At 37.7% G+C, this 230,686-nt stretch carries 201 protein-coding genes, 2 tRNA genes, 5 pseudogenes and 1 riboswitch (1 of these 209 cut by a window edge); of the genes and pseudogenes, 71 read left to right on the forward strand and 137 right to left on the reverse strand.

Annotated features, from left to right (window positions below; translation table 11 throughout):
* Window positions 1–27: 27 nt before the first annotated feature.
* From I9192_RS13830 to I9192_RS13855, 7 genes are all read right to left on the reverse strand, one after another.
* Window positions 28–435, reverse strand: a complete 408-nt coding sequence (locus tag I9192_RS13830) for a hypothetical protein (RefSeq protein WP_005032347.1) — start codon at window positions 433–435, stop codon at window positions 28–30.
* A gap of 57 nt (window positions 436–492) precedes the next feature.
* Window positions 493–906, reverse strand: a complete 414-nt coding sequence (locus I9192_RS13835; protein ID WP_005032348.1) for a hypothetical protein — start codon at window positions 904–906, stop codon at window positions 493–495.
* 3 nt (window positions 907–909) lie between these two features.
* A complete protein-coding gene (locus tag I9192_RS13840; RefSeq protein ID WP_200149864.1) occupies window positions 910–1,422 on the reverse strand; it encodes a hypothetical protein in 513 nt (170 codons plus the stop codon).
* Between the two features lie 233 nt (window positions 1,423–1,655).
* A complete protein-coding gene (locus tag I9192_RS22470) occupies window positions 1,656–1,781 on the reverse strand; it encodes a KGW motif small protein (protein ID WP_009584508.1) in 126 nt (41 codons plus the stop codon).
* 301 nt (window positions 1,782–2,082) lie between these two features.
* A complete protein-coding gene (purL, locus tag I9192_RS13845) occupies window positions 2,083–5,916 on the reverse strand; it encodes a phosphoribosylformylglycinamidine synthase (RefSeq protein ID WP_010591239.1) in 3,834 nt (1,277 codons plus the stop codon).
* Between the two features lie 185 nt (window positions 5,917–6,101).
* A complete protein-coding gene (locus I9192_RS13850; RefSeq protein WP_005032355.1) occupies window positions 6,102–6,839 on the reverse strand; it encodes a hypothetical protein in 738 nt (245 codons plus the stop codon).
* A 26-nt stretch (window positions 6,840–6,865) separates the two neighbouring features.
* Window positions 6,866–7,924 carry a hypothetical protein gene (locus tag I9192_RS13855; protein ID WP_005032358.1) on the reverse strand — a complete coding sequence of 353 codons (1,059 nt, stop codon included), beginning with the start codon at window positions 7,922–7,924 and terminating at the stop codon, window positions 6,866–6,868.
* Between the two features lie 313 nt (window positions 7,925–8,237).
* Here I9192_RS13855 and I9192_RS13860 point away from each other — a divergent pair, with 313 nt between their 5' ends.
* From I9192_RS13860 to ruvB, 4 genes are read left to right on the forward strand one after another with little or no spacing between them, the layout of a single operon-like run.
* Complete coding sequence (locus tag I9192_RS13860) at window positions 8,238–9,578, forward strand: deoxyguanosinetriphosphate triphosphohydrolase (RefSeq protein ID WP_005032360.1); 1,341 nt, start codon at window positions 8,238–8,240, stop codon at window positions 9,576–9,578.
* Complete coding sequence (locus tag I9192_RS13865; protein WP_005032362.1) at window positions 9,578–10,243, forward strand: hypothetical protein; 666 nt, start codon at window positions 9,578–9,580, stop codon at window positions 10,241–10,243. Before I9192_RS13860 ends, I9192_RS13865 begins: the two co-directional genes overlap by 1 nt.
* A gap of 23 nt (window positions 10,244–10,266) precedes the next feature.
* On the forward strand, window positions 10,267–10,869 hold the full coding sequence (gene ruvA, locus I9192_RS13870) for a Holliday junction branch migration protein RuvA (RefSeq protein ID WP_005032363.1): 603 nt from the start codon (window positions 10,267–10,269) through the stop codon (window positions 10,867–10,869).
* Between the two features lie 17 nt (window positions 10,870–10,886).
* Window positions 10,887–11,888: a Holliday junction branch migration DNA helicase RuvB gene (ruvB, locus tag I9192_RS13875; protein WP_004824631.1), complete on the forward strand. Its 1,002-nt coding sequence runs from the start codon at window positions 10,887–10,889 to the stop codon at window positions 11,886–11,888.
* Between the two features lie 157 nt (window positions 11,889–12,045).
* On the opposite strand, the gene I9192_RS13880 is transcribed toward ruvB, so the two are convergent.
* The 5 genes from I9192_RS13880 to I9192_RS13900 form a co-directional block, all read right to left on the reverse strand.
* On the reverse strand, window positions 12,046–14,235 hold the full coding sequence (locus I9192_RS13880) for a TonB-dependent receptor domain-containing protein (RefSeq protein WP_005032365.1): 2,190 nt from the start codon (window positions 14,233–14,235) through the stop codon (window positions 12,046–12,048).
* Window positions 14,236–14,825: 590 nt separating this feature from the next.
* The gene (locus I9192_RS13885; protein WP_004824633.1) at window positions 14,826–15,116 is read right to left on the reverse strand and encodes a hypothetical protein; all 291 of its coding nucleotides are present in this window, start codon (window positions 15,114–15,116) and stop codon (window positions 14,826–14,828) included.
* A gap of 58 nt (window positions 15,117–15,174) precedes the next feature.
* Window positions 15,175–15,552 carry a hypothetical protein gene (locus tag I9192_RS13890; RefSeq protein ID WP_005032367.1) on the reverse strand — a complete coding sequence of 126 codons (378 nt, stop codon included), beginning with the start codon at window positions 15,550–15,552 and terminating at the stop codon, window positions 15,175–15,177.
* A 9-nt stretch (window positions 15,553–15,561) separates the two neighbouring features.
* Window positions 15,562–16,095 carry a hypothetical protein gene (locus I9192_RS13895; protein ID WP_005032368.1) on the reverse strand — a complete coding sequence of 178 codons (534 nt, stop codon included), beginning with the start codon at window positions 16,093–16,095 and terminating at the stop codon, window positions 15,562–15,564.
* Entirely contained in the window at window positions 16,082–16,618 is a 537-nt protein-coding gene (locus I9192_RS13900) for a PAAR domain-containing protein (RefSeq protein WP_005032370.1), read from the reverse strand. The genes I9192_RS13895 and I9192_RS13900 overlap by 14 nt, the downstream gene beginning before the upstream one ends.
* Window positions 16,619–17,068: 450 nt before the next feature.
* Between I9192_RS13900 and I9192_RS13905 the strand changes: the two genes are divergently transcribed.
* Entirely contained in the window at window positions 17,069–17,521 is a 453-nt protein-coding gene (locus I9192_RS13905; protein ID WP_005032374.1) for a hypothetical protein, read from the forward strand.
* A 78-nt stretch (window positions 17,522–17,599) separates the two neighbouring features.
* Here the strand turns inward: I9192_RS13905 and I9192_RS13910 are convergent, their stop codons facing one another.
* Window positions 17,600–18,016, reverse strand: a complete 417-nt coding sequence (locus I9192_RS13910) for a hypothetical protein (protein WP_051084257.1) — start codon at window positions 18,014–18,016, stop codon at window positions 17,600–17,602.
* A 646-nt stretch (window positions 18,017–18,662) separates the two neighbouring features.
* On the opposite strand from I9192_RS13910, the gene ybgC reads away from it, so the two are divergent.
* From ybgC to pal, 8 genes are all read left to right on the forward strand, one after another.
* Window positions 18,663–19,070 (forward strand): tol-pal system-associated acyl-CoA thioesterase, encoded by a 408-nt coding sequence (gene ybgC, locus I9192_RS13915; RefSeq protein WP_004724526.1) that lies wholly within the window; start codon window positions 18,663–18,665, stop codon window positions 19,068–19,070.
* Window positions 19,071–19,094: 24 nt separating this feature from the next.
* Window positions 19,095–19,793 carry a protein TolQ gene (gene tolQ / locus I9192_RS13920; protein WP_004824635.1) on the forward strand — a complete coding sequence of 233 codons (699 nt, stop codon included), beginning with the start codon at window positions 19,095–19,097 and terminating at the stop codon, window positions 19,791–19,793.
* Entirely contained in the window at window positions 19,793–20,242 is a 450-nt protein-coding gene (tolR, locus tag I9192_RS13925) for a protein TolR (protein ID WP_004824636.1), read from the forward strand. Before tolQ ends, tolR begins: the two co-directional genes overlap by 1 nt.
* Before the next feature lie 3 nt (window positions 20,243–20,245).
* A complete protein-coding gene (gene tolA / locus I9192_RS13930) occupies window positions 20,246–21,589 on the forward strand; it encodes a cell envelope integrity protein TolA (RefSeq protein ID WP_005032379.1) in 1,344 nt (447 codons plus the stop codon).
* Window positions 21,590–21,652: 63 nt separating this feature from the next.
* Entirely contained in the window at window positions 21,653–22,099 is a 447-nt protein-coding gene (locus tag I9192_RS13935; RefSeq protein WP_228129517.1) for a cell envelope integrity protein TolA, read from the forward strand.
* Between the two features lie 71 nt (window positions 22,100–22,170).
* Window positions 22,171–22,650 (forward strand): cell envelope integrity protein TolA, encoded by a 480-nt coding sequence (locus I9192_RS13940; RefSeq protein ID WP_005032384.1) that lies wholly within the window; start codon window positions 22,171–22,173, stop codon window positions 22,648–22,650.
* A gap of 221 nt (window positions 22,651–22,871) precedes the next feature.
* A complete protein-coding gene (gene tolB / locus I9192_RS13945) occupies window positions 22,872–24,155 on the forward strand; it encodes a Tol-Pal system beta propeller repeat protein TolB (protein ID WP_005032388.1) in 1,284 nt (427 codons plus the stop codon).
* A 50-nt stretch (window positions 24,156–24,205) separates the two neighbouring features.
* Window positions 24,206–24,775: a peptidoglycan-associated lipoprotein Pal gene (pal, locus tag I9192_RS13950; protein ID WP_004824646.1), complete on the forward strand. Its 570-nt coding sequence runs from the start codon at window positions 24,206–24,208 to the stop codon at window positions 24,773–24,775.
* Between the two features lie 241 nt (window positions 24,776–25,016).
* Here the strand turns inward: pal and I9192_RS13955 are convergent, their stop codons facing one another.
* Complete coding sequence (locus I9192_RS13955) at window positions 25,017–25,622, reverse strand: SMI1/KNR4 family protein (protein ID WP_005032391.1); 606 nt, start codon at window positions 25,620–25,622, stop codon at window positions 25,017–25,019.
* Between the two features lie 81 nt (window positions 25,623–25,703).
* Complete coding sequence (locus I9192_RS13960) at window positions 25,704–25,889, reverse strand: NF038105 family protein (RefSeq protein WP_004824653.1); 186 nt, start codon at window positions 25,887–25,889, stop codon at window positions 25,704–25,706.
* A 174-nt stretch (window positions 25,890–26,063) separates the two neighbouring features.
* Here I9192_RS13960 and I9192_RS13965 point away from each other — a divergent pair, with 174 nt between their 5' ends.
* The 5 genes from I9192_RS13965 to I9192_RS13985 all read left to right on the forward strand — a co-directional run bounded on the left by I9192_RS13965 (window position 26,064) and on the right by I9192_RS13985 (window position 29,410).
* A complete protein-coding gene (locus tag I9192_RS13965; protein ID WP_004824655.1) occupies window positions 26,064–27,038 on the forward strand; it encodes a class 1 fructose-bisphosphatase in 975 nt (324 codons plus the stop codon).
* Between the two features lie 108 nt (window positions 27,039–27,146).
* Window positions 27,147–27,923 (forward strand): TrmH family RNA methyltransferase, encoded by a 777-nt coding sequence (locus I9192_RS13970; RefSeq protein WP_004824658.1) that lies wholly within the window; start codon window positions 27,147–27,149, stop codon window positions 27,921–27,923.
* Window positions 27,924–28,079: 156 nt separating this feature from the next.
* Window positions 28,080–28,694, forward strand: coding sequence for an RNA polymerase sigma factor (locus I9192_RS13975; RefSeq protein ID WP_010591608.1), 615 nt, complete (start codon window positions 28,080–28,082; stop codon window positions 28,692–28,694).
* On the forward strand, window positions 28,687–29,013 hold the full coding sequence (locus I9192_RS13980) for a hypothetical protein (protein WP_004824662.1): 327 nt from the start codon (window positions 28,687–28,689) through the stop codon (window positions 29,011–29,013). The genes I9192_RS13975 and I9192_RS13980 overlap by 8 nt, the downstream gene beginning before the upstream one ends.
* The gene (locus I9192_RS13985) at window positions 29,003–29,410 is read left to right on the forward strand and encodes a DUF3106 domain-containing protein (RefSeq protein ID WP_004824664.1); all 408 of its coding nucleotides are present in this window, start codon (window positions 29,003–29,005) and stop codon (window positions 29,408–29,410) included. The genes I9192_RS13980 and I9192_RS13985 overlap by 11 nt, the downstream gene beginning before the upstream one ends.
* A 515-nt stretch (window positions 29,411–29,925) precedes the next feature.
* Here the strand turns inward: I9192_RS13985 and glnA are convergent.
* The 11 genes and pseudogenes from glnA to I9192_RS14030 form a co-directional block, all read right to left on the reverse strand.
* A complete protein-coding gene (gene glnA, locus I9192_RS13990) occupies window positions 29,926–31,341 on the reverse strand; it encodes a type I glutamate--ammonia ligase (protein ID WP_009586679.1) in 1,416 nt (471 codons plus the stop codon).
* 412 nt (window positions 31,342–31,753) lie between these two features.
* Entirely contained in the window at window positions 31,754–32,284 is a 531-nt protein-coding gene (locus tag I9192_RS13995; RefSeq protein ID WP_026040421.1) for a GTP-binding protein, read from the reverse strand.
* A 120-nt stretch (window positions 32,285–32,404) separates the two neighbouring features.
* Entirely contained in the window at window positions 32,405–33,346 is a 942-nt protein-coding gene (locus tag I9192_RS14000) for a hypothetical protein (protein WP_005032399.1), read from the reverse strand.
* A 686-nt stretch (window positions 33,347–34,032) separates the two neighbouring features.
* Window positions 34,033–34,158, reverse strand: coding sequence for a hypothetical protein (locus I9192_RS22345; RefSeq protein ID WP_009586673.1), 126 nt, complete (start codon window positions 34,156–34,158; stop codon window positions 34,033–34,035).
* 110 nt (window positions 34,159–34,268) lie between these two features.
* The gene (locus I9192_RS14005; RefSeq protein WP_005032401.1) at window positions 34,269–34,529 is read right to left on the reverse strand and encodes a hypothetical protein; all 261 of its coding nucleotides are present in this window, start codon (window positions 34,527–34,529) and stop codon (window positions 34,269–34,271) included.
* A gap of 515 nt (window positions 34,530–35,044) precedes the next feature.
* Complete coding sequence (locus I9192_RS22350; protein WP_004824680.1) at window positions 35,045–35,245, reverse strand: hypothetical protein; 201 nt, start codon at window positions 35,243–35,245, stop codon at window positions 35,045–35,047.
* A gap of 238 nt (window positions 35,246–35,483) precedes the next feature.
* Complete coding sequence (locus I9192_RS14010; RefSeq protein WP_005032403.1) at window positions 35,484–35,705, reverse strand: hypothetical protein; 222 nt, start codon at window positions 35,703–35,705, stop codon at window positions 35,484–35,486.
* Window positions 35,706–36,031: 326 nt separating this feature from the next.
* Window positions 36,032–36,108: transfer RNA gene (locus I9192_RS14015), tRNA-Met, on the reverse strand.
* Between the two features lie 137 nt (window positions 36,109–36,245).
* A pseudogene (locus tag I9192_RS22355) lies at window positions 36,246–36,545 on the reverse strand (transposase); the annotation flags it as partial.
* A 218-nt stretch (window positions 36,546–36,763) separates the two neighbouring features.
* Window positions 36,764–37,138, reverse strand: a complete 375-nt coding sequence (locus I9192_RS14025) for a hypothetical protein (RefSeq protein ID WP_228289323.1) — start codon at window positions 37,136–37,138, stop codon at window positions 36,764–36,766.
* A gap of 124 nt (window positions 37,139–37,262) precedes the next feature.
* A protein-coding gene (locus I9192_RS14030) for an IS3 family transposase (protein ID WP_223672967.1) occupies window positions 37,263–38,395 on the reverse strand; the annotation gives its coding sequence in 2 pieces (ribosomal slippage) (window positions 37,263–38,143 and window positions 38,143–38,395; 1,134 coding nt in all).
* Window positions 38,396–39,069: 674 nt separating this feature from the next.
* Between I9192_RS14030 and I9192_RS14035 the strand changes: the two genes are divergently transcribed.
* Window positions 39,070–39,438 carry an EF-hand domain-containing protein gene (locus I9192_RS14035; protein WP_227567318.1) on the forward strand — a complete coding sequence of 123 codons (369 nt, stop codon included), beginning with the start codon at window positions 39,070–39,072 and terminating at the stop codon, window positions 39,436–39,438.
* A 246-nt stretch (window positions 39,439–39,684) separates the two neighbouring features.
* Window positions 39,685–40,113, forward strand: coding sequence for a hypothetical protein (locus I9192_RS14040; RefSeq protein ID WP_121775876.1), 429 nt, complete (start codon window positions 39,685–39,687; stop codon window positions 40,111–40,113).
* A 381-nt stretch (window positions 40,114–40,494) separates the two neighbouring features.
* Here I9192_RS14040 and I9192_RS22580 read toward each other — a convergent pair whose 3' ends face one another.
* Together I9192_RS22580 and I9192_RS14050 are read right to left on the reverse strand one after the other, a co-directional pair.
* Window positions 40,495–41,043, reverse strand: coding sequence for an IS630 family transposase (locus I9192_RS22580; protein WP_200150426.1), 549 nt, complete (start codon window positions 41,041–41,043; stop codon window positions 40,495–40,497).
* Window positions 41,040–41,417: an IS630 transposase-related protein gene (locus tag I9192_RS14050; protein WP_200149865.1), complete on the reverse strand. Its 378-nt coding sequence runs from the start codon at window positions 41,415–41,417 to the stop codon at window positions 41,040–41,042. The genes I9192_RS22580 and I9192_RS14050 overlap by 4 nt, the downstream gene beginning before the upstream one ends.
* A 351-nt stretch (window positions 41,418–41,768) precedes the next feature.
* Between I9192_RS14050 and I9192_RS14055 the strand changes: the two genes are divergently transcribed.
* The 9 genes from I9192_RS14055 (at window position 41,769) to I9192_RS14095 (ending at window position 49,448) form a co-directional block, all read left to right on the forward strand.
* Window positions 41,769–42,206 (forward strand): hypothetical protein, encoded by a 438-nt coding sequence (locus I9192_RS14055; protein ID WP_200149866.1) that lies wholly within the window; start codon window positions 41,769–41,771, stop codon window positions 42,204–42,206.
* A gap of 485 nt (window positions 42,207–42,691) precedes the next feature.
* Window positions 42,692–43,279 carry an anthranilate synthase component II gene (locus tag I9192_RS14060; protein WP_005032417.1) on the forward strand — a complete coding sequence of 196 codons (588 nt, stop codon included), beginning with the start codon at window positions 42,692–42,694 and terminating at the stop codon, window positions 43,277–43,279.
* Between the two features lie 15 nt (window positions 43,280–43,294).
* Window positions 43,295–44,341: an anthranilate phosphoribosyltransferase gene (gene trpD / locus I9192_RS14065; RefSeq protein WP_004828881.1), complete on the forward strand. Its 1,047-nt coding sequence runs from the start codon at window positions 43,295–43,297 to the stop codon at window positions 44,339–44,341.
* Window positions 44,342–44,359: 18 nt separating this feature from the next.
* Window positions 44,360–45,166 carry an indole-3-glycerol phosphate synthase TrpC gene (gene trpC, locus I9192_RS14070; RefSeq protein WP_121775282.1) on the forward strand — a complete coding sequence of 269 codons (807 nt, stop codon included), beginning with the start codon at window positions 44,360–44,362 and terminating at the stop codon, window positions 45,164–45,166.
* A 311-nt stretch (window positions 45,167–45,477) separates the two neighbouring features.
* Complete coding sequence (locus I9192_RS14075; protein WP_200149867.1) at window positions 45,478–46,461, forward strand: hypothetical protein; 984 nt, start codon at window positions 45,478–45,480, stop codon at window positions 46,459–46,461.
* A gap of 114 nt (window positions 46,462–46,575) precedes the next feature.
* The gene (locus I9192_RS14080) at window positions 46,576–47,277 is read left to right on the forward strand and encodes a Smr/MutS family protein (protein ID WP_005032424.1); all 702 of its coding nucleotides are present in this window, start codon (window positions 46,576–46,578) and stop codon (window positions 47,275–47,277) included.
* 128 nt (window positions 47,278–47,405) lie between these two features.
* Window positions 47,406–47,954, forward strand: coding sequence for a GTP cyclohydrolase I FolE (gene folE / locus I9192_RS14085; RefSeq protein WP_171064926.1), 549 nt, complete (start codon window positions 47,406–47,408; stop codon window positions 47,952–47,954).
* Between the two features lie 77 nt (window positions 47,955–48,031).
* Window positions 48,032–48,391 (forward strand): cupin domain-containing protein, encoded by a 360-nt coding sequence (locus tag I9192_RS14090; protein WP_004828890.1) that lies wholly within the window; start codon window positions 48,032–48,034, stop codon window positions 48,389–48,391.
* A gap of 313 nt (window positions 48,392–48,704) precedes the next feature.
* Window positions 48,705–49,448, forward strand: a complete 744-nt coding sequence (locus I9192_RS14095) for a hypothetical protein (protein ID WP_009587092.1) — start codon at window positions 48,705–48,707, stop codon at window positions 49,446–49,448.
* 24 nt (window positions 49,449–49,472) lie between these two features.
* On the opposite strand, the gene I9192_RS14100 is transcribed toward I9192_RS14095, so the two are convergent.
* From I9192_RS14100 to eat, 8 genes are all read right to left on the reverse strand, one after another.
* The gene (locus tag I9192_RS14100; RefSeq protein WP_004828897.1) at window positions 49,473–50,159 is read right to left on the reverse strand and encodes a TetR/AcrR family transcriptional regulator; all 687 of its coding nucleotides are present in this window, start codon (window positions 50,157–50,159) and stop codon (window positions 49,473–49,475) included.
* Window positions 50,160–50,562: 403 nt separating this feature from the next.
* Window positions 50,563–51,435, reverse strand: coding sequence for a metal-dependent hydrolase (locus I9192_RS14105; RefSeq protein WP_200149868.1), 873 nt, complete (start codon window positions 51,433–51,435; stop codon window positions 50,563–50,565).
* A gap of 146 nt (window positions 51,436–51,581) precedes the next feature.
* Window positions 51,582–52,763 carry a lipid-transfer protein gene (locus I9192_RS14110; RefSeq protein WP_004828901.1) on the reverse strand — a complete coding sequence of 394 codons (1,182 nt, stop codon included), beginning with the start codon at window positions 52,761–52,763 and terminating at the stop codon, window positions 51,582–51,584.
* Between the two features lie 108 nt (window positions 52,764–52,871).
* Window positions 52,872–55,943 (reverse strand): peroxisomal multifunctional enzyme type 2, encoded by a 3,072-nt coding sequence (locus tag I9192_RS14115; protein ID WP_200149869.1) that lies wholly within the window; start codon window positions 55,941–55,943, stop codon window positions 52,872–52,874.
* 54 nt (window positions 55,944–55,997) lie between these two features.
* The gene (locus tag I9192_RS14120) at window positions 55,998–57,173 is read right to left on the reverse strand and encodes an acyl-CoA dehydrogenase family protein (RefSeq protein WP_004828905.1); all 1,176 of its coding nucleotides are present in this window, start codon (window positions 57,171–57,173) and stop codon (window positions 55,998–56,000) included.
* Window positions 57,174–57,437: 264 nt separating this feature from the next.
* Window positions 57,438–58,253, reverse strand: a complete 816-nt coding sequence (gene eutC, locus I9192_RS14125) for an ethanolamine ammonia-lyase subunit EutC (protein ID WP_004828907.1) — start codon at window positions 58,251–58,253, stop codon at window positions 57,438–57,440.
* Between the two features lie 14 nt (window positions 58,254–58,267).
* Window positions 58,268–59,650 (reverse strand): ethanolamine ammonia-lyase subunit EutB, encoded by a 1,383-nt coding sequence (locus I9192_RS14130; protein ID WP_004828909.1) that lies wholly within the window; start codon window positions 59,648–59,650, stop codon window positions 58,268–58,270.
* 2 nt (window positions 59,651–59,652) lie between these two features.
* On the reverse strand, window positions 59,653–61,083 hold the full coding sequence (gene eat, locus I9192_RS14135) for an ethanolamine permease (RefSeq protein WP_004828911.1): 1,431 nt from the start codon (window positions 61,081–61,083) through the stop codon (window positions 59,653–59,655).
* A gap of 301 nt (window positions 61,084–61,384) precedes the next feature.
* Here eat and I9192_RS14140 point away from each other — a divergent pair, with 301 nt between their 5' ends.
* Window positions 61,385–62,203 (forward strand): helix-turn-helix domain-containing protein, encoded by an 819-nt coding sequence (locus tag I9192_RS14140; protein WP_005032442.1) that lies wholly within the window; start codon window positions 61,385–61,387, stop codon window positions 62,201–62,203.
* 22 nt (window positions 62,204–62,225) lie between these two features.
* Here I9192_RS14140 and I9192_RS14145 read toward each other — a convergent pair whose 3' ends face one another.
* The 4 genes from I9192_RS14145 to hemE all read right to left on the reverse strand — a co-directional run bounded on the left by I9192_RS14145 (window position 62,226) and on the right by hemE (window position 66,836).
* A complete protein-coding gene (locus I9192_RS14145; RefSeq protein WP_151801106.1) occupies window positions 62,226–64,157 on the reverse strand; it encodes an Lnb N-terminal periplasmic domain-containing protein in 1,932 nt (643 codons plus the stop codon).
* Window positions 64,158–64,319: 162 nt separating this feature from the next.
* Window positions 64,320–64,790, reverse strand: a complete 471-nt coding sequence (locus I9192_RS14150) for a DUF3015 family protein (protein WP_004828916.1) — start codon at window positions 64,788–64,790, stop codon at window positions 64,320–64,322.
* A 144-nt stretch (window positions 64,791–64,934) separates the two neighbouring features.
* Window positions 64,935–65,741 carry a DUF817 domain-containing protein gene (locus tag I9192_RS14155; RefSeq protein ID WP_010591166.1) on the reverse strand — a complete coding sequence of 269 codons (807 nt, stop codon included), beginning with the start codon at window positions 65,739–65,741 and terminating at the stop codon, window positions 64,935–64,937.
* A gap of 21 nt (window positions 65,742–65,762) precedes the next feature.
* Window positions 65,763–66,836 (reverse strand): uroporphyrinogen decarboxylase, encoded by a 1,074-nt coding sequence (gene hemE, locus I9192_RS14160; protein WP_005032448.1) that lies wholly within the window; start codon window positions 66,834–66,836, stop codon window positions 65,763–65,765.
* A 272-nt stretch (window positions 66,837–67,108) separates the two neighbouring features.
* Here hemE and I9192_RS14165 point away from each other — a divergent pair, with 272 nt between their 5' ends.
* Window positions 67,109–68,338 (forward strand): L,D-transpeptidase family protein, encoded by a 1,230-nt coding sequence (locus I9192_RS14165; protein ID WP_005032450.1) that lies wholly within the window; start codon window positions 67,109–67,111, stop codon window positions 68,336–68,338.
* A gap of 172 nt (window positions 68,339–68,510) precedes the next feature.
* Window positions 68,511–69,200 carry a pirin family protein gene (locus I9192_RS14170; RefSeq protein ID WP_005032452.1) on the forward strand — a complete coding sequence of 230 codons (690 nt, stop codon included), beginning with the start codon at window positions 68,511–68,513 and terminating at the stop codon, window positions 69,198–69,200.
* A 100-nt stretch (window positions 69,201–69,300) separates the two neighbouring features.
* Here the strand turns inward: I9192_RS14170 and I9192_RS14175 are convergent, their stop codons facing one another.
* The 11 genes from I9192_RS14175 to I9192_RS14225 all read right to left on the reverse strand — a co-directional run bounded on the left by I9192_RS14175 (window position 69,301) and on the right by I9192_RS14225 (window position 78,733).
* Window positions 69,301–70,053: a class II aldolase/adducin family protein gene (locus I9192_RS14175; protein WP_005032454.1), complete on the reverse strand. Its 753-nt coding sequence runs from the start codon at window positions 70,051–70,053 to the stop codon at window positions 69,301–69,303.
* A 315-nt stretch (window positions 70,054–70,368) separates the two neighbouring features.
* Window positions 70,369–70,608, reverse strand: a complete 240-nt coding sequence (locus I9192_RS14180; RefSeq protein WP_005032456.1) for a hypothetical protein — start codon at window positions 70,606–70,608, stop codon at window positions 70,369–70,371.
* A gap of 201 nt (window positions 70,609–70,809) precedes the next feature.
* Window positions 70,810–71,709 carry an NAD(P)-dependent oxidoreductase gene (locus I9192_RS14185; RefSeq protein ID WP_005032458.1) on the reverse strand — a complete coding sequence of 300 codons (900 nt, stop codon included), beginning with the start codon at window positions 71,707–71,709 and terminating at the stop codon, window positions 70,810–70,812.
* 16 nt (window positions 71,710–71,725) lie between these two features.
* Window positions 71,726–73,084, reverse strand: coding sequence for a pyrimidine utilization transport protein G (rutG, locus tag I9192_RS14190; protein WP_005032460.1), 1,359 nt, complete (start codon window positions 73,082–73,084; stop codon window positions 71,726–71,728).
* 24 nt (window positions 73,085–73,108) lie between these two features.
* On the reverse strand, window positions 73,109–73,675 hold the full coding sequence (gene rutF / locus I9192_RS14195; protein ID WP_005032462.1) for an NADH-dependent FMN reductase RutF: 567 nt from the start codon (window positions 73,673–73,675) through the stop codon (window positions 73,109–73,111).
* A gap of 94 nt (window positions 73,676–73,769) precedes the next feature.
* Window positions 73,770–74,153 carry a pyrimidine utilization protein C gene (gene rutC / locus I9192_RS14200; RefSeq protein WP_005032464.1) on the reverse strand — a complete coding sequence of 128 codons (384 nt, stop codon included), beginning with the start codon at window positions 74,151–74,153 and terminating at the stop codon, window positions 73,770–73,772.
* A gap of 87 nt (window positions 74,154–74,240) precedes the next feature.
* A complete protein-coding gene (rutB, locus tag I9192_RS14205; RefSeq protein WP_171066824.1) occupies window positions 74,241–75,011 on the reverse strand; it encodes a pyrimidine utilization protein B in 771 nt (256 codons plus the stop codon).
* A 5-nt stretch (window positions 75,012–75,016) separates the two neighbouring features.
* Window positions 75,017–76,132 carry a pyrimidine utilization protein A gene (gene rutA, locus I9192_RS14210; RefSeq protein WP_005032466.1) on the reverse strand — a complete coding sequence of 372 codons (1,116 nt, stop codon included), beginning with the start codon at window positions 76,130–76,132 and terminating at the stop codon, window positions 75,017–75,019.
* Between the two features lie 329 nt (window positions 76,133–76,461).
* Window positions 76,462–77,049, reverse strand: coding sequence for a malonic semialdehyde reductase (locus tag I9192_RS14215; protein ID WP_005032470.1), 588 nt, complete (start codon window positions 77,047–77,049; stop codon window positions 76,462–76,464).
* A 5-nt stretch (window positions 77,050–77,054) separates the two neighbouring features.
* Entirely contained in the window at window positions 77,055–77,846 is a 792-nt protein-coding gene (gene rutD / locus I9192_RS14220; protein ID WP_004828947.1) for a pyrimidine utilization protein D, read from the reverse strand.
* Between the two features lie 275 nt (window positions 77,847–78,121).
* Window positions 78,122–78,733: a LexA family protein gene (locus I9192_RS14225; protein ID WP_004828948.1), complete on the reverse strand. Its 612-nt coding sequence runs from the start codon at window positions 78,731–78,733 to the stop codon at window positions 78,122–78,124.
* Window positions 78,734–79,010: 277 nt separating this feature from the next.
* Between I9192_RS14225 and I9192_RS14230 the strand changes: the two genes are divergently transcribed.
* The 6 genes from I9192_RS14230 (at window position 79,011) to I9192_RS14255 (ending at window position 84,152) form a co-directional block, all read left to right on the forward strand.
* Window positions 79,011–79,244 (forward strand): hypothetical protein, encoded by a 234-nt coding sequence (locus I9192_RS14230; protein WP_004828949.1) that lies wholly within the window; start codon window positions 79,011–79,013, stop codon window positions 79,242–79,244.
* A gap of 764 nt (window positions 79,245–80,008) precedes the next feature.
* The gene (locus I9192_RS14235; protein WP_005032473.1) at window positions 80,009–80,953 is read left to right on the forward strand and encodes an ABC transporter permease; all 945 of its coding nucleotides are present in this window, start codon (window positions 80,009–80,011) and stop codon (window positions 80,951–80,953) included.
* Window positions 80,953–81,834, forward strand: coding sequence for an ABC transporter ATP-binding protein (locus tag I9192_RS14240; protein ID WP_005032475.1), 882 nt, complete (start codon window positions 80,953–80,955; stop codon window positions 81,832–81,834). Before I9192_RS14235 ends, I9192_RS14240 begins: the two co-directional genes overlap by 1 nt.
* Window positions 81,835–81,914: 80 nt before the next feature.
* Window positions 81,915–82,919, forward strand: coding sequence for an isopenicillin N synthase family dioxygenase (locus tag I9192_RS14245; RefSeq protein WP_005032478.1), 1,005 nt, complete (start codon window positions 81,915–81,917; stop codon window positions 82,917–82,919).
* The gene (locus I9192_RS14250; protein ID WP_005032480.1) at window positions 82,916–83,803 is read left to right on the forward strand and encodes a hypothetical protein; all 888 of its coding nucleotides are present in this window, start codon (window positions 82,916–82,918) and stop codon (window positions 83,801–83,803) included. The genes I9192_RS14245 and I9192_RS14250 overlap by 4 nt, the downstream gene beginning before the upstream one ends.
* Before the next feature lie 16 nt (window positions 83,804–83,819).
* The gene (locus tag I9192_RS14255) at window positions 83,820–84,152 is read left to right on the forward strand and encodes a DMT family transporter (RefSeq protein ID WP_005032482.1); all 333 of its coding nucleotides are present in this window, start codon (window positions 83,820–83,822) and stop codon (window positions 84,150–84,152) included.
* A gap of 780 nt (window positions 84,153–84,932) precedes the next feature.
* On the opposite strand, the gene I9192_RS14260 is transcribed toward I9192_RS14255, so the two are convergent.
* The 4 genes from I9192_RS14260 to I9192_RS14275 form a co-directional block, all read right to left on the reverse strand.
* Window positions 84,933–85,955, reverse strand: a complete 1,023-nt coding sequence (locus I9192_RS14260; RefSeq protein WP_005032484.1) for an ABC transporter substrate-binding protein — start codon at window positions 85,953–85,955, stop codon at window positions 84,933–84,935.
* Window positions 85,952–87,766, reverse strand: coding sequence for an allophanate hydrolase (gene atzF, locus I9192_RS14265; protein WP_171067101.1), 1,815 nt, complete (start codon window positions 87,764–87,766; stop codon window positions 85,952–85,954). Before atzF ends, I9192_RS14260 begins: the two co-directional genes overlap by 4 nt.
* A 9-nt stretch (window positions 87,767–87,775) precedes the next feature.
* A complete protein-coding gene (locus tag I9192_RS14270; RefSeq protein ID WP_005032489.1) occupies window positions 87,776–88,210 on the reverse strand; it encodes a CopG family ribbon-helix-helix protein in 435 nt (144 codons plus the stop codon).
* Window positions 88,211–88,621: 411 nt separating this feature from the next.
* A complete protein-coding gene (locus tag I9192_RS14275; RefSeq protein ID WP_005032494.1) occupies window positions 88,622–88,981 on the reverse strand; it encodes a winged helix-turn-helix transcriptional regulator in 360 nt (119 codons plus the stop codon).
* A gap of 94 nt (window positions 88,982–89,075) precedes the next feature.
* Here I9192_RS14275 and I9192_RS14280 point away from each other — a divergent pair, with 94 nt between their 5' ends.
* Window positions 89,076–89,612 carry an NAD(P)H-dependent oxidoreductase gene (locus I9192_RS14280; RefSeq protein ID WP_005032496.1) on the forward strand — a complete coding sequence of 179 codons (537 nt, stop codon included), beginning with the start codon at window positions 89,076–89,078 and terminating at the stop codon, window positions 89,610–89,612.
* 60 nt (window positions 89,613–89,672) lie between these two features.
* Here the strand turns inward: I9192_RS14280 and uca are convergent, their stop codons facing one another.
* From uca to I9192_RS14305, 5 genes are all read right to left on the reverse strand, one after another.
* Window positions 89,673–93,278, reverse strand: coding sequence for an urea carboxylase (gene uca, locus I9192_RS14285; protein ID WP_005032498.1), 3,606 nt, complete (start codon window positions 93,276–93,278; stop codon window positions 89,673–89,675).
* A 2-nt stretch (window positions 93,279–93,280) separates the two neighbouring features.
* Window positions 93,281–93,949, reverse strand: coding sequence for an urea amidolyase associated protein UAAP2 (locus I9192_RS14290; protein WP_004828962.1), 669 nt, complete (start codon window positions 93,947–93,949; stop codon window positions 93,281–93,283).
* Window positions 93,950–93,963: 14 nt separating this feature from the next.
* A complete protein-coding gene (locus I9192_RS14295) occupies window positions 93,964–94,719 on the reverse strand; it encodes an urea amidolyase associated protein UAAP1 (protein ID WP_005032502.1) in 756 nt (251 codons plus the stop codon).
* 30 nt (window positions 94,720–94,749) lie between these two features.
* A riboswitch (guanidine-I (ykkC/yxkD leader) is annotated at window positions 94,750–94,852 on the reverse strand.
* Between the two features lie 442 nt (window positions 94,853–95,294).
* Window positions 95,295–96,101 (reverse strand): hypothetical protein, encoded by an 807-nt coding sequence (locus I9192_RS14300; protein WP_005032505.1) that lies wholly within the window; start codon window positions 96,099–96,101, stop codon window positions 95,295–95,297.
* A gap of 608 nt (window positions 96,102–96,709) precedes the next feature.
* Window positions 96,710–97,624, reverse strand: coding sequence for a LysR family transcriptional regulator (locus I9192_RS14305; RefSeq protein WP_004828965.1), 915 nt, complete (start codon window positions 97,622–97,624; stop codon window positions 96,710–96,712).
* 332 nt (window positions 97,625–97,956) lie between these two features.
* Between I9192_RS14305 and I9192_RS14310 the strand changes: the two genes are divergently transcribed.
* Entirely contained in the window at window positions 97,957–98,619 is a 663-nt protein-coding gene (locus tag I9192_RS14310) for an epoxyqueuosine reductase QueH (protein ID WP_026040308.1), read from the forward strand.
* A 6-nt stretch (window positions 98,620–98,625) separates the two neighbouring features.
* Here the strand turns inward: I9192_RS14310 and I9192_RS14315 are convergent, their stop codons facing one another.
* From I9192_RS14315 to I9192_RS14385, 15 genes are all read right to left on the reverse strand, one after another.
* Window positions 98,626–100,014 (reverse strand): methylenetetrahydrofolate reductase C-terminal domain-containing protein, encoded by a 1,389-nt coding sequence (locus I9192_RS14315; protein WP_005032512.1) that lies wholly within the window; start codon window positions 100,012–100,014, stop codon window positions 98,626–98,628.
* Between the two features lie 175 nt (window positions 100,015–100,189).
* Complete coding sequence (locus tag I9192_RS14320) at window positions 100,190–101,185, reverse strand: carboxymuconolactone decarboxylase family protein (protein WP_005032515.1); 996 nt, start codon at window positions 101,183–101,185, stop codon at window positions 100,190–100,192.
* 334 nt (window positions 101,186–101,519) lie between these two features.
* Window positions 101,520–102,161, reverse strand: coding sequence for an ATP-binding cassette domain-containing protein (locus I9192_RS14325; RefSeq protein ID WP_004828971.1), 642 nt, complete (start codon window positions 102,159–102,161; stop codon window positions 101,520–101,522).
* Window positions 102,148–102,846: a molybdate ABC transporter permease subunit gene (modB, locus tag I9192_RS14330; RefSeq protein ID WP_005032517.1), complete on the reverse strand. Its 699-nt coding sequence runs from the start codon at window positions 102,844–102,846 to the stop codon at window positions 102,148–102,150. Before modB ends, I9192_RS14325 begins: the two co-directional genes overlap by 14 nt.
* Before the next feature lie 11 nt (window positions 102,847–102,857).
* Window positions 102,858–103,613, reverse strand: coding sequence for a molybdate ABC transporter substrate-binding protein (modA, locus tag I9192_RS14335; RefSeq protein ID WP_005032519.1), 756 nt, complete (start codon window positions 103,611–103,613; stop codon window positions 102,858–102,860).
* A gap of 11 nt (window positions 103,614–103,624) precedes the next feature.
* Window positions 103,625–104,875 carry a molybdopterin molybdotransferase MoeA gene (locus I9192_RS14340; RefSeq protein ID WP_005032520.1) on the reverse strand — a complete coding sequence of 417 codons (1,251 nt, stop codon included), beginning with the start codon at window positions 104,873–104,875 and terminating at the stop codon, window positions 103,625–103,627.
* Window positions 104,872–105,795 carry a bifunctional molybdenum cofactor biosynthesis protein MoaC/MoaB gene (moaCB, locus tag I9192_RS14345; RefSeq protein ID WP_005032522.1) on the reverse strand — a complete coding sequence of 308 codons (924 nt, stop codon included), beginning with the start codon at window positions 105,793–105,795 and terminating at the stop codon, window positions 104,872–104,874. Before moaCB ends, I9192_RS14340 begins: the two co-directional genes overlap by 4 nt.
* A 58-nt stretch (window positions 105,796–105,853) precedes the next feature.
* A complete protein-coding gene (locus tag I9192_RS14350) occupies window positions 105,854–106,462 on the reverse strand; it encodes a molybdenum cofactor biosynthesis protein MoaE (protein WP_005032524.1) in 609 nt (202 codons plus the stop codon).
* 1 nt (window position 106,463) lies between these two features.
* Window positions 106,464–106,772, reverse strand: a complete 309-nt coding sequence (locus tag I9192_RS14355; protein ID WP_005032525.1) for a MoaD/ThiS family protein — start codon at window positions 106,770–106,772, stop codon at window positions 106,464–106,466.
* A gap of 1 nt (window position 106,773) precedes the next feature.
* Window positions 106,774–107,919: a GTP 3',8-cyclase MoaA gene (moaA, locus tag I9192_RS14360; RefSeq protein WP_005032527.1), complete on the reverse strand. Its 1,146-nt coding sequence runs from the start codon at window positions 107,917–107,919 to the stop codon at window positions 106,774–106,776.
* A gap of 188 nt (window positions 107,920–108,107) precedes the next feature.
* Window positions 108,108–108,746: a molybdenum cofactor guanylyltransferase gene (gene mobA, locus I9192_RS14365; RefSeq protein WP_200149870.1), complete on the reverse strand. Its 639-nt coding sequence runs from the start codon at window positions 108,744–108,746 to the stop codon at window positions 108,108–108,110.
* Window positions 108,743–111,535, reverse strand: coding sequence for a nitrate reductase (locus I9192_RS14370; protein WP_005032531.1), 2,793 nt, complete (start codon window positions 111,533–111,535; stop codon window positions 108,743–108,745). Before I9192_RS14370 ends, mobA begins: the two co-directional genes overlap by 4 nt.
* A gap of 198 nt (window positions 111,536–111,733) precedes the next feature.
* The gene (gene nirD / locus I9192_RS14375; protein WP_005032533.1) at window positions 111,734–113,359 is read right to left on the reverse strand and encodes a nitrite reductase small subunit NirD; all 1,626 of its coding nucleotides are present in this window, start codon (window positions 113,357–113,359) and stop codon (window positions 111,734–111,736) included.
* Window positions 113,360–113,376: 17 nt separating this feature from the next.
* Window positions 113,377–115,923 (reverse strand): nitrite reductase large subunit NirB, encoded by a 2,547-nt coding sequence (nirB, locus tag I9192_RS14380; protein ID WP_005032535.1) that lies wholly within the window; start codon window positions 115,921–115,923, stop codon window positions 113,377–113,379.
* 46 nt (window positions 115,924–115,969) lie between these two features.
* A complete protein-coding gene (locus tag I9192_RS14385; protein ID WP_005032536.1) occupies window positions 115,970–117,349 on the reverse strand; it encodes an MFS transporter in 1,380 nt (459 codons plus the stop codon).
* Between the two features lie 450 nt (window positions 117,350–117,799).
* Between I9192_RS14385 and I9192_RS14390 the strand changes: the two genes are divergently transcribed.
* Complete coding sequence (locus tag I9192_RS14390; protein WP_005032538.1) at window positions 117,800–118,387, forward strand: ANTAR domain-containing response regulator; 588 nt, start codon at window positions 117,800–117,802, stop codon at window positions 118,385–118,387.
* Window positions 118,388–118,390: 3 nt separating this feature from the next.
* On the forward strand, window positions 118,391–119,380 hold the full coding sequence (locus I9192_RS14395; RefSeq protein ID WP_005032540.1) for an ABC transporter substrate-binding protein: 990 nt from the start codon (window positions 118,391–118,393) through the stop codon (window positions 119,378–119,380).
* Between the two features lie 177 nt (window positions 119,381–119,557).
* Here I9192_RS14395 and I9192_RS14400 read toward each other — a convergent pair whose 3' ends face one another.
* Window positions 119,558–121,660, reverse strand: a complete 2,103-nt coding sequence (locus I9192_RS14400) for a TonB-dependent siderophore receptor (RefSeq protein WP_005032542.1) — start codon at window positions 121,658–121,660, stop codon at window positions 119,558–119,560.
* 610 nt (window positions 121,661–122,270) lie between these two features.
* On the opposite strand from I9192_RS14400, the gene I9192_RS14405 reads away from it, so the two are divergent.
* Both I9192_RS14405 and I9192_RS14410 read left to right on the forward strand, forming a co-directional pair.
* Window positions 122,271–122,768: a MarR family winged helix-turn-helix transcriptional regulator gene (locus I9192_RS14405; protein ID WP_010590981.1), complete on the forward strand. Its 498-nt coding sequence runs from the start codon at window positions 122,271–122,273 to the stop codon at window positions 122,766–122,768.
* Between the two features lie 62 nt (window positions 122,769–122,830).
* On the forward strand, window positions 122,831–123,172 hold the full coding sequence (locus I9192_RS14410; protein ID WP_005032546.1) for a DUF6616 family protein: 342 nt from the start codon (window positions 122,831–122,833) through the stop codon (window positions 123,170–123,172).
* A 171-nt stretch (window positions 123,173–123,343) separates the two neighbouring features.
* Here the strand turns inward: I9192_RS14410 and I9192_RS14415 are convergent, their stop codons facing one another.
* From I9192_RS14415 to I9192_RS14425, 3 genes are all read right to left on the reverse strand, one after another.
* Window positions 123,344–124,735 carry an amino acid permease gene (locus tag I9192_RS14415; protein ID WP_005032548.1) on the reverse strand — a complete coding sequence of 464 codons (1,392 nt, stop codon included), beginning with the start codon at window positions 124,733–124,735 and terminating at the stop codon, window positions 123,344–123,346.
* A gap of 164 nt (window positions 124,736–124,899) precedes the next feature.
* Complete coding sequence (locus I9192_RS14420) at window positions 124,900–126,465, reverse strand: CoA-acylating methylmalonate-semialdehyde dehydrogenase (RefSeq protein WP_010590982.1); 1,566 nt, start codon at window positions 126,463–126,465, stop codon at window positions 124,900–124,902.
* Window positions 126,466–126,516: 51 nt separating this feature from the next.
* Window positions 126,517–127,893 (reverse strand): aspartate aminotransferase family protein, encoded by a 1,377-nt coding sequence (locus I9192_RS14425; protein WP_005032552.1) that lies wholly within the window; start codon window positions 127,891–127,893, stop codon window positions 126,517–126,519.
* Window positions 127,894–127,995: 102 nt separating this feature from the next.
* Between I9192_RS14425 and I9192_RS14430 the strand changes: the two genes are divergently transcribed.
* Window positions 127,996–128,916 (forward strand): LysR family transcriptional regulator, encoded by a 921-nt coding sequence (locus tag I9192_RS14430; protein WP_005032554.1) that lies wholly within the window; start codon window positions 127,996–127,998, stop codon window positions 128,914–128,916.
* Between the two features lie 125 nt (window positions 128,917–129,041).
* On the opposite strand, the gene I9192_RS14435 is transcribed toward I9192_RS14430, so the two are convergent.
* The 6 genes from I9192_RS14435 to I9192_RS14460 all read right to left on the reverse strand — a co-directional run bounded on the left by I9192_RS14435 (window position 129,042) and on the right by I9192_RS14460 (window position 135,995).
* Window positions 129,042–129,347 (reverse strand): hypothetical protein, encoded by a 306-nt coding sequence (locus I9192_RS14435; protein WP_004829019.1) that lies wholly within the window; start codon window positions 129,345–129,347, stop codon window positions 129,042–129,044.
* Between the two features lie 116 nt (window positions 129,348–129,463).
* Window positions 129,464–130,474 carry a fimbrial protein gene (locus tag I9192_RS14440; protein ID WP_005032557.1) on the reverse strand — a complete coding sequence of 337 codons (1,011 nt, stop codon included), beginning with the start codon at window positions 130,472–130,474 and terminating at the stop codon, window positions 129,464–129,466.
* The gene (locus tag I9192_RS14445) at window positions 130,471–133,044 is read right to left on the reverse strand and encodes a fimbria/pilus outer membrane usher protein (protein WP_005032558.1); all 2,574 of its coding nucleotides are present in this window, start codon (window positions 133,042–133,044) and stop codon (window positions 130,471–130,473) included. Before I9192_RS14445 ends, I9192_RS14440 begins: the two co-directional genes overlap by 4 nt.
* Before the next feature lie 138 nt (window positions 133,045–133,182).
* The gene (locus tag I9192_RS14450) at window positions 133,183–133,914 is read right to left on the reverse strand and encodes a fimbrial biogenesis chaperone (protein ID WP_004829024.1); all 732 of its coding nucleotides are present in this window, start codon (window positions 133,912–133,914) and stop codon (window positions 133,183–133,185) included.
* A 78-nt stretch (window positions 133,915–133,992) separates the two neighbouring features.
* Window positions 133,993–134,532, reverse strand: a complete 540-nt coding sequence (locus I9192_RS14455) for a fimbrial protein (RefSeq protein WP_004829026.1) — start codon at window positions 134,530–134,532, stop codon at window positions 133,993–133,995.
* A 632-nt stretch (window positions 134,533–135,164) separates the two neighbouring features.
* Window positions 135,165–135,995 (reverse strand): alpha/beta fold hydrolase, encoded by an 831-nt coding sequence (locus I9192_RS14460; protein ID WP_005032559.1) that lies wholly within the window; start codon window positions 135,993–135,995, stop codon window positions 135,165–135,167.
* A gap of 418 nt (window positions 135,996–136,413) precedes the next feature.
* Between I9192_RS14460 and I9192_RS14465 the strand changes: the two are divergent.
* The 3 genes and pseudogenes from I9192_RS14465 to I9192_RS14475 all read left to right on the forward strand — a co-directional run bounded on the left by I9192_RS14465 (window position 136,414) and on the right by I9192_RS14475 (window position 140,567).
* Window positions 136,414–137,331, forward strand: a pseudogene (locus tag I9192_RS14465) (acetoacetate decarboxylase family protein).
* Between the two features lie 673 nt (window positions 137,332–138,004).
* The gene (locus I9192_RS14470) at window positions 138,005–138,805 is read left to right on the forward strand and encodes an APH(3') family aminoglycoside O-phosphotransferase (protein ID WP_200149871.1); all 801 of its coding nucleotides are present in this window, start codon (window positions 138,005–138,007) and stop codon (window positions 138,803–138,805) included.
* 403 nt (window positions 138,806–139,208) lie between these two features.
* Window positions 139,209–140,567, forward strand: a complete 1,359-nt coding sequence (locus I9192_RS14475) for an amino acid permease (protein WP_200149872.1) — start codon at window positions 139,209–139,211, stop codon at window positions 140,565–140,567.
* Window positions 140,568–140,618: 51 nt separating this feature from the next.
* On the opposite strand, the gene I9192_RS14480 is transcribed toward I9192_RS14475, so the two are convergent.
* From I9192_RS14480 to I9192_RS14500, 5 genes are all read right to left on the reverse strand, one after another.
* Complete coding sequence (locus I9192_RS14480; protein WP_200149873.1) at window positions 140,619–142,298, reverse strand: zinc metalloprotease; 1,680 nt, start codon at window positions 142,296–142,298, stop codon at window positions 140,619–140,621.
* Between the two features lie 626 nt (window positions 142,299–142,924).
* Entirely contained in the window at window positions 142,925–144,373 is a 1,449-nt protein-coding gene (locus I9192_RS14485; RefSeq protein WP_004829037.1) for an NAD-dependent succinate-semialdehyde dehydrogenase, read from the reverse strand.
* Window positions 144,374–144,388: 15 nt separating this feature from the next.
* On the reverse strand, window positions 144,389–145,651 hold the full coding sequence (gene gabT, locus I9192_RS14490; RefSeq protein ID WP_004829039.1) for a 4-aminobutyrate--2-oxoglutarate transaminase: 1,263 nt from the start codon (window positions 145,649–145,651) through the stop codon (window positions 144,389–144,391).
* 365 nt (window positions 145,652–146,016) lie between these two features.
* On the reverse strand, window positions 146,017–147,195 hold the full coding sequence (locus tag I9192_RS14495; protein ID WP_200149874.1) for a hypothetical protein: 1,179 nt from the start codon (window positions 147,193–147,195) through the stop codon (window positions 146,017–146,019).
* Between the two features lie 128 nt (window positions 147,196–147,323).
* Window positions 147,324–147,674, reverse strand: a complete 351-nt coding sequence (locus tag I9192_RS14500) for a hypothetical protein (protein ID WP_171066814.1) — start codon at window positions 147,672–147,674, stop codon at window positions 147,324–147,326.
* 52 nt (window positions 147,675–147,726) lie between these two features.
* Here I9192_RS14500 and pdxR point away from each other — a divergent pair, with 52 nt between their 5' ends.
* The 4 genes from pdxR (at window position 147,727) to I9192_RS14520 (ending at window position 153,075) form a co-directional block, all read left to right on the forward strand.
* On the forward strand, window positions 147,727–149,229 hold the full coding sequence (pdxR, locus tag I9192_RS14505) for a MocR-like pyridoxine biosynthesis transcription factor PdxR (protein WP_034708399.1): 1,503 nt from the start codon (window positions 147,727–147,729) through the stop codon (window positions 149,227–149,229).
* A gap of 370 nt (window positions 149,230–149,599) precedes the next feature.
* Window positions 149,600–151,048 carry an amino acid permease gene (locus I9192_RS14510; RefSeq protein ID WP_151752122.1) on the forward strand — a complete coding sequence of 483 codons (1,449 nt, stop codon included), beginning with the start codon at window positions 149,600–149,602 and terminating at the stop codon, window positions 151,046–151,048.
* Window positions 151,049–151,554: 506 nt separating this feature from the next.
* Window positions 151,555–152,187, forward strand: coding sequence for a TetR/AcrR family transcriptional regulator (locus I9192_RS14515; RefSeq protein ID WP_151752121.1), 633 nt, complete (start codon window positions 151,555–151,557; stop codon window positions 152,185–152,187).
* Window positions 152,188–152,241: 54 nt separating this feature from the next.
* Window positions 152,242–153,075 carry a phytanoyl-CoA dioxygenase family protein gene (locus I9192_RS14520; RefSeq protein ID WP_151752120.1) on the forward strand — a complete coding sequence of 278 codons (834 nt, stop codon included), beginning with the start codon at window positions 152,242–152,244 and terminating at the stop codon, window positions 153,073–153,075.
* Between the two features lie 191 nt (window positions 153,076–153,266).
* On the opposite strand, the gene I9192_RS14525 is transcribed toward I9192_RS14520, so the two are convergent.
* From I9192_RS14525 to I9192_RS14575, 11 genes are all read right to left on the reverse strand, one after another.
* On the reverse strand, window positions 153,267–153,515 hold the full coding sequence (locus tag I9192_RS14525) for a hypothetical protein (protein ID WP_004829055.1): 249 nt from the start codon (window positions 153,513–153,515) through the stop codon (window positions 153,267–153,269).
* A gap of 1 nt (window position 153,516) precedes the next feature.
* Window positions 153,517–154,101 carry a recombinase family protein gene (locus tag I9192_RS14530; RefSeq protein WP_005032583.1) on the reverse strand — a complete coding sequence of 195 codons (585 nt, stop codon included), beginning with the start codon at window positions 154,099–154,101 and terminating at the stop codon, window positions 153,517–153,519.
* Between the two features lie 315 nt (window positions 154,102–154,416).
* On the reverse strand, window positions 154,417–155,457 hold the full coding sequence (locus tag I9192_RS14535) for a Csu type fimbrial protein (protein WP_200149875.1): 1,041 nt from the start codon (window positions 155,455–155,457) through the stop codon (window positions 154,417–154,419).
* Window positions 155,454–157,964 (reverse strand): fimbria/pilus outer membrane usher protein, encoded by a 2,511-nt coding sequence (locus I9192_RS14540; protein ID WP_005032587.1) that lies wholly within the window; start codon window positions 157,962–157,964, stop codon window positions 155,454–155,456. The genes I9192_RS14535 and I9192_RS14540 overlap by 4 nt, the downstream gene beginning before the upstream one ends.
* On the reverse strand, window positions 157,964–158,779 hold the full coding sequence (locus I9192_RS14545; protein ID WP_004829065.1) for a fimbrial biogenesis chaperone: 816 nt from the start codon (window positions 158,777–158,779) through the stop codon (window positions 157,964–157,966). The genes I9192_RS14540 and I9192_RS14545 overlap by 1 nt, the downstream gene beginning before the upstream one ends.
* Before the next feature lie 4 nt (window positions 158,780–158,783).
* Window positions 158,784–159,290, reverse strand: a complete 507-nt coding sequence (locus I9192_RS14550) for a Csu type fimbrial protein (RefSeq protein ID WP_026040330.1) — start codon at window positions 159,288–159,290, stop codon at window positions 158,784–158,786.
* Between the two features lie 9 nt (window positions 159,291–159,299).
* Window positions 159,300–159,854 carry a spore coat protein U domain-containing protein gene (locus I9192_RS14555; protein WP_004829068.1) on the reverse strand — a complete coding sequence of 185 codons (555 nt, stop codon included), beginning with the start codon at window positions 159,852–159,854 and terminating at the stop codon, window positions 159,300–159,302.
* 62 nt (window positions 159,855–159,916) lie between these two features.
* Window positions 159,917–160,453: a Csu type fimbrial protein gene (locus tag I9192_RS14560; RefSeq protein ID WP_004829070.1), complete on the reverse strand. Its 537-nt coding sequence runs from the start codon at window positions 160,451–160,453 to the stop codon at window positions 159,917–159,919.
* 892 nt (window positions 160,454–161,345) lie between these two features.
* Window positions 161,346–162,746: an aminotransferase gene (locus I9192_RS14565; RefSeq protein WP_004829071.1), complete on the reverse strand. Its 1,401-nt coding sequence runs from the start codon at window positions 162,744–162,746 to the stop codon at window positions 161,346–161,348.
* Window positions 162,747–162,768: 22 nt separating this feature from the next.
* Complete coding sequence (locus I9192_RS14570; RefSeq protein WP_005032590.1) at window positions 162,769–164,172, reverse strand: APC family permease; 1,404 nt, start codon at window positions 164,170–164,172, stop codon at window positions 162,769–162,771.
* Between the two features lie 51 nt (window positions 164,173–164,223).
* On the reverse strand, window positions 164,224–165,513 hold the full coding sequence (locus tag I9192_RS14575; protein ID WP_005032592.1) for a flavin-containing monooxygenase: 1,290 nt from the start codon (window positions 165,511–165,513) through the stop codon (window positions 164,224–164,226).
* A gap of 399 nt (window positions 165,514–165,912) precedes the next feature.
* On the opposite strand from I9192_RS14575, the gene I9192_RS14580 reads away from it, so the two are divergent.
* The 6 genes from I9192_RS14580 (at window position 165,913) to I9192_RS14605 (ending at window position 171,912) form a co-directional block, all read left to right on the forward strand.
* A complete protein-coding gene (locus I9192_RS14580; protein WP_004829077.1) occupies window positions 165,913–166,326 on the forward strand; it encodes a RidA family protein in 414 nt (137 codons plus the stop codon).
* 24 nt (window positions 166,327–166,350) lie between these two features.
* On the forward strand, window positions 166,351–167,022 hold the full coding sequence (locus tag I9192_RS14585; protein ID WP_004829078.1) for a DUF1028 domain-containing protein: 672 nt from the start codon (window positions 166,351–166,353) through the stop codon (window positions 167,020–167,022).
* A 35-nt stretch (window positions 167,023–167,057) separates the two neighbouring features.
* Window positions 167,058–168,044 carry a LysR family transcriptional regulator gene (locus tag I9192_RS14590; RefSeq protein WP_005032594.1) on the forward strand — a complete coding sequence of 329 codons (987 nt, stop codon included), beginning with the start codon at window positions 167,058–167,060 and terminating at the stop codon, window positions 168,042–168,044.
* Window positions 168,037–169,179 carry an acetylornithine deacetylase gene (argE, locus tag I9192_RS14595; protein ID WP_005032595.1) on the forward strand — a complete coding sequence of 381 codons (1,143 nt, stop codon included), beginning with the start codon at window positions 168,037–168,039 and terminating at the stop codon, window positions 169,177–169,179. The genes I9192_RS14590 and argE overlap by 8 nt, the downstream gene beginning before the upstream one ends.
* A gap of 206 nt (window positions 169,180–169,385) precedes the next feature.
* Entirely contained in the window at window positions 169,386–170,867 is a 1,482-nt protein-coding gene (locus I9192_RS14600) for an aldehyde dehydrogenase (RefSeq protein ID WP_005032597.1), read from the forward strand.
* Between the two features lie 346 nt (window positions 170,868–171,213).
* A complete protein-coding gene (locus I9192_RS14605; RefSeq protein ID WP_005032599.1) occupies window positions 171,214–171,912 on the forward strand; it encodes a DUF1826 domain-containing protein in 699 nt (232 codons plus the stop codon).
* A 405-nt stretch (window positions 171,913–172,317) separates the two neighbouring features.
* On the opposite strand, the gene I9192_RS14610 is transcribed toward I9192_RS14605, so the two are convergent.
* The 6 genes and pseudogenes from I9192_RS14610 to I9192_RS14645 all read right to left on the reverse strand — a co-directional run bounded on the left by I9192_RS14610 (window position 172,318) and on the right by I9192_RS14645 (window position 176,490).
* The gene (locus tag I9192_RS14610) at window positions 172,318–172,872 is read right to left on the reverse strand and encodes a hypothetical protein (RefSeq protein ID WP_004829124.1); all 555 of its coding nucleotides are present in this window, start codon (window positions 172,870–172,872) and stop codon (window positions 172,318–172,320) included.
* Between the two features lie 101 nt (window positions 172,873–172,973).
* Window positions 172,974–173,270 (reverse strand): hypothetical protein, encoded by a 297-nt coding sequence (locus I9192_RS14615; protein WP_005032601.1) that lies wholly within the window; start codon window positions 173,268–173,270, stop codon window positions 172,974–172,976.
* A 54-nt stretch (window positions 173,271–173,324) separates the two neighbouring features.
* Window positions 173,325–173,612 (reverse strand): annotated as a pseudogene (locus tag I9192_RS14620) (VENN motif pre-toxin domain-containing protein); the annotation flags it as partial.
* Between the two features lie 104 nt (window positions 173,613–173,716).
* Window positions 173,717–174,577, reverse strand: coding sequence for an Imm49 family immunity protein (locus I9192_RS14625; RefSeq protein WP_151800970.1), 861 nt, complete (start codon window positions 174,575–174,577; stop codon window positions 173,717–173,719).
* Window positions 174,578–175,563: 986 nt separating this feature from the next.
* Window positions 175,564–176,007, reverse strand: a pseudogene (locus I9192_RS22585) (VENN motif pre-toxin domain-containing protein); the annotation flags it as partial.
* A 147-nt stretch (window positions 176,008–176,154) separates the two neighbouring features.
* Window positions 176,155–176,490 (reverse strand): hypothetical protein, encoded by a 336-nt coding sequence (locus I9192_RS14645; protein WP_005032609.1) that lies wholly within the window; start codon window positions 176,488–176,490, stop codon window positions 176,155–176,157.
* Window positions 176,491–176,639: 149 nt separating this feature from the next.
* Here I9192_RS14645 and I9192_RS14650 point away from each other — a divergent pair, with 149 nt between their 5' ends.
* The gene (locus I9192_RS14650) at window positions 176,640–177,665 is read left to right on the forward strand and encodes an IS30-like element ISAba125 family transposase (protein WP_001988464.1); all 1,026 of its coding nucleotides are present in this window, start codon (window positions 176,640–176,642) and stop codon (window positions 177,663–177,665) included.
* Window positions 177,666–177,918: 253 nt separating this feature from the next.
* Here I9192_RS14650 and I9192_RS14655 read toward each other — a convergent pair whose 3' ends face one another.
* The 6 genes from I9192_RS14655 to I9192_RS14680 form a co-directional block, all read right to left on the reverse strand.
* On the reverse strand, window positions 177,919–178,389 hold the full coding sequence (locus I9192_RS14655) for an SMI1/KNR4 family protein (RefSeq protein WP_005032611.1): 471 nt from the start codon (window positions 178,387–178,389) through the stop codon (window positions 177,919–177,921).
* 14 nt (window positions 178,390–178,403) lie between these two features.
* Entirely contained in the window at window positions 178,404–178,562 is a 159-nt protein-coding gene (locus I9192_RS22590; protein ID WP_010591123.1) for an HNH endonuclease, read from the reverse strand.
* Between the two features lie 54 nt (window positions 178,563–178,616).
* On the reverse strand, window positions 178,617–178,889 hold the full coding sequence (locus I9192_RS14665) for a hypothetical protein (RefSeq protein WP_005032613.1): 273 nt from the start codon (window positions 178,887–178,889) through the stop codon (window positions 178,617–178,619).
* 56 nt (window positions 178,890–178,945) lie between these two features.
* Window positions 178,946–179,971 (reverse strand): IS30-like element ISAba125 family transposase, encoded by a 1,026-nt coding sequence (locus I9192_RS14670; RefSeq protein ID WP_001988464.1) that lies wholly within the window; start codon window positions 179,969–179,971, stop codon window positions 178,946–178,948.
* A 12-nt stretch (window positions 179,972–179,983) separates the two neighbouring features.
* On the reverse strand, window positions 179,984–192,427 hold the full coding sequence (locus tag I9192_RS14675) for a two-partner secretion domain-containing protein (RefSeq protein ID WP_200149876.1): 12,444 nt from the start codon (window positions 192,425–192,427) through the stop codon (window positions 179,984–179,986).
* A gap of 68 nt (window positions 192,428–192,495) precedes the next feature.
* Window positions 192,496–194,241, reverse strand: coding sequence for a ShlB/FhaC/HecB family hemolysin secretion/activation protein (locus I9192_RS14680; protein WP_200149877.1), 1,746 nt, complete (start codon window positions 194,239–194,241; stop codon window positions 192,496–192,498).
* A 233-nt stretch (window positions 194,242–194,474) separates the two neighbouring features.
* On the opposite strand from I9192_RS14680, the gene I9192_RS14685 reads away from it, so the two are divergent.
* Complete coding sequence (locus tag I9192_RS14685) at window positions 194,475–194,651, forward strand: hypothetical protein (RefSeq protein ID WP_162987725.1); 177 nt, start codon at window positions 194,475–194,477, stop codon at window positions 194,649–194,651.
* A gap of 12 nt (window positions 194,652–194,663) precedes the next feature.
* Here I9192_RS14685 and I9192_RS22365 read toward each other — a convergent pair whose 3' ends face one another.
* Window positions 194,664–194,948 (reverse strand): hypothetical protein, encoded by a 285-nt coding sequence (locus I9192_RS22365; protein WP_005032620.1) that lies wholly within the window; start codon window positions 194,946–194,948, stop codon window positions 194,664–194,666.
* Complete coding sequence (locus I9192_RS22370; RefSeq protein WP_228289324.1) at window positions 194,949–195,533, reverse strand: hypothetical protein; 585 nt, start codon at window positions 195,531–195,533, stop codon at window positions 194,949–194,951.
* Between the two features lie 438 nt (window positions 195,534–195,971).
* On the opposite strand from I9192_RS22370, the gene I9192_RS14695 reads away from it, so the two are divergent.
* Window positions 195,972–197,252 carry a tyrosine-type recombinase/integrase gene (locus tag I9192_RS14695; RefSeq protein WP_151793531.1) on the forward strand — a complete coding sequence of 427 codons (1,281 nt, stop codon included), beginning with the start codon at window positions 195,972–195,974 and terminating at the stop codon, window positions 197,250–197,252.
* Window positions 197,253–197,351: 99 nt separating this feature from the next.
* Here the strand turns inward: I9192_RS14695 and I9192_RS14700 are convergent, their stop codons facing one another.
* The 4 genes and pseudogenes from I9192_RS14700 to I9192_RS22375 form a co-directional block, all read right to left on the reverse strand.
* On the reverse strand, window positions 197,352–199,049 hold the full coding sequence (locus tag I9192_RS14700) for a DUF3732 domain-containing protein (RefSeq protein ID WP_198114738.1): 1,698 nt from the start codon (window positions 199,047–199,049) through the stop codon (window positions 197,352–197,354).
* Window positions 199,050–199,333: 284 nt separating this feature from the next.
* Window positions 199,334–199,843 (reverse strand): three component ABC system middle component, encoded by a 510-nt coding sequence (locus tag I9192_RS14705; RefSeq protein WP_151793533.1) that lies wholly within the window; start codon window positions 199,841–199,843, stop codon window positions 199,334–199,336.
* Between the two features lie 5 nt (window positions 199,844–199,848).
* Entirely contained in the window at window positions 199,849–200,997 is a 1,149-nt protein-coding gene (locus I9192_RS14710; RefSeq protein ID WP_151793534.1) for an ABC-three component system protein, read from the reverse strand.
* Between the two features lie 207 nt (window positions 200,998–201,204).
* Window positions 201,205–201,617 (reverse strand): annotated as a pseudogene (locus I9192_RS22375) (recombination directionality factor); the annotation flags it as partial.
* A gap of 198 nt (window positions 201,618–201,815) precedes the next feature.
* Between I9192_RS22375 and I9192_RS14720 the strand changes: the two are divergent.
* Both I9192_RS14720 and chrA read left to right on the forward strand, forming a co-directional pair.
* A complete protein-coding gene (locus tag I9192_RS14720) occupies window positions 201,816–202,736 on the forward strand; it encodes a chromate resistance protein ChrB domain-containing protein (protein WP_151793536.1) in 921 nt (306 codons plus the stop codon).
* Between the two features lie 2 nt (window positions 202,737–202,738).
* Window positions 202,739–204,091 carry a chromate efflux transporter gene (chrA, locus tag I9192_RS14725; RefSeq protein WP_151793537.1) on the forward strand — a complete coding sequence of 451 codons (1,353 nt, stop codon included), beginning with the start codon at window positions 202,739–202,741 and terminating at the stop codon, window positions 204,089–204,091.
* 43 nt (window positions 204,092–204,134) lie between these two features.
* On the opposite strand, the gene dmeF is transcribed toward chrA, so the two are convergent.
* The gene (gene dmeF / locus I9192_RS14730) at window positions 204,135–205,061 is read right to left on the reverse strand and encodes a CDF family Co(II)/Ni(II) efflux transporter DmeF (protein ID WP_151793538.1); all 927 of its coding nucleotides are present in this window, start codon (window positions 205,059–205,061) and stop codon (window positions 204,135–204,137) included.
* 56 nt (window positions 205,062–205,117) lie between these two features.
* On the opposite strand from dmeF, the gene I9192_RS14735 reads away from it, so the two are divergent.
* Complete coding sequence (locus I9192_RS14735) at window positions 205,118–205,387, forward strand: metal/formaldehyde-sensitive transcriptional repressor (RefSeq protein WP_151793539.1); 270 nt, start codon at window positions 205,118–205,120, stop codon at window positions 205,385–205,387.
* Between the two features lie 32 nt (window positions 205,388–205,419).
* Here I9192_RS14735 and I9192_RS14740 read toward each other — a convergent pair whose 3' ends face one another.
* The 13 genes from I9192_RS14740 to I9192_RS14800 all read right to left on the reverse strand — a co-directional run bounded on the left by I9192_RS14740 (window position 205,420) and on the right by I9192_RS14800 (window position 219,092).
* Window positions 205,420–205,545 (reverse strand): YHYH domain-containing protein, encoded by a 126-nt coding sequence (locus tag I9192_RS14740; RefSeq protein ID WP_016541229.1) that lies wholly within the window; start codon window positions 205,543–205,545, stop codon window positions 205,420–205,422.
* An 89-nt stretch (window positions 205,546–205,634) separates the two neighbouring features.
* Window positions 205,635–206,942 carry an MFS transporter gene (locus tag I9192_RS14745; RefSeq protein WP_151793540.1) on the reverse strand — a complete coding sequence of 436 codons (1,308 nt, stop codon included), beginning with the start codon at window positions 206,940–206,942 and terminating at the stop codon, window positions 205,635–205,637.
* An 80-nt stretch (window positions 206,943–207,022) separates the two neighbouring features.
* Complete coding sequence (locus I9192_RS14750) at window positions 207,023–207,661, reverse strand: transmembrane anchor protein (RefSeq protein WP_151793541.1); 639 nt, start codon at window positions 207,659–207,661, stop codon at window positions 207,023–207,025.
* A gap of 11 nt (window positions 207,662–207,672) precedes the next feature.
* On the reverse strand, window positions 207,673–208,386 hold the full coding sequence (locus I9192_RS14755) for a HupE/UreJ family protein (RefSeq protein ID WP_004828379.1): 714 nt from the start codon (window positions 208,384–208,386) through the stop codon (window positions 207,673–207,675).
* A 5-nt stretch (window positions 208,387–208,391) separates the two neighbouring features.
* On the reverse strand, window positions 208,392–208,763 hold the full coding sequence (locus I9192_RS14760; RefSeq protein WP_151793542.1) for a hypothetical protein: 372 nt from the start codon (window positions 208,761–208,763) through the stop codon (window positions 208,392–208,394).
* 11 nt (window positions 208,764–208,774) lie between these two features.
* Window positions 208,775–211,903, reverse strand: coding sequence for an efflux RND transporter permease subunit (locus I9192_RS14765; RefSeq protein ID WP_151793543.1), 3,129 nt, complete (start codon window positions 211,901–211,903; stop codon window positions 208,775–208,777).
* A 14-nt stretch (window positions 211,904–211,917) separates the two neighbouring features.
* Window positions 211,918–213,393, reverse strand: coding sequence for an efflux RND transporter periplasmic adaptor subunit (locus tag I9192_RS14770; protein WP_151793544.1), 1,476 nt, complete (start codon window positions 213,391–213,393; stop codon window positions 211,918–211,920).
* Window positions 213,394–213,403: 10 nt separating this feature from the next.
* Complete coding sequence (locus I9192_RS14775) at window positions 213,404–214,603, reverse strand: TolC family protein (protein ID WP_151793545.1); 1,200 nt, start codon at window positions 214,601–214,603, stop codon at window positions 213,404–213,406.
* Window positions 214,604–214,650: 47 nt separating this feature from the next.
* Window positions 214,651–215,106: a hypothetical protein gene (locus I9192_RS14780; RefSeq protein ID WP_151813060.1), complete on the reverse strand. Its 456-nt coding sequence runs from the start codon at window positions 215,104–215,106 to the stop codon at window positions 214,651–214,653.
* 154 nt (window positions 215,107–215,260) lie between these two features.
* Window positions 215,261–216,157 (reverse strand): recombination directionality factor, encoded by an 897-nt coding sequence (locus I9192_RS14785; RefSeq protein ID WP_151793834.1) that lies wholly within the window; start codon window positions 216,155–216,157, stop codon window positions 215,261–215,263.
* Between the two features lie 226 nt (window positions 216,158–216,383).
* Entirely contained in the window at window positions 216,384–217,496 is a 1,113-nt protein-coding gene (locus I9192_RS14790; RefSeq protein WP_151793833.1) for a YqaJ viral recombinase family nuclease, read from the reverse strand.
* Between the two features lie 165 nt (window positions 217,497–217,661).
* Window positions 217,662–218,711 (reverse strand): DUF932 domain-containing protein, encoded by a 1,050-nt coding sequence (locus I9192_RS14795; protein WP_151793832.1) that lies wholly within the window; start codon window positions 218,709–218,711, stop codon window positions 217,662–217,664.
* A 63-nt stretch (window positions 218,712–218,774) separates the two neighbouring features.
* The gene (locus tag I9192_RS14800) at window positions 218,775–219,092 is read right to left on the reverse strand and encodes a hypothetical protein (protein WP_151793831.1); all 318 of its coding nucleotides are present in this window, start codon (window positions 219,090–219,092) and stop codon (window positions 218,775–218,777) included.
* A gap of 781 nt (window positions 219,093–219,873) precedes the next feature.
* Between I9192_RS14800 and I9192_RS14805 the strand changes: the two genes are divergently transcribed.
* The 3 genes from I9192_RS14805 (at window position 219,874) to I9192_RS14815 (ending at window position 221,224) form a co-directional block, all read left to right on the forward strand.
* A complete protein-coding gene (locus I9192_RS14805; protein ID WP_151793830.1) occupies window positions 219,874–220,149 on the forward strand; it encodes a hypothetical protein in 276 nt (91 codons plus the stop codon).
* Window positions 220,150–220,332: 183 nt separating this feature from the next.
* A complete protein-coding gene (locus tag I9192_RS14810) occupies window positions 220,333–220,638 on the forward strand; it encodes a hypothetical protein (protein WP_151793829.1) in 306 nt (101 codons plus the stop codon).
* A gap of 100 nt (window positions 220,639–220,738) precedes the next feature.
* A complete protein-coding gene (locus I9192_RS14815) occupies window positions 220,739–221,224 on the forward strand; it encodes a hypothetical protein (RefSeq protein WP_151793828.1) in 486 nt (161 codons plus the stop codon).
* A gap of 186 nt (window positions 221,225–221,410) precedes the next feature.
* Here I9192_RS14815 and I9192_RS14820 read toward each other — a convergent pair whose 3' ends face one another.
* Window positions 221,411–222,778 (reverse strand): hypothetical protein, encoded by a 1,368-nt coding sequence (locus I9192_RS14820; protein ID WP_227560690.1) that lies wholly within the window; start codon window positions 222,776–222,778, stop codon window positions 221,411–221,413.
* Between the two features lie 79 nt (window positions 222,779–222,857).
* On the opposite strand from I9192_RS14820, the gene I9192_RS14825 reads away from it, so the two are divergent.
* From I9192_RS14825 to I9192_RS14835, 3 genes are all read left to right on the forward strand, one after another.
* A complete protein-coding gene (locus tag I9192_RS14825; RefSeq protein ID WP_151793827.1) occupies window positions 222,858–223,067 on the forward strand; it encodes a helix-turn-helix transcriptional regulator in 210 nt (69 codons plus the stop codon).
* Window positions 223,068–223,308: 241 nt separating this feature from the next.
* Window positions 223,309–224,613: a YagK/YfjJ domain-containing protein gene (locus I9192_RS14830; protein WP_151793826.1), complete on the forward strand. Its 1,305-nt coding sequence runs from the start codon at window positions 223,309–223,311 to the stop codon at window positions 224,611–224,613.
* Between the two features lie 22 nt (window positions 224,614–224,635).
* Window positions 224,636–225,643 (forward strand): hypothetical protein, encoded by a 1,008-nt coding sequence (locus tag I9192_RS14835; RefSeq protein ID WP_151793825.1) that lies wholly within the window; start codon window positions 224,636–224,638, stop codon window positions 225,641–225,643.
* Window positions 225,644–225,888: 245 nt separating this feature from the next.
* On the opposite strand, the gene I9192_RS14840 is transcribed toward I9192_RS14835, so the two are convergent.
* Window positions 225,889–225,978, reverse strand: a tRNA-Ser gene (locus I9192_RS14840).
* 98 nt (window positions 225,979–226,076) lie between these two features.
* A complete protein-coding gene (locus I9192_RS14845; protein ID WP_005032687.1) occupies window positions 226,077–228,110 on the reverse strand; it encodes an NADPH-dependent 2,4-dienoyl-CoA reductase in 2,034 nt (677 codons plus the stop codon).
* Between the two features lie 259 nt (window positions 228,111–228,369).
* On the opposite strand from I9192_RS14845, the gene I9192_RS14850 reads away from it, so the two are divergent.
* Complete coding sequence (locus I9192_RS14850) at window positions 228,370–229,185, forward strand: hypothetical protein (RefSeq protein WP_005032690.1); 816 nt, start codon at window positions 228,370–228,372, stop codon at window positions 229,183–229,185.
* Between the two features lie 124 nt (window positions 229,186–229,309).
* Here the strand turns inward: I9192_RS14850 and dld are convergent, their stop codons facing one another.
* Window positions 229,310–230,686: the 3' portion of a D-lactate dehydrogenase gene (gene dld, locus I9192_RS14855; protein WP_005032692.1), read on the reverse strand. The gene runs 321 nt beyond the window's last position; only the last 1,377 of its 1,698 coding nucleotides appear in the window; its start codon lies off the right edge, out of view — the gene reads right to left on this strand; its stop codon occupies window positions 229,310–229,312.

A 230,686-nucleotide genomic window follows, 5' to 3' on the forward strand; every position in this document is an offset into this window, starting at 1 on the left:
TGATAATCAGCATTAATATTTAACATCTTAGCACTGATAAGCATATTGTCTTGATGGTGTATTACCCTGCTTTAAAATAATTTTAATCTGCTCATTTTTAGTGACAACAATAAAATCTTGAGTGATATAGCCTTCTTTTGCCGCACATAAATGCCAATCGTAAAACTGCACACCATGAATCATTAGACTTTCAACTTTCCATTGCGCTTGCTTTTCAAAGTTTACGACGCCTATTTGGTTGCTATACTTTTCATCATATTGGTCATCTATTTTTGCTGGACGTACACTGGTCACTAAGACGACTTTTACTTTAGGAATAGCGACTCCCCGTTCATTTACAACATTTACAGTCAGTTGCGGCTTTTGTGTTTTATAAACAGGAAAACATCCTGTTAAAAAGATGAAAAAGGGAATTAAAAAAATATTTTTGTCCATACATTCATCTTCCTTAAAATCGAAATATCTATTAAAAGACTGTTTCTTTATTGACAATTACCTTTCTACTCGACGTATATGAGTTGGACACTTTTGATTTACTTCAAAGTCTTGCAATTTTTCTAAATGGATCTCAAGATTACTTTGGTCCTTAATCGTATGTGTTTGCAGTTTATAACCCTCTTTAGAGATACAAATCGACCAAAAATACTGTCTATTTGTTCCCATATTTAATGTCAACGATTTTCTAATATCAAAATATGCCATCCCATTTTCAGTATATTGGGACTTATATGTTTGAGTCATCTTTCCATCTTTTAATATTGTTGCTAAAACGACATGGGCTTGATCGACTAATCTCCCATCTGAATCTTTTACAATCAGATTAATTTTAGGCTCTGTCATCACTATATATGGAAAACAGCCAGTTAAAGCAATTATAAAAGTAATTAAAAATATAGCTCTATTCATGATTTAACTTGTATAACCACAACTTAATTTTGAATTTCCTTGAGGTGTTTCATCTATAGCATTTTCGATATTCCATTCATCACCTACAACCTTACGTAAATGATAAAGTACTGTGGTTGGCTCCACTCGAAATACAAAATAATAGCCCTTGGATTGCGTATTTGCCAATTGATGTTTTTGTAATGCAATTTTGATTAGTCGAACCCCAAAAACATCAGTATCAACCGCAAAATCATCCTGTTCAGTATGTGCTGTTTTATAATACTGATGACCTTGTATTCCCACATAAGTATGCCCTCCAATCGTCATCATTTGTTTTGATTTATTTAATTTGACCTGCTTTGGTCCATTTGCGCTAAAGTCACGCAATAATACTGCAATTTTGCTTTCAGGCTTTTGAAAAATCATGTCGCAATTCAAAGCTTTGATGTCAATTAATGATCCAATTTGAACTTCTTGAGCATGCGTAAATTGCAATCCAAAAAGTATTGAAATCGCAAAGATTATTCTTGTCATATCGAAATCCTATTTTATTTACTCTCATTATTTCTTCAGCGCGATAAGCTTGTCTGATATTTAAAATAATATTATTTGTGAAAGTATAGCGTTAAATATTTTTTGAAATAAGATTAACTTTATAAATCATCATTTTTTTTATCATTTGCATATACTTAGCATCATTTATAAAAATTATATGCAAAAACCACAATCAAGTGGCTTTTGCGATTAAATGTGAATAAAAGCATTGTTTAAGCAATAAAATATGCGCTCAAAATAATCACTATTTGTAGCAGTAAAACTGCACCAAACCATTTCCATCCTTTTTGGCGAAGGATGACCTTTTCTGCTGTTGAATAATTTACTGTTCTTATCATTTTATCACCTCATTCTTGCTACATGTTGGAACACCTTTGGGGCAAAACATTGGTCTTTTAATAGACAATTTATAACAAGCAAGAAATAAACCAACTCAAAAAATGTAACAATTTATCAATGCAGGCATAAATTTTTTCGATACTTAGCAGTAAAGGTCTTATTGCTCGATGGATACCTCCCTAGCAATATTCCTTATTGAATCCATTTAATATGAAATCAACGATATCTATTCGAATTCAAAAAATCATCAATTAAAAAAGCCCCTTACGGGGCTTTTACAATTCGTTGGTATAGATCTAATTAACCAATAAACTTACGTGCATTACGGAACATACGTAACCATGCACCATCTTCAGTCCATTCTTCAGGTTTCCAAGAGTGTTGAACTGCACGGAAATTCCGTTCAGGGTGTGGCATCATAATGCTGGCACGACCATCTTTTGAGGTTACACCAGAAATTCCTTCAGGCGAGCCATTCGGGTTCAATGGATACTGTTGAGTTGCATTACCCAAGCTATCGACATAACGTAAAATAACTTGATTACCCGCATTGAGTGAAGCAAAGTTTTCCGCAGAAGTTTCTGCACGACCTTCACCATGTGCAACAGCAATTGGTAAAATAGAACCTTCCATACCTTCTAAAAGAATAGAAGGCGTTTTTTCAACTTTTACATTGACTACACGTGCTTCAAATACTTCTGAAGTATTACGACGGAAACGTGGCCAGTTGTCTGCACCTGGAATCAGTGGTGCAAGCTGTGCCAACATTTGGCAACCATTACAAATACCTACGGAGAAAGTATTGTCACGATTAAAGAATTTTTCAAATTGATCACGCAACTTCGTATTGAACAATACAGATTTAGCCCAACCACCACCTGCACCTAAAACGTCACCATAAGAGAAGCCACCGCAAGCAACCAAACCTTCAAAATCATCTAAATCAACACGACCTGAAAGTAAATCACTCATGTGGACATCAACAGTATTGAAGCCGACTTTATCAAATGCAGCAGCCATTTCCACATGACCGTTAACGCCCTGTTCACGTAGAATCATCATGTTTGGACGACGTTCGTTGATATATGGCGCTTCAACAGGTTCATTTAAATCAAATGTTGGTAATGCGATTAAGCCTTTATGCTCACGGTCGCCAATCAATGCAAACTCAGAGTCAGCAGTTTCTACATTATCACGCAAACGCTGGATTTGATGAGAAACTTCAGTCCAAGCTTGTTGTAATTCAGCACGCTCTAGCACTAGACCATTGACAGTAAGCTGATCAGAATCGTTGACTGTACCGACTACAGCAATCGCATCTCTTAAGCTTGAGACTGCAACCTCATCAGCCAAAGTTGCCCAATCTGCTTGAGAAATTTGCAATACTGCACCGATTTCTTCAGCAAATAAGCTTTCATTCGTTTGGTTTTCAAGTGACACACCTAAGCGTGAAGCAAACATCATTTCAGCAACAGTTGCCAATAGACCACCATCACCAATGTCATGATAAGCCTTGATTAAACCACGGTTATTCCAGTCTTGTACTAAAGCAAAGAATGCTTTGAAATCGTCAAAACTGTCAACATCTGGCGTTACAGAACCAATTGCTTTATATACCTGAGCAAGAATCGAACCGCCTAAACGGAACTGACCTTTAGATAAATCAATACGGACTAAAACGGAGTCTTCATTTTTCAATTCAGGGGTTAAAGTTTTACGTACATCTAATACAGGTGCAAATGCAGTGATGACACCTGACATTGGTGAAGTGACTGCTTTATCTTCACCTTGATCATTCCAAGTGGTACGCATAGACAGTGAGTCTTTACCAACAGGGATCGCAATACCCAAGGCAGGACACATTTCCATACCAATGGCTTTTACACCTTCAAATAATGCTTGATCTTCACCTTTTTGACCTGCTGCCGCCATCCAGTTTGCTGATAATTTAATATCGCTGATCTGTTCAATATTGGCACACATGATATTGCTGATTGCTTCGGCAACTGCTAAACGTGCAGAAGCGGCAGGATTTAACAATGCGACTGGTGGACGTTCTCCCATTGCCATTGCTTCACCGGTATAACCTTGCAAACTGGTTGTGGTTACTGCGGCATCGGCAACAGGAACTTGCCAGCGACCCACCATTTGATCACGTGCAACCATACCTGTGATCGAACGGTCACCGATGGTAATTAGAAAAGATTTAGACGCAACAGTTGGATTTTTCAATACACGGAAAATTGCATCTTTCAAGTCAACTTTAGAAGCATCGAATGCATTGCCTTTACGTTCAATTGTTTCATATGAACGGCTCATACGTGGTGTACCACCAAGCATGACTTGCATTGGCATATCCACTGCTTTGTTATCAAACAATGGATCATTCACAGTAAGTTGACGTGCTTCTGTTGCTTCCCCTAATACTGCAAATGGGCAACGTTCACGTGCACAGATTGATTCAAACAACTCTAATGATTCAGGTTTGATTGCCAACACATAGCGTTCTTGTGCTTCGTTTGACCAGATTTCCATTGGCGACATGCCTGGTTCTAATGATGGAATTTTACGAAGATCGAGAATTGCACCTAATTCATGGTCGTTGACCAATTCAGGCATTGCATTGGAAATACCGCCAGCACCAACATCATGCACAGATACGATCGGGTTAAAATCTTCCATTCTCCAACATGCATCGATCACTTCTTGACAACGACGTTCCATTTCTGGGTTTTCACGTTGAACCGAGGCAAAATCTAAATTTTCACCTAATTTACCACTGTCTACAGAAGATGCTGCACCACCGCCTAAGCCGATCAGCATTGCAGGACCGCCTAAGACGATCAGTAAATCACCAGGTTGAATCGCATCTTTTTCGACATGATCAGGGCGAATGTTACCATAACCGCCTGCAATCATGATCGGTTTATGGAAACCTTTTACTTCACCATTTACGTTTTGTTCAAAAGTACGGAAGTAACCATTAAGTGCGGGACGACCAAATTCATTATTGAATGCAGCACCACCCAATGGACCATCAATCATGATTTGAAGTGGTGAAGCCATACGTGATGGTTTACCGTAATTCTCTTCCCAAGGTTGTTCAAAACCCGGAATATTCAGGTTAGACACCGTAAAGCCTGTTAAACCAGCTTTTGGTTTACCACCACGACCAGTTGCACCTTCATCACGAATTTCACCACCTGAACCTGTTGCCGCGCCAGCAAATGGTGCGATTGCAGTTGGATGGTTATGGGTTTCCACTTTCATTAAGATGTGTGCAGCTTGGCTCTTATATTTATAAACATAGTGCCCAGTTGCTTCATCTTTTTTAGGATAAAAACGTTGCGTATCAAAACCAACAATCACCGATGCATTATCTTTATAGGCTGATAATACGTCTGTCGGAGATTCTTTATAGGTATTTTTAATCATTTGGAACAATGACAATGGTTGTTTTTCACCATCAATTGTCCATTCAGAACCAAAAATTTTGTGACGACAGTGTTCTGAGTTTGCTTGAGCAAACATCATCAACTCGATGTCGTGTGGGTTACGACCTAATTTATTAAATGCTGCTGTTAAATAATCAATTTCTTCATCTGATAATGCAAAACCGAATTCAGAGTTCGCTTTAACCAATGCATCTTTACCTTGACCTAAGATATCAATTGAGTTTAACGGCTTAGGTGCAGTTTCTGAGAACAATGCGGATGCATCATCAATTTTATTGAAAACGCTTTCTGTCATACGGTCATGTAAAACTTGTTTCACTTCTTCAGATACTTCAGAAATACCCTTTAAAGTAAACAAAACACCGCGTTCTAAGCGGTGTACAGGCGTATTACAATTGGCAAAAATATCGGTTGCCTTAGACGACCACGGCGAAATTGTACCGACACGTGGCGTGACTAAAATCTGTACTTCATCACTGGTTGCCTGATGTAGTTCAAACGATGCACCATCGTTTAAAAGCTGTAAAGCAGATTGCTGTTGTTGCTCGTTGAGCGCTTGGTCGAAAAGGTAAACCCATTGGCTTTCTATTGATTGAACAGAACTGATTGACGCAAGGCGTGTTAATAGTTGTGTTTGCTTAAAAGAAGAGTGTGCAGGTGCACCGGCAACGATAAACATGCTGTTTTTGGCTCCACGGGCAGGCTTTGGCAACCTACCTCAATGTGACTTGAAGAGAGCGCATATTCTACTGTGAAAGCAAGATTTCAGCTAGTCATATCCAACTTAAAAAATGCTGAAATCTTGCTTTTAAACATTCGATTTACTTTGACTTTCGTCTTTAAACATGATTCGTAACAATTGAATTATTGAGCACGATAACTAGACTCGCCTGTTTTCGGATCTTCTTTTGCGATGATTCCACTTTTTTGATAAAAAACTTTTCCACATGAAATATCTGGTTCAATTTCCCCATCAATTGCATAGGACAATTCAACATTTACATGTCTTAAATCGGGATTTTTGGGTACAGAATCTATAAAAAATACATCTAAACTTTCCATGTTATAGCAAACATAAATTTTTTCAGGATGTGCGTTTTTATTCAGATCAATTGTATAAAGGTGGTCTGCTGTTTCTGTCATCCTGTCTAATTTGAGGGCAACCGTATTCACTAGATCACCATCATGATCTATCGCATAAGCATATTTTGCTGTTTCATTTTGATAACCTTCATTGCAGTTTTTTATTGGTTGTCCAATTTTTACTTTGCTTGGCGTAATATCCTCTGCAGTAAATTTAGATTTTCCATTCAACATACTGCTCGGTATGACGCTCCAATACACTTTTCCTTGTGCATCTGGATCATCTGTCCAGATACAATTACTGGTCAGATGACCATCTGAGGTTTTCTGAAAAGCAAAAGTTGCTAAAGCTTGATCTGCTGGTTCAGGCTTCACAGGAATGCTTTCTTCGATTTCAAATTTACTCTCTTCGGTTTTTTTCTGAGTTTCGATTTGCTTATTTTGGCTGCTTAAGTTTTTATCAGTTTGATTACATCCTGACAAAAAAATTATGAATAGCAATATAAATTTATTATTCACTGAATACCCTTCATTATTATTTTGCGTTATTTTGACAACATACGTTGCATAGTCGGTGAATCATAGCTATAAATCCCTAAGGTTGGATCAAATTCTACTCTATTTATCTGATTTTTATCTTCCAGTTTATAGTTAGAAAAAATAAATTTATTACCTTTATATTGGATCTTTATTGGATAATATGATTGGCCTTTTACAGGAATAAAAGAAAGTTTTGAATCAAACTTGTGCGCTTTAGGTCTATAAAACATTTCTGTTGTGTCCTCACTCGCATTTGAGACTAAATAGCTTCGTAGAAACTCATCCTCTTTCAGACTTAAGACGTACCAATCTGAGTACTGTGCTCCATTATTTGTTATCGCATATAATCTGAAAAAACTTCCCTTCCTATCTGCGCCAATTAACCTAATATTTGAAGCAATTTCAGGTACACTCAACTTACTTAGGGAGATTTCAAATCCTTCATAAGAATCGATGCCTTCATAATTTATTGGTGTTCGAGTAACCAATTGATATTTTCCAGTTTTTAATTGCTTAAATAGATAAAGTTCCAATTTAGGATCTGTAATGCGTATTTCTCGTCCAGTACCGTTCATTTTAAATATTTCGACTGGAAGTAAAAAACGCTTTTCCTTTTTTATATTTCTGAATTTAATAACTTTATGGGGGAAAACGACGATATTTTTCTCAATGAGTTTTTTACCCTCAACACAATTACATTTTTCATAGTATTTATATTGAACAGCAGTAAATAACTTTGTATTTGAATGTGAAAATTGTGAATCATTCATTTGTACAATCTCAAATGGATACAAAGTTTTAACTATATTCTTGAGTTCAAAACTTTCTAATTCTATTTGTTTCATCTCATCTGCATTAAATACCTGATTTTGCCCAGTTTGCTTGTGAGGATAAAATGTGTAATCAATTATTGTACGTTCTTCAAATGAGCGTAGCCCCAATGCATTTTCGGTAGTAGAAATTTCTTTTGAAGGATCAATAATAGAATAGTCTTTAGCATGGGCATAAATGATTGCTAAACATAAAATAACCACAAAACTTATGAATTGATTTATTAAAGTCATTTACTAAACCTAATTATTTATCATTTATAAATCATAATTTTAGCATTTATTTTTTAAATTACTCAATCACTGTAAAATTAAAGTCAAATTGGTAATACTCTTATTTTTAGTTAATTTAATAAATAGAAAGCCAAAGCCCCTATAATTGTTTAAATTTAGGTGGTTTACCAGACATATAGGTCATTCTGATTGCATCCTGCTATGTTTCTCATATGAAAATAAATCAACAACATGACAACTTATGTCGCCCAGCTCTAGTACATCTTCCATAAATTTGGCATCATACAATTAACGAAAAAATGATAAATGATAAATGACTCAAATGCGTTGGTTAGAACTTCTCTCAACTGTTCGTTTAGGAAGTAAGAAACAAAGTACAGAACAAGCACGAAGCCCTTTTCATAAAGACTATGACCGCATTATATTTTCACAAAGTTTTAGACAACTGAATCGTAAAACTCAAGTCCATCCACTGACTCAACACGATGGTATCCATACACGACTCACGCACTCTCTAGAAGTTTCATGTATTGGTCGTTCATTGGGTATGCTGGCAGCCGAAAAAATACAAAAAGAACTTCCAATCTGGATTTCCCCAGCCGATGTTGGCGCAATCATACAAGCAGCATGTTTAGCACATGATATTGGCAATCCACCTTTTGGGCATGCTGGTGAATATGCCATTCGTGAATGGTTTGACGATGCAGCACATACTGATTTTTTAAAAGACTTAAGTTCTGAACAACAAGCAGATGTTCGTCAGTTTGAGGGTAATGCGCAAGGATTACGTTTGCTGACCAAAATTGACTACCATCCTCATGATGGAGGAATGCGCTTAACTTACGCAACGTTAGGAGCTTACTTAAAGTATCCGTGGTTATCCCAAACCATAGAATCTCAAGGTAATACACCTGCTAGTAAACGGGCAAAATTTGGCTGTTATCAAGCTGAGAAAGAAATCCTCAAACAAATTGCAGACCAACTTGGCTTAATTCAATTAGGTGAATATCGCTGGTGTCGCCATCCTTTAACCTATTTATTAGAAGCTGCAGATGATATTTGCTATGCCTTAATTGATTTAGAAGACGGGATTATTCTCAACATGCTTTCTTATGAAGAAGTTGAACCTATTTTTCTTGATTTATTAGGAGATTTTGGTATACCTGCTGAATTAAATATGCCCTACACCACTTGGCAACAAAAGATTGCAGCATTACGTGGTCGTGTGATGAAACGTTTGGTTGAAGAAGTCACGACTGCTTTTGTAAAGCAACATTTCCAAATTATATCAGGACAACTCAAAGGCTCTTTATTGCAATACTGTTCTGAAGATATTGAACTGGGAATAGATCGTGCCAAAAACCTCGCTCGTGAAAAGATCTTTGAACATCCACAAAAGTCAGGGTTGGAAATTATTGCACATCAAAGCCTGCAACATATCTTAGATGCATTTATTCCACTGACCACACCACATAAAACTTTAAGTTTTAAAGATGGCCGCTTGATGTCCATTTTAGAACGTTTTGGCGCTCGCTTTAGTGATAACCACTATGACAATATTATGCAAGTTCTTGATATTGTCAGTAAGTTCTCAGATCACCAAGCCTATAATTTGGCGCAAGAACTTCAAGGGAATAAGGTAGGGTTTTTCTGATGACATCACGCTATATTGATGATGGAGTGTATAAATCTCAGTTTATTTTTGCCGATCAATGGGTGCATTGCCCTGACTGCGAAACCCCAGGAGTCATCCATTATCAAAAGTTAGACAAAACAACGTTCAGTTGTGAATGCACGTCGCATTTTGTATTTACATGTCGTAAATGCAACCGTCACTTAGACAGTCATTCTAAAGAATACAATAAAGAATTTAATGGTCATTACTATGTTTATGTTACCGAACGCTGTCATTTTTGTGGTGGAACTCAACTCAGTGTAAACCAGAAAATATATCATCTTAAAAATCCAGTGACACATATAAAGGCAATTTGTCCTATATGCAATAAAACTTCTCAACTCAGCGTAAAACCACGAGATATCGACTATGCCAACGCAAATCGACTTAAGCATACGCAATTTGGGCTTAAACTGTATTTGACTGCGCATACCCGACTTGGCAATCTCTACATACACAATCCTGAGCATTTACAAGTACTCAAATCCTTTATTCTCGCTGATTTACGTGAAAGAACACAAAATACAGGAAATTCCAGTTATTTTTCTCGCTTACCTGCTTGGATAAAATCTGCACGAAATCGTAAAGAAATCCTCAAAGCAATTTTGCGTTTAGAGCAAATGGCATCTACTATTCAACCATGAACAAAATTAAGTGAACCAATGCAATGATCGGATGTCTTATCGGTGAAGTCTTCGCTTTAGAAGCACCAACAGTACTTTTAAATGTTAATGGAGTGGGCTATGAAATTGACACCCCACTTTCAACATTTTGCCAACTGCAAAAAGGACAACAGGTCACCTTATGGACGCATTTAGCTGTTCGTGAAGATGCTCAATTGTTATATGGCTTTTCAAACGCGCAAGAAAAAACCATTTTTCGTACCCTACTCAAAGTAAACGGTGTGGGTCCTAAAATGGCTTTGGGTATTCTTTCTACCTTAAGTGTAGAAATGTTAGTGCATACTGTTGAAAATGGTGACGTCAAAACTTTGGTTAAAGTTCCAGGTGTCGGTACCAAAACAGCGGAACGCTTAATGATTGAACTTCGTGATCGTTTTAAGGCATTTTCGACAGGCAGCACTTCAAATAACTCGACTACAGCTCAAATACAATTTACAGGTAATTCTGCTGTTGCTGAAGCTGAAGCAGCATTACAATCGTTAGGTTATAAACCTTTAGAAGCACAAAAACTGATTAATGCCGTGAAAGCAGACTATACTGAAGCAAGCGACATCATCCGTGCTGCACTCAAATCCATGAATAAATAAGACAGATCAAAATACTCATGCAAGACCGTTTAATTAGTGGGACTGAAAAACCTGAAGATCATTTTGATCGTGCCATACGCCCAACATCATTGGATGACTACATCGGTCAGCCTGTAGTCCGTGAGCAAATGGAAATCTTTATTGGCGCTGCACGTGGTCGTGGTGAAGCACTTGATCATACTTTGATATTTGGTCCACCGGGTTTAGGTAAAACCACTTTAGCCAATATCATCGCACGTGAAATGGGAGGTAATCTAAAATCAACCTCTGGTCCTGTTTTGGAGCGCGCAGGTGATTTGGCAGCCATGCTGACCAATCTTGAAGAAGGCGATGTGCTCTTTATTGATGAAATTCATCGCCTTTCGCCTGTAATTGAAGAAATCCTTTATCCTGCCATGGAAGATTATCAGCTTGATATTATGATCGGTGAAGGTCCAGCCGCACGTTCAATTAAGCTAGATTTGCCACCATTTACCTTGGTTGCCGCAACAACTCGTGCAGGTCTACTCACTTCTCCATTACGTGATCGTTTTGGGATTGTGCAACGTCTTGAGTTCTATTCCGTTGAAGATTTAACCCACATTGTGGCTCGTTCAGCACATTTAATGGATGTGCCTACTACACCTGATGGTGCAAAAGAGATCGCTCGAAGAGCACGTGGAACACCTCGTATTGCCAACCGTTTATTACGTCGTGTGCGAGACTATGCACAAGTCAAAGGAACAGGTGAAGTCACTCAAGAAATGGCGCAACGTGCCTTAGATATGCTGAATGTTGATAAAGATGGGTTAGATACACTCGATCGTCGTTATTTGTCGATGTTATTAGAACGCTTTGATGGTGGTCCAGCAGGTGTTGAAGCTTTAGCCGCTGCGATGGCTGAAGATTCTGGTACTTTAGAAGATGTGATTGAACCTTATTTGATTCAGCAAGGCTATGCGATGCGTACAGCACGCGGACGTATTGCGACTAATCAAGCTTATTTGCAATTTGGTATGACGCCCCCCGAATCCAAGTAAGTTAGATCGGGAATATTAAATATTCCCGATCCCTATTGATGGTTTTGTATCCATCAAGATAAAAATTCTTTGGATTAATTTTAAATACAAAAAATCAATGCTTTAATTTATAAAATATCGAAACTCTATCAGGATAAAGTTTCGATATAAGCTCATGCTAGAATTTAAAGGTAGTACTCAATTGAACTCGACGACCTTCTTGCGTGTTGCTGTACTGATTATAATAAAGTGAACCTACTTTTTGATAATCAATAAAGTTTTTATCAAATACATTGTATAAGCCTACTCCGATATCCAACTTCTCATTTACATTAAAGTTTGATCCTACGTGCATTAAAGCATAGGCTTTAAAATCACCGAGGGCATCATATACCCCCTTTTCGGTTGCTGTTAAATTATTATAGCTAGACGTATAACGCGCACGTTCACTTCGGTATTCACCCCTCGCCCATAATTGAATTTTATCATCGGCTTGCCATTTCATTGATGCATTCACAATATGTTTAGGCGTATCGTTTAAAGGTGGATTTCCCAGTGCTTTATCCTGAATTTCCGTTTCAGTCCATGTATAGTTCAATCCCAATTTCCAAGTCGGCACGAACTCCCAATTTAAACCAGTTTCAATACCATAAATATCAGCTTTTTGCGCATTGATTGGACGTCTAACGCTCCAAGTACGTGAACCTGTATCACCAGATTGCATTAACCATGATGTACCAATGCTTGCCATATATTTTTCACAATCAGCTTTTATTATAGCGTCCTTGGCATCACAGGTTCTCTCTGTAGGACCAGTAACAATCTTATCTTTTACCTGACTGTAAAATGCAGTGATATTGGCATCAAAATTGGATTGATTATTAAAATAAGTACCGAACTCAAGATTACGACTTGTTTCTGGTTTTAGATTAGGGTTACCAAAAAGTGGCGTTCGCCCTTGTCCACCAACATTATAAATCCCATTGGTCAAACGTTCTAAGCGAGGTGCTTTATATCCCTCACTATAACCACCTTTAAGGGTCCAATTATCATTTGCATTCCATACCAAATAGGTTCTAGGTGTCCAAAAGGAGCCAAAGGTATCATGATTATCAAAACGCAAACCCGTTGTGAGAGCCAAACTTGGAGTAAGTGCCCATGTATCTTCTGCAAAAACACCAATCTGTTTAAAAGAAACGTCTTTATTTACCCTTAATCCATCTTTAATACTGGCATCCCACCATTGTCCACCGAGGGTAATGTTGTGTGCATCAAAATATTGCGTCGCTAATTTAGTATCAAAAATCGTATCTTTACTCTCTAAAAGTCGAGGGTTAATTGCGTTTGAACCTGCTTGTGCACGGGATGGAATAAGTCGACCTATTGTTTCGGTCTGGGTATTACTAATACTCGAATCTAAAGTCCCTATCTTATTACGCCATGTATGCGCAAGTACGGTTCGATTTCGGTTAAATTCTTTTGCTTTGTCGTAGCCACCATTTGCACCAAGCGTACCCAGTTGCCCCTTACTGTTATCGTACCATTGATCTGTTTTTTCATACTCTAAAGAAAGATCATGCTGCTTGGTTGGTGTTAGTGTTAAACGAGCACCAATCGTATCAATATCCGATTTAGTCGGATTATTCCCCATTCCTAGCTCTACAACGTTATCATTCTGATCGAGATAGCCTACATTGGACTGGCTCCGTTCAGCTTTACGGGTGCGAAGTTGTATACCTAGTAAGTCTTTAATAATTGGACCAGTAATAAAAGAATCTACAGCACGTTGATTACCAAAGCTTGAACTATTTGGCAGTAAGGTTGCTTCTATGGTTGAACTACCTGTCCATTCATTGGATACTTTTTTAGTAATGATATTGACAACACCCCCCATTGCATCTGATCCATAAAGTGTTGAAGCAGGTCCTCGAATCACCTCAATCCGTTCAATTGCTGAAATCGGTGGGATAAAACTATTGTTGGATTCACCGAATCCATTGGGAGTAATATCTCCTGTACTGTTTTGACGGCGACCATCGATTAGCACCAAAGAATATTCAGCATCCATTCCTCGAATTCGAATATTCAGTCCCCCTGTTTTTCCAGCTTGAGGGCTAATATCAACACCTTCAATATCGACTAACGCGTCTGCAATAGAGTTTATACGTTTATCTTTTAAATCTTTTTCGGTAATCACCGTAATACTGGCTGGTGCATCTTTTAACTTTTGCTCGTAGCCTGCAGCTGAAACAACAATAGTGGCAAGTTGTTGAGCAGAATTCACTTCTGCATTGTTATTTGCATAGACTGTGCTTGTTGTAATACCTAAAAGCGCTATCGAAACAGGACGAAGATTAAACTTTCTCATACATAAAATTCCATGGGATGGACGAGATCAGATTTGAAAAATATGCAAACATAAATAATAAGTATTCTCATTTGCATCAAAAGCCGTACAAAACTTATCAGAAATAGTGAAGAATTAATACATTTAAAATTAAATATTACTTAAATGTAATTTTCAGAATCATAAATAGACTGCAATCAATGCTTATCTTTCTTATTATCTACAACAAATCATATTCCAAGTTATGACAGCTTGATGAGCAATAGCCTCATCACGCTTATAACAGCGATTTAATAATCAATGCCGCTTGATGAATTGCCAGACTTGCTCCATGGGATTCAATTCTGGGGAATAGGGAGTTAATTTTAATCAGATAACATTGTCTTAATTGAGTGAAGGTTGATGCTTGATGATCCACCAAAAAAATTTTTAACAGTCCATATTTAGGCTGGATATACTGTTAAATTTATGTTGTGCTTAAGTGTTAGGCTCGCTGTATTTTTTATGGAGATACCATAAAAAATCATTGCAGAAACTGAGCTATTATGCTCTTCTTCAATAATCATTAAGATTTTTTTTTCATTATTCACTTTTTCAAAACAGTGAAAAGCCTATCTATGCCCTAATTCAGGTTGCTCACGTTCAATCCATTTCTGATAGCTAATACTGATATTAAAAAAATTCATACCGACCGCAAGCCCTATAGATAACAAACTAATTGATATTGCTTTTGTGTTTCTGAGCAATAGTGATAATGCAAATAAAACAACCGATGAGCCTACAAAAAACATATCTATAGATATGGCATAGTGATTATTTCTTGTCATAAATGAAAGTATATAAACTAAAAATATACCAAACAGATTTAAAGTAGAAAGCCAAAATAATATTTTTAATTTCATGAAATTACTTCTTTTTCTCAACAATTAAGGCAGGGATTTTTTCAGCACCAAAGAAGTATTAAAACTTATACTTTTTCTTTAATAAAATTTCTATGATTAAAACTATGGGAGTCGTTATATAAAGCTTTAAAATTACAATTAAATATCCCATTACTAACGCATAATCAATAGGTCTTAACTCCATCTCAGGTTTATTAAATTTAAGAACAATCAAGGTAATAAAAAAACTAGAAATAAAAATTGATAAGAATGCTTTAACTGAGAAATATTTAATGAAATTACCCATAAAAAATAATATGTTTGAACAAATAAAAACAAGAAGTATATATATAAAAAAATTTTCTTTAATTAACGCCCTATCTATAAAATTGTATGAAAAAATAAAACCTATAAGTAGTTGAGTATTTAAAACAATATAACTTACATATTTATTCATAAGCAGACCCTAATTTCCTGTTATGATTTTTAAAGGTTTTGAAATTTTATCCATTTCCTTTTTTAAATTAGAAGGAAGAAAAATACCAGATGGTATATTCTTAAAAATACCAACTCCAGATATTGCACCAGAGGTACATTGAGTACAATTTAAAACTGGTCCACAGCCAACTTGATTTAGAATATTTTCTTCAATTTGATAGAACTCTTTTCTAGATACATAAAATGAATACAAATAAACTCTCTCACCATTAATTAACTGATATTCAAGATATTTTTTAAAAACGTCATGCTGTTTACCTAAGTCATCAACAGGGAATAATCCTAAAGATCCTCCCGAAATACCAGGATAATGAAAGCTACCATTAGGGTCATAAATTTCAAATGTATTTGGTCCTATCAATAACATCCCAGCATGTGTGCCAAGGATAACTGTATTGTCATTGACCATAATGGTTATTCTATAGTTTGTTTTAATCCCTATTTTAACTGGGGCTTTAGCTTCTGTTCCTGACATTGTAAGTGTTTTATTAAAAATGTTCATCTAAAAAATCATCTAAGTTAAAGAAATTATTAACAATCTCTATTTTAAGTTTTTCAGCACGATTAGTATTTTGTAGTGATGATATTAAACCATTCTCATCAGTAACCCCCTCTTCTATACGTCCGTTCTCTCTATGTATCTTGTAGGGCATATTTGCAATAATGCTACTTGTTTCCACATCAATCAGCATAAATTCATCAGAAAAAAGCTGTTCATTCATCAATTGTATTATTTTCATTATTGAACTATTTTGCAGACCTCTACAACGAACAGCCAAATCAGATATTTTTATGTATTTAGCCCCACAAGTTGAAGTATCACCAGCCACAATAAGATTGCGACCATTAACTTGTATAAATCCTCTTTGTGTTGCAATAGCCTTAGATAAAACTTTACATTTTGGGCAATAATGTGTCATCCCTTCAAGATGAACACCCTTGCCTTCAACGATCCAAGAATCATCACCTTCGAGAATTCGCCCACCATGGTCAGTAAAGCAATCTTTTGTTATAAATGCTTGCATCTTTGATTACCTCAAAATAAATAATTGAAATTACTAAATTTAAAACTTATTTTCTTTTTATAAAAATACCTAAAAGCGCAATTGTATTTGGTCAAAGATTAAAATTTGTCATACATAAAATTCCATGAGATTGACGAGATCAGATTTGAGAAATATGCAAAAAAAAATAATAAGAATTCTCGTTTGCATCAAAACCATACAAAAATTATCAGAGATAGTGAAGAATTAATACATTTAAAATTTAATATTACTTAAATGTAATTTAAGTAATGAACAAAAACTTCTTATTTATTTGAGAAATCAATCGACTTTACATAAATGATCTTTATTTATGGAACTTCAAGGATCAGATGGATATATGAACAGCTCCTATTGTTAATTTAAAGTATCTCAAATATAGTTCACGATATAATCAAGGCAGAATAATTAACATTTTATAAAGGGCTTAACATGAAATATTTATGTGTTTTATTAATAGTTATAGCTTCAAGTGCAATTGCAGCTAATTTTAAAAATGATATGTCCTATTTGGTCGGTAAGCACCCTTATATAGCCATTCAAAACAAACTTGCTTTACAAGCTCTTCCAAATAACATTCCCAAAAAAGACTTCCAAAAGCTTAAAGACAGACTGTCTGTAGGTGCAAAAGTTACAACAGCTGGTCAATATGTCGTATTACAAGGTTGTAAAGCACACCTATGTGATACTGATGCTGCAATTGTGGTTTTTGACAACTTAAATAAATATTCTTATGCCGCATACATAGAAAACATTGATGGAACATTGGGCACCCCAAATGTCCAAATTTATCAAAATACAAGATCAGACCCAAATACAATAGCACCCATTTATCAATTTATGACTGATCATAAAGTTTCAATGACTACAGAATTTGAAAAATAATAAAGAAATATTTATATTTCCACCTGACAAAAACTAACCCACTAGTAAGTGGGTACAAGTTTAAAGAACTAAGAAAAATCAATATAGTGGTTTATACATTTCCATACACCCTAGATAATATTTAGATGAAAAGTTACTTAATTGTCTATTCTTATCTGCGCTTTCTGATTGAGTAAATGCATCTCTAATTATTAACTGAATCATCTCATACAAATATTGATTACTTTCAGATTCATTTGCATGATCATTTCTTTCAAGCATTTCTTTTAAAGACATTCCTTTTTGTTTTTCCTGCATAACTGTATGAGCTATCTCCATTAAATCACGACAATTTGATTCATGCTCCTTGTCACTTACAGGCTGTCGTGGTGCAGCATTGGAAAAAGATATTGAGGCAAAAAATACAAAAATTAGTGTTATTTTTTTCACTTTTATCTCAGTTATAAAAATTAGCTTTCTTACTTCATTTTTATAATTAAGAATATCTAAAGTCAACTCAATTTATAACATCTGGGGGCATTAACTTTGATTTTAACACCTCGAGATGTTGTAGCTCTATTGGCATGTACAGTGTTTTGTAAAGTTAGGTCTACTTGAGTTTGATATGTCGATCCTGATCATAATCTTTTAGCACTTTTGGTTTAGATGTCCTATTTTTCAGATATTTACTTTTTTAGGCAATTTCTAAAGTTCAATGTTGCATCAAAACCTTTAACTCATGTTCAATTCGCTAATACTCAGCCCTTTTCACTTTACTCGGAATGTAATCTTGTGCCATTTGAGAAAACATACCTTGTGCTAAAATTTGCGCCAAAGTCAGTGCTGAATTCTTGTGAAAATCTATAAGTGGACCGAATCAATTTTTTTCTGCAATATTAATTTTAAAGCCTATGTACAGATACTGTTCAAACAATCCGTCGTTGTTCATGTAGATACCTATGTCGCTCAAAAAACCACATAGCTGCTGAGGTACTATTGAGATGTTTCTTTATAGATCTTGTAAAATTCAATTCAGCTATTTGGTTCGTCATTTAAAGTTCTTCTTTTTTCCGATTAGATAATCTGAAATTGAATCAGCACAAGTAAGTACTGACAAACTATTGATAGATATGCAATAAACAACACAGGAATGCATAGCAACATGAGTAACAAATTCGAATTCCAAATCCGTGTATATATTGAAGATACAGATGCTGGCGGCATCGTCTATCACGCCAATCATATTCGCTTCATGGAACGTGCTCGTACTGAATGGCTACGTGCTTCTGGGATTGATCATTACTGGCATCAAAAAGATTACAATTTTGTCGTCCATAAAATTGCTTTGAAATACTCACGTCCTATACTGATGGACGACCTGATTACTGTTACAGCAAGTGTAGTTTCATGTAAAGCTTCGTCATTTGTGTTGCAACAAAATATATATCGTGGTGAAATCATGCTTGCTTCTGGCGAGGTAGAGTTGGCATGTTTAAGTACAGATATGAAACCTCGTAGAATTCCTGACGAAATCCGTGATTTAATTCTTCGAGAATTAGCCCACGAATAAAAAATATTTTTGGCACATGTAACTATGGCAACACAACTAGAATCTTCTCTGCACATCTCTGATTTAATCTTACAAGCGAGCCCTGTGGTTCAATTGGTCATGCTGGTCTTAGTACTTGCATCTGTTTTTAGTTGGTATCTGATTGCCAAGTTACATATGGGCTATAAGAAAGCACGCCAAGGCGACGACCATTTTCAAAAAATATTTTGGTCTGGCGCTGAACTTAATACCCTCTATAACAATGCGCAACTTAACTCTAAACGCGATGGTCTGGAAGACATCTTTTATCAGGGTTTAAGTGAATATTTGAAATTGAAAAAGCGCCAAGCTGATACTGTACCCATGATTGAAGGTACAGAACGTATTTTGCGAGTAGGCTTAAGTCGTGATCAAGGTCGTTTAGAACAAGGTTTGAGTGCCTTAGCCAGCATAGGCTCTGTCGCTCCTTATGTAGGTTTATTTGGTACTGTTTGGGGCATCATGAGTGCCTTCATCGGTTTGGCACAGGTTGAACAAGTAACTCTTGCCACTGTTGCACCAGGCATTGCCGAAGCACTGATTGCAACTGCGATTGGTTTATTTGCGGCAATTCCAGCAGTATTGGCATTTAACCATTACACTGCAAAAGGTGAAGAAATTTACTCAGATCGTGCATTATTTGCCGAAGAAATGGTGGCGCTGTTACAACGTCAGTCTGTGGGAACTACACAGGAAGCTGAATAATGGCAATCCAACGCTCAGGACGTTTTGACCGTGTCAAAAAGCCTTTAAAAAGTGATATGAACGTTGTTCCCTATATCGACGTTATGTTGGTTTTATTGGTCATTTTTATGGTTACAGCACCTATGATTACGACGGGTGTCAAAGTTGACTTGCCACAAGCCAATAACAATCCGATTCAATCTGAGGATCGACCTGCTATCGTGACGCTTAATGCGGATGGAAGCATCCAGCTCGAAGATAAAACACATAACAATGATGTGCTTACTTTAGAAGAGCTTAAAATTGTCCTTACAGAAAATCAAAAGCAAGCTCAAGCAAACAGCAAACAATTGAGTGTTTTGATTAATGGCAGTGAGTCACGCCCATATGGTGAAGTGATGAAACTTATGTCTGCATTACAAGATGCGGGTTTAAGCCAAGTTGGCTTACTGACAGAGTCTGTAAAGTAAGTTATGAAAAATACTCAAAAGCCACAATCTAAAGATAAAGCGATTGCACTTGGATTTACCCTTGGTATTCATGTGGTGGCGATTACAGGCTTACTCTTTTTAGGTCTTAGTCGACCACCAGAACCTCCGAAGCAAATTAAAACTGTTCTTATCAAACCTGAAGATTTACCTCCTCCAGAACCAAAACCATTGGTAGACAGTGATTCAACGGAAACAGCTGACTCAAAAATTTCAGAAAATATCCAACAAACTGCTGAACCAGACCAAACTGCGCCTGAAATTCCAGTCGAATCAAAGCCTGATACTAAAGCAGTGGATATAAAAAAAGCAGCTGATGAAGCTAAAGCCGCTTTAGAACAAAAAATGGCACTCGCTGCAGCGCGAGCTGATCAGGAAAAAGCCACAGAACAAGCAAAAGCGAAAGCTGAAGCCGCGGAGAAAGCGAAACAAGAAGCCGCTGAAAAAGTGAAACAGGCAAAAAATGCAGCTGAAAAAGCCAAAGCTGAAGCTGATGCAAAAATTAAAGCTGAAACGGCGGCTAAAGCGAAGCAAGAAGCCCTCCAAAAAGCTAAAGCCGATGCTGCTGAAAAAGCAAGATTAGCTCGTCTTGATGCTGAAGCTAAACGTAAAGCTGAAGCAGCAGAAAAAGTGAGAAAAGACGCTGCTGAAAAAGCTGCTCAAGCCAGAGCGGATGCAAAAGCCAAAGCTGATGCCGAAGCTAAACGCAAAGCGGAAGCTGAAGCCAAACGTAACGCCGATGCTAAAGCCAAAGCAGATGCTGAAGCTAAACGTAAAGCAGATACGAATGCAAAATCCAAGGCTGATGCCGAGGCAAAAGCAAAAGCCGAGGCAAAATCTAAGGCAGATGCTAAAGCCAAAGCTGATGCAGATGCTAAAGCCAAAGCAGATGCGAAAGCCAAGGCAGACGCAAAAGCCAAGGCTGATGCAGATGCTAAAGCCAAAGCAGATGCAAAACGCAAAGCAGATCTTGCTCGCGAATTAGAGGAAGAAAAGAACTCTGCTGCTGAGAAAGTAAAAGAAGCAGCTGCGAATAAAAAGGCAGAAGCCAGAACAATCGCCTCAAATGCAACCCGTGATTTTACAAACAAGGTAAGATCAGCATGGAATGTTCCGTCAGGAACAGCTGGAAAAAAAGTAAGTGTAAGATTTACTCTATCTGATTCAGGTCAAGTTCTCTCTGTAGTTCTCACAAATCCTAGTGGAGATGAACAATTGGATGCAAGTATTAAAGCAGCGATTAAAAATGCAGCTCCATATCCAATGCCATCTGATCCAACAGCTAGAAATCTTGCTAAATCTGTAACCTCTACATTTACAGCAAAATAAGATCTGTAATCTACCCTGCTTCAGCAGGGTTTTTATTTGATTCACGTTATGGATAAGGTATTTGTGAAATTTTTTTTATTTATATTTCTTGCATTGATCTATCAAAGCACGCTTGCAAATCAAAATAGCCAAATTACTGAAACTAATTTTGCATCAATCCATCCAATGGAATTGAATACAACTGCGTCAGCCCTTGAAAAGAAAAGTGATCTTGCCAACGAGCAAAAAGCGAAGGCTAAAAAACTGGCATTCAGCATAAAAAAAGAATTTGTCCATAAAATTCTAAGGGCTTGGCATATACCAACAGGTGCAACAGAACAAAAAGCCAACGCACGTATAAAGCTTACACAAAATGGCTCCATTGACTCAATCGTTGTCAGTTCAGCAGCTCCAGATGTCAAAACAAGTATAGAGCAAGCGATCTACGATGCAGCGCCATTCACATTGCCCACTCAACCAGAAGTTAGGAGAGATGTACAAAGTTTCTCAGTCAACTTTATTGTAGAATAGAATTTGCATTCTCTATAGTTAAAACAATATCTATTATCAACCAAGTCATATAGACACATTGGAAAAATAAAATGCAATTTAAAACATTGCTGATTAGCAGCTTTCTTATTTGTTTCTCAACATTTTCATTTGCTGAAAAAAATCAAATCAACCCGCCAATTGAGGTTAACAGGCAACAAATACCTTCTAACCCGTTTACACATGAAATGCCACCAACTGCTCCACCCCAGCAAAAAAATACACCTACACAAAATGAACAACTTAGACAAAATCAAATCACCAGTCAAATTTACAAAAGCAGAATGAATCGTATTACAAAATATTGGAAACGCCCTGCAACAGATTTAGCAGAGAAAGCCAATGTTCGGGTCTATCTAGATGAACAAGGAAATGTTGAAGATATTCTATTCGTGGGTGGACAGTTTAGTGATGAATTTGCGCTTTCAATCAAAACAGCGATTTATAAAGCTGCTCCCTTTGAAATGCCTAATGAACAATCGCTTAAAAAACAATTTCAAGAAATTCCTCTCCAATTCGCTGTCAGTGAATAATATCCTATGTTTCGTCAACGGTTATGATTTTAATCAATTTGTTTAGATAACTTATCAAGCTGTCATTCATCTGAGTCATACATTTAGATTTATTTTTTATCAACAAACAGCGAATTATCATCTTTTATTCATAATTACATGCTTTATATAGATTAAAATAATGTCTTTATGCTACAAAGCTAAGCATAGTTAAAAATTGATATTTGAGTACATGAAGTCCAATGAAAATCATGCCTAAACGTCTATTAGGATTAGCGATAATTGTTGCATTGAGCCCAGCATTGATCACCACATCGTATGCACAATTGCATTTAGAAATTGCTAAAGCTCCTGAGTCCGCACCTAAAATTGCCATTCTTCCTTTTAGCAATGATCAATCCATCTACCCGATCATCGAACAGGATTTAAATCGTTCTGGTCGCTTTACCAGTTCTTCTAAAAACTTACCTGCAACTGCCAGCGTAAATAATGTGAATGCAGAAGCTTGGAAAGCCGCTGGTGTTCCTTATGTCGTTCTAGGTGAGTCAAAAGTAAATGCTGATGGTTCATTGGCTGTACATTACCAACTGTATGATGTCGAAAAGCAAAAATTCTTGCTCAATGAATTGCTCACAGTTCCTGCTTCGCGTGTACGTACCGCAGCACATATGATCAGTGATGCTATCTATCAAGCATTAACAGGTATCCAAGGTGACTTTACTGGACGTATCGCCTATGTGCTACGCAACCCTGCAACACCTGATACACGTTATACTTTGCAAATCGCAGATACCGATGGTGAACAACCTAAAACTGTGTTGAGCTCAAGAGATCCTATTCTCTCTCCTGCTTGGACACCAGATGCTAAAAAGATCGCCTATGTATCATTTGAAACAAAACGTCCAGCCATTTATGTTCAAGATTTGGCTTCTGGCGCTCGTGAGAAATTAGCCTCATTCCGTGGTTTGAATGGTGCACCTAGTTTTTCTCCTGATGGAAAATCTATGTTGTTCACCGCATCTATGCACGGCAATCCTGAAATATATCAAATGGATTTAGACACTCGTCAAGTTAAACGAATGACCAATGACAGTGCAATTGATACAGAAGCACGCTATGCACCTGATGGGAAATCATTTATTTTTACCTCTGACCGCGGTGGTTCAGCGCAAATTTATCGCTATAGCTTTGATGACGGGTCAACAAAACGTTTAACTTTCCGTGGCGCATTCAATGCTCGTGGTACGCTCAGTGCAGATGGCAAATATGTTGCATTGGTACATCGCCCTTCTGGCAGCAATTACAAGGTCGCGATTCAAGAAATTTCTACTGGAATTACCAATATTCTCACTCCAACAAGTCTCGATGAATCACCTAGCTTCTCTCCAAACGGGCAAATGGTGGTATATGCAACGCGTGAAGGAAATCGTGGCTTATTGGCAATCATGTCAACAGATGGTCGTTTCCGTATGAATTTACCGAGTGAACAAGGTGAAGTACGTGAGCCTGCTTGGGCACCTAAATGATTTACCCATGTCGCATGACTTAATTTAAAAAGGAAGTATCGGAGATCAACATGAAAGCTATTCAATATTTAACGTTACCATTACTCGCAGCAAGCTTAGTCATGACTGGTTGTGCCAGCCGTAAACCTGCTGCAACAGTAGAGTCTGGAACAAATCCCAATAGTGCGACTACGGTAAACACGACGGGCTTAAGTGAAGATGCAGCTTTAAATGCACAAAATTTAGCAGGCGCTTCAGCCAAAGGTGTAACTGAAGCAAACAAAGCATTTTTAGCAAAGCGTGTTGTACATTTTGACTATGACAGTAGTGATCTTTCAAATGATGACTATCAGACACTTCAAGCGCATGCACAATTCCTAATCGCCAATGCAAATTCAAAAGTTGCTCTAACAGGTCACACGGATGAACGTGGTACCCGTGAATACAATATGGCTTTGGGTGAACGTCGTGCAAAAGCTGTAGAAAGCTACTTAATCACTAACGGTGTTAAGCCAAACCAATTAGAAGCGGTAAGTTATGGTAAAGAAATGCCAATCAATGCAGGACATGATGAATCTGCATGGAAAGAAAACCGTCGTGTCGAAATTAACTATGAAGCTGTTCCACCGTTATTAAAATAATTTTTAAAAACAATATAAAAATGCCCAATTCAATTGGGCATTTTTATTTTAGGCTAGCCGACCAATTGATGATTTTGACATTTATAGTCAATCTGTTGAAAAATTTATACAGAAGAATATTACTTCTCTCGATCAATAAAATGAATACAATCAATATATTGTTTGATGATCTAAAGCTTGCACTGCCACGCTTGACATCTATAGTTAAATTTTAAAAACGAGACTTTCAATTGATTAAAAATCAATACCGCCATTTTTGGAGCTTTTGATCACCGATGAGCTCAATCACCATATCTTCTACCCATTGCTCAACTTGATCAGGGGTAGCATCACCAAATAAATCCGACTGCAACAAGATTAAACAACATTTGAGATATTCATCGACATCATCAAAGATTTTTGCCAAATAAGGTCTATCATCATGATCAAAATAATAGACTTCTTTGCTTATGTCATGAAAACAAAACATATTGCCATTACCGAGATAGTCACTAAAAGTAATCAAATGCGGTAAAACCTCTAGATCTTTTGAAGTGAATTCAGGTGCATATTCTGGTGCGGCAGCCCATATATCTTTTAAATAGCCAATATCATCAAACTGTTGTAGCTCTTCACCAATATCCGCAATGCCAAATGTTTGATAGAAAATTTTTAGAGAAACTGGCAAAGTGGTTTTTAAGCGCAGTTCAAGTTGATCAATTTCATCAATATTTATTGGAGATGCAACTTCTTCATCATTTAAATCTGCAAATGATTGCAAAATGCGTTGGGTTTTTACCTCCCACTCTGGCTCTCCAATTTGATGAAATGGAAAGACGATATCTGCTTTATGATGAATTTCAATCATGATTGATGCGATAGTCTTCGAAATTTACTTGGATTATAAAATAAAAAAGCGCTTATCAAAGTGATAAACGCTTCTTATTGATTAAGCCTTTGACTCGTCTGGCTTGGGACTTTGCATGGATTCAATCATATCGTGCTTATTGAATTCTTTGAACTCAGGTTTAGCTTCGTAATTCTTCCATGCTTCTTTCACATTTTCAGCACTAATCTCTTTAAGATCAATACCTTCATTTTGAGTCGGAGTCGCTTCAAACTTTGCCGTTGTCATGTGAGTGCTCCTTTACGTTATTATCCGTATATCCAACATAACACTTTCTAAAATACTTGCAAGGGTAATTTCACGACAAATAACACAGGATAATTTTTATTTTGAGCTGAACTCATCTAAAATACCGTTATTGTTTAATGTGTCAAAATTTATCGCTTTTGGAGCACCTCTGATATGTCATATCGCACTCTATCCCAATATTTAGAACAACAACAAGGGAATTTAACACCTGAACTTGCCAATGTGATTGAAACGATTGCCAACACATGTAAAACCATTGATCAGGCGCTACAAAAAGGTGCGTTAGCAGGTGTACTGGGCAGTGCTCAACATGAAAATGTACAAGGTGAAGAACAAAAGAAACTTGATGTTATTTCAAATGATTATTTAATTGATGCACTCAAAGCTAACTCAAATGTGGGTGGCTTAGCATCAGAAGAATTAGATGAGTTTACCCCAGCGCAAGAAAACGGCAAATATCTTGTTTTATTTGACCCTTTGGATGGTTCAAGTAATATTGATATTAACATGTGTGTAGGTACAATTTTTTCGATCCTTCCTGCTCAAAATAGCATTACACAAGCTGAAGATTTCATGCAAGCAGGTTCACAACAAGCTGCTGCAGGTTATGTTCTTTATGGTCCATCAACCATGATGGCACTTACAGTTGGTGCAGGTGTTGTATTTTTTACCTTCGATCCAGAAACTCAACAATTTTTACTGACTTCTGAAAATGTTCAAGTGGCTGCGGATACTAAAGAATACGCAATCAATGCTTCAAATCAACGTCATTGGGAAGCGCCTGTAAAACGTTATATTGATGAGCTACAAGCAGGTAAAACTTCTGTACGCGAAAAAGACTTCAATATGCGTTGGGTAGCATGTATGGTGGGTGATATTCACCGTATTCTATGCCGCAGTGGTATCTTCCTATATCCATACGACACCAAAGACCCTCAAAAAGCAGGTCGCCTGCGTTTGATGTATGAAGCCAATCCAATGAGCATGTTAATGGAACAAGCCGGTGGTGCATCTACAACAGGTCGCGTGCGTATCCTAGATATTCAACCTACTGAGTTACATCAACGTGTTCCAGTCGTGATTGGCTCTAAGAATGAAGTTGAACTTGTTACAAGCTATCATCACTAATTCTTTCATTTTTACGTGCGCTTTAAGCGCGTAAAACCAGTAAAGGTCTGTTGTAAATTCATTTTGGAATGATCAACAGATCTTACTTATTTTTGGATCTACTCTCCCATGCCTACAATTTTCCTTGAATCAAAAGACAATCCTAAAATTAAACACCTAAGAGGTTTAATTGAACAAAATACTTATCGTAAGAAACAAGGACAAACTGTACTTGAAGGCACACACCTGAGTCTTGCATGGTTAGAAAAGGGACGCAAAATTAATTCGATTTTCACCACTGAGCATGCATTGGATCATGAGGATCTTGGTGAGATCATTGACCAATACCAAGGGATGGTGTTCGTGATCAGCGAAGCATTATATAAGGACCTAAGCACCTTAGGAACCACCCTTGCCTGCCTTGCAATCGTTGATTTGCCAAGCTCAACACAAGCATTGAATTTTAGCGAAGACACGTTAATTCTTGAAAATGTTCAAGACCCTGGTAATGTCGGAACGCTATTGCGTTCTGCCGCAGCTGCAGGCATTGAACAAATTGTCTGTACAAAAGGCTCTGCTTCATTATGGTCACCACGTGTTCTGCGTGCGGGTATGGGCGCACATTTCTCCTTACAAACCTATGAGAATGTTGTACTTGAGGATATTTTAAAGCAATTCAAAATTCCTGTTTATGTGACCAGCTCACATGAAGCAGAAAGTCTGTATTCCAAAAATTTACGTAAACAATGTGTGTGGATTTTGGGTAATGAAGGTCAAGGCGTTTCAGAATTTGCATTAAAACGTGCAGAAGCTGTATCTATTCCACAACCAGGCGGTCAAGAATCACTCAATGTCGCTGTTGCAGGCTCAATTTGTTTCTTTGAAATGGTTCGTCAACGACTATAAAGTTAAATTATTTTAAATATCGCCCGTTATTGAAGAAAATCATTTAAACTGAAAAAAATAATTGATTTACGTGTCAACCCAAACCATTTTTTAAACGTTATAGTGATATGAATTTAAAATAATGGTGGGTACCCAATGACGGGATTTTCCATCTCTATGGACTTAGCACCAAAGAAGTCACAGACTGAAACAGCCAGTGCTCAAACGAGTACCAGTGAACAGCGCCTGCGTTTTTTTATGCAGGATGTGACAGGTCGTGCCTTGGTCATGATGGAAAATGCAACACAAGGTCATAATGGGATTGCAATGGATTTGGTACAGGAAGCATTTATTTCCTTACATAAGTCTTATGCGGATAAGTCCACAGAAGAATGGTATCCATTGTTCTACACTATTTTAAATAACAAACTACAAGATTGGCGTCGTAAAGAAGCACGTAGAGCATCTCCTTTTTCCCTATTTCGAAAAATCGATTTAGATTCTGATGATGAAGAAGCGATGGAAATTGTTGATGAATCTACACCAAACCCGCTTCAGTTTTTAGATCAAGATGTCACTATTGAAGAAATTCAAGACGCGATTAGTGAATTACCTGTACGCCAACAACAAGCATTTATGCTACGTGCATGGGAAGGCTTTGATACACAGACAACGGCATCAATTATGAACTGTAGCGAAGGTAGTGTAAAAACCCATTACCATAGAGCAATTCAAGGATTGAGAACTGCGCTATCACATTTAAATCCGTATGGAGGTTCATCACATGAATAATGATGATTTCACCAAACAAGTGACGGCAAAACTGGATGAACTTGCACGTCATCACCGCAATAAAGCAGTGGTGATGAATAATGTGTTAGATCGTATCCAAGATCAGCCAACATCACGCTTTAGCAATTGGAAAATGACTGGCTTTGCACTTGCAGCAGCAATTACAGGCTTTGTTGTTGTACCAAATGCTTTCGATGTTTCCAATGAAGCTCATACACCGCAACAAGTGGTGATTAGCCCTAAACTTTCACCACAAATGATGGAAGATTTAGATATGTTATCTGTTTTTGGTGAGGATAAAAATTCTCATGGTAGCTAGAAAATTAGCATTGGCATTTTGTGCTTTTGGTTTTCTACAAACAAGTTTTGCTGGATTTGAACGTTTTTGGATTTTTTCCAAAGATGCGAATACGCAAGTCAATGAAACATGGGATGCGCTGTCTGAAGATGAACAAAAAGCATTAATCAAACGCTACCAAAATTTAAAAGAGCTCCCAACTGAACAAAGCGCTGCTTTACAACAACGTATGGACTGGTTTACTCAACTTCCTGAACAAGAAAAGCAAAAAATGCGTGAAGCATGGCAACAAATGAGCACATCTGAACGTAATGAAATGCGGAAAAAAATGCAAAAAGCATCTACATCAGATGAACGCAATGAAATTCGTGAAAAATATATTCAAAAATACCAACCAAGTAGTGTTGTATCGCATTAACATTATCTATCCATGTGTACTAAAGCCAGTCATGGTACTGGCTTTTTTTACTCAAATTTATTCTTTCAAAAATATAGTCAAACCTCTAAATCACTTTAAAAATTATTAAATTTCAATATTTTACAATAAAATAATGCACAACTTAGTACAAACTCTTATAGTCTTTTAGTAATTAATTTGTTTTGTACTTTTAAATCATAGATTGTCTTTCTATGTTGAGATATTGCCTTCATCAATCTATTTAAACTTTAGATGTAAAACATGACATTGATAGTTTTATATCTCAAACTACGTACTTTTAATATTCATTTTATTGATCAAAAGAAATTGTATTTTACTGTATGTATCTCTCACAGATTGACTGCGCTTTGAATCAATTACCCTTCCATCAATACCAAGCAATCAGTAAAATTAAAATATTGGAACTCAAGTCAATTATAGAGATTAATTTGAATGATTAATCAATAAAAAAACCTGCACAAGGCAGGTTTTTATCGCTTAAATTCAGATCTGAATTACAAGCTATAATACATATCAAATTCAACTGGGTGAGTCGTTGTATTTAAACGACGAACATCTTCAGTTTTAAGTTCGATATAGGCATCTAACATTTCTTTGGTGAACACGCCACCTTTAAGAAGGAAGTCATGGTCCGCTTTAAGTGCTTCAAGCGCCATATCAAGACTGTGAGCAACTGTTGGGATTTTTGCTTCTTCTTCAGGAGGAAGATCATATAAGTTTTTGTCAGCAGCTTCACCTGGATGAATCTTGTTTTGAATACCATCAAGACCAGCCATCAACAATGCCGCGAAACCTAAGTACGGGTTCATCATTGGATCTGGGAAACGAGCTTCAATACGTTTGCCTTTAGGGCTAGAAACGTAAGGAATACGGATAGACGCAGAACGGTTACGTGCTGAGTAAGCAAGCATGATCGGCGCTTCAAAGTGTGGTACTAAACGCTTGTACGAGTTTGTAGAAGGGTTAGTAATCGCATTCAACGCACGAGCATGTTTGATAATACCACCGATGAAGTACAATGCCATCTCTGAAAGACCTGCATATTCATCACCAGCAAACAAGTTTTTGCCATCTTTAGAGATCGACATATGAACGTGCATACCAGAACCGTTATCACCTACCATTGGTTTAGGCATAAAGGTTGCAGTTTTTGCATATTGATGAGCAACGTTCCACACTGCATATTTGAACTGTTGAACTTCGTCTGCTTTACGAACCATCGTGTTGAAACTCACACCAATTTCTAATTGGCATGATGCAACTTCATGGTGATGTACTTCTACACGACCAGGACCCATGATGTCTTCAATACGCGCGCACATTTCAGCACGCATATCTTGATGAGAATCAACAGGAGGAACTGGGAAGTAACCACCTTTCACACGTGGACGGTGACCAGAGTTACCAGATTCGTAAGAATTACCAGTAGACCATGCAGCTTCTTCAGCGATCAAAGTATGGCGAGCGCCAGACATGTCGATGTCCCATTTAACTTCGTCAAAAACAAAGAATTCTGGTTCTGGACCAAAGAATGCAGTATCACCAATACCTGTAGATTTTAAATACTCTTCAGCACGACGAGCAATTGAACGAGGGTCACGGTCATAACCTTGACCAGTTGAAGGCTCAATAACATCACAAGTCACGACAATTGTCGCTTCAGCAAAGAACGGATCAAGGAAAGCAGTTTCAGGATCTGGACGTAAAATCATGTCAGATGCTTCAATGCCTTTCCAACCAGCGATTGAAGAACCATCAAACATTTTACCATCTTCGAAAGTATCTTCATCGATAGTATCTGAAGGGTAACTTACATGTTGCTCTTTACCCTTAGTATCAGTAAAGCGAAAATCGACCCATTTTGCGCCACTTTCTTGTATGAGTTGAAGGACCTTGTTCGCCATGCTCATTTTGCTCCAATGAATTTTTGTTGCACTTGTGAAGTGCGTGTTAGTAGTTGGTATCTATAAAGCAATTAGCATACCAACTTTTAAAATAATTGCTAATTTATTGAATTTCTTATCAGAAAATAAGCTTAGCAACCATTATTTCGCTTCTATTATACTGAGTGCAAATAGAATTGCACCATATTCAGACACACTTCTTATTTTAAAATCATTCAGCACTATTTTAACGCACTATTTTTGTGCATATTCGTTAAAATGTTTTATCTTGGTGCTTACTTTCAAATTTTTCACAGTGATGATGACATTCAATCATTTCAAGCACATTAAAAAAGTGTATCCATAAAATGGCTACACTGTGTATTCAGACAGAATACGTTCATATTGAACGTATTCTTATAAAGAGCTGATGATTTTATCAAAATTCAACTTCTGCTCGAGCAATCAATGCTTCAACCATTAACAATACATCATCTTGCTTTCTCGCATCTACAGCGAAAATGGGCATATTGACCTGATTTAAACTCATCCAATCTTTATATTGTTTTAGCAGCTGCTGTGGGTTTTCGTCGACATGCGTTACTCCAACAACAATGTTGTTTACATATTCTTTGAAGCTTTGAAAGTAAAACTTCAAATCCTCAATTGCGTCTTTTTGAGAGTGATCAATCAATACTACAGCACCTATTGCACCTTTGCAGATCACTGACCAGACAAAATCAAATCGGTCTTGTCCTGGTGTCCCATATAAACCTACAACAACACCATCTTCTAAACGGATTTCGCCGTAATCAATCCCAACAGTGGTCAACGCTTTACTGTGTGATTGTTCATCAGTATTTTGTGCTTCAGTAGATAAAACTGAAATTTCAGACAAAGACTTAATCGCTTCAGTTTTACCTGCCCCCATCTTGCCACCAAATACAATTTTATACTGTTGTAAAATCACATTATCACCTTTATTCAAGTTCTTATTGCTACACATTGATTAAGTTGTAGTACTTATTTTTCAACTTAAAAAAACCATGTTTATGCAATCAATTTTCAAGTTGAACAATCAGCTACCAAATCACAGCCCTAATTTTTTCCGTAATTTACCAAAGAAACCACGTAGAACACCTGCCGACTGTTTTTCCTCAACAATTAATTTTGCTTCTTCTTCAGGTATATTTTTGAGCATATTGCTCAATAAACCAATTGAGACAAATTTATAAATCTGATCTTTACTATAACCCGTTTTTTGCACCACTTGGGCAATAGTCGCTCCTTGCTCAAAACAAGCTGCTATTTTAAAAATCATTTGTCTTTCATTTTGATGATTAGGCTGTGGCCAATCAATAAGTTGATAATAGTCCCCTTTGTGGATTGTGGTATTAATATCATTGGAATACCACAATAGATTCCACAACCAAGACTTAAGTTCGATACCTTGATTTGAACTCACTGATTGCGCCATTTGCATGGTGGCATAAGTAAAATTTAAAGAAACATCAGTGCCTTGAATTTTACGTAATGCATCCACCCATACTTGCTGAGTTCGAATATTCACTAATGCAATATTACCCTTGGCATCAAAAACTTGTACATTACCGTTTCTTTCATTAAAAAACTCTGGAACAATTTTTGTGAGATCTAAAGTTTTTGAAATTTGATTTACAATATGCACTGTTTTATGGCTAACAGGCACATGGAAATAACGATCTTTAAACCATTTTCTAATTTCATCAGTGGCAGAAAAAGGTAAATACAGTTTATCCCCTTCGATTTGCCCTGATTTTTCATTTTTATTGATTAACCTTAGATAAGGTATTTTTTTTACACCCACCAAATTTTGAATTGTAGGAGAACTAAAAAACATATCATTCACAAGAAGAATATCTAAATGCGGATCAGCAATGTTTGCCCAACTTACTTGAAGTGAGTCATCATACATCAATCGTATTTTCTGCTTTATTGCATCAAGTACATTTAAGCTCAAGCCAAATATCGCAATTTTTACTTCTTCTTTCATTTAGCCCCCACGGCCTCGTATAGAGTGTGACCAGTTTATCATTTTTATCAAAAAATAAAACAAAAAACACTATCTTTAGTGTGAAAAAATTGTAGCAAAGTTAATATACAATTTAATGTTTCAAATACAAGAATATAATAACTGAGCTTTAAATAAAATATTTTCATTAAAATATATAAAATAAATTATTTATTATAAAATACATATAATTCAATAACTTAATCATAACATCTGAATTTCATTTACCCCAACTCCACCAAAGGTACATATTAATCAATTAAAAAATTTAATGAAACTTAATATTTTATTTAAAAATTTTAATAACATTTGTATATTAAATCATTTTCATGCTGAGCTTAAGTGAGATAATCTCTCATTCTCATATACTAAAAGATTCTATAAAATCGTTGTTTCTGATTTGCTGGTACAAATCACACTGCATCCTAGGATATATTATTGAGTCACAAGGCTTTTAAATAAGACCAGATTGAATTGTTCGAATGCGACTTGTGATTGCTTATTGAGATGTGAATTGTTAACTATTCTTATTTTGTACTGCCAAATCTTTCATCATATATGATATTGGTATAAAGCCTCGCAAAACGAGGCTAAATTCACCAAGAGTAACAACCTGTCAGTAATCCAATGTAATCTACTTTGTTTGTTAAAATGAGCAGTATGAAGATCTAACTGTCTTTATCTACCGAATGCGGTGTCGTGGTTTGATCTTGTTTTTGCGTATCCGAATCTCTTTTTTGACACGCAGTTAAGCCCAATAATAAAACTAAACTTACAATCGAAATGATTTTCATATCTAGCCCAATCTTGCTTAAAAATTAAACAATAGCAGAAAATAATAACCAAATTGTTGAATTCATGAAACTCACAATTTTTTTACTGTGCTGAAAAAAATAATCGCCTATCAGTTCCAGAAAACAGAAAATATTTTTTCTTTTCCTATCATTTTAAGCTTTACCTTGTATCCAGCTTTCTTAAATTCTTCACTTAATTTGTCTAGTTCATGAAGAGCGAAATCTTTTGCAAGACATTCGCTCACAAACAATTCGCCTTGATCTGCTTTTAATCTGATTTGCTTCTTCAAAAATCTTTTGAGTTGCTCAATTGAAAAATATTGTGATTGATTCTGGTGCATTCTCGTTTCAGTAATTGTAGGAGTAAACATGGTAAAAATCTCATATTAATAAGCACAATCAATGATTATGAGGGATGCAACACCTAATTCAGTATAAATAATGAAATTACAACTATCTTCAAAAATACATATTAAATCATTAATTTATATCAATTAATTATAAAAAACCATCAATCTTTTCATTTACTTTGTTTAAATTAAGTTATAAAAAATGCGACATTATTTGAAGATTTTTCCATTAAAAAATAAAAGAGATTACTTTCCTGCAAACAGGATGCATTCTAAATACTTAAATTTGATAGCACTTAATCTAGTTTAAAACTAGTCCCGCTTTTGATATGAGAATAGGCAGTTTAAATAAAGCCCAGCTTGAGGAGAATGCAAGCTGGGCGGTCTAGTATGTCCTGTTTTATTCTATTTAATTCTTGCTAGAGACTATACTATTGACTCAACATAAATGCAAATGATTATCATTTAAAGTGAATAATTTAGATCGACCACCTCAATTTTATAAACATAAAACATTGAATTAAATAAATATATCTCTATTGAATTGCTTTCATCATTTGTCTTTGTCTTCTAACCAATCCAAGAGTTTCTTTTCTTTTACGGATTTCTTCCTCGGTAAAAGGTAAATGATGAACTAAACTTTCTATAGGTAATACACTATTTTCAATCAAATAGCAGTCTTGATCCGTGGTCCAATTCGATAGAGGACTTTGGAGTTTTTTCTGTAATCTTTTCATGGTTCAATTTTAATATATATGACGGCTATAGAAAAGCTCATCATTTGATAATCTTTCTTGACCATCAGCGTGATATTGATTCAAATACCCCCTCTCGATTATGGTTCTTTTCTTTATCAAAAAATTATAAATTTTCCAAGTTAATCTTTAACTCAACAATGCAAAAATATTTGAATAATTAAGAAGCCAAAGCAAGCCATAAGATAATTTCAATCAAAACAAAGGTACATGGAACATTTTAGAGTGTTATTCGATAAAGCTTGTTTAATCCAATATAGAAAGATCGTCCATCGAGATTAAAATTACACTTCTGTCCTGTTTCGAGTTGAATTTGCTTGCCTACTTCAACCCAAGAAATGCCGCCAACATTATTTTGTTTACGCTTCAGTGGAATAATTCTGACTTGAATTTGATCTCCATTGACTGCTTTAGCAATCGTCCATCCATTTATTAATTTCATTTTTTACTCATTTCATTGAGGTTTTGTAAAACAGTTCAGTCATTCACTATTTGAGAGAGATATTTTAAAATCCAATTGTGAGAGGCAATTGCGCCTAAAATTAAACTTCCAATTTTTACATCAGCATATTTATAGGGAATACATATATGAGTTGGAACATAGCCAACCCTGATTTAAATTCTAATCAATAGAAAAATATATTTTTCAATACTTTAACCAAAATAACTTATCCGATATTCTAAACTAATTACTAATAAGTACGGCATTGAATAAAAAAAACCTAGAAAGCATAGAGCTAACTAGGCTATAAACTTTAAATTTTTCATTGGTAGCGGGAGCTGGATTTGAACCAACGACCTTCGGGTTATGAGCCCGACGAGCTACCAGACTGCTCCATCCCGCAGCAATGAGTGACAGTTATACGCTGAATAGAACAGTAACACAATGTTTATTTTTTAGTTATGTTAAAAAATATAATTTCCGCCTATCGGCTTTGTTACACAAACATAAAAAAGCCAATTTTTCTTAGGTTGACCGAATTTAAGATACAATCTGGGTATGTGGTTGACCTAATTCAGTAAGTTTATTGAATACGGCAATACATCCATGAACCTCATTGACCTGACTTTCGAAGTTCCTTGCATGCAATTTATCGCCTAATAATTTGATGCAGTGCATCTTGGTCTCAACCAAACTTCTGCAATAATACCCTGCCTATTTCTTCCATATTGTTCTGCCTAGACGTTTTACTGTATCAAATAGTGCATTACGTTCAATTGAACTCGCTCGTTTATCTTTCCAAGGCTTGGTATTTTTCCTGGGTGGAATTATCGAAGCTGCATCTGAATAGGTTGGAGTGCGCCATTGTTTGCCATTTTCCTTAGCGTACTATTAGGTATTTGGATCAAACCAAATGATGAAATCACCACGACTAATTAGAGCTTGGTTGTACGATGACCAATTCTTAGTACGATAGATTTTCGGGGATAGACTTCTTTATTCAAAAATTATATTAATAAAGAAGCCTTTAAGAACAAGTTTGTGCAACAAAGCCTTTTTTAAGTATAAGAGCGTAAACAAATTAAGTGATATTCGTTTTCAAACTCTAATTCAGCCCTTTTCATACTCTCAGGTGTACTATATCGTGTCCTTCCATATGCTAGTTTGATCATATTCTCAATTAAACTTCTGATTTGAGGTTCTGAATTCGGTAATAATGCATCAAATTGATCACTCATTGAATGACCACGTTGTCTGTTATGCATTACCGTTCTTGCTGTCAATGACGCAGATCTACAAATATCTTTCCACTCTTGTTCACTATATCGATTTGGAATCGACTCGTTTTCAGTTTGTTTACTCATATCATGATAACTTTCATTTGAAGAGTACTGTTGAGCTTCATAAATGTAAGCTTCTTGTCTTTCTTTCACCGATTTTTCTAGCGCTTTTGCTTTTATTCTCGCTTCTGATTCTCGTTGAGCTTGAACTTCATCAGAGGTGGTCCCACTTGTTTGAACAACTAAAAGCTTATTTATAAGTGATACTCTGCTCTAGTTAAGCTACCTTATTTTGTTGTGGTAGCTGGTCATAGTAAAACTCATCTGGAGTCATTTTGTCCAGACTCGAATGAGGTCGTTTCAAATTATAAAATTCAAAATATGCGTTTAATTGCTTCTTCGCATCCAAAACATTGCTGTAGGCTTTGAGATACACCTCTTCATATTTAACGCTCCGCCATAATCGTTCAACCATCACATTATCAACCCATCGACCTTTACCATCCATACTGATTTGAATGCCATTTGATTTCAATACATCAATAAATGCATCACTGGTAAACTGACTGCCTTGGTCTGTATTAAAGACTTCAGGTCGGCCATATTTTTCAATAGCTTCATTTAATGTTTCTATGCAAAATGTAACCTCCATACTAATCGATACTCTATGCGCAAGTACCTTGCGGCTATGCCAATCAATCACAGCACATAAATAAACAAAGCCTTTTGCCATAGGGATATACGTTATATCCGTAGACCACACTTGATTACTGCGCTGAATAGCCAATCCTTTGAGCAGATATGGATATTTACGGTGAGCTTGATTGGCCTGACTTAGATTTGGTTTACGATATAACGCATTAATGCCCATTTTCTTCATTAAAGTACGTGTATGACGTCGTCCTATATGATGTCCTTGACGATTCAATAAATCACGCATCATACGGCTACCTGCAAAAGGGTATTGCATATGTAACTCATCCATACAGCGCATCAGCTTCAGATCTGATTCACTCACAGGTTTTGGGCGATAGTAATAACAACCACGGGAGACTTTCAGCAGCTTAGCTTGCTTAGATACTGAAATCTGAAGTGAGTCATCGATTAACTTTTGTGGTTGAAGCGACCCAGTTTCTTCAACACACCTTCTAAAAAATCAATTTCTAATGCCTGCTCACCGATTTTTGCATGTAGTTTTTTTAGATCGATGGGTGGTTCTGTTGGAGCTTTTGATTGATCGAAAGCTTGCGAGGAAGCTGAAATCAGTTGATTTTTCCAGTCAATAATTTGGTTTTGATGAACATCAAATTCAGCACTCAATTCAGCAAGTGTTTTTTCTGCTTTAATCGCAGCAAGTGCTACCTTAGCTTTAAAGTCATTTGAATGATTTCTTCTTGGTCTACGTGTCATAAAATACTCCATATATTGATGTTTATAACATCATTTGGGGAGCAAAATATCACTTATAAGTGTTGTTCAAATTTCCTGATCCACCTCTATCTATCTTATTCTGCATAAGTCTTGTATTTTGCTGAATTTCAGCCATCTTTAATCGTGCCATGTCTTCCTTGTTGTTTTTATTGATGAAATATCCGATTAATAACACGATAATAATGAGCGCACCTGCAATATATTTCACAATCAGTGCACTCACATGGTCATAGAAAACGTACGATTCAACAATTGGTGACCACGTCCCAAATCGGTAAATGAAACAAAGCTCAGCACAATAGTTAATTCAAATGTGATTTTTTCCATATCATGACCACTTATTATAAAGTGCACTCAATGTAACAAAGTGTAAAGAAAAAATGAATATTTATTCGACTAAATATGTGTAAAACTATTAACACTTTATTTAAATGAGTTTTCATCTAAAGTACATCAGAAATTAAATTTTCATTAATTTAAATCTTCTAAAATAAAAACCACTTTGATTGAGTCAGTCATGTGATACGCCCATTTTTAATTGATTTACAAAAATGATCTTAGAAAGTGTTTAGGGCAAATTGCTAATTTTTTCTTTATTGTAAGCTAAAACGACATTTGGCATTATTGATTCCATCTTTTAACAGTGAATTGGTATGCAAATTTCTAAAATAAGACACTATATATTGATAATGTTGTGTACAACCGCAAGTAACTTTGTTTACGGCTGTGAACCTGCAACACCAGATTGGGCAATGCTTTTTCAAGCTGCTGATAAAAACCAAAATAAATTCATTGAAAAAAATGAGTGGGTTGCACTAAATCTATTAAAAGAGCCAATGCCATGGGTAGATCCACCATCAAAAAAAGACCCCAATCGGTTAAGTATATTCGAGAAATTAGATGATGATAAAAATGGGAAACTCAGTAAAAATGAGTTTGCTGAAGGTGTCTATAGTTACTATTTTACAAATCCATGTGCGGAATTAGATTATCGAGAGCAAATTAAACCAGATTCTACATAGCAAAAATTTATGAATAATTTATTTAAAAACTAACCACTATTGAATAGTCTTCTTACGAGAGTATAAAAACTGGACTGTGATAACTCGGCTTTAATCAAATCATTAAATCACCATTACTATGTGGAACTACTAAATCTCAATAAATTTATTTATCTAATTGAAAATCTTTTATAAAACTTTGCTTAATGCTAAAATTGTTTAATTGAAAAACTAATCAAACTAGCACTTGATTGACGAATATATATTATGAAAAAATATGAAATTCAGCATCGTGAAAGTCTGAAACAAAGTGCATCTATCTCCCCATTGGTTGTTCCTTTAATTATTGGAATAGTATATGGTACAGTTATTGTTTTCCAAGGAGATATTACTGGCGCTTTTGCTATGTTTTTTCTATGTCTTATGTTTGGACTTCCCCTTACATATACTATTACTTTTGCACTAGTTTTACCGATGGCCATTTTTCTTCGTAAAATAAATGCTCTCACTTCTTTAAAATTATGTCTTTGGTGTACTCTAATTGGGCCAGTTGCATTCTATCTCTACATTTATTTACTAAATAGTGGACCAGAACGGATGTTTGACATCTATGGGATCATCTTCTCCCTAATTTGCGGATTTATTTCAGGCGGGGCTTTCTGTGTCATTGCTAGAATTAGAATATCTGCTAATTAACTAAGCTAAAAGGGGCTTTAAATATTAAAATAACTATTCAATAATCTAAACAAAAAAAATTACTTCTTGATAATTTCTTAACTAATGTTGGAGCATGATCTAATCGAGATGATGCTAAAACATCTTATTATTCACAATAATAATTCATGTGAAATAAAAAAAGTTAAATTTATCTCAAAAATGGTTAAATTTTTAAGAAGCTCAATGCGATGATTTTTTAGCAATTTATAACCAAGGAATTTCCGCAAGTTTTGAGTTTAATTTATCCTGCCAACCATTATAAATCAAAAAAACATAGAATTTTTAATTTTTTTCGTTTATCAGATGAATGAATTTTGAAATTATCCTTACCTGCTCTTATAGCTAGTTAAATAAACTATGCTACATTTGATTAAACCCAATATCTAAAGCCTCAAGAATAGTTTTCTGTTGTTGGCTAACAATATGTCTGACTTTTCTTTTTAGTATAGACCAAGCTTTTTCAATTGGATTGAGGTCTGGAGTATAAGCAGGCAAATACATCAGTCTAGCATTGTACTGGCGAGCCAATTCCTCAATTTTTCGACCTTTGTGAATAGAAGCATTATCTAAAATTAGTAAATATTTTTGAGGCTGACCATTTTTATCTCTTGTTAGATCTTTGAGTAAATATTCAAGCCAGCCAGTAAAAGTATTGCGATCACATGAGCCCTTAAAAATTAGGGGAGCAATGAATTTAAACGTTGCACTTGATCGAACAGCACTGATTATATTTAGTCTACTTCCATGCCCACCTGTTCTTAATGCACGACAACGTTTTCCTTTCTCAGACCAACCATATTCAGCAACCTCATTGGTATTTATACCTGATTCATCAATGTATAAAATATACTCTTCACCATATTGCTGTTTCCATTGTGGCAGGAACCATTGGAATACTGCTCGTCCTATTTTGCAGGCTTGTCTGTAGAGAAAACTCTTTTTTTATAACTCCATCCCAGTTTTTTTAAAGCAAATAAGATATTGGCATAGCTGACGGAATAACCAAATCTTTGCTCAAATAATGGCACCAGATATTTAGCCTGTGAAAATGATGTTGTTTCAACAAAGATTTTGAAAGCCTTTAGGTCTTTAATTTTATAGGGTCGACCTGCTTTTTCGGGATGTGGTCTATTCGCATTTCCTTGGAGATGTTCGAGCTGAATCCAGAGATCTAAAGTCGTTCTTGCAATCTTAAAAACAGTACATGTTTTAGACTTATTCTGGCATTCTTTGTAGTAGTCTAGAGCTTTGTATCGAAAATCATTGGAGTATGGCTTAGGCATAACAGCAGTCAGTAAGGTTTTTTATAGTGTAGCAAACTTTATATATTTATCTATAATAAAAAACTAATGTAGATTCCTTTCATAAACTCTAGTTATTTATGATGTTAAGTTTTTAACTATTTGAAATTTTATCATAAAATTATGTAAAAACTTGAATACATGATATAATTTACTCAAAAACATCTCTCTTAGGAATTAAATACATATGCTGAATGTAATTTCTCTATCATACTCTAATTTAGTTAGTTGAGTGAAAGGTGCAATTCATTTATTAAAATTAAAAGTTACCTAAATTTTCACTTATACTGTATTATGATAAGCTTAGACAAACTAAAATTTAATTTTAAAACTATGGAAAGAAATAAATATCAAGAAGAGAAATATTCAAAGTTTATTAACTCGAGTAAAAGACGTATTCAACGAAGAGTTCTAAAATTAGAAAAGTCCATTGCTAAAGAAATTCATGATTATATTCAGTTAAACTACCAAAATAGATGGTTTGAAAATAACTTTGCATTTTTAAGTTGTTGGAAATTCAATAAATTAGGCTTTGGTAAATCTAATATTTTTTGGTGTGATGCGATTTATTTTGAAGATTTTCACATTGAAAATAACCGAACACTAATTTTTAATGGGTATGCTTGGATTGGTTTATTAAGCAATGTTGAATCTCAATGGAAAATTCCTGTTACTGGAAAATTCCGTATAAACTCAAATGGAAAATCATTAAAAAACTATATATTAATATTTTATAATGATAATCAAAAAATAACATTATCAAAACAATAAAAACTTATAAATTTACAAACTATTTTTTAATCAGGAAAATTTTGACCACATCAAAGTTACATTAATGCTACCCAGTAGTTTCAAGTTGCAAATTAAGATGAAATATTCTTAGATGGATATATTTCTTAAGAAATACGGGATGTATAAGAGTTCTTTGAAGAAAATTCATAATTAAAAAGTAAACTATAAAAGTATCGGTATATAAAGATATTTCGATATTTTCGCAAAAATTTTTACTCTGAAATTAACAAAGGAAATATCAAACAGCCCAATCGAATTTTGGAAAAAAATGTGTTCTGGTATGAGTCCTATGTAAAGCAAAAAGTGGAAGAATTTAAACAAGAATCTGATATTATAGCCTGCACCTAGCAGGCTTTTATTATTTTGTGCTGTGACTAGGTACTTTTGCCAAAACGGGTACCCTAACGGGTATCCAAAATCACCAAACAAAATAAATTGATAAATTTCTATAGGTTAGTATCAATATGCTTCTAATGATCGATAATTACGATAGCTTTACGTATAACATTGTCCAGTACTTTGGCGAGTTAAACCAAGACGTAAAAGTTGTTCGCAATGACGCCGTGACTTTAGAGGATATTGAACGATGGCAACCAAAGTATCTGGTCATTGGTCCTGGTCCTTGCTCTCCAACTGAGGCAGGGATTTCTATTCCAGCAATTCAACATTTTGCTGGAAAAATTCCAACACTTGGCGTTTGTTTAGGACACCAAGCGATTGGTCAAGCTTTTGGTGGCGATATTATTCGTGCCAAAACCGTGATGCATGGTCGTTTATCTGACATGTATCACAGCGATCAAGGGATTTTCAGCAATTTACCTTCACCTTTTTCAGCGACACGCTATCACTCCCTCGTGATTGATCAAGCCACAGTTCCTGAATGCCTTGAAGTTACCTGCTGGACCAATGAAACAGATGGCTCAATGGAAGAAATTATGGGTGTAAAACATAAGACACTACCGATAGAAGGTGTGCAGTTCCATCCTGAATCAATTCTGAGCCAGCATGGTCATCAAATCTTTAAAAACTTTTTAGAAATTTATGCGAAATGAGTGTAGTAGCAAATCATGAATATTCAACAAGCTTTAAATAATATCACCAAAAATATTGAACTCACTCAACCACAAATGGAAGAAGTGATGCGCACCATTATGCAAGGTGAAGCGACTGATGCCCAAATAGGCGCACTCATGATGGGTTTACGTTTAAAGGGTGAAAGTATTGACGAGATTACGGCTGCCGCGCGTGTCATGCGTGAGTTTGCGATTAAACTTGAAGTCAGTGACATTCCTCATTTAGTCGATATTGTGGGTACAGGTGGTGACGGACAAAATCTATTTAATGTATCGACAGCATCCTCATTCGTCATTGCTGCTGCTGGTGCAACGATAGCAAAACATGGCAATCGTGGTGTGTCATCAAAGTCTGGTTCATCTGATCTTTTGGAACAAGCAGGCATCAATCTTGATTTGAATATGCAACAAACTGAACGTTGTATTCGAGAAATGGGGGTTGGTTTTTTATTTGCCCCTAATCATCACAAAGCAATGAAATATGCAGCGGGTCCTCGTAAAGAACTCGGTTTCCGCAGTATTTTCAACCTCCTCGGCCCGCTTACGAATCCGGCTGGGGTAAAACGCTATGTAATTGGTGTTTTTTCGACAGAATTATGCCGTCCTTTGGCTGAAGTGCTCAAGCAACTAGGTGCTGAACATGCGATGGTGGTCCATTCTAAAGATGGTCTAGATGAAATCAGTCTAGCTTCCTCAACCTATGTGGCTGAGTTGAAAGATGGTGAAGTGACAGAGTGGACAATTCAACCAGAAGAAGTCGATATTGAATCGCAAACCTTAACAGGGCTTTCAGTCGAAAGTTCAGCTGAGAGCCTTGCATTAATAAAAGATGCGTTGGGCAAGAAAAAATCAGCAAAAGGTGAAAAAGCAGCAAGTATGATTGCTTTAAATGCTGGTGCAGGCATCTACGTTTCAGGTTTAACCAATACCTATAAACAGGGCGTCGCTTTAGCACATGATATTATCTACGGTGGGCAAGCTTTGGAAAAAATGAGCATTTTGTCTGAATTTACCAAAACGCTTAAAGAATATGAAGCTTAAGGATAGAAGGATTTGACCATGCTAGATATTGCCAATACGATTTTAGGTAAAATTGTTGATCGTAAACATGAAGAATTTACAACTCGTTTAAAACAACGTAGTTTAAAGGATGTTGAGGAGCTTGCTCATGCAGCAAGCCCTGTTCGGCATTTTGCACAAGCGTTACATAGTAAACGCCCAGGTGTGATTGCAGAAATTAAGAAAGCTTCGCCATCAAAAGGCATTATTCGTGAAAATTTTGATCCTGCCGAAATCGCTCAACAATATGAACAAGCAGGCGCTGCTTGTTTGTCCGTTTTAACAGATGTTGATTTCTTTCAGGGCGCTGATGAAAATATTCAAATTGCACGAAATCACTGTAATTTACCCGCCCTTCGTAAAGATTTTTTAATTGATCCATATGGCGTGATTGAAGCGCGTGCCCTACATGCAGATTGCATCTTGTTAATTGTGGCTTGCTTGTCTGATCAGCAACTTGAAGAAATGTCAAAAACGGCATTTGAACACAATCTTGATGTTTTAGTTGAAGTCCATGATGAAGCTGAACTTGAGCGCGCATTAAAACTTTCAGATCGTTGTATATTAGGGGTGAACAACCGTAATTTAAAAACCTTTGATGTCGATTTAAATACGTCACTGCGTTTGAAAAAATTACTTGAACCTACACGTTTGTTGGTTACGGAAAGTGGTATTGCAACACCAAGTGATGTTCAAATGATGCAAGAACATGATATTCATTCATTTTTGGTGGGTGAAAGCTTTATGAAACAACCTCGACCTGATCATGCTTTTACAGCGCTCTTTGGCACACCTGAAAACATATAACTGTTGAATAAAGGGTGAGTCTGCTTACCCTTTATACCTGTATAATTAGCCTCTATTGATAGAATTTTTTTAATGATTGAAAAGTTTTTTATTTAACTTTCATCTTTTATTGATTGTTGCATTATGGTTTTACATTTTAAATATAAGTAATATTTACATAGATTGTTCTCACAAATACCAACAATATAATTTATTTTAAGTCTGCTTATAATTGAGAATTGAGAATTGAGAATTGAGAATTGAGAATTGAGAATTGAGAATTGAGAATTGAGAATTGAGAATTGAGAATTGAGAATTGAGAATTGAGAATAATGAAATCTAAATCTATAACTCGCAGTTTTGTTTTTTTATTGTTAGTGCTGTTGTATTCGTTACAGCAAATGAGTTGGGCAAAGGAAATACCCATTTACACTGGTTCACCCTATTATATTGATTCAAAACGGATACTCTATTTTAATATCCCCCAACCATCTGAAGGTATCATTGCTGCTCAACTTGATCTTGATCAAATTTTTCCAAATATAGATATAGAGTTTCTTGAGCAAAAAAACTACCTGTTTAAAAACAACCAAATTCAAATTATCAGTTATCAAGGACCACCCATCCATATTGACTTTACTATCGACACCGAAAATAAAAAAGTTCAAAAATCAACATACCATCTTGTTTATAAAGGACAGGAACGTAGATTGCGCAAAGCAATCAATATTCAATCTCAACCGATTTCATTCGAAATACTAAATCAGTTTGAACAAAATTTTAATGTCAAATCTCAAGATTGGCTGGGTAAAAATTTGTCAGCAGAACCTTATATGCTGAATACATTAATGTTTTATGCGGCGATCAATCATTTCGATGATATGAATGAATTTATGCAAAATCTAATTAAAAATCTTACTCATAATCAGGACGTCAATGATTATAAAAAAGCCAAAGCTTTATATCTTCAATATTTAATCGAAAATACTGAGTTTAATGATATTGATTTAATTATGGCGACCATCGAACATCATGATCTGGATTTTTTAAATAATATGAGACTTAGACAGCTCAACCAAATCGTGATAGATGAAATCGAACCCTACACATTTTATTTCACGATGTGTTCACCACTGGGTAAAGCAATACGCCTCAATCAATTTCAAACTGTTGCCCTTTTACTCAACAAAGGCGCTTCAATAGAAAAAGTCTGTATTTCAAAATTTAATGAGCAACAATCAGCATTAGAAGTTGCAAAGAAATATAAAAATAAACGTGTACTAAAATTAATCGAATCATATCTCAATAAACCATAAACTTCTTGGCACTCTTAAATTTCACACCATCTTGCGAATGCAATTCAGTTCAAATTTATTCACTTTCAGACTATAATTAGCACCAAATATCGCCGTCCATTGTTTTTTGCAATTATGAGTAAGTCTGATTCTACATTTTCCAAGTCTCAACTGGATTTATTAAAGCAGTTCAAAAAACAAATCACTCATCCACACACGTCAAAAGTTGCAGCACAACCTGAAACCAAACATGTGCTTTCATCCCATGAAGATGACGTTAACGATGCCGATTTGTTTAAAACTGCTTTAACAGGTGTCACTAAACTGGATAACAGCAATATTGCTAAAATTGAGCGTAATGATGTCAGAAAAAAACCAGATGCAAAAACGCTCGCAAAACGTGCTGCCGCTGAAGGTGCATTTGAAGCTGATGATGCTGAATTATCAGATACTCAAGCAATGCTCAACCCTGTTGCCAGTCAAGCTGCATTAAGTTATCGCATTGCAACACTGCAACATAAGGTTTTTGAAGATTTAAAGGCTGGAAATCTTCGTTGGTTTGAGGCCGTTGATTTACACGGTTGTACTGTTGAAGAAGCGCGTTCCGCAGTTTTACAAATCATCCAAATGGCAAAAGATGAAAATCAAAATGTCATTAAAATTGTGCATGGCAAAGGTCCTGAAGCTATTCTTAAAACTTATGTTAATGGGTGGCTTCGTCAGCACCGCGATGTTCTGGCATTTGTGAGTGCTCCTGAAAAACAAGGCGGTACTGGTGCTGTTTTGGTGCTACTTAAACGTGCTGAAAAAAACCCAAAGTTTAATCGTAACTCATAATCCTTTATTTGATTCAATCCCAAAATCTCCCACAGTGACGGTTTATCTTGTAATTGAAAAAATTTATCGATTTTTCTGCTACAATGCCGTCCTTGTTCAAACCGTATAAGTGAACACGTTTTATGTCTATGCAGCAATCCTACGCAAATATTTTAACTGCCGTTGGCGAGGACTTAGACCGTCCTGGTCTGAAAGATACGCCTATGCGTGCGGCTAAAGCTTTTTCGTACTTGACGTCTGGTTATAGCAAAACGCTTGAAGAAGTGACCAATAATGCGGTCTTCCCTTCTGATAATGACGAAATGGTCTTGGTTAAAAATATTGAATTTTATTCTTTATGTGAACACCATTTACTTCCATTTCATGGTCGTGTACATATTGCCTATCTTCCGTCTGGTAATGTACTCGGTTTATCCAAATTTGCACGAATTACTGAAATGTTTGCACGTCGCTTGCAGATTCAAGAACAACTGACCAAACAAATCGCGGATGCTGTTGCTGAAGTGACTCAAGCACGTGGTGTTGCTGTAGTGATTGATTCAGCGCATATGTGTATGATGATGCGCGGTGTAAGCAAACAAGAGTCAACCACACGTACAGTCTCATTTGTCGGCGACTTTAAAACAGATAAAGAAGCACGCCGTGAGTTTCTTTCTGCTGTTCCAGAGGCACATTAAGACGTTTATTTGATTGCTTCAAATATAATTCTTAAAGCCTCATTCTACTGAGGCTTTATTTTACTTAGGATTTTATCATGTCTTCAATTTGGCTTGCTGGTTATGGATTAACACAAAGTGAAACGAGTGTAGACCATCCTCGTGCAGACCGTTTGGTACAGGGAAATCCAAAACGCCTTACAGAAAGCTTATATGAACATCCCAATATGAACTGTGGTATTTGGCGATGTGAAGTTGGTGCTTGGCATATTCAATTTGCAGACAATAAACAAGAATTTTTCCAAATGATTGAAGGCGTTGTTCGTCTACATGATCAACTAACCCAAACATTTATAGAAATCCAAGCTGGCGAAGCAGGTATTATTCCTCCCGGATTTAAAGGAACATTTGAAGTTGTAGAAGCCGTAAAAAAATATTTTGTAGTGGTTGAAGTTTAATTACAGCAATCTAAAAAATATGTTTTTTTAACTGGGTTCCTGCGCTGCAAACAAAGCAGTGCTTTGTTTTTGCTCATATACCCCAGCTCAACATGGCAACATCCGTGTCGACTCACGATAGAAAGACCATCGATGATTCAAAAGTACAAAATAAATGGCTCACCAAATCTTCTTAAAAATTTTATACAAACCATAAAGTCTATTGGATAAGAATGATTGAAATCAAATCACTTGTCTAAATAGGCAAAAGGTTTGACTCTATTTTCAGTTCAGATGTATGCTTTAGAAAAACAAAATTGAGTTCTTTTTATAAATGAAAAATTTATTAATTTTTATCACAATATTAAGCTCCTCTACAGCATTTGCTGACAACTTAAATAGTCAACAACTCAAGGATGTTCAGCTTGTAATTGCGTTGTTTAAACAAAAAAATATCTCAGCGATTTCAAATCATATTGTTTATCCCTTAGCACGTGAAGAACCACTTCCAAGTATCCAAAACCCCACTGAAATGAAACAACGCTTTAACCAAGTGTTTGACGCTAAACTGATTCAAAATATCGCCAATTCCAAGCCATCACAGTGGCAAAGTGTGGGTTGGCGTGGTGTCATGCTGGATAGCGGTACAGTTTGGTTAGAAGGTCATCAGATTAAAGCCGTCAACTATAGTAGTGATGCAGAACAAAAATTAAAGGCACAACTTATATCCCAACAAAAACAGAAACTATATCCGTCACTGAGAAATTTCAGCAAACCAGATTTACAGTTCAAAACAACCAAATTTCAAATACGTATCGATGAAATGCCAAATGGTCAATATCGTTATGCTGCATGGGGAGTGAACCAATCACAAACTGAAAAACCTGATTTAATTTTAAATCAGGGTAAAGTTGTAATGGATGGTTCAGGGGGAGATCATCACTATATTTTTAACAGTGGTGGTTATCAATATATAATTTATCGAAATCTGTTGGGTACAAGTGAAACGCCTGACGTGCAACTAGAAGTCACTTTAAAAGCCAAAACAGTACTTAGTCAAAATGGCTATTTATTTTAATAATATTCAGTTGTGCCTAGCCAGTCAGGATTCTGTAAGATGATCCCAAAATACAGGTTTGGGTGGTGGTGAGCTCACATTCACTTTAGCCTGTAAATGGTTGGCTAAAATAGATGTCCATAATTGTATATAACGGTTAAAAAATTCATCAGCTTGTTGAATATTTTGACTTAGATGTCGATCTTCCGCCATTCCCCTTAAAAACCATAGTGTAATAATCATTAAATCACCAACATGATCTTGCTCAGTAATCGGTTCAAGATAGTGTGCTGCAGCACTATGCACAGTATGGTACGAAGCCATCCATAGTTTCTGTAATTTCTCAGCAAGTTCGGGTTCTTGACGACTCGCCACCAATAATTCTAATAATGCTGTGATCTCAGGTGTTTTAAGTAAATTTGCGCCTGCTGAAACAAGATCATGTAAACGATCATCCGATTGTTGCATATTCTTAATCAGTTTCCCTAAGGCAATGTATATACGACGTACCAATTGCTCTGCTGTCGACTCCATCAGTGCAGCTTTGGATGGGAAATGATGAACTGGCGAACCTCTTGAGACTTGTGCAATTTGGATAATTTTACTAATTGTAGTTTTCGCATAGCCTTCTTGAATCAAACTTTGTAATGTCGCTTCGATCAAACGTGCTCGCATTGCTTCACTACGTTCATTTTGACTGCGTCGAATAGCATTTGAATGAGATATATTCATCAATATTCTGCAACCTTATTTTATGAGTAATTTGAGCCGAATAAGACCTGATTTGTTGTTATTGATAGATGTCGGCAATTCATAGCTGGGTTCAATGTCATGTGCCTTACTCTATATTTATAAATCAATATTTACAACACAGTCCAATATTTCGATCAAGCACAATGGATTGAGCAACTCATCAAAGTTTGCTGATCTCATCAAACGCATTGTGCTTGGTCTAGGTCTGCTGATATTTCATAAATGGCTTGGCTGTAGGTTAAAATTGAGCATAAAACCTATACATCGTAAGCATTAAACCAAGAAAATAGTGCGACTATTTTCTTGGTTTCATCGCGTAGGATCGGCTAAAAATACACCTAGTCGCAAACATAGACAAATGGTCAACAGACTCTGATATTCCTTATTTCTTTTTTTCTGACAATTGATAAATCAATTGTTCCATTTGTTGCATATACTCACGGTTATCGTGATCCCAAGGGTGGAAATTAGGACGAAAATAATCAATATAATTTCCCAATTGTTTTCTCAGTGCACCTATATCACCAAAAGTATAACGATAGGCTTTTTTCCAACTTGAAATATCGCTGAGCTTTCCTTCTCCTTTGACGATATTAAGAAACACAGGAATCACCAATCCCCAGAATACAATGGTTGCGATTACCAAACCAAAGCTACGGATTGTATATGCATAAGGACCCTGTCCCATTGCGGTGTTCCATACATCAAAAGCCACTGCTTTATGTTCTGTTTCTTCATAGGCATGCCAGCGCCAAATATTGGCATAATGTTGTTCTGCACCATCAAATAATTCAGGTGTACGCAACACTGAATCGGCCAATAACGCCGTAAAATGTTCTAACGCTATCGTCCCACTCAACCAAAAATAAGCGGGTAAATGCTGTTTTATCAGCCCAAAAATATCCAGTACGAGCGCTTCGAATTTTGGCGCAATGGGTGATCGAGCAAATAAAGCATTGTTGTACTCTTCATGTTCTCGACCATGCATCGCCTCTTGTCCAATAAATGCGGTAACTGCTTTTTGCAATTCAGGATCCTGAACTAAATCACGGTGTGCTCGAACAGCATCAATAAAGAAACGTTCTCCAATAGGCAATACAATGGAAAATGTATTTAATAATGCCGTAAAAATTGGACCTGCTGGTGTGTGCCAATCTGCAATTCGCTCTGCGGGCAAGTTAAATCTTACATCACGGCGAATCGGTAATGGTTCATGATATACCGCAGATTTAATAAATTTCGTTAATATTCCCATGGTTCATCCTGCCTCTGGCTGATTATCATTTTTTTAATTTAGCTGGTGCTGTATTTAGAATTTTACCCAATTGAATGTAATTCCATAGGTCATTTCGACTCATTTATATGTCATTGCATCCCTTTTATGGCTTTTATTAGAAAAAATTAATCTCGCCGATACATGGTAATGACACATGCTCCGCCTAATCCCAAATTATGCTGTAATGCAATACGGGCATGATTGACCTGACGCTGATCTGCTGTTCCTCTCAATTGCCAAACCAATTCGGTACATTGAGCCAAACCTGTTGCCCCAAGTGGATGTCCCTTTGACAGCAGTCCACCAGAAGGATTGGTGACAAATTTTCCTCCGTAGGTATTCTCCGCATCCCAAATGAATTTTTCAGCCTCACCTTCGGGGCATAGACCGAGAGCTTCATAGGTCAATAATTCGTTCGCAGTAAAACAATCATGCAATTCAATGACATCAATATCATCCACACCGATACCTGCAGCCTCATATACCTGTTGAGCGGCTTGTTTCGTCATGTCATATCCCACCATTTTGATCATACTCTTTTCGTCAAAACTTGATGCATAATCCGTGGTCATTGATTGTGCCGCTATATAGACTGGATTAGAAATCTGATGTTTTTTTGCGAACTCATCTGAGCAAAGAATAGCGGCACCTGCACCACAAGTCGGTGGGCAACATTGAAAACGTGTGAGCGGATCAAATACCTCTTCTGAAGCCATGATTTCCTCTAAGGAAAGTGTTTGACCAAATAAAGCATAAGGATTATGGCTGGCATGGCGGCGTGCTTTTTCAGCAATTTTTCCAAAGGTTTCTTTTTTTGTACCATACTTCCAACGATACTCTCGTCCTGCTCCACCAAACATTTGTGCCGCTGGTGGTGATGAATTAAACCCTTGAACATCCAACATGACTTGTGCATGTTGCCCCATAGGTGGTTCACGATCATTGAACTTTGCACCTAAGGCACCTTTTTCCATTTTTTCAAAACCCAAAACCAACACACACTCAGCAAGTCCTCCCGCTATAGCTTGTCTTGCCAGGTACAAAGCACTTGAACCTGTAGAACAGTTATTATTGACATTTAAAATTGGAATTCCTGTTAAACCCAATGTATAAGCAGCCCGTTGCCCACATGTCGAATCACCATAAACATAACCTGCAAAAACTTGCTCAATCTCTTGATAGCCAATTCCTGCATCTTTTAAAGCTTTCTCTCCTGCTTCTTTTGCCATGACATAATATTCTTCACTCGCACCCGGTTTGGTAAACTTGGTCATACCCACGCCAATCACATTAACACGTCTTAGCATTCCTTAATCCTCATTGTTTTTTGAATTCCATCAGCAATAGTCCTGTGCTGATTGCCATTATCTGGATATCTGTAGTTGTATCTATGCAACGCTTATTTATTTTTAACTTCATATACGATCTGCTGTAGCCGCAAAACTGTCTGTCAGGATATGCAAAAATGCAGGATGCTGAATATATCGAATAGCACCCTCTACCATCAGCTCACCATGCTGATATAAATCACGTAAATCTCGTTGCTTTGAAACCAGTGCATAAAAATGCTGATCCGTTAATGTTAAAATCACATCAGCATTGGGATCATCACCTTGTTGCACAGTGCCATTGGCAAAGTCTATCTTCCAAGATTGCTGCGGTTCAGTAATATGAAACTGATAAACATAAGGTACTTCAGCATGTATTTGAAAACAGGTTTGCAACTTACTCAAAAATTCAGATGCTTTGGCTTGCTGTTTAGTTGTGGTCTGCTGATGAGAAGAAATCGAAGCTTGTAATGGTGCTTGACCTACTGCTACCCGTTGATCTCTTGCCTGAGCAATCAGTTTTTTATCCATATCCTGTAATATGACCAGTTTATTGGATGCCATCACATTTCCTGAAATTTTGAGCTGTCCGCTAAAAAATAACTTTTGCACATCAGCAAGCGAGCCATTAAATATAGTCTCTACATGTTGCTCATCCATTTCTAAGGTCACATCAGGGACAGCAATCTCCCCAGCACCTGCACCGCCCAAGTCATGTTTTAGGTCGATAAACCATGACGATTCAGGATGTTTAATCTTGAACTGAAATGTTGTATTCGTGCGTTCGACCATGTTTGGATGCGTATTGATATATTCATTTACAGCTGTAAAAACATCTGCAAGCGTAATCTCAAGATGCATAGCAGTTAAAGTATCTGAATCAGAAGCGGTTGATAAATGCTCTTTTGCCGTAGCCAAACGCTGCTTTTTAGCCGTTTCAAAACTTGAAGGATCAATTTTCTGTAATATCATGAGCTTATTCGATGCCATGACATTGCCAGAAATTTTTAATTGCCCCCCAAAAAAAAGTTTCTGTACATCAGCTAAAGTGCTTGTCACCACTGTTTGTAAATGCACTTCGTCCATTTCCAAGATGACATCTGGATGGGCAGTTTCACTTTGTATACATGAAGCAGGCGTATTCTTTAAATCCAACGTCCATATTGAATCTGGATTTTTGAGTTTGAATAAAAATTGGGTTTTAGTTTTATCCACCCACTCAGGATGTTGTGCGATTTGTTCTGCAATGACGTTAAATACATCTTCAGCGATTAATCGTGTTGGCTCAGATGAACTTTCTTGAGGGGTATCCGCTATTTTCTCTGAAGACTGTGCCATATCTGGAGCACGAACTTTGGCTTGTGGAATTTCGCTATACAATTCAACCGCTGCATTTTTGATGACGATCTCATTTCGCTCTTTGACCCATGTTTCAAAAATAATTTTAGTGTCAGAAATTTTCCACATCTTGGTCAATAGTGTATCTCCAGGATAAACACTTTTCGCAAAACGTACTTTAATACTTTTAAAATAGCGACCATCATTGTTGCTAAATGCTTTTATCACATGTCTTCCACTGAAACCAAAAGTACACAAACCATGCAAAATTGGACGATCAAAGCCAAAAGCTTTGGCAAAAGCTGGATCTGCATGCAATGGATTCCAGTCTCCTGACAAACGATACAATAGGGTCTGGTTGATATCCGTTTTTTCTTCTATGACAGCATCTGGTTCACGATCAGGGGCAATATTGGTCTCTAAAGAGTCACCGCGATCACCTCCCCATCCCCCAGCGCCGCGGACAAATGCTGTCATTTCGTTATAAATTAATTCTTCACCACTTTCATCTTTAGAAGAAATCGCAAAAGTAATCACTGCATTCGGATTTTTATCATAAGCAGTTTTTAATTTAAAGGTATGTGTTAATTTTGCATGCGGTGGCAGTGGTCGTTTGATCTCAGTATATTGTTCACCATGTAAGACCCGATCAAAACCATAATTCATGCCTGGCAAGGTAATACCCTGTTTAGCCATATTCAGCATGGCATTCATTTGGGGCATCACACCATAAGTCGGGAAAGCTTGAAATTCACTCCCCAACTCATAGACATAGGCAAGTTCTGAATGATCCAAAGGATTTTGAGCTGCCCCAATCCCTAATGCATACAAAGATAAATCACGTTCATCATAACTTGACTCAATTTCAAGTTGAGCTTTAGATGCGACATCTAAGTCAATAAATTCATTTCCCCCTAAGTTAGGATGTTGAATACCTTCAAGAATTGGGGTAAATGATTCTGTGGTTGAACTTGGGTGAGTGGATGTCGTGAAATCAGTAATTTTGTCCCACTGTCGGGCAACATCATCAACGCTCAATACATGCTGATTTGGAAAGACATAACCTTCACTGCGTTCCCAGCGTAGTTTTGCCATAAAACCTGCACCCACCTCAAATAAACCCTTCGTTTCTTTGCAGTTTTCATGAGCGAGCCAAGCAACCAAAGGACTCACAGCTTCTGGTTGAAGTAAGGCAAGCAAATCTGCTGGCATCACAGTTTCTGTCAAACGGGATGCTGCCAAAGGCGCAATTGTATTAACTAAAATATTTTTATTGCGTCCCTCTTCCGCCAAGCAATTGGCTAAACCCAGTATCCCCAGTTTGGCAGCACAATAATTTGCCTGACCAAAATTACCATAAATTCCTGCGGCAGATGTGGTCATGATGATTCGTCCATAACCTTTTTCACGCATAATTGACCATGCAGCATGAGATACACTTTTTGATCCATTTAAGTGTACCTGCATGATTAAATCCCAATCCTGTTCGGTCATTTTGGCAAAACTGACATCCCTTAAAATACCAGCATTATTAATCACAATATCCACTGTTCCAAAATGCGTTAAAGCTGTTTGCACAATCGCTTCACCATTTTCAACAGAATCATAATTTGCGACAGCCTCGCCACCGATTGCCCGGATTTCCTCGACCACTTTGTCTGCTGCAGTTGACGATTGACCAGAACCATGTGCACCACCACCAAGATCATTGACAACCACTTTGCAACCTCGGGCAGCAAGTGTAAGCGCATGTTGGCGTCCTAAGCCGCCACCTGCCCCTGTAACAATGGCAACACGACCATCAAAGCGTAATTCTGACATTTCGATTCCTTGACTGATATCTTGTTATTTTGAACAATGACTGTAGTTGTAATGCTAAATCGTACGTGAAATCAGTTCTTTCATAATTTCATTGGTACCACCATAAATTCGATTTGGTCGAATATCTAAATAGGCACGGGCAATAGGATATTCCAGCATATAACCATACCCACCATGAAGTTGCAGACACTCGTCTACTACTTTGCAAGCAAGATCGGAAACCCAGTATTTAGCGGTACAGGCAGCCTCTATAGACAATTCATTTTTTAAGACCAATTGCATACATTGATCAATATAGGTCCGTGCAATCTGTATCTCTGCGCGCATTTCGGCTAATTTAAACCGTGTATTTTGAAATACGGAAATCGGTTTGCCAAAAGCTTTGCGCTGCTTGGTGTATTCAACAGTACTTGCCAAGGCAAACTCTGCGCCTGCAGCACAAATGATTCCGATCATCATCCGCTCCCAAGCCAATTCTTTCATTAACATGATAAAACCCAAACCTTCCATACCGAGAAGATTCGATTTCGGAACACGAACTTGATCAAAAAAGAGTTCACAAGTATCTTGTCCATGCAAACCAATTTTCTTCAGTGGTTTACCTTTAGTAAAACCAGTACGACTTGCTTCGATAATCAGCAATGAAACATTTTGTGCTTCACTTTCCCCTTTGCCCGTTTTGACTGCGACAATAGCGATATCGCATAGGTAGCCATTGGTAATAAAAATCTTAGATCCATTGACGATATAATCGTCTCCATCTTCTATTGCAGTGGTCCGAATCGCTTGTAAATCTGAACCTGTTCCTGGTTCTGTCATTGCAATCGCTCCAATGACCTCACCCGTTGCCATAAGTGGCAACCATTGTTGCTTCTGCTGTTCATTTCCAAAATTATTAAGGTAATTCGCAACAATATCCGAGTGCAAAGCAAAACCCGAAGCTGAGTCACCTACTCTGGCTTGTTCTTCCATTAAAATCATTGAATATAATCGATCAACACCCGACCCTCCATATTGTTCTGGCATCGTGCAACACAACAAACCTAATTCTCCAGCTCTCTGCCATAAATGACGGTCAAGATGTTGCTGTGCTTCCCACTGTTCCCGATAAGGTGCAATTTCTGTTTCAAAGAAACGACGGGCTGTTTGACGAAATTGTTCATGTTCCGAATCAAACAACGTACGTGGAATCATGGCAGTCATCGGTTGGGGTATATTTAAAGCAGACATTTCAACTCCTTGTATTTATTTTTCTTAACAATTAGCAGTGAGTAGCTCATTTGATATTTACAATACGGACGTACAACTTGTTTTATTGTTTTATACTGCGCTCAGAGATTGTTCAATTGTATAAAGTTTCACCAAAGTATTGCACAGTGACGTTTTATGCCAAGATATTCCCTAAGGCTTTGCCAGAGAAGAAAAAAGCAATACCCAATAAGATTCAGGTATTGCTTGGTACTTAAAATTGTAATGAAAAAGTAATATTGACAATTAAAATAACAATTTGGGAGGCTGTTGATTATTTTGCAAAGGCACCACATGATCATCTTTTAAATCAACACCTGAAAGTTGTAATTTAAATGAATTTCGCATGAGTGCCATTAAACGCTGAGTTGCAATTTGAATGCTTAATCCCGCAGGTCTTACATTGGAAATGCAGTTTCGACCTGAGTCCAAACAGCCTTTCCGAGCTTTCCAAGTATAATAAATCCCCATACTATCAGGTGAACTTAAACCCGGACGTTCGCCAATCAACATAATTAGCATTGGGGCATTAAACGTTTGAGCTACTTCATCTCCTAAGGCAACTCGACTTCCTGTCGCGATCACAATCGGGGCAAGTGTCCATCCTTCAGCAACAATATGCTCCCGTAACGAGTTGATATAGGCAATTGCATTCTCCTCAATGGCACGTGCGGAAAGTCCATCACCTGCGACAATACATACATCATATTGTTGCGGATGGTCAGCCACATAATCGGTTAATTGCATTTGCGATTGTTCAGATAACTGACGTCCATAATCTGGGCGTTTTAAATAAATTTCTTTGTTTGTTGCCTTACTTTCGACCACGAGGCTTTGAAAGTTTAAATCCGTCAACTTGTGCTGCATATCTTCAATATTCAATTGATGAAAAACAGCATCTTTGGCTTGAGCATGTGACAGCTGAAAGTTAAGTAATTCTTGAGTCGGAATACTGCAGCCGACTCGCCCCATTGCAATTCGCGCATCGGTATATTGTTTGAGTTTGTGCCACGGGTCTTCATACAGACCATTAGAGAAGGTTTCAAATTTGGAGAGCTTCATGCTTGATGCTCCTTTTACGATAATAATTTAGCAAAATTTTTAGGCATACTATTCGGCCATTGAATCTGGCGTTGTTCTTGATGAAAAATGCCCTGATGATCTAACCAAGCTGAGAATTCAGGGGCAGGTTTTAAGCCCATTAACTGACGTAAATACAGCGCATCATGGAAAGAAGTGGTTTGATAGTTCAACATCACATCATCTGAACCGGGAATGCCCATAATAAAATTGATGCCTGCCGCACCAAATAAAGTTAACAGCACATCCATATCATTTTGATCTGCGTCGGCATGGTTGGTATAACAAATATCACATCCCATAGGCACACCGAGTAACTTGCCACAGAAATGATCCTCTAAACCGGCTCGAATAATTTGTTTACCGTCATACAAATATTCAGGACCAATAAAACCGACTACAGTATTAACCAATAAAGGATTGTATTTACGTGCGACAGCGTAAGCCCGTGCTTCAATGGTTTGTTGGTCTACGCCATGATGAGCATTACTGGATAAGGCACTGCCTTGTCCTGTTTCAAAATACATGACATTTTGACCAATTGTTCCCCTGTTCAGTGCCAAAGTCGCTTCATAGCCCTCTTGGAGCAAGTCGAGCGTTACTCCAAAACCATCATTTGCTAATTGTGTTCCTGCTATTGATTGAAACATCAGATCAATGGGAATATTTCTTTCTGCAAGCTGAATGCCTGAACTGATATGAGTCAATACACAAGATTGGGTTGGAATTTCATACTCTTGAATAATGTGATCAAGCAGTTTGAGCAACTCAGAGAGATTATGTAAGTTATCTGTGGCAGGATTAATGCCAATGACCGCATCACCATTCCCATACATTAAACCATCCAATAAACTTGCAGAAATCCCCAATACATCATCGGTCGGGTGATTGGGTTGTAAGCGTGTAGATAAATGCCCTTTCAAGCCAATCGTATTACGAAACTGTGTGACCACTTCGCATTTACTGGACACCAGAATCAGATCTTGATTGCGCATGATTTTACTGACAGCAGCCACCATCTCAGGTGTAAGCCCCTTGGCTAAATTTGCCAGTGTCTCAGCCGTTGCTTCTTCACTTAACAACCAATTTCTAAAGTCACCTACAGTAAAATGTGAAATTGGTGCGAACAAATCTGCACGATGCTCATCCATAATGAGGCGCGTAATGTCATCTTTGTCATAATCAATGACAGCCTCATTTAAAAAGGTTTTTAACGGGACTTCGGCAAGCGCCATTTGTGCCGCTACTCGTTCTGTTGCATTGCTAGCAGCGACGCCTGCCAATTCATCTCCAGAACGCAGCGGTGTCGCCTTTGCCATTAAAGTTTTTAAGTCTTGGAAAATAAATTGTTGCTGTGCAACATTGTGCCGATAAGCCATAGTTATAATTCCTGTTCTGCTGCCTTAATACTGGCAAACTCTTCTTCCGGTGTCCCTGAAATCAAATGATGGCGGCTATATACAAGAAAATACAGAATAAAGACCACATAAATCCCCAAAGCAATAAACCAAACTTTAGGATCAACAAGAAATCCTGCAACCACCGCAACAACCGACAAAATCAAAGCAATGCTTGAGGTTACAATCCCTCCTGGTGTTCGATATGGGCGATATACATCAGGTTGAGAAATGCGCAACTTAATATGTGCCATCATCATCAATACATATGAGATCGTTGCTCCAAATACTGCGATTAAAATCAGCAGATCACCCTGTTTGGTTAGTGATAATAAGAAACCGATAATGCCCGGTATAATTACGGCTAAATAAGGCGATTTGTTTTTATTGGTCAAAGACAACGAAGTCGGTAAATAACCTGCCCGAGAAAGTGCAAAAATTTGTCGTGAATAGGCATAGATAATGGAAAAAAAGCTTGCGATTAGACCAGCCAAACCGACAAAGTTAACAAAATTGGCTAACCAACCATGCCCATAAACTTTAACAAGTGCATCCACCAACGGCGCACCTGAGTCTTTCAATACACTTGCACCTGCTGCGCCAGCACTGAGAATTAAGATCAGAATAGCAAATGCAGCTAAAATTAACATGGCTCCAATCAAACCACGAGGTAAAGATTGCGCAGGATTTTTTGCTTCTTCCGCAGCCAATGGAACACCCTCAACTGCAAGAAAAAACCAAATCGCATAAGGAACTGCTGCCCAAATGCCTAAATAACCTTGAGGTAAAAAGCTGCTTGCACCTACTTTTGATGAATCAACTGCGATATCAAATAAATTCGCACTATTAAAATGGGGAACCATAGCCACTAAAAACACCACAACTGCAACGACGGCGATCGCAGTAATCACAAACATGATTTTAAGCGCTTCACCTGCACCTTTTAAATGAAGCCCCATAAAGACCAAATAACATATCAAATAGATGATCCACCCTCCAATACCAAAAAGGGATTCACAATATGCACCAATAAATGTCGCAATTGCTGCTGGTGCAATCGCATATTCAATCAAGATCGCAGTTCCAGTCAGATAGCCCCCAAATGGACCAAAAGCCATCCGAGCAAAACTATAACCTCCCCCGGCTGTGGGCATCATGGTCGACATTTCAGACATGGAAAGGCAGATGCATAAATACATAATGGCAGCAAGAACAACCGCGACAAACATCCCGCCCCAACCGCCTTGTGCAATCCCGAAATTCCAACCTGCAAAATCTCCTGAAATGACATAGGCAACACCCAAACCAACCAATAACAGCCAACCGACTGCGCCTTTTTTAAGTTCTCTTTGTGCAAAATAATCTTTGGAATCACCCGCCTTACCGACAGATAATGGTTCATTGTGATCGCTCATCATCGTTCCTTTTTAATTGCCTTTTCTTGTATAAGCAAAAAAAGTGCCTTTCCTTGGGTCACATCAATTTTTATTCATTTGTTTTAATCAGTGTTCTGTTTCTTCCGTTAAAACAGATTCAATTTCAATCTAACAAACAAAGGTAGGAAAAAAGTTGAAGAACATTTAAAAATAGAACTTGGACAAAACGATCATCAAGCAAAAATTAAAAGGAGTAAAAATACATAGTTGCTATTTATTTAATAAAATTAATATAGTATTTAGAATTTATACACAAATAAAGTGCAATGTGACCAAGACCATGGATGAAAAAACTGATGCTTTGAATCAAAATCTAAAACAAATACAGGAGGATTCACTTGCAAATCAAAAGCTAAGATTTGCGTTAATTGCCTGTAAAAATGACTTACTCAATACCGCATCATTGGCTTTAATTACGATACAAATTTGGGATATGTATAAAGGTTTGTTTTGGTGTACATCCCATCCGAGTCAATTGCCTTCACAACAACACATAAAGTATCCCTTTGAATCACAGAATGAATATGTTTACAAAGCTCCTATTTTCGATTTAAAAACTCACTATATTTATGGCGAGGTGATTTTATTTAACCGTTTTAAACAAGAAAATATTTTTGGACAATTGGCTGCAACGCAATGTGCGGAGATGATTGTACAAAAAATAAATCAAGAACCAATACCGTGTTTGTCCATCCAAGCTTATTCAAACCAATATGAAATAAAAATCAATCACCAGCCTGTACTTCTAACACCACGCCAATTTGAAATCATCTGTATTTTAATTCTCAATCCGATGGGCTTAAGCTTAGAACAATTACACCTTTATCTATATGAGGATGAAAATATCAGCCTCAACACACTAAAATCTGAAATTTCATATTTAAAAAATAAAGTTGGCGAATTGATCTGCGCCCGAACTTATCAAATTCAGGCTGAAGTTTTTGCGGATTTTAAACTACTCGAAGAAGCACTTGACGCAGGTTATCTCGATACAATCCGAGAGCTTGATCAAGGTGATTATTTTACAAAATGCAAAAGCCCTTTTTTACGCAAGTGGCAACAAATTCTTCGAATACGAATCCAAAACCTACTTGGATAATTTTTTCGATGATTGTAACTGCCTAAAAATAGTGAACAAAACCCAAACCGACTTTCTGCCAATCTATTTGATTTTGTTGTTGATATTCCCATTTTAGGTGCACACTATTTTGTGAATCTAGTGCGTATTGAAACAAGCTGTTCACCCGTAAATTCCACTGACTTGTATCTTGCCAATATGGCAATTCCACTTGAACTACACTATTCAGCCGATCCGACCAAATATTTTGACAACCTACAGTTGGACCTAATCCTAGCCGCCATCCCTTATCCAATGACTTTCCTGCTTGCAACTGAGTTTGCAACTCGGCATAACACAAATGTTTCCGATCATCATCCGCAATGGTATAACCAGACTGCGCTTTTGCACTCATGACACCATGTTGTTGTTGGTCTGTAAACTGCCCATTTTGAATTGCTTCTTGTTGCCAACCCAAAGTAAAGCCCCAGGTTATTGGTGTTTTAAAAGGTGTAATCGGGTTATACGAGTTCACTATGAGTAGATCAAGATGTTCGAGCTTTAAACGGTCATTTCGCCACTGCGCTGCACCATCTAAGAACTGTAATTGGGTCCCTATTCGGAAACCACCTTGTGGATCAGTTAAGTCATGATAAGCCTGTCGATGACCAAGCTCAGCATACTTATCTCCTTGAACCTCACCTACAGCAACTGACCATTTACGTGCATCATGCCCTTTGACGGGGTTAATCTTAGGTTCAGCGGGCGCTTGACGTTGCTTTGCAATTGAAATCTGACTACGCAACCCGAGCAATTGTCTAAAACGTGGCTGTGTATAGCCTGCATCGACTTGTCGCGCTACAAACTGTAAGTATAAATCGTCATACGCCATTTCTAAAATTTTAGCTCGATCTGCTTCATTATAGGCAGCAATCGCTTGTGGCATCTGTTGCGGTTCTAATGATGCAACTTCATGTGCTATCTTAGCTAGCTGATGACCATGCTGTTTGGCTTGCGAATTTAATTGTGTTTCTAATGCAGGGCGATACACCGTTTCTTGAATTAATCCTTGTTGATCAATTGCCTTAATGGTTTCAATCGGTATGGCAGCATAAGTAAATTTTTTTCGTAAATTTGAATCGGGACGAACAAGATCAAGTAAACCAAGCAATCGATAAGCGCAATTGTCACTGACAAAATAATAAGGAAAGCTGACTTTTTGCATTTCCCAAATATGTTTGACTAAAAATGCAGTTTCCTCTGGATTTAAATTGAGTTCATATTCCCAAAGATCCCTACTTTCAAAATCACCATATTCTTTTACTTTTCGATAATACGGCATTAATGAATATTCACCTGGATATTTTCCAACCAGACCTTTCCACGCATATGACCAGTTGTCTTCACTATTGACGGTGGCAGCATAGTTAATTGCATAAGATACCAAATTCAATTGCTTCTGATCTTTTGGATCAAGCCGAAGTAAGGTATGTCCAAACATTGAACTTGGATTTCCCATAAAATCCGTCGCATAGATCAAGGTGGCTTTATAAGGTTTAATTTGTCCAAACCATTGATCAAATTCCGGACAAGAAATAACAGGTAACTGTTGTTCAGTAATATTTAACTGCTGCATCAACCACTGGCTTCGGGCAGGAAATTTACAGCGTATAGATTGATTCGGATCCGCTGATTGAAATAGTGCTGAAATATCAGCATTCAGTTCATGTTGAATATTCTCTCGACCATCTGGAGCATAAAAATAACCTGAATAGCTGACTTCACTTTGATTGCGCTTTTTTTGATTTGATCCATGTTCAGCAGTGCCATCAGCATAAAGTAAACGTTTCCATGTTACCTGTTCAGCCAATTGTTTTTGTTGAGCTAGTTGCAAATAGTTCGCTAAGGTCTGTTGTTCTAATGTTGGTGTTTCTGCATGGGAATAAATGGTCAGTAATGTGCTGAATACGCTAAAACTAAGTGCTATGTATTTCATTCAATCATCAATTTATCATGGTTATAAAATGCGGTAATTATAAGTTGGGATCAACTCACGACTTTCCCTGTTTCATGTAGCTTATCTTGTTTCATTTTCAATCGTATATTGAGCAATAATTTTGAATAAAAAAACCCTGCACCAAAGCAGGGTTTTTCTGGCTTAAACGTAAGCTTTTAAAACTGCATCATTTGCCATCACTTGTTGAAGTGATGCCAATACTTGTAGAGAATTTTGATTTTCTACTGAATAGATATTGGCAAAGTTAGATTTAGCCACAGCATAGAAATGTGCCTTATCAGCATCTTTAACATTTAACAAAGATGCAAGTACAGTTAAGCTTTCACCTTGTCCTACAGCCATATCACGTGCCAGTGATTCAGAATTTTCATTCGTAAAAGTAACCACTTGCGCAGTCACTTTACCATTACCATTACAACCTAAAGTACCAAAAGTAATACCGAGTAATTGGTTAGTAAACAGCCCATTTGTGGTAGCTGCTAAAATTTTAGGCACTTTACCAGATTGACCAGCCCAAACTTGAGAACCCACACCACAACCGACGTCTGGATCAGCCATAGCAACACTAGAACCCGCAGCCAATACAGCAGCTAAAGCGATTTTTTTTAACATATAAGTCTCCAGAATTTTCATATGTATTATTTTTAATACAACATATGTGAATTGTTGTTTTGCAAACTATGCAACGGATGTTACACCCACGTAGATTTATCACATAAATTCAGATAAGCAAATCAAAATTTAATCACTTAAAAATTAATTTTTGTATTTTTTAAGTGACCAATCACCATTTTCCATTCGATTTCCCAAAATCTTAAGCACCAAGACCAAGCTTAAAAGTAGTAACAGATACCAAGAACCGAGTTTACCCCAACCCACCATATGCCATGCATCGACCTGACTCGGATACAACCATATTTTATAAAAAGTGCTGATATTCTCAGCAATCCAAATAATAAATGCCAAAATAATCAGCACAGGCAACATCGGAAGTTGTAATTCATGCTGTTGAAGTTTAAAACGAATTTGAGTCTTCCAGAAAATAACCACGCTCCAAATAAACAGTGCGTTACGAAAATCTGGAATAAAAAATTTACTCATAAAGTTGATATAAGACAACACAGCTAAACTCAGCATATTGCCAAAACGAGGTAAATTTAAAAATGAGACTTGGTATAAGCGCAATGATCGTGCAAAGAAACTTCCGACTGCTGAATACATAAACCCTGCAAACAAAGGCACAGTTAAAATTTTAAATACAGCAGGTTGCGGGTATTGCCAAGAAGCAATTTGCGGATGAGTCAAGAAAATTTCCATGCCCATTGCCATGATATGGAACAAAGCAATGACTTTAGCTTCTGCCCATGATTCTAATTTTAGATAAAGCAAACAGGCTTGAATAATGAGTGCATAAAACAAAAGATAGTCATAACGGAAAAAACCGTAAAACTCTTGGCTTCCCATTTTAGCCGTGATGATAAATGCGATCAGCAATAAAATACCAAATAAGGCAGCTGAAGCTGCCTTAGATAGAAATTCAAACAATGATTTAAAGTAGTTCATCATATGATTAATAACAAACACTTAGCCTAGATATTTCGCACTATAATCATGTACAGTATCAATAAATATTTTTGGATGATCAGGATCCACCCACTGGGTTATGCCATGACCTAAATTGGCGACATAACCTGTTTTTTCACCATTCGCATAGGCATCATCCAACATTGCCTGAGTTGCTTTTGCAATCGTCGCGGCTGAGCCATAGAGCGTTGCAGGATCTAAATTACCCTGTAATGCTGCTCGTCCATTCACTGTTTGACGTGCAACATTTAAAGGTGTTGTCCAATCTAAACCAAACGCATCTGCACCTGTCGCGATCATTGGTTCCAACCATTGACCACCACCTTTAGTAAATAAAATTACAGGCACTTTACGCCCTTCATTTTCACGTTTTAATCCAGCAACGATTTTTTGCATATACTTCAGTGAAAATTCTAGATATTCACGATGTGCTAATGCACCACCCCAACTATCAAAAATTTGAACAGCTTGAGCACCTGCCTCAATTTGGGCATTTAAATAATCAATTACGGCATCAGCGAGACGGTCTAATAATGCATGTAAGACTTCGGGTTGCGCATACATCATTTGTTTGGTGAATCGAAAGTCTTTGCTTGAACCACCTTCAACCATATAGGTAGCCAATGTCCAAGGGCTGCCTGAAAAACCAATTAAAGGCACTTGACCCGCCAATGCAGAACGAATAGTTGAAACTGCATTCATGACATAGGCAAGATCAGACTTGGCATTAAATTTGGGTAAGTTTGCGACATCTTGTGCTGTACGCACAGTTTTATGAAATTTAGGTCCTTCACCTGTTTCGAAATAAAGCCCTAAACCTAAAGCATCAGGTACTGTCAAAATATCTGAAAATAAAATGGCAGCATCCAATGCATAGCGGCGTAATGGTTGCAACGTCACTTCACAAGCAAATTCAGTATTTTTACAAAGAGAAAGAAAATCACCCGCTTGAGCACGTGTTTCACGATACTCTGGTAAATAGCGCCCTGCTTGACGCATCATCCAAACTGGTGTGGTATCTACAGGTTCACGCAATAAGGCACGTAGAAAACGATCATTTTTTAAGGTCGTCATTTACTTTCCCAATCAAATATTAATTTCGCACCATCATAACAAAAAGGTCCCACTGATATTCATTTCTTGAAAATTTTTCTCAATAAAGTTTTGAGCTTATTGATTTGAGCAGCAATTTTGTATACGAAAACAAAACAAAACTCATCTGGGACAAAAATGTCTATAGAAAAAAATGATTAACACAAAACAAATACTGCAACACCTTATAAATTCTGTAATACTTAAGCAGATTTTTAGTCATAAATTATGAATAATTCTTAAGGTTGATCTACATGTTCGTTCGCTCAATTCTTGCTTTGAGTTTAAGCTGTGTGTTAACAGGTACAGCATTTGCTGCATCTACAGCTGAGCAACCGCTAACGCCTAAAAAAGTTGCTGCTCCTGTTGAAGATCCTATCGATCCACTTGCCATTGACAGTTCTGCTTCAAGTGTAGAAGCACAGATCAGTCCGCAAGAGCAACAAGATTTGGACAAAGCAGCAAACACGCTACAGAATTTAGAAAAAACTGAGGATAAAACTTCAGATACAGCAATTTCGCCATCTGCACCACAAACTACGCCAGCGAAAACACCTACAAATCCGAATGCAGTTAAAGCATCTTGGACTTTAGACGGAATAAACAACGCTCAATGGTATGAAAATATTGGCAGAGGACAATTCCCTGTTTATGCACGTGCGCACGTCATGTTAAATAATGCTCACGCTTCTCCTGGCGCTATTGATGGTTCAAGTGGTATGAACACCTTGAAAGCCATTGCTTCATTCCAACAAATGAATGGTATTAAACCGACAGGTGAATTAACCAAAGAAACTTGGGATGCACTTGTGACTCAACAAGGCAACAAACCAGCTTTTGTTGAATACGCTATCACTGCGGAGGACTTAAAAGGTCCATATGCAAAATCAATCCCACATGATTATGCATTACAAGCAAAAATGCCGGGTTTGTACTACACACGTGTTACAGAAATGTTGGGCGAAAAGTTCCATATGGATGAAGATTTCTTAAAGAAACTTAATCCCAAAGCGAACTTCAACAAAGTTGGCGAAAAAATCATTGTTACCAATATCCGTAACGAATTACCTGAAAACATTCATTTGATCGTTGCGCATAAAGGCGCCAAACAGTTGTATTTGTTTAATGCGCAAAACCAAATGGTTGGCTCGTTCCCTGCAACCATTGGTAGTTCAGATACTCCGTCACCAACAGGTACTTATAAAGTAACTGGTGTAGCACGTAATCCGTGGTACAGCTACTCACCGAGCAACTTTGTACAAGGTAAAAACTTGAAACCACTGTCATTACCACCTGGTCCTAATGCACCTGTAGGTAATATCTGGATTGGTTTAAGCAAAAAATCATTCGGTATTCATGGTACACCAAACCCATCTGCGATTTCTAAGACTGCATCGCATGGTTGTATCCGCCTAACCAACTGGGATGCAAATGATCTCGGTAAAAAAGTGAAATCAGGTGTTACCGTTAAGTTCCTTGAATAATCAAAGACTTTAACCGTATAGAACCAGTGCTAATGCACTGGTTTTTTATTTAAAGTACCTGTTAAACAGCGTTGCAAAAACAAAACAATGTGTTGTAATTTCATTATTTCATCTCAAATATTTAAATATTAAACTCAACTCATGTTAAAAAATAAAGAATTGGAGATTTGAGATGAATACTTTTTTACATCACAGCGAAAACCGTGGTCATGTCAAAATGGGCTGGTTGGACACCAAACACAGCTTCTCATTTGGTAGCTGGTATGACCCAAAATACATGGGCGTCGGTTCATTACGTGTGATCAATGATGATACGATTGCCGCACACAATGGTTTTGGTACTCATCCTCACGACAATATGGAAATCTTGACCTGTGTATTGAAAGGCACAATTTCACATAAAGACAGTATGGGAAATGAACGTCATATCAATGCAGGTGAATGGCAATTGATGAGTGCAGGTACTGGTGTACAACACAGCGAAATTAACCAAGGTGATGAAGCTGTTCATATGCTTCAAATCTGGGTAATTCCAAATGTTCGTGATGCTGAACCGAATTATCAACAAATCGAACGTGATCCTAAAAAATCACCGAATGAATGGCAATTGATTGTTGGTCCAAATGATGATGCTCCAATGCACATTCGTCAAAATGCTGAAATCAAAGCAGCGTATTTGGAAAAAGATCACAGCTTAGACGTTAAAGCGACTCAAAAATTTAACTATGTGCATGTGATCGAAGGTGAGATTGATATTGCCGGTCAAGTACTGAAAGCAGGCGATGCTTACTTATTTGATGAAGATTCAACACTCACTGCACATGAAAACAGCCAATTTATTTGGTTTGATTTAAACAGTTAATCCTGCTGAAATAAAAACCTCCATATGCAATATATGGAGGTTTTTTTATACTATTTCAAAACTGCCTATTCAGCTCAAGATAGGGCGAGTACTCCCCCACTCAACGACAATAATCCTTTTTCTGATCTTTGATCAATGATAATGCAGCATTCCAAGCTGCACAGATAATCGGTTCAGCAGCTTCACTTTCAAATTGCTTCACAGTATATTCTGAAACCTCTTTACTCGGATAATGTAACTTTGAACTACTCATGGCTTTAATCTGAATCTGACAGGCACGTTCAAGAAAATAAATTTCATGAAATGCTCGAGCTATGCTATTCCCTGTTGCCAATAAACCATGATTGCGTAAGATCATACAACGATGCTCACCAAGGTCTTTAACTAAACGCTCACGTTCTTCGGTTGAAAAAGCAATCCCTTCATACTCATGATAGGCAATATTGTTATAAAACTTCAGTGCATGTTGAGACAAAGGCAATAACCCTTTTTCTTGTGCAGAAACGGCAATACCATCTGCTGTATGGGTATGAATCACACAGTTAATCTGATCATTGGCATGGTGTAAGGCAGAATGAATCACAAATCCAGCAACATTGACCATCTTACCTTGATCACCTTTCGCCACGATATTGCCTTGATGGTCAATTTTGACCAAATCAGAAGCAGTCATTTGATCAAAAGTCACGCCATAACGATTAATCAGAAAATGATCAGATTCATCGGGAACGCGTAAACTGATATGTGTATCAATCAAATCTGTCATTTTAAAATATGCAATTAAACGATACAGTGCTGCCAACTGGCAACGTGCTTCCCATTCTGATTTTTGCATATACTTTGGTCGTTTCATCCTAAAATCCTTTTTAGTATCGATTGATCGTTATTCATTTTTAACCAGTGTTCCACCACGATACAAGTTTTAATTCGTGAATGACGCGCCCATGCATAATATTGCTTATTTTAAACGTAAAAAATCCAAACCAATATTGACCTATTGATTTGGATTTAAAATTATCAATTATCATATTTTATTGTTATTTATTTTTCTTTTTCACTTATTGTTATTCAGCCGTATTCTTATTATTATTTTTTTCAAAAAAAGTAAAAAAACGATTATTGTTTTATCTTATTCTTATTCATGTCTTATTGTTTTTATAAAACTTAACTAGACACTAAGTTGGTAGAGTAATTTTTTACCTTTAAAAGTCAAATCCTTAATAAAAACAATGTTTTTATTATCTAAATATGAAATAGCATCATCAATTTCAATATAATTTTCTTCAATCAACCATGTAATATCAAGTTCATTTAAATCAACCATTCCTACCAAAGAAATGGCTCGATTTTTATTATGTTGATTTTGAATATTCTTTAAAACTTCGCGTACTTTAATTAAATCATTCATATTTTAAATCTCATCGTGCTTACAGGTTCTATTATATAAATTGGGAAAACTATTACTAGATACAAAAATGCCCTGTGCGACAAAAATTGTCGCACAGGGCATTCAATATAAAGATCAACATTTTTGAGATATTTCTATTGCTAGAATAGCAATAAGATAAATTAAATATTATTTAAATTTCAAATATTTAAAACCAAGTCATTAAAACCGTAATTTGTAGCCTGTGTCTTGCTCCAAACGTTGTATTGCTGCTGAAAAGTCCATGGATGCTGCATCTGTTGTTTTAATCAGATCATAGCAAGCATGGGTTGTTTGCAATACTTGAAGTTCGAGCTGGCTACGACGCATTAAATCTATAGCAATCCCCATATCTTTTTGAAGCAGGTTTAAAGCAAAGCTTCGATCAAATGCACCATTCAAGATTCTCTGTGCAACGATGGTTTCAGACATACCACTTCGCCCACTGGAATGATTGATACAGTTAAGCGCCGCTGCTAAATCCACTTGTTGGGCTTTTAAAATACTTAGCCCTTCGGCGGCTGCCCAAAGATTCACAGCCATTAAACTATTGTTAACAGCTTTTACTGCAAAACCAGAACCACTTTCTCCCACATATTCAATGAGATCAGCAAAGGCTTGAATAAATGGCTTTGCACGTAGACAGGCATCATAATGACCTGCCAACATCACGGTCAGAGTGCCATTTTCTGCTCCGATGGTTTGTCCTGAAACAGGTGCATCCAAATAATCAATATTTAACTTTTTTAGCTTTTCTGCCAATCGACACGCTGAACTGGGAATACCACTGGTACAATCCACCCAAATACTTCCAGCTTTTAAGCTGACCCTTGCAATCAAGTTTTCAACATCTGCGCTGGTGGGTAAACAAGAAAAAATGATGTCTGCCTGTACTGCTTCTTGTAAATTTACAGCAATTGTTCCAAAGCTTTGCGCATGTTGTTGGGCTTTTTCAAAATTTCGATTCCAGACTTTTACTGTTTTACATACCTTAGGCAGATGGGAAGCCATATGCCATCCCATTGCCCCAAGCCCAATGAATGCGACATGGGGCAACTCACTGTCTTTTGTATTATTGCTCATCACATTCATCTCCGTTTTAAGCACTATGCGTAAATGACTTGATACTTTCATCAGACTCCGTCTGCACTGCACCAGAGGGCTTTTCGCCGCGGTTGAGGAATAAATTTAGAATAATTGCAGTCAAAGTGGCTGTACCGATACCGCCTAAATCAAACGAGCCAATATGCACGCTAAAATTCCCCGCCCCCATGATCAGACTGACAGCAGCAATGATAAGGGTACTATTTTTAGTAAAATCAATTTTGTTATCTATCCAAATTTTTGCGCCTGCCACAGTGATTAAACCAAATACCACAATAGACGCTCCGCCAAGTAAAGCGACTGGAATGGTACTGATGACCGCACCAAATTTAGGTGATAACCCCAATAAGATGGCAAAAATACCAGCAATCACAAATACGGTCGTCGAGTAAATCTTGGTCACCGCCATCACGCCAATATTTTCAGCATAAGTGGTCATTCCTGTGCCACCGACTGATGCTGATAAAGTTGTACAAACACCATCAGCAAAAAATGCGCGCCCCATATAAGGCGATAAATTTCGCCCAGTCATGGCAGAGACCGCTTTAAAATGACCTAAGTTTTCCGCAACGAGAATGATGGCAACAGGTGCTATCAAAAGCATCGCATTGGCATTAAATGTCGGTGCAACAAAATGTGGTAATCCAAACCAAGCAGCGTTATTGATCACGGCAAAATCAATGGCTTTACCTAGTCCCATGACATTGGCAAGAATAAAATACAGGACATAAGCACAGACCAACCCCAGCAAAAGCAAAAGTCGACGCATCATCCCTCGGGTAAATACAGCAATGACACTAATACACACGATTGTGAGAATTGCCATCCAAGTATCAAAAGAATTGGCTGAAACGCTTTTAATGGTGACCGGTGCAAGGTTTAGTCCAATGATCATGACAATTGCCCCAGTAACGATCGGAGGCATCAGTTTTTCTATCCAACCTGTTCCTGTTTTCATCACGATTAAACCGATGGCAGCGTAAACCAAACCACAGGCAATAGTTCCTCCCAAAGCCACTGCGATATTGGGATTTGTTCCAACACCTGCGTAACCTGTTGCTGCTGCTACAGCACCAATAAATGCAAAACTCGACCCGAGATAACTCGGCATTCTTCCACCAGTCATGAGGAAAAATAAAATTGTGCCAATCCCTGTAATGAATATGGTTAAGTTCGGATCAAAACCCATCAATAAAGGTGCTAAAACAGTTGCACCAAACATTGCAAAAGCATGTTGTAAGCCCAGTACGATGCTTTTTCCTGCTGGTAAATACTCGTCAATCTGCACAGGTGTTTGGTCTAAATTTCCTGTATAAGGTTTAAATGAAGCAAACCACGGTTCTTTTGTCGCCATTTTTTAATTCCCCATATTTAAAAATCAACATACGTTTTGAGGTTCACAATAGTTACGTTTAAAATAGAGAAGCGCATTTAAGTCTGGATTGTGTCTTATTGCTTTGACTTGGCAAAACAGCACATCATGGCTTCCTACGGATTGACTCGAAACAACTTCACAATCAAACGAAATCAATGCACTCTCCAACACGGGTGAGCCAGTGATCAGCTCACTCCAGTTGGCTTGTGCAAATCTTTCTTGCATGGGTGTTTTTCCCCCAAATAAATTAGATAAATCTGCCTGATTTGACCCTAATGTGTTGACACATAAAACTTTATTTTCTGAAAATGTGCTGTAAACAGAAGAAGATCGATTTAAACAAACCAATAAAGTGGGTGGTGTATCAGTCACACTACATACTGCGGAAGCTGTAAAACCTGCTTGCCCTGCCTTGCCTTTAGTGGTGATTACATTGACTGCCGCACCTAAATTAGACATCCCCTGTCTGAATAAGGTTTGATCGACTTCTAAATGAACGTTGGCTTCATTGGCTTGAGTGAATTCAATTATTTCACCTACGACTGTGTTGGTTGGTTTGATCATTTGCATCATGGCTCTCCCACCCCGATGCGCAAATGCTCAAAGGGGTTAAAAATATCGTTGAAAAATTAAATTCAGGTGATTAATAAAATTGAACGAAGGCTTATCCCACATGTGCAACAGATGCAATTTCAACGAGAGCATCGGGTTTGACTAACCCCACCTGAACACAGTAGCGTGCGGGTTTATCATTAGGAAAATATTCAGCATAAACTGTATTCACCGCAGCATAATCTGCCCAATCTCTGACAAAGATTGAATTAAACGTGACGTCATCCATCGTTCCACCCGCTGTTTCTATCACTCTTTTGATGGTTTCTAGAATATGCCGAGTTTGTCCCGCAGCATCGCCGACATAAACCACATCATTATTTTCATCAAATGCCAAAGTGCCTGAAACATAAACGATATTGTCTGCTTTAGTTGCAGGAACATAAGGGGCGAGTGGTTTAGAAGTTCCTGCTGGGATTACAACTTGTTTAGACATTTAAAATTCCTTATTTTACAAAGTCCATCTCCGCCATAAACTGAATCATTAACAGGTGGCAAAAATGAATAAATCATTAAAAAATACTTAGGCAGATTGACTTAAAACCACTGTAGTTTCTTGAGGTGATTGAAAAGTTTCTACAAATGCAGCGGTATTTGACACCCATCCAAAAAAAGTTTTAATGTTATATAAAGCTGCGACTTGAGCTTCTTCTGGACCTGCCTGATAACAAGCATCTTCTAGCGCGATGCCAAAATATTCCAAAAAGAAACCATCCCTCAAGGTTGACTCGACACAAACGTTGGTGGCGATGCCGACAAAAACCAGATTTCGTATACCACGAGCACGTAACATGCTATCTAAAGCAGTATTAAAGAAGCCGCTATAACGAGGTTTTTCAATAACAATATCTTGAGCTTTAGGTTTTAACTCATCGATTAATGCAAAATCCCAGCCACCTTTTGCCAATAATTTGCCTGCCAACTCTGGTTTTTTACGCATGGTTTTTAATGCATTGGATTTATGAAAATTCGGTGAACCTAAACCACCTGCCTCTTGATATTGATCATCCCAACCATTTTGAAAATAGATCACTTGGATACCCGCAGTATGTGCAGCATTAACCGCTTTTTTTATATTTGCGACCACAGGTTGAGTTTTTGAAACATCAAAGCCTGCCAGATCTAAGTAACCACCGAGCGAGGTATAAGCATTTTGCATATCAATCACAATAAGTGCTGTATGCTCAGGTGCCAGTTGAATAGATTCAGGTTCAGCCTTTAAAAGTTTTCCCGTACCTGCTTGAGAGGTAAAATCAGCACAAACAATGTTCGATAGAGCTTGGTTTTTTTCCATCATATTCATGCGCTTTTCTCCAAAATGGTTTGGCTAGGTTCTTGATAACTTGCAACAACAGCTTCACGACTTTTCATCAAGGGTTGAATACGCTGACCAAAATCCTCCACACCTTGTACAAAATCATCAAAAGTTAATAAAATCCCTTCCGTTCCATCTATTTCAGCAATTTCATCCAGCATCTTGGCAACATTGTCATACGCCCCCACGATCGTACCCATATTGATATTGACAGGAGATACGCTAGACGCCATTTGACGAATATTGGTATCTGTGCCAGATGTTTGATCTTTACCCCCTTGATTCATCAGCCAGTTAATTGCTTCTACATCTGCACCTGCGTTGTAATTTTTCCATTTATCCATTGCTTCTTGATCTGTTTCAGCTGCTATCACCATAAACAGCACATAAGTTTGAACCTCACGCCCGGTTCGATCTGTATGTACTTTTAAGCGATCATTGATTTCAGCATAGGCAGTTGGTGTATTTAGCCCTTTTCCAAAAACAAAGTTATAGTCTGCATATTGTGCAGAGAACGCCAGACCTGTCTCAGACTGCCCTGCACAGATAATTTTCATGTCCGCTTGCGGTGTTGGCTTGACTTGGCAATCGTCCATTTGGAAAAACTCACCTTTAAAATCTGATTTTCCTGTTGCCCATAACTCACGTAAAATTTCGACATATTCCGACAAATAATCATAACGCTTGGCAAAATAATCATTCCCAGGCCACATGCCCATTTGTGTATATTCAGGTGGTTGCCATCCCGTAACAACGTTTAAACCGAATCTTCCATTAGAAATTGAGTCAATGGTTGAAGCCATTCGTGCCACAATTGCTGGAGGCATCACCAACGTTGCTGCCGTAGCAAAAATTTTAATTTTACTGGTCACAGCCGCAAGACCTGCCATTAATGTAAAAGTTTCTAAGTTATAATCCCAAAATTCAGTTTTACCGCCAAAACCGCGGAGTTTAATCATAGAAAGTGCAAAATCAAAACCATAATATTCAGCGCGTTGTACAATCTGTTTATTCAACTCAAATGTTGGTTTATATTGCGGAGCATTTTCTGAAAGCAACCAGCCATTGTTTCCAATCGGACAAAATACACCTATTTTCATCTTTAAACCTCACTGCATAAAAAATATTCTAAACAAAACTACTTCGTCATAAACTCAAATTTAGACGCTTTGATATTTTTAATAATGCATAGGGCGTGCCACTAAATTTATCCTATTGTTTATTATATTTAATTTTTTATATTCAATTTTTATTTTACCTTTTGGTAAAAAATAGTTTTATATTATGGAAACACCAATAAACTAAAATGGTGCAAAATGCGCCGAATTAGATCATTTCTAAAACTTCTCAATTAAATACTTACATCAAATAAAAAACCGCATCAAAAATAGATACGGTTTAATTTAATTCTTTCTTATTTAAATATTATTTATAATATTTTACATGCTTCCAAAAAATCTAACCTAGGTAGTCTTGAATATATTTTTGTATGATCTCCATATCCAATATTAATGATCATATTAATTTGATAATCCGTGTTCTTAAAGAAAATATCATTTACTTTTTGAGGATTAAAGCCAGACATTGGTCCCGTATCTAGCCCTAAACTCCGACAAGCTAAAATCAAATAAGCAGCCTGCATTGAACTATTACGAAACGCTGTTTCTTGTGTCAGTTCAGGGCTTGACGTAAACCAAGACTTCGCATCAGCATGCGGAAATAATTTACCAAATTGATCATAGAACTTTTGATCTGTGGCGACTAATACGGTCAAAGGCGCCGACATGGTTTTCTCAATATTTCCTATAGACAACGCAGGTTTAAGCTGGGCTTTTGACTCAGCCGTCGTTAAAAATACAAATCGTGCAGGACAACAATTGGCTGATGTCGGTCCCATTTTAACCAAGTCATAGATTTTGTGAATTTGTTCAGTTGAGATTTGCTGATCTAACCAGCCATTATGTGTTCTGGCTTGATGAAACAATTGATCTAAATCTATATTTTCTTGCTTACTCATCGCGCTTATCCTTTTAAGTTTTTAATCAACAAATGATTGAGTGTTTTACTGTCAGTGATTGTTGAAGCATGTGCACCATAGTCCAATACAGTTAAGTCCCCATGCCCTAATGCTGCTTGAAGATCATGACTTTTTTGATAAGGCACCAGAAAATCATCTTTATTGGCAATGTAATACAACTCTGTATTCAATAAAGCATTTCGATGAATGGGTAAAATTTCAAATTTCATCAGTGCTTTCAATCGTGCCATTACATTGTGCGATGGAGGAAAGTCTTGTAGTCCTATATTCTCTATCTGTTGTATTTCTTGGTGATTTTTTGAAATAAAAGCAGAAGGATAAAGAAACAAAGCCTGTGCACGCACATAAGCTTCTGCCCCAGAATCTTTTAATAAAGCGATTCGAGTTTGAAAACATTTTTGTGTGTGGGGATCCAAAGTATCCCAAGCATTGATCATGGTTAAACTCAATAAAGAAATCGAAGTATTTTGTACCAGCACAGCCAGTTCAGCTCCAATCACTGCACCTAAGGCATGCCCAATAAAGTGACATTTATCGATTTTATACTTTTGCAAAATTGCGAGGACTTGTTCAGCCATATTTTGAATGGAATAGTATTGAGGCAAATGGGCTGAATCTGCGTGACAGCCTTCTTGATCATAAACCAAGACATGAAAATATTGCGTTAGCGGCTCAATCTGCGGTTGCCAGAATGTTGCATGTCCACCTAAACCTGAAGACAAAATGACGAATTCGGCATCTTGTCCGTTGCTACAAGGAAAAATCTTCTCTTTCATTTTTTACCATTCGATAAATTAATTAAGCGAACAACAGCAAGAAATATGCCGAATTAATATTTTTTAAATTTTGGTATTTATGAATTTTGAGCATGCTTGCTTGAAGCGAGCATGTTTATAAACAGCTAATTCAGCTAAAGGCAGGTTTTTAATGTAGTGGATATATCAACTCATTTTTTTCATGTAATGCATTCACTTTACTTAAAATTCGATCAAAAAAAGCAACACGAATGTTGCTAGCTTGAGTAATTAGAGACAATTAAAAAAGAAGCTAATCAACGCATACGCTTTAAGTTATAGGTGACGACACCCCAAATTTCAAACTCTTGCCCTTCTTCAATATAAATATTCTTAAATTCAGGGTTTTCTGCTTTTAACCAAACTTTAGGTGGATCAAAATGCTTATCAATCATTAAGCGCTTCACGGTAAAATCATTGTCAATACGCGCAATCACAATATCACCAGACTTTGCCGTGATACTACGATCGACGATCAACGGGTCTTCAATATCTATCCCCACATCCAACATTGAAAGAGAATTGGCTTTAACAATAAAAGTCGAACTTTCATTTCGAATCAGATATTCATTCATATCCAAAGATTGTTCAATCGTGTCCTGAACAGAAAACGGCACACCTGCTGCAACTCGTTCGGTCGCTAAAGGAATTTGATAAATCTTATCGTTTTTTGCTTGAACTGTTTGGATATTCATAGTCGAGCTAAAATCACTTAGCTGCGCGTTGCTGAAATTTTTCAGTAACCAATTTTTGATAAAATCAACTTGGGATTCAGGCACACGGATTACTTTGGTAGGCTCACTGAATTGTGCTTTTCGTCCAGCATTGGCTCTCGCACCTCCATGTTCAAATTCTACTTTTTTAGTCATTTTTTATCCTGTATGCTACATAAAAACCAGTAAAATCAATATACCTTGAAAAAGTTACAAATTCAAGTTGACGGCAAGTTTTTTTTGAATAACAATAACCCTATCGATCAGTTTTGATACATTTCTTTGAACAAGGATGTCAAAGACAATCAATATACTTATCATAAATCAATAATTTACAATATAAGCTCAATGTTATTTTATTGATTTTTTTGAACAAGTTCTCTGGTCTTCGTTATGCACTTATTTGATTGATTTTCTATGTGGAGACATAAAAATGGCTACTCAACGTGATGCAATTCTTGGTTATGCTGATGAACAACATGCGTACTATATTCGTTTAATTGAAGACAATAATGTGCTTGGCAGTCAATATGGTTTATTCTGTGAAAACACCAACAGTGATGATGCTGAAAGTATCATGACTACACTATTTTTAAAGAAATCATTTTGGCTGAACGGTTCTGAATTTAACGATATCGTCAAAGGATTAGAACCGCTTCCATTTTAAATTAAATTTTATCCACCTAAATTGAATATGCTTTGATGTTCAACTTTAGTGAATCATGATCTATATTTTTGTGCAATCAAAATGCCGTTGTATTCAATTGAATAGAACGGCTTCTTTATGGTTCAATTTTAACAACAAGTGTGAATTCAATTCATGAACATCACCCTCAAAGCGCACAACGTTTGTCCTCTTTATTCTTAAATACTCTATCTATAGTCAAACTGTTGAAAAATTCATACAGTAGAATATCATTTCTCTTGATCAATAAAATTAAAGCGATCAATATATTGTTCGATGATATAAGCCTTGCACTGCCACGCTTTAGCTCTAGAGTTTAAATTGTTTTGCGTAGGCGATACTTTACTTTTCAGAGATGAAAAGTAACAAAAATCTTCCGTTGAGCGAGGGGTACATCCTAATACCCCCGCTCAACATGGCGACATCCATGTCGCCTCGTGATAGCAAGACTGTTTATGATTCAAAAGTACAAAATAAATGAATCATCCAAATTACTTGTATGAATAATCAGACGTTTTGACTATATTTCATTCTCAATAATTTCATTCAACACTTTTCGATTATCTTTTTATTTTAAATGCTTTTTAAAAGCATCATGTTTCAAACCTTTCAACTGTTTGAACACATCACTTACTTTTTTATTTACTTCAATCTCATGTCTTTTGACTCATGGCACTCATTTTGCTTAATCAATATTACGTTTTTTAATAATCGTAATACTCAAGCAAAGAATGAGGATGACAAATATGGGTTATGTCGCAAAGGATATGGGTCAAAAGAACAAGCTGATCTTAAGCTTGTGCTCTTTTCTGATCCCTATATGTCTCTGGTGTGCTGTTAGTTATTTACCTTTTATTTGGCATCCCCAAGTGCAAATTACCGATTCAGGAAGTGTTTCATATCTGCAAGTCGGAAGCCGTGTCGATAAAAATGTGTTCTATAGTGAGGCACAAAATACTGTAGATCACCATTCTGCACCACCAGAAGGTATTTTGGTCAATCCAATTTACTTACCAGCTCCACATGAAGTTGCTAAAGCATTGGTGACTGCTTTTACCACGCCACCCGAACAACCTGATACGCCTTGGTTTCATCAAAGTTTGTGGCACAGTATTAAAATTGTTTTTTCAGCTTTTCTGATTTCCTCAATTGTTGGTATCCCACTGGGAATTCTTTGTGGCTTCTCACAAAAAATATCTCTACTCACTGAACCTTTTGTTGAATTCTTTCGCTATTTGCCTGCACCTGCATTCGGTGCCTTGGCTGTAGCGATTTTAGGAATTAATGATGCACCGAAAATTGCAATCATTGTCATTGGTACACTTTTTCAGGAAATTTTGATTATCGCCAACACCACACGCATGGTTGATCAAGGGTTGATTGAAGCGGGTTATACCCTAGGAACCAATAAATTGAAAAGTCTGTTTCATGTCGTTATTCCCGCCGCATTTCCTGATATCTACCGCGATTTAAGAGTGCTACTGGGTTGGGCATGGACCTATTTAATCGTCTCTGAATTGATCGGAACAACCTCTGGTATCACTTGGTTTATCACCCAACAAGCGCGCTATCAAAACTTTGACAATGTGTATGCCGCAATCTTAATTATTGGGGTGATCGGCTTAGTTTGTGATTGGGTGTTGATGAAGTTGGGTGAGCGTATGTTTGCATGGAAAATAGGAGCAAAATAATGAATGATTCAACTTTTAACTCACATGAATATTTTCAAAAGATCTATGCACGTCCTGTCATTTTAGAGACCAAACAACTCAGCCAAGTATTTAAACATGGCAAGTCTGAACGAGTGGTGTTACAACAGCTTGATTTAAAAATCCATAAACGAGAATTTGTTTGTGTGATTGGTCCTTCTGGTTGCGGGAAATCCACCTTAAGCCGTGTGATTGCGGGTTTAGATCCTTATCACAGTGGCGAGGTCTTGGTCGATGGCGAGCGTATTACAGGTCCTAGTCCTGAACGGGGTATGGTGTTCCAAGGCTATACGCTATTTCCTTGGAAAACAGTCAAAGAAAATGTCATGTTTGGTCCACGAATGAAAGGTATCAGTCAAATTTCTGCTGAATCCCATGCACGTGAATGGATTAATATCATTGGTTTAGAAAAATATGAAAATCAATATCCTCATCAGTTATCAGGTGGGATGAAACAACGTGTCGCTATTGCACGTGCTTTGGTCAATGAACCTAAAATTTTATTGATGGATGAACCTTTTGGCGCATTAGACCCTCATACTCGCCAAAAGATGCAAAAACATCTGATGGATTTATGGCAAAACGTAGACATCACGATTATTTTTGTGACCCATGATATGGATGAAGCCATATTGTTGGCTGATCGTATTGTGGCACTTAAAGCCAACCCCGGTGAAATCAAAGAGATCATTGAAGTCGATTTACCTCGTCCACGTTCAACAGACTTAATCAACAGCTCTGCATTCAAACAACTCAGAGCTCGCGTTGATCAGTTAGTGCATGCTCAAGAAGATGAACTTGATCCAGCACTACAAAATTTACCGAAAATTCCACGTATGACACAAATCAGTACGGATAAATAAGCCATAAACGCTTTCTTATCGCATTTGGGACGACCCAAATTGCTTAGTTCTTTGTTGGACGACCAACTTTGGTGATATTCATGACAAATCGCTATGTTTTACCACTTTTGGATATTTCTTTATTGTGTAGCGCTGATCGTAATGAACGCTTGAAAGTCGCACATGCTTTAGATCAAGCCTGTAAAGATGTTGGTTTTCTTTATCTAAAAGGTGAACAATTTAAGCCTGAATTATTTGAAAAACTCCATCAAACGGCGCAACAGTATTTTGCCCAAGATACAGCCTTAAAGATGCAGAATTATATTGGTCTATCGGAGAATCACAGTGGCTATGTGCCCATTGGGGAAGAACGTTTTGTAGAAAATACCTATGACCTCAAAGAAGCTTATGATGTGAATTATGATCACCTCAGTTTGGAAGATCGACGCCCACTGGTAGGTCCAACTCAGTGGCCTGGTGATCCTAGCTTTAAATTGCATGTTTCCAATTATTATCAACATATTAAAAAAATTGGGCAGCAAATTTTTCAAAGTTTTGCCTTAGCATTGGACTTGGATGAGCATTATTTTGATGCACATATTTCAAAAGCACCCAGTCAACTTCGCTTGATACATTATCCATATATTGCGGATATTCAGGATAAAGAAGGTATAGGTGCGCATACGGATTATGAATGTTTTACCTTACTTCTCCCGACTGCACCCGGCTTACAAGTGCTCAATAAAGCTGGACAATGGATAGATGTACCATTGCTTGAAAATACCTTGATTATGAACATTGGCGATATGATGGAGATTTTATCCAATGGACGTTATTTAGCCACCAAACATCGTGTGAAGAAAGTGGCTGAGGAACGTTATTCTTTTCCATTCTTTTTCTCATGTGATTATGACTACATCATTCAGCCATTGTTCAATCCTGAATCTGCTCACTATGCGCCATTAAAAGGTGGGGAGCATTTATTTAATCAAACAGCGCAAACATTTCAATATCTCAAAGATAAAGTCGCACGTGGTGAAATTCAACTTGAAAATGCCAGACCACTTTACTCCTTTGGTTTAAACCAAAACGAGGAGTCACAATGAATCTCATAACACTCTGCACTCAACTCAAAGTATCTGCTACTTCAAAATGCCTACTCCCTGAGTATTTGTTGGGTGCTTTTCGCCGTAAAAGTATTAGCTTTGCCAATGGGCTCACTGACGAAACTACCCTGGTCTATTGGTTTCAGTCTAAATCATTCACCATCGATTTACGTTTAAAAAGCCAAAACACAACACCCGTTTTGGAGCGACAAGGCTGGGTTGGCAATACACTGTGGGATGAGCAACAGCAACTACTTTCTTGGCAAATCACCAGTAATTATCAAAATCATGTTCAATGGCCTGAACCAGCAAAACTCTATGCCATTGGCAATGCCATTTTAGAATTTTCCCCGAGCCATGCTTATGTTGAAGACTGGCGTCAGCAAGCCAAACGTGGGCTTTTTCTGGGTTTACGTTTATTTAAAATTGACAATCTGGATTTAAATACAAGCTACCCTGCGGATGGTGGCTTAATTATTTGTGATCATTTTATTGCCTTTGCACGATCACGCCGTCCTGAGATCCAACAACGTTTAGAAATGGAGAAATCTTTGACCGAAGCCTTTGCTCAGCAAGATTTCACTGTTCAAGATATCCAAGATTACGAAGTATCGGTTAGTTTTGGACAGCAAATGATTGACCTCAGTACTGTGACGGAGCAAGTTGGCACACAAATAGAACTTGATGACTTTACTCAGTTGGATGACAACACATTGGTACAGCAACGCTTAATTCAAGGACAACGTTGCCAGTTATATTTCACCATTGATACTTTTGATCAAGATTTTTGTTTTTCCACAGAGACAGCAACATCAAATGCCAGCCTTGCCTGGTTTGATCAGGAACACAACCACCTTTTCCATCATGCAAAAATAAGTGTCTAGGAAACATATTTTAACCATGTCTTTTATCTATTTAATTATTGCAATTGTGGCAGAAGTCATTGCGACCTCTGCCATGAAAGCTTCAGAAGGATTTAGTCAACTCTTTCCTTCAATCATCACCATCTGTGGCTATGCCGTGGCGATTTATTTCTTATCCCTGACCATGAAAACCATTCCAGTCGGTATTACCTATGCCTTGTGGTCAGGCGCTGGGATTATTTTGGTTTCTTTGGTCGGCTTTTTTTATTATAAACAGCACTTGGATTTAGCCGCTATTCTTGGACTTTCACTGATGATTATTGGGATTTCAATTATTCATCTTTTTTCAAATAGTACAGAACTCACTTAAATACAGTTTATGCCTGAAATTTTGAGGCTACTCATTTGCCTCAATCTTCTTTTTTAATTCCTTTTTGGTCAATTTGGACTCATATAGTCAAACCGCCTGATTATTCATACAAGTGATTTGGATGATTCATTTATTTTGTACTTTTGAATCATAAACAGTATTGCTATCACGAGGCGACATGGATGTCGCCATGTTGAGCGGGGGTATTAGGATGTACCCCTCGCTCAACGGAAGATTTTTGATACTTTTCATCTCTGAAAATAAAGTATCGCCTACGCAAAACAATTTAAACTCTAGAGCTAAAGGGTGGCAGTGCAAGCTTTATATCATCAAACAATATATTGATCGCTTTAATTTTATTGATCAACAGAAATGATATTCTACTGTATGAATTTTTCAACAGATTGACTATATTTAAAAAGATAATACTGAATGAACAGATTTAAATATTGTTATGCTTAATTTGATCTAAACAATTAAAAGCCCAACTGAGTTAGGCGATGATACGGATCAATATGATTAGATGAAGAAAATAACATACCTTCGACTTAATTTGAATGAATTAGCTCAATGTTCGAGATGGTATCTTTTCATCTCTGAAAACTAAGGCATCGTCTGCACTAATTGATCAAAGCTTTTCACAAGATAAGAAGCAGTGAAGCTTCTTATCTAATTATTTAAGTTTCCAGAATGATACTGCTTAGGCTATTGGGTCTTTAGCTAATTCGCGATTGGTCATAAAGATGCCTCTCCAGACCAATCCTATTGGCGCAAATCCCCTTATGGTAACTCTTGTAATAAGGTTGGATAAATCAAACTATCTACATTTTGCTCAGTTTTATAGATGCCATTCTGTACATTGAATTTATTCACATGATAGGACGAGCCATATATCGAATCGAAACCATTACCTTTGCTAAAGACTTTTTTATTGGCTGAAATATCCAGTAAATGTGTACCATTCACCATCGTTTCGTATTGTTTCGGATCGACACCTGAACGATTTGCCATAATTTTGACTGCATCTGCATGTGTAGCCGGATCGTTGATATATTTCACCGTTTTATCCCACACTTGCAGAACTTTTTTCCATTCCTCTTTATGTGCAGTTAAATGACTCATATTGACCGTCAATGTGTCATAGATTAAACCCGGTTTATCTTGCGATGTATAAATGATTTTTGATCCTGCAACGGCTTTTAATGCTTGACTGGCAACAGGCTGCCAAACTGCAATTGCTGAAATATCAGGACTTGAAAACACTTGAGGTAATTGATTGGTCGCAGAATTCACCAATTTGATTTCATTGATGGGAATTTTCTGATCTGACATCGCTGTTGCAAGCAGTAAATGGTCCACCAATCCCTTTTCAACACCAACTGATTTGCCTTTTAAATCCTGAATATGATTAATCCCCTCTTTGGCAATAATGACATCATTTCCAGCAGAATAATCTGTTGCCATAATCATCATGCCTTGCGTACCGCCTGAAGCAGTCACCAAATTATCTCCATTGGTGACAAATACCGCATCCAATTGATTTGCTGAAAAAGCTGAAAGCGATGCTGAGTAATCAAACCATTTAAAATCAACATTTAATCCCGCTTCTTTTAACCACCCCTTTTCAATCGCAACTTGCCATGCAACAAATCCCGGCCAATCACTATAACCAATGGTAATCGGTTGTGCCTTTGCTGTGGTTTGCTTATTTTCTTTGGCTTCTGGCACTTTTGCTGTGTTGTCACAACCCGATATTAAAACTGTAGTTAAAATGGATATAGATAAAAAAGATTTACGAATCATACCGAAACTCCCCCAACGTTCTCACAGTTAAATTTTGTATTTGATAGACTGAGTGATTTGATGTAGGCACGCCAACCACCAAAATGACTGATATCGACAGCCTCTTGAATTGCATAAGCTTCACAAATAAAACCTTTCACCCATGTCCCATCTTCAAGCTGTAGATTGCCAATGCCTAGTGGTGATGGAACTTCTGCGACGATTGCCCCAAAATTCGCCAAAGGAATATCCCAAACTTCAACTTCAATCGAAGTGCCATCAATATCAAATTGCAATCCCGGTTTCGGTGGAACGGTATTTTTCAAAGCAAATAGCTTATAGCTTTTAGCCGTTCGGGTTTTTGCGAGCAATGTCGATTGCCGGGTTGTCAATTGAAAATTCAAAGGCATCGCTGAGAGATGTGCACCGACCACAGCGAGCTTTACCGAGTTTTGTGATTCAATTTCAAGACTTTTTTGATAACGATATGATGACGTGCCAAGAGGAAGTTCTGTGAGTGTTTGCCATTGTTGGGCAAATTTTGCCAAAGCTTGGTCATACCAAGCAGATGCAATAAAAGTCACGCCACTAGGCAGACCATCTGCACGAATGGTATTTGGTAAGGCAATCGCAGATAGATCAGCAAAATTTACAAAGTTGGTATATGCCCCCATATGTGAATTTTTATTGAGTGGATCTGCTTCAACTTCACTGATCCGATAAATCGTCGGTGAAGTCGGTACCATCAATGCATCATAGGCTTGTAATTGAAGATTAATTTTTTGTGCTAATTCAGCCCGTTGATACTCAGCTTTAAATGTATCTGTAGCTTTAAACTGATCTGCTTGCGCAATGATTTCAGCAATCACTGGATGCGCTTGTTGCCGAGAGACTCGCGCTTCGACAGCAACCGTTCGCTCTGCAACCCAAGCGTCATTATAAAGTGCTCTCGCCAAAAGGTTGAAATCCGTAAAATCAATAGATTCAACCTCATATCCAAGTGCCTGAACACGTTCTACTGCAATCTTAAATGCTTTCTCAGATTCAATATCACCATAAAACTCAAGTTGAGCAGGTATCGCAATTTTTCCTTTAGAAAATTGTGTTGCAACATTGGCAGGATGACTACGCGAATAAGCATCTGTTTTATCATTACCTTGCATCAATGTTGCAACCAGCCAAGCATCATCACTGGTCAGTGCAAAAATTGAAATCACATCCAGTGTTCTACACGCAGGCATTAAACCTGTGGTGGAAAACCATCCCTTTGTAGGTTTCAGTCCAACTATATTGTTATGACCTGCTGGAACTCGACCTGAACCTGCTGTGTCTGTACCTAAACTAAAAGGTACAACTCCATTCGCTACAGTCACAGACGACCCAGAACTGGAACCACCACTGATATATTCTGGATTAAAGCTATTTTTTACTGCACCATACGGCGAACGTACTCCGACTAAACCTGTTGCAAATTGGTCAAGATTGGTTTTACCAATAACAATAGCACCTGCTTTTTTTAACTTTGCAACCACCGTTGCATCTGTTGTTGCTAAATATTCAGCTTCTTTACATGCACCTGTTGTATGAAAACCAGCAACATCAATATTGTCTTTGACTGCAAAGGGCACACCATAGAGGGGTAGATCATCGCTATTTTGAGTTTTTAAATACTCAATTTGCATCTGTATTTGTGCTGAAGATGCGATTTCAATCCAAGCATGATCATCATTTTTTATGGTTTTAACATAGTCGATTAAACCATCAATATTGATTTGCTGATTTGCATACGCATTTTTCCAATCTTGGATCGTCCATAAGTCTTGCATGACCATACTCCTAATTTATTCATTTTGTAGAATCGGAGGCATCACTGCATCCATAAGTTCTAAATGCCCTTTAATCACGCCTTTAAGTGCAATAAATTGCTGACTAATTTGCTTGAGCTCTGAGCTTGCACCTTGCATCAACATCACCTGCAAGATTTTTTGCTGATCAAGTTGAATATGTAGTGAGCTGATCACTTGGGTTAAAAACTGTTGTTGTAAATCAATTAGTTGATTTCTAAGTGGCATCTGCCCTGCATCATAAAGAATGGTTAATGTCCCCACCATCACTTCATTGGCTTGAACCTGCTCTGCAATCAAATGTTTGTTGATCATGTCTACAATTGCTTGTGATCGGCTTTCATAGTGTTGATCAACAATTTTCTGATCGAGGGCATTGAGTGTCATTTCAGGTACAGTAATACTGATCCGAGCCAATTTTTGTTTAGGCACAGTGCTATCCTTTTGGTTTATGGACTGAGTGTGTTTGTTTGATATACAGACCAGCGCGTACACTGAATAATTCGACAAAAAATGTTTTGAGCGGATGTACTTTTTTGTCTACTGTTTTTACATGATTCATCGCACCACTCCTATATAAGGGTCTGATGACCATCTGCCATTTGTACACATAGAAGAATAGACATCAGTATTACCAAATTAAATTTTTGTATTACGCCCCTATAGATGCAGAAAATGTGCCAATTTCTAAGCGTGCTTTTACTGCGATTGATCAAAATTTATGACTATTTTGTGGGCAAAAAAATGCCCCATGCGCAGTGATGGGGCGAAAACATTCAAGTCTTTATATTCTTCAATCAGATTTATTTTTAGTCTTATTCCGCAATAGTATTTAATTATTTTTTAATCTAAATCTTCATTAAGCATGCCATGTGCCCAAACAGACAATGATTCTAAAACAGGCTTAAAAGAATGCCCTAAATCGGTCATTTCATAGACTACTTTGATTGGTGCTTTTTCTCCATACACGGTTCTAGAAACCAATCCACTTTGTTCTAATTGCTTAAGTTGCAGGCTGAGTGTCATTTCAGTAATCGTTGGCATCAGTTGTTTGATTTCATTAAAGCGTTTTGCTCCATCTTTGAGATAGTAAAGAATTACACTTTTCCATTTCCCACCGACCAAATCCATTGCCATACTGATATGACATGGATAGATTTTACCATTCATTTTTATTTCACATTTATTTTCAATAGGTTCCATCAATCTCTCTAGGCTATCAACTTTGATAGTTATTGTACGCCATCCATATAAAAAATATAGTGACTATTATTTTTATAGTTACTAGGTACATATTATGGCACTGCTCATTTTGGCGCATCCCTATTACACACGGTCGATTGCAAACAAGACCATTGTCAATCAACTGACAGACAAGTATCCAGATTTAGAAGTTCGAGATATTTTCCAAAGCTACCCTGATTATCAAATTGATGTCGCTGCGGAACAGCAGGCATTACTGCGACATGAAACGGTCATTCTGCAATATCCAATGTTTTGGTTTAATATGCCCGCTATTTTAAAATTATGGTTCGATGAAGTTTTTAGCTATCAATTTGCTTATGGTTCACAAGGAGATAAATTGAAAAATAAAAAAGTTTTGCTGAGTATGACTGTTGGACAGTCAGAAAAAAATTTAATCAATGAACACGAAAATTTAATCGAAAGCTTTTTAAAATCTGTTCATCACTCCATTCAATATAGTCAAATGAATTTAAGTGGCACTTTTTTACTTTTTGATGTGTCACCCTTATCTGGTCACTCAGCGTCTAAAATCAAACGGGAAGCGGTCGAACACGGTGACAAAATTCTTAAGCATTTACTTCATACTTGATAAAAAGGGCATCTTAATGATGCCCTCTGTTTTGGTGTTGTTCTCTCTTTAGAGGTTTTTTCAAACCACCGGTGCTAAGGTAAACAACACCTGCCCTGTTTTAACTGTCTGCCCTTTTTCAATGGTAATAGTTTCAACTTTCATTCGCTCAGGCGCGATGATTGGAATTTCAATTTTCATGGCTTCGATCACTGCAAGGGTTGCGCCTTCTTCCACAATGTCACCTGAAGCACATTCTATTTTCCAAATTGAACCGGGCATATGTGATTCAACTGCACACCCACCTTGCGGGATAATGACGGCTTCTGCATCGTCTACAGCATCCAGACTTTCAGAAACATATTCTTGTAAACCAGCCGCATGCCATCGACGACGTTCAGCTTCAAAATTGGTTTGTTGCGTGTGTTTGAATGCCTGAATGCTGTCTTGATTTTCGGCTAAGAAGTCATTGTATTGTTTAAGGTTGAGCACGCCCTCTTCAATTCGAAGTTGCAAACGACCTGCTTTAAAATCTTCACGCATTTTTAGCAGTTCTGACTCGGAAACTTCATAAAATTTTACCTGATCAAAAAAGCGCAATAACCATGGTTTGCCTGCTTCAAAATTTGCGTTTTGACGATAACGACTCCACATTTGTGTAGTTCGTCCAACGAACTGATATCCTCCCGGACCTTCCATTCCATAAACACACATATAGGCACCGCCGATACCCACCGCATTTTCAGGTGTCCAAGTCCGAGCAGGGTTATATTTTGTCGTGACCAAACGCTGGCGTGGATCAAGTGGAGTGGCTACGGGCGCACCTAGATATACATCTCCTAAGCCCATCACCAAATAATGTGCACTATATACCACATCTTTCACTGCCTGCTTAGAAGCTAGACCATTGATACGACGGATAAACTCGATATTATCAGGACACCAAGGTGCATCTGGACGCACAATTTGGGTATAGCGTTCAGTCGCTAACTTCGTTTGTGAATCTTCCCAAGCCAAAGGTAAATAAACTGTTCTTGAAGGAACTTGCATCTGATCAATATCAACGAGTTCAGCTTCAGCACTTTGTAATTTCTTTAACAATTCCAATTGATCAACTTGAATTGAATCAAAATGGATCTGTAAAGAACGAATACCCGGTGTGAGATCAATAATCCCTTGAATATTTTGAGCTTTTACCCATTGCATCAAGGCATGAATACGGAATCGTAAATTCAAATCTAAAACCAGTTCACCATATTCAACCAATAAATAACTGTTTCCTGCGGGTCTATAGCAGACACTTGGCAACTTGCCTTGCCCCTCTATGTTCGTGAGTACAGCATTGCTTAAAGTTTCATGCTCAGGCTGAATCAGAGGATTGAAATCAACAGTAGTCGTGTCTGTAGCGATTAAACTTTGATGATATTTTTGGTCGAGACTTTTTGCCTGCGCATAACCTACAGGTATAAATTTGACTTTATCTCCTGCCTTCAACTGACCAATTTTCCAAAGTTCAGAATGAATTACTACTGCGGGACATACAAATCCACCTAAACTTGGACCATCAGGTCCCAAGATAATTGGCATATCCCCAGTGAAGTCTATTGCACCAATTGCATAAGCGTTGTCATGGATATTGGAAGGATGTAAGCCAGCCTCACCACCATCTTCACGTGCCCAATCTGGCTTTGGTCCAATCAAACGAACCCCTGTACGGCTGGAGTTATAATGAATTTCAAAGGTATTGGTAAAAAACTGATCGATGTCTTTTGTAGTAAAGAAATCAGGAGCTCCATGCGGACCATACATCACAGCGATTTCCCAAGTTCGGCTAAAGCTTGGAATTTGATCTTTGGCTAAACGCTTACTGTCTTCAGAACAATACTCAGTGATTGGAAGCATATCTCCAATCAATAAATTACGACCTGCATGTCCACCAAATTGACCTAAGGTAAAGGTTGCTTTTGAACCTAAGTATTCTGGAACGTCAAATCCGCCTTTAATCCCAATATAACTACGGCAACCTGTGCTGATCGTGCCACACTTTAAGACTTGAGATTTTTTAACATTGATTGTTTGCCACATCGGTAGAGCGATACCATCAAGTGTGACCGCCATCTCTCCACCCGTGATGACAATTTGACTATCACAATGGAACTTTAAAGTTGGACCTTGTAAGGTACATTCTAGTCCTGCCGTGTTGTATGGATTTGCTAAAAGTTGATTGGCAACATTTAAGCTTAAAGGGTCAATTGCACCTGACGGTGGTACACCAACATCCCAGTAGCCTAAACGACCAGTGATGTCTTGAATCGAAGTTTGAATACCTGATTGTAAAACTTCGATTTTTTGAGTTTTCCATACAAAAGTATTTAAAAAACGCGTGGTTTGCATTCCTGATTGGAACACTTCGCCTGCAATAATATTCTGTAAATACTCCAAATTCGTTTCAATACCCGAGATTTGAGTTACTGCAAGACTGGCTTGCATTGCGTGTATTGCTGAGTTTCGATCTGCTGCTGTGACAATAATTTTGGCCAGCATCGGATCATAAAATGAAGAAACATGAGAACCCGTTTCGACCCATGTTTCGACACGCGCCTGCGAATCAAATTGCACATGCGTCAATAATCCTGCACTAGGCTGAAATTGCTTAATCGGGTCTTCAGCATATAAACGTACTTGGATCGAATGCCCTTTCGGGACTAATTTTTCTTGTGGAGCAGACCAGTCACCACTGGCTAAAGTCACCATCCATTCGACCAGATCAACACCATAAACTTGTTCAGTCACTCCATGTTCGACTTGTAAACGCGTATTCACTTCCAAGAAATAGAATTGCTCTGTTTCCGTGTCCATGACAAATTCAACAGTCCCTGCCGAACGATAATTCACTGATTGCATCAGTTGAATTGCAATTTTTTGAATATATTCGCGCTGTTCAGCATTTAAATGGGGTGCTGGCGTTTCCTCGATAACTTTCTGATTACGGCGTTGAACAGAACAATCACGCTCTCCCAATGCCAATACCTGTCCTGTACCATCACCAAAAATTTGTACTTCAATATGCCGAGCATGTTGCACAAACTTTTCTAAATACACACCTGCATCTTTAAAGTTTGCTTGAGCGAGATAAGAGACAGTTTGATAGGCATCTCTGAGTTCAGCTTCATTCCAAACCAAACGCATCCCAATACCGCCACCACCAGCGGTGCTTTTCAGCATGACTGGATAACCGATCCGTGTAGCTTCAGTAATGGCTTCGTTTTCATTAGCCAGCAAAGCACTTCCCGGCAATAATGGGACTTGGCTTTGAATTGCAAGTTCACGTGCAGTATGTTTTAAGCCAAAATCCAGCATTTGACTGGATGTTGGACCAATAAAAGCAATCCCCTGATTTTCACAAAGATCACAAAACTCCGCATTTTCAGATAAAAATCCATATCCCGGATGAATTGCCTCAGCGCCTGTCTGCTTTGCAATCTCCAGAATTTTCTCAATATTCAAATAACTCTGTTGTGCTGGTGCTGCACCAATACAAAATGCTTCATCTGCCAAAGTCACATGTAAAGAATCTTGATCGGCTTCTGAGTAAACAGCAACGGAAGCGATGCCTAATTTTTTCAGTGTGCGTATGACACGGCAGGCAATTGCACCACGGTTGGCAATGAGAACTTTTTTAAACATAATTAAGCCTCCGTACCAGTATGGACAATCAATTGAATTTTGGTTGGGTTATACCCATTACATGGATTGTTTAATTGGGGGCAATTCGAAATCAATATAATCAAATCCATTTCTGCTTTGATTTCAACATATTTTCCTGCTGCCGAAATACCATCAGCAAAGGTCAAATGACCTTCAGAGCTCACAGGGACATTCATAAAGAAATTGATATTTGGACCAATATGTCGAACATTCAATTGGTGTTTTTGTGCAATCGGATGTTTCGCCAATGCATACATAAAGTTATTACGGCAACTGTGCATTGGATAAGTCTCATGTGCATAACGTACTGTATTACTTTCACATGAACATGCACCGCCCAAGGTATCATGTCGACCGCAGTTATCATCATGAATCACGCCAATCGCACGACCATGATTGCTATATAAAGTGGTACCTTTTTCTAAATATATATGTTGATTTATGGTCAAAGTGTCCGTCGCACTATAACGTTCAGCTGGGTTTTCTGCAGATATGAACAAAGTATCGACTGCTTGATTGCCTTCCAAATCAACAATGCGAAAATACTGTCCTTTTTTAATTTCGCCCATCCATGCCTCACCTGCAAGGCATACGTCATCAACAAGTACTTGGTCGAACACACGATGCTCGATTGAACTGAATATGGTCATGATCGTTGCCCTCTTTATGCGTTGATGTTATGTAATGAATGGCGTGCAAAATAACGATCATTGTTGTTAAATGCGCGTTGATTTTGTGGACAAGAATCCCGACAGATATCTTGTTCTGACAAAGGCAAGGCAGGAAAAAGACTTAAAGCAATATCCGCTGGAGCATAATCCGTAGAATGATCTAAAGCATGTGGTGCAGCGGATAAAAACACCCAACTATCCATTTCAAATCGGAGTTGAATGATTTGATCCTGATTATCCGAAGTAACATAACTCAATGCACCTGTTTGATCTGGACTGACTTTTGAAAATAAGTTAATCGTGGCACTTAAATCAATTTGCCCCAAAGAATACTTACTCATTTCAATCAGCAAACCATCTAAACCATTTTGATACATCTGATTTCGGGCATCTTGAAATCTTTTCGTTCCAAAAGTGCGCTGAATTTGTTCAGATCGACTTGCACCACATAAAACATCATTCCAGCCATGATCATCACGAACAATTGATGCCATGACTCGTCCCAAATCAGAATATAAAACATGACCTTGTGTTAAATATGCAGTATGTTGCCCTTTTAGGCTGTCAGGCATATTGAAGCGTTCAAGTCTGTCATTCGCATTGACACAAAACAAAGACACATTGGCATTTTTAGCTAAGGCTTTAAGTTGCAGTACAGTTCCTTTTGGAATGCGACCTGACCAGTGATGCCCACCTGGTAATTTTTCAGACCAAATCTCATTCTGATCATGATAATTTGTCGTATTCATAGCCACTCCTGTTCGGATAGTTGATTGACTTCCTCCCGGGCTTTTATCCCTCCGTGTAGTTCTTGCGAACCGCGAACTCTCGGTCCAGACATATTTGCATGGCACAAATATCGGAACCCTAGATCACTTTTTATAGGGCTAAGGAATGCAAAGGCTATGCCAATTCAGTATTACGATTTTTAGATTTTGTCATACTTATTTTGAGCAATATGGGTGCATTTTAGGCTTATTTTAAAAATGAAGCGCCATTTATGGTCAAAAATCGTTTTATTTAGATGGAGAGATGCGATTGGTAAAGCCATAAAAAAGCATTCGCTCATGACTTTACTGAATCAAAAAAGTGAAAGACAAGATTTAGCGACTTAGCCTATCTAGTTTTATTTCTCTGCTTCTGCCTGGGCGATTGTCAGCCTTAGGGCGAGTATCAAAACGTGTGGGAAACAATGCCATTCTTTCGTTCATTGACATTGAAAACATCAATGAACTGAATTCATTAAATTTAAATGAAAGCCACCACTACTTTTATATTTAGAAGTTTTTTCATCAAAAATTTAACTTACTATTCAACTAAAATTTTATTTTTCAGGACTTTTTATTATAGAATTTGCTATTTCTATCAATTCATTTTCGCTTAAATTATAAGCATTTATCTGGTAATAATTTCTATCACTAACAAAAGTTAATTTCTGCAGCATTTCTGATGGTAATTTTTCATAAATAGCAGGAGTATCATTAGCAAGTGAACTATTTAGAGCCTCTTTAACCAACTGTTGAGTTGATTTTTCTGGTTTTAAATGAATTTGCTCTATCTCAACCTTACTTTTATTATTTTCATAAAGTTTATATATCCCACTCCATCCCTCACCCTGGTTATAGGATCCAAAATTTTGAGCGCCTGTCAATTGCAGACCGTATTGTTCTAAAATCTTATTCGGCGTGCTTTTAAACCCATCAAGGTCTTTTACCATTTCATCTAAAGTTTTGTCTCTTAAGTTTTCTCTAACTTTTTCTAAATCACTAAACTCATTAGTTTTCACGCCACCACTGAGACTTCCCTTTTCATTTAAATTTTTTAATGCTTGTTTGATAGATGCTCTGGTAATCTCATCCAATTCATTTAAAGATGTATAAATAACTCCGTTGACTAGACCTTCTTTCATGATTTTGTCGAACATGTCTTCGGTCATATTCAAAGCTATTTTTTTGTTAAGCTCAGGATTTAGGTTTTTACCACTAGCCCAATCATCATTTTTCCCAGAAACTTGTGATACATCTTGATTTTTTTCATTTTGACTCACTGTTCCTTTTGTTGAAAGGTACATATATCCTATGAGAAAAATCAAAAATCCCAATATAACAACGAGTAATTTAACTATACGCATAACGCCATGACCATCCTTGTGATAAATTACAATTTGTTGCTGAGGTATTACTGCTGTATATACTCTTAATCACCCTTTAAGGCTTTGAAAAATATTCATAAATTTTATTTACATTACTTCTAAAGCTTGTCTTTAAAATTGAATCTGTTGTTCTTCGATAATTTGCAATAATTGCTCTTCTACTTCGATCATCATCTCTTAGCCTATTGATTATAAATCCATTCTGCCATTCTCCAGTGACTTTATAAGGTCGTTGAACCTTATACGAGATCGTTTACATACAATAGTCGACAAAGTCCCCCTTATTTTTTAGATGATCTAATCTTGCTTGTTTCACTGTGATGAAGATATTTATTTCGCAATACTTGCTTTTCCCACATAAACCTAAGCACGGCAATGAACATATTGAATATAATTGCTGATAAAATCAGTCCAATATGCAAAATTTCCAATTTCATTTTCGACATATTGGATTTATGCTTGGGTGGCTCACAGTATTCTATAATTGCTTTAAGTGGCTTAATTTAGACAATAGCAAAGGTTGCTACTGTCTTAACAGTCACTCGATTTGCTTTAAGCCGTTTTAAATGTCCGAAAAATTATCTTGTCTAATAATAGCTTGCTCTTTTCTTAGAAAATTTATCCAGTTGTTTAAGGAAACCATCAAAATAATCTTTTTCTTTTTCTTCAATACGATAGCCTGCATATAAAGTCCGGCGTAAACCTTCAGGTGCGACGCAGTCGAGACGTCGAGACACCACCCAGCCTTTTTGCTCATATTCATTTACCACCCAATCTGGCAAAGCAGCAATACCATGACCACTGGCAACCAACTGGATCAACATTTGGGTCAGATCTGTAGTACGAATATGTTTGGGCTGAATATTGGCAGGAATAAATAGTCTAGACATAATATCAAGACGATGCTTATCTACAGGATAGGTTACTAAAGTTTCTTCTGCTAATTCCTGAACCGTAATTTCCTTCATACGCACCAGAGGATGGGTCTGAGATAAAACCAAACGTGATTCATATTCAAAAATTGGGAAATATTCGATGCCTTTCAATGCGATTGGATCAGCAGTAATTAACAGGTCAAACTCACCTGTTTGCAATAATTCATGTGGATTTGCTTCAAAGCCAGAAGCAAAGTCTAAGTCTACATCGGGATATTGTTGACGATATTGATTTAACAACGGCATTAACCAGTCAAAACAACTGTGACATTCAGAAGAAAAAACAATTCGTCCAGTTTGCCCGTGCACGATACGGGTAATATCAGATTGAGTAATTTGTACTTGAGGCAAAATATCATCTGCCAATTTCAACAACCTCTGTCCTACATTGGAAAAACTGACAGGTCGTGAACGACGGTTAACTACTTCTACACCAAACCATTGATCCAGCTCTCGGAGTTGATGCGACAATGCTGATGGGGTCAAACACAGATCTCCTGCGGCTGCCACTAATGAGCCATGCTCACGAAGAGCAGTCAGTGTTTTTAGATGTCGAAGTTCTAACATTCAGTCTTTACCAGATGAGTTTGTGACGCAAATCATTGCCTATAGAATAACTGATTCACTAAAGTTATGTTTAATTATTTTCACCTAATGCTCATTATAATTATTTTTTTTCACCTTAAAACAAAAAACAAATAATCTCTACGATATTCTATTTAGCTTTTAAAGTGCATCAACTTTAAAATAAAGCACTGATATAACGGTTAAAATGCTCAATAAAAAGGATTAAATATAAAATCATTCAGCTTAACATGAAAACATTTCACCTAATCGCAATCCCATATCGCATAAAAACTTTTACAATACTCAATCCATCACTTTTTATATTGTTCAACATGACGCTGGAACGAAAAAAACTCGAATTACCTCAAGGTCACAATAAATTGTTGCTTCATTCGTGTTGTGCGCCGTGTTCAGGTGAGGTGATGGAAACCTTAATTGAATCAGAAATTGATTTTTCGATCTTTTTTTATAATCCCAATATTCATCCAGTAAAAGAATATCTGATACGAAAAGAAGAAAATATTCGTTTTGCCGAGAAGCACAATATTGAATTTATCGACTGCGATTACGATACCGACAATTGGTTTGCCCGTGCCAAAGGCATGGAAAACGAACCTGAAAAAGGTATTCGCTGTACCATGTGTTTTGATATGCGTTTCGAACGAACAGCCCTATATGCCTATGAACATGGTTTTCGCTTAATCAGTAGTTCCTTGGGTATATCTCGTTGGAAAGACATGCAACAGATCAATGGCTGTGGAATCCGAGCAGCAGCACATTATCCTGAAATTGAATATTGGGATTATAACTGGCGCAAAAATGGTGGTGCGCATCGTATGATTGAAATCAGTAACCGCGAAGAATTTTACCAGCAGGAATACTGTGGCTGTGTGTATTCATTACGTGATACCAATCGCTGGCGTATGAAAAATGGCCGTGATCGAATTAAATTAGGTGAAAAGTTTTATAGTAATGCTATGGATGAAGAGCACTAAATTTAGCTACTCTGCCTTATACCAATTTTTCCAAGAGCTGGTTCCTCGTACCTCAATCGGAACGGTTGGAATCAGTTGTTCTTTTAACAGTTGAATTTGATCTACATCATGCGCTAAACGCGATTTGACCGAATGAATGCATTCCCTATCGCCAAACTCACAGCGATCTAAATCGGTACCACCACAAGGGCCATTGGCTAACCCTTTGGGGCAAGTTTCTGGGCAAATATATAAAGTTTCAGCCAAACGACATTGACCACAACTTTCACAGCCCAGCAAATAATGCTTACTTAAATATTCAGTCTGTAAGAGTACTTTGGCGGCAGTTTTTCTATTCCAGAAGCTGGCATTAAAAATAAAAGTACCCACCCCTTTCATAAAGCTAGACTGAAACATAGCACGATGAATCAGGTCTAAAAACTGATATTTCACCTTGTTGTTCAATGCTGACTTTATCCGTTTAGCCGCCACTTTTGGTCGAAGTTGTTCACCCTCTGCCAACTGCCACAATTGATTCCAGAGTATCTCGCATTGAGACAAATTCAGGTCGCGATATTGTTCAATATACTGTTCTAACAGCATTTGCTCATCAGCTTTATGACATGCTGAAAGGTGTACACCGGCATAACCCAAATGTTGGCAAATCAAAATTTGTAAAGCACAGCGCTTATACACATTTTCTGGGCATTGATTGACTTGATCCTGTGCTAAAACCTCTAGCATATGCGGGGTAATCACGATACCGGCAACTTTATGCTTCACCATAAATTGTGCTCGCGCTAAAGTCAGTGGCATGACACAAGCGAGCGTTTTTTGGATATATTTTTCTTGGGCTAAAAAAGTTTGCAGTTGTTTTAAAGCAGACAAATCAAAACCCAATTGAGTAATGATGTAATCTGCACCTGCATTTAATTTCTTATGTAGTTTTAAATACTGTGCTTGTTGTTCAGCTGGCGTATATTTAAAGGGATTAAAAGCCACACCAATATGGAAACCGCCATATTGATGAGCAGCCATAACCGCATTGACCGATTCTAAATAGCGGGTTCTGGCATGTTGCCCCTGTCCATCATGGTGTTTTTTAAGCTTATCACCTGTCAGTAACAAGATATCTCGTAATCCGACTGAATCTGCTTGCTTTAAAAATAATTTAAAATCATCAATGTCTCGCCCCTTACCTGCATAATGTAAAACCTTCTCGATATGATCTGGATATGCTTGTGCAGCGATCAAAGGGGCAATATCCTCATCAGTACGCACACGATCAGACAAAGTCATACAGGCTGGAAAACCTGCCAAACTTTCCCTGACAGGCAGTACCTGTTTTTTTGTAGGGAGATACTCTACTAAGCAACAAAATTGATTTTGCGCAAAATACTGGGAAAGCTTAGACATAAAATACAAATGTAAAAAGACAAACAACAAAAAATTAAGTCAGAATTATAGAATGTTTTGCATCAAATTACTGTGCTTAGACACAATTTTATCTGGCATGCAGCCTTTCGAATGACCTGTTTATAAATTGAAAGGGACCATACTAAAAATTTCGGATCAGACTCTTTATAAAGTTTTAGTTTTTTATACGTTCTGCTAAGACTTGTTTAAGTACATTAGTTCCGTTGATTGCAGAGGGAAAACCTGAATAAACTGACATCAAAAGCATAATTTCCTTGATTTCCGTTTCACTTAATCCAATATTCAACCCTGCATGGATATGGAATTTGAGTTGGGGTTGTGCTGTTCCTAATGCAGTTAATGCCGCAATCGTCGCAATTTGTCGGTATTGCTTGCTTAAATTATCTCTTGCGTAAATATCGGCATATCCATACTCAAGGATAAACTTGAGCAATTCGGGAGAGAATTCAGCATATGCTGTTTTTAGCCGATCTACTTGCTGACTGTCCAACTGTGATAATTCATCTTCACCTAATTTTAATCGATCAACATGATTAATTTTACTCGCTGTTTTACCTATTTCATCATGGATGCCCTGCTTTTTTCTTTCTACTAAAACATCTTTGAGTATATTCATTGCATTGATGCTACTTGGAAAACCTGAATATCCAGACAATTGTAAAATGACTTCCTTAAGTTCATTGATGCTAGTTCCTGTATTTAATGCCCCGTTGATGTGAACTTTTAATTGTGGTTGCGCATTACCCATTGCCGTCAACGCAGCAACAACCGCGATTTCTTTAGACTTTAGGTCAAGCCCAGTTCTTGAATAAACATCACCAAATGCGTATTCAATAATGTATGTGCCTAGATCAGGCGAGACATCTTTTAGACTTTGAATGACTTTTTCACCTGCTTCGCCATCAATTTCTTTGAGTTTTTCCCAACCTCTTTCATATCGACTTAATTGCATTTCGCTTTTAACAGGGCGGCTAAAATCAGGCAGTGTACTCTTCTGCATAATCTTTTCTCCTTTGATTTGATGATTGAATGGGTGCATCGATAGACGACCATCGGTGTTTATATTGATTTCATTTATCGCTTGCACAGATGGAGCCAATGCTATTCCGATAAAATAAACGGTCAAAATGACTGCATGTTTAAAGCACATCTTTTTCTCTTTGCTGTGTTTATAAAGCTGTGTTTATTAATTTGCTATGTAAATCAATAAGAATATTTTTCTGACCAATAAAGTCAGATGGATATAAAGTTAAATAGTCATGCTGAATTCTCAATGCTAATTTTTTATATGGCGACTTTTATAAGCTTGCATCAAGATGTCTTATCAATGGATTAAATTAACACAGAAATATAAATATTATTAAAATATAAGTGTAGAGATTCTTATTATTGTAACATTTTATACCACTCCTCAGGTCTCAAAGTGGAACAAATCAATAGCCTATTAAACACAGCAGCACTTTTTTGGCAAAGCTAAATTGTTTTTAAATTTTCAAGATTTTTCCCTGATCCATATAAAGCACTTGCGCATTTAAATAAGCCAACTCATCGGCGTGATGTGTCACATAAATCATCGGTAATTGAGTCTGGGTTTTTACCCGATCAAGGAAAGGTAAAATTTGCTGTTTTAAGCGTTGATCCAAACCTGTTAAAGGTTCATCTAGCAATAATAAATCTGGAGAAGACAACAGCGCTCGTCCAATTGAAACACGCTGCGCCTCTCCACCAGAAAGTTGATGTGCATGGCGCTTAAGTAAGTTCCTTAGTTCCAATAAATCCACAATCTGCTCAAAAGCAAATTTTTTGTCGAGATCAGTGCGTAAATGTTCGGCATATTTTAAATTCTGTTGAACATTCATATGTGGAAATAACCATGCCTTTTGAAAAACCAAAGCAATACGACGCTGATGCATCGGGACACGAATTTTTTTCTGATCATCAAATAATACTTGTTTGTTCAGTAATATTGAGCCTTGGCTCGGTTGTAATAACCCAGTGATATTTTTAAGTAAGGTTGATTTACCACATCCTGAAGGTCCCATGATCCCGAGTAATTGTTGTTGCATGTGCAACTGTACCTGTAGATTCAAGTCAGCATATTGAAACTGAAAATCACATTGCAGCATCTTTGCCTCCTAGTTTTCGCTGATACTTCTGCAAAATATAATAATTTGCAATCAATGCTGAGAAAGCGATTAACAATGACAGCACCACCAAACGCATGGCAGCCTGCTCGCCGTCAGGTTGTTGAATCAAGGAATAAATGGCGATTGGGATAGTGCGGGTTTCATCTGGAATATTCCCGACAAAAGTAATGGTTGCACCAAATTCCCCCAAACTACGGCTAAAACATAAAATACTCCCGATTAAAATACCGGGCAACGCCAAAACCAAACTAATACTTCTAAACACCTTGAATGGACTGGCACCTAGAGAGCCTGCCACCTGTTCTAATTGCTGATTGATCATTTGAAAAGACAATCGAATCGGCTGTACCATAAGTGGGAAAGCCACCACCATCGATGCTAAAACTGCACCTTTCCAATTAAAAGCCATTTGAATACCGAGTTGATTCAAATATTGACCAATCCAACCCTGTGCACCAAATAAGATTAAAAGTAAATAACCTAAAACAACTGGCGGTAAGACCATTGGCATCTGTAGTAATGCTTCAACAACAAACTTCAACTTAAAGTCATAACGCGCCAGTATCCAAGCCAGCATCACAGCAAAAGGCAGGCAGAATAAAGTTGCACAAGTCGCAACTTTTGCAGATAAATACAGCGCACTCCACTCTTCAGGGCTTAACATAGACGATGGCCTTAAAGGGTAAATCCATATTGAAGCAGTATTTTTTTAGCTTGCGGATTTTCCTTTAAGTATTGATTAAATTTGACTGCAGATGGATTATTTTGCCCCTGTTTAGTCAAAGCAATCGGATAGACGATGGGTTGATGGCTAATGCGTGGAAAAACACCTGAAATTTTGACTTTTTTACTGATCAACGCATCTGTTTTATAGACGATTCCCACCTGACACTCGCCACGTTCAACAAATGCTAAGGCTGAGCGAACATCGTCAGTGCCAACAATTCGACCATTCAAACTATCGAGCCAATTCAATTTAATTAAGCTTTGTTTGGCATATTTACCTGCGGGTACAGATTCCATTTGTCCTGTACACAAGCGACCCTGAAAGGATTGCGCAAAATTGAACTGTGGTACAGCTTTAAACTGTTGCTTACTTTGAACTGGGCTGATTAAAACCAGCTGATTAAACAGAAAAGGCTTCACTTGGTTGTGTTGAATTTTTTGTTTTTGTACCAAGTAATTCATCCAATCCTGATCGGCAGAAAAGAAAATGTCGCTGGGTGCACCTGCTTCAATCTGTTTTGCCAGTGCTGATGATGCACCAAACACAGGCACAATTTTAATCTCTGGATTTTGCTTTTCATATACTTTGGCAATATCTGTAATAGCATTGGTCAAACTTGCTGCCGAATAAATCTTAACGGTTTCAGCATGTGATAGCGTCGAAAACAGCGTGAAAGCAAGCACAAAATTGATCGGTCTACGCATTTTTTATTCCCTCAATTTTGAATGAATAACACAGGTAAAATCTGTCCTTTCTGTATGTCTTGCTCTGCGGGAACCCGTACAATACAGTTGGCATGGATGAGATTACTGAGCATATGAGATTGTTGTTTTGCTAAACTTTTTAAACTTAAGTGACCTTGTTCAAAGACAGCACTCATTCTTAAAAATCGTTCACGTGCATCAGATTTAAGTGCGTGACTGATGATGCCATTTTGCCACTGTGGGGGAGATTGATGCCCTTGCAAAGCGCCAAGTAAAGTTGAGACGTAGACTTGCATACCGATATAGACCGCAGCTGGATTTCCCGGTAATGCCAATAAATAACAATGACGTTGATCTTTGCGCTGATATTTCGCAAACAACATCGGTTTGCCAGGTTTTTGTTTGACTTTCCAAAAAATTTGCTCAAAACCTAACTTAAGTGCAACAGGTCGAACAAAATCATAGTCCCCAACAGAGATACCACCAGTACTAATAATCAAATCATATTGATTTTTGAGTTCGTCAAATAAATTGAGGACTTGTTGTTGTTGATCATCAACATGGATCACATCTATGCTTTGATTGTGTGTTTGGAACCATGCTTGAATCAAAGGTCCATTTGCATCAAAAATTTTACCTGAGTTTAAGCACTCGACAGTCTCAGCAACTTCATCCCCTGTAATTACTACAGCAATTTTAGGGTATTTAAAAACCTTTAATTGCTTTATTCCTGCCATACTCAACGCAGCAATCACTCCCGTATTTAGCTTCTGACCAGCAGGCGCAAGTCGCTGACCTTGCGTCACCTCTTCACCCTTCTCACGAATATTTGCATATTGTTTTAATTTTTCATCAATTCTAATCACTTGCGTGCTAAGCACTTCCACAATTTCCTGACGGGCAACTGTAGTAGTTCCTATCGGTATTTGACTTCCTGTGAATATTCGTAAGGCCTGTCCTTGTAACAGTTTCACATCGACTGTTTGCCCTGCACGCACCTCACCCACAACATCAAACTGTGTGCCCGCTTCTACCGGTTCTTGACTAGATAATGCATATCCATCAACAGCACTTTGCGAAAACAAAGGTAAGTCAATCTTTGAAAAAATATCATCTGCAAGATATCGATTAAGCGCTTGGCTCAGTGGTAAAACTTCTGTATCTAAACAATGGCTATGTGTCAAAATAAGCGCTAAAGCATGATCAATAGAAATTAAGCCCTTCTCTACACCACAACCCTGAATAACAACCTGTTGATTCATTGATAGCCTCCTGCATGTGGGATGTTTTTTTGCACATCAAAGAGATGAACCAAAGCAGGTAAAATCGCAATCAATGATTCTTGCGCACCTTGTCTACTTCCCGGCAAGGTGATGACCAAGCTTTTTTCAATATAACCAGCAACCCCACGGCTCAAGGCAGCATAAGGTGTACGGCGCTGACCAAAGCTGCGTGAAGCTTCCATCAAACCGGGAATTTCACGCTCAAGTAAGGGTTGAATGGTTTCAACAGTAAGATCTTTTGGTCCTAATCCAGTTCCACCCACTGTTAAAATCAGTGGATATTGATTTTTTTGTTGTTCAATTAAAGCCAATAATTGTTCAGGTGAATCAGGAATCACTTGATAGTCAATTCCCACAAAATTGGCTTGTTCGAGGATCTCCAATACATTTTGCCCAGCAGTATCTGGTTTTTTGCCTGAAGCAACAGTATCAGATAAAACAATAATTGAAGCAATCAAAGGTTCTTTCAATACACGCGTAAAGTGCGATTTCCCACCTTTTTTCTTCTGTAATTTGCATTGATCTAGACATAAGTCCTCGGGTTCACAATGCGGTTTCAACATATCGTACAAGGTTAAACCTGCCAAACTCACTGCTGTTAATGCTTCCATCTCTACGCCAGTTGGACCTATTGTTTCAACTGTAGCCATGATCACCACATGGGTTTCATTTAACTCGTATTCCACATCTGCACGATAGATTGGCAAAGGATGGCACAGTGGAATTAACTCATCGGTACGTTTGGCTGCCAAAATTCCTGCAATTCGGGCAGTTTTTAATGCATCACCTTTTTCAGTATTGCCATTTCTTAACAGTTCGATGCAATGCGAAGGTGCATGTAATATCCCTGTTGCAACCGCTGTACGATAGCTTTCTGCTTTCATGCCCACATTTTTCATTACATCTTCCTTCTATTGCGATATTTTCCAAGGCAAATCGTGTTGTGCTGAATATGTTTTACATATGCCATTGATAAATAGTCTGTTCACAAGTCTTGTTCAGTACAACGTTTTGCTCACGATCTGACTGCAATGATTTATGTGCTGAATGTTGGTGTTCACAATGCTGTTGCATGTGAGATTCATTATGTGAAACTTGACTTGATCCTACATAGTCCTTACGGATACAACAGCCTGCAACATATTGGCTACTTCCATCTTGATAAAACTCTTCTTTCCACACAGGAACTTCATGTTTTACTCGCTCTACAGCTTCTTCACACGCAGCAAAAGCTTCACGACGATGTGCTGCATAAGCCACTGCAATAATGGCTTTTTCACCAATATCCAAAGTCCCAATCCGATGGATCACTCGAACATAAGGCACAGCAAACTGCTGTTGGATTTCTTGTTCAATTTGACGAATCATTTTTTCAGAAACAGGCGCATAGGAAGTATATTTTAATGACTTAACCGCTTTACCTTCATGATGATTCCGCACAGTTCCAATAAAAAAACCAATTCCACCACATTCAGGAAAGTTTTGAATCGGGTCAAAACTTTCTAAGCGCAGTGCTGAATGCTGAATACGGTTAAATTGTTTGAGACTATGTTTAAAAGTATGCATATCAACCTCCAGCCACTGGAGACAGTAAAACCACGGTACTGTCTGATTCTAATAAAGTTTGACGTGGAATAATGTCTTCACCAATCGCGCAGGCACAACGATCAAGCAATGATTCTGCCTTGGGATAACGGCATATTAGGTCATCTAAAATGTCTGAGATTGTCATTCCAGATTTAGTTTGCAGACTTAAATCTGAAGGTAATAAACGTTCTATCGCACCAAAACATTCAATTTTAATCTCAATCGTTGGCGATAATTGCTTTGAATCATGGTCTATTGCTGTTTTAGAAAGAACGGAAGAATTCAACATATTAGCCTCCAATCATATACATACTAATTTTTCGGGATGGGGAGTGATCTAACTTTGCTTCTTGAGCGATATCATGAAAACCTCTTTTTTTCTGCCAAATATAATCAGTCAGAGTCTGCTGAAGTTGTAAATTAGACTGTAAATTGAAAGTCTTAGGAAAAAAAGTAAAGCGTTGAGGCAATCTAGCGTGTACTGCAAAAGATATGGTTTGCACCGAAGGTGTTTGAGCGAAATATGTTGGATGCATCCGAGCTGATGATTGTTGTAATGCTCTAATCTGTGCCTTGAGAGCAATACCTTGAGGGGCAAATAAACAATGGAAGAAATCGCCTTGAGCTGTCAGACGCACACGATCACAAGTACCACAAAATGAATGAGTGATGGTTGAAATAATCCCAATCGGATAACCATTAATTAAATATTGTCGAGCAGGCTCAGAGGATTGCCCCTGTCGTAAGCTGACTTCAAAATCTTGCTTTAATTGCGCTAAGATATACTGTTCACTCACAACATCTGATTGTGTCCAATGTCCTACACCATCTAAAGGCATAAATTCTATAAAACGCACGACGCAATTATTTTGAATCGACCAATGTGCCAAAGGTAAAATTTGATCTTCATTTTTACCTTTGATGAGTACCGCATTGATCTTTATTTTTAATCCGACCTGTTGTGCAACACGAATTCCTTCAAGTACAGGCAATAATTCTTTTTTGGTCAAATCTTTAAATTGGTTAGGTTGCAAACTGTCTAGACTGATATTTAAATCATCAAGTCCTGCTTGTTTTAACTGCACTGCGTGTTGTTTAAGATAATAAGCATTGGTGGTCATCGAAACTCTTTTTAGACCCAGCTTTTTCAATTTTTGTAATTCATCGATGAAATGTACTACACCTTGACGCATCAACGGTTCTCCACCTGTGATACGAATATGCTCGATTCCACGCTGCACCATAAATTCGCAAAAAACATACAGCTCTTCAAAACTGAGTAAATCATGTTTTTTGATCCACTTAGGATGTTCAGGCATGCAATAAACACACTTAAAATTACAGCGATCAGTTACTGAAATTCGAAGCTTACGCTTAATGCGACCATGTTGGTCGATAAAGGCAGTATTCTGTTTATGTGGTGTCATTGCATTCATACACACATCCCTTGAAGCACTGTTTAGGTTCAAAATGTTCTTGAACTTGAAATTTGCGCTATTTTCTTAAGCTTAAAATTGCAAAAAGTGTTCCAACTTTGATCATTTCGAAGCGAACTTAAAATAAAACCACTGTTGTTGTTTTTTACTAAAAACTAACCTTATGATTTCAAACAATAATCTATTTTTTAATACAATAGTTTTAACTGGCGATATTGCTGTAGCTCATCTAAAGAATTTATACTGTGAAAAAATAGTGCATGATTTTCAAAAGCTGCCTTTTGAGCGTGCAAATCACTAAAATATTGTTTTAAACTACGCTGTCCCTGTTCAAGATGAGTGCGTATCATGGCGAATGCACTACGCTTTAACAGACAGAATGGGTATAACGCTTTGCCATTGAACTCAACATAAGCCACCTCTGCCAACGGGACTCGTGCTAAAGCCCGATGTAATTTCTCAACCACCTGTACTGGAACAAATGTCACATCGCAGGGCACAAACAACACATAGTCAGATTTCACATAAGACCACGCACTTTTCATTCCCATGAGAGGACCTAAAAAGCCTCTTTCATCATCTTGATAGCAATAAATATTGGGAATAAGTTTTTGATAAATCGAATAATCACGATGACTGTTGACCCAGACTTGTGCAACTTGATGTTTCAGTTGTTGATGGATTTTTAGCAACTGAATTTGATCATCAAACTTTTGCAAAAGCTTATTTATTCCATTCATACGTCTTGCTTGACCACCGGCAAGGATCACCAAATCAGTTTGAGGGTATGTCGACAGCTTTGTTGTTATTGCGCTACTTTTTTTCATTCTATCGCCTCCGCTTGACAGGCTTTAATCAGTCCACGTATCTCAGGTAGACAGGAACCACAGTTACCACCTGCTTTTAAGCATGCAGTTACTTGTTTTTCATGTTGGATGTTTTTTTCTTTAATGGTGGCAATAATTCGATTTTTACCCACTTTAAAACAACTACAAACCAGTGAACCATCACTATTTGCTATCGACATGGCTTGTCCTGCCAAAAGTGCTTTTCGGTGCATTGCGCTGAGTCGTTCACGCTTAAATAAACTGGCAATCCAGTCCCGATCAGGTAATAAAGCTTTTGGTGCGATATATAAACTCGCAATCAGGCGACCATCTTTTAACACTACACTATGACTGATATGTGCGGTTTGATCTTCTAAATTCAGCCATTCAAAGCTTTCATCTTGAAAAGGTAAAAGCTGCTTTAAATGCTGGGTAATTTGCTCAAAACGACGCCGATCTGCCAATTCATAACGTATCGCCTGAGTGGTTTTAATTTTGGTCCACCAAACTGTACTTTCGATACTGTTTTGAACCAGATGTTCATAACCCACTCGTACATAAAACACGCCTTGCCATTGTGTATAGAATGGTTGAATCATCACTGGAGTATGCTTGAATTCAGGCTCTCCTGAGATCGCATCAACAACTGGATTGACCACTTTTCCAATCCGTGCATCTGATGCAAACTGATCATTCCAGTGGATTGGTGCAAAAATTTGTCCACGGCGAATTTTGTCACTCAGTATTGCTCTTAAAACACACAAGCCCCATGCGGATTTGATCTCAACCAGTTCAGCGTCCTTCACCCCATACTTCAATGCATCATTAGGATGGATTTCACAAAAAGGTTCTGCCTTATGGCTAGACAAATTTGCAGAAAGACCTGTGCGAGTCATGGTATGCCACTGATCACGAATCCGCCCTGTATTGAGAATTAAAGGATATTCATGTGTTGTTGAATGCACTGGATCAATCGCTGTTGTGGCAATAAATTTGGCATGTGCATTGGTATGGCTGAATTGCCCAGAAGAAAATAATTGAGCAACATCCTGCTGATGTTCTGAATCCAAAATAGGCCACTGTACTGGTGCAAGCGTTTGATATTGCTGAAATGAAAGTCCAGTTAAACCTGCCAAATTAAAATATCGAAATGTGCCGGTCTCTGAACGAGATGACAGTCTTTGGTTTTGATATGCAGATAACTGTGCATGTTCTTTAAAAATTTCATGGCTATTTTCAAAATCAAATCCTGAGAAACCCAATTTTTTTGCCACTTGCGACACAGACCACCAATCTGCTTTTGCTTGTTCAGGTGCTGCTAAAAAAGCCCGTTGCCTTGAAATACGCCGTTCTGAATTGGTCACTGTTCCATCTTTTTCTCCCCACCCCAAAGCAGGTAAAAGCACATCTGCAAATGCTGTAGTGTCTGTGTCTTTACATATATCGGATACCACCACAAACTCACATTGAGTTAAAGCACGTTTAACCTGATCTGCATTGGGTAAACTCACCACAGGATTAGTTGCCATAATCCAAATGGCTTTAATTTTCCCTTGTTCAACTGCCTCAAATAAATCTACTGCTTTTAAACCCACCTGTTGAGCAATCGTTGGACTATTCCAAAATGTTTGTACCAATTGTTGATGAAGAGGATTCTCCAAATCCAAATGTGCTGCCAACATATTGGCAAGTCCCCCCACCTCACGTCCACCCATGGCATTTGGTTGCCCCGTCATCGAAAATGGCGCTGCACCTAACTTTCCAATTTTTCCAGTCAACAGATGACAATTGATGATGCTATTGGCTTTGTCCACACCTCGAGAGGATTGATTAACGCCCATTGAAAAAAGCGTCATCACTTTTTCTGTGTGTGCAAATTTTTCAAAAAATAACTGTAATTTTTCCTGTGAAATTGCTGTTTTTCTCGCAACATTTTCTAAGCTTGATTCCGTTTCAGCGCTTTGTAATGCTTCGTTCAACCCTTGTGTATGGGCATTTACAAATTCGGTATCGGTATAGTTATGTTGATATAAATATTGGAGTAACCCATTAAACAGTGCGACATCTTGTCCAATTTGAATTGGTAGATGTAAGTTAGCTGCTTCGCATGTTGCGGTAAACCGTGGATCAATGACCACCACAAATAAATCATCTTGTTGCTGTTGTCTACGCTCTTTGGCTTGCATGATTCGTTGATACAACACAGGATGACACCATGCCGTATTTGACCCAACCAACACCACCATGTTTGTATGTTCAAAATCCTCATAACTGGCAGGTACTAAGTCTTCACCAAAAGCACGTTTATGTGCCGCAACGGCCGAAGACATGCATAACCTTGAGTTGGTGTCGATGTTGGCTGTTCCCAAATAACCTTTAACAAATTTATTGACCACATAATAGTCTTCAGTCAATAACTGCCCAGAGACATAAAATGCAATACTTTCGGGCCCATATTGCTGGATATAGTGTTGAAATTTATCTGCAATCAAATCAGTTGCAGTATCCCAGTCACTTTCTTGACGTCCTGTTTTACCTCCAAGCATGGGGTGTAAAACACGTGTTTCCAAACCAACAGTATCAGCAAGGTTACTTCCTTTGATACAAAGTTTTCCATAATTGGATGGATGATCGATATCTCCTGCAACAGACAGCTTTTGCCCAAATGCAGTCTCTTCAACTGTCGCACTCACACCGCAACCTACACCGCAATAAGGACATGTGGTGTGGGTGATTTTGATGTTAGTTTCTGTAGAGCTATGCAGTTCCACGACAGGGATACTATTCATTTCTGCGGTGCTCCTTATCTTGTGCATGGAGTTAACAATTTTTAGAGGTTTTCATTCCCACGCTATAACTAGACTGGATCAATAACATTCGTTCATAACGAAGTATTCAAAATCAGAGAAGTTAAATGCTGTAATTGCCTTAGACAACACTTGAGCTGCGCCATATACAGCGTGGGTGGGATAAAATCATGAATAAAATTAGCCTGCTTTTTTCAATGCAAAATCTCGACCAAATAGCAACTTATTGCGAATTACAGAAATCGGAGTTTGATCAGCAATCAACTCTGCATACCATGCACCGTCTTCTGTATCTCCAAATAACACCGCACCCACAACATGGTCTTTTTGAATAATAATGCGTTTATAGATTTGTCGTTTTTCATCATTCAACACAATATCTTCAAAGCCCTCATTCTCTTGGCTATTTTCGATATCAATACGTCCAGCGGAGAAAACATCACAACCACTGACTTTAAGTTGAGTTGGAACAGTGGGTGCTTTAAAAGTCAAACTGCCATGCTCTGCCAAATGTGATGCGCAGATAAAAGCTTGCCCCCATAGTGGCTCAACCAAACCAAAGGTTTGCTGGCGATGTTCAATACACTCACCCACAGCATAGATACTCGGGTCATAGGTTTGCATGGTGTCATTGACTAACACACCACGATTACAACGTAATCCTGCACTTTGTGCTAAAGCCATATTTGGACGAACACCAACGGCAAAAATAACCAAATCGGCAGCCAATATCGTGCCATCCTTTAAGCGTACTTGACTGACATGACCGTCTTCACCCAACAGTTCTTCTGTATTGGCATGCGTGATAATTGAAATACCTTTTTGCTCGATTGCCGTTTGCAACATTTGACTGGCTTTGGCATCCAATTGACGGTCCATAATACGATCCATCAAGTGTAAAACTGTGACATTCATGCCACGTTGTTTTAATCCATAAGCAGCTTCCAAGCCCAATAAGCCACCACCAATCACCACCGCATTGCGTTTGGACTGACAATATTCAAGCATTTTGTTGACATCATAAATGTCACGAAAACTCAATACTCCTTTGAGATCAGAACCTCGAACAGGTGGGATAAATGGTTTAGAACCTGTGGCCAAAATCAAACGATCATAATCCACCATTAAACCTTTTTGGGTGTAGATCTGCTTACGAGGGCGATCTATACGCACGGCTGGATCACCTGCGATGAAACGAATATTTTTATCGGCATACCATGCATGTGGGTGTAACATGATGTCTTCTATCGTTTTATCTCCCGATAAAACAGGTGACAGCATAATTCGGTTATAGTTCCCCCATGGTTCTTCACCAATCACCGTGACCTCGTAGCGCTCAGGTGCCATATCCAACAGATCTTCTAAGCAACGCATCCCTGCTAAACCGTTGCCAATCAAAACCAGCTTCATTTTTTCCTGAGTCATGCCATTGTTAGTGATATAGGTTTTTTGTGGCGTTGGGCTAATCCAGACTCGACCATCTTCAATCTTGCTTGGGAAGACCAACAACTTTTGGTCTTTGTCTTCTAAACAACGTCCTGTGGCGAGACTAAAATGTTGCTTGTAGATGGGTGAAGCTACGACACGCTCACCTTGAAGATCTCCAATAATTCCACGTGACATTACAAATGCTTGGCTAAATGGGTCTTGATTACTGAGCGCATATACTCGCTTTTCATTCCCTACACGAAAAATTGCCACTTGTTGCTCATTCAACAAAGCACCGACACCAGTATTCGGTGTGATATCGTCCAAAGCACAAATATCCAACCAATCTAATTCATTCATTTCTTTTAAAATTGTCATGAGACTCTCCCTTATCTTTAAGCTTCAACTACAGCAATACGACTAAGATCTCGTTCCGCTTGTGTTTTAGGGCGAATTTGTCCACGAACCTCTGCAAATTGGATATGTGGGTCTTGTTGTTGTTGCGACTTGGCATTGATAAATGTCACAAAACGCTTACGAACTTCAGGATCTTCAATTGCAGTGCGCCATTCATCTTGATAAGTTCCAACCACATGACTCATACGGCGCTCTAATTCTGTCGCGATGCCTAAAGAATCATGTATCACCACATCTTTTAGATAATCCAAACCACCTTCCATATTGTCACGCCACACTGAAGTACGTTGTAAACGATCGGCTGTTTGGATATAGAACATAAAGAATCGGTCAATGTATTGAATTAAAGTTTGCGTATCTAAATCTGAAGCCAGTAATTCAGCGTGACGTGGTTTCATTCCACCATTCCCACAGACGTAGAGGTTCCAACCTTTTTCAGTTGCAATCACTCCCACATCTTTACTTTGTGCTTCTGCACATTCACGGGTACAGCCTGAAACCGCCATTTTTAATTTATGTGGTGAACGTAAGCCTTTGTAGCGGTTCTCAAGAAAAATTGCTAAACCTACAGAATCATCCACACCATAGCGGCACCATGTACTGCCTACACATGACTTTACTGTTCGTAATGACTTTCCATAGGCATGTCCAGACTCAAAACCTGCATCAATTAGTTTTTGCCAAATTTCAGGTAATTGATGCACTTGCGCACCAAACATATCAACACGTTGTCCACCTGTAAGTTTGGTATATAAACCATATTCTTTAGCAATTTGACCTATGGCAATTAAACCATCTGGCGTTACTTCACCACCTGCCATACGTGGTACGACAGAATAAGAGCCGTCTTTTTGGATATTGCCCAGATAATAGTCATTGCTGTCTTGCAGTCCAGCATGATTTGCTTTCAATACAAAATCATTCCAGCATGAGGCTAAAATATTGGCGACTGTTGGTTTACAAATATCACAGCCCAAACCATGTCCATGCTGTTGAATCAAATCATCAAAGCTTTTAATTTCATTGACCCGAACCAAGTGATACAGCTCTTGACGAGAGTAAGCAAAATGCTCACAAAGATGGTTATTGACTGTGACGCCTTGACGCTGTAACTCTGATTTTAAAACTTGTGTAACTAAAGGTGCGCAGCCACCACATGCCGTTGCAGCTTTGGTGCATTTTTTCAACGCACCTAATGAAGTCGAACCATCAGCGATTGCTTGACATATATCTGCCTTAGATACGTTATTACACGAACAAATAGTGGCACTATCAGGCAATAGATCGACTCCACTCCCACCTGCTTTAGCAGCAGACTGAGCATATCCCGGCATGATTAAACTTTCTGGATTTTCTGGAACAGCCAAGCCATTCAACATCATTTGCAATAAATCATTATATTCTTTGGCGCAGCCCACCAGTACCGCACCTAATAATTGTGTTTTCTCAGCATTGACGACGATTTTTTTATAAACCATCGCATCTTCATCTGCATAGAAGTAGCTTAAAGCACTCGGTGTCATGGCATGCGCATCGCCTACGGATGCAACATCTACTCCCATCAGTTTTAACTTGGTGCTCATGTCTGCGCCAGCAAAGGCACCACAACTTTGTTGCATCACGTGTTTGGCTGCAATACGTGCCATATCATAACCAGGCGCAACCAAACCATAAATTTTGTTATTCCATAATGCACATTCACCAATCGCATAAATGTCCGGATCGGAACTTTGGCAATAGTCATTAATCACAATACCGCCACGTTCCCCCAACACTAAACCACTTTGACGGGCTAATTCGTCACGTGGGCGAATTCCTGCTGAGAATAAAATAATGTCTGTTTCTAGTTCAGAGCCATCACCAAATTTCATCAAGTGCGTGCTGTTTTGACCTGCTTCAATCGCAGAAGTGGCTTTTTGGGTATGCACTTTTACACCCAGGTTTTCGATTTTTGCCCGTAAGACCTTACCGCCTAAATCATCAATTTGAACAGCCATGAGACGAGGTGCAAACTCAACCACATGCGTTTCAAGGTCTAAATCTCTTAAAGCTTTTGCTGCTTCAAGACCAAGCAAACCACCACCAATAACAACACCTGATTTGGCATTTAAACTCGCTGCTCGAATTGCATCCAAGTCATCAATGGTTCGATAGACAAAACAGTTTTCGCGTTCATTTCCCGGAATAGGTGGGACAAATGCATAAGAACCTGTGGCAAGTACCAATTTATCATAGGCAATGACATCTCCCTGATTGGTGGTGATACGTTTATTAACTGTATCAATTGCGATGGCTTTGGTACTTAAACGAAGATCTATGCCATAAGCATCAGCAAAGTCTGTGCGACAAAGGGTTAAATCTTTTGCTGATTTTCCAGTGAAATATTCTGTTAAATGCACCCGATCATAAGCGAGGCGTGGTTCTTCTGCCAAAATCGTAATTTCAATTTCATCACCCGCATGTTCCAACACAGATTCAATAAATTTGTGCCCAACCATTCCATGACCAATCATGACAAGTTTCATCTTCATTCTCCTCAATTCACTTTTGCTTTTGTTATTTGTGATTCAATTAAGCCGCACTGTTGTGTTTTATACTTGTGGTCGCATTTTGTTCCATGCTATTGCGTTCAAGTACAGCGGCTTCAAATAACTTTTGCTCTTTCTCTTTATGTTCAACTGAGAAGCGGATCATCAACACACAACTTGCAGCGATCACCACTAAACCGCCCAATACCATCAATGTGGTTTGAATATCCAACATGCCTTTTAATAAAAAACCCGCTGCGACTGCGCCCACATTTCCACCAGCACCAATGATTCCAGCAACACCACCCAATGCATCACGATCGATAAATGGCACCAGTGCATAGGTTGCACCACAAGCCATATGGGTAAATAAAGCAAATACTGTCATTGCAAGGATCGCTAAAATCGCTGTATTCATTTGTGAAAACACGATGAGAAAAACACCTTCCATCAAGATCATGGCGAACAGCACTTTCGTACGCCCGTCTAAACCTTTCTTGGTCGCAACTTTGTCTGAAACAATGCCACCGAAGGCACGTGCAAAGAGTGCCAATAAACCAAAAATACCTGCCGCCATTCCTGCTTCTTTTAAACCAAATTTAAAATGGTCTACGTAATACATTGCGACAATGTTATGAATGAAAATTTCTATCCCAAAGCATGCTGCATAAGCACCAAATAAGATCCACACTCGATAGTTTTTTGCAGCATGTATTAAAATCGCCATACCGCCTTTCTTATCACTGCCAACCTGTAGCCCTTGTGCACGGAGTTCTTTAAAATTCCCTTGTGGTGCATCTTGCGTGAACTTCCAGTACATCGCCCCAACAATCAGCATCAGCACACCCGGTACAATCAGTGCAACTCTCCACCCCATCGCTTGCTCTACACCAAACATGACCAATGCAGCGAGCATCAACGGCATCAATGCTTGAGTTGCACCACCACCTGCATTTCCCCAACCTGCAGTTGTTGCATTTGCTGTACCTACGACATTTGGGGCAAACATGATACTGGTGTGGTATTGCGTGATGACAAAACTGGCACCTATAGCACCAATCAATAATCGAAAGAATAAAAAGGACTCATAACTATTTGCAGAAGCTACACCAAAAACTGGAATACTGCCGATAATCAACAGTGCCGTATATGTTTTACGTGGACCGTATTTATCACATAAGGGTCCAACGATCAGACGGACTAAAATAGTGATGGCAACAGCAGCAATATTGATATTGGCGATTTGATCTTTGGTTAAATGAAATTCACCCGCAATCACAGGCATTAAAGGTGCACAGGCAAACCATGCAAAAAAACAGACAAAAAAAGCGAGCCAACTCATATGGAAGGCCCGCATTGCTGCGCTGCTGAAACTAAACAGATTAATTTTTATTGCTTTTTTAGCATCTAAATTTGAAGACATAGCTTCGATCTCCTGAACTGAACGCATATAAGTTGCTGTTATGCACAAGGCATATCAGTAACGATCAGAACGGACGTCGTTGGCCGTCTTGCAAATTTTGAAAGTCTTCTTTGACTTACCCATGTACAAGCATAGTTCGTGCCAATATTTTTAAACCACTGTTTTTAAATTTAATTTCATTCCTTTAGGTTTTATTAAATAAAAATAATCATGACTTCAGAATTAAAATATAAAGACCTAAACACTGATCTCCCCTTTATATTCGCTACACATGCATGTTTAGAATGCAATTTGCTTCAATAGAGTGCATTTTATTTTTCCCTTTTTCCAATTCATCATCCACAAACCAATCCATCATCCATAAACAAGTCAGAGTGCTGTAAAAGAATTGGCATCTTAATTGCTTATCATTGAGTCAATCTTTATGTCTAGACACACTCAAGTCGTTGCATGTCAAAATTAAAAATTGCACTCATTGATGATGATATAGAACGCGCATCTTTTATCAGATCATCGTTAATCGAACATGGCTTCGAGGTTGTTGCTTGCCTAATGATTGACCATTTAAATAGTACAGACTTACAACAGTTACATGCTGATGTAATTTTGCTCGATATGGATCATCCTCATCGTGACATCATCGAAAGTTGCGTCAGTCAGTTTGATTTACCGACTGTTTTATTTACCAAAAATTCGCAAAAAGACACCATAAAAAGTGCCATTGAAGCAGGTGTAACTGCCTACATCGTGGATGGAATCGATCCTGAAAAATTAGAAAGTATCTTAGAGATATCAATCGAACAATTTAAAAAACACAAAAAATTGCTCAAAGATTTAAACGAGACCAAATGCAAACTTGCAGACCGTAAAGACATTGAAAAAGCTAAAGTGATGTTGATGCACATGCATCAAATCGAAGAGGAAAAAGCATTCAGTTTATTGCGTAAAAATGCCATGAGTCATCGTATGACAATGGGCGAAATGGCGCGAAAATTAATTGAAGCACAGGCTTTGCTTCAATCACAATTTAAGGAATAACCTATGCAAACACTTGAAAAAATTAATATTCAATTAGGTTATATCCCATTATTGGACTGTACTGCAATCCTTTGGGCACAGCATCAAGGCTATTTCACGGCACAAGGTTTAAATGTCACATTGGTCAAAGAGCCATCTTGGGCAAGTCTGCGTGACCGTTTGGCTTTTGGTCTTTTAGATGTAGCACATTGTTTATCGGCAATGCTTCCAGCCGCTGCTACAGGCAATGATCAATTGGGAATTCCTTTACAAAGCACATTAGTACTCAGCACCAATCGCGCATTTATCAGTCTCAGTCAAAAGCTCTGTTATGATTTAGACATCTCTGCTCAAGACACACCACAACAGTCCGCAAGCAAAATTGTTGACTCAATCAAACAAGGTCATCAAATCAAATTGGCGCATGTATTTAAACAGTCTATTCACCACTATTGCTTAAGAGAATGGTTAGCTTTGGCAGATTTAGACACTGCAAAAACACATCAATTGTTAACACTACCCCCACCTTATATGGTTGATGCCATTTCAACTCAACTGATTGATGGCTTTTGTGTTGGTGAGCCTTGGAATATTCAAGCACAAATTCAAGGTCATGGTCTGGTCATTGCGGAAAGCAAGCAAATTATTCCTGAAGTTGCAGACAAAGTTTTAGCAACGACGCAAGAATGGGCACAAACACATCCTCATACGTTACATGCACTTGAAGTTGCCATTCAACAAGCACAACAAGACTTGAGATCACTTGAATCCCTTCAACAAGTCTGGCAAATGTTAGAACACAGTGAAATTATACGTTTTAATTGTTCTGATTTGATTCATACCCAAGCCTTTTATAAGATTCAAAATATTATTCGATCTTTTGGAATGCAAAATGCACCCAAAGCTGAAGATTTTGAATGGATATTGCAACAGATGTGTGCGTGGGAAAATTTAAAATTGGATCAATCACAAATTAAAGCAATTGCTGTTCAATGTGTAGGAAAAGTATCTTAAATTGCTAGATCAATGACCTCGTGAAATACACAAGTTTTTTATATATGTATGCATATGAGGCTTATTTAACCTATCACCCATAAGGATAAATACAATTATTTGTTCTCGCCCCCTGAACATTCACAAAATTCTTTCAGCACGAGACTTTAAAATGAAACTCATGCTGAGAGGAATGGATTAATACTTAAACTTCACATTTAAGCGCACCATCATTGGATCACCCCAATTGACCAATTGAGCATTCGGTGTCGTTCCAGCTAGATATTCTCGATCAAATAAGTTTTTAATACTCAGCCCTACACCCCAATTTTTAGCCTCATATCCTGCATTGACATCAAATAATGCATAACTTGGTAGATAGACGAAGTCAGCATTACGTTGTGCAGTTCGAGAACCTTGATAACGAATGCCAGCACCAATATTCCAACCTAATTTATCTGGACTAAAATAATATTGAGTTGACAATGAACTGGCATTTTTAGGCACATAGTTACTACGCTTACCAATGTCGCTGCTGATCACACTTTCAGTCACTTTTGCCGTTGGGATATAACTGTAATTCGCTGAAATATTCCATTGATTGGTGATTGCTGCTGCTATTTCAGCTTCAAACCCTTTAGTGACTTGTTCACCTGTTTGAATCGAAAAATTTCCAGAAGCATCTGTTTCTGTGACATTTCTGCGAGTTAAATCATAATAGGCTACATAACCTTGTAAACGCTGATCAAGTGCTTGTAATTTAACCCCAACCTCGGCTTGTTTACCCTTTTCAGGATTCAATAATTGTCCATTTTCTCCTGCATCGGTCACAGGCATAAATGAAGTAGAGTAGCTGATGTAAGGTGCAAACATATCATTAATGCGGTACATCACTGAACCACTACCAGTAAATGCACGATCTGAGTTCTTAGTGCTGGTATTTTTTAAAACATTATCAATTTCGATTTGTGTCCAATCATGACGACCTGATAGCCCGATAATCCAATGATCATCCACCTTAATGGTATTGCGGAGATAGAGCCCTGCGTACTGACTATAAGTCAATGCTTGAGTTGGTGTACCTAATTTTGTGCTGGTGATTCCATAGACAGGACGATCTGCATTAAAAGCATTAATGGTATCTGTTCGACGTGCATAATCACTTCGTTCACGCATCATATCGCCCCCAACCATCACATCATAATTGACCTTTCCAAGATCAAAATTACGTTGCAAATTGTTGTCTAAGGTATAGTTCAAGTCCTGTTTATCTTGGTTGTTAATTGCACGTTTTATTGTCGGTAATGTATTGCTTCCTGATGCCAATATCGGATTGCCCTGTGTATCTGTTTTAGTGATGGCAAAGTTCTGTTTAAACACCCAGTCATTGTCAAAATAATGGGCATAATTTGCACCGAGACGATAAACATCAACATCATAACCATGATCAAGTTCACCAAAAAATAGGCTTGATGGATAGTTTTTATAATTGCCTTTGCTATATGGAATGCCTTGTTGACGAATATATTCACGATGTTGATAACTGGCAATGACAGAAAGATCGTTTTTATCACCTAAATCAAAATTGTAAGATGGTGCGATATATTGATTTTTAAAATAAACGTGATCAGTAGGGTCATCCTGATCAGATACTCGTCCGACAACTCGAAAAGCACCTTTTGCACTATTACTGGGTGCATAGTTAAGATCAAATGTTCCTTCTTTTAAACCATAACTTCCATAACTCAGTGTACCTTTATAGGCTGTTTCAGCTTGTGGACGCTTAGTCGTTAAATTTACCAGTCCTCCAGGCAAGGCAAGTCCAAAGCCCACGGAAGTTGGTCCTTTGACTACTTCGATGGATTCTAAACCCGAAATATCTTCAGCACGCAAAACATTATCAGATGCCTGTATCCGTAGACCATCAATAAAAGTTTGCGAACTTGAAATCTGCCCACGAATAATAAAGTCATCCCACCCACGGCGACCATATTGTCCTGACGTGACCCCTGCCACACCTTCCAAGGCTTCAGCAACAGTTTTCGCTTGCTTTTGTTCAATCTGTTGCTGACCGATTGCACTAATCGACTGAGCTGTTTCAAATAAAGGCGTATTCGATCTTAAAACAGCATTTGCTGTTTTTGCTGCATAAGGCTGCTGATTATTTTCTGCTTGAACCGTGATGGTGGGCAGTTTTTGAGTATCTGCATGCTGTTCAAGACCAACTTCAGTTTGTGCATAGGCAGTACTTGCCATGATGGCAAGTACAGAAAATGTCAGGGAGGATTTGTTAAATTGCATTAAACAACAGCCAAAAAAAATTTAATCGCAATTATAATCATTTTCATTTAAATTTCTAATAATTTTACATAAAAAACTGACTTTTAATATCGTTAAATTTAGCCCTTTAAATAAAATATAGAAATGCTAAGTTATTGACATATTCATAGTTATTCTTGAACTCAGGACATATATTGAATTGTATCTAACACCTACCGATGAGCTTAAAGATATGCTCACTCCAAGGTTTTCATTCTATTCTGCTCTAATTGATTTATAGTAATTGTAAAAAAATCTGTCAAATTTTCTAAGCTTTTAACTACTCTATCCATGATTGTTTTTGATCCACTTTAGCAAATATCTATATTGACTGATTTCTAGACTCCAAAAAAATAAAGATCAAAAAAGCAATCCAATCACCCACTTTTATTCAATCATCAAAATTTGATTATGAAAAATATCTTTATAAAAACTTAAAACACATCATTTTAAATTTATTCTTTAAATAAAAAATTCAACAATTTCATCAATATTTTTTGACTCAAATTTAACTAAAGCTTGACTCAATTAAGTTGACAATATTTGATATGACGCATATAGTTAGCCACCATACTATATGGCAGCTAACAAAATGAAGCTAGAACAAAAATACCGAGCCCTCTTGGATGAAGCGAGCAAACAAAACATTGCGAACCTTGAAAGTATAAAACTATGCTTTCAAACCCTTTCACTCGCATCTTTGATTGATCATGACTGTGCAATGCAACTCGCCCCACATGGTTTAACCGAAGGTCGTTTTATCGTTCTATTCTTATTAGATGCATCACCTCAAGGTTTAGCTCCAAAAGATATTGCTGATAAAGCAGGTATTACGCGTGCAACAGTGACTGGTTTGTTGGATGGATTAGAACGGGATGAACTCATCATACGTCATGCTGACCATGATGACCGACGTGCTTTAAAGATTCATCTGACCAAGCAAGGCAAACAAACAGCGAAAACTGTGTTTGGACAACATAGTCGTTGGATTGCACAGATTTTTGGCAACTTAACGATACAAGAACGCATACAGCTCACTGCGCTTTTGGAAAAAGTGAGTCAAAACCTGATTCATGAAAAAGAAGCTTAAAACATCAAAATCAAATCACGCACAATTAAAATTTTAAAACCACCGAAGAAAGGAAAAATTATATGTATCATTATCTCGTTGAATTATATACACCAAATACCACTTGGCAGACACTTCCAAATGAACAACGAATGGAATATCTGAGTAAAGTTGGCGAGGCTTTAGGAAACTTATCAAGTATGGGGGTTGAAGTTTTGACTCTAACGGAAACCATTTCTCCAATTGACCAAAGTACAGCTCATCAATATTTAGGAATTTGGCGTTTTTCCAATTCACAAGCGCGCGAAGCACTCCTTGATGGTATTCGTGCCAGTGGTTGGTATCAATATTTTGACCATGTGAATGCTGCAGGTGCTGAAGCAAATTTCCCTCAACATATTCAAGCTTTGGTCAATGGTGGGTAGAAACACTCAAGAATATCCCTACAATTGATTGAACGAATCAAATTATTTTTTAAATAAAATTTATCCACTTTATCAGCCAACGAATAGAGGCTTCAAAGTGGATAAATTCTGACAGCTTGATCAACTCAATTTAGCAATGTTTGATCTTTTGACCAAACTGGAGCAAAGTCTCTAATCTACTTGTACGACTACTCTTTTGGTTGTTTTATTCTTACGGGTCACCAGTACACCACATATCACTACGATAGAAGTTACACCCAAGGACAAGGTTGTTTCATAACTATACTGTGGTGATAAAAACATATAAGACAACACACTCATGATGATGGCAATTACAAACCAAGTCAGCCAAGGGAACATCCACATTTTAAAGCTAATCTGCGCACCCCTTTTTTCCAACTGATGTCGTGAACGCAATTGCGAAACAGCGATCACCAAGTAAACCACCAAAGCAATAGAGCCTGTAGTTGACAGTAAGAAGCCAAAAACCTGCCCTGGGAACATATAATTCACAGCACAACAAATCAAGCCAATAAAAGTCGAAGCAAATACAGCAATCGTCGGTACACCTGAACCATTAATTTGAGTAACCAGTCTTGGTGCTTCTTGGCGTGCTCCCAAAGCAAACAGCATTCGTGAAGAAGTATAAACCGCCGCATTCATACAGCTCGCAACCGCAATGAATACCACCATATCCATAATCAATTTAGTTTGAGGGACATTTAGGCTCACTAATACATACTGAAATGTACCTAACTTTTGTAAGTCGGGTGAACGCCAATCGACCAAAGCAACAGCAAGAAAGATTGAGACAACAAAGAACAAGATAATGCGATAAAGCACTAAATTGGTCGCGCGTTTAATTTTTTCCTGAGGATTTTTTGATTCGGCTGCTGCGATAGAGAGGATTTCAATACCAAAAAATGAAAATGCAGATATTAAGATCGCTGACAACACACCGCCCATGCCATGAGGCATAAATCCACCATTGGAAAATAAATTTCCCACACCACTTACATCTCGAGCCAAAGGCCAAAGTCCAAATACTGCTGTTGCACCAATCACAATAAACAACAAGATCGCAATCACTTTGATTAAAGCAAACCAGAACTCAAACTCGCCAAAACTTTTTGTGCTAAAGAAGTTGGCAAGACTCAGTAAAATAATAAATGCAAAAGCATAAATCGCACTGGAGACTTGTGGAAACCAAGCATGTAAAATTTCAGCACCTGCAATCGCTTCAATCGGGATCACCAAGACCCAAAACCACCAATACAACCATCCAACGGTAAAGCCTGCCCAAGGACCAATCGCTTTACGTGCATAGGTAGAAAAAGAACCTGTATCGGGTTGTGCAACAGCCATTTCTCCAAGCATGCGCATCACTAAAAAAACGATCACACTGGTAATAATATAAGCAAGTACAGCAGCAGGACCCGCCTTTGCAATTGCAGCAGAAGAACCAACAAATAAACCTGCACCAATTACACCACCGATACTAATCATCGTGATATGTCGGTTGGAAAGTCCTTCACCTAGTTTTGTTGTTTTTGCACTATTCATATTTTTTTCCTTAAAATAATCAGCAGCAGTTTCCATTTAAAATCTGAGCTTTGTCACAACGCTCTGAAAAATGGTCATGCTTTTATAAAACTGTGAATTACATTTTTAAATTCCTATTAAAAATAAAGAGAGAAAACCAAGGATTTTCTCTCTGGATCGCAACGCTAATTTAAAGTTGGCATTGCAAATTGTTTGCACTCACGGATTTGAGCTGAGGGCCAACGTTGGGTAATGGTCTTGCGACGCGTATAAAAACGCACACCATCTGGACCATAAGCATATAAGTCACCAAACAATGAACGCTTCCAACCACCAAAACTATGGTAGGCGACTGGTACAGGCAATGGTACATTTACGCCCACCATACCTACTTGAACATGGCTGGTAAAATAACGTGCGGCCTCTCCATCACGTGTATAGATACAAGTTCCATTTCCATACTCATGCTCATTAATCAATTGCATCGCCTCTTGCATGGTTGCTACGCGGATCACCTGTAAAACAGGACCAAAAATTTCCTGTTGATAGCTGACCATTTCTGATGAGACTTGATCAATCAAAGTAGGACCAACAAAAAAACCTGTTTCATAACCTAATGGCTTCGCATTGCGTCCATCCACAACAATTTTAGCACCTTGTTGTTCAGCACTTTGGATAAAAGCTTCTACTTTCTCTTTATGTGCTTGTGTAATGAGCGGTCCAAAGTCATTTTGCTCATCGGCGTAGTGCCCATACTTTAACTGTTGCATTTCCAGTTTGAGTTTTTCGATCACAAGATCGGCAACCTCATCACCGATTGCCACGGCGACAGACAATGCCATACAGCGCTCACCAGATGAGCCAAAAGCAGCACCCAACAATGAGTTGACTACATTATCAATATCCGCATCGGGCATGATAATGGCATGATTTTTTGCACCGCCTAATGCCTGACAACGTTTGCCTGTTGAGGTTGCTGTACGATAAATATATTCAGCGATCGGGGTAGAACCAACAAAACTCATGGCTTGTACTTTTGGATGATGGAGCAAAGCATCGACTGCTTCTTTATCACCATTGACCACATTGAACACACCATCTGGTAAACCCGCTTGTTTCAACAATTCAGCTAAATATAGGGCTGCTGATGGAGTCTTTTCTGAGGGTTTCAGGATAAAGCAGTTGCCGCAGACAATTGCCATTGGAAACATCCACAGTGGCACCATCGCAGGGAAATTGAATGGGGTAATTCCAGCAACCACACCTAAAGGTTGAAATTCGCTCCATGAATCAATATCTGGACCGACATTTTTTGAAAATTCACCTTTTAAAAATTCAGGTGCTCCACAAGCATATTCAACATTTTCAATGCCACGTTGCAATTCACCTTTGGCATCATGACAAATTTTGCCATGTTCCTGTCCAATTAATTCACAGAGTTTATCTGCGTTTTCTTCAAGTAATTGTTTAAACTTAAACATTACTCGCGCTCGCTTAATCACAGGTGTATCACGCCATTCCGGGAATGCTTGTTGCGCAAGCTCAACGACTTGATTGACCAGTGCAGTATCAGCAAGTGCCACCTGTTTGCTAACCTGACCTGTTGCTGGATGATACACAGCTTGTTTTCTGGTGGTCTTAGCAACCAGACCACCTTGAATAAAATGTCCAACGACATCAACCGTTTCGATTGTTTCTGTAAAACCTGTATCTGATGATGCTGGACTAAAATTTTCTAAATTATTCATCACTTTTCCTTGTCTACCGTCATTTTCCATGAGCTTTGATTTCATCTACAAAACTTATTTCACTTGGTATAAGGTATCTCCAACAGCATTCATTAATCGAGATAGCTGTGCTTCGGTACTGTTAAACATCGGTCCAAATTGAATGGTGTCACCACCAAAGCGAACATAAAAGCCTGCTTTCCACAACTTCATTCCTATTTCAAAGCCACGAATTGTCGCATCTCCATCACGAGGGGCTAATTGTAAGGCACCGATTAATCCACAGTTACGAATATCAAGAATATGAGGTGCACCTTTTAATTCATGAATCAGTTTTTCAAAACTTGGGGCTAAAAGTGCAGACTGAGAAATTAAATTTTCTTTTTCAAGTACATCCAAGGTTGCTAATGCTGCTGCACACGCGACTGGATGCGCTGAATAGGTATAGCCGTGGGTAAATTCAACCGCATGTTCAGGCAGATCTTGTTGCATAAAGGCATCATAGATTTCATGGCTCGCCACCACGCCACCTAAAGGAATTGCACCATTGGTAATTTGTTTAGCAAAGGTCAATATATCTGGGCTCACCCCAAAATATTCCGACGCAGTCCATTTTCCGATACGTCCGAAACCCGTAATGACTTCATCGAAAATAAGTAAAATATCATGTTGATCACAGATTTCTCTTAGGCGTTGTAGATACCCTGTAGGTGGCACAATACAGCCTGCCGAGCCAGACACTGGTTCTACAATCACTGCTGCAATATTAGAAGCATCATGCAACTCAATCAGCTTGAGCAATTCATCCGCCAACGCTACGCCACCAGTTTCTGCACAGCCTTTGGTGAAGCTCAAATGGGATTGTAAAGTATGAGGCAAATGATCAACATCCATCAATTGCCCAAACATTTTGCGGTTCCCACCAATGCCACCTAAACTGGTACCTGCAACATTTACCCCATGATAACCACGTGCTCGACCAATCAATTTGGTCTTACTTGGTTTTCCTTGAATTCGCCAATACGCGCGTGCCATTTTGATCGCGGTATCTGCGGATTCTGAACCTGAATCCGTAAAGAAAACATGTTGTAGTTTTTCAGGCATATGCTGAATAATTTTTTCAGCCAATTGAAAAGCCAGAGGATGACCAAACTGGAACGCCGGTGAATAATCCAATTTCGCCAGTTGTTGACTGACTGCCTGTTGAATTTCAGTTCTCGTATGCCCTGCACCACAGGTCCATAAACCTGACAATGAGTCATAAATTTCACGCCCATGGCTATCAATTAAATACGATCCTTGTGCCCCAACGATCATACGTGGATCTTGATGAAAATTACGATTTGCAGAAAACGGCATCCAGTAAGCTTGATAGTTCAAATTCATCTGCGTATTGGATTGACTTGCTTCCGCTGCATAGTCACGGTCAGTTGATGTATCGATCTCAAACATAATCACTCTTCTTGTTTTAGGGTTATGTCTTGAGTGTACAAAGCGATATAGTTTTGATAAATTCAAATTATCTTGAGTTTAGATATAAAAAAGTAAAGCTAAATGAAACCGAAAAAATTAAACCAAGTGACTGATTTTGATATAAAGTTGCTTAAAATTTTTAAAACAGTATGTGATTGCCACAGCTTTACTGCTGCCGAAAGTATCCTTGGCATTAGCCGATCTGCGATTAGTTTACATATGAGTGATCTTGAAAATCGTTTAGGTATTCGGCTTTGCCAACGAGGGCGAGCGGGCTTTGCACTCACCGATGAAGGGCGTGAGGTTTTACAATACATTGAAATGTTGACCGCCTCGATTGAAGACTTTCGTGCCAAAATCAATCAAATGCACAATCAATTGAAAGGTGAATTCAACATTGGGATCATTAATAATCTGGTCACCATGCAAAGTGCTTATATCACCAAATCTTTGGCGCAACTCGCTGAAGAAAATTCAGAAGTGGTGATCAATATCAGCATGAGTACATTGTCCGATATCGAATGTCGTGTTTTAGATAACCGTTTACATGCAGGTGCCATCCCCTTGGTCAGTCCACTGTCAGGATTGGATTACTTTCATTTATATCAAGAAAACTCATTTTTATATTGTGGGGAAAATCATCCTTTATTCAACCACACAGGTAAAATCAACCCAAAAGACCTCAAGCAATGGAATACAGTGCTTCCAAACTATGCCATTAGCCCAGAAGCAATGAAGTTACATCAGTTATTAAACTGTTCTGCTACTGCAAGTGATCGAGAAGGAATCGCTTTTCTTATACTGACTGGTAAATTTATTGGTTTTTTACCCGATCACTATGCGAGAAAATGGGTCGTAGATGGCTTTATGAAACCTATTATGCAAAATGTTATGCATTATAGTACACCTATATGTCTTATTACACATAAAGGCAAAAATGTTAATATTATTTTAAAAACTTTTATGGATATTTTAAAAAGAATAGTTCCACCGATTCAATAATGTTTACTTCAACAAATATATTAAAAAGTGCTTTAAATATAATCTAATTAAAAACTAAACCATATTTAAAGCCAAACATAATATAAATATTAAAATAAACGTGATGCAATTAACATAATTTCTATTTAGTAATAATCCACAACCAATATTTTATGTAGATCACTTTCTAAATCTTCGATATTGAGGTGAACCATGCTATTGCCTTGCTTTTCAATCAAGCTGTTAAAGCTAAGGCTATCAACGTTTGCTTTGCTTTTAATCGCTTCAACAGTGCTATCAATCATTTTGCAATTTGAATTATTTGAATCTCTTTCACAGGTAAATTCTACTATATCCCCGTAAAACATGATCTCCTCAGCAGATGCATTTAAACTTAAAATCGATATACTAAATGTTATTAATAAAAAGGCTAATTTTTTAATTAACTCCATCTCAATCCCCTTTAAAGAAATGGTGTAGTTAATTAATTACATAACCTTATTATTAATACAAGATTATCCAGTGGATAAATAAAAAAATAATTGAAGTAAAATATGATTTACTTCAATTAATCATATTCAATTGTGACGGTTGCCATAGCTCGGACTTTTCCGGGGGTCACTTTGGTTGCTGTTTGATAGTAACGTGCAGTCATTGGAACATTGTATTGAATGTTGTCATTTGACTTTAAAGTACCCAATTCCAGCTTGTCATTTTTAGCAATTACACGATTGGCATTCTTATATTGAGACTGCAATTGTACGCCCACACCTGAAGCACTGGTTCCAGTAGCGTTAGTATTGGCAAGGACATTCTGCATGCTACTACTCACCGCATCATAATCAAAACTTAGGCTAATTTTATTGGTTTCTTCATAACCTGTTGGATTTTTACCGCCATTACATAAAATGTTCAGGTCAAATGCTTGTTCGCCTTGGGTAGAACCGACACCTTTGAAATCAGCTTTATTCACGGTTGGAAGGTTTACCGTTTTATTGATATTACCTAATATTTCACATGAAGACGAAGCAATGGTAATGGCATTGCCATAAACTGTACTGGTTAACCAAGGTGGGTTTGGGCGATCTGCTGAACGATAGCTACTATATGTACCCGGAACGAGTGCACCCGAGCCTGTAGAAGTTCCAGTTTTTACAATTTCAACAATAAAAAAACCTTCAGCCAAAACACGTCTACCCGTTGCAGTACGTCGGTAAGGATAATAATCAGCAAAACCTGGAGCTGACGGTGCTTCTCGATATAAACGGATACCAATACCATCAATATTGGTATTAAAAACAGAATTACCGATAGGGCTCAATGAATAATTTTGAGTATGAACTGCCTCAAGCGTACCAGAACTGCCACAACTATAGGTTGACCCATTCGGTTTGATTGGAAAGGAAGCTTTTTTCAAAACTTTGCCAACAGCATCGCTTGGTCGAACAACCACACGTCCTACTGCCATACTGACATCTACTGTTGAGAACCCTCGATCAGGTATACAAGCAGCATAAGCCCCTGAACTGACTGCTCCAGCTAAAAGCAGGAATACACTGTTTAAAACTTTATAGTTCATTGACACACACCTTCCGCCATGATCATGGTTTGCTTTTTGTCTGCTGCTTGCGCCGAAACATCATACTGAATGCGACATTGCTCATCGGCATTTTCGCCCCATTTAACCGTTACTGTATCTGCCGTGGTATTGGTTCTCAAGTAAACCATACTGCCCTGCGCAACCATACCGACATTTTCACCTTTTGTATCATATACTTCTGCTGCAAAAGGTAGCGTGTCACCATTCTCTTTCATACTGTGAATATAAATTGCCTTACCCAGTTTAGTCACAAAACTGACTTGTGAAATTGAACCTGCATAAGGAGCGATACGTTGGCTGGTACCATCCAACTCAACATCCGCAGACATACCTTCAGGGTCAAGTGTAATGTCATTTAAACGATAAGGTGTCACATATGGAATAACGGCATAACCTGATTTATTGATACTTAAACCCGTCGCATTATTGACTTTTGCACCTGCTGCTTCAGGAGCATAAACCAAGACCATGGTTTGACCTTGATCAGGTCCAAACAATACGCCTTGAGGATGTGCAACAATATTACCACGTGCTGTCAACATTGCTTGTTCATAACCATCAGCAACACTATAAGAACCACCTACAGTTGCATAGTTTGTACGATACTGTGCATTCAAGTTAGCACTTGGATTGTCGCCATAACGCGTCGATACAGACGTACCATAGTTAAAGCGATCACCAACCACACCACTCACACCCACTGTCGCATTATCTTGCGTCATGATTGAGTTTAAGTTGGCTGAGCTTTTCTTAAAGGACAATGGCAATGATAATGTCAGCATATACTCAGTATCATTACTGGTTACTTTTGTGGCTTTATTTTCGATATTACGATTGATCGCTGACAAGCCATAAGTCAAACCACGGTAAGAATTGCTATAACCGACCTGATATTGACGTGTCGTTTCTTGACGATTCCAATAATCTCCCCATGAACCTGTCACGTACATGTTCCCCCAGCCTTCTGGAAGTCCTTGATTTAACGTGATCTGAAATTCACTACGCTGTTTGCCAACATGCGTAGAACTAATGCCTTTCTTGTCTAAATCTTTAACTAAGATAGCATCACGTAACTTATAGAAGTTTTCAGTAGAGTATCGATAAGCCGCCAAAGTTAAATTGGTATCTGTAGGGGTAATCAACTTACTGTAGCTGATTCGGAAACTTTGCCCACTTTCACTTTTACGGCGCTCAAAATCAGCTTGAGAGTGTGTCACATCGAGTGCGACTGCACCAATCGGTGTAGCAAATGCACTTCCTAGTGTCACAGCTGAATAATCTTCAGAGAACTGTACACCACCATACGCTGTAATTGAGTTGTTGACCCCGCGTTGATATTTACCCTGTACGATAAATGGATCAAGGTCGATATCTTTATCACGGAATTGCCCCATTGAAACAGAATAACGGCTCATTCCCGGACGTAGCATTTGTACAACAGATGCATAAGGAATTGAATAACGCTGAACTTCACCATTGGCTTCTAAAATAGAAACCTCTAACTCACCACCAAAACCTGTAGGATAGAGGTCATTAATCTCAAAACTACCCGGCGCTACCGTCGTTTGATAAATAAGTTGACCTTGTTGACGTACTTCGACTTTTGCATTGGTTTTTGCATTGCCGCGAATACGTGGTGCATAACCAATCATGCTGTTTGGAAGCATACGGTCATCACTGGAGAAATCGACACCACGATAGCCGTATGAATCAAAGATTTCACCATCAGTGAAGCTTTCACCTAAGGTCAATACACCTCTGTATTGAGGAAACGCACGTTGAACATAGGTGCTGATCGCGTCATAACTTGATTTAGAAGTATGATCAACCGTTGTTCGATCTTGCCACTGCCATTGACCATTGTGACGAAATTGCCAACCCGCTAAATTTGCCCCAGCAGTTACTGAAGTAAAGGCATTGGTGGTTTCTTCACCCCCCTGCAATTTATTAAAAGTTTTGTAGGCACTGGCATTATATGAAAGAAATGCAGCATTAATGCCACGATCCCAAACACTTGGGTCAACATAGCCTTGTGCATTTTTTTGCATAGCCACTTGTGGAATAGAGATGTCAACACGTAAACGTGAGGTATCAAATTCATAAAACGAATCTTCTACCCACTGTTCAATTTTCTGACATCCAGTTGGATAAGTGCTTTCGCCTTTTTTTAATACTTCTGCTTTAACGCCATATTCTAAAAGTTGGCTTGAGTTAAAGCAGGTATAGGCATTTTGATTATTTTCAGTGGCTTTAAACACCATACGGTGTTTGCCAAACCAATTTCCATTGACATAAATATCGACATTGTAATCGCCAGGTAAAACAGGATTACCATATTTAAAACGATTAACATCAATCTTTTTAGCGTCGCCAATTAAAAAAGCCGAATCAAATTCTGCTTCTGCAGCAGTCGGAGACTGTTCTGTCCCGTCTAAGTCAGTTTCAGTTGCATTAACTAGAGCTGGAATGCTAAGTGTAATCACGCCACAAGCCACATAATAACGAATATGTCGCTTGATCCACTTATAGCTTTGTTCATTTTTTTGCATAAAGAAGTCTGCCTATTGACAAATGAATAGGTTTTTAATTCGCTTACTCTCAGTTAAATGGAATGATTAAAGGTGTTTCATCATTATTCAAAGGTGCTTTAAATGACGCATCACAGTGAAATTTAAAGCCTTGCCAATTTAAGGCAATTTAATATTGCGCTCTACACGACCACCATAATCATTGATTGTGGTGAAAGTCATTTTTGCGACATTCGAACCTTTTAAGTTCACAGTTCCATCAGAAAACGGTTTCAACATTAAACCTTCAGCAAGTAAATCAACGCGTTTACCTGACTGATCTTGCATAATCGAAGTCAAGGTAATATAAAATGGCGTCGGGTTTTTAATTGCCAACTGTGTCCCATTACTGCTCCATTGCAACTTTTCAGGTGCTAAAGCAGCATCTTCTTTAATTCCGCTCGGACGATAGAAAAACTTAATACGTGAACGAATCGCGAGTTGTAAAAAGTTCTCTGGCACAACATTTTGATCTTTAGCGGAAGGCTTCGGTGGAATATCCAAAATATTCAACCAAAACAACGTTTCTTGAGTTTTACTTAATTCATTTGCTTTAGGCATACTGCTAATACGTAAAGACTGTCCTTTTTTTGCTTCTACCCGTGAAATTGGTGGTGCAATCATAAAAGGTGCTTTTGATTGATCAGGTGTAGATTTAGCATCACCCTCATCAATCCATGCTTGAACCAATGCAGGATTATTTCCGTTATTACTCACTTGTAAGGTAATTTCACGTGAATCAGATGGATAAATCACACGTGTACCATGAATAATGATTTCAGCATTTGCTGCACCAAACGGAATTAAAAGTGCCAGTAAACCTTTTTTAAAAAAGGAATGATTCAAGAACATAACGATTATCTCTACCTAAAATAAAGTAAAAGAGCTAAGTGGGCTAACCCACTTTAGCTCTGCACAATTCAATAAAAATTATTGATAGATAATAGTATATTGAACTGAAGTTGTAACTTTACCAGCAGCAGCAGCGTCAGTTGCATAGTATTCAGCATAGTAGTTAAGATCAGCTGAACCTTTATCAGCAACGTCTACCCATTGAGAGTTCGTTTGCGCACCAGAAGCACCAGCAGCAAGTACTGGAATGAATTGGTTGTTAGAACCTAAAAGTTGAACTTGAACGTTTTTAGCACCGTTTGCAGTTGCATTTTGGTTGTTTAAACGACCAGTACCGAAGTCAACAGTTGAACCTGGTTCGAAGTAAGTTGCAACTTTACCTTCTGAACAGTTTGCTAAGTTGATTGTGAAAGGAGTACGACCAGCAACATTACCAGTTTTAGCAAGTGTTTGCTTAGATACAGTTGGAAGGCTTACTGTAAAGTCTTTACCTTGTGGTGTAACGATGTCACAAGTTTTATCAGTAACTAAACCGTTAATTGTAATTGTACCATCTGCTGCAAAAGCACTAGAAACCCCTAAAACTGCAACTGATGCCGCTAAAAAAATCTTTTTCATACCAAGTGTCCTATACAAACAAAAATGATTAGTGTTGGTCGATGTGTATTATGCACACTCAGACAAAAATGTAAACAATGTCACACTTTTTAAAGAAAGAGATACGATTCCTAGCAAAACTATCAATTTTTGAGATCAATTATTTATTTATATTTTTTAATATCTTAAATAATCATTAAATTGATTTTTCAGTTTTAATTAAATTATTATTTTTTTGTAACTGAGCTGTAAACAAGCATAATTCAAGTGATTTTGACTTTAGATTGAAGTTTTAATAAACAAGTTAAAAAGCTCAATGAATTGAATAGATTACTTATTAATGTATAAAAATCATGCTATTTCTTAGCAAATAACTGAATGCCCCAATATGAACAAAAAATAAACAAAGCATACATTAATACTTCCTTTTTATTGTATTACGAGCCGCAAAATTGAGATCAAATATTGTGTGTTTTTATCAATGAAATTTAATATATTAAATAATGCACTTAAAAATCAGACTAAAAATTAAATTAAAAATAATTTCAAATACTTAAATTAAATTTTAGATGAGATTATTCTTCTCCTTACTACATCAACCGAGCAAAAAATAGAGACATCACTGCCTCTATTTTAAATTCATGTCGATTTGATTAAGCACGAATAAATGCTAAAAGATCTGGATTGATCACATCAGCATTAATGGTCAACATGCCATGTGAGTAACCTTCATAGGTTTTTAATGTACCATTTTGAACCAGTTTCGCAGAAAGAACACCTGAGTTTTCATAGGGTACGATCTGATCATCATCGCCATGCATGACCAAAACTGGCACTGAAATTTTTTTAAGGTCTTCCGTAAAGTCTGTTTGGGAAAAAGCCACGATGCCATCATAGTGTGCTTTTGCACCTCCCATCATACCTTGACGCCACCAATTTAAAATCACAGGCTCTAACCTTTTGCTATTTGGACGATTAAATCCGTAGAAAGGACCGGCTGGTAAATCGTAATAAAACTGCGCACGGTTTTTAAATAACTGACTTTGTAAATCATCAAAAACTTCTTTAGCTAAACCGTTTGGATTATTTTCTGTTTTTAACATTAATGGTGGTACTGCACTGACCAAGACGGCTTTAGCAACATTCTCCTCTCCATGTCGAGCAATATAGTGTGCAACCTCTCCACCGCCAGTCGAATGTCCGATATGCACAGCATTTTTAATTCGCAAATGCTTAACAACTTCTGCGACATCATCCGCATAATGATCCATATCATGCCCATCCCAAACCTGACTTGATCGCCCATGTCCTCGACGGTCATGGGCAACGACTCGGAAGCCTTCATTTAAAAAGAACAATAATTGTGCATCCCAATCATCCGAGCTAAGCGGCCATCCGTGATGAAAAAACAAAACTTGTGCATCTTTCGGTCCCCAATCTTTATAGAAAATTTCCACACCATCTTTTGTTGTAACATATGCCATGCTTATTTCTCCCGTTTGAGATTTACATTTCAATTGTTGATCTATGTTTTAATCAATGCGTACAAATCCCATTCCCATTGGAAATGAATTGTTGGATTACATTTCAATACTAAGATTAAAGTAAACTTGATGGTCAACACTTTTAGTTATCGCCTGATAGTAAAAATGTAAATCAAAAAATCAGTTGAAAATAACGGTTTTATGTTTGAGCCTTGATCGCTATCAATTTATTTTTAAATTTCAGTTTTAAAAAAGGTCTCCATCTTACAATCTTGCAACATGCTTCCCAAGCATATTTATTTTTTATATTTTTCGACTTGACCTTAAAGTCCACTTCAAACTTATAGTGATTACATCAAGCTCTAAGCCACTCAATCCATATGGTTTAGTCCTGCTTCCCATGTAAAGGTTAACTAAAATGAATACTGATAAGCAGTTTACTGAAGTTGAATTTGGACAATATAAGGTCAAAGTCCCATCAGGTGGATATTATGATCGCTTTAGGATGAATCCCGATTTGGATCAAGTCGCTTAAGACGCTACTGTTGGAAATATCGATTTTTTTCGAAAAATTCCTAAGAAGCAAATAGCATCAAGAGTCGGACTGGTTTGGGCGCCGAATTTCTATTATAAGAGTTCTAATGTTCAACTTTTAATGTTGGCACCCATTCAACAACTCAGAAACAAACTTCCACAACCATTAGAGCCACTGCAAGCATTCCCTGGTTATGGCTTAGTGGCACTGACATTTTTCCATTATGATGTTTGTGATAATGACCCATATAACGAAGTTTCAGTCGCAATTGTTGTACGCCAACCACAAGCAAAAGGTTCACATGCCTTAGAATTATTCCGTTCCATGCGTCAACGCCATTTCTATGCTCATGTTGTCGCGCTCCCTGTAGATACTGAAATTGCACGTATCAGAGGAGTACATGGCTATCAACTTCCTAAATGGCTGACTGAAATTCATGTCAATATCAATACATCGACAATCCATGCACATCTCACAGATACTATAGGTCAACCAGATCTTAGTTTAACGACAACAACGCCGAAATTAAAGAAACTAAAACCAGAATCTCGAATCAGTAAAACAACGATGTTGCATCAAGTTGATCATCAATGGCAGCAAACTCAGGTTTTGACCAACACACTTTCATTCACTCAAAAACTCTTGCCAAAACATGTTAAATTGATTCGTCATGGCGGACCACTAAGTCAGTTATTAAATGAATTAGATGCATCCACCATCTTACGCTTAGATGTTGTTGAGGATGCACAAGTGGTGCTGCATTTACCTGTTCCTGTAAAAATTAAATCATCGAGTAACTGAACGATTTGAATAAGCGCATTTCATCGCTACTTTGTGTTATTTTGGTGTTTTTTTGAGGTGATCCTGTTCTCAATCAGGACGGAGATTTTTTATTATTACAGCTATATATCCAATATATGTAGCTGCACTTATGTACGTGTATGTGTCCGTCGTCCCCCTAAACAATTAACAGATCTACTTAGACTTTGTATATTGCATCGTCAAAAGCTAATTCATTTTTCTAAGAAATACTTTAGGGTCTGTGGACAATTCGTCTATGTTTGCGACTAGGTGTGTTTTTTAGGCGATTCTAGGCGCGAAATACGAAATTTACTCATTCTAAATGATGAGAAACACTGTTTCGCAAGGGAACGATGAAGCGACAAAAAACACGCTAGTCCCCGCTGCGCCTTGCGCTGCAAACAAAGCAGTGCTTTGTTCTTGCTCAGGGTTGTAGTTAAAATTATCTCAGGCTACGTTATGAAACTCAAAAATAGTCTCGCTATTCTCTTCATTTCCTTGCGGAGTACACTCCTCATACCTGCTCAATTTTAACCTACAACGCAAGCCATTTATGAAATGTCTACAGCCCCTAATCACACATACAAGTCATGATTTAATTAACATTTACAACCTAATCCAGTTAGTATGAAAATTAAATTCATCGAAAGTATATATTTAAGTGGAAACGAGTATGCCAATTGAATATGAAAAACTACCTCTAAGTATTCAAGAACAAATAGGACAGAAACAAGCGAAGATTGATGATATTGGGATGTCCAATGCCAATATTCTGCTCTATGAAGACATGGTGTTAAAAGTAGAAGCACATCAAGCTGAATCTAATCATGAACATACCATGTTAGGCTGGTTAGCCAATAAGTTACCTGTACCTGAAGTTCTTCTGTCCATTCAAGATCAAGAATTTAGCTATTTATTGATGAGTCGTGCAAAAGGTGAATTCGCATGTTCAGGTTACTGGCTCAGTCATCCTCAACAGTTGGTCAAAATTTTAGCCCAATGTTTAAAAATGTTATGGGCAGTACCCATTCAAAACTGCCCTTATGACCTATCTTTGGACCATAAACTCAAAATTGCTGAGCAAAATGTACTTCATAAAAAATATAGTATTGAGGATGCGGAAGTAGGTACCTATGGAGATTCTGGTTTTCAATCTCCTGAAGCGCTTTTATCCTGGCTAAATGAGCATCGTCCTAAAGAAGATTTAGTTTTTTCACATGGAGATTTTTGTTTACCCAATATTTTTATTGATCAAGAAAATATTAGTGCACTAATTGATTTAGGTCGAAGCGGTATCGCTGATCGTTATCAAGATATTGCTCTGTGTTATCGTAGCTTGAAGCATAACTTTTCTGGTGTTTACTCTGGTATTGCTTATCCTGACTTTAACCCTGACATATTATTTGATGAACTAGGTATGACGCCAGACTATGACAAAATTCGTTATTACATATTGTTAGATGAGTTATTCTAAGTTGGGGTGCGAAATCAAAGGTCGAAAGCGCTTAGTCCCATGTGGAACATTTAAATTTAAATGTTCCATTTAACTCATTAGAACGCTTACGAAAGTAGGTTTTTTAATCATTTTAATTTTATGCAATACCTTATAAATCAAAGGTCGTTTCTACTCAATTTTTGACCAAACCAAGAGATCTATTTCAATAAAAATAAAGAAATCATCGATCATTGTTATGTTTTAACTTTAGACACTAAAGTACAAGACACTTCTAATCAGCTCGGTTAAATCTTTAAACATGTTCTTTTCTATCATCAGCGTTTCTAGAATTATTTCAAGACACTGCTTTAATCGTCATTTCAAACTAGGCGATCCATAGTCAATCTATTACAATACCCGTTTTTAGTCAGCGCATTGTATTTTGAACCAATCTTCTCCCCAATTAAAACGTGGACTTAAAAATCGTCATATCCAATTGATCGCTATGGGTGGCGCTGTGGGTACTGGACTATTTTTAGGTTCTGCACAAGTCATCCAATCTGCTGGACCTTCGATTATTTTGGGCTATGCCATCGTGGGTTTGATTGCATTTTTAATTATGCGTCAAATGGGGGAAATGATTGTAGAAGAACCAGTGGCTGGTTCTTTTAGTTATTTTTCACAGAAATATTGGGGAAGATTTCCAGGCTTTTTATCTGGCTGGAATTATTGGGTCGTCTATATTTTAGTCGCGATGACTGAACTCACCGCGATCGCCAAATACATCCATTATTGGTGGCCACATATACCTGCATGGGTATCCACTTTATTTTTCTTTATCGTGGTTACAGGCTTTAATTTAGGCAATGTTAAGTTTTATGGTGAATCTGAATTTTGGTTAGCCATTATCAAAGTGACTGCCGTCATTTCAATGATTGTGTTTGGATTATACTTATTACTTACAGCAGGCGCAGATTCAACAGCAAGTTTTAATAACCTATGGCAGCACGGCGGGTTTTTCCCGCATGGATTTTCAGGATTATTTTATATGCTTGCCTTTTTAATGTTTGCCTTTGGTGGTATTGAATTGATTGGTATGACTGCTGCTGAAGCAGAAAATCCTGAGAAAAGTATTCCTAAAGCCATCAATCAAGTGATTTTTAGAATTATAATCTTTTATATCGCTTCTCTTGCCATCATCATGTCTTTGATTCCATGGAATCAACTTGATTTGGGTGGTTTGGACAAAAGTCCATTTGTGATGATTTTTAGTCAGCTTGGTATTGAATGGGCAGCTCATCTGCTCAATTTTATTATTTTGACCGCAGCACTTTCTGTTTATAACAGTGGTATGTACGCCAATAGCCGTATGCTCCACGGACTTGCTATTCAAGGCAATGCACCTGCGATTTTTGCCAAAGTAACGCAACAAGGCGTACCCGTGCCTGCGGTGGTATTCTCTTCTGTCCTTATTTTTGGTTGCGTTTTGCTGAATTATTTTATACCAGAACAAGCATTGAGCCATCTTATGTATATGGCTGTTGCTGCGTTGGTTTTAAATTGGGCAATTATCAGTTTTACCCATTTAAAGTTTAAAAAAATAGCTCAGATAGAAGGTACTCAGACTAAATTCCCTGCGTTATTTTCGCCTTTCAGTAATTATCTCGTCCTGACTTTTATCGTGATGATTTTATATATCATGTGGACACAAGGCTTTAAAGAGTCCGTCATTTTAATTCCAATCTGGATTTGCTTTATGTTTGGATTATTTAAAATAATGACCTGGAATAAATCAAACTAATTTAAAACAGGCTTATGAGGAAAAATAAGCCTGTTTGTGTTTCTTTACAATTCAATAATTAGCCTCTTTTCCGACCCAAATCCATAATATACCTGTAATACGTTGATTTAGACGAATATTATCAATTTGATATTTAGATAATATATTTACTCTATTTTTAAACTTAGATATAGCATTACTTGTGGTGTAGTCATAATCCATTAAATTATCTGTATACCCCTGATATGATTCAAATAATTCCCCATATTCAAAAATATGCGTTAATCCTAATGCATGACCAAGCTCATGGGCATACGTTTCCAAAAAGCCTTGTTCAACACCATCTTTAAAGAAAACAATAGCATTATCAAATTCATCTTGACTAGAAAGTTCTCCTTTAAAATAGTTTAGACTTGGATAAGCTTTAAAACTTGCACTTCCTGAGATTCCACCCCAGTTATCATTTCGATTTTCAGGTGGTACAGCTCTCATACGAATCGGTGTGAAAAAAATAAATGTTCTTCTTTCTAAATCACTATATGGCGATCGAAATTCTACCCACATTTTACGCCAATAGAGTTCTTTTAACTCTCTAATAAACTCTGTATAAATAGCCTCAGTTAGATTAAACTTTTTCTTTCTTTTTAAATTATTTTCCTTAATTTCATTTTCACCAGTTATATTTTCCAAATATTTGATGCCATATTTACTCTTTATCTCATCTTCCCACCATTTTTTTACAAAACTTCGGACTTCTGGGTCTGTTTTTGACAATAAATCTAAATCAAAAAGCTCTCTTTTCACAACCTTAAATACCATCAGAGATTGATTAAAATATCTGTTTTTAAGTTCCCACTCATAGTTTTTGGGTTTTTCTAAAATTTCTCCTTTAACTTTAACATCAACTTCAACCATACTAATGACGCTGATCGCAGAATTTTGACCAATATATATCACCCCAACCTCTTTATCCGGACATCCATTTCGTGATGCGATAACTTTAATGTATTCATTCTTTTTTAATACTGCACCCGAACAACGAATTGTAATTGCATTATTTTTTTTATAACTATATCTATTGGTTTCTACAATTTTTTTAACAGTTTCACCATTAACTGTTGTTATGTCTTCACGAGCATCTAGTTTTTTAAATTCTCGTTTTGTGTTGATAAAGCTACTTAAAGGTTCACATAAGGGTTTATATTCAATACTATTTTCATTTTCAAATACTGTCTGAGCATTTTGATTATTATTAAATGTTGATAGTGTGATGAACTTACTCGAAGCCTGAAACTTTAGAATAGTTCCATTATCTGTCAGAGGTTCTTTTTCATCAATCAGTCCTTGGTCATTTTTGTCAGTAAATTGCTGATGAATTTCTATATCTAAACATACACCATCTTTATTTATTTCCTCACTGCCATATATTCCTTTATAATTTGAAGCAAAAAAATAGAGCCAAGATGGGAAATATGAAAAATTATCTTTAAGATGATAAGTACTATCCATATTACTATACATAACTTGATAAAGTGAACTGTAGTTGGGAACGATTAGAACCGTATCTTTTTTCCCTTCTATATTAAGCAAAGGATAGATATATTCATCACGCACCCAATCAAACCCAAACTCTCCATGATATCGATCAGAAGGTCGACCAATTTCATATGGACGTCTAAAATGGACAGTAAAATTTCTTACACAATCTGCGCTTAAAGTCCCTAATTTAGGGCTAGATTCAATTTTACTCATGAATTAATCCTTAATTTTTGAATTTTGATGAGAGTTTTTTAAATTTTATTGTTGTGATTCTAAATTAAGATACCGTAAGTGGTAGTTAATAAAATATTTATAATCTCAACCCTTTAGAAATAAAATTCTAATTTTCATATCAAATAATATTAACTGAATAGTGCATAAGCATGATCAATTAGATATATATCACATGAAAGATGCTATTCTTTCATAATCACTGATCATTTTTCTAGACCTATTAAGCTTTAGTGTATTGCAAAAATGTAATTAAGAAATAAGTGCTATTGGCTTGATCTCTTTTTAAAATCAAACCAAATTGAATTCAATTTTTAAAGAAAAAAAATGACTGATAAAAAGATGGACACTTACTTTCGTCTCATTGCTACAGCTGAACAAGAGTTGATTGCAAACAATGGTCATATGAAAATTAGTATGATTTGTTCTTTATCGTGATGATTTTATATATGATGTGGACACAAAAATTTATAGAGTCCATGATTTCAATTTGTATTTGCTTTAAGTTGGGATTATTCCAAGTCATGACTTGGAATAAATCGAAACCCATGTAATTGGTTCAACATAATCATTTTTGATTTATGAAAGAGGTCTACTATAAAAATTGCTTATACCGATAAATCTACACAGAAATATTTCATTTCGAGGTATTCATCAATCCCAAACTGAGAACCTTCACGTCCCAAACCTGATTGCTTAATCCCACCAAATGGTGCAACTTCATTTGAAATAAGACCCGTATTTATCCCGACCATACCGTACTCAAGTGCTTCACCCACACGCCATTGACGTGCAGTATTCTGCGTAAATAAGTAACTTGCTAATCCAAACTCAGTATCATTCGCCATCGCCACAGCTTGTTCTTCATGACTAAAGCGGAACAATGGCGCTAAAGGACCAAAGGTTTCCTCCTTTGCTACATCCATATCCTGAGTCACTTCAGTCAAAACAGTAGGTTCAAAAAAAGTTCCACCTATAACTGAACGTTGCCCACCCACTTTTATCTTGGCACCTTTACTGAGTGCATCCTGAATATGAGATTGCACCTTAGCAACAGCTTTCTCATCAATCAATGGACCTTGGGTTGAACCCTCAAGGCGACCATCACCAACTTTTAACTTTGCGACAGCTTCAGTTAATTTTTCAGCCAATTGATCATATATCCCCTCTTGTACATAAATACGATTTGCGCACACACAAGTTTGACCACTATTACGGAATTTGCTCTGCATAATACCTTGAACAGCTTGTTCAAGATTTGCATCATCAAAAACCAGAACTGGGGCGTTGCCGCCTAATTCAAGGGACAATTTTTTAATTGTTGGTGCGCATTGTTGCATTAAAATACGCCCCACTTGTGTCGAACCTGTAAAGCTGAGTTTTTTTACAGTGGCACTTTCACACAGCATTTTACCAACTTCAATCGCATCACCACTGATATGAAGTAATACATCTTGTGGTAAACCTGCCTGAACTGCTAAAACTTCCAAAGCATAGGCAGTTAAAGGCGTTTGCTCAGCAGGCTTCACGATCATAGAGCAACCTGCGGCTAAAGCAGGAGCTGCTTTTCGTGTAATCATTGCTGCTGGAAAATTCCAAGGAGTTATTGCTGCAGTCACACCAATAGCCTGTTTAATAACCAATAAACGTTGATGTGATTGCGTAGGTGTAAGCACATTACCGTCAATACGGCGCGCTTGCTCTGCAAACCATCGAATAAACGATGCTGCATAAGCAATTTCACCTCGTGCCTCTGCCAAAGGTTTACCTTGTTCAGCAGTTAATATCTGCGCTAAATGCTCTTGATTATCTATGATTAATTTATACCAATTCCAAAGTATATCCGCGCGCTGTAATGCTGTTTGAGCTTTCCAAGTCGTTTGTGCTGTTTGTGAACGCGTAATAACGTCCTCTACAGCCTCACGATTGTGAGCTTTTACCCATGCTAATGATTGATGTGTTGCAGCATCTTTGACTTCGATATAACAGCCATCTTTAGGCATTTCGAAACAAACATCTGAATGCTGTAATAAATATCTTAAGTGATTTTGAAGCATTTCAAGTCCTTTTGCTTATGATGCAATTAAGTTTGCAAATCCTTGTTTTAAAATATTCAATGCTTGGCTAAATTGTGTAGCAGGAATCGTTAATGGATATAAGAAACGAATCGCATTACCATGACGACCACAAGTCAAAATCAATAAACCATTTTCCATTGCATAACTTTGTATGATTTTGGCTTGTTCAGCTGTCTCTAATTCAACTGCAATCATGGATCCAAGTGCACGAATATCTGTAATCATGTGTGTTGTCGCTTTAATCGTATTTAGAAGTGCAACTAACTCTGCCCCTAATACATTTGCACGATTACACAAGTCTTCACTTTCAATCACATCTAGAACAGCAAGTGCTGCAGCCACACCTATTGGGCTTCCTGCATAAGTCCCACCTAGCCCACCAGGATTTGGAGCGTCCATGACATCCGCTCGCCCTACAATACCAGAAATTGGAAAACCACCACCCAGACTTTTTGCCATGGTGATTAAATCTGCTTTCGTTTCATAGTGGTTCATCGCAAATAATTTACCTGTACGCGCAAAACCAGACTGCACTTCATCAGCGATCAGTAAAATACCGTGTAGGTCACACAAGGAACGTAAACGCTTTAAAAATTCAGCAGGCACTACGTTAAAACCGCCTTCGCCTTGTACAGGCTCAAGTACGATCGCTGCAACATCATGTGCAGCAATATCCTCTGCAAAAATATCTTCAATGCTTCGAATCGCATCATCTACCGTTATACCTTTCAACTCGGATGGATAACGTGCATGAAACACGCCTCCAGGCATTAAACCAAAGTCACTTTTATAAGGCGCGGTCTTACCTGTCATTGCCATGGTCATAAATGAACGACCATGAAAAGCATTGCTAAAAGTAATAATGCCATGACGCTGAGTGAATGAACGGGCGATTTTTATTGCATTCTCTACAGCTTCTGCCCCTGTTGAAAAGAATGCACATTTTGCCTTGCCATTAATTGGTGCACGTTCATTGATATGCTCAGCAAGAGAGACATAACTTTCATAAGGTACAACTTGATATGCGGTATGGGTGAATTTTGATAGTTGTTCAGTAACAGCACTAATAACTTTGGGATGGCGATGCCCTGTATTTAATACACCGATTCCACCAGCGAAATCAATAAATTGATTACCCTCCATGTCCCAGATCGTCGCATTTTCAGCTTTTTCAGCATACCATTGACACATCACACCAACACCTCGAGGTGTTGCTTGTTGTTTACGTGTATTTATTGAAATGTGCTTACTACTCATGTCATACCTCATTATTTTTCATTCATAAATGGTAAATCTTAGTATCTCGATCATATGGTTGATGAGATGCAGGTCATTGATCCAATTTTGCACTTTTAGCAATAAGAGACGAGAGCCACTTTGGGTGAGTTAAAGAGAACCAATTTATAATTTTTCAGAGATGTATAACGTTTTAAAGTTAATCAATTGCGAAGCTCTGAACAAAAAGTATCTGTTTATAGATGTTTTTTTGTTGAGCTATTATGAATTAAGATAAGTATGAACAGTGAGACATTTAGATATTGAAAGCGCCTTCTCCCTAAAGGATTTAGGCAGAAGGATTATTTTTGTTGGCTTATATTAAAAATAAGTTTATAACTTTAAAATTAGAATTTATAGATAAACAATAAATTCAACAACTTACTATTCCCAGCAAAATCCCCTTTAGCCAAAGAATTCGCATCTCCCCCAATAAATACATCATTTTTGCCAATGATATATTCAGTAACTAACGAAAACTGATGAATATCCAATTGAGCCCCCAAAATAGTTCGGAAAGATGTCGCAAAACCTGATTGATCTTTATCAAACACTGCATAGCTGATATAGGGTGATAAATCATAGTCTTTATAAAAATCATCAATGTGATAATCAAAATTTGCGACATAATAATTAGCTTTGTTCGCCACATAATATTTTGATTCGAATGAACCTACTGTTGTATAGTTTGGTTCAACCAAAGATTCATTCTTGGCGCGATTCTGTCCAGCTGTCACTGTCAAATTTGCCTTTTGATAATTTAAATGACTAAAAACATTCCATGCATTTCGATGACCTGTTCGTCCATTGTTGTTTTCTAAATCGGAATACCAATAAGATCCTCCTACATTCAGTTTTATTGGAGAACTATCTAGTGGAATTTTTTGATTAACTCTAGCCACCCACATATTTTTTTCTTTAATCGTATCATCGAGACTTGGATTATCAGGCTTAACATAGTTTGCAGAATAGCGAGCAGCGTCCCCAAGACCTCCATAATTTCCCCCATCTCGAGCAAAATAAGCCAAATCTAAGCGAGTATTTTGTCCAAGTTGTTGCTGCCAATTTATCCCTAGATTATGAGTGTCTTCTAGCCCTACATTATCCAGAGAACTACCATACCAACTGCTCGTCCAAAATCGACTAATACCAAAAGGCATGTCTTGTAGACCAACCGTGATTCGACTATCAGCAGTCAATTTATATCCTAAATTCGCGTTCACGAGTGTTGAAAAATCACACAAAGTATCTCCTTGATAACAACGATACTCCACATTTCCATAAAATTGTTTTGCATCATATTTCAAGTCAATTTTGGCTGCATTAAATTTTAATTTGTGGTCATTATCAGAATAATCTTTATCCTGATAATTCGCCCTCACCCATCCTGATACCGTAAGTTTACCTAAATTTGTATCTGCATTGCCCCATGACACGATTTCCGCTTTTGCTAGAGTTGGAATAGTGACTAATGTAGCACTGTTTACCAATACAAATAACTTTATAAAAAAATGTGGTGACGTCATAAAAGTTCCCTAATGAAAATATGTTTAAATCAAATTATTTATAAAATTAGAATTTCGAGTTTCAATCATTCTCAATAATCAAAATTGAATTTTATCCAACAGGAAAAATATCCTGCATTTTAGTGGGATTAATAAAATCTTGCCTTGAATAGACTTGCTGTTTTAGATCTTGCTTCATAGCCTTCGCGATTAGCCATTGCTTTAAAAAACATTGCGATAAAGTGTTCATTATTTATTCCTATTTTTTTATCTGCTGTTGCATTTCCTTGCCTCAGCAAAAGTGATTCATTTTGAGTAATGGACCTATAAATTGATTGCCTCATGTTTTTAATAACACAATCTGTGTTACTAAAAATTAAGCTCAGATTTTTTGCTTTTCTCAAAAAGTCTGTATATGCTCTGACATATAAAAAAATCATATTTGCCGTGATTGTTAAGAAAAATACGCAGAGCATTGACCTAATCTCATTATTTTGCATCGCTGATATTATGCTCGCGAGAGCCACTTTTTATTTTTGGGAGAGAGCCAATTTGCAAAGCTTACTTGGAGATTATTTACTACAACGCTTGCAGCAAGATGTTGAAGGAACACTACAATTGCGTGTTTTTCGCTGTTTGCGCAATGCCATTATTCAGGGTGTCCTTGCTCCCAAGACTCGCTTACCCGCTTCACGAGATCTTGCAAAAGAAATAAAAGTATCACGCAACACAGTGTTAAGTGCTTATGAACAATTAAGAGCACAAGGATATGTTGAAGCCCGCACAGGGCAAGGGACTTGGATTGCAGAAAAAATACCTGAATCGTTCTTGATCAAAGCAGAAAATAACATTTGCCACACTGAAGAAAATAAACAAAACGAGTCCTATAACCTATCTCAAAGAGGTTCTTATCTGGTCGGTTATTCGGCAGCATCTCCTTATCAATGGGGGGCTTTTGTTCCAGGTGCACCCGATGTAACCGAATTCCCGCATCATATATTCAGTCGAATCCAGACCCGTTTAAGCCGTGAACCCAGTGTTAGTCAATTGATTTACAGTAATGAAGGTGGATCTATTGAATTACGTCAAGCACTTGCCGAATATCTTACGATTGCACGGTCTGTGCAGTGTGATGCAGATCAAATCATCATTACCGAAGGCACACATCAAGCCATTGATTTAGTTTCACGTACCTTAAGTGATTTAGGAGATGACGTCTGGATTGAAGACCCTGCCTATTGGGGAATTCGTAATATTTTACGCATCAATGGTGTTCACATACGTGCTCTACCTGTGGATCAACATGGTATTATTCCTGACCTTGATGTTAAAGAATCGCCAAAGTTAATCTTTGTCACGCCTTCGCATCAATATCCTTTGGGATCACATTTGAGCCTTGAACGACGCAAGCAGCTCATCGCATTTGCTCGTCAGCATAAAAGTTGGATTATCGAAGATGATTATGACAGTGAATTCAGATTTTCAGGACAACCTTACCCTTCCTTGCAAGGTCTTGAAGACGATTCTCCCGTCATTTATATGGGAACATTCAGTAAAACAATTTATCCAGCATTACGTATAGGTTATCTGGTTGTCCCCAAAAAGCTATTTTCACCTTTACGAGTTGCAGCTTCAGAATTGTATCGAGGAGGTCATTTACTAGATCAGACCATATTGGCTGAGTTTATTCGTGAAGGGCATTATGAAGCACATATTCGCAGGATGCGCCTTCTATACAGTAAACGCCATGCCTTCTTGGTTGACTTAATCCATAGGCATCTGGGACAAAATTTTCTTCATGAATACAATACAGCAGCGGGTTTGCACCTTATTTTAAAATTACCAAGTGACAGTAATGATGTATTGATTGCTGCAAATGCCTTAGAGAAAGGCGTAAAAGTTCGAGCCCTTTCTCAATATTATACCAAACAATATTCTACCCAGCATAAGGGACTATTGCTTGGTTTTGCTTGTGTCAATGAACAAAAGATACTGATTGCTTTCGGTATCTTATTAGAATGTTTACGTGATGCAGGTATTCAAACTTTAAATTAAGAAATAATCGTAACTCAGTATTTTAATCATAATTCAGCTTTAAAAAATCTCTTTATAAATTTTCTATTCATGCGCTGCCTAATTCGTTTTTTCATACACTTTTCATTATTTAAATAAATTGGCTCCTTTAAATACATAAAAAATGGCTCTAGTCACCTCATAACAAAAAAGAGAGATTACCAACACTATAGCTTAAAACAATCAGATAGCAGCAGTTACCACTCAAGCAAACAGTAGTGTTATCACATTTTAAGCTGGCTAAATTTTAAGTCGATACTTAAGCCATCAGTCATCGCTTCAATGGATAAATAGTTCAAGGATGGAGATAGCACCACCTTGCAACCATATAAAGAATATTAAGGGAAATAATATGATAACAAATCAACCTAACTCAATAGATGATTCATCTCAAGGTCTAAAAAGTGGACTTAAGCCACGTCATCTTACAATGATTTCAATTGCTGGAGTAATAGGCGCCGCTTTATTTATAGGTTCAGGAAGTGTGATTTATTCCACAGGGCCCGCTGCGCTTATAGCCTACTCATTAGGAGGGCTTCTCGTTCTTTTAATTATGCGAATGTTAGGTGAAATGGCTGTACTCAACCCAGACAGTGGATCATTTTCAACCTATGCAGACAGAGGAATTGGTCGTTGGGCAGGATTTTCTATCGGGTGGTTATATTGGTCATTTTGGACTTTATTAATGGGTTGGGAAGCATTTGTTGCGGGAAAGATCCTTAATAGTTGGTTTCCGTTTATTCCGATTTGGGGCTATATGTTACTGGTGACAATAAGCCTAGTATGGGTAAATTTACGCAATGTCAAAAACTATGGTGAGTTTGAATTCTGGTTTGCCATGATTAAAGTAGTTGCGATTGTCCTCTTCTTGGTGATCGGAAGTTTAGCGGTTTTACATCTTTGGCCTTGGGGTGATGCCTCTATGCTAGGTGGTGTTACTCATTTGACTTCTAATGAATTTATGCCCAATGGATTTTCAGCCGTGATCACGGCATTACTTGGTGTTATGTTTGCTTACATGGGTGCAGAAATTGTCACTGTTGCAGCTGCCGAGACAAATAACCCTGCGAAAGAAATTCGAAAAGCATCAAACTCAATTGTATGGCGAATCATATTATTCTACGTTGGTTCAATGTTCATTACTGTTTGTTTAATTCCTTACAATAACCCTTTACTCAAAGACCCGACTTGGGGAACATACAGTGTAACTTTAACTGCGCTTGGTATCCCAGAAGCTAGACATATTGTCAATTTTGTCGTTTTAACCTCTGTATGTAGTTGCTTTAACTCTGCGTTATACACCTGTTCACGGATGATGTATTCCCTTTCAAAACGTGGTGATGCGCCCAAAAGTTTCGCATTAACGAATCGCAATAATAGTCCTTGGATTGGGGTCATCTTTTCAAGTATATTTTCAATTATTGCTGCATATCTAACTGCAACAGAAAGTATGAATATTTATGACGTTCTTATGCTAGCAACAGGTACCGTTTCATTATATGTCTACCTCGTTATCGCGATTTCACAGTTAAAACTGCGTAAAAAACTTGAAGCTGAAGGAAAAAAAATTCCATTCAAAATGTGGTTGTTTCCTTGGCTAACCTATGTGGTGATCATTTTTATTGTTGTTGCTTTAATTACGATGGTAATTGAAGGAACTTATTTTAAAGAGGTTTCCTATACAACCCTTCTTGCGGTATTTATTGTTGCTCTTGGCATCTGTGCTCAAAAGTTTAATTGGGGTAAAGATTCTCTCAACAAAACGAAGCAAGACAAAATCAACTTAACTGATCATTCTTGATGAGCCAATTTAGCACAAAAACTCACAAGCCCTATCACCATTTTATTGCTAAAACCGCTTTAGATATGGCTTATGCATTTTGAAAATAGATAAAGTCTGTTGACACTTCACAGATGCTTGCGACAGCGAAGTGTCAATAGCCCCTAAGTCGAATTAAATTACATCGCAGTAACTCAAATACGCCTCATATATAGTGTGTTATTCAGATCGTAAGACTAATCATCATTTCATCAAAATAAATACACAACAAACATTTGTTCGTCATACAAGCCTAGACATTCTCTATGTATAGCTTGGGTACTTATTCTCCTTTCTTTCCAGAAATTATAAAGAAACCGATCTATTTAATCATTGACTCATCGCTATTCAACAGGACTGATCATTTTTCTAGACCTATTAAGCTTTAGTGTATTACAAAAATGTAATTAAGAAATAACTGCTATTGGCTTGATCTATTTCTAAAATCAAACTAAATTGAATTCAATTCAATTTTTAAAGAACAAAAAATGACTGATAAAAAGATGGACACTTACCTTCGCCTCATTGCTGCGGCAGAACAAGAGTTAATCGCAAACAATGGTCATATGGAAATTAGTGCGATTGCTAAACGAGCAAATAGCTCTGTAGGACTCACCTATCACCACTTTGGTTCCAAAACAGGTTTAATCGCTGCAGTTGTTGACCAATTTTATGAACCACTCAGAGAAATTGCTTTAGGTAACGGGATTTCAATAGGCCTCGAGTGGCGTGAAAGAGAAAAGGCACGTACCAAAGCAATCATTGATTATTTTTATAGTCATCCTCTAGCGCCCTTGATTGCAGGTCGTCTTGCTCGTGAACCTGAAGTACTCGATATCGAACGTGCACATATCCAAGCTTTAATCGAACAAGGTGTTCGCAATATTGCTCAAGGGCAAAAGTTAGGACTAATTCCTCTTACACTTGATCCTGAAATCACAGTAGCCATGTTAATGGGTGGCTTACGCCTTGCCATAGATCAAGCTTTGCTTACAGAGCAAAAGCCATCGAATACAACATTGTTGGAACAGCTTTGGTTACTGATCAGCAATACTTTACAACTTGAACCTATCCCAACACCCCATACATCCAAAGTCGTTATGAATAAAAAACTGAACTAAATACTGAGCATCAATATTTTGTTTTAAGGAACATCAAAAAGGGAGTTTTGAAGGATGAAGCAATTCAATATTCATGAATATCAACAGCGTGATCAAGCACAAACATATCGTCAGTTACAGACAGGTTCGGAGCGAAATACAGCTGAAATTGATCAAGATTTCGAAAAATTGATGCGCGATGGCTATGTCATTATCAAAAATTTAATTTCTCAAGAAAGCTGCCAAGCAATTAAACAAGAAGCATATGCCTTGCTTGAGCGAAAAGGACGAAATTCATTCGAGGGACTGCAAACACAACGTGTATATAATGTCCTCGCTAAAACGCGCGTCACTGATCAACTTGCAGTACACCCACAAATTCTAGGTTTAATGGATCGTTTGTTTGAACCAGGCTTTCTACTTTCACAAAGCCAAATGATCAATATTCTTCCAGAAGAGTCAGCACAACATTTACATTATGATGATGCATTCTATCGCCTACCTCGCCCTAGAAAAGCACTCGGTGCAGCAACAATTTGGGCAATTGATGACTTTACTGAACACAATGGAGCGACAGTGGTTGTGCCGAAAAGTCATTGTTGGGGTGACGATCAAATTGCTCAAAGATCAGCAGCAATATCTGCTGTAATGCCAGCAGGCTCTGTATTGTTTTTTCTGGGTACAACATGGCATGGTGGAGGAGAAAATCAGACCAAAGCACCTCGCTTAGCGGTGACACATCAGTACTGTGAGGCTTATTTACGACAGCAAGAAAATTATTTGCTTGAGCTATCAAAAGAGACTGTAAAGTCGCTTTCACCTCCCCTTCAGGCACTGGTAGGATACTCCATCTATCCACCCTTTATGGGCATGGTCGATGGTATGCACCCACTTAGAACATTGGAATAATGGGTTTTAAGTTTTAAAATAACCAAATGAATGTCATCATTTGGTTATAGGGCTTCATGGGTTTACTTTTATAGTAGCTTTTATTATGAATTTTCCTTTTATCCTAAACATCTCTCATCGAGAGAAGTTACCTTCGATATTTATATCACTCAACACACAAATGTTTTGATCAAAGAATTTAAATATAAAAATTAATTTCTCAAATCAACAGCATATGTGAGAGAACCATATAAAAAAGTAATACGCCTTCCCTCATAAGCAACATTTAAAACCTTATACTTAATCAGACCATCTACAGAGTAAATCTCAATTTGATGAATTTTATCACTTACCCAAGGATTTTTATTAAAATGATATCTTAATTGAACAGCCATCGTTTTTTCTATATTGTCTTTATGCCTAGCTCTTACTAAACGATTTATTTTGGTTTTCTTTTTCATTTTAATCCTCATAATTAATATTTGCAGTTGCCTGAGAAAGTAGTCGTTGAATGACCGATCTAGCTACAGAGTATTGTCGAGCTAAAGCATATACACTTTGCCCATTTTTAAATTTTTCTATAATTTCTTTTTTCTTCTTTTTAGTTAATATCTCGGGTCGACCTATTTTATTTATCTTTTTACGCCCGCCCATTTTTTCGAGTTTAACTTTTCGATCAAAATCAGAACACATTTTTAAAAAATGGAAGAATATTTTTTTAACATCTCCTTTTATTTCTTTTTTTGAAAACTCTAAACACACTAAACGTATCCCCTTTTTAAAAATAGTACTGACATTTGAATATATTTCTTTAAAATCACTTCCTAATGAATCTATTCCATCAATGATTAAAAGATCTCCACTTTCAAGTGTATAATTAATTAATATAATTAACTTTTGTCTAAATTTTAATGGTATCCCGATCTTCACCTGCTCAAAAATAAATCTATTTTTTGGAATTTCATAACCATACTTTTTAAGATAATCAACATAATTAAAATCCTCCTTTGAGACCTCTTCAGTTCTAAAATATGCATAAGCACGCACAATAGTTCCTCTTTAAACAACAATACCTACATCCAAAATTCAAGAAATATTTAGAACCATCTAATATTTAAAAACACATATGGAACATTTATTTATCAGCAAGACAATCTTAACCAAAAATAAGGGTTCATTATAAAACTGATAGATATATTGTTTAAAAATTTATTTTATTTATTAATTATTATATAATTTAATTACCAATCACAATTAGAGCAGCGCTTTAAATAAAAATTTAAATCTGCTCTAAGTATAATCAGTCATATCATACAGATAATATGACTTATCTATTCATAAATTAATCTTGGGGTTTTCATCTTAAAATTCGACCTTAACAGTTAATTTATCGCTATAGTTACCTGCAGGTAAGTTATCTGGATTAAAATCAAGCACTTTTGCAGTAAATGAATAACCTTGCTGCGTTAATGCATCATAATTACCAGCATTGGTTGTTGCATTGGCACTTGACCATCGTTCACTGCCCCAATTCCCCCATCGCTCAGTCGTTGAGTTTTTATAAATTTCATAAAGTAAAAAATTATTTCCACTATTTGACTTCATTGCACGCTGAAACCCATTTTGTAGATATAAACCATCATCCAAACTCACCATATAAGGTGTTTTTGCTGAGCAACGAATACCCATAGAAGTCTGTACAGGTTCAAACTCATTGGCAAATGCAGCTGTTCCAAAGTTAATATCATTGGTCGAAATACGACAATCTGGTAAAACATTAATTCTAAGGTTCAGAGATGCATCACGTCCCGAACCCCAACTCATTCCAGCCCCAAAGACACCGCGATAGAAACCAGGGCTTTCCTCAAAAAATCCTATTCCACCTACAGCAACGAAAGGTACGGAATAATACCACTTTACTTTGAAAGGCGTATTGGCTCTATATGTTCCAGGAGGTATAGATTGTCCAGAAGATATTTTCGCATAAAATGGTAAAGCACCATCCACTGTAGAAAAAATATTGAGCAATGAAAAAGTACTCAGATCTCGTTCTGCACCAATCACAATCGGATTGTTATTAATATCCAAATAATTAACTATTAAATTTTCACCCGTTTGGTCATTAATAAAATTGGTCGGCATTTCACTCACCATATATTTTAAATAAGTTCTATTCGCTGCTGCTAAGCTAAAACCTACGCATGATAAGCCTGCACTAAATTGATTGGATTGTGTTCCATTTTCCAACAAACTGATCGATGAGATGGTCCCCATACTGGTATTTCCACTGGAATTAACTGAACAAATCGCTTGGCTCTGACTAGAAATAAGCATTAAACCTGTCAGCACAATACCCGTCGGTATCAAGGTTTTTAAATTCAAGGTTTTTATATTAAAAATCATGGTTGTACAACCTCACGGCAAACAACAGGCTTAACAACAGCAATTTGCTGTTGCGCTTGTTTGAGATCCAATAAAAAGTCTGCTTTGCATAGCTTTTTATCTGATAACTGAATACTGATGCTATTTTCAGCCTTTAAATTTTCAAGATATGCAATTCCGTCCATGCCTACATAGCTAGAATCATGATCAGCACGATGAACCACAGCACCGACAGCAATCGGTTGTCCGTTTTCCTGAACAAGGTAAACGTTCGCGGCATAGGATTGTTTGATTGGGAATTTGACAACGACACCAGAACCCAGTTTTGCAGCAATTCGTTTTTCAACTTGGGTGGCATTAAAGTTAGAGGCTAAATTAATTGGATTAATGCTATATTTGGCAGCGTAATAAGGCGTGACCGATGGTACAAAAATGTAGCCTTTAGAATTACTTTTCCCAATCAGATTATTTTCATAATGTACAGGGACATCGGCGGTCTTATTGGTATCGATCAATGCAAAAGACTGTCCAAGTCGATTTGAAGCAAATATATCTCCAGACATTAAAATGACTGAACCTGACAGACCTAACCAGTAGTTATAATTTTTATCCCCTGACATACCTACATCAGTATTCACATATCGGTTACGATAACTTACACGTGCCTGATTAAAGTCATCGCTATTCTCATTATAACGTCGACTTACATCAAACCCAAAGCCGCCACCCGTTGGAATATTCTGGTTAAAATTAACATAACCATAGTCTCCCTTTGACTGTCTGCTATAACCTAAATTTGTTGAGGTATTGCGTTTTGCTAAAGGAACAGACAATTGAAATGCAACACTCCAATCTTTTTCAACGAAATCGCGATTGGCACTCAACGAAACGGTCGCACCACGCATATAAGGTGGCAAAATAGGTGCCCATGACAGATTCATCAACTTGTTTTCAATATCATTGGTTTTGGAGCGAATATAAGCAACACCAAAACTACCTGAATTTTCAGTTGCAAAGTAGGTATTCGCTACCCAATTTTTGGTACTATTTGCAGAAATCAAATTGCTGTATTGAAGCTTAGAAAGATCAGCATATTCTTTGTCACGCTGTGAATGATTTAAACCAAAACCAAAACGTTTCTGATTGTAGCTATAACCCAATGTATATTGATTTCCATTGAGATTTTTATTTTCAAAACGGTTTAATTCACGGTCAGCCCAACTCTGAGAAACAGAGCTGCTCAACACCCCAAAATGCTTAAGTTTCATGACTGAACCAACTCCAGCCAATCGAATAGCATTTGAAAGTTCTACACGTCCCTCAGTGGTTAACCAGTCATTTACGCCGTAACGTGCATCGGCTGAACCTGCAAATTTGCCATATTCAAAGTTCTTAATTCCATAATCTTCTCTTACCTGCCCCATAGATAATGAATAGTCCAATAGACCAGGTTTAAGTAAGGTATTTGAAACATAAAATGGAACTGCAGTAGACACCTGACGCCCTACACTGTCAGTCGTCACAATCACAGCTTCGCCTTTACCATTGATAAAAGGCATATTATTTAAAATAAAAGGACCTGATTGTATTTCAGTAGAGCTGGTTTTTTGCCCATTAATCAATAAATCAACTGTACTCGGTAATGCTGCTTCTCCTTTAAACTGCGGTAAAGGATAAGTAATCAAATCTGGTCGTGTACCAAAATTACGCTGAATTTGTAAACCGCCTAAGCGAACAGAACTCCCCCAAGCGTTTTTATTGCCAGTCGTGACATCGCCTGCTAAATAGGACAATACCGTGGTTGGATCATCATATTGCCAAGTCGTATCATAACGTCGATAGCCATCATTGTTGAGTTTCGAGTCATTTACAATAGATTTTAAATCTGTTTTCTGATAAATACCTGTATTTTTCAGTACACCATAAGGAGAGAAAAAACGCTGTTCAGTAAATAGTGATGTACTATTTCCCCCCTTCTCAGGACGATAACTATAAAAATCGTAGTTATTCAGTAAACCTGTTCCAGACTCTGCTGTTTGTGCCTTAAACCAAGAATCCTGTCCTCGCATTTGCACAGGCATCCAACTGGCAGGTATATCCACACTAAAATACTGTTTTGCTGAATTGTAATCATATTTCAGTTCAGGGATTTGGTTTAAAGCAACCCAGTCTGATGCCTTCCCTGAAAACCCTAATGTAAAAATCTCTAAATCAGTCAGTATTGTTTCAGGCTGGCTGTCTATATTTTGAAGTGGGATTTTGATTTCCAATTCATCTAATTTAGAGTGTTGAATAAAATAATAATCGCCCTTAACAATCACAGGAACGACCTGTTGAGTTGCATGCTGATTGACGATTAAGTCTAAATAAAGTTTAAATAACCCATTTACTTCAGAAACATCTTTCGGTGCTGGCGGTAAACTATTTGCATATACATGCGTTGCAAATGCAGGAAGATTAGACATCAAAATAAGTGCGAGACTTCTGCATAAAAAAGAAGGTGGATTTGAGTCGGAGATATAGCGCATTACTGCCCTCCTTCTTTTTTCATTTCAATGAGAGCTTGTTTAGTACCTGAAGTATCTACACCATACAAAGTATTCTGCTGATTCAAACGCGTAAATACTGACTGATCCAACTCAAATTTCATCGTACTGTTTGCCAGGATATATCCAAAGGCTGCTTTCCCGAGTACGATTTGCTCTGAATTGGGACTCAACTGAATACCCGAAAGCCGAGAGAATTTCATTCCTTTATTTTGAATATAAAGCTCTGGTACACCTTGTGGGTTGTTTTTAATCCACCAGCTCAATATCGGCTTTGCCAATGTATTTTTGGCATTTATTTTTTGTGAGCTTTCACTCAAACCACTCCCCAATCCATTTCCATAAGCAAAAAGCGGAATTGAATAACGCATCTGAAAACTTACAGTGGATGTATTCTGATCTGAATTTGAATCTAAGTTAATGGGTAATTCATCAACAACGATTCGATAAGCATCTTCTTTTCCAGCACCTGTGTTGATCGCTCTCGTCAATCGCAACATATGTTTCTCACCCGCCTTTATTTTAGCAACAGGCGGGCTGGGAATGATTTCAGTTTGCTCTTGGTAGGAATCTTGTTGATTTGTTTGATCCCATTTAAAAACTCGAACCTGTACCATCGCATCAGATTTTCCAGTATTTTCTAACCATACTGCTGATGCTTTTTCGTTTGCTTCAATTTTTGGATAAATGGGCCAAATCAAAAAAGTCGCTTGGGCAAATACTGATGAAGCCATTATCGACACAAATACAGCAGATAATGTTCTGCCTGACCATAATTTCATTTTATATACGTTCATATCATCACCAGGTAATCGTTATTGCGACCATATCTTTATAAAGTCCAGCCGATCGTGGTTGATTGTTGTTATCTAAATCTGTAAAAGCATACACAGAAAAATTCAATAACGGATCTGAAACAGTGGTTGGGGTAAGTGTGTAGGCATTTCCACTTACATACTCACTCAGCAAATTAATATCTCGATATAGTTGATAAGATATAAACTCATTTTCTTGAGCATGTTTCATCCGTCGGGAGGAATTTGAAAAGTAATCTCCGCTATTCAACATGATCTTTACAGGCAATTGCTCAGTACAACGAATATTCCAACTTTGTGCAGTATTCGACCCACCCCACAAAAGTTTGTCCTGCGACACCACAGGATGACGACCAAAATCAATTAACTGTTCAACTTTGCTCAACTCACACCCTTTATCTATGGTCGCTTGAACCTGAAATGTGGCTGTAGTTTGTGAGTAAGCACCCGCTGCATTCAACATTAGTAGAATACTCAAAGCTATTTTTTTCATGATTTTTCTTTAAAATTCAATAGTAATTGGAATCGTATCGGTATAATGACCCAGAGAAACTGGCTGCCCGTTATTGACAGTCTGCCCAATTAAATCAAGTGTCTGTGGTTGACCATTGTTATTCAAAGTAATGAATTGATTTGGTCTAAGCACATCTCTATTACTTCCATATAAAATATTGTAAGCAAGATAATCGGTGCCATTACTCATTGCGCGGAAGTAATTTGTACGAAAAGACAATGGCACTTGCCCATCATTTTGACCATTTCCGAAAGTGATTTTGATTGGCGAATTATTCAAACATTGAATCGTTAGACCTGAACCAGAAGCATTGGTTAAGCCAGTCTCAATAACATGATTAAATGAAGCCATTGTTTCGCCAAAATCCAATTGACCTAGATTTAACCCACTTGCCCCACTACTCACAGTTTGGTTATTGACCTGACAGGAAGATTCAAGCTCTATCTGCAATTTGAGCTTAGCGCCCAACTGCCCTGCATGTACAAATGTTGCAATAAAACCACAAGTTAGAAATCCCACGCATTGTTTAAAAAATAAATGCATACGCTCCTCCTCTAGGCAGATTTGCTACGCATAACAAATCTGCTCATTGTTACGTATACAGATTAGAAATTAACAGTCACTAATAAAGTATCTTCATAGTCACCTTGTGCTTTTGCAGTACCGCTATTCGCAGCAATTGCACCAAAAATTGGCACCTGTTCAGCTGCGCCAGAAGCAGCGGTAAAATTTTGTGGTGTATTGATTGCATAGGGTGTTGTACGTGCAGCATCACGGTATACGTTATAGCTTACTGTGTCCGCGCTTGCTGTGTTCTTAAGACTACGGTCAGCACGTTGCCCACCATCGATTGCTACAGTAAAGTTAACAGGTGTCGTACTGTCACATTTTACATTGAGATGACTCCCTGTCGCTGAAGCTGCAACTTGCGCAGTCAGGATGTTGTCCCAATTTCCCGATGTTTTTCCAAAATCCAACGTACCAAACTGGTTAATATTACCTGCCACTGAAGAGCCTTCTACAGCACAACCTGTTGAAACATTGAGTTTTACATCTACCTGACCAGTGACAGCAGCCTGTGCAGTTGCGATATACCCTGTGCCCAACAGTAAAGAAAGTGTTAATTTTTTAAGAATATTCATACTAAATCCCATGATATGTATTATTTGTTAACTGCGACACATTAAATGTGAATGCGAACAAATCATTACATGCGACTCAATACCGCTCAATAAACACACAAAAGAATAGAAAAAACCACAGAATAACCTATTGATTTTTATATAAAAATTTAAAAAATCATATGTACTAAATTACACAATAGTTTAAAACATATGAATAAAACATATTTAAATCAGAATTTTAGTAAAAAAATTAAAAATTATTATTTAATATCAATAAATTACATATAACAAAAATGCAACCCCCTACATTCTTTTTTTATAGTTAGCTTAAAAATAAGACTTCATCGAATGATGATCAAGAGTTGTATTGATTTAACGACTTCAATGATAAAAGAATGAGCGACATGCTGGATATTAGATTTTTGCGAAAATAGTCAAAGAAGTGATTTTCAATGAGGGGAAGTATTTTTATTAAGTCATATCAAACATCACACAAATTAAACTCATCATCACTATTCTTGAAAACTCGCATCATATAAATAAAGTGTTTTCAATGCCTGCAATTTTGTCCAAAATTTCGCTTAATTTGTGTAGAAGGTGCTCTACTTTTCTTGGGAGAAAAGTAGCAAAAGCCCTTTGTTGGTCGAAGGTAGATACTTATCACTCTTGAGTAAGGGCAGTATCTATACCACCAAACGCGATAGCAATTTCAAATAAAATAGGCAAAAGGAAAAGCAAAATTAATTTACATTTTGAATTCTATATAAAATTTTTGCTGGAATAAAAGTAAGTTGAATTAGCATGAGTTTAACTTAATTCGATGAATCATATAATTTGTTATAAAAAATCAAGATTTAAATGTATTTCATTTAAATCTTGATTTCTTTAAAGTTAATTTATTTTTTTCAGATTAAGCAGCTAAATGACCTTCAAATCTCAAATCAGCTGTTGTACTTAAAATTGCTTTGCGTAAAGTTCTAACCATGAAGTCTACATGTTGTTTATTGAGGATTAATGGTGGAGACATGATGTTCATATGTCCGACAGGACGAATAATTAAACCCTCTTTCTGACAGTATTCAGCGATTCGAGCACCGACATTGACAGAACTCGGGAAAAGCGTTTTGGTTTTTTTATCGGCTAAATTTTCAATACACATCATAAATTTCTTACCGCGTACCTCTCCAACGATGTCTAAATCAACCAGCGTTTTTAATTGATCTTCAAAGTATTGTCCGACATCTTGAACGTGTTCAAGCAAATTTTCACGTTCAATAATTTCGATATTCTTTAAAGCAGCTGCACAGGAAACAGGATGCCCCGAATAGGTAAAACCATGGGTAAATAGTGCCCCATCTGCTTGAGGTTGATTGATGACCTCATAAATCTCATCAGAAATAATTGTTGCCCCCAAAGGTAAGTAACCAGAAGATAAACCTTTGGCACAGGTAATAATATCTGGAACAATCCCGAATTCAGATTCCGAAGCAAAGAAATACCCAATACGCCCAAATGCAGTCACCACTTCATCTGATACATATAAAACTCCATATTTACGGCAAATTTCTAAAGTTTTTGTATGGTAACCCTCAGGTGGCACAATCACTCCGCCAGCCCCCATAATCGGTTCGGCAAAAAATGCAGCGACATTTTCTGGACCCAGTTCCAAAATTTTATTTTCGAGCTCCAGTACCTTTTCATTGCAAAATTCGTCAAGACTCTGACCTTCTGCTCTGCGGTATGGATTTGGACATGAAATATGGTGTACCAATTCACGGTCAATATCAAAACCAATATGATCAAACTCAACACCTGTGAGTGACATACTGATATAGGTACTACCGTGATAACCATCTTTTCGAGAAATTAACTTTTTCTTGGTCGGTTTTCCCAACTGATTAAAATAAAAGTGAATCACACGTACTGCTGTATCATTAGCAACTGAACCCCCGCAACCAAACAGCACATGATTTAAATTTCCTGGTGCCAATTCTGCTATTTTTGCCGACAATTGTGCAGCAGGAATCGAAGTATGATGCCCAAATGCAGAATAATAAGGGATTTGCATCACCTGTTCTGAAATGGCATCAGCGATTTCTTTGCGTCCATAGCCAACATTGACACACCATAGACCACCGATTCCATCTAGATATTTATTTCCCTCTGCATCAAAAACATAACATCCTTCGCTATGTGCAAGAATCATTGCACCTTCATCTTTAAAAGTCGCAAAGTCAGTCCAAGGATGAATATGGTGTTCTTTGTCTTTCTTCCAAATTTCAGTAATTTGTGTTGTTGATAACTGTTTCATGTGATAACTCCTTGTTAAAATTTCATTTCATCAAGCTTTCGATTGAGTGAGGTTGAAAGAGTTGTTGCTTCATTGCCAATTTGATCCAAAGAATGCTGATGATGGTGGTCAGTCCAATAACAACACCCACCCAAGTAAATATTTTGACTCTCAAATCAGGCGTAGGAACGGCATAGAAAATCGTTAAGACCATCCCAACAATGCCGCTGATTTGTAGGAATGGATAAAATGGTGCTTTATAAGGTCGGGACATTTTGGGATAACGTTGACGCAGAACCATGACATTGATATGTGCAATGATGTAAGCGATCAACCAAGAGATACATGCCGCTGTTAAGAGAACTTTAATGACTTCGGTTTCACGCTGCGATAACAACATTGGAATCATGATGATGACCGCAACGAAAAGCACACCCACCCATGGCACATTATTTTTCTGATTGACTTGAGCAAATATGGATAAAACTTGTTTATTCAGCGCCATTCCCTGCAACATCCGTGGTAAGGCAGCTAAGGTCGCATTTAAAGTACTTAAGGTTGCAAATAATGCACCAACAGCAATAAACAACAATCCTGTTGGACCAAAGACCGCTGTTGCATATTCAATATGTGGGGTCAAAGAATTGACCAGATGATCTTGAGGTAAAAAAAATAGCGCTCCCAAACCATATAATGAAATCGTGATAAATATCGTGCTAAGCCCGATATACATCGCTCGGGGAATATTTTTACTGGCATTTTTTGATTCCTCGATCATCGGGACCACAAACTCTACCCCGACAAATCCCCAAAATGCTAAAGCAACAAGTGCTACAGTATTGCTATCAAATTTTATGTGGTGATCCACGACTTGAGTATGTGGATAATACCAACCGGTAATTGCAAAAATTCCCAGCAAAAGTAGTAAAACAACCATGACAAAAGCCACGATATTTTGAACTTTTGAAAAAATATCAATTTTCAGCAGATTTAAACCGACTGAAATAAATAAAATAATAAAACCGATGCCAAAATAAGGTACATCTAGTTTAAATATCTTTCTAATGACATCATCAATTAAAATCAATTCTGCTGAAACAGCAAACATCGCAACCAAAATATAACCGCAAAATACCGAAAGCATCGCGGGCAAATGCCCAGTTGCTACTAGGCTATAATCACTGATACTGCCACTCTTAGGAATGAGAAGCGCTAACTCTGCAAATGAAGTTGCATAGCTGATAGCTAGAAAAAAACCGATGATCAGTGGGATAAAAAAACTGATCCCACTTAAACCAAAGCCTTGCAAAATAATCACCATCACCCCTTGCGAGAGGACCAAGCCAACGGCAATAGCGATTAAATTAAACAAGCTTAGTTTTTTCTCACTCATTGTTTTCGCATGATAAATTAAACTGCGTCCATGCTTATTATTTTGTCCTGTCATCTGCTCCTCCCTCCTAGAGTGAAGATTAAAGATTTGAATTTAAATATTATTTCATGCAGTTTTTTCTTGTTGGATGAATAAAAGTCTTTGTGTTTTATCTTGATATTCTAAATATTTACGTTGAATATCGATGTGCCCTGCAATACGTTTGGCATCATGCCATACCCCCCAAATAAAACTTGAACCGCGCCCATATAGATAAGGCAAGCCAACAAAATAAACCCCTGGTTCAGTGGATACACCTAACTTATGATTGGGTTTACCATTCACATCAAAGGCATTTACATCTAACCAATCATAGTCATAGCCAAAACCTGATGCCCAAATAATTGAGCCAATGCTGGCTTGAGCTAAATCCAGCGTTAAGATCGGTTGTTGAATACATTGAGCATCTTTCAAGATATGGCGAGCTTCTGGTTCTTCGGTTAAATCGATACCCGTACGTCGAACATACGCGTCTGCGGCATCTAGAAATTCAAAATATGCCTGATCACTTTCTTGTAAATTCTTTTGCAGATCATCGTGAAAACTTACGTTATCTTGATCAAATTGTTTTGTCATCCCTACAAGCGTAATGCCTTCAATTGCCAATCGTCTAAAATCAATCGATTGCCCTCCATGTGCCCCACTGACCGCCAAGCCTTTTAAAGGTCCTGTATCGGTTTTGCTGCTGTCCCATCCGCCCAATACACCTAGCCACCACACATTATCACGTTGCCGATAAACACGAGGTGGTCGCTCATGACGCCCCACAGATAAATAGACTTTTTTGCCAGCACGATTTAATTCATCAGCAATTTGCACACCTGAAGAACCTGCCCCTACAACCAAGACAGCACCATCTGGCATTTGCTCTGGGTTCTTGTATTGATCAGAATGTATCTGGTACAAATCTTGTCTTTTCGGTGCTATCTCAGGAATCATGGCTTTTTGAAATGGCCCTGTTGCCACCACAACCCGATGTGCTTTTAAGGTACCTTGAGATGTTGCAACAATAAATCCTGCCCCTTGCGGATTGGTTTGTACTTTTTTGACTTCTACATGTGTATAAATAGGCGCATTAAATCGCTTGGCATATTTTTCAAAGTACTCCGCAACTTGATCATGGTGTACAAAACTATCTGGATCTGCATCAAACGCCATATTGGGAAAGCGATCATGCCAACAAGGTCCATTGGCCACTAAAGAATCCCAACGGCGTGTACGCCAAGCTTCCGCTATTCGATTTTTTTCTAAGACCACATGAGGAATGTTTAATTCAGTCAGATGTTCACTCATTGCCACACCAGCTTGACCTGCACCAATAACCACAGTATCTATTTCTAATTGATCTAAACTCATTTTTAATCCTTGTCGAACTGAGTCATTTATTTTCAACAATTCATTGTTGAATCCACTCCAATGTTGTATTTCCCAGCTGTAACGGGTTGTATATATGCTTTGCTTTATATTTCGCTTTGCAGACGTGAAATATCGAAAAGAACAAAAACATTGTTTAAGAAAAATATAGGCAGTTGATGAGTAAAGAGAAAATAGGATATCCAAAACAAATGAATCAAGAAAACTGAACCCAAAAACCAAACCAATGAAATTACTCAATAAATTTTAAATATTTTTAAATTTTTATTGCGCTTTAGATTGCTACGGAAAAACTAAATTAATAGAAAGGAAAACACAAATTGTGACTCTAAGCGAAGTCAGCATACTAGATGAATACTTTCATTGACTTAGGACGCAGCTGTGAAACATACCCGTATTCGGACTTTTAATACTCAAAAAACCTATCCAGAACAAAACTTGGACAATGATCTTTGCCAAGCTGTGGTGGCACGTGGTCGCACTGTATTCCTTCGTGGGCAAATTGGGCAAAATCTAGATACATCTGAAAGTGTCGCGCTTGCTGATGTCAAAGGTCAAACTGAACAAGCCATGTTTAACATCGACATGCTGCTTAAAGAAGCAGGAGGTGAGTTAGCTGACATTTGTAAAATCACCATATATATCGTCGATCCACGTTATCGTGAAGATGTCTATCGTGTCGTAGGTAAATGGCTTAAAGGCGTCTATCCCGTTTCAACTGGAATCGTTGTTTCTGCTTTAGCTCGACCTGAGTGGCTTGTAGAAGTCGATGCGACTGCTGTGATTCCTGATTAAAATAAGCAACGACACGAGAACGTTATGACATTTTCAATTATTGCAAGATGTAGTGAAACAGGACAATTTGGTGCTGCGATCAGTTCATCCTCTCCCGCTGTTGCCGCAAGATGTATTCGTGCCAAAGCTGGTGTCGGGGTTGCAGCAAGTCAAAATATAACCGACCCAAGTTTGGCCAACATTTTACTTGAAATGACCAAATACAATATATCACCACATCGCGCGATCACGGAATTAACTAGAAATACAGATTTCATAGAATATCGACAGTTGAGTTTATTAGATGCCGTGAATGAGCCTTTTGCATTTAGTGGAGAACACACCTTAGGGATTTATGCACAACATATTGGGAAGCATGCAGTATGTGCAGGTAATTTACTCGCAAATGATCAAGTGCCCCATGTTATGCTGAAACAGTTCGAACAAAGTAAAGGTGTTTTAGCAGAACGTTTGCTCAAAGCACTAAAAGCTGGAGAACAGGCTGGTGGGGAAGCTGGAGCAATACATTCTGCTGGTCTTTTAGTTGTTGACAAGTTGGAATGGCCAATCATTGATTTACGCGTAGACTGGTCAGAGCGACCCATTTCCGATCTCATCGAACTATGGCAGATTTATCAACCGCAAATTGATGATTATATATTAAGAGCATTAGATCCAATGCGCGCGCGTAGCTTTGGTGTTCCAGGAAATGAATAAACCTTTTTAGGGTATACAATGGAGGTGTATCCAAAGTGTTAAATCGAATTTCTTTAAGACAAATGGAATACTTTGTTGCAACCGCAGAATGTGGCAGCATCATCATTGCTTCGGAGAAGATACATGTATCCTCTCCATCTATTTCCGCTGCAATTGCACATATTGAAGCCGAATTACAAACTCAACTCTTTATCCGACAACATGCCAAAGGCTTAATCCCAACCACTGTGGGCAAAAGTGTCATGTTGGAATGCAAAAAAATCTTAAATCAAGCATCCAGCCTATACTCACTTGCGGCTGAATTTTCAGGTTCAATTCGTGGACCTTTAAAACTTGGGTGCTTTCCTGCTTTTACACCGATGATTTATGCCGACATCATCAATGGCTTTTCCAATTTATATAAGCAAGTTTCTTTAGATCTCTATGAAGATGATCAACAAGCTCTTCTCAATGCACTGATCCGTAACGATATTGATTTGGCTTTAACCTATGACCTGAATATAGATGCAAATATTATTCATTTTGAACCATTAACCAAGTTACCCCCACACGCACTGGTCAGTGAACAGCATCCCTTAGCTTTATTGCCTGCTGTCACCCTAGAGGAACTCTCAACATATCCCATGATTCTTTTAGATATGCCCTTTAGCAATGAATATTTTTTATCGTTATTTAGCACTAAAAATCTCAAACCCAATGTTGTCCGCTCTTCAAAGAATATTGATGTGGTTCGTTCTATGGTTGCCAATAATATTGGTTATACTATATTAAATGTTCGCCCTAAAAATAATTACAGTCTTGATGGTAAGCGATTGATACGAATACGCATTGCTGAAGAACATCGCCCCATGTATATCGGTATAGCAACCCCTAAAAATGTACCAAAGAATATTGTCGTTGAAGCATTTATTAGTCGTTGTAAAAGCTTTATCTCTGATCAATTTATTTCTGGTATGAGCTCTGCTCATTTCTACGATCCCTATATAAAAAACCAAACACAAAAGGACGCCTCAGATGTCTAACTTATCTAGTATTCAATTGCTTCAAAAACTTATTGAATTCGATACGACATCGCATAAAAGTAATTTAGCGCTGATCTCTTATGTCAAAAATCTACTTGAATCTAAGGGAATCAGTATATTTTTAAATTCAAATGCTGAGCAAACCAAAGCCAACTTATTTGCAACGATTGGACCTAAAGACCGAGCTGGCATCTTATTGTCTGGGCATACGGATGTCGTTCCCGTTGAAGGACAAGCATGGAGTAGTAATCCATTTCAAGCATTGATCAAAGATCATAAAATTTATGGTCGGGGTACTGCGGATATGAAGGGGTTCATCGCCTGTGCAATTCACGCCATGATCAAGGCAGTAGACTTGCCTCAACTAAATAAACCACTACATTTATGTCTTTCTTATGATGAAGAAATCGGTTGTATTGGTGTACGCGGTATTCTTGGTTTGCTCTCCGAATTTATTATTCAACCAGAGCTTTGTATCATTGGTGAGCCCACCAGTATGAATATCGCAACAGGTCATAAAGGTAAAGCAGTATTCAAAGCCATATGTCATGGTCAAGAAGGTCACTCTGCTTTAGCACCATTGTATGTCAATGCAATTCATAATGCGCAAAGTTTGATTGAGGCGATTCGCATTACGCAAAAAGAGATCGCAGAAGGTTCTATTTTTGACACGGACTATGATGTACCCTTTAGCACGGTACACATAGGAAAAATACACGGCGGTAAAGCGTTAAATATCGTGCCCAATGAATGTATCTTAGATTATGAGATTCGTAATATTGCTGAACAAACAACAGATACCATACAAGAAAAAATTTTTAATTATATTGAACAGAGTCCTTCTGCAAAATTTGTCAATATTCAGGAAATCAATCAATACCCCGGACTGAATACATCGACGACCATTCAAGCGGTTAAATTCTTACAATCACTGCTCAAACCCGAAACTGAATTACAGAAAATATCATTTGGTACAGAAGGCGGATTATTTCAACAGCAATTGAATACGGCTGTGTTAGTTTGTGGTCCAGGTTCGATTCAAGTCGCACACAAGCCTGATGAATATATCGAAATTTCTCAGATGGATGAATGTGATGCTTTTTTTGAGCGTTTGCTCAATCATATTGCCGCTTAAACATGATGCAGACTGCAAAATTTTATTTCAAAACGATATAAAGGTTCAACTGTTTTACTAGATGAAGTATTGATATCTATAAGAAAATAGGGATGCCTAGTAATTTGTTTTTTCTAAAGCAAAAGCTTATATAAAACGAATTCACAACCTGATCTAAAAATTATACGGTTTATTGTGCCATAACATTAAAATTCTAAGGAAACTCAATGAAACTCAAACAGGATTGGTTGGATCAACTTTCTCAAATTAAACTCCCAAAGTCTTATTTTATAGCAGGACAATATGTTGAGGCTAAACAAACATACCCTATCACAAACCCTGCCACTGGCGAGTTTTTAGTCAGCATGTCAGCATGTGATGCACAAGAAGTCAATCAAGCTGTGCAACATGCCAGAAATACATTTCAAAGCGGGGTGTGGTCACGATTAGCTCCACGTGAACGTAAACAGAAACTCAAAAAACTTGCAGAACTGATTCTTGAGCATGCTGAAGAACTTGCCTTACTTGAAAGTCTCAATGTGGGCAAACCGATTCAAGATTCACTCAATGTTGATATTCCCGGTGCAGCATTCTGTTTTGAGTGGTATGCGGAAAGCATCGATAAAATGTATGATGAAATTGCCCCGACCCACCACGATCAGTTGGCGATGATTTTTCGTGAACCCATCGGGGTTGTTGCAGCTGTTGTGCCGTGGAACTTTCCACTGGATTTAGCGAGTTGGAAACTTGCACCTGCATTGGCAACAGGCAATTGCGTGCTGTTAAAGCCTGCTGAACAATCTCCTTTTACGGCACTTAAACTGGCAGAACTTGCCCAACAGGCAGGAATCCCAGATGGTGTTTTGCAAGTCCTTACAGGCTTAGGGCAAGTCACTGGACAAGCCATAGGACGCCACCCTGATATTGATTGTTTGGTCTTCACAGGCTCGACGGAAACAGCCAAAAAGTTTTTAGTTTATTCAGCTGAATCCAATATGAAGCCTGTTTGGCCTGAAACAGGCGGAAAAAGTGCCAATATTATCTTTGCAGATGCAAATATTGATCAAGCCCTTGATAAAGCGATTTTTGGGGCTTTCTATAATCAAGGTGAAGTGTGTTCTGCAAATTCGCGTATATTATTGGAACGCAGTATTGCACCACAATTTATTCAAAAATTTGTCGAAAAAGCCAAAAATATCAAGATTGGGCATCCACTTGATCCCAATACCCAAATGGGTTGCTTAATTGATCGCCAACATGCCAACAATGTACGACTAGCAATTGACCAAGCTAAGGCACAAGGTGCTGAATGTCATAGCATTACTTTAAATTTAGATGATGATTTAGATCAAGCAAGCTATATTGCGCCAACAATTTTGACTGGCGTTACAGCAGAATTCGATATCTTTCACCAAGAGGTTTTTGGTCCAGTGGTGAGCATCACGACCTTTGAAACTCAAGAAGAAGCAATCGAACTTGCTAATCACTCAATCTATGGACTTGCCGCTTCGATCTGGACGCAAGATATCCAAAAAGCCATCATTCTTTCCAAGCAACTTTTAGTTGGGACTGTATCCATCAATACCGTAGATGCTTTAGATGTCTGCACACCTTTCGGTGGATACAAGCAATCTGGCTTTGGTCGTGATTTATCGCTACATGCAATCGATAAGTTTACTCAATTAAAGACTACTTGGATTCAACTTTAAGCCATCGTTTTTATATGAATAGATGCGATGCATAGCGCTTAGGTAACATCAGAATGTAAGTATAGCCTGCATGATGCTTTTTCAAATTTAATCTGACAGTTTAATCCAATTATAGTGACTGTCAGATTGATATTTATTTGAAGAATATTAATCAATTAACGATATAAAATTTTAATATAATTGAAAAGAGTTGAGCCTTTTATGATTTTTGTCATGTAAAATTCTTTAAATTATATCCACTATTGCTACAATATCCTACTATAGAGACAGTGTTATAGCTTTTAATCCCCACCTCTAAAACTAAGTTAAAGTCTTCAATCTATTTTCCCTATTATGATCCATCTCTATGACCCATACTTTTTCAGACCATCCTCAAATTCGCCTTGTTTCTAGTTTTGACGAACTGATCAAAACAGCATTTCAAGGTGATACCAATGCAATGTGTTGGCACAGAAATTTAACGGGCGATTTTAAAGAGATTGTGTCTAAACTCGAGTTAAAAGAAAATATTACTGAAGTTTCTGAGGAAGATCTTTTTGCTTTAAAACTTACTGAACAAGGTGAACTGGCAAGAGAAATCATTTTAAAAGATATAAAACAATTAACGCTGCTTGGTGCTTCGCCTACACTAAACCTCATTCAATATTATGAACGTGATGAGGAATTAGAATTCATTTCAACTGATGTTTATTCCTTCCATGTTGACCGCTCTCCGATTGAAACAGATACTTTCTTATGCACTTATCATGGCGCGTCTAGTGATATTCTACCAAACGCTGAGGCTGAGCAAAAAATACTTATTCCTGAAATTCGAGAAAAACTTAAAGCACTCCATGATGGGTCAGCAGCAGAGTTTGAAAACTTTTTAAAAGACTATTTTTTTGATTTACATTATCAGCCTAAACCCAACGCCGTACCGATTAACTTAGGCTTAGGTCATCTTTGGCGTTTAGCCGTTGATCATCCAACACAGCAAGTTTTGCCTTGTGTTCATCGAGCCCCAGTCGAAAGTGATGGAGAGTATCGCTTGTTGTTGATTTGTTAGGGGGGCGTGTAGGATCAAGTCAGAAGGTAATATACTTCAATCATCGGTATAGTAATTTATACCTCGATTTCCTTAAATTACTCCGCAATAAACCTTTTTTACTTCCTAAGCCCCTTTCAAAATATACCTTATAAGTTGAATTATTGAAATTTGAGAGAATAAGTTATAACTATCGCATGTTCGACCAAATGCAGAAGCTTGAATATATCCCCCAACATCTTTTTCCTTACCAAGTTTACCTACAGCAGTTTCTCGCCTATCTCGTACGCCTGTATTTTCCAAATCTGGAGTAAAAATAATTTATAAAAAGACAGAATAGATTCAATATATTAAATTTTTCAAATAAAATACGATTATTCTATTCTGTGCACTCAAAGTCAAAAAATTACATTTGCACTGTAAAAACTATAGTACTTCCACATTACCTAATGGTACTTTTATATTACCTACATATTCTTCAATTAAATAAGAACAACCTGAATTAACATTTATTGCTAGAAAATAATTTTTATTTTCTTCAAACTGAACTTTAAAAATCTTTGTTTTACAGAACTCTGTTCTAGCACCATTATTATAGCTGTATGTCATGGAGATTAGAATAGGTCTATTAGCTGGAACTTTAAACTCGCCATAATTTAAATTATTTGTTGGGACATTAGGCATACCCAAACTTTTAGGAGTATATTCAAATTTTGTTGCTCCTAACATACCTGATGTCTTTACACTCGTGAAAGCATCTCCTTTATCTTTATCATTTTTTATATCCTCTTTTTTGATAGAGTTTGGAAAAATTCGTATACTTTCACCTAACCCATAAAAAACCCGAACATTTGCAGTTTTACCAGTGACAGGTTCTTTATATCGAACTCCCTGATTTAAGATTGAATCATTTATTTTATTTATACTTGCACAACCAGTTGCAAATATAAATAAAAAAATTAATAATAGGTGTTTTTTCATAAAGACCTTCTTGTATTTTTCCATATAATCAAAATGTCAAATATTTAAAATCATTGACTGCATTTTTCTTGCTGTAATTTATTTAGTAATACGATTTGATTTTAATAACTTTCAATCAAATCATCAAGATTACCTGTAAGGCTATGATCAAATAATGCCAGCGGATTCAGACTCAATAATGCAGCCGCTGCATTCATTGCATTACCGGTACTAGCTATTTTTTTCTGTTTTTTTAAGTCATCTAGATTAACTAATGTACTTTTAAGAGTATCCTTAACCTGATCACAGTTCGCCATTTTAGACAAGTCTGCCGTTTCTGTATTCTGGTGTGAAGGTTGAATACTATTGCATGCAGTCATAATAAAAGAAAAACTAAAAATAATGAAATTTTTTGTCATAAATTAACTCCAATAATGTTAAAAATATTAATCTTTTCAAATTTACTCACATTATTCCTCTTGTGATAAAAAATTATCCTGAACAGCAACCTGCGCAACTTGTCCACTCTGAACTGTACTTGATACATCACCTGTAGTCGCTCCAACGCCAGAGGCGACTAATCCAGTGATTGCACTGATCGTACTTTTTTCATCTGCCGTTAAATCTTTTGCATCCTTACCATATAAGAAATTAGATAAAACTGGTGCGGCTGCCTCAGTTCCTCCTGCTGAAAGTCCAGCAGTCAATGCATCATTTCCTCCCGCTGCTGCAACTGCTGCACCTAGAACGGTATGGGCTATACTTTCTTCACATTGTTTTCACAAGTCATATTTTTCCTAATATTTTTCAATAGGTTTTTTTTAATAAATTCTACCCAAGATTTGAATACCTCAATCCATTATTATTATTTTTTTCCAAACAATCTCCCTAAAAAGCTTTTTGGTTTCCAGTTCGGGTCTAAAAAGTCGTAATGATAATCGTAATGCTCTAAAGGTTTTATTGGCATAAGTTCCATTGGAACAAGCGGATTATCTATTTCTATCTCAAGTCCATTCATCCATGCCAATTTGGTAAACATAACTGGATGATGTGACCAAATTTCTCCACTAAACTCTTCGCCAAAATCTTTGTTGTATGCTTTGTGTACTTTTGGTTTTAGTAAAGTCTGTATAATATCTATAATTTTATCTTTATCCTTATGATAAATTGCATCATATACACCAAATTCAAACTCTACTACTTCTCTTAATTTATTAATTTTTTGGTTGGCTATGTCTTTTATTCGTTGATAATCTTCCCAATCATGTCGTAAAACTGCCTGCATAGCATGAGTACGATATCTTGGATCATCTTTAGATGGTTTAAATTTTGCTTCTTCATAACTAGGCTCATAGTCACCCCAAAGTAAATGAACTGTATCAAGATTAGCAAACTTTTTAATCACTTCCTCACTGTCAGATAAAATTGGAAAGATAAACTCATCAGGAGTAGACATTGTATAAGAGAATCCACCAGGATATCTTGCACTTTCTACCCTTAATAAGCTTGACACATAAAACCATTGTTTTAATTGCTTTACATTTTGCTCAAAAATATAACTTTTAAAGCCATTATAGATACAATATGTTGCTAAAGACTCATAAACTGCGCCTTGTTGCTGATTTTTCTTTAGCCTTTCAGTAATTAAGTTAACTTTATTTTTGTCGCCATCTTCATAAAAAATTTCTAGGCTTTGAAATTGATTTAATAAATTATATTTCATCATTTTGCAACCTTATTACCAAGATTTAAAGTAACTGCACGCCCTTCATTAACACCAAGTACAATCTTATTGATTGGTTTACTTTGCTCAACAGCATCGCTTATTAGTTTTGCCGTTTTAATAGCATCAGGGTTATTTGTACGAGCTAATACACTTGTTCTACTCTTAATCCATTTGTCTGACATCTGAACACCGATATCATTCGGTGAGTTTTTGTTATCACTTAACTTTACTGAACCTCTTTCTTTTAAAGGCTTTACTTCAACAACATAAATTTCGCCATTCTTCATGTAAACACCATCAAAACAATTACTTCCACACTTACTTTCAAGTTTTGTATAACCACTATTCTTAAAGTAACTATCCGCAATTTCTTCTCGTAAAATACCAGATTTATTATTATCTGTATTATTGAGTAATTGCTGTTGTTTATTTAAAACTTCTTTTGGCGGATCAATAATTTTCCCATTTTCAGTAATTTGCTTCGCACTAATATTTCCTGATGTTGAGGTTTTGACTGAAGGTAATTTTGCAGGATCATTTTCTAATATTCGTTTAATACTAGTCAAGTTTCCAACTTGACCACCTTCGTATCCGAGTTTCTTACCCCCTATTGCACCTACACCTAAACTGGTAAACACTTCCACCTGTGTTCTTTGTGCATTCGCTACTTTTTCAGGATCTCCACTATTTAAGTCAATATAAGATTGTTCAATTGCTGCTGCTTGTTTCTTTAAGTTATTAATTTTTAAAAAATCAATAACTGCCTGCCCTTTCAGACGATTATTTTCCATTGCATCTGCACATGCAGAGCTTCCTAATGGACAATGTATTGCTGATACTGCTGTATCACCAAATGCATCAGCTATCATTAATATACCATCGGCAACGCTCCCTAAACCTTTGATAGCGCCTTGATCTATTGGATGTTTTACTTTAGATGAAAGCCCATTGAAAAATTCATTAACATTTTTGCGTAAATCATCTCCTGCTAAAGAGTTATTCTCCACCGCATTCTGCGCAACTTGACCACTTTGAACTGTACTTGATACATCACCTGTAGTCGCTCCAACGCCAGAGGCGACTAATCCAGTGATTACACTGATCGTACTCTTTTCATCTGCCGTTAGATCTTTCGCATCCTTACCATATAAGTATTGCGCAAGTTTTGGTGCTGCTGCTTCCGCTCCACCCGCTGAAAGCCCAGCAGTCAATGCATCATTTCCTCCCGCTGCTGCAACTGCTGCACCTAGAACGGTATGCGCTAAAATATGCGCTGTACTTCCTTCTGCATCCTTAGATTTAAAGTATTGACCTATCTCATAACTTGCTACAGGACTTAATGTTGCTGTCGCTATGCCTAAACCTGAACTCGTAGGCGCTGACAATCCTGTTGATATCGTATCAACCAATACACCTAGTTTTTGATAGCTTAGATTTGGTCTCAGTGGAAGTCCTAATATTCACTATTAAAACTTACAAAAATAATTTACTGGCTCTTATAATTGGAATATTTTATCCACTTAATTTCCAAAAATTTACTCTTAAAAAAACCTCTAAAATTTTAGAGGTTTCTTGCATTAATCATTAAATTCACCCATACATGACTGTATTTCATAAATAAACTGCGTTTTTGCTTTTCCTTGTTCATCTAGATTTAATATAAACTTCCTCCAATCACCACCTGTATGTGACTGCATTTCATCATGAAGTTCCTGGCTAAATTTTATAATCAAATCGTAATTAAAATCTGGAGGTAAATACTCTGTATGATTGCGAAAGAAAAATACCCCATATTCAGACCACCCCTCATCAGGATTAAATTTGTATTCGAATCTCCATGAATCATAATCAAAAGGTCGATATTTATGTACTTCTTGTACAATTTTATTCAATATCTCAAATTGCAATTGCATTATTTACCACCACCTGCTTCATTTTTAAAGACTTGCTCAAACTCCCCCATCAACTTTAAATGTTAATCTTAAGCTCTTAGGTCTTAATGAGCTAGGGCAGAGTAAAACTTGAAGTGCGACATAAACCACCTAATTAATTTAAAGGGTTTATGGAGTATATAAAATTGTCATACCATCATCTTAACTTTGAAGATCGTACTGCATTAATGCTTGAGTCAAGAAAAGAAGGCTTTTCAGCCAGAAAATTTGCTGAACTCATTAAAAGACATCCTAGTACGATCTATCGTGAGCTTAAAAGAAATAGCATCAATGACGTTTATCAAGCTCAATATGCTTCTGATAACACTTTTGCTAGACGTAGACGTGGTCACAGAAAACTCAAAATCGATTCAATCCTCTGGAAATTTATTGTTGAAGCGATCCGTTGTTTATGGTCTCCTCAGCAAATAGCAAAGCGTTTAAAGACATTTCCTGATTTGGATCAAACAATGAATGTAAGCCATACAACGATTTATTCAACGATACGAGCATTACCCAAGGGTGAGTTGAAAAAAGACTTATTATCCTGTCTACGTCATGAAAATAAAAAGCGAAAAGCTAACGGTGAACCTAAAAAAGATTCTATATTACAGGATATTAAAACTATTCATGAGCGCCCAGCCGAAGTTCAAGAAAGAAAAATACCGGGTCATTGGGAAGCTGATTTAATTAAAGGTAAAGACAATAAAAGTTCGATAGCAACACTTATTGAACGAAATACACGGCTCTGTATCTTGGCAACATTACCTGATGCAAAGGCAGAATCAGTGCGCAAGGCTTTAACTGAAGCTCTGAAATATTTACCTGCAGAACTGCGTAAAACGTTGACCTATGACCGTGGACGTGAGATGTCAGAACATAAAATACTCGAAGAAGATTTAGGCATAGATGTATATTTCTGTGACCCACATTCACCCTGGCAAAAAGGCACATGCGAAAATATGAATGGTTTAATTAGGCAATATTTACCTAAAGGGATTGATTTAAATCAGGCAGATCAGCATTATTTAAATCAAGTTGCCATGTCACTGAATACTCGTCCTAGAAAGGCGTTAGATTGGCTTACACCATTAGAGAAATTTGCTCAGCTTGTTGATTATCATATGGCTTTTGAAACTGTCGCACCTCATGTTTGAATTCGCCTAGAATCACTTCTCATAAACATAATTTTTATTTTTTATTTTTTATTTTTTATTTTTTATTTTTTATTTTTTATTTTTTATTTTTTATTTTTTATTTTTTATTTTTTATTTTTTATTTTTTATTTTTTATTTTTTATTTTTTATTTTTTATTTTTCAAATATATTTATATTAATTTTATATTTTATTTTCTACAGATTAAAATATGAGAGCTGTTAAGCAAATAACAGCCCTTTTTATTAATATCTACTATTCATGTAACAAATTTAAAAAATCATCAAAATTATTAGCTACATTATTAACAACCATAGAACTTGCTCCATCTTCATAATCAACAAAGTCATCATGATAAACCAATACTATTTTGGGTTCTGTACCTTCAATATTATCTCTATAATCAAAACAAATATAGTCACCATTTGCGCATATTCCAAAAACAACTAGATTTTTTATACCATAATTTTCAAGATCATTTACATTACTCTGATTGCTTAAAATATCACCATCCAAATGATCAGTTTTAAAACTTAAAAAATTTAAATCCCGCTCATCTTCTTTTTTATAAATATTTTTAAAATCAAAAATATTTTCAACTGGAGATAAAGCATCATGATCTTTTATTAAATTAATATAACTTGTAGGAAAGTTATATCCTAAAATACTCTCAACTTCATGTATTATATCTAAGGATACTTGTCCATTATCATCATAAATACGCATCTTATTTTCCTACCTTAATTATTACCACTTGATAAAGAATTTTGTCCTGTATGAGGTACAGCTTTATTCGAATGAAATTCAGCTGGAACTAATTGCATATTTTTTGGTGATGATTGAGCATTGTGGTCCCATGTATAACCATCAATTTGAGATTCTCCTAAACGCAATTGCACTAATTGACTATATGAAAATTCAGAATTTTAGCAATCCATTAAAAAAATAGTATTTTAAGGGAGTTCATAACCAGAATTCTTCATATTTTCAATAATTAGCTCATCAAACTGTTCATCACTTATTCCTCTTATTGATTTTATACTTCTCCAATTCCATATTAATGGTAAAACTTTGCTGTCTAACATTGTAAAATGAGCTAAAAACATATCTGCTAAGTCATATTTATCTAAAATATTATTCTCTAAAAGAAATGAATTGAATACTTCACTTGGCCTTTTACCACTTAATATTTCATTAAAAGATTCACTATTTTCCGAATATGACATATGTTACTCCTCCACTGCTTTCAATTTCTTCAACTTTTGTATAACCATGGGCGAATTCAAACATGAGGTGCGACAGTTTCAAAAGCCATATGATAATCAACAAGCTGAGCAAATTTCTCTAATGGTGTAAGCCAATCTAACGCCTTTCTAGGACGAGTATTCAGTGACATGGCAACTTGATTTAAATAATGCTGATCTGCCTGATTTAAATCAATCCCTTTAGGTAAATATTGCCTAATTAAACCATTCATATTTTCGCATGTGCCTTTTTGCCAGGGTGAATGTGGGTCACAGAAATATACATCTATGCCTAAATCTTCTTCGAGTATTTTATGTTCTGACATCTCACGTCCACGGTCATAGGTCAACGTTTTACGCAGTTCTGCAGGTAAATATTTCAGAGCTTCAGTTAAAGCCTTGCGCACTGATTCTGCCTTTGCATCAGGTAATGTTGCCAAGATACAGAGCCGTGTATTTCGTTCAATAAGTGTTGCTATCGAACTTTTATTGTCTTTACCTTTAATTAAATCAGCTTCCCAATGACCCGGTATTTTTCTTTCTTGAACTTCGGCTGGGCGCTCATGAATAGTTTTAATATCCTGTAATATAGAATCTTTTTTAGGTTCACCGTTAGCTTTTCGCTTTTTATTTTCATGACGTAGACAGGATAATAAGTCTTTTTTCAACTCACCCTTGGGTAATGCTCGTATCGTTGAATAAATCGTTGTATGGCTTACATTCATTGTTTGATCCAAATCAGGAAATGTCTTTAAACGCTTTGCTATTTGCTGAGGAGACCATAAACAACGGATCGCTTCAACAATAAATTTCCAGAGGATTGAATCGATTTTGAGTTTTCTGTGACCACGTCTACGTCTAGCAAAAGTGTTATCAGAAGCATATTGAGCTTGATAAACGTCATTGATGCTATTTCTTTTAAGCTCACGATAGATCGTACTAGGATGTCTTTTAATGAGTTCAGCAAATTTTCTGGCTGAAAAGCCTTCTTTTCTTGACTCAAGCATTAATGCAGTACGATCTTCAAAGTTAAGATGATGGTATGACAATTTTATATACTCCATAAACCCTTTAAATTAATTAGGTGGTTTATGTCGCACTTCAAGTTTTACTCTGCCATGTCTTTGAGCAATTTTTCCTGTCCAAGTATTTAGTGCAGCATCATTAGGTGACATACCTTTTGCTAAATTAGCAGAATATTGTGCTGTATTAACACTATCGGTTCCTGAAATCCATGCCCCACGTATTTTATTTACTTGTATACCCTCCTGATTCAAACGTTGAATTGCACTACTAAACATATCAACACCAGATGCATTCATATAAGGATGATCAGGTGCTGATCTTATATCAAAACCTAAAATACCATTTTTATCAACATTAACAATTATCCCTGCTACACCTTCAGGATTCCCATACCTCATGGTTATAATTCCATTCTGATTTTTGAAAATAAATTCATCAGTAATATCAATTTTTGGTTTAGGAATAGTAGTACTACTTGAAGAATTACTCTTTGATTCTAAATCACTAAGACCACTATTTTTATTTGAATCACTTCCCACAGCCATAGTCGCCCCAATAACTTCAGATTTTCCTACATCTCCATTTGCATCGGGCTTTCCAGTCATGGTAGTTGCTCCACCATTGACATCAGGTGTCCCAGCTACCGTTGCAGGTTTTGGTGTTAAATGATCATCGACGTTTTTAACGACTTCTTGCAGGGCTTTACCCGTTTCAGTAGTCGCTTTCTTCCCAACTGCACCAATACCAGCTCCACCTATCAACTCACCATATATTTGTGCTTCAAGTCTCGCTTTCTCATAGTCATCTTGTTGCATCTGGTATAGATCTAATGTGGTCGTGTATTTTTCTCTATTAATCGCTTCAGCATCTATAACTTTTTGCGCAATTTCTGGGGCGTTTTTAATAACCGTAGCTGTTGTATCTATCGCCTTTTGAGTACTTTCAGCAGGTTTTTCAACAAAATCAACAATCCCATTTAATATATTCCATCCTGTTTCTACAGCACCTTCGATACCTGTTTTTAATCCTTCAACAGTTCCTACAGCTGTACCCGCATCACGTTTTAATGGTTGAAGTAATTGATCACCAAGACCAAGTTCACTACTTTTAATTGCCCCATGATCCTGAATAAACTCTTTTTTATCGTTGTAATTTGCTGATTTTGTATCCGCACTTCCTCCAAGAGTATTTGTTAGAAATACATCTTTATTTTTAAAATCATCTGGCGATGCAGTAAAACCTTTACCCTCAGTATCTATATAAGTTTTAGCCTTTTCTATTTCAGAATCAGTTAAATGACCTGCATATGTATCCCTTGTTGCCTCGACTCGAATCGTTGGAAATGCACCACCATTTGGTGCAGTGATTTCTAAGTTAGGTAACCCATCACTATTCAAATCACTTACAGAAGTGTTGGCAGTTTTAGCACGTAAATATTGATAGCCTTCTTGATATTTTGATATTTCTGATTCAGATAGACTCCGATCAATACTATTTTTCCACCCTTCATCGATATTGTATAAAGCGCCTCGGGTTAAGATTGTTTTCGCATCATCTTCACTAATTCCTTTTTCTTTTGCATATTCTTTCGCTAGCTTTTGAATGAGATTAACTTCTTCTCGATGCAACTGACGATTATTTGAATCGACATTTACTGCTGTGCCTACAATTGACGTATTTAATCCAACCACAGTTCCTGCACCAAATAGTGCCAAACTGCTTACACCGTTAACAACTGCCTCTGCGCTATCAGTTTTCATTCCTTTTTCAGTCAATGTTTTGACCATATTTTCTTGAATTTTATTTAGTGTAGGTGCAGCTGCTGCAATACCACTTGTTGTTAAAGCACCTTCTATTGAACCTGTACTTAAAGCACCAATAGCTGTATGCATTGCAACTCGATAAACTCCTCCTTCATCCCATTTTTTTGCTTCTGCCTCATTTCCAAGTAATCTTTGTTTTAATGCTTGTTGTTGTGCATAGTCAGCTACAGCCTTAGGCGCATTCTCTCCAAACTTCTTCGTCACTTCCATCTGCAAATTGATTTCACTTTGAACCTTGTCTTTATCAAAGTTATTTTTTAACGCACCACTATTTTCTCGGGCTGTATCTGTTGTCACACTGGTCAAGATGTCTGACTTGATCTGCTCAGCGGTTTTACCTGTTAATGCTTGCTGACCTTGTTCATCTCGAATGGTGATATTTGTCGTATTGATACCGCTCTTGGTCACACTACTGTCTTTATCACTGTCTAAACCAAAACCGATCGACTTACTTACACCTGTAGTCGTGGATGCATGCTGATCAATTTTGTTTGGTGTAGAAAGTACAGTATCAGGGGTTTTACCACCTTTTTCATCGCTTTTGCCTGCATTAAACCCTGCACTTAAGCTAATACCTTTGGCATCATACTCACTGACATTACGAATATCTGAATGCGTCAATGTGCCTGTATCCAAAATATTTTTCTTTAAGTTTTCAGCAGTTTGTGTCGAGGTAATGATCGCTCCTTTCAAATCAGTATTATTCTTCACCTTGATCTGATAACCATCATCTCCAGCGAAAACTCCTGACTGTTCGTTTACCGATGCATAATTGGCATTTACATTCGACTTACTAAAACTGCCTGATGCATTAGCACCATTGGTTCCGACACTAACTTGCCCTGAGATATTTTGTTGCTTGCTTTGATAGGTTGCTTTGTCTTGTAAGCTTTCGATATTTAGTTCATTGGCATCAATCTGTACACCTTTACCTTGTACCTGACCACCAATAATATTGGTTGCATTTCCACTACTGATCGTGGTTGAACTGTCTTTAGAACCAATATGACTGTTCACATAACTGGTGTCTGTCCCATTGCCTTTGCCTTTTCCAAGATTTCCTCCAGCAGTGACCCCAAACCCTGTTTGATTACTGACTGAAACCCCTGCATTCCAACCTGCACTCTTGTTGCCAGACGCTTCAATGGTTTTTTGTTCAGCCGCTTTTATGTTGACATCATGATCGGCTGCCAAATGAGTCCCTTGCATACCCACAACATCCGAACCAATGATATTGATATTGGATTTTTCACCTGCGCCTGTGGCAACAATATTGGTTTTGCCACCTGCATAAACTTGACTTTGGCTGGCTGTACTACTTTGTGTCTGACTAAATTGAGTATTTTTCTGCTCTCCGTAAGTCAGACTTACGCTGACTTCGACATTTCCATTCAGCTTACTTGCATCCGACAGTGCACCTTGTAATTTGCCTAAAGCCTGTCCCGCTTTATAAGCATCAAAACCAGCATTGGCTGCTGCCATGGCATTGACACGATCATTCTTACTCTGACCCACTTGCTTGCTTGAATCCACTACGGATTGCACTGCACTGACCACTGGAACATTCACAGCAAGGGTTAAGCCCTTTTGCTCCATTTCATATTTATAATCACGGGTACTTTGTTCTTTTGCAGCTTCAATATTGACTTGTTGTGCCAATATATTTACATCGCCATTTTGTGAGGAAACCGTACTTCCCGTCTGTTGGTAAGTTTTGCCTGCAATGATATTGGTATTGCCATTTAAACTGCCAACCATTGAACCTGTGTTGGTCGATTGGGTATTTTGTTGTTCTGTCAGCTCTTTCTTTGAACCTACACTAAAACCAATCCCACCACTCGACATCAACCCAGATTTTTTAACGCTCGACTCTGAATAATCTAAATATTTATTTTCAGCACCCGTAATACTAACATTCTCTTTCGCCTGAATCTGCGTGAGTTCATCTGAAATAATATTACTGCCACGAATATTGATATTGTTGGCATCAAGAATGACATTTTTACCATCAATTGTGCTAGCAATCGCTTCATTACTCATGTTTCGTACGCGACCTTTCTCTGTAGTCGTGCTAAATGTACTCTTGTCTTTGGTTTTATAGGCAGTCTCTGAATCTGAAAGTTTTCGACCCTCAGAAATATCGATCTTCTGTTGTGCTGAAAGTATCGTTGAACCTTGTTCACTAGAAATTTGTGAACCTTTCACTGATATATTTTCAGCTTGAAAACGTGTATCGCCAGCACTCTGAATGAATGAACCAATATCTTGCTGTTTTTTATCATAGTTGTAGTTATCCTTATTGGTATAACCACGATTATTCACAGAAGTATTTACACCTTCTATGTTGAGATTTCCTTGCGTCTTAAGCAGACTCGAACCATTAAGGTTAATAATTTCAGTGCCTTTTAATGAAGTATTGCCACCAACATTAATCACCAAAGTAGTACTTAACGGATCTGTCTTGTAATCTGCTAAATTTAAAGACGAACCAACATAAAGCCCGGCTTGACGGTCAAAGCCCTCACGCGTAAATACGCTTGCACCGAGATTATTCACAGTGCTCTGAGTTGTACTATGTTGGTTAAAATCACCGCCAATATTAAGTTTTGCTGAATCAATTGCCTTAATCGTTCCACCAATATTATTTAAATCTTTAGTAGTATTGAGTTCAACACGGTTCGCCTGCATCCGCCCACCGAGTTGATTGATGCTATCTGCTGAGATTTGTAATGCTTCACGTCCAGCAATTGTCGCACTATTGAGTACATCGCCTTGTACATTCAATCGCACCTGATTTGCACTGACTAAGGTACCATCACCCTTTAAATCACTTGCACGGGCTTTTACATAGACTTGTGGTACCAGTGCCTTGGTCGTTGTACCGTCCGCAAGTTTAATGGTTTTTTCTTCTAACCACACAATATCAGTGGTGAGTTGTGCAATTTGTGCAGCCGTCAATGCAATCCCAGGACGTAAATTATAATTTTTAGCAAAGGTTAGACCATTATTCATTAAAGCCTTATATTGGGCTTCATCATTTGCATAACCTTGTAAAAATCTAAATCCTGTCAATTGCGCAATTTGATCTTGAACCAATCGTTGTTCGTAATAGCCATCTCCCAAGCGTTTTTGTTTCAATGCTGGGTCAAGATCCATCGCATCTAACATATAGTCCGAAGACAACCATTGTTTATAGTTGATAAATGCTGGATCGGTTTCTACTAAATATTTTGATTGGCTCTCTGTATTCGTACTAAAAAGTGCATTGCTTGGCAAGCTCATGAAGTCCATAGATACACTACGGATTTCAAGATCACCTTGACCTTTGACCCCTGTTGTTTGCGCTGCATTTGCTTGTAATTTTTCAGCAGAATCCAGAGATTGAAGATTTTGCGCTTGTGAGTTGACCTGCGCTTTTTCTCCAGAGTTCACATCTAATTGATCAGGTGTATTGGGTGTATTTGTTTCTTGACCATTTGCAGTAACGGATTGCCCAGCATTTACATTTATATCGACCTGTTGACTTTGTTGTTGACGATCTACCAATTGCTCTGGGGTATTAACAGTATCTGTGGTGATAGTTGCATGATTGCCTGTACTCACCGCTGAAATATTCTGATTTAAGGTATGATTTTTAACATTCCCCAACCATTGATTCACAGGCAAATCAATTTCTTTAATTTCATCTGCAGGATTATAGGTTTGTGACTTATTCCACTTACGTTCGTGATAGCGTTTAAAACCGCCACGCCAATTCGAATAAGTATATGTACTGATCCCAGATTGTTTGAGTATTTGCTGACCTTTACCATCAATATTATTTACAGCCTGTGCAAGCTCAGCATTGAGTTTTCCACCAGCAAGTACATAACTCTTATCATTTTTAAAAGCATCAGCATAAATATTGAGATCACCACCAGCAATAATTTCTGCTGGAGCAGAAGTCACAACCTGACTTTCAAACTTGGTTTCTTTAACTTCGTACTGTGTCCATGCTTTTATTTCCGTATTATCAAATTTTAAATTATAGGCTTGAATTGCCTCATCTAATTGTTGATAAGCAGTTTCGTCACTCGAACTCCATGCATCTAAATCCTTTTTATATTGGGCTTGCGCTTGATCATAAGTCTGCTGATCTTTTTGGTATTGCGTATACGCTGTTTGATATGCTGCACATGCAACAGCATCATAACCTAAACCAACTTCACAACTTGACTGTCCTGTTGGGGGAACAGGTTGAACTAAGGTTGGCGCTTCAGGTGCATCTGTTGATGGTGGTGTAATATTAAAATATGCCCATACAGGATCTGACTTTTTGTAATTAACATTACAACTTTGCTCATCTCCAGTTCCAACACAGTTGACTGATTCAACATTCGGGATCGGCGTTTCACCCAGTTTAATATTTTCAGGCAACACATTTGGCGTCGTATCATAACGATATAGCCCTGCACGACTCCAATTTTTCCAATATAAATTTTCTACTGGGATCTTTGTCGTTTTGTCTTTAGGCTGGATATAAATTTTGTCAGTTACCCCACCAATTTGAACGAGTTTTGTTTCAAAATTTTGATTAATATTATTAATATTTTTTGCAATAAGGGTCATATCTCCCAATGACTCGATACGTGCACTTAAATTATTGACAGTATGTGCTTGTCCTTGGGCTTTTAAATCAGGGTTTAATTTGCCCCCAATCGTTAAATCTCCTGCACTGAAGATCCAAGCATTGTCTCTAGCACTTTCTTTAACAACGCCACCTGACTGATTGTTTAAGATTTGAATCCCTAAATCCATATCACCGCGTGATGCGATCACAGCGCCTGTACCGAAAGAGTTGGACTTGTTATCCAGAGTATTGGCTTGAATCGCAACATGTGTACCATAAATTCGTGCACCATCATTCCAAACACGATTGGCTTGAATATGGGTGAGCTCACCATTGATTAAGCCTTGGTTGTGTAGGGTATCTTGTGCAATCAGACGCGTCTCATTCGATGAAATACTCGCACCTGTTTGATTTTGAATATTTTTTGCATTGAGTTCAACTTTTTGCCCTGCTGTCAATTCAGACTGATTGATTAAATCCTGTTCTGTACTGAGTTTCAGTGTGCCATTCGCAGAAATTTGATCTGCTTGGGTATGGGTATAGCTTTGCTTTAAGTCGATATCGACATTACCCTCACTGACGATCTTACCTTTATTGATCAATTCATTGGCTTTCAGATTGAGTTGATTTTTTGCGAGTAACTCACCATCTGTATTATTTAAATTCAGCGTCTTATTCACTGTACCAATGCTAAGTGTATTCAAACTACTGATTGAACCCAATTGGTTGCTCAATTGGTTGTTGATATTCAATATTGCATTGTCGCTGGCGCGAATCACACCAGCTTGGTTATCGAGAGTTAGTGCATTGATTTCAATATTTTTAGCATCAAGCCCACCTAGTACAGTGCTATCTTTGGTCTGTGCATTGATGAATTGATTAGCGGTTGCGGTCAGTTTTTCACCTGCAACAATATGACTGCCTACACCACTGTTATTGATCGTATCCGAATTTAAACTGACATTTTGCTGTGCCTGAATTTGCCCAGCAAGGTTATCAATACGCCCATCCGATGTTTGCTGATGAATGTTTAAGTCTGCTTGGCTATTGATTTGACCGCTATTGTTATTGATATTCTGCGCAGCAATGTTGGCTGAACCAATTGCCGCAATATAACCACGAGTATTTTCAAGCTGAGTAATATTGAGCAGATCAAGACTACCTTGGCTGAGTATTCCAGCATTGTTACCTGAATTATTATTCAGCAAGGCATTTTGTTGTGTATCAATCTTAACTGACTGTTCAGCCTGAATTAAACCTGTTTGGTTATCCAATTTGCCTGTTTTTAAATCTACAGTTTTGGCAATGATTTTACCGTTTTGATTACTGAGCTGCTGTTTTTGGGTATCAATACTGAGCTGATTCTGTGTCGCAATCTGCCCAGCTGTATTATCTAAACCAACACTATTTAAACTTGCATTTTGTGCTGCATAAATATCCCCTTTTTGATTAAGCAACTGTCCTTGTGCTGCAATGTAAATATCTGATTTTTCTGATCTGATCGTACCTTCAGTATTATCTAAAAGGCGGCTTTGAATATCTAAATTTTTTCCAGCAAGCAATACGCCATTATTATTTTGAATATCCCCTTGAACATCAATTTGCGCTTGATCCTCTGAGTAGATCTGCCCTTGCTGATTGTTCAGTTGCTTGGCGTTTAAACCCAACTGATTTTTGCTATAAATCGTGCCTGTTTGGTTATCGATTCCACTCGCCTGAATATCAGCATCTGTACCCGCAAAGATTTCTCCCTTTTGGTTATCTAAATCCTGTTGAACCTGTAAAGTGAGTTTATTTTGTTCTGAGCGGATTTTACCTGCGGTATTGTGAATACTATTGGCTTGTATTTGTACGTGTTGATTGGCTGCAATAGTACCAGATTGGTTGTTGAGTTGATCTGCAACATTGAGATGTAATTGATCTTTGGCGTAAACAGTACCATCAGTATTATCAACTTGTTTTACCGTTGCATTAAGCGCCTGTCCTGCAATCACTTTACCTTTTTGGTTGCTGAGATTTTGTGCATTCAGATCAATAGATTTACCTGCCGAAATTTCTCCCGCTTGGTTACTGATATCCTTTTGCACATTCAGTTTAAGTTGATCTTGTTGTGAACGAATTTGTCCTGCATTATTGATGACAGAACCAGCTATGAGATCAGTCAATTGTTCAGCAGCAACAACACCTTGAGTATTGTTTAGCTCAGTTGTTGCCGAAAGTTGTAATTGTTCACCAGCGTAAACCACACCCTCAGTATTATCTAAGTTGTTCAGTTGAATATCGGCACTTGCACCCGACTGAATTTTACCTTTTTGTGATGTAACGTTCTGCGCTTTTAGATTCAGATTTTTTGCTGCTGAGATTAAGCCACGGTTGTTCTGAATATCTTGAACAATTCTTAAATTGGAATTGGCATTTTCTGAACGGATTTGTCCTACATGATTCAATAAGTGCTGTGTATTTAGGTTTAGATTTTGTTCTGCTGCAAGGGTACCTGCACTGTTGTCAGTTGTACCTGAGACATTGAGATCCAGTTGTTTCTTAGCGTAAATTGTCCCAGATTGATTATTCAAATCTGTGACTTCGAGTTGTGTATCGGTACCTGAAAGCAGTTGCCCAGCTTGGTTTTCAACTTGGGCAGCCATGATATTAAGTGCATTTGCACTTTGAATACTTCCAGATTGGTTGTTTAAAGTTTCAGCAATGATGAGATTCGCATCACCAGATTCAGTCTGAATCTGACCTTTGTGATTATTTAGATTTTTTGCATCTAGTATAAGGTGCTGTTTTGCAGCAATTAAACCCTGTTGGTTAGACACATCTTGTGTTGCATGCAGTCCAAATTTTCCTGCTGCGTAGACAGTACCTGTGTCATTATTCAATAGAGTTGTTGCTATAACTGCATCACGTCCTGCAATAATTTTACCTGACTGGTTATCGAGTTGTTGTGTCACCAGTTTTAGGTCTTTGTCAGCAAGTGTTTGAATCACACCTTGCTGATTATTCAGCTTCGATATATTGAGCTGAGCATCACCAGCAGCACTGATCACACCAGAGGTATTATTCAATGTTTGCGCAACATTCACATTCAATTGCCCATTGGCATCACTTTGAATTAGTTGCCCTTGTTGATGACTGAGCTCAGTTGCTTTTAAATCAATATTTTGTGCGGCAGTAAGCGCTTGATCTAAATTGGTAATGCCTAGATCAAGTTTTAGATGGCTATTACTTTGGATCTTACTCTGTTGTCCTTGTAGGTTTTTTGCAGTGATTTTTAACTGTTGATCACCCGCATGTAAAATTTCACCCGCTTTGGAATTTAAAGTGTTGGTTTTAATTTCAGTATTGTCGGCATTAGTAATGATCTGACCTGCATTGTTATCAATCCGATTTGCCACATCCAGAATAAAATCATTTTTACCTGTGTGTTGAATTAAACCTTGGTCGTTATTGAGTTGTACTGTATTGAGATTGATCTGTTCTGCGCTATATTGCCCTTTTTCATTGTCAATATTTTGTGTTGCAATTAAATCCAATTGTTGATTTACAATGATTTTGGCATTGTTGGTCTTCAATTCAGTGGTTGCAATATTGATATTCTGCGCTTGGCTTTCACTTTGGCTTAAGTCTGTGCTTTGAGCTGCTTTAATTTGAATTTGTTTGCCTGATAAAATCTTACCTGCAATCTGTACATTTTGTGCATCAAGAGTCAATGTGGCATCAGCATTGCTCAGTTTCCCTTCTGAATCCAATCCAGCAGCCCATACCGCATTTTTATCACTGGTGATCGTATTTGATTGAACATTGATTTTATTTAGTGCCGCAAGCTGACCATATTGTTGCAACTGATTCACTGTTAAATCAGCACTATTGCCAGCATAAATTTGTCCCGTACTTTGTAACTGCAAGGCATTCAATTTGAGATTTTGCCCAGCAATCAAATGACCTGCTGAATCTTGCGTCGTACCATTATCAATTTGATCAACATTGATCGTTAGATCTGCCTTTTTCGCTTGAATTGTGCCTTGCTGATTATTTAGACTTTGTCCATTGAGTTGAACATTTTGCGCAGAAATCTCTCCCTGACGATTATCTAAAGTTTGGATAGAAAGCTCAGCATCCGCGTTGACTGAACCAATAACACCTTGTGAATTATTGGTGGTCTTAGAGTTTAAACTTAATCTATCTACTGCAAGGATTTGACCTTGGTTGTTATTAATCTCTGTTGAATTTAAATTGAAAGCCTTAGCACTTTGCACACGTCCCTGTGTATTATTCAGCTGAACTGCATTGAGATCAAAGCTTTGATTGGCATCAATCAAGCCTTTTTGGTTATCTACCTGCTGTGCCGTGATATTTATCACTTTAGCCGTCAATTTACCTTGTTGGTTTTCGAAATTTTGTCCATTAAATTGCAATTCAGGCAGTTGAATTTCACCGCTATTATTTTTAATACTGTCTCGTACATTTAAGCTAATGTCGGCATTGTTAACAATTGCACCCTCAATATTACTCATGTCTTGCGCAATCTGAATATTGCCTGCTTCGAAAGTTTTTGGTGTTAAATCTATTGGCGCAACTTCAACTTTACTCGAATCTTGTGCGGAAGACTGTTGCTCTGGATCCGTCACACTCGGCGTTGTTGTTCCGCCTGATGTTCCACCTGTTCCGCTACTCTCTTTCGTCGCCTGTCCAACCAAACCTTGAGTATTGTCTAAAGTTTTTGCATGAATATTCAGCTGTTGCTGACCTGTTTGCTCAATTTTACCTTTATTGTTGCTTAAGTTTTGTGCAGTAAAATCAATACGCCCAGCATTGATGACACCCTCATTATTGTCAATCTTGGCTTGCGCTTTGAGTTTAATTTCATCATTGGTCGCAATCAAACCGCTGTTCTGAATATTTTCAGCTTGAATTTGGATCTGATGCTGGGTACTGCTGATATTGCCACTATTCTTAACCTGTTGAGCTTCAACAATAATTTGATCTTTGTTAGCAATCATATTACCCGTATTGATCAAATCACCATTGGCATTCAAACTCAGTTGACTTGTAGTCGCATTGATTGAACCTGCATTACGTACACCTAAACCATTTTCAGTTCCCACCAAATAGATTTTTCCAGCATACATACCACCCAATTGACCAACATCAAGGGCAAAGTTAGGCTGAGATGTTGTATTAACACCACTCGTGGCTTTGGCAATTTGTGGTACAGATGGGTCTTGAACATTAATGTCATTTTGACCCAATACCGTTTTTAATTCATTGGCATATAAGCCTGCATTGACATTTAAAGCGCGCGCATAAATATCTGTATACGGGGTTAAGCTTCCATTTAAACCTTTTCCTTCAATCGTGACTTGCCCTTCACGTACTCGGAATGAATCAAGATAGCCTTGATGCATCACCGCCTGACCTGTAGTTAAGGTAAAGCGGTCTGCATTAATTACGCCACAGCCATCACAGACCAAACCTGATGGATTGGCAATGACCACTTGAGCTTGTTTACCTGCGACCTCCAAATAGCCTTTGAGCTGACTTGGATTGCTAGAATTCACTTCATTCAGAATAACCTTGGCTTCACCTTTGGCGAGCCATGGATTACCTTGTACCCAACCGCCCAATTGGGTTTGGGTATTGTTTCGGGCATTATTCAGGATAGCACCTTCTTGCCCCACATCAAATTGAGTATAGGTATTGCGAGATACACCGCCAGCGCTTGGGGTTTGAATATTGACTTGAGTCAATCCATTGCTGGTATTAAGTATGGTCGCTTGTTGTGAGTTTGGTGCAGACTTATCAGCCACAATATGACTTTCAGCGATCGTCGCCATAGGCAAGGTGTAAATTGCTGCCCCTAAGAGACTGACCACTGCAAAATTGACTGGATTTAGCTTTTTATAGGTGATTGAAGATGCACCAGTGATATCTTCTATTTCGATTTCACCTACAGCATGTGATTGTCCTGCTGTTTTTGTTCGGCTTTTTACAATCTCAGCAACTGCAATAAACATTCCACGCGCTTGGCTATAAATAACTCTATAACGGTTCTTATTCATAATGTCTGACCTAATTTTTTAATGTTTTTTCAATATCGAAAGTTGTATATGGATCTTGATGTAATGGATTAATACATCCAGTTCAAACTAAACCCTGTAGTCACATTGTCTGTTCTGTAGTGCGCTGGTTTCTTCAATGGCGTGCCAACAAAAACGTCATAACTGACGGATTTTAAAATTTGACCTCGCAATCCAAAGGCAGCCCCCATTAAACTTGTACCCAACAATGGATTAGGTTCGTGCGCAGTTTTTCCACCGACCTCACCAAAATCAATGCCGGTATACCATTGCATTGGAAGTCTAGACATCGAGCCACTGATTTCATTGCGGACTAAGAAGCCATTGTCTGCCAATAAGGTTTGTTCACCATCAAAGCCGCGCACGGTATAACGGTTCCCAATCGAAAAACGGTCTTGAGGTGTCAATGGTTTTTGACTATGTTGGGTTCGCCATTCAGCAAGATATTGCAACGATTGATTGCCCACCTTGAAAGGAACTTGCAGGCTGGCATTGGCTTGTAATATGCCAACATGGGTATAAGCCTCGCCAAATTCCTCTTCAGGTGCACGCATTGCATTAAATGCACCTGTTCCACGTTTATAGGTTAAATTTCCGTTTAAGGTTGCATTGGCTAAATATTCTGTATGATCTAAGCTGGCTTTCCAGCCAGCCGTTTTTCTGCGCTGCACTTCAATTTCTACATCATTGATGAAGTTTTGTGACTCTCTATACCAACCACCGACACTGGCTGTGGTTTTGCGTTTTGCATCTCGATAAAGTACACGCGATAAATCTGCGCCAATGAGCTTGCTTTTCCCACTATAGCTATAACTTTCACTGGCGCCTGCAACCGTCTGGTTATAGTCAGATTGACTATAACTGGTACTCAATATCCAGTATTTCAGCGGAATGCTATAACTTAAATAATAGCCATCTGTCCCACGCTTTCCAGAATCCCCACCACCTAAATCATGGTTATAACTGCCATAAAATAAATCATTTGCGGTAAACAGATGATCTAAAGATAAAGTCGCAGTTCCTTGATATTTACCTGTTGAATCTGAACCTGCATCATCAATCCCTAAATGAATGCGGTAAGGTTTTGATTGTTGCCATGCCAGTTCCAAGTCACTACAGCCTGGTTCTTTACGCTGTTCTGAAGGTTTAATCTTAAAATCAGCTTCAACAGTCGGTACACGTTTAAAGTTTTCCAACCCCTGTTCAATATCTCGAATATTTAAAATATCGCCAGTTCGCACAGGCAACGCATTAAATTTGTGTGCGCGCTTAGATGTTCCTTGAACAAATTGAATTTGATCGACTTTACCAGCGATGACTTGAAGCTTAATTTCACCTGATGCGATATTTTGTTGGGGCAACAGCATACGCGTTGTCACATAGCCATGACTAATAATACGGTTTTGAATCAAATCCAATGCTTGATTTAAACCTTGCACCCCGATACAGCGACCAATCAAATTATGCTCACCTTGAATCACGGGACGCATCGCGAAAGTAAATTGGCGGGCATCATCCCCAATCAATACAAACTTTTTAATGTCAAAACATAGTTTTTCACTATGTGACTGTAAATATTGTAGCTGTGGTTGTGTAATTAATTGTTTTTCTAATCCCGTCTGTACCACAGGTTCAGGTTGTAATTGCTTTTGTAATGCTTCATCACGTTGTTGTTGACGTTGAGTAGCATCTGTTTCCAAATTTTGAGGAAATTGTGGGTCTGCCGCGTTTGTTAGTGTTCCCAAAAGTATTAAACAAACACCCAAAGAAATTTGGTTTAATTTTAAATTTTTCATGTCAATAGTAATTGTGATGTATTTCACATTTAATTATTTCTAAATTATGACATTTTGTAAATACTCAAATTCATTATTTTTTCTCAAATCACTTTGACTTATATAGTATATTTTGATTAACAATTACACACTTTTGACAACAACAATGAGTCGATTAGACCTCTAATAATTGAAATATGTTCAATAACACCTTTAGACATTTAGGCAAGATCTTGAATGTGGTAATTCTTGATATGGCTAAGGTTTCTAAAGAATTTCTTAAACGATTGGATTGTATTGAGGAAGTCAGAAAGAATAAAACATTTACAGCACTGTCTGTAGATGCTTTCCCACCCATTCTTTCTTATGATGAGTTGGAAGCGATTGCTATGCCTCAACAACAGTTAGTTGAGAAAACTAGATATGATTAGACTAAATCTAATTTATGAAAGAATCTCCAAAAATGGATTTTTATCAATAATTGCAGCATTTGACTTCTTACTGAGGAAATCCACAAGATCGCCTTGGCGTTGTAACAACATAACAATTTCACGTAATGAACATAAAAAAATTGTTTTTTGACTAAGAGCATCTCTACATACAGACTCTACCGATGAGGCATAACCATTTGCTGAAATAAAAATTCCATTAGCATTTTGACGAAGAAACAAGCGACTTAGATGTGGTGAAAATTCGCCTATGCCAACTGGTGCATTAAGCCACTTCATTTAGACAAGATAAATCTGACCATTTAATTCAATCACTCCATCTATTTGCTCAACTACTATAGATGTATCTGGATCTCTACGGCGAAAATCTTCTCTAACTAGTATCCCATAAAATTTAAATAAATCGTTTAATATGCTTTCTAAAAGCTTACCTCTTTCATGTGGCTTCTCATCCAAGCCGAATAATGCCGAAAGACGGCGGTTAATAGCATCAATATCCTCTGATTTTTTTGTAGCTATGGCACGTTCTGCACGTGACTTTGCCATACGCTCTTCTCGTTCAACATCTCGTTCTTGTTTTATACGAGTGAATGTATCTTTTTTACCCACAGCTTCCCGAATAGTTGTAACTAAGCCTTTAGCTTTATATTGATCACCTTCCCAACACGTTTCAAAACTTTCAAACTCAACAACTCTCTTAATAATTTCACGGCGTGTGCCAAGCGCACTATCACCACGAGCATTGACTTTTGTAAGAATATTTCTAGCGATCTCATACTTTGTTATTGAGAATTTATTAACGGCAACTAACCGCTCAACTTCACCAAGATCATCCTGAGCTACTCCAGCACCACGAAAAAACAAAAAAACATCTTTCTTACTACGACATAGCAAAGGAATGGTATCGACTAGTGGCTGAGTATCTCGGGTAGATAGTGAAATGCTTCTGCCATCTAAATTATTCTCCAATAACCCTAATGATGAAAGTTTAATATCAAAGATAAATTAATAAATACATACTCAACAATATATTAGAAAATGGGCTTACTAAATAAACCCATTGAAATTATTTTATGCTTACGCCACCCAAACCCCAGAAACAACAAAGCCCCGATAATCGGGGCTTTGTCATTAATATTTGGCGGAAGCGGTGTCCGTATAACACTAGTCTTAAGCGATCCAAACCAATATTAAAAATTTATATTTTACAGCATCTTAATATTTTAATCATCCTAACCAGTCTTGTCTCTTCCTGCCATTTCCAGTATTTTATGAGGGGTAGGTTGTGGGGTAAATCAAGACATGCCAAAGAAATCTAAAGAGCTATCTGCGCTCAGTGTAGCAAAAATTAAAGCGACTGGACGACATTCTGTAGGAGGTGTTGATGGTCTTTGCTTAAATGTTGAAGGCAATTCCCGGGTCTGGATTTTACGTGCTGTAGTAGGTAAACGCTTAGATAAAGATGGCAAGTTAAAATCTCATCGCCGTGATATCGGGATTGGCCCCTACCCTGAAGTTTCCTTAGCGGAAGCTCGTGCCAAGGCCACTGAATTAAGACTACAAATACGAAGTGGCATTGATCCAATTGCACATAAGCAGGAACAACTTAAAAATCTTCATGTCCAGCAGCTACGGAACAGAACATTCATGGAGTGTGCAAAAGTCGTTATTGCCAATAAAACTCGTGAACTCAAAAATGAAAAGCATATTGGACAATGGTCATCAACACTAGAAACTTATATCTATCCAACGTTAGGTGATATTAGCATTGGCACGATTACCAAAGTCGATATTGCTGAGGTTCTTAAACCAATCTGGATTGAAAAAAATGAAACCGCCAAACGTATCCGTGGGCGTCTAGAAACTATTTTCGATTATGCCAAGGCTATGGGATATTTTGAAGGTGATAACCCTGCCGAATGGAAAGGTAATCTTGAGCCTATCTTAGGTAATCTAAAACAGGAATCACGCCCTCACCCATCTTTACCTTATGAGCAGGTGGCTGAGTTTATACAGCACCTAAGACAGAAAAAAGGAATTTCACCGAAAGCTCTAGAATTTACAATTTTAACCGCATGTCGTTCTGGCGAGGTTTTTGGAGCCAAATGGCAAGAAATTGATTTTAAGAATAAAATTTGGATTATTCCTAAAGAACGTATGAAAGCGGAAAAGGAACACCGTGTACCATTGTCTCAACAGGCAATTAATTTGCTTAATTCCATTCGAGAACATACTCAACTACAAGATTTTATTTTCCCTGCACCTCGTAGTGGTGAAATGCTTTCTGACATGTCGTTGACTACGCTGATCAAACGTATGCATGAACAAAAGCTTAAAGAAAATGACTTAGGCTATATTGATCCTAAACAAAATCGAGTGATTACAACACATGGGTTTCGATCTACTTTCCGTGACTGGTCAGCAGATAAAACTGATTACCCACGTGAAGTCTGTGAACATGTTCTTGCACATAAGTTACCAGATGAGGTTGAAGCTGCTTACCTACGTGGGGCTTATCTTGAAAAACGTAAAGGACTGATGAATGATTGGGCTGTGTTTTGTTCTAAAAATACTGTCGAATAATGGTTCGGACACTCAAACCTTAATATCCATTAAAATACCAATTTAAAAATAAACGTACCAAAAGTAATGTTATATTTTTCAGAGTTAGATGTATTCCCCTTAATCTAAATCAATCTCCATTGACGAATACCATGAAACAGGAACCAATCCTTTACCACGCCACTCTTCAACAAGATGAACATTTTCCAGTTTTCCCCATACCTCTTCACCAGCATGGTCTAAAACAATGATCTGCAAACGCCCTTTCGTACGCTCTCCAACCACATAATTAAACAGCGAAAAGACTTTTCGTACTGCAACAATATCTTCATTTTTCCATATAGGATCAAGTTCATCACTAAATCCTCGCTCTACCCTACGCACAGGGAAATATACTTGACTCGGTTGATCATAAATTAGAAGTGCAGGTACAGGGTGATTCGGAAGCGACAAAAAATATCCCTGCAGAGCAAGAGTTAAAGCTATGTGATATGCCAACCAATTAGCTCCACTTCCGATCTCCCAAAGAAAATCGTCCCTCGTCCCCCTAATAACTTTTACAGTTAGATCCTGAATAATTAAACGAATTGGTGCCTCTGGCCACTCTCCATCAAGCTTTGGGATTAAGCGTCCAGAAATATTTTGAATAGTATTTAGAGCATTCTCCAACTTTTGCTCGATCTCATGCTCCGACACAAATTTTAAAATATCTGCTATCTTAGATTTAAGTGCAACGACCTCCTCACTGAGAGCAGATGAAGTATCGGCTGTTTCATACAGCCTCAAAGCTTCTTGTAGTCGCCCCTGGAATCTTGATATCTCCTCACTTCGTGAAGTCACCTTGCGAACATCTTCCGACCGTCCTTCAAGGATACGGATTTCTTGTCGGACTATCGCCAGTTCACCCAACAATTGATCTACTGATTCACGTTGCCGAAGTGTTTCCCTACCTAAAGACTCTGTTACAGTGGGATAAGTACGTAAGCGTAACTCTATCCCCTCTAAAGCCTCACACAATTGATCAATTCTTGCACGACTATTAACGCTTGGCTCAAGAACAATTGCTGGTTTGGCTGTAGATAGGTCTCTTATCCATGATGATAAACTGAGCCTATCACGCTGAATACGTAAACCATTACCATACTCATCACTACTTTCATCCAAACGACGCAATTCCTGTAATCGTTGTCGCGATTGAGAAAGCTCTATCGCTAATTTGGACTCTGTACTACGTAATTCGGTCAGTTTAGTCATAATGACATCCATTGACTTCAATGTCGGCATGGCTATACGTGCATCATTATGTAATGCGGAACGTAAAAGATCTAATATTGAAAGCCAGTCATCTGGAATCACGGTATTAGATGGTAAAAGCCCATACTCAATTGCTAGATGGACCCATGTGGAACCCTCTCGTTGCCATGCTTCTCCAGAATTTTTACGAACTTTAAGTTCACTTTCTTTTCGTCTGAGTATACGTTGGAGACGGTCAAGTTCATGACGAGCTTGCAAAAGTTCGGGGCTAATCGCATTTAGAATATAGGGGAAAATTGTTTTCAGCTTTTCTCTATGTTCTGTCGTATCCGCCTTAAAAAACATTACGTCAGGGTTAGCAATGATATTTTGTGGCTGAAATAAGAATGCCATCAAATCTCGAAAACTAGGGCGAAATTTAAAACGATCTTCAGTTCCTGGTTCGAATTGCAGATTGGACAATCCAGCCAAACGATTCAAAATTGCCTTAACATGATCGACATTGTGATTTTTACTTTGAATTTCATTGGGTAATTGAATCTCAGGTGCTTCTATAACGAACATATCACCTGAACTCTTAAGTTCCCCTGGTTCCCGACGCGCAAATAGCTTTTGGCCTTCTAAAGTATCTACTAGTACACCAAACCATGAGCAAGTTTCACGAATCACACCAACTGGTATTGCACATTTTTCAGCTCCCAAACAATAATCAATAATAGGGATAACTGACGACTTTCCAGTTTTTGAAGAACCACTAATGACGTTGACCTTTCCAGGTTCAAATTTCACAATACGAGGTTCACCACCTTTTCGAGGCCATAAGATGACCTGTCTTAATTGAAAGTACATTAAAACTCCACTTTAAGAGTGCGCACAATTTGTTGGTCAGAAACACTTGCAAACCAATATCCTATCCTTTCACATGCCATACCAATACGTCTAATACGTTCAGGCAACAGAGGGACAGATTTGTCATCATTTAGACCAACAGCCCACAAAGTTGCTTCTGCAGGATCAATACGAATCAAGCTTGACTGCTCTGCACGCATTAGTGACTCTAGGGTACACTGCCGCAGCGCTATGGCACGATTATGAATAGCTATGAGATTCTCTCTCTTCTCCCCTAACTTACCTGCAAATAAGTGAAGTCCAGAAGCTTTCTGGGTACTCAACACAATCGCTAAAGTAGGAGCATGTAGAACTAACGGCAATATGAGAAAACTAAGAGGTAATGTGGCCGCTCGACCTTCAATATCTTGGAAACCTAGCCCGAATTTCCAAATAGCATATGCGCCCAATGCTTCGTTTTGTATTAAAACAGCTTCACTTAAAGCACTTGTCAAATTGGCATCCGTCACGATTCCTATTCCTTATTTAAAAGAGTTTTATACTCAACATGCCAACCAAGTTTTTTTCTATTCGCGAGATCATTGAATCCTCCATGTGTGAAATGTCCAGGCACTACACGGCTCTCAAGCGGCACATCAAGGACAGAACAGCGGTTATAAGTTGTCCTCCCTTGAATAACATTATCTTTATTTGAAAATGTATCTTTTAATTCACCTTGGATAGCTGCATGACGACGCAAGAGAGTATCTTCCCACTCATCAAAGCTATCCTCGAATACCAGCCCTTGTTCTGCCCATTTTACCTTGTCACCAATTGTTCGCATGTAATCACAGACCGCACGTAACTGCTGATCTTGTGAAACTTCAATTAACTGTAATTGTTTAATAAAAGTGGGGCAACTCTGCAAGATGGTTTCAATTTTGTCAGAAGGCAACCTCGTAGAAAAAGAAGTTAAATAGCCAAGAAGATTATTTCTTTGAATAAATGTATGAAATATCTTTCGAAAATCAGCGGCACAAATTATCGCTGGTTCATGGCTACGAATATATCGGTCAGCTCGCTCCTTAACCATCCCAATTGCAGATTCACAGATAACATCAATAGAGGCTGAAGGTATGGTAGGAGCTAATAGTCCACGCAAAGGCTCAACTGGATCATTGTCATCACTGACTATCTGGAATCCAATAATGAGAGCATTCTGATGAGCTTCGGTTGCATCCAAAAACTTTTGAACATGATTAATGCATTCTGGCAGACGTTTACGTGCTTTTAGCTTTCCTTTTACTAACTGGACGATAGCTTGCACTTCTTCAGGCTTACTCGCTAGGTGCATAGCCGAACTAACCCTTCCAGTTTTGGGTGGTGTGACATATAACTGGAATGAGGTTTTAAAAACATCTATTTTTCCAGATGTTAATAAGTCAAGCCAGTTTCCCAATGTCTTCCATAAGTCTTCTGACCAGTCAGCTAGCGCATTATGAGATAGCGCACTTTTACATTGTTCAAGAAGTAGGCTACCATCAGCAAAGTGAACAGCAATATCATCTAATACTTCAAGTGAGACACTCGCACTTTCTGGGCTATTGAGCAAATGGTAGCAAAGCCTAACAGGCTGAAGAGCAAACCCAAGATAAGGACCTGGTGCGCTATGTTTGACAATCATACTCACCCTATTTCAAATCTATAAATTCTCATGACATCCACCTAAAACGGCATATTCTCTTAATTTCTACATAATGTCCTAGTTAAACTAGGTTTATACTGTTTATTAAATTGAGATTACCAATCAATTAAAAGTTCGGCAATCTTTAAATATCTTATTTAATTGCTTTTAATCTAAATTAATATCAGAAGTATATATTGCTCAAAATAAATTAATACTATCACGTAATGTTAGATCCACGTATTAAATCGAAATGCGATACCCTTAGAAGTATTATTACCTCTTAAGATCAACTGCAATGGCATGAAAGTCATGCAGATCACCTGATTGCTTAATAATAACGAAATCAAGCGACTTAGGTACGAATGCAATTAAAGCCAGTGGTTCTAAAGATGATTGTACCGAACCATCAAAGTTGCCGTAGAGTCTACGATATGGCTTGCATAATCCACCCTGATTCAATGAACATAAATCAGGGGATGGGCATGGATGCTGTTCAATCCCATTTTTCCCAATCACTGACAGGTTTCATCATTGCTTGTACAGATTAAATGCCCTGTTTGTCTGTCAAATAGGCTGTACTTTGCTTGTAGGTTCGATTCATGATCGTTGAAGATCATTCATACTACTGAGCTTTTTTCAGCACAATAGACTAGTATCTCCAACACATCACATGGTTCTCAACTTTAACTCTACTTTCATCAAAACTTATCCACTGCTCGTCTTAATATTAATTCTAATATAAGAAATCAGTTCTTCATATTTGTAGTATAAAAAAAATAATGTAATATAATAAACAAATAAGTTTAGTATATTACATGAAAATATCCTTACTCATATCCTCATTGCCTACGCAGAACACAACCACTCGTATGAGAGTCTGGCGATCTCTCAAAGCAAGCGGCGCGGCAATTCTAAGAGATGGCGTCTATTTGCTCCCTATTTCTCATAGTGCAAAGTTTGAACCTATTGCTAATGATGTTATTTCAGAACAAGGAACTGCTTATATATTTCATGCAGAGCAACCCTTAAATCTTGAGCTTGCTCCTTTTTTCAGTCGGAAAGAAGAATACGATATCCTCTATAAACAACTGTCTGAATTAAGAGATCGGCAGACCAAAGATGAAAAGAAAGAGCTGCTCAAGCAAATCCGGAAATTAAGAAAAAGTATCGATGCACTGGTAGAAATTGACTATTACCCCGATGAGACTCAAGCACAGGTTTTAAATGAGCTATCTTCATTAGAACTTTCAATTGCACGTCTTGGTGAAGTGAATGAGCCTCAAGCAATACAAGCTCACATTCAACTTCTAGATAAAGCTAGTTATCAAAATAGAATTTGGGCAACACGTAAAAGACCTTGGATTGATCGCCTAGCCTCTGCATGGCTAATAAAGACATTTATTGATACCTCACCAACATTCATTTGGTTAGAAACACCAAGGGACTGCCCAAAAGAAGCATTTGGATTCGATTTTGATGGTGCAACTTTCAGTCATATCAATCATTGGGTGACCTTCGAAGTTCTTTTACATAGTTTTGATCTAGAAACACCCGCATTAAAGAAAATCGCTGAAATTGTTCATTACCTTGATGTAGGTGGGATTGAACCTCCCGAAGCAATCGGTATTGAAAAAGTTATTCAAGGAATTCGAAGTCAGATAAGTGACGATGACCAATTATTTGCATTATCGAATCACATTTTCGATGGCTTATATGCCAACCTATCAAGAGAATAATCATGGAACAAGAACAAGCCGCTGCACCCGATGAGCCAGCACAGCCAGTTCATTTTTGGCAAGCCTTCTTATTTTGGCTTAAATTGGGATTTATTAGTTTTGGTGGGCCAGCGGGACAAATCGCTGTCATGCACCAAGAACTTGTTGAACAAAAACGTTGGATTTCCGAAAAACGTTTCTTACACGCTCTCAACTACTGCATGTTATTACCTGGACCTGAAGCTCAACAATTAGCAACCTACATAGGTTGGTTAATGCACAGGACTATAGGTGGTATTGTTGCAGGTGTCTTATTCGTTTTACCTTCTTTATTTATCCTGATCGCCCTTTCATGGGTCTATGTAAAGTTTGGTGATGTTCCTATCATTGCTGGTCTCTTTTATGGAATCAAACCAGCTGTTGTTGCTATCGTCTTTCATGCAACTTACCGGATTGGCAGCCGATCATTAAAGAATAAGTTTTTATGGGCAATTGCTGCACTTGCATTCGTTGCTATCTTTTTCTTTAACCTTCCGTTTCCTTTAATTGTTCTAAGCGCTGCAATCATTGGATACTTGGCAAGTAAAAAATATCCAAGCTTTTTTACGGGTGGAAGTTCACATCAGCAAGGTAAAAAAGATTATGGCCCAGCATTAATTGATGATGATACTCCAACCCCAGAACATGCCATATTTAGTTGGAAGCACTTAGGAAAAATATTATTTATAGGTGCAATTTTATGGTTTACGCCCATTATAGGTTTGACTCTAACCTTGGGATGGGATCATGCCTATACACAAATGGCTTGGTTCTTTACTAAAGCAGCGCTGCTGACATTTGGTGGAGCTTATGCTGTATTACCCTACGTGTATCAAGGTGCTGTAAATTTTTATGGCTGGTTAGGACCAACACAAATGATTGACGGCTTAGCTCTAGGAGAAAGCACCCCTGGTCCATTGATCATGGTTGTTGCATTCGTAGGTTTTTTAGGCGGTTATAATCATGCATTATTAGGTAGCGAGCATTTATTTCTAGCGGGTGCAATTGGTGCAGTAATCGTCACTTGGTTTACGTTTCTATTTTCATTCATTTTCATTCTAGCTGGCGCTCCTGTTATTGAATCAACTCACAATGAACTAAAGTTTACAGCGCCTTTAACAGCAATCACTGCTGCTGTTGTCGGTGTGATACTAAACTTAGCACTTTTCTTTAGCTATCACGTCTTATGGCCAAATGGATTCAATCATCCTTTCAACTATGAAGCAGCATTCATTGCAATAGCGGCATTTATTGCCTTGTTCCATTTTGAAGTCAAAGTCATGTATGTGATTCTTGCCGCTGCCTTATGTGGTTTGATTCTATACATTGGAGCCTAAAAATTAAGAGGAGCTTTAAAAGCTCCTCTTAATTAAAAACCTATTAAATAAAATGAATTTCTACACTCGCATGAACAATTTCTTCATGAATAGAAAGTGCTTTCTTTACAACATCAGGCGTTAAATCAATACCTGTACTCTCTAAAGCCAAGATACATGAAAATTTCCCTTTCCCAACTTTCCAAACGTGTAAATCAGTAATTTTAACTTGAGTAAACTGATCAACAACTTCTCTAATTTCATCTACAACAGGATGCGACATTTCTGCATCAAGTAAAGTCTTTCCAGTTTCACTCAACAAACCCCATGACCATTTTGCAACTAGAATTGCGCCAACAATACCAAGTAAAGCATCCAAGAAATTCCAACCAAAATATTTACCTGCAATAAGAGCCACAATTGCAAGTACAGAAGTCACCGCATCAGCCACTACATGAATAAAAGCTGCTTTTTGATTTAAATCATGATGATGATCATGATGGTGGTCATCATGACCATGGTGATGGTGATGGTCTCCACCATCGTGCAATAACCATGCACAAATTATATTTACTAATAAACCAACAATAGCAATAGGAATCGCTTCATTATAGTGAATATTTACAGGGTTCATTAAACGATCAATGGACTGAATTCCCATTAATATCGCGACTACCATTAAAATAATGGCACTGCTATAACCTGCTAAAATTTCAATTTTCCAAGTACCAAAGCTAAATCTTTTGTCATGAGCATAATGACGAGCCATTCGATACGCAAAATAGGCCAAGCCTAGAGCCACCATATGTGAACTCATATGCCAACCATCTGCAAGCAGCGCCATTGAATTAAAAATCCAACCACCAAAAATTTCTAGTACCATCATTATCGCTGTTAAGATCGTAGCGATAAGAATCTTTTTTTGAGCTAAGGGATTTCCCTCATCAAATTGATGAGAATGATAGCGATCCAAGTTACTATGAAGTTGCATAAGTTTTATCTTTCCAAGATACTCCCCCCCAGTATATATTTTTTTAAGGAAAAATCATGTCTCATTTGCATCAAGATAAAAAAATTTTTAATCGCATTAAACGGATTCAAGGACAAGTTGCATCTGTAGAAAAGTCACTTTTGACGCCAGAAAGCTCCTGTCTTGATGTTTTACAACAAGTTGCAGCAATTAAAGGTGCTGTTAATGGGTTAATGCAGCAACTGCTAGAGCAACATTTAAGAGAACATGTACTAAAAGGAGACCAAAATTTTGATGAAGAAGAAATGCAAAAATACTTATTGTTATTAGATCGTTATTCAAAGTGAGTAGAACATTATGCTCTACTCACTTTTTATTATTAATGGCAGTGACGATCCCCTGTCTTGCTATTTGTATGGCAGCCTGAAGAATCAGTACCACCTGAATGAGCAAAAGCATTTGTTACCGCAAGCCCCATTAAACATACAAAGATTAGTTTTTTCATGTTGTTCCCCTTTTTTATTGAACGATAAAACAAGTTTGAAATTGTACAACAAATAAACGGGTTACTTCTAAGCCATTAGTCGAAAAGAATTATTTAGGCCACTTTTGATGATAGTCATCAATCACATACTCATGCACATGTACACCATTGACTTGGTGCTGAACCACATGATCGTGGTCTGCGGGTAAATCATCATGGCTATGTGCTAGAAAATCTTCATCTTTAGTTGTCCATAAGCGTAATGCAAGAATGAGAGCAATAATCGCAATAACAGCCATCGGAATAAAAGTCTGTATTGTGCCTATATTGGTACTTAACCATCCAACTAATGGATAAGTAATTAACCAACAAGCATGAGAGAAAGCAAATTGTGCGGCAAACAGTGAGGTTCTATTCTCACTCGATGCAGACTTGCGAATTAAACGGCCTGTAGGTGTTTGTGAAACAGAATATCCAATACCAAGTACAAACCAAAGTGCAAGCAAACCATTATAAGATGTAATGAAATAACCACTTAACAGCCCGATTACAAGAATTGTTGTACCAGTCAACATAACTGATCGATCAGGAAATTTATCCAATATCTTTGGCAAAACAAAAGCCGATAACATTGATCCAAGACCAAATAAACCAAATGCCCATGTCGTTGCATTTTCAGTAAGTTTAAATGTCGATTGAACCAGTACAACAGTATTTACAATCACAACCGCACTCGCCGATGCAATTGCTAGATTTAAAGCAAGCAACGCTTTAAGTCTTGGCGTATTAAAATAAATTTTAGCTCCCTGCTTTATACGACTATAAACAGCTCTAAATTCAGGTACTTTGGCAACTGGTAATTTTGCACTTACCACAAACAAAGCAGAACCGATAAAACCTAATACTGTCCCTAAAAACAGATTATGGTAGCTCATGACAGTGAGTAAGAAACCTGCCAGCATTGGACTGATAATATTTTCCAAATCATAGGCTAAGCGAGACAATGACAAAGCATTGGTATAGTCTTTTTCTTCAGGAAGAACATCTGGAATCATTGCCTGAAATGTTGGTGTAAATGCAGCAGAAGCAGATTGCAAAATAAAAATGAGAATATAAATTTGCCAAATTTGCGTTACAAACGGTAGACACAATGCTGTTAATGCTCGAATAACATCTAGTCCAACCAATACTTGTTTTCTTGGTAATCTCTCAGCAAATGCAGATGCTATAGGTGCTACACCGATATAAGCAATCATCTTAATTGCCAATGCAATACCGAGAACTTGGGCTGCTTCTCCCTTTGCAATATCGTAGGCCTGTAAAGCTAGAGCGATTGTGATTAACCCCGTTCCGATTAGTGCTATTACTTGGGCCAAAAACAAATGCCGATATGTTGTGTTTTTTAGTACTTCTAGCATCTTATGGATTCCTTTTAGAACCTGACTTCTTTAGCAATTCAATCTCCTTGGAATATTATTCCAAGGAGATTGATCAAAACTTAAAAGACTTTCTTCATTTCACTAAACTGCCCTTCTACAAGTAGAGTTACAGTCACTGGATTTTCAGTACGGTTACGCCAGAACCAACCATGTTTGCCATCAAAAGCTGCCTTTAAGACGCCCTGCTGAGTTGTCTCATTCTTTCCTTTGCCATAGCCATGATAGAACCCTTTAGGAGCATTCACTGGATCACCATGAGTATCATAGTTAAGACCGCCTCCTACAGCTTTCCAATCAAAGTTGACACTGGCACTTTGTGGCATTGTCAGTTTCACTTCAGTTGCTTGGCCCGGTTTAAGCTCAATACTAATGCTCTCTTTATTAATAGCAGGCATAATCATTTGAGCATTATCAGCCGCTATTTGAGTCGAAGTTTCTACTGATATTTGTTCAACACTATTCACTGCCTGTGCAGCATTGATACCATTTTCTGACTCTTCAGCTAGTGATTGTTTGATTTCTCCCATTTTCGTTAAACCAAGCACTTTACCCATACCTGTCGGATCAATTGCATACTCCGCAGGCATGACACAGGTAACTAGCACAACAACGGCACTTACGGCAGCAATTGCTGTTGATTTAATTAACTTTTTTGATGAAGGTAATTCGATATCTTTTGGAATTTCAGCGTTATACATAATTTAGATCCTTATTGAGTAATGAAGCCAGTAAGTTGATAGCCAACAAGTAAAAAACCGAGGAACATGAGGAAGACATTGCTTTGATAAGCTGTTTTAAAGAAATAAGGTGTCTTTCTCCAAAACGTCATTAATAACAAGATGATGCACAGAGCCATAAACTGACCTAATTCAACCCCAATATTGAATGAGATTAAATTTGCCAACAGTCCATCACTCGGAACTTCATATTCCTGAATTTTTACTGCGAGTCCAAAACCATGAATCAGACCAAAAATTAAAGTCGCGATTTTCGTGTTTGGTTGAAAACCAAACCAACGTTGATAAGCCCCCAAGTTATCAAGAGCCTTATAAACAATTGAAAAACCAATGATTGCATCAATGATATAGGCGTTTATCGAGATGTTGTAATAAACACCTACTAGCATCGTAATCGAATGCCCAAGTGCAAATAGGCTGACGTATAAGCCGATATCTTTCATTCGATATAAAAAGAAGATAATGCCAACAAGAAATAATAGATGGTCATATCCAGTGACCATATGCTTCGCACCCAAATAGATGAATGGAATTACATGAACGCCATAAATTTCTTGAATATAGCCCTTATCACCTTCTGCTACTCCATGAGCAAAAAGTGTAGGACTTACCAATGTAATGAATAAAGCAAGTAATAGCTTTATGTAAGCACTTAATTTCACAATGTGTGAAGCAATAATTTGCATGTATATCAAACTCCAAAATTTAAAATGAATTGAAAATCCATTAACTTTTTGGGCGGTTTAAAAATACGACTCACTATCAGATAAACATATTCTTTTGACCAATCTAGAATCGACATCCCCTTTAAGAGATGGGCTAAAACGGTCGATTTAAGTGCGTCATAGCCAACAAAATGTTCATAGTAATTATCTTGGTGACTATGTGAATGTTGTTGGCTTATCTCATGATGGTGAGAGTGAATTGCATCAATTGAAACGTGTCTCTGAAATTCATTTTCAGTTACATGCTCATTAAAGTGCAAACATAAAGCGAGACTGATCATGCAGACTAGCCACATCATCACAAATTTGCTTTGTTTATCTCGCAATATATTTGTCATTAAAGATGCCCCTAAACAACCTGTTCAGTGGCATCGTTTGATTTTCTTGACCTACCTTGGTTAAACCACACATATAAGGTCGGCAAAATAATCAAAGTCAGTAAAGTTGATGAAATAATCCCACCAATAACGACAGTTGCAATCGGGCGCTGAACTTCAGAGCCAATGCCTACGTTTAAGGCCATCGGAATAAAACCTAATGAAGCGACCAAAGCTGTAATCAACACGGGACGGAGTCTTTCCATTGCACCGTGTTTCACTGCATCAATGACACTTTCACCTTGAATTCTAAGTCGTTGAATGGCCGAGACAAGAACCAAGCCATTCAGCACAGCAACACCCGATAAGGCAATAAAACCTACAGCTGCAGAAATTGAGAATGGAATATCACGTAGTGCTAAAGCAATCACACCACCTGTTAATGCAAATGGCACACCTGTGAAAACCAAGATACTGTTTCTAACATTACCTAAAGCCATATAGATCATGGCAAAGATCAGAATTAAAGCAATCGGTACTACAACCATAAGACGATTTGAAGCAGATTCCATTTGCTCAAACGTACCGCCCCAGGTCAGCCAATAGCCATCTGGTAATTTAAAATCAGCATTCAGCTTAGATTGTGCTTCTGAAATGTAACTACCAATATCAGTTCCACGAACATTTGCTGTAATGACGATACGACGTTTACCATTTTCGCGAGAAATCTGGTTTGGTCCTTGAACATTTTTTAACTCGATCAATTCCGATAAAAGAACACTCGAACCATCAGCTAACCTCACAGGAATCTGATAAAGCTTCTCTAGGTCTGTTACCGAGTTTTGGTCCATGCGTACCACAATGTCGAACTTTCGATCTCCTTCAAACACCTTACCTGCTGTCTCGCCTGTAATTAGACTAGAAACCTGTTTTTGTACATCCTCTGCATCAAGCCCATAGTTGGCAATCATGTCTTTTTTCAGCTCAACAGAAACCATGGGTAAACCAGACATCTGCTCGACTTTAAGATCAGCAGTACCATTGACTCCCTCTAAAATCTTAGCGGCAGCGTTTGCTGATTCAAGCAACTGTTCCAAATCATCACCATAAATTTTTACGGCAACATCTGTTCGGACACCTGAAATAAGTTCGTTAAAACGCATTTGAATCGGCTGTGTAAACTCATAATTGTTTCCATATACGCCTTTAGATACGCGTTCAATTTCAGCAACAACTGCAGACTTTTCCTTATCAGGATTAGGCCACTGACTACGAGGTTTCAGCATGACAAAGTTATCTGCAACGTTAGGTGGAACAGGATCAGTCGCAATTTCAGCAGTCCCCACTTTGGCAAAAATAGTCTGAACTTCTGGAATTTTCTTAATCTCTTTTTCTAACGTGTATTGCATTTCAATTGCTTGAGTCAACGACGTGCCAGGAATACGCAAGGCATGTAGTGCTACATCTCCCTCATCCAAGGAAGGTATAAACTCTGAGCCTAAACGAGTCGAAAGACTTGCACTAAAAACAAAGAAAATAGAGACAAAAGCAATTAGCAAATATCTGTGATTTAAAGACCAATCTAAAATTGGGTTATAAAATCTTTTGATGCCATGGACGATTTTTGACTCTTCTTCTTTAATTTCACCGGTAGTGACCAATGCCACCATTGCAGGGACAAATGTAATTGAAAGAATCATTGCTGCCACTAAAGCCATAACCACTGTTGCAGCCATTGGTGTAAACATCTTTCCTTCAACACCAGTCAGAGTCATTACAGGTAGATACACCAAGATAATGATCAATTGACCATAGAGAATCGCTTTGCGGGATTCTTTAGTCGCCTCAAACACAGTCGTAAAGCGTTCTTGCCTTGTTAAAACTCGCCCAAGCTCTTTTTGTTTAATTGCCAATTTTGCTAAGGAAGCCTCAACAATTACAACAGCGCCATCTACAATAATCCCGAAATCTAGTGCCCCAAGACTCATAAGGTTGGCACTAATTTTCTGGTTCACCATACCTGTGATTGTCATCAACATTGATAATGGAATAACTAAAGCTGTAATCAGCGCAGCACGGAAATGACCAAGAAATACAAACAGAACAACGATTACCAGAATCGCACCTTCTAAAAGATTCTTTTTCACCGTCTGTATCGTTGCATCAACCAAAGTTGTACGGTTGTAGACAGCTTTTGCTTCTACACCTTCTGGTAATGATTTTTGAACTTGCTGTAGTTTTTGATCAACAGCATGAGCAACATTTCGTGAGTTCTCACCGATAAGCATGAATGCTGTACCCAGTACAATTTCTTGCCCATCTTTAGTTGCAGCACCTGTACGTAATTCGTGACCAATAGATATTTTGGCAACATCTTTCAATCTGAGAATATAACCATTGCTCGTCGTAATCGGGATATTCTGGATTTGCTCAATCGAGTTAATTTGAGAATCAGAACGAATTAAATACTGTTCACCATTTTTCTCAATATACCCCGAGCCTTTATTCATGCTGTTCTTAGAGATAGCCTCTAAAATCACTTTCTGATCCAGCCCTATGCTACGTAAATAAGCATAATCAGGTTGAACTACAAATTGTTTGAGATAACCACCAATGGTATTGATTTCATTAACACCTTCTACATTTCGAAGCTGAGGTTTAATTACCCAGTCTTGTAAGGTACGTAATTCTGTTGGTGAAAGTGGATTAGGATTATTCTTGGCATTTTCAACGGTATACATGAAGATTTCGCCAAGTCCTGTAGAAACAGGCCCCATAGAAGTTGAAATTCCAACGGGAAGATTTGGTGTCACCCCTTGTAGCTTCTCATTCACTAATTGTCGGGCAAAATAAATATCCGTCCCTTCTTTGAAAATTGCCGTCACTTGTGACAGGCCATACCGAGAGACTGATCGGGTATAGTCTAAATTTGGAATACCAGCCAAAGCCGTTTCAATAGGATAAGTCACCTGAGACTCCATCTCCATTGGAGAGAGTCCTTGAGCTTCACTATTAATCTGAACTTGTACATTCGTAATATCTGGAACAGCATCAATTGGTAGCTTAAAATAGTTATAAGCCCCCAATGCACCAACAAATAGGAATACGATAAGTACAAGCCAACGATTCTTAATCGAGAGTTTAACAATCTGATCAAACATATTCGCTACTCCCCTTAATGGTCATGAGTAGCGCCAGATTTACCTAGCTCTGCTTTTAAAAGATATGAATTTCCTGCGGCATAAACCTGTCCTATTCGTAATCCAGATTTAACTTCCACATACCCATTGTATTTATCGCCAAGCTCCAAAGGTCGAGCTTCAAAATCGTTACCAACACGAATGAATACCACGTCCCAATCACGGAAATTCTGTAACGCATCTTCACGTACAACCATTGGCTTTTGACTTTGATTTTCAAAAATTTGAGCCGTGATTAACTGTCCAGAACGCCACTTAAACTGATTTGGTATCTCAATAAATACCTGCGCTGTACGTGTTTTAGTATCGATGACATCACTAATATATTTGATCTTGCCCAATGCCTCTTCTGTGCCTGTCGGACTTTGAGGTTTAACTTTGACTCTGTTTGTAGGGTTTATAGCATTAAGCTTGTCAGCAGGAACATTTACTACCGCCAAGAGTTGCGAAGTATTTGCGATTTTAAAAATAGGGGTTGAAGCGCTTACATTAGATCCAACAGCACCAAGGATTTCTAATATTGTTCCTGACATTGCTGCACGAACTTCAACTGTTCCATTACCTGAACCGCCATAAGAGCTTATTAAGTTATTCAACTCATTTGCACGAGTTTGAGCAGCATCAAAATCTCTCTTTGCAGAAATATAATCAATCTCAGGTGATACGCGCTTTTGCCATAATGCTCGTTCTTGTTCCATTTTTTGGCGAGCAAACTGTAGAGTATCCAAAGCAACTTTACGATCCGCATTCAAACGAATTAAATCTTGGCTTTGGACAACAGCAAGTAAGTCTCCTTGACTTACTTTATCCCCAATATTACGGTAGGTTTTTATCAGTGTTCCACTAGCTTTTGGTGCAACAAGGCTTTCAAAATTATCAGGAAACTTCAATTCACCTTTCAGTTCCAAAGCATTTTCAAACATCATTGGTTCAACTTTTAGGAGTTCTAAACCACTGCTCTTAATACTACTGTCTAACATGGTGACACGACCTTCTTTCGTATCCCACTTCCAAGTATGTTTTTTCCCTTGATAATCGACATTTACAACCATTAGAAACGAATGTGGCTCATAGACAATTTCATTTCCAATCAAGTAATCACTCTCTGGTTTAAATTGAATATTCTGCTCAGCATCCAAACGCTTAATGTATATATTCGCTTTTAAGTCTTCAGGTTTAAGCGGCTTGTCTTTCAAATACCCATAAACACGGAGGTGTGGTTCCACTCCTTCTTCAAATATCTTAACCTCAGCAGAGAAATCTTCATCTCGATACAAACGACCACCGTGAGGTCCTTTCTCATCTCCAGCTACAGCTACTTTTTCTTCGGCGACCTCACCATGTCCACTCACTTGTGTCTTATTACCAGTTTTATACCAAGCAATAGCACATAAGACGATAAGTAAGGCAACGACACCAGTTGCAATCAATGTATTGGTTTGTTTATTCATATTCTTGCCCCTATTCTTGATCTAAATTAGTAATGTAGTTGCGCTCGACTTCTGCAATTTCTGTCTGCAAAGCCAACCACAAATCGAATCGAGCAAGATGTTTGTCTAGCCAAATTTGCTTGATGTTATTGAACTCAAGTAAAGAGTTTTTCCCTGCTTGGTAACCCATCTCTGCAATTCGCAGACTTTCATTTGTTGCGGGCAAAACTGTTTGATCGTATTGCTTAATCGCATCAATTAAATTGGAAACCTCAATAGATTTGTTTTCCAATTCAATTTTAGAGTTACGACTCACAAGCACAGACTGTGTTTCTGCTTTCGTATGCTCTGCTTGAGCAATCGCAATATTGCCCTTATTTCGATTAAAGATATTGAGAGGTATTGACGTCGAAACTTGGAAAACTTTGTCATTGGTTTCTTGGTAGTTCCTAACCCCGACTCCCAAAGTAATATCAGGTATTGCTTCTTTACGGGCCAGTTCAAACTGAGTCTTTTTCAGTTTTGAACTCAGCATTGCTTCTTGCTCAGACAAACTTATTTTGTTTGTGAAATTAAAGCTTAGCGGAACCTCCAATGCATTACTTGGCAGGTTGGAAGTGAACTTAGTGCATAGATTTTTCTGGAACTGAATCTTCTTCACTTCATTTTGATGGCGCAATTTCGATTCAGAAGAAAGTGCTATGCTTAGTTGAGCATCGGAAGGAATTACTCGCCCGTACTTAAGCCGTTCGGAAAGAACGTTAGCTTGTCTGGCATTCAATTTACTCTCAGAAGAATAAATTTCAGCACGCTGAGTAGCTACATACCAGTTCGCCATACAGATTCTTAAATCTGCTTTGAGTTCAGCCTGACGCTTTGCTATTTCGAACTGATTACGATCACCTTGAAAACTCGCAATCTGTTTTCTCAAGGAAAGTTTATTACTAAGAGGAATCTCTTGTGACAGTCCCAATAAGGTTGTTGGGCCATCCAAATCCTTCAGTTTAGAATTACCGAGATTATCCAACTCCACATTGAAAGTTGGATTATTTAATCTACCAGCAAACTTTTGATTGATTTCATAAGCTTGCTCGGACTGCTGTAAGCTATTGAGTACAGCATCACTTGCGATTACCTGCTTTTGTAGTTCAGCATAATTCGTTTCTGCGAATACATTTGCTGCTGTTGCTACAAATCCACAGGTAAGAAATATCTGATATTTTTTAGACATGACTTTACCTATACAAAAAAATTAAAATTAATTTTTGTATAGAAAGATCAATTACGTAGGACGATTAAGTCTTTAGAGTAGGTATAAGAATTACTAAATATTAGAGGGGATCGCCGCTTTAAAAAGGCTCGATAAACAGGCTTTTCAAAAAGCTGGAAAAAGAATAAAACTAGTGGAAGTGCGAAACTCAGAATAAAGACTGGATCTATGCTTAGATCACTATCAGAAGAAATTGGTTTTACTGAGTGATGATAGATTGGCTCATCAAAATTCTTCCAAGTGTGTGTTTCTACATCATGATCAATAGTACTTGTAAAAGAATCACCTGAGTGCTGCAAAGACCAATGACTAGAGGCATCATCTTCCACAACAATGCTTAATTCATGTTGGTGTTCTATATTTTCAAGTAAGACAGGCGCCCACGCATGAATCCCCGTAATTGTTATCGTAAACAAAAACAGGACAAATGCGAGTATAAGCTTAGACAACCTACTTGAACGCATGGCGATGGACATACTACTGATTTGTTAACAAAATACTAAAAAGCTTTATTAAAGTAAATCCATCTCTTCAACATTCAAGAATGAATATGTTCGAATCTATTACCAAAACTGCAAAAAAAAAGAGTACGAATACTCTTTTCTAATTAAACTCATTCTAGTTGAGAGCTTGTACCGACTGCTGCAACCCTTTCTGGATGTCCTGAACATGTGTTAAATCATTAGATTGCTGACGCTGCTTTGAATTCGCTTCATCCATATAGAACTCTTCAATAATATCCAAGCCCTCCTCTGCTTCTATCTCAAAATTAGCATTGCCATAACCCTGTCGTGCTACATGATCCAAAGCTTCCTGATAAAAACCTGTTGCCTTACTTTGCTCATCCATTTGCTTGGCTGAAGTAATAGCATCATTAAGATTTACTCCATCACGTAGGGTTAAGTCCACATAGTAAATTGGTGTTCGATAACTTTGCGTCGTGCTTTTCCCACGTAAAGTCAGTTGCAATGGCAGGCATGAAAGCAAATCACCAGAAGCAGCATGATAGTAACGAAGCCGTGCTGCCAAAGTCCGGATACTATTAAAACCTGTGGTTCTAAAAATGAATGTGCCCAACTCATCCGATTCATCTAAGTTGACGTACAGTCTGCCATAAGGCTTACACTGCCCACCTTGGGCCAAAGGACATAAATCAGGTGAGGGACATGGGTGTTGTTCAACCCCGTTTTGTCCAAATCGCTGGCAGGTATCTCCATTACCTGTACAAATTGGTCGACCAGTTTGTCGATCAAATAAGGTGTACTCAGCGCGTAAGTTGAGTTCAGGATCATTAAAGATCATCCGTACTGGAATTATTCTGAGTTTTTGATTTTGTGCCTTAGCACGTAACTGCTCATCAAGTGGGTGTTTTACCCAGCCATCCTTGTTCTGGATTTGGCTGGTAATGGTGAACTGGTCATCCTTTTCAGGGACACGCTTGCCATTTTTCTCGATGATCTTACCAATACTGATACGACCTAATACGGGTGGCGTGATTGCTAAACCTTTAATCATGTTGTTTTCCTCTGCGGTAATTTTTAACGTTTGCCCCTTTGATATGTGTAAGAAGCAAACATTTTTTAAATGCATAAATTCAGCGCAGAACAGTCCATTTAGTCGTCAGTAAGTACTTCACGGTACTTGCTGGCGACGGGGGCTGTTTTGCGCTTTTTTGATGAAATGGGATTTGGGAAAGTAATGTGGAAGTTCGAAAGGATTTGCTTAGGCTAATTCGGTTGGATTAATCAGCATCTGTATAAATCTGGAAACGACGTGTGCCCTGTTTGTTTTGTGGGAACTGTTGTAGAAACTCTGGATGCTGTTGCAATAAGGCTTTACTGTCTAAGCTAACTGAATCTTTCGATTTCTTCCAAGTGACTGAACCTGCCTTAAATATGGCTCGTTCTGAATCCTGCATCTTGATTTGGATTTGATGCTTCAACTGATCAAAACTGCTCTGGTGTTGCTCCAGCAAATGACGTTGTTGCAGTAGTTGCTCAAAGCACTGATTGGCTGTGACATCCTCAGATAGATCAGTAGTGCTGAGTGGTATATGGGCTGGATATAAAAGTTGTAGCGCTTTAGCTGCTGATTCAGATGCATCAACATCAGGTGGCACATCCTTCTCTACACATTCCCAGAAGTAACGCTCTGCATCCACAATATATTTGATTACCGTTTCACTGCGCGTGACCTTAAAGATTCGGGTTTCATGTCCACAGATCAAGGCACAGATATGGGCTGCCTGTTTTCCTGTCACTGCAAGTTGATGTTGTACCTGGCATAAAACATAAAGCGGTACACCATCCCGCCATAGTTTTGAACCGTATTCACCTACTGTTTTACACTCCAAGATCTGGACTTCTTCATGCCCCACCACGGCATAATCCAAGTTAGCCAGCATAAAGTGTTTGTCTTCGTCAGGATGTTGAAGTACTGCATTGACGCGACGGACTTTGTGATTGGTATGCATGCTGTAGTATTGGGCCACTAACGGTTCAAGTTGTTTTCCCCAATATAAAGGTGCATAACCAGCACTTTCGTCTTCAATATTTTGCTGCATACGACCGGTCTTGATCATCCATAATTCCAGCATTGACATATACGGATTGAGTCCACATGCCGTTGCTGCATCACTGCTGCCAATGCCCTGTTTTCTGACTTCTAGCCATTGTTGGTAGTTTAGCTTTTTGGTATTGGCAAGACGTTTTGCTGAAGGTAGTTGACTAGTTTTCTTTGGTGTTTTCTTGGTTCGTGTGCCCACCTCAACCTTATGCTCTGTTTCAATCTTGATGGGATAAGGCTGTAAAGGTGAATGATTTAGGGTGTTCTGAATTTGGGTATAACTATTCATAGAGAATATTCCTGTATCGGTAAAATCGTAAAAGCTGAATTTTGGGCATAAAAAAAGCCACATCTGAGGATGTGGCCAAAAGGGTATTGCTTTGCTTGCTACGGTTGTTACCGTAGTTTTAGATTAGGACGTTAAGCTTAATTCAAACTGAATGGATATCTTGATTTAAGCCACCATTCTTAAAGCTTGTTCAAGTCCTCGTTGTTTAATGGCTGCTCCCATACCAAACCATGCAGAGTCCAGGCGATGATCTCTGCTCATGGCACGACGTTCATGATCACAGAATTCAGTAATTGAGCATAATAATCCATACGCCGTATCTTTGACTGAACTGAGCTCTGCCCCACGTCCATGTCCGTTAAACATGGTCATGACTTTTGACATGGCACGTCCATTCGGTTCTGTTTTATTGTCTGATCGAGATGAGTTGGCATGATTCGGCATAGCAGCATTTCGATAGAACTGAATAATACTTTCATCCTGCTCAGCCATGCTCAGACTGGTATTGTTAAACACTGCATCAAAATAAGCGGCAGCTTCTTGTTGAGTCACTTTACGTTGACTCAATTGCTTCATTTCATACATGTGTTCATCCCATGCACGAACTGAGATACCAAGTTGCTGTTTGACTTTCTCTGCATTGAATCGGGTACTGTGCGGAACTTTGACTACACCCGTATTTCCTTGCTGTCCACGTAAAGCGATGGCTAAAGTATTGTTACACACCACCCGAATAGAGGTGAATTGTGCTGTCGTTGCCAATGTTCCATCACAGGCAGTCGCCAATAAAATGTAGCCGTTGCTAACATCCTTTCCTTTTAAAGCTGAGGTCTGTCCAGTCTTTGCCAATGCCCAGAATTTCTTGCCGCCTTTGAGTACACCCGCAGTTTCCAGTTCAAAACCCGATTGTTCAGTTAAGTCTCGATAGAACTCCAAAATTTCCATCGGTTGCACTTCCTGAAAGCGCTGGCTGACCACAGATAAGGGTGCATGGGTATCCGAACGGTATAAAACGCGCTGTTCTTCAAAGGGCATAATGATGCTCTGCCCTCGATGGTTTTGAGCCATGTAACTAACATCTGATGATTCAATCCGCCAATCCATCCCTGCCTGCTGTGCCCAAACCTCTAAAGGTTGATTCGGTGTCAATTGATTACCCAAGCCATGCCAAGGGGTTTGTCCTGTGAATGCCATTGTTTCAACTAAATGTGCCATAAGAATAATTCCTGTATCAATTTTGAATGGGTAAAAGGGTTCGATTTAAATTTTGCTGAATACTTAATTGCGTAAATTTGGGCTAAAGCTGCGGTCACAGTGATTGCAGTAGTACTGTCTGCAATAAGTTGGGTGTAGTGGTTGTTGCTGTTCTTCAACCGTGATCAACATCCAGATACCGCCGATCAGTACCCCAACAATTGCGCCTGCAATTGGTGGAATATTTAGACTTTTAGAAACACTGACTCCCAAAGTGGCAAGTGCCATTGGTGACATCACACTATTTGAAATAGGATTATTGGTTGAAGTACTGGGTAAATGTCGGGGGGATTGCAGTTGTACCGTCTCTCGAGACCGGCAATAAGGGCATGGCAAACTCATTGTGATAAATCCTGTAAATGAATAAAAAAAGCCTGCTGTGGGCGCAGGCAAAATGATGGTTGTGTGTATTTGAAGCATTGCTCTCATTAAGATGCTATGTGTTTGTATTTTTTTAGAATGCGTTTTTTAACATAAGTTTTAGGCATTTTTTGAATATTGGTTAAACAGATCAATTGACCTGTTTTTTTGCAGCGATTATCATGCAAGGGCTGACCTACATTGTCAGTCGGTTTTAGCAGACCGTTTCATACAGCGCATCAGGGTTTATTCTTCTGAGTATTCTCCGTATGCGTAAAAACCTTCTCGTCCCCCTTTGCGGTAGAACGGGAGGGGGACGCGTTCGCGCGTGCTGGTTCTGTATGTCCAGTCTGCTAACCCCTTTTCGTTCTGCCACCATTATTTAGCAGTGATGCGGTAGAACTTCTTATACATACAGGAGTCAATCATGACGCAATTTACTGTGCTTTATTCCCCTGCACTTTCACCGCCTCTCAGGCATTTCAAACCGATTCATTTATCGCACGCTTTCGCTGTGTCCTGATTTACTTAAGGCTTTAATCAACTACTGAATCCATTTTGGTCAGTGGTGTTTTTTGCTGGGTAAAAATCATGAAATTCATCGCACAGCTTATTTTGGTTGTCATCGTCGTGGTGGCTCTTGGGCCAGGCTTTATTTTATTGCTGGGGTTTTTATGGCTGCTGGTCTATCTGGCAGGTTGGCATAAATAGGCAATCCATAACGATTTAAAAAAACAACAAATCACAATGAATTGGGAAATCTATGAAATATCAAATGTGGTTCGGGGTCATCACTATTGTTCTAAGTAGCAGTGTACTCATTGCCTGTGATAGTAAGGTCAAACGTGACTTTAAAGCAGGCTGTCAGGCAGGTGGACTAGATCGTTCAACTTGTTCCTGTATTTACGACAAGGTTGAAGCACATTATTCACCTGAGTTTATGGAAAGCATGGCAGATGTCACCGTTCGAGACACCATGCAGCCACCACCAGATTTTAACAAGGTGATGGCGAATGCCGTACAGCAATGCAAGGAATAACTCAGGGGATTAGAAATGAAAAACTATTTAATTATTGGCTACATCGTCATCGCCGTGATTTGCTCGGTCTATTTCAAAAATTGTAGTAGCACTGCCCACATGCCTTATTCCTACAACCTCGGCAAGGCAGCGGTTTGGCCTGTGACTATTTTTAGGAAATAAATAAGGATAAGGAGATTCAAGATGAAGAAACTATTTTTAACTGTAGGGTTGAGTGTGTTGTGTAGTACTGCTTTTGCAAAAGCCAATACCATCACTGTCACCGTAAAGAAGATTGAAGGATTTAGTGAATCGGGAGATGCATTCACTTTTAAAGCAACTAACGGCAAACGCTACATGGTTTATAACGCTGGCGGAGCAAGTCCGATTCAGGGTGAAGAATTTATTTCCAGTTCTTCGAAATCTAAAAAAGTTATTTGCCTACGCTTGAGTGCTGAGCAGACTCAACCACGTATGGTTGAGTCAGTTCGTCAGGGTAAATGTAAGTAGTAAATCAAGTGACTCAATCAATAAAACAAAAACGAGCTATCGGTTGAGCCAAACGGCTCAACCGATGCAATACGAATAATTTAAGAATAGGAATTGAACAATGAATCTGGTCAAACCATTGATGCTCTCAAGCTTGCTGATCGCCAGCCTCAGTGCATGTAGCCCACCTACTGAGACTAAAGTCCAAACTGGAAATGCCCCGTCACAAACAACTGAAGATCCAGCTGATGATAAGTTTAAAACCACGATGGTGGATAGCTCTGAATATGACCTCAATGATCCACCTGTTGAGCCTGTACAAGCAGCACCACAGGAACAGTTTGAGGTACGTGTCCGTCGTGAAGAATCTCAATACTCCATGACAGGCTACACTGACCTGTTGAACATCATCTCCTTAAACGATGCGCCAACTACCATCACTGGAGTTTTAATCAATCGTGGTAATTGTAGAAGTAAAGGCACTTACGATTATCAGAATATGCGTTATGGCTCTGTAGCCAAGGTTTACTTAGGCTGTTCTGCCGAATATGTTCGTGAAGTGACGGTCACCACCAACAGCGGTTTGACTTATACCTATAATTTTTAGGTATTCAAAACATCAAATTCTGATGCGTTTGCTAACGTAAAATTTGATGTTATGCCCGACAAAACTGCTGACTGATTCCAGTCAGCAGTGTAGCCAATTTGATACTAAAAACGGCAATTTTGATAAGCTCAGGCTTTGAAAAGATTAGTCTTTATTTTAGAAAAATAATGCTTTTTTACGGTTAGATTATTTTTCCATATTTTGCAGTAAATCTTTATATTGCGAGCTAATTGTTGTGTTTAAGATCATATATTCTACACATTTTGTACGTTCTGAATTTCCACTCACTGGTGTATAGGCAGAACACAACAACACCTTGGTTTCTGTTTTGTTCTCTGGTTTGAGCAGTCTATCTGTCACGCTGAATTTAATATCTAGATCATATCTACTAAGAGCATTAATTTTTTTTAATCGTTCAGATATTTCTTGCAAGAATGCCAACGGCTTCATATCCGTTTTTTCTTGTTGAAGTAACAAATCAACTGTATTAAAAAACTTAGCCTTATCAGGCCTCTCCTCTGGATTTAAGTTCTCAAGTTTGGCTAATTCCCGCCTACAAATCTCATTACGTTTATTGGCTTTTTTCTCTTTGTTTATTTCATACAACCACAATGCGACTAAATCTGTCTGCACTGAAATATTTTTTTCATAGTTATGTTCTACATTCGACCTCAAATCCAGTGTCTGTAAAATCTTACTGATTTCGTGTAATTCTTCAATCTTGATCCCCTTTTGACCATTATCAACATCGGCAACTTCATGATAAAACCAGACCCGATGTGCAATGTATTGCAGAAAAAATGTCGTCATACTATCCGCAATATTCTCAGTGGGTTCATCAATTCTTAGGTTATAGCTTAAGTAATCATACCTTAATGGCCCTTTTTTTACTTCTTTGTATTCCACAAATGAGGTTGTAAACTTTGGTGAAAAAAAGCGTAAATAATGATTGAGTGGCCTGAACATTTTTGCGATATCAATTGGATTGCTCAGTTCTGCTTGATATTCTCCGTCAGCACTATATTGATACTTTTCAATAAGTAACTGAAAATAAATGTAGTCATAAACCAGTTGATCAATAGGTAAATCAATCAACAAATCCGAAATGTAGTATTCACGTGTTGTGTCAGCAAGGAAATTTTCGATTTCAAGATGCTTACTAATCCTACTTACATTTTCTAAAAACTCAGGCTCTCTATATTTAATAATATTCACGACTTGCTCGAGCGTAAGTGCATGAGATTTTAAAATATCCTCAGATATACCTAGGGCTCCCGTTTCAAAATAATTAAAAGCATGATCTATAAAACGATTATTTTTAAACAATGAAGATATCAGTGTTCTCTTCCGCTCTGAATCTAAGTTGTGACATGTATAAAATTCAAAAAAATCATTAACAAAATCATCATGCATCTCATCCCTTAACCTTTTCATATTACTAATAAGTTTAGGGTGACTTTTATCAAGTTTTTGAATTGTAATTGATTGAACAATCAGGTTTCTAAATACGTGATGAATAATTTCCTTTGGGAATTGTATGTTTTTTGATCTCATATTAAAAAATCGAATTACGAAATGGACTTAATTCGAATTACGTTAGCACAGAATACTCTCGTAATCGGAGGGTTTTCCTATGCAAAACAATCAGCCATCACTAAAAGTTCTACGGATCAAAGAAGTTGTAGATATCACGGGTATTTCCAAATCAAGTATCTATGAGCTTCTTAACAAGAAGTCACCTCGTTATGATCCTACGTTCCCCAAATCCATCAAAATTTCAGTATGTGCCGTAGGCTGGTTTCAACACGAGCTTAATGATTGGCTTTTATCGAAAAAAGCATAAGCCAGCAGGTGCTTATCTTTTCAATCACGCAGAAACAGTAATTTACCGACATTAAGGATGGGGCTTGATCTCAAGTCCCCTGATACACCGCTATTGTCTCTGATCTTTACTGCTGGACTCTATATGATTAGATATATCTAATATATTCAATATATTAGATTAATTAATCATATCTACATTCTACACATAGTATAGGTCAGATTTAGACAATTGTATTTTTTTACTAATTGGAGCTATATCTATGGGACAAGAATACCCAGATGTAAAAACAATTGAATTAAAGCCTACCACATTAGAAATGGCACTGGCAATTGAGCCTCATGTTTCTATTGTAGGATCAGATTTAGATGAGTTAGAAGAGTCATCATCTGATGAACCAACTGAAGAGTTACCAACACCATTTAACGATGAAATTGGTGAGGCTGTCGAGCATTACTATGCCTGTTATCCTGAAATAGATAATCATGATGAATTCTCAAAACATCATGTAATCAGCTTATTTAAGAAGAAACAATGGAATCCCGCAATTAGCGTTTGCAGTAATGCGATTAGCTTATGTAACGAAGTAAATATACACAAAGCTACCTATCTATATCAAAGAGATAAGCAAAAATCACACAGCTTATTCAATGATAAATGGATGCTTATATATCCTCCAATACTAGAGCTGATTCGAAGCTTTCTCGTTAATTCAAAGCAATTAAAGTCCCCGATAAGCTATCGATGTGAGCAATATGATGTGGTCATGGCAGCTTTTAATAAGATATTAAGGCCGTATCAAGATTGTATTTATGACTTAATTGCATATCCATACGACCAATTGAATGAAGTTGATGCCAGTGGTGTACCTACAGGTCAGAAAATCTCTGTCGCAATGCTCATTAATCAATTCATTAAAACGTTATTTGAATATTTACATTCTCCCAAATATGTACAGCGTGTGAATGATCGTCGAAAGGTAGCGAGGCGGCGTGAAAAGAAAGTACTCCAATATATCAATAAACTGCGTAAACATTACTCACGTTTAATCGGTGTACGTGTTGACTTGTATCTACCCGATGACAAGAAGAGTTTTACACCTAAAGAAATCGTGAGTCATTTTCACACTTTGATGCAGAAGCTGCGTCGTAGAGAGTCTATACATTTAGCGGGCTATGTTACGAAGCTGGAGTATGGCGTAGATCAGGCCTTACACTTGCACGTTTTTTTCTTTTTCAATGGTAGTCATCACCGTGAAGATATTAGCTTAGGCCGAATGATTGGCGAAATGTGGGATAAGCAAATTGATGGTAATCATAGCTATTTTAACTGTAATACCAGCAAGAATCGTAAGAAGTACAAATACGATGCCTTGGGGGTGATTAACCGTGATGATCAAACCAAGTACGACTATATCGCTAAAGTTATTCATTACTTTGCCAAGTTTGAACAGTACGTCTTACATAGCGACTTAGAACGCGTCAAGACTCTAAATACAGGGGTTTTGCCTCATCTCCGTAGAGAGATGGGTCGCCCAAATCTAACTAAACACTATCAATCTATTTAACCTAATTACAGCGAGTTTCAACATGAACCAAGTTTTTATACCAAATACGCAGCAGCAATTTTTTAATGTAGCTCAAACACCACCACATGTTTATCCGAATGGAAATAATGGCTTTCTTACTAATGGCACAATGGTCAGACCTACTTATGGAGATCCAATGTTTAATCAAATCGCATTCGGTTTGATCAATGGTACGAAACTGCTAGAACAGGATAAAATTAAGATGTTTCCTAAAGCTACGGCAACTGTACCTTATCCACCGATGAATCCATTGTGTTATTTTGTTCTCCAGCAAATGCCATTATTTTCTCATTTTGTAGACCTTTTTAATGGCTTTGAAGCAAATCCTTATCTTAACGTATTCCAGAAATTTGCTGTTGAAAATTTACAACTTATGAGATCACCTCAGCAAATTCCTAATCATATGTGGGAAAATTTATTTTGTCGTTTGCGCGCAGAACTTTATATAGCTAAAGCGAATCTTCAGACAAGAAAGTACGAAGCACAGATTCAAAAACTTCGTAATGAACAAAAAGCTGTTTTTAGACGCGTGATGCAAACCCATGACCAAGCTAATTGTATTTTCCTAGAACTGCCATTGATTACTCAAACTGATCCACCTCATTATCAGACTCAGGAAGATGCAGAGAAAGTATCTTTAAAAGTGTTAAAGGAATATTTTCAATGGCTACATAAAGCTGGGCAACTCACAGAGAAACTCTATGATATTCAATGGCGGATCGTTAAAGGGCTTGATCAGAAGCTAACAGCACAAGCATTTATTTACGTCCTAGGTGATAAAGTGGATTATTTACCTCTACTCCAAGAACAATGGGAATTTGTATGTGGGGATTACCAGCTTCAAGGTATTTTTCCAGATCCTAAGCACACCCATTGCTATGATGGACAAGGTTTAGTTCAAAAAGCATGGTTACAACTAATCGAACGAGTCCATGAACCACTTGGTTTTTATCGCTATAAAGGTAACGGTATTACCTATGCGTGGAAAGCATATACAGGCAATGTCTAATCTCGATTTATTATCTTGCTATCTCTAGGGGTTCATTCGTGAACCCTTTTTTATATATTTAAAATCTCTTTTACCTATTCTAGATAAGTTTAAAATTATTAACGTTTTTTATATTTGTTTCCTATCCTATCCGAAATCATCTTGTTTTTACTTTTTACATCCAACATTTGATGAGGGGTAGGTTGAGGGGTAAACACACAGATAAAAAATAAGCCCTTGTAAAAACAAGGGCTTATTTAAATATTTGGCGGAAGCGGTGAGATTCGAACTCACGGAGGACTCACACCCTCGTCGGTTTTCAAGACCGGTGCATTAAACCGCTCTGCCACGCTTCCATGTGCGCAAGAATACTAAGCTTTTCTAACGATGACAAGAAAAAAATAGGCTTAAAGCATTCAAATGCATATTGTTTCATCAAAATCACTGATTTTGATCAAAGTTTAGCTGCTATTTCAGCACCTTCACGAATTGCACGCTTGGCATCAAGTTCACCTGCCAATTTAGCACCACCAATAATATGATAATTGGCTAAAGTAGATTCACCCTCTTTTGGCATCAAATCCTTAACAGACTCTTGTCCAGCACATACCACGATGGTATCTACACGCAACAATTGATCATGACCATTGCTTTCAATCCACAATCCTTCATTGGTCACAGCTTTATATTGCACGCCACGCAACATTTTTACCGCATGTTTTTTCAATTGTGCACGATGAACCCAACCCGAAGTTTTACCTAGACCAATCCCTAAAGGTGTTGTTTTCCGTTGCATCAAATAAATTTGACGAATCGGTGGTTCGACTTCAGCAGGAACAAAGCCTCCTTCGGTCATATAGTTTGGATTTGGGTCGATGCCCCATTCACGTTGCCACTCTGCCAAAGGCTGTGGTTGTGGCTGATGTTCAGGTTTCAATAAAAATTCTGAGACGTCGAAACCAATACCACCCGCTCCAATCACCGCCACCCGATACCCCACTGGTGCACCTCGCAACACTTCTGCATAGGACAAAACTTGTGGTGAATCACTGCCATCAATCTTTAAACCACGAGGAATAACACCCGTAGCAATCACAACATCATCAAAACCTTCACGTTCTAATTGCTCACGATTGACTTTGGTATTTAAACGTAAGTCCACACCGGTTTTTTCGATTTGTACTTTAAAATATCGAATGGTTTCATGAAACTCTTCTTTACCCGGTACGACTTTGGCAAGATTAAATTGACCACCAACTTCTGTAGAAGCTTCAAATAAAGTCACTTGATGCCCACGACTTGCAGCAATTGTCGCAGCAGACATACCTGCAACACCACCACCAACAACAGCAACTTTCTTTGGTTTCTTGGTTTTGAGATAAACCAATTCTGTCTCATGCGCAGCACGTGGGTTAACCAAACAACTTGCACGTTTATTTTGAAAACTATGGTCTAAACACGCTTGGTTACAGGCAATACAAGTATTAATTTCATCAACACGATTAGTTGCAGTTTTACTGACCCAAAAAGCATCCGCCAATAATGGACGTGCCATTTGTACCATGTCCGCTTTACCTGCTGCTAAAATTTCTTCAGCAGTATCTGGCATATTGATTCGGTTTGATGCAATAACTGGAACTGAAACATGTTTTTTTACTTCAGCTGTATAATCAACAAAGGCTGCTCGAGGAACGGAGGTCACAATAGTTGGGATACGTGCTTCATGCCAGCCAATCCCTGTATTCAATAAAGTAATGCCTGCTTTTTCCAATGCTTGTGCGACAGTGATGACTTCATCCATCGTATTGCCATCATGGACTAAATCCAACATCGACAAACGGAAGCAAATAATAAACTTTTCACCCACTTTGGAACGAATCGCTTTGACAATTTCTACAGCAAAACGCATCCGGTTTTCAATCGGACCGCCCCAACGATCTGTACGTTGATTGACATGGCGACTTAAAAATTGATTCAGCAAATATCCTTCTGAACCCATAATTTCCACACCATCATAACCCGCCTTTTTTGCCAAGCTTGCAGTTTCTGCATAATCCTGAATCGTTTCAAGGATCAGTCTGTCACTCATCTGACGTGGTTTAAACATTGAAATTGGAGATTTGATCGGGCTTGCTGAAACCACAAAAGGCTGGTATCCATAACGACCAGAGTGCAATATTTGCATAAGAATTTTTGCGCCATGCTTATGTACAGCATGGGTAACTAAACGATGTGGTGCAATATCACCCAAAGTATTCATCGTTCCGCCTGCTGGCAACAACCAACCTTGACGGTTAGGAGAGATCCCCCCTGTAATAATCAGCCCAACGCCACCTTTAGCTCGCTCGCCAAAATATGCGGCAAGTTTGGGATAATGATAAAAACGATCTTCCAATCCAGTGTGCATTGAGCCCATTACCACACGATTTTTGATCGTTGTAAATCCTAAATGAAGCGGTTTTAAAATATGTGCATAGCTAGTTGTCATGGTGAATCCTTTTTAGTTTGGCTTTGCAACTTGTTGCATACTACTTTATCGAGTTTTAAAATTTTTTGGATGGCTTATTTTGATAATTTCTTGGTAGATAGTGTCAATTTACTGCATTTATTTTTTATTAAAAAAACTTCATCCTGATCTATTTTAATTAATCAATAAAATACAGTTCTATAATACTGTAAAGCAGCGATTTTGGTTATTTTGCACTATTACTTTGGAATAAAAGCAAATAAGAAAAGGCATTTTAACAATGAGTCATCCTGTATTTTTAACCAGTACCACGTTTAGCCATATGCCGATCGGTCAAGAAAATCAATGGGCAGATTTTTTTCAAACAGCTTCTTTTGAACTGGAAGCCAATGCATTTATTCCGATTTTATGGTTAATGCTGTTTAAACAGGACAATCTGCATTGGGCTAAATATATCGATGAATTGGATCACAACGACCAAAGAAATCAGGGTGATTTGGAAGAATATCAACAAGATTTTGCAGAAAACTGCTATGCCTATTTAGTGATCGAGCAGCAACAGGCTTTAAATAATTTAGAGCAACGGAAGCCCTTATTTATAGCTATTTTTGGTGAAGAAAATATTCCTCATTTTGAAGAGTTTAAATCTTATATCTTACAATATTATCCTCACTTTATATTGTTACGAACCAATGGATTACCTTTAGACTTAAATGACGCAAACTTTCTAACTCAACCCTTAACACACATAGAAAATGCGCAAATGGGTGATACCGAAAATATTGATTTTTTCACTGTGCAACGTCGTGATCTTGCACGTTTCGATGATCAGGCTTATTTCTTTTACGGTGCAGATGTACTCAGTAGCAGTATAGCATCAGATTCCCTAGAACAGTCCCCATCACCGATGTTAGACACTAAACCACCATCAACAACAGCATCAGGATTGGCGATTTGGATCTGTACAGCAATTGTTGCCTTATTAACACTCGGTGTTTGGTTTTCTACTTCTTCGATTTTGTATAGCGTACTTATTTTTATCATCAGTGCTTTTGTATTGGGATTCATTTCTTCAAAAATTGGAGAAACAAAGTAGAACAGGTTGACATATGAGCCACAAAAAACCATGAGCAATGCGATCAGTATTACTCATGGTTTTTAAACAACTTTTTTTGAAAAAATTTTAATCTATTGCGAACTGCAAAATTAATTTCCCAATTTTATTTCCAATATTTCAATTTACTGGTTTGCCCAATACCCACATTAAAACTATTGGTTGGATCAAGTTTTTGATAATGATTTTTTAAACTTGGTTTAGCCACATAGAGATGCCCTACATTATGTTCTGCGGGATATTCAGCTCCACGATCATCCAACAAATGCCACATTTGATGTTCCATTGCCAAAGGATCAACACCTTTTTTTACAATATAGTCTTGATGAAATACATGACAGAGAAAATGTCCGTAATACAACTTATGAATGATTAAATCATCCATCGCTTTGGGTAAGGTTTCCACCCACTCCCGATCATTACGACGTAGTGCAATGTCTAAAGCAACAATATCTTCCACGTCTGAACGGTGTGTATCTCGATAGCGAATTGCCGCACCTGCAACGGCAAAACGGTGTAGAAATGCTTTGCGCCCTTCTTCCTCAGTACAACGGAAGAAACCACCTAAAGAATGCTGTTGAAAGTAGTCATGTAAAAAAGCTTCAACTTGATCGACGTCTTGATTTTCGATACGAATCATCAAATGATGTTCATATAAATCACGAAACTCATTCATGCGCTTAGGCAAATGATTCGGTAAGAGTTTGGTCACTATTTGCAAAATTTTATCGGACAAATTACGTAAACCAATTTTCTCCAGATAACCATCGACTTTATCCTTCATCGCAAATGCTGCAGGTACTTTTGCTGTACCTAATTTTTCGATAAACATAAACGTATCTTTGCCGTATTCAGCGCCAATATCATAGGCAACACGATGAATATACTCACCGGCAATTGGCAGTCTAAGTAAATCTTTCAGTAAAAAACGACGAATTTCGGTGAGATCATCATGTGAGTTTGTCCCGACATAAAAGACCTGACTTGGTATTTTCTCAAAGGTGTCTAGACGTACTGCAAATACACAGACTTTACCTGCCGAACCCGAAGCTTCAAACAAACGTGATGGGTCCGCATTAAATCGTGCAGGCGTAGCTTCATCAACCTGTTTCACATCATGCGCATAACGATGATCTGAGGCACAACAACTCGGATTATTTACAATGTCATTGATTTGATAATTTTGACTTTCGAGCTTGGTTAAAATTTCCTCTGGAGTTTCACCCAAATGAACTCCCAAGTGATTGACCAACTCCAACTCACCTGAATCATTGACACGCGCATAGAGTGCTAACTCGGTATAGGCAGGTCCACGACGAACAAGTGCACCGCCAGAGTTATTACAGATCCCGCCTAAAACTGATGCTCCGATACATGATGAACCAATCACAGAGTGTGGTTCACGATTAAATGGAGCTAATTCTTTTTCCAAACGATCTAATGTTGCCCCTGGCAAACAAATGACTTGTTGACCTTGATTAAT

This window comes from Acinetobacter bereziniae (assembly GCF_016576965.1).
GTDB classification, from domain to species: domain Bacteria; phylum Pseudomonadota; class Gammaproteobacteria; order Pseudomonadales; family Moraxellaceae; genus Acinetobacter; species Acinetobacter bereziniae.

Bases quoted from the DNA above. Each gene is read 5' to 3' on its own strand.
- I9192_RS14760 (WP_151793542.1), bottom strand. From the start codon at position 208,763: ATGACAAATATATTGCGAGATAAACAAAGCAAATTTGTGATGATGTGG.
- I9192_RS14165 (WP_005032450.1), top strand. From the start codon at position 67,109: ATGTTCGTTCGCTCAATTCTTGCTTTGAGTTTAAGCTGTGTGTTAACA.
- I9192_RS14130 (WP_004828909.1), bottom strand. From the start codon at position 59,650: ATGGCTTATCGGCACAATGTTGCACAGCAACAATTTATTTTCCAAGAC.
- I9192_RS14685 (WP_162987725.1), top strand. From the start codon at position 194,475: ATGGCTAAGGTTTCTAAAGAATTTCTTAAACGATTGGATTGTATTGAG.
- I9192_RS14255 (WP_005032482.1), top strand. From the start codon at position 83,820: ATGTCTTTTATCTATTTAATTATTGCAATTGTGGCAGAAGTCATTGCG.
- tolR (WP_004824636.1), top strand. From the start codon at position 19,793: ATGGCAATCCAACGCTCAGGACGTTTTGACCGTGTCAAAAAGCCTTTA.
- I9192_RS14810 (WP_151793829.1), top strand. From the start codon at position 220,333: ATGAAGAAACTATTTTTAACTGTAGGGTTGAGTGTGTTGTGTAGTACT.
- I9192_RS14510 (WP_151752122.1), top strand. From the start codon at position 149,600: ATGATAACAAATCAACCTAACTCAATAGATGATTCATCTCAAGGTCTA.
- I9192_RS14765 (WP_151793543.1), bottom strand. From the start codon at position 211,903: ATGTTTGATCAGATTGTTAAACTCTCGATTAAGAATCGTTGGCTTGTA.
- I9192_RS14745 (WP_151793540.1), bottom strand. From the start codon at position 206,942: ATGCTAGAAGTACTAAAAAACACAACATATCGGCATTTGTTTTTGGCC.
- I9192_RS14540 (WP_005032587.1), bottom strand. From the start codon at position 157,964: ATGCGCTATATCTCCGACTCAAATCCACCTTCTTTTTTATGCAGAAGT.
- I9192_RS14835 (WP_151793825.1), top strand. From the start codon at position 224,636: ATGAACCAAGTTTTTATACCAAATACGCAGCAGCAATTTTTTAATGTA.
- I9192_RS14570 (WP_005032590.1), bottom strand. From the start codon at position 164,172: ATGACAGGACAAAATAATAAGCATGGACGCAGTTTAATTTATCATGCG.
- I9192_RS14500 (WP_171066814.1), bottom strand. From the start codon at position 147,674: ATGCAAAATAATGAGATTAGGTCAATGCTCTGCGTATTTTTCTTAACA.
- I9192_RS14800 (WP_151793831.1), bottom strand. From the start codon at position 219,092: ATGAGTTTGCCATGCCCTTATTGCCGGTCTCGAGAGACGGTACAACTG.
- chrA (WP_151793537.1), top strand. From the start codon at position 202,739: ATGGAACAAGAACAAGCCGCTGCACCCGATGAGCCAGCACAGCCAGTT.
- I9192_RS14150 (WP_004828916.1), bottom strand. From the start codon at position 64,790: ATGTTAAAAAAAATCGCTTTAGCTGCTGTATTGGCTGCGGGTTCTAGT.
- I9192_RS14550 (WP_026040330.1), bottom strand. From the start codon at position 159,290: ATGAAAAAAATAGCTTTGAGTATTCTACTAATGTTGAATGCAGCGGGT.
- I9192_RS14820 (WP_227560690.1), bottom strand. From the start codon at position 222,778: ATGAGATCAAAAAACATACAATTCCCAAAGGAAATTATTCATCACGTA.
- I9192_RS14845 (WP_005032687.1), bottom strand. From the start codon at position 228,110: ATGACAACTAGCTATGCACATATTTTAAAACCGCTTCATTTAGGATTT.
- I9192_RS14040 (WP_121775876.1), top strand. From the start codon at position 39,685: ATGAAAAAATATGAAATTCAGCATCGTGAAAGTCTGAAACAAAGTGCA.
- I9192_RS13985 (WP_004824664.1), top strand. From the start codon at position 29,003: ATGGTAGCTAGAAAATTAGCATTGGCATTTTGTGCTTTTGGTTTTCTA.
- folE (WP_171064926.1), top strand. From the start codon at position 47,406: ATGCAGCAATCCTACGCAAATATTTTAACTGCCGTTGGCGAGGACTTA.
- rutG (WP_005032460.1), bottom strand. From the start codon at position 73,084: ATGGCGACAAAAGAACCGTGGTTTGCTTCATTTAAACCTTATACAGGA.
- I9192_RS14000 (WP_005032399.1), bottom strand. From the start codon at position 33,346: ATGAAAGAAGAAGTAAAAATTGCGATATTTGGCTTGAGCTTAAATGTA.
- I9192_RS22350 (WP_004824680.1), bottom strand. From the start codon at position 35,245: ATGAAAAGATTACAGAAAAAACTCCAAAGTCCTCTATCGAATTGGACC.
- I9192_RS14305 (WP_004828965.1), bottom strand. From the start codon at position 97,624: ATGTTAGAACTTCGACATCTAAAAACACTGACTGCTCTTCGTGAGCAT.
- I9192_RS14710 (WP_151793534.1), bottom strand. From the start codon at position 200,997: ATGATTGTCAAACATAGCGCACCAGGTCCTTATCTTGGGTTTGCTCTT.
- I9192_RS14095 (WP_009587092.1), top strand. From the start codon at position 48,705: ATGAAAAATTTATTAATTTTTATCACAATATTAAGCTCCTCTACAGCA.
- I9192_RS14675 (WP_200149876.1), bottom strand. From the start codon at position 192,427: ATGAATAAGAACCGTTATAGAGTTATTTATAGCCAAGCGCGTGGAATG.
- rutA (WP_005032466.1), bottom strand. From the start codon at position 76,132: ATGAAAATAGGTGTATTTTGTCCGATTGGAAACAATGGCTGGTTGCTT.
- I9192_RS22470 (WP_009584508.1), bottom strand. From the start codon at position 1,781: ATGATAAGAACAGTAAATTATTCAACAGCAGAAAAGGTCATCCTTCGC.
- I9192_RS14665 (WP_005032613.1), bottom strand. From the start codon at position 178,889: ATGTCATATTCGGAAAATAGTGAATCTTTTAATGAAATATTAAGTGGT.
- I9192_RS14235 (WP_005032473.1), top strand. From the start codon at position 80,009: ATGGGTTATGTCGCAAAGGATATGGGTCAAAAGAACAAGCTGATCTTA.
- I9192_RS14525 (WP_004829055.1), bottom strand. From the start codon at position 153,515: ATGAAAAAGAAAACCAAAATAAATCGTTTAGTAAGAGCTAGGCATAAA.
- I9192_RS14280 (WP_005032496.1), top strand. From the start codon at position 89,076: ATGGCACTGCTCATTTTGGCGCATCCCTATTACACACGGTCGATTGCA.
- I9192_RS14430 (WP_005032554.1), top strand. From the start codon at position 127,996: ATGAAACCGAAAAAATTAAACCAAGTGACTGATTTTGATATAAAGTTG.
- I9192_RS14005 (WP_005032401.1), bottom strand. From the start codon at position 34,529: ATGTTTACTCCTACAATTACTGAAACGAGAATGCACCAGAATCAATCA.
- I9192_RS14575 (WP_005032592.1), bottom strand. From the start codon at position 165,513: ATGAGTTTAGATCAATTAGAAATAGATACTGTGGTTATTGGTGCAGGT.
- I9192_RS14355 (WP_005032525.1), bottom strand. From the start codon at position 106,772: ATGTTGAATTCTTCCGTTCTTTCTAAAACAGCAATAGACCATGATTCA.
- I9192_RS13835 (WP_005032348.1), bottom strand. From the start codon at position 906: ATGAATAGAGCTATATTTTTAATTACTTTTATAATTGCTTTAACTGGC.
- I9192_RS14350 (WP_005032524.1), bottom strand. From the start codon at position 106,462: ATGCATACTTTTAAACATAGTCTCAAACAATTTAACCGTATTCAGCAT.
- I9192_RS14455 (WP_004829026.1), bottom strand. From the start codon at position 134,532: ATGAAAAAGATTTTTTTAGCGGCATCAGTTGCAGTTTTAGGGGTTTCT.
- I9192_RS14340 (WP_005032520.1), bottom strand. From the start codon at position 104,875: ATGAATCAACAGGTTGTTATTCAGGGTTGTGGTGTAGAGAAGGGCTTA.
- I9192_RS14385 (WP_005032536.1), bottom strand. From the start codon at position 117,349: ATGTCTTCAAATTTAGATGCTAAAAAAGCAATAAAAATTAATCTGTTT.
- modA (WP_005032519.1), bottom strand. From the start codon at position 103,613: ATGCGTAGACCGATCAATTTTGTGCTTGCTTTCACGCTGTTTTCGACG.
- I9192_RS14105 (WP_200149868.1), bottom strand. From the start codon at position 51,435: ATGGGAATATTAACGAAATTTATTAAATCTGCGGTATATCATGAACCA.
- I9192_RS14240 (WP_005032475.1), top strand. From the start codon at position 80,953: ATGAATGATTCAACTTTTAACTCACATGAATATTTTCAAAAGATCTAT.
- I9192_RS14645 (WP_005032609.1), bottom strand. From the start codon at position 176,490: ATGCAATTGCAATTTGAGATATTGAATAAAATTGTACAAGAAGTACAT.
- I9192_RS14440 (WP_005032557.1), bottom strand. From the start codon at position 130,474: ATGAACTATAAAGTTTTAAACAGTGTATTCCTGCTTTTAGCTGGAGCA.
- ruvB (WP_004824631.1), top strand. From the start codon at position 10,887: ATGCAAGACCGTTTAATTAGTGGGACTGAAAAACCTGAAGATCATTTT.
- purL (WP_010591239.1), bottom strand. From the start codon at position 5,916: ATGTTTATCGTTGCCGGTGCACCTGCACACTCTTCTTTTAAGCAAACA.
- I9192_RS14170 (WP_005032452.1), top strand. From the start codon at position 68,511: ATGAATACTTTTTTACATCACAGCGAAAACCGTGGTCATGTCAAAATG.
- I9192_RS14050 (WP_200149865.1), bottom strand. From the start codon at position 41,417: ATGCCTAAGCCATACTCCAATGATTTTCGATACAAAGCTCTAGACTAC.
- I9192_RS14825 (WP_151793827.1), top strand. From the start codon at position 222,858: ATGCAAAACAATCAGCCATCACTAAAAGTTCTACGGATCAAAGAAGTT.
- I9192_RS14830 (WP_151793826.1), top strand. From the start codon at position 223,309: ATGGGACAAGAATACCCAGATGTAAAAACAATTGAATTAAAGCCTACC.
- tolA (WP_005032379.1), top strand. From the start codon at position 20,246: ATGAAAAATACTCAAAAGCCACAATCTAAAGATAAAGCGATTGCACTT.
- rutD (WP_004828947.1), bottom strand. From the start codon at position 77,846: ATGAAAGAGAAGATTTTTCCTTGTAGCAACGGACAAGATGCCGAATTC.
- I9192_RS13885 (WP_004824633.1), bottom strand. From the start codon at position 15,116: ATGAAATTAAAAATATTATTTTGGCTTTCTACTTTAAATCTGTTTGGT.
- I9192_RS14185 (WP_005032458.1), bottom strand. From the start codon at position 71,709: ATGAGCAATAATACAAAAGACAGTGAGTTGCCCCATGTCGCATTCATT.
- I9192_RS13980 (WP_004824662.1), top strand. From the start codon at position 28,687: ATGAATAATGATGATTTCACCAAACAAGTGACGGCAAAACTGGATGAA.
- I9192_RS14225 (WP_004828948.1), bottom strand. From the start codon at position 78,733: ATGACTAAAAAAGTAGAATTTGAACATGGAGGTGCGAGAGCCAATGCT.
- I9192_RS13900 (WP_005032370.1), bottom strand. From the start codon at position 16,618: ATGCAAGCATTTATAACAAAAGATTGCTTTACTGACCATGGTGGGCGA.
- I9192_RS14720 (WP_151793536.1), top strand. From the start codon at position 201,816: ATGAAAATATCCTTACTCATATCCTCATTGCCTACGCAGAACACAACC.
- I9192_RS14795 (WP_151793832.1), bottom strand. From the start codon at position 218,711: ATGGCACATTTAGTTGAAACAATGGCATTCACAGGACAAACCCCTTGG.
- I9192_RS14260 (WP_005032484.1), bottom strand. From the start codon at position 85,955: ATGATTCGTAAATCTTTTTTATCTATATCCATTTTAACTACAGTTTTA.
- I9192_RS14120 (WP_004828905.1), bottom strand. From the start codon at position 57,173: ATGTCTGCTTTAAATATACCCCAACCGATGACTGCCATGATTCCACGT.
- I9192_RS13855 (WP_005032358.1), bottom strand. From the start codon at position 7,924: ATGACTTTAATAAATCAATTCATAAGTTTTGTGGTTATTTTATGTTTA.
- I9192_RS14320 (WP_005032515.1), bottom strand. From the start codon at position 101,185: ATGTGCTTTAAACATGCAGTCATTTTGACCGTTTATTTTATCGGAATA.
- I9192_RS14805 (WP_151793830.1), top strand. From the start codon at position 219,874: ATGAAATATCAAATGTGGTTCGGGGTCATCACTATTGTTCTAAGTAGC.
- I9192_RS14790 (WP_151793833.1), bottom strand. From the start codon at position 217,496: ATGAATAGTTATACCCAAATTCAGAACACCCTAAATCATTCACCTTTA.
- I9192_RS13940 (WP_005032384.1), top strand. From the start codon at position 22,171: ATGCAATTTAAAACATTGCTGATTAGCAGCTTTCTTATTTGTTTCTCA.
- I9192_RS14035 (WP_227567318.1), top strand. From the start codon at position 39,070: ATGCAAATTTCTAAAATAAGACACTATATATTGATAATGTTGTGTACA.
- eat (WP_004828911.1), bottom strand. From the start codon at position 61,083: ATGAGCGATCACAATGAACCATTATCTGTCGGTAAGGCGGGTGATTCC.
- I9192_RS14055 (WP_200149866.1), top strand. From the start codon at position 41,769: ATGGAAAGAAATAAATATCAAGAAGAGAAATATTCAAAGTTTATTAAC.
- I9192_RS14700 (WP_198114738.1), bottom strand. From the start codon at position 199,049: ATGTTCGTTATAGAAGCACCTGAGATTCAATTACCCAATGAAATTCAA.
- I9192_RS14215 (WP_005032470.1), bottom strand. From the start codon at position 77,049: ATGAGTAAGCAAGAAAATATAGATTTAGATCAATTGTTTCATCAAGCC.
- I9192_RS14445 (WP_005032558.1), bottom strand. From the start codon at position 133,044: ATGCAAAAAAATGAACAAAGCTATAAGTGGATCAAGCGACATATTCGT.
- I9192_RS14110 (WP_004828901.1), bottom strand. From the start codon at position 52,763: ATGCTAAGACGTGTTAATGTGATTGGCGTGGGTATGACCAAGTTTACC.
- I9192_RS14425 (WP_005032552.1), bottom strand. From the start codon at position 127,893: ATGTTTGAGATCGATACATCAACTGACCGTGACTATGCAGCGGAAGCA.
- eutC (WP_004828907.1), bottom strand. From the start codon at position 58,253: ATGAAGCTCTCCAAATTTGAAACCTTCTCTAATGGTCTGTATGAAGAC.
- I9192_RS14775 (WP_151793545.1), bottom strand. From the start codon at position 214,603: ATGTCTAAAAAATATCAGATATTTCTTACCTGTGGATTTGTAGCAACA.
- I9192_RS14785 (WP_151793834.1), bottom strand. From the start codon at position 216,157: ATGATTAAAGGTTTAGCAATCACGCCACCCGTATTAGGTCGTATCAGT.
- I9192_RS13880 (WP_005032365.1), bottom strand. From the start codon at position 14,235: ATGAGAAAGTTTAATCTTCGTCCTGTTTCGATAGCGCTTTTAGGTATT.
- I9192_RS14615 (WP_005032601.1), bottom strand. From the start codon at position 173,270: ATGACAAAAAATTTCATTATTTTTAGTTTTTCTTTTATTATGACTGCA.
- I9192_RS14625 (WP_151800970.1), bottom strand. From the start codon at position 174,577: ATGATGAAATATAATTTATTAAATCAATTTCAAAGCCTAGAAATTTTT.
- I9192_RS14100 (WP_004828897.1), bottom strand. From the start codon at position 50,159: ATGAATATATCTCATTCAAATGCTATTCGACGCAGTCAAAATGAACGT.
- I9192_RS13960 (WP_004824653.1), bottom strand. From the start codon at position 25,889: ATGACAACGGCAAAGTTTGAAGCGACTCCGACTCAAAATGAAGGTATT.
- I9192_RS13905 (WP_005032374.1), top strand. From the start codon at position 17,069: ATGAAATATTTATGTGTTTTATTAATAGTTATAGCTTCAAGTGCAATT.
- I9192_RS14585 (WP_004829078.1), top strand. From the start codon at position 166,351: ATGACATTTTCAATTATTGCAAGATGTAGTGAAACAGGACAATTTGGT.
- I9192_RS14230 (WP_004828949.1), top strand. From the start codon at position 79,011: ATGGCTACTCAACGTGATGCAATTCTTGGTTATGCTGATGAACAACAT.
- I9192_RS14655 (WP_005032611.1), bottom strand. From the start codon at position 178,389: ATGCGTATTTATGATGATAATGGACAAGTATCCTTAGATATAATACAT.
- mobA (WP_200149870.1), bottom strand. From the start codon at position 108,746: ATGAAAAAAAGTAGCGCAATAACAACAAAGCTGTCGACATACCCTCAA.
- pal (WP_004824646.1), top strand. From the start codon at position 24,206: ATGAAAGCTATTCAATATTTAACGTTACCATTACTCGCAGCAAGCTTA.
- I9192_RS14140 (WP_005032442.1), top strand. From the start codon at position 61,385: ATGGATGAAAAAACTGATGCTTTGAATCAAAATCTAAAACAAATACAG.
- I9192_RS22365 (WP_005032620.1), bottom strand. From the start codon at position 194,948: ATGAAGTGGCTTAATGCACCAGTTGGCATAGGCGAATTTTCACCACAT.
- atzF (WP_171067101.1), bottom strand. From the start codon at position 87,766: ATGGTCATGCAAGACTTATGGACGATCCAAGATTGGAAAAATGCGTAT.
- I9192_RS14405 (WP_010590981.1), top strand. From the start codon at position 122,271: ATGAAGCTAGAACAAAAATACCGAGCCCTCTTGGATGAAGCGAGCAAA.
- I9192_RS14245 (WP_005032478.1), top strand. From the start codon at position 81,915: ATGACAAATCGCTATGTTTTACCACTTTTGGATATTTCTTTATTGTGT.
- nirD (WP_005032533.1), bottom strand. From the start codon at position 113,359: ATGACAATTTTAAAAGAAATGAATGAATTAGATTGGTTGGATATTTGT.
- rutC (WP_005032464.1), bottom strand. From the start codon at position 74,153: ATGTCTAAACAAGTTGTAATCCCAGCAGGAACTTCTAAACCACTCGCC.
- I9192_RS14815 (WP_151793828.1), top strand. From the start codon at position 220,739: ATGAATCTGGTCAAACCATTGATGCTCTCAAGCTTGCTGATCGCCAGC.
- argE (WP_005032595.1), top strand. From the start codon at position 168,037: ATGTCTAACTTATCTAGTATTCAATTGCTTCAAAAACTTATTGAATTC.
- I9192_RS22345 (WP_009586673.1), bottom strand. From the start codon at position 34,158: ATGAAAATCATTTCGATTGTAAGTTTAGTTTTATTATTGGGCTTAACT.
- I9192_RS14670 (WP_001988464.1), bottom strand. From the start codon at position 179,971: ATGGAGTATATAAAATTGTCATACCATCATCTTAACTTTGAAGATCGT.
- rutF (WP_005032462.1), bottom strand. From the start codon at position 73,675: ATGCAAATGATCAAACCAACCAACACAGTCGTAGGTGAAATAATTGAA.
- I9192_RS14600 (WP_005032597.1), top strand. From the start codon at position 169,386: ATGAAACTCAAACAGGATTGGTTGGATCAACTTTCTCAAATTAAACTC.
- I9192_RS14735 (WP_151793539.1), top strand. From the start codon at position 205,118: ATGTCTCATTTGCATCAAGATAAAAAAATTTTTAATCGCATTAAACGG.
- glnA (WP_009586679.1), bottom strand. From the start codon at position 31,341: ATGAGCATGGCGAACAAGGTCCTTCAACTCATACAAGAAAGTGGCGCA.
- I9192_RS14520 (WP_151752120.1), top strand. From the start codon at position 152,242: ATGAAGCAATTCAATATTCATGAATATCAACAGCGTGATCAAGCACAA.
- I9192_RS14155 (WP_010591166.1), bottom strand. From the start codon at position 65,741: ATGAACTACTTTAAATCATTGTTTGAATTTCTATCTAAGGCAGCTTCA.
- I9192_RS14325 (WP_004828971.1), bottom strand. From the start codon at position 102,161: ATGCTGCAATGTGATTTTCAGTTTCAATATGCTGACTTGAATCTACAG.
- I9192_RS14290 (WP_004828962.1), bottom strand. From the start codon at position 93,949: ATGACCATATTCAGTTCAATCGAGCATCGTGTGTTCGACCAAGTACTT.
- I9192_RS14460 (WP_005032559.1), bottom strand. From the start codon at position 135,995: ATGGCATATGTTACAACAAAAGATGGTGTGGAAATTTTCTATAAAGAT.
- dmeF (WP_151793538.1), bottom strand. From the start codon at position 205,061: ATGCAACTTCATAGTAACTTGGATCGCTATCATTCTCATCAATTTGAT.
- I9192_RS13830 (WP_005032347.1), bottom strand. From the start codon at position 435: ATGGACAAAAATATTTTTTTAATTCCCTTTTTCATCTTTTTAACAGGA.
- I9192_RS14515 (WP_151752121.1), top strand. From the start codon at position 151,555: ATGACTGATAAAAAGATGGACACTTACCTTCGCCTCATTGCTGCGGCA.
- moaA (WP_005032527.1), bottom strand. From the start codon at position 107,919: ATGAATGCAATGACACCACATAAACAGAATACTGCCTTTATCGACCAA.
- I9192_RS14115 (WP_200149869.1), bottom strand. From the start codon at position 55,943: ATGTCAGAATTACGCTTTGATGGTCGTGTTGCCATTGTTACAGGGGCA.
- I9192_RS14300 (WP_005032505.1), bottom strand. From the start codon at position 96,101: ATGCGTATAGTTAAATTACTCGTTGTTATATTGGGATTTTTGATTTTT.
- tolB (WP_005032388.1), top strand. From the start codon at position 22,872: ATGAAAATCATGCCTAAACGTCTATTAGGATTAGCGATAATTGTTGCA.
- I9192_RS14250 (WP_005032480.1), top strand. From the start codon at position 82,916: ATGAATCTCATAACACTCTGCACTCAACTCAAAGTATCTGCTACTTCA.
- I9192_RS14605 (WP_005032599.1), top strand. From the start codon at position 171,214: ATGACCCATACTTTTTCAGACCATCCTCAAATTCGCCTTGTTTCTAGT.
- I9192_RS14180 (WP_005032456.1), bottom strand. From the start codon at position 70,608: ATGAATGATTTAATTAAAGTACGCGAAGTTTTAAAGAATATTCAAAAT.
- I9192_RS13975 (WP_010591608.1), top strand. From the start codon at position 28,080: ATGGACTTAGCACCAAAGAAGTCACAGACTGAAACAGCCAGTGCTCAA.
- I9192_RS13860 (WP_005032360.1), top strand. From the start codon at position 8,238: ATGACTCAAATGCGTTGGTTAGAACTTCTCTCAACTGTTCGTTTAGGA.
- I9192_RS14395 (WP_005032540.1), top strand. From the start codon at position 118,391: ATGCAAACACTTGAAAAAATTAATATTCAATTAGGTTATATCCCATTA.
- I9192_RS14145 (WP_151801106.1), bottom strand. From the start codon at position 64,157: ATGAAATACATAGCACTTAGTTTTAGCGTATTCAGCACATTACTGACC.
- I9192_RS14275 (WP_005032494.1), bottom strand. From the start codon at position 88,981: ATGGAACCTATTGAAAATAAATGTGAAATAAAAATGAATGGTAAAATC.
- I9192_RS13890 (WP_005032367.1), bottom strand. From the start codon at position 15,552: ATGAATAAATATGTAAGTTATATTGTTTTAAATACTCAACTACTTATA.
- I9192_RS14495 (WP_200149874.1), bottom strand. From the start codon at position 147,195: ATGACGTCACCACATTTTTTTATAAAGTTATTTGTATTGGTAAACAGT.
- I9192_RS14560 (WP_004829070.1), bottom strand. From the start codon at position 160,453: ATGAATATTCTTAAAAAATTAACACTTTCTTTACTGTTGGGCACAGGG.
- uca (WP_005032498.1), bottom strand. From the start codon at position 93,278: ATGTTTAAAAAAGTTCTCATTGCCAACCGTGGTGCAATTGCCTGCCGT.
- I9192_RS13955 (WP_005032391.1), bottom strand. From the start codon at position 25,622: ATGATTGAAATTCATCATAAAGCAGATATCGTCTTTCCATTTCATCAA.
- I9192_RS13970 (WP_004824658.1), top strand. From the start codon at position 27,147: ATGCCTACAATTTTCCTTGAATCAAAAGACAATCCTAAAATTAAACAC.
- I9192_RS14080 (WP_005032424.1), top strand. From the start codon at position 46,576: ATGAGTAAGTCTGATTCTACATTTTCCAAGTCTCAACTGGATTTATTA.
- moaCB (WP_005032522.1), bottom strand. From the start codon at position 105,795: ATGAAAAATGTGGGCATGAAAGCAGAAAGCTATCGTACAGCGGTTGCA.
- ruvA (WP_005032363.1), top strand. From the start codon at position 10,267: ATGATCGGATGTCTTATCGGTGAAGTCTTCGCTTTAGAAGCACCAACA.
- I9192_RS14740 (WP_016541229.1), bottom strand. From the start codon at position 205,545: ATGAAAAAACTAATCTTTGTATGTTTAATGGGGCTTGCGGTAACAAAT.
- I9192_RS14010 (WP_005032403.1), bottom strand. From the start codon at position 35,705: ATGAAATTAATAAATGGATGGACGATTGCTAAAGCAGTCAATGGAGAT.
- I9192_RS14370 (WP_005032531.1), bottom strand. From the start codon at position 111,535: ATGAATAGTATCCCTGTCGTGGAACTGCATAGCTCTACAGAAACTAAC.
- I9192_RS13840 (WP_200149864.1), bottom strand. From the start codon at position 1,422: ATGACAAGAATAATCTTTGCGATTTCAATACTTTTTGGATTGCAATTT.
- I9192_RS14410 (WP_005032546.1), top strand. From the start codon at position 122,831: ATGTATCATTATCTCGTTGAATTATATACACCAAATACCACTTGGCAG.
- I9192_RS14695 (WP_151793531.1), top strand. From the start codon at position 195,972: ATGCCAAAGAAATCTAAAGAGCTATCTGCGCTCAGTGTAGCAAAAATT.
- I9192_RS13865 (WP_005032362.1), top strand. From the start codon at position 9,578: ATGACATCACGCTATATTGATGATGGAGTGTATAAATCTCAGTTTATT.
- I9192_RS14390 (WP_005032538.1), top strand. From the start codon at position 117,800: ATGTCAAAATTAAAAATTGCACTCATTGATGATGATATAGAACGCGCA.
- I9192_RS14295 (WP_005032502.1), bottom strand. From the start codon at position 94,719: ATGAATACGACAAATTATCATGATCAGAATGAGATTTGGTCTGAAAAA.
- ybgC (WP_004724526.1), top strand. From the start codon at position 18,663: ATGAGTAACAAATTCGAATTCCAAATCCGTGTATATATTGAAGATACA.
- I9192_RS14315 (WP_005032512.1), bottom strand. From the start codon at position 100,014: ATGTCTAAGCTTTCCCAGTATTTTGCGCAAAATCAATTTTGTTGCTTA.
- nirB (WP_005032535.1), bottom strand. From the start codon at position 115,923: ATGAAACTTGTCATGATTGGTCATGGAATGGTTGGGCACAAATTTATT.
- I9192_RS14680 (WP_200149877.1), bottom strand. From the start codon at position 194,241: ATGAAAAATTTAAAATTAAACCAAATTTCTTTGGGTGTTTGTTTAATA.
- I9192_RS14755 (WP_004828379.1), bottom strand. From the start codon at position 208,386: ATGCAAATTATTGCTTCACACATTGTGAAATTAAGTGCTTACATAAAG.
- I9192_RS14610 (WP_004829124.1), bottom strand. From the start codon at position 172,872: ATGAAAAAACACCTATTATTAATTTTTTTATTTATATTTGCAACTGGT.
- I9192_RS14090 (WP_004828890.1), top strand. From the start codon at position 48,032: ATGTCTTCAATTTGGCTTGCTGGTTATGGATTAACACAAAGTGAAACG.
- I9192_RS14780 (WP_151813060.1), bottom strand. From the start codon at position 215,106: ATGCGTTCAAGTAGGTTGTCTAAGCTTATACTCGCATTTGTCCTGTTT.
- I9192_RS13895 (WP_005032368.1), bottom strand. From the start codon at position 16,095: ATGAACATTTTTAATAAAACACTTACAATGTCAGGAACAGAAGCTAAA.
- I9192_RS14480 (WP_200149873.1), bottom strand. From the start codon at position 142,298: ATGAGTAAAATTGAATCTAGCCCTAAATTAGGGACTTTAAGCGCAGAT.
- I9192_RS14555 (WP_004829068.1), bottom strand. From the start codon at position 159,854: ATGCATTTATTTTTTAAACAATGCGTGGGATTTCTAACTTGTGGTTTT.
- I9192_RS14545 (WP_004829065.1), bottom strand. From the start codon at position 158,779: ATGAACGTATATAAAATGAAATTATGGTCAGGCAGAACATTATCTGCT.
- I9192_RS14435 (WP_004829019.1), bottom strand. From the start codon at position 129,347: ATGGAGTTAATTAAAAAATTAGCCTTTTTATTAATAACATTTAGTATA.
- I9192_RS14075 (WP_200149867.1), top strand. From the start codon at position 45,478: ATGAAATCTAAATCTATAACTCGCAGTTTTGTTTTTTTATTGTTAGTG.
- gabT (WP_004829039.1), bottom strand. From the start codon at position 145,651: ATGAGTAGTAAGCACATTTCAATAAATACACGTAAACAACAAGCAACA.
- tolQ (WP_004824635.1), top strand. From the start codon at position 19,095: ATGGCAACACAACTAGAATCTTCTCTGCACATCTCTGATTTAATCTTA.
- I9192_RS14415 (WP_005032548.1), bottom strand. From the start codon at position 124,735: ATGAATAGTGCAAAAACAACAAAACTAGGTGAAGGACTTTCCAACCGA.
- I9192_RS14750 (WP_151793541.1), bottom strand. From the start codon at position 207,661: ATGTATAACGCTGAAATTCCAAAAGATATCGAATTACCTTCATCAAAA.
- hemE (WP_005032448.1), bottom strand. From the start codon at position 66,836: ATGACGACCTTAAAAAATGATCGTTTTCTACGTGCCTTATTGCGTGAA.
- trpC (WP_121775282.1), top strand. From the start codon at position 44,360: ATGCTAGATATTGCCAATACGATTTTAGGTAAAATTGTTGATCGTAAA.
- I9192_RS14175 (WP_005032454.1), bottom strand. From the start codon at position 70,053: ATGAAACGACCAAAGTATATGCAAAAATCAGAATGGGAAGCACGTTGC.
- I9192_RS14650 (WP_001988464.1), top strand. From the start codon at position 176,640: ATGGAGTATATAAAATTGTCATACCATCATCTTAACTTTGAAGATCGT.
- I9192_RS13965 (WP_004824655.1), top strand. From the start codon at position 26,064: ATGTCATATCGCACTCTATCCCAATATTTAGAACAACAACAAGGGAAT.
- I9192_RS14470 (WP_200149871.1), top strand. From the start codon at position 138,005: ATGCCAATTGAATATGAAAAACTACCTCTAAGTATTCAAGAACAAATA.
- I9192_RS14400 (WP_005032542.1), bottom strand. From the start codon at position 121,660: ATGCAATTTAACAAATCCTCCCTGACATTTTCTGTACTTGCCATCATG.
- rutB (WP_171066824.1), bottom strand. From the start codon at position 75,011: ATGGAAAAAAACCAAGCTCTATCGAACATTGTTTGTGCTGATTTTACC.
- I9192_RS14770 (WP_151793544.1), bottom strand. From the start codon at position 213,393: ATGAATAAACAAACCAATACATTGATTGCAACTGGTGTCGTTGCCTTA.
- I9192_RS14535 (WP_200149875.1), bottom strand. From the start codon at position 155,457: ATGATTTTTAATATAAAAACCTTGAATTTAAAAACCTTGATACCGACG.
- I9192_RS14310 (WP_026040308.1), top strand. From the start codon at position 97,957: ATGACGCTGGAACGAAAAAAACTCGAATTACCTCAAGGTCACAATAAA.
- I9192_RS14485 (WP_004829037.1), bottom strand. From the start codon at position 144,373: ATGCTTCAAAATCACTTAAGATATTTATTACAGCATTCAGATGTTTGT.
- I9192_RS14450 (WP_004829024.1), bottom strand. From the start codon at position 133,914: ATGTTCTTGAATCATTCCTTTTTTAAAAAAGGTTTACTGGCACTTTTA.
- I9192_RS14565 (WP_004829071.1), bottom strand. From the start codon at position 162,746: ATGAAACAGTTATCAACAACACAAATTACTGAAATTTGGAAGAAAGAC.
- trpD (WP_004828881.1), top strand. From the start codon at position 43,295: ATGAATATTCAACAAGCTTTAAATAATATCACCAAAAATATTGAACTC.
- I9192_RS14850 (WP_005032690.1), top strand. From the start codon at position 228,370: ATGAGTCATCCTGTATTTTTAACCAGTACCACGTTTAGCCATATGCCG.
- I9192_RS14060 (WP_005032417.1), top strand. From the start codon at position 42,692: ATGCTTCTAATGATCGATAATTACGATAGCTTTACGTATAACATTGTC.
- modB (WP_005032517.1), bottom strand. From the start codon at position 102,846: ATGTTAAGCCCTGAAGAGTGGAGTGCGCTGTATTTATCTGCAAAAGTT.